This is a genomic window from Streptomyces sp. NPDC059866, from assembly GCF_042731325.1.
GTDB lineage: Bacteria > Actinomycetota > Actinomycetes > Streptomycetales > Streptomycetaceae > Streptomyces > Streptomyces flavusporus.
Window position 1 is genome coordinate 56,019 of sequence record NZ_JBHWJT010000005.1, and the last position, 227,415, is coordinate 283,433.

Below are 227,415 nucleotides of genomic sequence, written 5' to 3' on the forward strand. Positions count from 1 at the left end.
AAGCACGCCTTCGCCGCCGCGCAGGCCGCCGAGGAGGCCGTGGAGCAGGGGCAGGGGTGGCCGTATGTCGAGACCGTGCTGGCTCGGGTGGAGGAGCTGGACCGTAGGGGGGAACCCTTCCTGGTCGAGGTGGCCGGTGAACTCGGCCTGGACGCCGAGGAGTTCGACACCGCCCTCGTCGACGGCCGGCACATCCTGATCGTGGACGCGGACCAGGCCGAGGGCAAGGCGATCGGCGTGACCGGCACCCCGACGTATGTCATCGGAGGGGAGCGTCTCGACGGCGGCAAGAGCCAGGAGGGGTTGCGCGAGCGCATCGAGGAGATCGCGGACCGGCTGCTGGCCGAGCAGGGTTGAACCCGGAGCCGGGCTCAGAGCAGGTTCTTGTACAGGAAGTGCCTCACCGGCACGTAGCCCAGTGACGCGTAGAGCCGCTCGGCCGGAGTGTTGCCCGCGAAGACGTTGAGGCGCAGGACTTCCTTCCCGGCGTCCACCGCCTGCCTCTCGGCCAGCAGCATCAGTGAGCGGCCGTGACCCCGGCCCCGGAAGCGCTCGTCGGCCTCGACGTAGTAGACGTACGCCATGTCCTCGGTCAGCGCGAGCCACAGGGTGCCGACCCTGGTGCCCTCGTGCTCCAGGACACTGAGCAGCATGTTCTCGGTCGCGACGCCGTGCGGGAGCAGATCGGCGTGGTCCCGTTCCGCCTTGGTCCACGCCTCGTCCTCGGCCACCCCGCGGTCGATCCAGCTCTGCGCGTAGTGGGCCTTGTTGCAGGCGAGCCACGGCCCGTACTCCGCGGGCGTCATGGGCCTGCCCCGGCTGCCCGCGGGAAGTCCGGGCGCCATGGCGCCGAGGGCCTTCTCCATGCCGCGGTTGCGTTCGACGTAGCCGAGCGCTATGACGAACCGCAGCGTGGCGGCGTCGGCGGGCACCGTGATCTCGATCCGGCTGCAGCCCCAGCCGCGCGCCACCTCCTCGGCGGCCAGCGCGGCCACGGTGCCCCGGCCGCGTCTGCGGTCCGCCTCCTCGATGCGCAGGTCGCGGATCTGGGCGACCGCGGGCCCGAACAGGGCGTGTGTCGCGAGGTGTATCGCGCCGACGGGGCGGCCGTTCACGCACACGTGGTAGTGGCGCGACAGCGCCCCGTCGGCCGCGCGCTGGAGCGGCTCGATCGGCCGCAGGGTGGTGGTCATCAGGGGTGTTCTACCCGCCGCGGCGATCCGCGTCAGCCGAATTTCCGCGGCATCTGCCGTCAGGGATCGAGGTCGTCCCCGGAGCGCTCGTCGAAGATCCGCATGGCCTTGGCGGTCACCGGGCCCGGGGCGCTTGGCAGTTCCCGCTCGTCGACGCGATGGACGGCCTGGATGTCGCGCAGCGTGGAGGTCAGGAAGACCTCCTCCGCCCGCTCCAGGACGTCCAACGGGAGGTCCGTCTCCTTGGCGCCGGTCCACTCGACGGTCAACGCGCGCGTGATGCCGGCGAGGCAGCCGGAGGCGAGGGGCGGGGTGTGGATCTCGCCGTCGAGGACGACGAAGACGTTGGAGCCGGTGCCCTCGCAGAGCTGTCCGACCGTGTTGGCGAACAGCGCCTCCGACGCGCCCTGTTGGTGGGCGCGGGCCAGGGCGACGACGTTCTCGGCGTACGAGGTCGTCTTCAGGCCGGTGAGCACGCCGCGCTCGTTGCGGGTCCAGGGGACCGAGATCACGGCGGTGGAATCGGGGCGGCGCGGGGTCTCGCCGAGGGCGACGACCAGGGTCGGGCCGTGCTCGCCGCGGTCGGAGCCGAGCGGGCCGTGGCCGCCGGTGTACGTGATGCGCAGCCGGCCGAGCGGCATGGGGTTGGCCTCGAGGACGGCGGCGCAGCCGCGGCGGACCTCGTCGAGGTCCGGGTCGGGCAGGCCGAGGCCACGGGCCGAGCGGGTCAGCCGGTCGAGGTGCCGGGTGAGCGCGAACGGCCTGCCGTCCACCGCCTTCACGGTCTCGAAGATGCCGTCGCCCACGGTCAGCCCGTGGTCGAAGACGGAGACGCGGGCGGATTCGATGTCCTGCAGCCCGCCGTCGAGCCAAAGCTTCACTGGTCGCTTCCTCGCAAGTCGGTACCGGGGGCGTCGGACCGGCCGGGGATCCAGGGAGTGTCCCCCGCCCCGGCACAGCACGTCGTCAGTCCCTCTCCACTCACCTCGTACGCCCCCGACGCTACCGCGAGCAGCCTGGCCGCCTTCAGTTCGGTCTCCCGCCACTCCCCCTCGGGGTCCGACCCCCAGGTGATACCCGCGCCCGTGCCGAAACGCAGCACGCCCTCCGCCCGGTCGATCCAGAAAGTGCGGATGCCGACGGCCAGCTCGCCCACTCCCCGGTCGGCGTCCACCCAGCCGATGCCGCCGCAGTACGGCCCCCGGGGTGCCGTCTCCAGCGCGTCGATGATCCGCAGGGCGCTCGACTTGGGGGCACCGGTGACCGAGCCGGGCGGGAAGGCGGCGTCGAACAGTTCCGGCCAGCCCGCGTCGGCACGCAGCTCGCCGCGGACGGTGGAGACGAGGTGCACCAGTCCCGGGTGCTTCTCCACGGCGCACAGGTCGGGGACGGTCACGGTGCCGGTGGCGCAGACGCGCCCGATGTCGTTGCGGACCAGGTCCACGATCATCACGTTCTCGGCGTAGTCCTTCGCCAAGAGGTCCGCCTCGGTGCGCCCGGTGCCCTTGATCGGCCCGGACTCGACGGTGCGGCCGGCGCGGCGCAGGAAGAGCTCCGGGGACGCGGTGGCCGTCTCGACGCCGTGCTCCGGCAGCCGGATCGTTCCTGCGTACGGTGCCGGGTTGCCGCGGGCCAGCAGTGCGGTGAGGGCGTCCACGTCGGCGTCCGGTGCGACCGGCGCGGAGAGCACCCGGCAGAGGTTCGCCTGGTAGACCTCGCCGGCCGCGATGTGCTCACGGATGCGGCGCACGCCCGCCATGTACGCGGCACGGTCGAGTGACGACGTCCAGTCACCGACGCCCGGTCCTCGCCACCGCCCCGGCACCGGGGCGGGTACCGGCTCCTGTCGTACCTCCGCGAAACGCGCGCAGGTCAGACGGCCCTCGAAGTCCGCGACGACGGCCCAGAAACCGGCGGAGTCCAGGGCCGAGGGGTCGCTGGTGACATCGAGGAGGCCGGTGGCGACACGGTCGCCGAAGCGGGCGAGAGGAGGGAGGTCGAGCACGTTGCCGAGTCTATGGCGGGTGTCCCGCAGGTGGCCCGGGCGTGTCCTTCCCGGTGGTCCGACCGCGTCCGTGACCAGGTGCAGGGCAGCACGCTGCACAAACGCGTTTTTGTACTGGCCCCGGAATCCGCTAGAGTTCAACACGTCGCCGGGACGCGCAAGCCGACCGAAACGACAGGCGGACGTAGCTCAGTTGGTAGAGCGCAACCTTGCCAAGGTTGAGGTCGCGAGTTCGAGCCTCGTCGTCCGCTCGAAGGAAGTGGGGATCCTCCCGGTCCCCTACACTCCTGGTGGAGTGGCCGAGAGGCGAGGCAACGGCCTGCAAAGCCGTCTACACGGGTTCAAATCCCGTCTCCACCTCCAAGGACGATTAGCTCAGCGGGAGAGCGCTTCCCTGACACGGAAGAGGTCACTGGTTCAATCCCAGTATCGTCCACTGGTCCGCAAGGACCTCGATCCGCAAGGATCCCCGCGCGATTAGCTCAGCGGGAGAGCGCTTCCCTGACACGGAAGAGGTCACTGGTTCAATCCCAGTATCGCGCACGCAGTGCCCGTGATCGGCTCCGCGGAGTGACGTGGAGTGATCATGGTCCCGAGGACGATTAGCTCAGCGGGAGAGCGCTTCCCTGACACGGAAGAGGTCACTGGTTCAATCCCAGTATCGTCCACACGCCCCGGAACCCCCGGCCGTCTCGTACGGCCGGGGGTTCCGTCGTGAGCACGTAGTGCCGGGCTCAGCTGGAGAACAGCATGCGACCGAAGCTCTTGTGGCGGCGGCTGTCGTGGTGGCCCCCGTGGTGGCCGCCGTGCGGGGCACCCCAGGCGGGGGCGGGCGGGGCAGGGTAGGACTGCGCGGCGGGCGGGGGCGGCGGGCCCGGTTGGGACCACTGGGACTCGAGGCGGGTCAGGGCCTCCAGCTCGCCGTAGTCCAGGAAGATCCCGCGGCAGTTGGCGCACTGCTCTATCTGGACGCCGTTGCGGTTGTACGTGTGCATCGGCGCGTGGCACTTCGGACACTGCATGCTCGGCTCAACTCCTCGCCGTTCGGTCCTGCTTCGCGTATCGCCAGAACAGACTCTGTCCGGCTGCGGTCGGTTGCACCCTACTTCGCGACGTTCCGGGGCAAGTGGGCGGGGAGGGAAGCCATTCGGGCACAGGCGTCGACGAGGGACTGTTCCACCTCGTCCAAGGGGCGGTCCGCAGCGACGGCCTTGGCGATGGCGAGGGCGGCGGTCTGCACGGTGAGCGCGCGGGCGGGGACGTCCAGGGCGGGCCAGGGGTCGCCGGTCGTCGGGACGGCGGGGCCGTCGGCCGCACGGTAGGCGGTCAGGAAGCGGGTCCACTCGTCGGGCGTGAGCAGCCCGCAGGCGTACCAGGCGGCCGGGCGGGCCAGGTCCCAGGCCGCGGGGCCCACGCCGAGGTCGTCGATGTCGATCAGCAGCCAGGGCCCGGTGGGTACGGGGTGGCGGACGAGCTGGCCGAGGTGGAGGTCGCCGTGGCAGAGGGTGCTGCTGTCCGGCAGGGGGGCCTCGGCGCGGGCCCAGGCGGGGAGGGCTGCCCAGGCGCGCAGGACCAGGGGTGCCGCGGGGTGCGGGCGGCCGGCGGAGCGGAGACGGGCGATGGCGCGGGCCGCCTTGGCCGGGCCGCGCATGGGTGGGAGGGGTACGGGGGGTGGGGTGCGGTGGAGGCGGGCGAGGAGGGTGGCGGCGGCCTCCCAGGGAGCCTGGTCCGGGGCGTCGGGGTCGACGGGGGTGCCGTACGGCCAGAAGGTGACGAGGCGGCCGTGCAGGGTGACTGGCGTCGGGCTGAGCGGGGGCAGCAGGACGTCGGGGATGCGGGTCGCCGTGGTGAGGCGGGGGGTGAGTCCGACAGGGTCGGTGCCCGGGGCGTGGGCCTTGGCGACGGTGGCTGCGTGCCGGACGACTGTGGCGTCGGGGCGGTCGGCGAGGGTGACGGTGGCCCCGCAGGCGCAGGTGTCGGCGTGCGGGTGGGCTGCGTGTCTGGCCTTGGCGGTCAGCTCGGAGAGCAGCGGGGTTGTCACGGGTCTCCCTCGGGGTGGGGTGGTGCCAGCGAGGGTACGGCTCCCCCGGAGGGGGATCCCAGCGCCCACCCGTGCCGCCCAGGCAAAGCAATGCCGGCGCAGCTCCCCAGCTGCGCCGGCATTTTGCCGTCCGCCGCACCCCCGTCCCCACGGGGTTATGGGTGGATGTCCCCGCCCGGACCGCTCTTCCGGGCCTGGGGTCGCCGCTCAGCGCCCCAGCATCACGCCCACGGACGACGCCTGTGTGGCCACTGTCTCCCAGCCGTCGAAGACGACGAGGAGCAGGACCGCCAGGGGAAGGGCCATTGCCGTTGCCACCAGGGGGTGGCGGCGGCCCGTACGGCGGGGGCGGAACGCGGCGTACGCCTTGCGTCCCTGCGTGCGGATCGCCGTCCGCGGTGCCGTGAAGGCCATGGTCCCTCTCCTGACCGTTCTCAGTTGTCGTTGGCAGCGGCGGGTGTCTGACCTCGGGGGACGAGTGCTGCACCCGCCGCTTGACCTCAAATCTAGGGGCGCGGCGGGTGCGGGGCGTCATGCCCTCGTACCGATTGGCGGGCCTCCCGGAGGATGAGCGGTCACCCGGGGAGTACTCCCCTGGGTGGAGACGCGGTCCTACGTCTCCGGGTCTTCCCGGAGGGGGCGTCCGAAGTGTCCGGGCTTTTCCGAGCTGTCCTCACGCGGTACCGGCTGCTCGACCAGGGCCAGGACCCGGTTCGCCATGAAGCGGGCCGTACGGATCACAGACCCGTTTCGGGTGACTTCGCTCACTTCCACGACGCCTCGGCGTACTGCCGTCTCCACCCGGCGGCCCGCCCTGCTCGCCACCACCTCGTACGTACGTGTCGTGTCCCCGGCGTCCACGACTATCTCGACTCGGTCACCCTTCACGGGTCCAATCCCCCTTCCACGACGGGTGGTTGGATGCGGGAGGAGGACGAAGCCGCCCTGCCCGCACGCTCCTTGACCACCCCTCAAGTCTCCCACCCGGCACTGACAATCCGTCGGGCCGAGAGGGCGCGGCCTCTGCGCGCACACGGCCACGGAAACGTAAGCTGTGCCACGTCACACGGACCGGGCAGCGGGGATGAAAATGGCGATGATGCGCCTGAGGCGCGAGGACCCGCGCGTCGTCGGCTCGTTCAGGCTGCACAGACGGCTCGGCGCGGGCGGGATGGGCGTTGTCTACCTGGGCTCCGACAAGAAGGGGCAGCGGGTCGCACTGAAGGTGATCCGGCCGGACCTGGCGGAGGACCAGGAGTTCCGGTCACGGTTCGCGCGCGAGGTCTCCGCCGCCCGGCGGATCCGGGGCGGGTGCACGGCGCGGCTGGTGGCGGCGGATCTGGAGGCGGACCGGCCGTGGTTCGCCACGCAGTACGTACCGGGACCCTCCCTGCACGACAAGGTCGCCGACGAGGGGCCGCTGCGCGCGGCGGACGTCGCCGCGGTCGGGGCCGCTCTTTCGGAGGGGCTCGTCGCCGTGCACGAGGCCGGTGTGGTGCATCGCGATCTGAAGCCCTCCAACATCCTGCTCTCCCCCAAGGGCCCGCGGATCATCGACTTCGGTATCGCCTGGGCGACGGGGGCCTCCACGCTCACGCACGTCGGCACGGCCGTGGGCTCGCCCGGTTTCCTCGCCCCCGAGCAGGTCCGCGGCGCGGCGGTCACTCCGGCCACGGACGTGTTCTCGCTGGGCGCCACGCTCGCCTACGCGTCGACCGGCGACTCGCCCTTCGGGCACGGCAGTTCCGAGGTGATGCTGTACCGCGTGGTCCACGAGGAGGCCCAACTGCACGGCGTTCCCGACGCGCTGGCCCCGCTCGTACGGGCCTGTCTGGCGAAGGACCCCGAGGAGCGGCCCAGCACGCTCGAACTGTCGCTGCGGCTGAAGGAGATCGCGGCTCGTGAGGCGCAGGGCCTTCTGGACGGACGGCCGCCGGCGCCACGCTCCGGTGAGGCGGACCGGCCCACCGGCCGGCTTGCCGACACCTACCCCGACCGCCCGCTGCGCCGTCCGCCGGGGCAGGCGGGCGCGCCCGGGATTTCCACGACCCGGGGTCCGGGCGCGCCCCGGGGGTCGACGCCGGTGCGGGGCGGAGCTCCCGCGCGCGGCACGTCGCCGCGGCCCGGCAACGCGGCCTCGCGGGGCGGAGGTGCGCCGTCGGCACGGTCCGGGGCGGGGCCCACACCGACGTCGAGGAACACGCCCGCTTCCCGCAGTACGACCCGGTCCGGCGGCGGGAACCGGCCCGTGCCGCGCGGTACCGCAGGGCGTCCGGGGCCCCGGAACACCGGCGCCGGGCGGCGGCCGGCCAATCCGCGGCTGCTGCGTCAGCGGCTGTTCGTGTTCGTCGTGGTGACGCTACTCGTTGCGCTCGGCATCGGCGTGGTGCAGGGCTGCCAGGGGCCGGCCCGGGGACTCGGCGGCGAACGCGAGCGGCAGGAGCGCGTCCAGCCGGACCACCGGCCGCTGGAGGAGGACGCGTTGTTGTCCGAGCGGTTCGAGTCGACGATCGAGCAGTCCGCGCCCGAGTAGGGCCTGCGTCCGGGGGCGTCGGCCCGAGGAGGGCCTACTCCTGGGGGCGGCCGGTCGCCACCGCGTAGAAGGCGACCGCGGCCGCCGCGCCCACGTTGAGGGAGTCGACGCCGTGGGACATCGGAATGCGGACCCATTCGTCGGCGGCGACCAGGGCCTGGGTCGACAGGCCGTCGCCCTCGGCGCCGAGCATCAGTGCGACCCGGTCCATCCGGTGCGGGGCCGCCTCGTCGAGGCTTCTCGCCTTCTCGTCGGGGGTGAGGGCGAGGAGCGTGAAACCGGCCTCGCGGACCGACTCCAGGCCCTTGGGCCAGGTGTCCAGGCGGGCGTACGGCACGGAGAAGACCGCGCCCATCGAGACCTTGACGCTGCGACGGTAGAGGGGGTCCGCGCAGTCCGGGGAGAGCAGGACCGCGTCCATGCCGAGGGCGGCGGCCGAGCGGAAGATCGCGCCGATGTTGGTGTGGTCGTTGACCGACTCCATGATCACGACCCGGCGGGCGGTCTGGAGGAGTTCGGCGGCCGTGGGCAGCGGCTTGCGCTGCATGGAGGCGAGCGCGCCGCGGTGCACGTGGTAGCCGGTGACCTGTTCGGCGAGCTCCGGGCTGACCGCGTAGACGGGGGCGGGGAGCTCGTCGATGACGTCGCGCATGACGTCGACCCACTTGGCGGAGAGCAGCATCGAGCGCATCTCGTAGCCGGAGTCCTTCGCCCGGCGGATGACCTTCTCGCCCTCGGCGATGAACAGGCCCTCGGCGGGTTCGCGCTTGCGGCGCAGTTCCACGTCGGTCAGGCCTGTGTAGTCGTGCAGGCGCGGGTCGTCGGGGTCCTCGACGGTGATGAGATCGGCCACAGGGTGATACTGCCTTGTCCTGGGTGTGGTGCCAACGGCTCGGGACGAGTTGTGTTACCCGCGGTTACGCGGAGAGGTGCGGGCCTACGTTCACGACCGCGCCGACGACGATGACGGCCGGGGGCTTCACCTCCTGCGTACGCACCGCCTCGGCGACCGTCGCGAGGGTCGCGTCGACACGGCGCTGGGCGGCCGTCGTGCCCTCCTGGACGAGGGCGACCGGGGTGTCGGCCGGCTTGCCGTGCGCGACCAGGGTCTCGGCGATCTTCCCGATCTTGTCGACGCCCATGAGGATCACCAGCGTGCCGGTCAGTTTGGCGAGGGACGGCCAGTCGACGAGGGAGCGCTCGTCGTCGGGGGCCACATGGCCGCTGACCACGGTGAACTCATGGGCCACACCGCGGTGGGTGACCGGGATTCCGGCCGCGCCCGGGACCGAGATCGAGCTGGAGATGCCGGGGACGACCGTGCACGGGATGCCCGCCTCGGCCAGTGCCTGGGCCTCCTCCATGCCGCGACCGAAGACGAACGGGTCGCCGCCCTTGAGTCGTACGACCGACTTGCCCTGCTTGGCGTGCTCGATCAGCGCGTTGTTGATGGCCTCCTGGGCCATGAAACGGCCGTACGGGATCTTCGCCGCGTCGATCACCTCGACGTGCGGCGGGAGTTCGGCGAGCAGGTCGCGGGGGCCGAGGCGGTCGGCGATGACCACATCGGCCTCGGCGAGCAGACGCCGGCCGCGGACCGTGATCAGGTCCGGGTCGCCGGGGCCGCCGCCGACGAGGGCGACGCCCGGGGTGCGGGTGCGGTGGTGGGGGGCGACGAGGGTGCCGTCGCGCAGGCCCTCGACGACCGCGTCGCGGATGGCGGCGGTGTGGCGCGGGTCGCGGGACTTGGTGTCGGTGGTGAGGACCGCGATGGTGACGCCCTCGCTGTGGCCCGTCGCCGGGGTCCAGGCCGTGGCCGCGTCGGCGTCGTCGGAGCGGACGCACCAGACGCGGTGCCGTTCCGCTTCGGCGGAGGCCTGGGTGTTCGCCGTGTGGTCGCTGGTCGCGATGAGGGCGTACCAGGCGTCGGCGAGGTCGCCGTCCAGGTATCGGCGCTTCGCCCAGGTGATCTCGCCCGATTCCGCCATCGCTTCGACCGAGGGGGTCGCTTCCGGGGACACGAGGAGGATGTCCGCGCCTGCCGCGATGAGGGCCGGGAGGCGGCGCTGGGCGACCTGGCCGCCGCCGAGGACGACCACTTTGCGGCCGGTGAGGCGGAGGCCTACGGGGTAGGCGGGGTGTTCGGCCATGAGGGTGCGGCTCCTGGGGCGGGGCGATGCGGGGCGATGCCTCTGCGGCTGTGCAGTGGTCTTTGACGTGCGGATTTTACGGTGCGGGTGGTGTTGGCGGCACGGGTGTCCGGTGGTTGAGCGTCGTGGCCGGGTGCGGGTGCGCGGGTCCGTGCCCACCCGTTCCGCCCCGCGGAACGACTGCCCACGCCCCCCCGTACGAACCGGCGCTGCTCACGGGCCCCCGCACGAACCAGCGTCGTCCACGGCTCCGGTGCGAACCAGCGTCGTCCACGGGTCCGGTGCGAACCGGTGTTGCCCACGGCCGCCCGGGCCGGCGCGCGCCGCGCACGGACCCCGCACGAACCAGCGTCGCCCACCGATCCCCGCACGAATCCGGCGGCGCCCACCGCCCCCCGTACCGACCGGCGGCGCCCTCGTGCCGGATCAGTGGTCGTTACTTCTCGGTCACCCCGGCCGAATCGAACGTCGCCACCTCGTGCATTGCTCTCGCCGTGCTCTGGACCATCGGGAGGGCCAGTAGGGCGCCCGTGCCCTCGCCCAGGCGGAGGTCGAGGTCGACCAGGGGGCGCAGGCCGAGCTTGTTGAGGGCCGCCACGTGGCCGGGCTCGGCGCTGCGGTGGCCTGCGATGCAGGCGGCGAGGACCTCGGGAGCGATCGCGCGGGCGACCAGGGCCGCGGCGCCGGCGCTGACGCCGTCCAGGATCACCGGCGTACGAAGGGACGCTCCGCCGAGGAGGAGGCCGACCATGGCGGCGTGTTCGAGGCCGCCGATCGCGGCGAGGACGCCGATCGGGTCGGCCGGGTCGGGCTGGTGGAGCTCGATGGCGCGGCGCACGACCTCCGTCTTGCGCGCGAGGGTCTCGTCGTTGATGCCGGTGCCACGGCCGGTCACTTCCGCCGGGTCGGTGTCCGTGAACACCGAGATCAGGGCCGCCGAAGCCGTTGTGTTGGCGATACCCATCTCGCCGGTGAGCAGGGCCTTGTTGCCGGCCGACACCAGGTCGCGGGCGGTCTCGATACCCACCTCGATGGCCTGCCTGGCCTCCTCGCGGGTCATCGCCGGCCCGGTGGTCATGTCGGCCGTGCCCGGGCGGACCTTGCGGGGCAGCAGGCCCGGGGTGGCCGGAAGCTCCGCGGCGACGCCCACGTCGACGATGCAGACCTCTGCACCCACCTGGCCGGCGAAGGCGTTGCAGACCGCTCCCCCGCCGAGGAAGTTGGCCACCATCTGCGCGGTGACCTCCTGCGGCCAGGGGGTGACGCCCTGGGCGTGCACACCGTGGTCGCCGGCGAAGATCGCGACGGCCGCGGGCTCCGGGATCGGCGGCGGGCACTGGCGGGACAGCCCGGACAGCTGCGCGGAGATGATCTCCAGCATGCCGAGCGCACCGGCCGGCTTGGTCATCCGCTTCTGCCGCTCCCACGCCTCGCCGAGCGCCTTGGCGTCCAGCGGGCGGATCTGCGCGACGGTCTCGCCGAGCAGGTCGTGCGGTTCCTCGCCGGGCAGGGCGCGGCGGCCGTACGTCTCCTCGTGCACGACCCACGACAGCGGGCGGCGCTTGGACCAGCCCGCCTGCATCAGCTCCGGCTCGTCCGGGAACTCGTCGACGTACCCCACGCACAGGTAGGCGACGACCTCCAGGTGCTCGGGCAGACCGAGAGCGCGTACCATCTCGCGCTCGTCGAAGAAGCTGACCCAGCCGACGCCGAGGCCCTCGGCGCGGGCCGCGAGCCAGAGGTTCTCGACCGCGAGCGCGGAGGAGTACGGGGCCATCTGCGGCTGGGTGTGCCGGCCCAGGGTGTGGCGACCGCCGCGGGTGGGGTCCGCGGTGACGACGATGTTCACCGGGGTGTCGAGGATCGCTTCGATCTTCAGTTCCTTGAACTGCTTCGCCCGCCCCTTCGGCAGCGACTTGGCGTACGCGTCGCGCTGACGCATGGCCAGGTCGAGCATCGCGCGCCGGGTCTCGGCGGAGCGGATGACCACGAAGTCCCAGGGCTGCGAATGACCCACGGAGGGTGCGGTGTGGGCGGCCTCCAGGACGCGGAGGAGCACCTCGTGCGGGATGGGGTCGCTGCGGAAGCCGTTGCGGATGTCGCGGCGCTCGCGCATGACCTTCAGTACGGCCTCGCGCTCGGCGTCGTCGTAGGGGGGCGCGGCCGGGCCGGTGGACTGCCGCGCTTCTGCCACTTCGGCCGTGCCCTCTTCCTGGTCGGCGGCCCGGGTGTCCAGGTCCTCCGCGTGCTGTACGAGTTCCACGAGTTCGGGGGCCGGCTCCATGTCGGCCTCGCGGGGGGCCGGGACGGTGGCCACGGGTTCGGGACTCGCCGGGATCTCGGCCCCCTGCTCCTGCGTGGGGAGGACGACAGGGTGCGGCGGGGTGGGAGCCAGGTGCGGGGTGGTCGGCACCGAGCCCTCCACCGGGACGAACTGGCCCACGGGCTGGTCCGGCGGAGGCTCCGACGGGAGACCGGCCACGTCCTGCGGCTGCGCCTCCGCGGGCTGCTGGGCCGGGGCGGGGGTCGCCTCCGGGGCCGGCGTGGCTGCGGCCGCGTCCGCCGTGGGCTCGGGCTGCGGAACGGGGCGCTCCGCTGCAAGCTGGTCGGCGGTGTGGTCCGTGACGGGGGCGGAGGGGCTTGTGACGGCGGTACCGGTCACGTCGTGAGCCTCCCCGGCCGGGGCACCCGGCTGCGCGTCCTGCACGGGTGGCGTGGCCTCGGCCGTCTGCAGGGCCTGCTGCTGATCGGCGTCGGGGGGTTGGGGGGACGACGGTTCGGTGGAGGTGGCCGCAGCGGGAGCGTCCGTGGGCTGGGGCTGCGCGGCGTCCGTGACGGCGGGGGCGCCGGGGGCCGTGTCCGAGGGCTGCGCGGGCGCGGGGGCCTCGGGTGCGCTGTCGGCTACGGCGGAGGCGGGGGCCTGCGGCGCATCGGGGGCGGCCAGTTCGGGCTCGGCGGCCTGCGGCGCGGCCGATGCAGCCTGCTCGGGCCCGGAGACCTGCGGCACGTCGGACGCAGCCTGCTCGGGCTCGGCGGCCTGCGGCACGTCGGGGGCGGTGGTCGCAGGGGCCTGCGGCACGTCGGGGGCGGTGGTCGCAGGGGCCTGCGCCAAATCGGGGGCATCCGTGGCGGGAGCCTGCGCCAAATCAGGGGCAGCCGTCGCAGCAGCCTGCGCCGCTTCGGGCGTGCCGGTTTCCGGCGCGGACTCGGGCACCACGGTCTCCGGCATCTGCGCGACCTCGGATGCGGCCATCGCCTGCTCAGGAGTCCCGTCGGGTGCGGGGGCGGCTTCTGCGAGCTGGGGGGTTTCAAGGGCGCTGATTCCGGCATCCGGGAACTGTCCGGAGCCGGCGCCCGCCATCTCGGCAGCCGCGACGGCCTGTCCGGCATCCGGCGACTGCGCGGCCCCGGCACCATGTCCGGCACCCGTGGGTTGCCCATGTCCGGCACCCGTGGCCGGCAGGGAGCCGTCCCCGTGCCCAGCACCCGCGCTCTGCACAGAACCCTCCCCATGCCCAGCACCCGAGGCCCCCACGCCCCTCCGCACCTGGCCGGCGAGCCCGTCAGCCTGAGCCACGGCCGCCTGGTCGGAGCCCGCGGCAGACGCGGTCCCGGAAGGCTCTCCGCCCCCCGACTCCGACACGCCGCCCAGCGCCTCCCCCGCGCCCGCGGGCGACGTCCCCTCAGCCGCCGGCCACGTCTGCGCGGCGTACGCCTCGTTGTGGCCGAAGGCCCCCACGGCCTCCGTCGCGAGTCGGGTCACCGCGGCCTGTGCGGCGCCCACCGGCTCGGTCTGGTGATGTGTGGCGGGGACAACCGTTTCCGCAGGCGTCGCCTCCTCGCCGACCGGCGTCTGGGCATGGGCCTGGCCGCCCCACGGCACCGCGCCCTGCGGGGGCGTCTCGCGCACGCGAGGGACGTCGAGGTACTCGGGGCCGGAGGTCGGCGGGCTCGGCTGGCGCGCCGGCACACCCGCGGGGCCGCGGTCGGCGAGGGAGCGGACCGGGCTCGCGGAGGCGTCGGGGATCGGCGGGCCGAGGTGCAGCGGACGCCGGTGGGTCGACGGCGCGGCCGGTGTCGACGGCGGGGTCGGGTCGGGCAGCCGGACCCCGCCGAGGTCGACCGCACCGCTGTCGCGGCCGGACATCTCGTGCGCGTCGGGTTCGTGGACGGCCTCGACGACCGGCTCGGGCGGGGGCGGGGCCACTTCGTTGCCCCAGGCGCCCTGGGCGCCGGGGAGGAGCAGGTCTTCGTCTTCCGCGGGCGTCTCGGAGAGGTAGGTGTACGCGCTGGGCGCGGGGACGCCCGGCTGCTCCACCATGCCTGCGTTCTCCGGCAGCCCCTCGCCCGGGACCTGGCCGGTGTCAGTCATGCGTACCCCTCGCCCATCGGTTGATGCTCCTACGACCAGCTCACCCGGAACGGCGCACCGACCGCCCCGTAGTGAAGAACGAGCGTGCGTGCCCAGCGGCACGAACGACCCGCCGGAAAAGGCGACAAAGCCATTCAGTGGCATTGTCACGGTCGTCCCTCCGCCACGTCAGCCTGATCCGCGACGGCCCGCTGTGGACTGCGCCACGTTGCGCGTCCTCCGGTTCTGCCGTACCACACCCCACCCAAAACGGGTGTGTTTTCCGGACATTGACCGACGAAGCGTCGGGCGTCCGAGTGCGGTACAACGATCGGCCAGCCTACCGCGCGCGGTACGACAACCGGATCACGGGGACGGAACCGGAATCAGGACATGCGATCGGGCAGCACACCGCTGAGCAGGAACGCGACGCTCCGTTCCTTCTCCGTCCAGGCCCTGGTGTCGAGTTCGACGGACTGCAGGAGTGCGCACTCCACGTCGTAGCCGTGCTCGGTCAGATCGCGGCCGACGAGTTCGGCCTCGTCCCGGGTGGCGGCATGGCTGACGATGCGCTGCGGGCGGCGGTCGGCGACCGCGGAGACCACGGCCGCTCCCCCGCCGCCGACCCGGACGACGTCCGGTTCGGGCAGGTTCTCCAGGACGTGCGGGGCGGTGCCGTGGACGATCTGGAGCTGGACGCCGAAGCGGCGTGCGGCGGCCTCGGTGCGGGCGCAGGCGCCGGGGTCCCGGTCGACGGCGATGACGGCGGCGCCGGCCCGGGCGGCCTCGGTGGCGAAAGCGCCGCTGCCGCAGCCGATGTCCCAGACCAGGTCGCCGACGCGGGGTCCGAGGCGGGCGAGTTGGGCCGCGCGCAGCGTTTCGGTCTCGCCCTCGCCGAGCCGTCCCTCGTACGCCTCGGCGGGCAGGGTCCAGCCACGGGGGCCCGCGCCCGGGTCGCGGCCGGCGATCCAGCCGTCGCCCGCGCCGGCCGGGCCGGCCGGGCCGCCGATGACGATGACGACGTTGGGGTCGCGCCAGGTGTGGTCGGCGGCCTTGTCGGACGTGACGACGGTGACCTGCTCGCGCCCGGTACCGAGTTCCTCGCAGATGACGAAGGTGCGGTGGATTCCGTCCAGGAGCAGGCCGAGTTCGGCGGGGCCTGCGCCGGGTGAGGTGAGAACCGCGACCTTGGTGTGGGCCCGGCATACATTCACCGCACGTCGCAGGGTGCGGCGGTGTGCGACGACCACCTGCGCGTCGTCCCAGGGCATTCCGGCGCGGGCGAAAGCGGCGGCGACCGAGGAGACGGCGGGGACGACTTCGACCTCCAGGCCGAACTCTGGCGCCCTCAGGGTGCGTACGACACCGAAGAAGCCGGGGTCGCCGTCGGCGAGCACGACCGCGGTGCCGCGGTGTGCGGCGATACGGCGGGCGGCGAGGGCGACGCTGCCGAGGCGGATGCGCTCGGCGGTGCGGGGCACCTCGGTGAGCGCAAGGTGGTGGGCGGCACCGGCCACCAGGGTGGCGGCGCCCAGGGCGGCGCGTGCCGCGGCGGTCAGCGGAGAGCCGTCCCAGCCGATCACCGTGACCCGGTCGGCCATCGTCGTCAGTCTCCAGGGTGTTTGCGCAGGTCGTCGGGTGTGGCCCGCGGGCAGGCGGGCTCCGTGAGCGTACCTGGTGGTCGCGGGGCGCGCCGGGGCGCGGTCGCCCGTGGCATCAGTTCCAGTCCGAGTACGACGTGAAACCCCCGGTGTCGGCCAGTTGCTCGGCCGCGCCCTCCAGGTCCTCGGGCAGCAGGCTCCACACGATGTAGTCGGTGCGCACCTCGGTCCAGGTGTCGTCGGCGGTGCGGGTGCGCGCTATGCAGGCGCCGCGCAGGACGCCCTCGCTGATGCAGCCGATCTTCTGGGCCACCTGCTGCGAGGCGGTGTTGTCGGCGGCGGTGCGCAGTTCGATGCGTTCGAGCTTCTGGTCCCCGAGGAGCCATTGCGCGGTGGCGAGCGCGGCCTCGGAGGCGTAGCCCTCGCCGCGCGCCCAGGGGGCCACGATGTAGGACATCTCGGTGGAACGCACATGCCAGTCGGTGCGGGCGAGCTGGATGACGCCGACCAGGCGCTGGGTGAGGAACTCGGTGACGGCGAGGGCGAGGCCGCGGCCGGTGCTGCGCTCGGTGGGCGCGTACTCGGTGATCCAGGTGTGTGCGTCGTCCTCGGTGAAGGGCTGGCCCACGTCGGTCCAGGCGATGACCTGCTCGTCGTTCATCATCTCGGCCAGGGCGGGGACGTCGTCCTCGTCGAAGGGGCGCAGCACCAACCGCTCCGTGCTGATGGAGATGTTGGGGAAGGTGCTCGTCATGACGCCGCTCCGTAGCCTTCGAACCGTCAGGGCCTGCTGAACTGCCCAGCATGCAGCATGAAAGCACCGAACCGCACCACGGGGTCCCCTCCCGGTGAGGGAGGGGACCCCGTGCGGCGCGGGACCGTCAGAAGGAGGCGATCACGGAGCCGTCGTACTCGTTCTCGATGAACTTCTTGACCTCGGCGGAGGTGAGGAGTTCGGCGAGCTTCTTCACGCGCGGGTCGTCCTCGTCGCCCTCCTTGACGGCGAGGAAGTTGCCGTAGGGGTTGTCCTCGGCGGACTCCAGGACGAGGGCGTCGTCGGCGGGCTCGAGGTCGGCCTCGATGGCGTAGTTGCCGTTGACGACCGCGGCGTCCACGTCGTCGAGGGAGCGCGGGGTCTGGGCCGCCTCCAGCTCCTTGAACTCGAGGTTCTTCGGGTTCTTGGTGATGTCCGCGGGGGTCGCTTCGTTGCCCACGCCGTCCTTGAGGGTGATCAGGCCGTTGTCGGCGAGCAGCTTCAGCGCCCGCGCCTCGTTGACCGTGTCGTTCGGGACGGCGATGGTGGCACCGCTCTTCAGGTCGTCGGCGCTCTTGATCTTGTGGGAGTAGAGGCCGAGCGGCTCCAGGTGGACCGTGACGACGGGCACGATGTGGGTGCCGTTCTTCTTGTTGAAGTCGTCGAGGTACGGCTGGTTCTGGAAGTAGTTGGCGCCGACCGAGCCGTCCTCCGTCGCCGTGTTCGGCGTGACGTAGTCGGTGAACTCCTTGACCTCCAGGTCGAGGCCCGCGTCCTTCGCCAGGTTGTCCTTGACGAAGGTGAGGATCTCGGCGTGCGGGGTGGGGCTCGCGGCGACGATCAGGGGGCCGTCGGCGTCGGCGGAGCCGGAGCCGCTGTCGGAGGAGCCGCATGCGGTGAGCCCGAAGGTGAGGGCTCCGACGGCGAGGGCGGCGGCGGTGATCTTGGCGGTGTTACGCACGAAAAGTGCCTTTCCTTATGGGTGGAGCGACCCCGTCTTGGGTGTACGGGGGGGTTCTTGGGATGCTCAGGCGACCTTGCCGACGTCGGCTGCGGCCGGCTCCTTCGCCTTCAGCAGGCGGAGCTTGGGGCCGGGGCCGGAGCGGGCGCCGCGGCGGTGCAGGGAGCGGGCCGCATAGTCGCCGGCGAACTGGATGAACGCGATCACGACGGCGAGGAGCGCCACGGTGATCCACATCAGGCCGGTCTCGAAGCGCTGGTAGCCATAGCGGACGGCGAGGTCGCCGAGGCCGCCGCCACCGACGGTGCCGGCCATGGCCGAGTAGCCGATGAGGGCGATGACCGTGGTCGTCGTGCTGGCGATCAGCGAGGGCAGCGCCTCCGGGACCAGGACCTTGCGGACGATCGTCCAGGTGTTGCCGCCCATCGACTGGACGGCCTCGACGAGCCCGTGGTCCACCTCGCGGACGGCCGTCTCGACCAGGCGGGCGAAGAACGGGATGCCGCCGATGGCGAGCGGCACGATGGCGGCCTCGCTGCCGATGGTGGTGCCGGTGACCCAGCGGGTGAAGCTCATCAGCGCGACCATGAGGATGATGAACGGCAACGAGCGGCCGATGTTCACGATCTGCCCGATGACCTTGTTCGCCACGGTGTTCTGCAGCAGGCCGCCCTTGTCGGTGAGGACGAGCAGGACACCGATGGGCAGTCCGAGGACGACCGCGATCAGGGTGGACCAGCCGACCATGATCAGGGTCTCGGTACACGCCTGCTCCAGCAGGGGCTGCATCTCGGACCAGGTCACTTGGCACCTTCCTTCACCAGTACGGGCTCGTCGCCCAGGACGTCGATCTGCAGGCCCTGTTCGCGAAGGAAGCCGATCGGGACGACGTTGTCCTCGTAGCGGCCGGGCAGTTCGATGCGCATCCGGCCGACCTGGAGGCCGCCGACGGTGTCGATGGCGGCGCCGAGGATCGATATGTCGATGTTGTAGGTGCGCGACAGCTGGGAGATGACGGGCTGGGTGGCGGCCTCTCCGTGGAAGGTGACGTCGAGGACGGTGCGGTCGTCGGCGGAGGCCTCACCGCCCACCGGGAAGAGCGCGGAGGCCAGCTCCGAACCGGGGGTGGCGAGCAGCTCGCTGACGGTGCCGGACTCGACGATGCGGCCCTTGTCCATCAGGGCGGCCGAGTCGCAGATGCTCTTGACGACGTCCATCTCGTGCGTGATGAGCAGGACGGTCAGACCGAGCTGCTGGTTGAGGTCGCGCAGCAGCTTCAGGATCGAGCGGGTCGTCTCCGGGTCGAGGGCGCTGGTGGCCTCGTCGGACAGCAGCACCTTGGGGTCGCCGGCCAGGGCGCGGGCGATGCCGACCCGCTGCTTCTGGCCGCCGGAGAGCTGGGCCGGGTAGGCCTTGGCCTTGTCCGCCAGGCCCACCAGGTCGAGCAGCTCAAGTGCCTTGCGGGAGCGCTCCTTGCCCGAGGTGCCGAGGATTTCGAGCGGCAGCTCGACGTTGTCCTGCACGGTCCGGGTGGACAACAGGTTGAAGTGCTGGAAGACCATGCCGATCCGGCTGCGCGCCCGCCGGAGTTCCTTGCCGGCGCGGGGTCCGCGGCCGGCGAGCGCGGTGAGGTCCTGGCCCGCAACGGTGACCGTGCCGGAGGTGGGGCGCTCGAGGAGGTTGATGCAGCGGATGAGCGAGGACTTGCCGGCGCCGGACTGACCGATGACGCCGTACACCTCGCCTTCGCGGACGTGCAGGTCGACGCCGTCGAGGGCGGTGACCTCGCGGCCGCGTGAGCGGTAGACCTTGGTCAGGCCCGAGGTGGTGATCACGTGGTTTCCGTCACTGTCGAGTACGCGGGCGTGGGTGTGCCCTGGTACGGAGGTAAGAGGTGCGCGATGGGGGTGCCCCACGCCGTTCAGGCAGTGGAGGAGGCTGGGTCACGTACGGGCAGGGGCGTACGGACATGCCACGGCGGCTCGCTTCGGGGCGCGAGGCTCAGGGGGTGCAGGGGCCCTCTAGAAGGCGCACATTCGACACATACAGCGAGCACCGGGCGTCATGGTCGCCTCGGTCGCAGGGATGCGGCTGCTCGTCGTGGTCATGCGATCAGTAAAGCAGACGTATGAACGCATCCGAGAACCGCTGTCCGCATGCCGGACAGCGGTGGACAGTCGTCAGTCCCGGACGGAGATCTCCACGCCCTCGGCGGTGACCAGCGCGGACAGGGCCGAGAGGTCCTTCACCACCAGGTCGGCGGTCAGCTCATGGGCCTGGTGGGTTGTGGCCAAGGCCACGGTGGTCATCCCGGCGGCGCGGCCGGCCTGGAGTCCGGCGGGGGCGTCCTCGAAGACGACGCAGCGGGCCGGGTCGACGCCGAGTTCACGGGCGGCGAGCAGGTAGGGCTCGGGGTCGGGCTTGCCGCGGGTGACGTCGTCGGCGGCGATCAGGGTCTTGGGGAGGACGCCGACGGCGTCGAGACGGGCCTCGGCCAGCCGGCGGGTGGCGGAGGTGACGACGGCCCAGCGGTCGGCGGGGAGGGAGTCGAGGAAGGCCCTGGTACCCGGCAGCAGGCGCACGCCTCCGTTGGACACGTCCTCCACCTCCAGCTTCTCGATCCGCGCGACGGCCTCCGGCACGACATCGGCGGGCAGCAGGTCGGCGGCTATCTCGGCGGCGGTACGCCCGTGCAGTTCGATCTGCGCGAAGTGCTCGGCCGTGAGGCCGTACTCCCCGGCCCACCGGGTCCAGCAGCGGTTCACGGAGTCGAGGGAGGAGACGAGGGTGCCGTCGTTGTCGAACAGGAGTGCTTCAGCGCGGATCTTCATGGCCCCGACCCTACGGGGCACCGCGGGGGTGGCAGCATCAGGCCTTTTGGCCCGTAATAGGGTCGCTGCATGCTTGATGCCCTGACGCTGGCGACCGGTGTCGCCGCGCTACTGCTCGCCGCGTGGTGCGGTTGGGCCGCGTACCGTGATCAGCCGACGAAGGACTGGCACTTCATCGGGATGGCCGTGGTGTCGGTGCTGGCACTGGTCCAGCTGGTCGTCGGGGTCGTGCAGTTGGCACGGGGCGAGAAGCCGGAGCAGGGGACGACGATCTTCGTGGCGTACCTGCTGGGGGCGTTCGCGTGCATCCCGGCCGCAGGGTTCATGTCGCTGGCGGAGCGGACGCGGTGGGGGTCGGTGACGGTGGCCGCCGGCGGTGTGGTGCTGGCCGTCCTGGAGGTGCGGCTCTATGACATCTGGGGAGGCTGAGGTGGCCACGACGACCAGGACACGGCTGATCAGTGGGCCCGGCGTGCTGCTCGTGTGGTTGTACGGCGTGATGGTCGTGGGGGCGGTGTCGCGATCCGGGTACCAGATCGCGACCGAGTTCGACCGGGCGCCGCTCGCCTATTCGCTGTCGGCGGTTGCGGGAGTCGTGTACGGGTTCATCACGTACTCGCTGGTGCGGGGCGGGGAGACGGCCCGCAGGGCGGCGCTGGTGTGCTGCGCCGCCGAGCTGGTGGGTGTGCTCGTCGTCGGCACGTGGACGCTGGTGGAGCCGTCGGCCTTCCCCGATGCGACCGTGTGGTCCGACTTCGGCATGGGGTATCTGTTCATTCCGGTTCTGTTGCCGGTTTCCGCGCTGTACTGGTTGCGCAAGTCGCGGGCCGAGCAGCCGGGTTGAGTGCCGCCTGCGGGTGCGGGTTGTGTGCGGCTTGCCGCGCAGTTCCCCGCGCCCCTTTTCACCGGCGTTGCCCCTGACGCCCGTCAAGCAGTGGTCGCGTATTTTTCTGCGGGCTTTTCGAGGACGATCATCGGCACCCCGTCCGTGCCCTCCGACGTACCCACCGTCTCGTAGCCGACCCGGCGGTACAGGCGCAGGTTGCTCTCGCTGCGGTGGCCGGTGTGGAGGCGGAACTTCTTGGCGCCGCGTTCCTCCGCGAGTGCCGCCTCGGCCGCGCGCAGCAGCCTCGCGCCGATGCCGTGGCCCTGCATGCGGGGGTGGACGCACAGGCGGCTGATGGAGGCGGCGCCGTCCTCGGTCACCGCGCCGCGTACGGAGCCGATCACCTCGTCGCCGAGGCGGGCCACGAACACGCAGTCGGTGGCGACCTCCTGGCGGACGGAGTCGAGGGTCTGGACGAGCGGGTCGATGCGGTAGTTGCCGTACAGCGCGGCCTCGCTCTGGAAGCACAGGTACTGCAGCTTGAAGATCTGCTCGGCGTCCTGGTCGGTCGCCTCGGAGATGATCACGCTCATGCCCATGTGTGCACGCCTCCCGCTCACCTGTTGCCTGTCGTCCCCCACTCCTATCCCCGCACTTCACGAGCCGCAACCTCCGCTGCAAGCAATCGCCGTAGACATCCCAGACATCTGGAACGTTCCGGCCCCAGGCTGCCCTGTGAGATACCCAACTCCCCCGCGATTTCCCGGTATGTGAGGTCCTTCGGCGACAGAAGGGCTTCGAGGAGCGTGGGGCAGCGGCCCGGCAGCCGGCGCACCGCGTCGCGCAGGGCGCGGCGGCGGGCGGCGGCGAGGGCGAGCTGTTCGGGGCCGCGGTCGCCGTCCTCGGCGGGTTCGCTGTCGTACGGTCGCTCGAGTCTGATGGTACGGCGGGTGCGGCGGGCCTCCGAGCGGACGGCCCTGCGCAGCCAGCGCTCGGGGTCGTGGGGCGGACCGTCGGCGTCGAGGCGCTCCAGCAGGCGCAGCCAGACCGCCTGTTCCAGGTCGCCGGGTTCGGTGCCGGCGGCCGGCGCCTCGGCGGATGCTTCCGCGGCGAGCAGCGGGCGCAGTGTGGTGAGCAGGTCGTGCGTCATATGCGGCACGACGCGGCCGCCCGGCGGCGGGTTGCCCCGGGCGGCCGACTGTCGCTCCGAACGGTGAACGGGGACTCAGCCGTTGACGAAGTCCTCGCGGGCCAGCAGGCCGGTGTCGGGGTGGTCGGTGAAGATGCCGTCGATGCCGGTCGCGAAGTACGCCCGGTAGGCGCCGAAGACATCGCCGTAGGCGTCCGCGTCGGTGCCCTTGCGGAAGTCGGCCGGCAGGAAGGGGTTCTCGTTGCGCAGGGTCCAGGGGTGCAGGACCAGGCCGACCTTGTGCGCGTCGGTGACGAGGGCGGTCGGCTCGGTGAGCTTGCCGGCGGCGTCCTTCGGGATGACGAGGTCGAGGGTGGGGCCGATGCCCTGCGCGTAGGAGGCGATCTCCCTGAGGCCGGCCGGCTTGATCAGGTCGGCGACCGTGCGGGGGTCACCGGTCTCGACGAAGTCCCAGGGACGGGTGCTCGCGCCGGACAGCAGGACGACGAGCGGGTTGTCGACCAGCTTGTTGAGGCGCTGGATGCTGGTGGGCTCGAAGGACTGGAGGATGACCGGCGAGTTCCACTTGTTGCGCCCGTACTTGCGCAGCACCTTGGCGACCCGCTCCTCCAGGCCGAGGCCCAGCTTGCGGAAGTACGTGGGGTGCTTGAGCTCGGGGTAGATCCAGACCTGCCTGCCGCGCCGGCGGGTCTGCTCCTCCTGCCACTGGAGCACCTCCTCGAAGGTGGGGATCTCCCAGCGGCCGTTGTACAGGGTGTTGTGCGGCCGGTTGGCCGGGATGCGCTCGGTCGCACGCAGCGTCTTCAGCTCGGCGAGCGTGAAGTCCTCGGTGAACCAGCCGGTGGTGGAGACGCCGTCCAGCACCTTGGTGGTCTTTCGGTCGGCGAACTCGGGGTGGTCGGCGACGTCCGTGGTGCCGCCGATCTCCGGCTCGTGCCGGCAGACGAGATGACCGTCCTTGGTGGGCACCAGGTCGCCGGCCTCGACGATGTCGGCGCCCATGTCGAGGGCCAGCTGGTACGAGCCGAGGGTGTGCTCGGGGCGGTAGCCGCTGGCGCCGCGATGGGCGACGATCGTCGGCACGGGCAGGGACTTCATTCCGCGGCCTCCATGTCGCGCATCGGCTCTCGCCGTGCCGGACAGACCGAGGACGGCTCCGCTCGCGCCGAGCACGGCCGCGCCGAGGAGCGCCCGCCGTCCGGTGCCGGTGGCGTTCTCCTGCGCCTGCTCGTTCGACTCCTGCGGTCCCATCAGCGGCCTCCCTGCCGTCGACTCGTCGGTGCGCGCCGATCGTAGGGGGGTGGACGTGTCTGTCGGGAGGCCTCGGTTCGAACACGTGGATGACGCTGGATGTCGTATGGGGTACGTATTCCAGCCGCCTCATGACGGCCCGTCGGCATCGGCATCGGCCGCCGGGGTAGCCGGGCGTTAGGCCTCCCGCGCGATGTCCGTCACATCGTCGCGTACGGGTTACGCGCCGCCTCCGACGCGCCACCGCAGGTAAACGTACGTCAACAGTGCGTAAGGCCTCGGTGAACCCGATGTCCCCGATGTGCGCGACCCGTGCCGCCGCGAGTATCGTCCTCACCTGCACAGACATAGACCGAATCCCTTGACGTCCCAGACACCACCAGACACCCGTTGGCATCCCCTTGACACCGGAGGGTCCGTTGTCCCGCTTCGCGCTCATCAAGGCAGTGCTCGGTCCGATCATGCGCCTGATGTTCCGCCCCCGGGTGGAGGGTGTGGAGCACATCCCCGGCGACGGTCCGGTCATCCTGGCCGGCAACCACCTCACGTTCATCGACTCGATGATCCTGCCGCTGGTCTGCCACCGCCAGGTGTTCTTCATCGGCAAGGACGAGTACGTCACCGGCAAGGGCGTAAAGGGCCGGCTGATGGCGTGGTTCTTCACCGGCGTCGGCATGATCCCGGTCGACCGGGACGGCGGCAAGGGCGGTGTCGCGGCGCTGATGACCGGCCGCCGGGTGCTGGAGGAGGGCAAGGTCTTCGGCATCTACCCGGAGGGCACGAGGTCTCCCGACGGGCGGCTGTACCGAGGGCGCACCGGCATCGCGCGGCTCACCCTGATGACCGGGGCGCCGGTCGTCCCGTTCGCCATGATCGGCACCGACAAGATCCAGCCGGGTGGCGCGGGCATGCCCCGGCCGAGCCGGGTGACGGTGCGGTTCGGTGAGGCGATGGAGTTCTCGCGGTACGAGGGGATGGACCGGGACCGGTACGTCCTGCGGGCCGTCACCGACTCGGTGATGGCCGAGGTGATGCGGCTGTCCGGGCAGGAGTATGTGGACATGTACGCCACGAAGGCCAAGGAAGCGGCGTAGCTCCGCTGGTTCGCCGGGGGGGGTCGGGGGACTGCGGGTGGTTTCGTTGTCTGCGGGTTCGTTGTGGCTGGTCGCGCCCACGCGGCGGAGCCGCAAATTGAACACAGCCCCGCGCCCCTGGAACCTCGCAGTTCCCGCGCCCCTGAAACCTCGCGCCTTCCCCCGCCCCCTAGCCGCACTAGATCGGCGCGTGCTCCGGTGGGGCGCCGTTTGTGTGGGGCTCGTCTGATGCCGGGAACCACAGGACGAAGGTCGAGCCCTTGCCCACGCGGGAGAAGAGGCGTACCTGGCCGCCGTGGGACTCCACGATCTGTCGGACGATCGCCAGGCCGAGGCCCGCGTGGCGGTCGCGGCCGTTGCCGTTGCCTTTTGCGCGCCAGAAGCGGTCGAAGACGCGGGCCTGGTGGTCGTCGAGGATGCCGGGGCCCTGGTCCTGTACGGCCGTCCACCGCCAGCCCTCGGAGCTGCCGGCCGCGACCGTGATGCGGGTGCCGGGCGGGGCCAGGCGGACCGCGTTGGAGAGCAGGTTGCCGACGGCCCGGCGCAGGGCGTCGTGGTCGCCGATGACCGTGAGGCCGGGCGCCAGTCGGCGGTGCAGGACGAGTCCGCGTTCCGCGGCGAGCGGCGCGAACTCCTCGCAGGCCTCGCCCGCCGTGGCCGCCAGGTCGACGTCGGCGTCGGCGAGGGCGGGCGCGCTGCGGCGGGCGGTGGCGAGCAGGTCCTCGACGAGCCGGGTCATCCGGGTGGTTGCCCGGTCCACGCTGCGGGCGGCGGCACGCCGGTCCTCCTCGTCGGACTCCTCGGCCGTGAGGACGGCGTCCAGGTTGGCGCGGATGATGGCGAGCGGGCTGCGCAGCTCGTGCGAGGCGTCGTCGATGAGCTGGCGCTGGGCGCGGAAGGCCTCGTCGAGCCGGTCGAGCATGGAGTCGACGGTGTCGGCGAGTTCGCGCAGCTCGTCCTTCGGGCCGGTGAGGCGGATGCGCTGGGAGAGGTCGGTGGCCTGGATCTCGGCGGCGGTGCGGGAGATGGCGCGTACGGGGCGCAGGGCGCGGCCGGAGAGGATCCAGCCGATCACCGGGCTGGCGACGGCGAGGACGCCGAGCACGGCGAAGGAGAAGTTGCGCAGGTTGCCGAGGGTCTCGTAGTTGACGGCCGCCTCGACCTCCTGGAGCTTCACGACGTCGATCTCACCGATGTAGACGTCGTTCACGTACTTCTTCGCCGAGAACTGGTTGCTGACCGGGTGGGCCTCGCCGCTGCGTTCGACCGCGAGGTAGGTGGCGCCGAGGACGAGGGCGGTGAGGACGAAGAGGAGGCCGGAGTAGAGGACGGTGAGGCGGAAGCGGATGGTGTGGGTGAAGGCAGGCAGACGCGGACGGCGCGGGCGCTTCATGGCGTCTCCTTGAGGCGGTAGCCCTGCCGTATCACCGTCTCGATGAGCGGCTCGTCCTCGCCGGTGACCTTTCGGCGCAGGGAGCCGACCGTGACGCGGACGGTGTTGGTGAACGGGTCGGCGTGCTCGTCCCAGACGTGCTCCAGCAGTTCCTCCGCGGGCACGACCCGGCCGGGGCGGGTCATCAGATAGTGCAGGACGCCGAACTCCTTGGGGGTGAGCCGGAGCGGCCGGTCGCCGCGGAACGCCTCGAAGCGGGCGGTGTCCAGCCGTAGTTCGCCCACCTCGACGACCGCGGTGCCGCCGTCCTCGCGGCGCAGCAGGGCGCGTATGCGGGCGAGGAGTTCGGGCAGGGCGAAGGGTTTCACCAGGTAGTCGTCGGCACCCTCGTCGAGGCCGCGCACCCGGTCGGCGAGCCGGTCGCGGGCGGTCAGCATCAGGATGCGGGGCCCTCCGGGGGCGGCGCGGACGGCCCGGCAGACGGAGAACCCGTCGCCGTCGGGGAGGTTCAGATCCAGCAGGACCAGGTCGTAGTCGTTGACGGCGAGCTTCTCGGTGGCCGTGTCCACGTCCGGGGCGACGTCGACGGCATAGCCGGCCCGGACGAGCCCGACCTTGAGCGCAACGACCAGATCTTCCTCGTCCTCGACCACGAGCAGCCTCATCACAACCTCCTGACCTGCAACGCCCCCGCTCACCCGCCGTCGATGATCGTCCGCGCCGCATCCACCGCGTCACCCACGGGAATGGCGAACCCGATACCGATGGACCCGCCCCTCTCCTGGTCCAACGTCGCAATGGCCGTATTGATGCCGACGACCCGCCCGTCGTCGTCGACCAGCGGCCCACCGGAGTTGCCCGGATTGATCGACGCGTCGGTCTGCAGCGCCCGCCGCTGGCCTCTCTCACCGAGCCGGACCGGGCGGTCGAGGGCGCTGACGATGCCGGAGGTGACCGTGCCGCTCAGGCCCAGCGGCGAGCCGATCGCCAGAACGGTGTCACCCACGGCCGGACGGCCGCCCGTGGCCAGCTCGGCCGCATCCAGTCCACGCCCGGTCTCCGGTTCGAGGACGGCGACGTCGTGCGCGGGGTCGTCCCCGATCACCTCCGCCCGCAGCCGCCGCCCGTCCTGCAGCTCGACGGTCACCTCGGAACTCCCCTCCACCACATGGGCGTTGGTGAGGACCCGGCCGCGCTCGTCGAAGACGAACCCCGAGCCCTGGCCGCGCGCCGTCTCGACGGACACCACGCTGGGCAGGACGCGCGCGGCGACGCCTTCGAGGTCGCCCGCCTGCCGGGCCGCCGGTGCGGCCGGGTCGGTGTCGCCGAGAGCCCCGGCCGCGTAGCCGGCGACGCCGCCCGCGAGGACGGCGGCGAGGAGGGTGACGACGAGGGGGCGCGGGGTGCGTGCGGGGCGGGCGGGTGGGGGGTGCGGGGCGACGTACGGGGAGGTCGGCGGGTCGGGCCGAGGGACGGTCCGGCCGGGGAGAGAGGGCACCCTCCCGGACAGGAACGCCGGGCCTCGCGGGGCCCCCAGGCCGGGTTCCGTGCGGGACTGTTGCGTCGGCGTCAGCGTCGGCGTCCGCGGGCCGCTCGGGTCGTCTGTCACGGGCCTGTCTCCTTGTGATGTGGGCCGGTTCACGGGATCCGGGAGAACCACAGCAGTGACGTCGCGGCCGCGAGGAGCGCGGTGAGGAGACCGGCCGCCACGAACCACTGCCAGATCTCGCGTTCCTCGGTGCGGTGGCCGACGGAGCTGCCGATGTCCTCGTAGACCGCCTGGAGTTCCTCTCCGGTCGCCGCCTCGTGGAAGTCGCCGCCCGTCGTCGTGGCGAGTTCCGCCAGCGCCGGTCCGTCGACCGGGACGGGGACGCTGTCGCCGGACGGGAGGGTGATCGTGCCTTCCTGGGTGCCGTAGGCGATCGTCGACACCGGGATGCGGTCGGCGGCGGCCTCCCGGGCGGCCGACTCCATCGAGCGGCCCGTGGTGTTGGAGCCGTCGGAGAGGAGCACGATGTGGGCGGGCGGCGGTTCGGTCTCGGCCTGTTCGTCGAGCGCGCGGACCGCGTTGCGGGCGGCGACGACGGCGTCGCCGATCGCCGTGCCCTCGCCGGTGTTCAGGCGCTGGATGGCCGTGCGCAGCACCTCGCGGTCGGTGGTCGGCGGTACCGCGACCGTGGCGGAGCCGCTGAAGGGGACGAGCCCGGCGTTGAACCGCTCCGGCAGCCGGTCCACGAAGGCCAGCGCGGCGTCCCGGGCGGCGGCGAAGCGGGTCGGCTGCACGTCCGTGGCCTCCATGGAGGCGGAGACGTCGAAGGCGACCACGATGGTGGCCCGCTCCCTGGGCACCTGGACCTCGGTGGTCGGCCGGGCGAACCCCACGACGAGCAGCGCGAGCATGCCGCAGAAGGCCGCGGCCGGGACATGCCGCCGCCGGCCGGGTCGGCTCGGCGCGACCTTGTCGAGCAGGTCGAGGTTGGTGAAGCGGACGGCGTACCGGCCGCGTCGGCGCTGCATCACCAGGTAGGCGACGATCAGCGCGGCGAGCGGCACCAGAAGCAGCAGCCAGCCCGGGGACCGCAGACTCATGCCGCCCCGCCTCCCGCCCGCCGCCGCTGCGTCTCGACGTACCGGACGATGTCCCGCACCCAGTCCCGGTCCGTGCGCAGCCGCAGATGCGCGGCGCCGGCCCGGCGTATCGACTGTCTGATCAGCGCCCGCTGCTCCAGTGCGGCCGCCGCGTACCACTCCCTCAACCGCCGCGAGTAGGTGGGGACTTCGCGCCGCCGCCCGGTCTCCGGGTCCACCACCGTGAGCAGTCCGACGGCGGGCAGCTCCAGCTCCCGCGGGTCGACCGTCTCGACGGCGAGCACCTGGTGGCGGCGGGCCGCGGTGCGCAGCGGCTGTTCCCAGCCGGTCTCCAGGAAGTCGGAGACGACGGCGACCAGGCCCCGGGAGGGCAGTGCGCGCAGCGCGTGCAGGGCGTCGGCGAGGGTGTGCTGCGGGACGCCGGGGCCGACCCGCGGCCGGTCGAGGGCGGCGTGCAGGATCGTCAGCAGGTGGCGGCGGCCGGTGCGCGGCGGGATGCGGTGGATACCGGACGGGCCGGTGAGCTGTGCCCCGAGTCTGTTTCCGGCCCGCTCGGTGAGGAACGCGACGGCCGCCGCCGCGCCCACGGCGAGGTCCCGCTTCTCCATCCTCGCCGTGCCGAAGTCCATGCTGGCGGAGGCGTCGAGGACGATCCACGTGGTGAGTTCACGGTCGGCGAGGGTGCGGCGGACGTGCGGGACGGTGGTGCGGGCGGTGGCGTTCCAGTCCATGCGGCGGACGTCGTCGCCGATGACGTACGGACGGGTCTCCGACACCTCGCTGCCGGGACCGGGGACGAGGGAGGCGTGGTCGCCCTGGAGGAGTCCGTCGGGACGCCGGGTGAAGAGCAACTCCAGGTGTTTCAGGGCCTGTTCGGGGGTGAGTTCACGCAGGGTCGGGGTGCTCATGCGGCGGCCTCCTCGGCGGCCTGGCGGGGGCTGATCCGGGGCTGTTCCACCGCCGCGAGCACCTCGTCGACGATCTCGCCGGCGGTGATGCCGTCGGCGAGGGCGTCGAAGGACAGGACCAGGCGGTGCGCGATGACCTCGTGCGCCAGGTCTCGCATGTCGTCGGGCAGGACATGGCCGCGCCCGCGCAGCAGCGCCAGCGCCCGGGCGGCGGCGACCAGGCCGAGGGTGGCGCGCGGACCGGCGCCGTGCGCGACCCGGCTGCCGGGACCGGCGAGTTCGCGGGTGGCGACGACGAGCCGTACGGCGTACTCGGCGACCGCATGGTGCACGAACACCTCGTCGGCCGAGCGCTGGAGCGCGATCAGCCCCTCGGGCGTGAGGACGCGGCGCGGGCGGGGCGGGTCGACGCTCATCCGGTAGAGGATGGCGAGCTCCTCCGACTCGCTGGGAGCGGCGATCTCCACTTTGAGCAGGAAGCGGTCGCGCTGGGCCTCGGGGAGCTGGTAGACGCCCTCGGACTCGATGGGGTTCTGGGTGGCGAGGACGAGGAACGGCTCGGGGACGGACAGGGTGGTGCCGCCGATGGAGACCTGGTGCTCGCCCATGACCTCCAGGAGCGCGGACTGCACCTTGGCGGGGGCGCGGTTGATCTCGTCGGCGAGTACGACGTTGGCCATCACCGGGCCCGGCTCGATGTCGAAGGCCTCCTGGGAGGGGCGGTAGATACGGGTGCCGGTGATGTCGGAGGGGACGAGGTCGGGCGTGAACTGCAGACGGGCGAAGTGACCGCCCGCGACCTGCGCGAGGGTCTTCGCGGCGAGCGTCTTGGCGACGCCGGGGACGCCCTCCAGCAGGCAGTGGCCGCGGGCCAGGACCGCGGTGAACATGCGCTCCACCATGCGGTCCTGGCCGACGATCACCCGCTTGACCTCGAAGAGAGCCTCTTCGAGGAGCTTTCCCTCGGCGGGCAGGGCGGTCACAGCGCGGAGGCGGGGTCGTCCGCGCCGGTGCCCTTGTCCGGGCAGTCGTCGTGGTTCGTGGCGCCGGTGCCCTCCTCGACGACGAACCTGACCTGTTCGCGGGGCGGTTCACCGCCGTCGGCTGCGAGTGCGACGCCGCCTCCGGCGAGGCCCGCGGCGGCCAGGACGGAGGCGGTGACGATCAGATTGCGCGTACGACGTGTCATGGTCGGTGGCTCCTTCAGCCGTGGGATTACGACGTCGGGTACGGAACCAAGACCATCAGGTGGGGGCGAAAACGGGCTTAAAGCCGGTGGGGGCCGGATGGCGAGTGCGGGTTGTCCTACGGCTGGTCGCGCAGTTCTCCGCGTCCCTGACGTGCGCTGTCCAGCCGTTGGCCGCGTAGCAGGAACCACGCTGCCACCGCCGCCACGAGCAGCACCGCCGCGCCCACGCCCGCCGCCAGCGTGAGCCCGTCGACGAAGGACTGCCGGGCCGCGTCCAGCAGGGCCTCGGAGGTGTGCGCGGGCAGGCCCGCGGCGGCCTCGACGGCCCCGCCCAGCGACTCGTGCGCCCCGTCGGGGGTGCCCGCCGGAGCGGTGAAACCCCGGTAGACGCCGGTCACGATCGAGCCGAGCACCGCGATGCCGAGAGCCGCGCCCAGCTCGTACGCCGTCTCGGACACGGCGGACGCCGCGCCCGCCTGTTCCTTCGGCACGCCGGAGAGGATCACGTCGGCGGTCACGGTGAAGGAGAACCCGGCGCCGATGCCTACGACCAGCAGCGCGGCGCCGAGCAGTGGGTAGCCGGTGGAGCGGTCGATCACCGTCAGCGCCGCCAGGGCGAGGCCGACGGCCGCGAGTCCGCCGGAGACCACGGCCCGTACCGAGAAGCGCCGGGCCGCCCGTCCGGCGACCAGACCGGCCGCCACCGCGCCGATCGCGGCGGGCAGTTCGGCCAGGCCCGCCTCGAACGGCCGCCTGCCCTGCACGAGTTGCAGGTACTGGGAGAGGAAGAACACCAGGCCGGACATGCCGAGGACGGTCAGCAGATCGGCCAGCACCGCGCCGCTGAAGCCGCGGTTGCCGAACAGCCGCATGTCCAGCAGCGGCGTGGGCAGGGTCAGCTGGCGCCGGACAAACCCGTAGAGGGCAGCCGCACCCACGAGGCCCGCGGCGAGCGCCGCCCACCCGAAGCCGTGCGCGGCGGCCTCCTTGACGGCGTACACGATGCCGACCATGCCGAGCAGCGACAGCACGACGCTGTACAGGTCCCACGGGCCGGGGTCGGGATTGCGCGACTCCGGGAGCAGCTTGACACCCACCACGACCAGCACCGCCATCACGGGCAGGTTGATCAGGAAGACCGATCCCCACCAGAAGTGCTCCAGCAGGAAACCGCCGGCGACGGGGCCGACCGCCGTACCGGCGGAGGCGGTGGCGCCCCAGATGCCGATGGCGAGGCTGCGTTCGCGCGGGTCGTGGAAGAGGTTGCGGATCAGGGCGAGCGTGGACGGCATCAGGGTGGCACCGGCGACACCGAGCAGCGCCCGGGCCAGGATCATCATCTCCGGCGTCGTCGCATAGGCGTTGAGCACGGACACCGCGCCGAACGCCGTCGCGCCGACGAGCAGGATCCGCTTGCGGCCGATGCGGTCGCCGAGGCTGCCCATGGAGACGAGCAGACCGGCGATGACGAACGAGTAGACGTCGCCGATCCACAGCAGCTGGGTACCGGAGGGCCGCAGGTCCTCGCTGATGTACGGGGTCGCGAGGCCGAGGACGGTGGCGTCGACGGCCACCAGCAGCACGGCGAGCACGAGAACGGACAGCGCGAGCCAGCGGCCCGGGCGCTTCACCGCCTCGGTCGCGGTCGCCGGCTGCAGGGTGCTGGTCATGATTCCTCTCTCCGCAGTGCGCCGCCGAGCAGCAGCTCGACGATCATGGTCTGGAAGTCCTTGGCTGCGACCTTGCCGTCATGGACGGACCAGGCCCCGGCGGCGATCAGGCCGTAGAGGGCCTCGGTGAGCCAGGCGGGGGTCAGGTCGATACGGAACTCGCCGCTGTCCTGGCCACGCCGGAACAGGGCCGAGACCCGGGCGTCGAGCCGGGCCCAGCCCTCGTTCTGCTCCTCACCCTCGAACAGCTGGTTCTCGCTGTAGAGGAAGGAGAGGAGTCCGGCCGCGGGCTCGATCTCGCGCACCAGTCGCCGTACGACGTCGCTCGCGCTGCCCTCGTCCAGGCGGGCCGCGTCCAGCGCGGCCTCGCACTCCGCGAGGCAGAGCGACTCCAGCGCCCGGACCAGCGCGTCGCGCCCGGCGAAGTGGCGGTGCAGCGTGGCCCGGCTGATCCCGGCGGCCTTGGCGACCTCGTCCATGGTCGCGGTGGATTTGCGGGTCAGCAGGGCTGCGGCGCTGCGGAGTACGTGGTCTGGATCGACGGCCATGAGACAACCATAGCGCATGTGAGACATTAATGTCTCATGTTGGGCATGCGTGACTCAAAGCCCCCGGTAGGAAAACCCTCAGTGCCAGGGCAGCTGCCCGCGCCGCTCCCAGTACGTCTGCGGCTCCTCGACGAGCGCGGCAAGGCGGGTCAGCTGGTCGTCGTCCAGGTCGACGACGGCGGCGTGCAGATTGGAGGCGAGCTGGGTGACGGTCGCCGCGCCGGAGAGGACGACGCCGGCCCAGGGCCGGCGCAGGATCAGGGCGAGAGCGACGGCGTCGCAGCCGAGCGAGGTCTCTTCCGCTACGGCCTTCAGCGCGTCCGGCGCATACGGCTCAGCGAGCCGGCCGTTGGCCATGGCCTCCTTGACGATCACCGTGAGGCCGGCGTCGTGGGCCTCGGCGAGGGCGGAGGCGGCGGACGTCTCGAGGGCGTTGTACGTCGACTGCACGGTACGGAAGAGGGGTTCGCCGTCGACCGTCACTTCCAGCGCCGCCCTGATCGCGTCGGCCTGCGCGGGCCCGCTGGTGGAGAAGCCGATGGTGAGGCCCTCGGCGGCGGCCTCGGCCAGCCTGGCGTGCAGGTACTTGTCGGTGAGGGCCGGGCTGTCCGGGGTCACCGAGTGGATCTGGTAGAGGTCGAGGCGGTCGCCGAGCAGCGCGGCGCTCTCGGCGCGCTGCCGCTCGAAGGTGGCGACGCTGTGGTCCTTGACCTCGTGTTGTTCGGCGTCGGTGGTCCACTCGGCGGTGTAGGTGTAGCCCCACTTGCTGCCGACGACGATGTCGTCGATCTCGGGGTGGGCGTTCAGCCAGCCGGCGAGGAACTCCTCGGAGCGGCCGTAGGAGCGGGCGACGTCGAAGTAGCGGACGCCCTGGGCGTAGGCGGCGTCCAGGAGCTCGTGCGTCCGCTCGCGCAGGGCCTCGACACTGCGGTCGGCGGGGAGGTCCTGCTCGCGGCCGAGATTGATGTAACCGGGGCGGCCGACGGCGGCGAGGCCCAGGCCGATGTGGCAGGTGGGAGTCGTTGCCGAGGCCAGTCGGGCGAAGGGCATCGCGGGCTCCGTTCGGTCGCTCCATACGTCGCTCCATACGGCGTGCGACCAACGTAACCCGCGATGCTCCCGTGTCACTTACGGGCGTTCGCCCACGCGTGCTGCGCGGTCACGTCCGCCTTGACCTCGGCCAGCTGGACGGCGACGGCACTGGGCGCCGTACCGCCGCGGCCGCTGCGGGAGGCGAGGGCGCCCGGCACGTTGAGGACGGAACGGACCTCGGGGGTCAGGTGGGCGGAGATCTTCGCGAACTGTTCGTCGGTCAGCTCGTCCAGCTCCTTGCCCTCGGCCTCGGCGACCTTCACGCACTCGCCGGCCACCTCGTGCGCGACCCGGAAGGGCACGCCCTGCTTGACCAGCCACTCGGCGATGTCCGTGGCGAGCGAGAACCCGGCCGGGGCCAGCTCCTCCATCCGCTCGCGGTGGACGGTGAGGGTGGCCATCATCCCGGTGAAGGCGGGGAGCAGGACCTCCAGCTGGTCGATGGAGTCAAAGACCGGCTCCTTGTCCTCCTGGAGGTCGCGGTTGTACGCGAGCGGGAGCGCCTTCAGGGTCGCCATCAGGCCCGTCAGGTTGCCGATCAGACGGCCGGACTTGCCGCGCGCCAGCTCGGCGATGTCCGGGTTCTTCTTCTGCGGCATGATCGACGAGCCGGTGGAGAAGGCGTCGTGCAGGGTCACGAAGGAGAACTCCTTCGTGTTCCAGATGATGACCTCCTCGGCGATCCGGGAGAGGTTCACTCCGATCATCGCGGTGATGAAGGCGAACTCGGCGACGAAGTCACGGGAGGCCGTGCCGTCGATGGAGTTGCCGACGCTCCCGTGCTCGAAGCCGAGGTCGCGGGCGACCGCCTCGGGGTCGAGGCCGAGAGAGGAACCGGCCAGCGCGCCCGAGCCGTACGGGGAGACCGCCGTCCGTTCGTCCCACTGGCGCAGGCGTTCCGCGTCCCGGGACAGGGACTGCACATGCGCGAGGACGTGGTGGGCGAAGAGCACCGGCTGGGCGTGCTGGAGGTGCGTGCGGCCGGGCATCGCGACGTCGGGGTGCGCCTCGGCGAGGCCGGTCAGGGCGTCCTGGAGGTCGGCGATCAGCCCGCCGATCACGCGGGCGTGATCCCGCAGGTACATCCGGAAGAGGGTCGCCACCTGGTCGTTCCTCGACCGTCCCGCGCGCAGCTTGCCGCCCAGATCAGGGCCGAGGCGCTCCAGCAGGCCGCGCTCCAGAGCGGTGTGGACGTCCTCGTCGGCGATGGTGCCGGTGAACTCGCCGGACGCCACGTCCGCCTCGAGCCGGTCGAGCCCGGCGATCATCCGGGTCAGCTCGTCCTCGGTGAGCAGCCCCGCCTTGTGCAGCACGCGCGCGTGGGCACGCGAACCGGCGATGTCGTAGGGCGCGAGCCGCCAGTCGAAGTGGACGGACGCGGACAGCTTCGCCAGGGCCTCGGCGGGACCGTCGGCGAAACGCCCGCCCCAGAGCCGTACGTCACCGCTGTTGCTGCTCACTTGCTCTGCTCCTCGGAGAATCGTGAATGTGCGACCGCCTCCCCACCCTTGCAGGTGAGGAGGCGGCTGTCAGGCCAGTACGTACGAGTCTCACGCCAGGTCGCGCTTGGCCGCGATCTTCGACGACAGGCTGTAGATGTCGATGAAGCCCTTGGCCGCGGACTGGTCGAAGGTGTCGCCCGTGTCGTAGGTCGCGAGATTGAAGTCGTACAGCGACTCCTGCGAGCGCCGGCCGGTGACGACGGCGCGGCCTCCGTGCAGGGTCATCCGGACGTCGCCGGAGACGTGCTGGTTGGCCTCGTTGATGAAGCCGTCCAGGGCGCGCTTGAGCGGGGAGAACCACAGGCCGTCGTAGACCAGTTCGCCCCAGCGCTGCTCGACCTGCCGCTTGTAGCGGGCGAGTTCGCGCTCGACGGTGACGTTCTCCAGCTCCTGGTGGGCGGTGATCAGCGCGATCGCGCCCGGCGCCTCGTACACCTCGCGGGACTTGATGCCCACCAGCCGGTCCTCGACCATGTCGATCCGGCCGATGCCCTGGGCGCCGGCGCGCTCGTTGAGCTGCTGGATGGCCTGCAGGACGGTGACGGGCTTGCCGTCGACGGCGACCGGGACGCCCTCCTTGAAGGTGATGATCACCTCGTCCTCGTCGCGCGGCGTCGCCGGGTTCTGGGTGTACTCGTAGATGTCCTCGATCGGCGCGTTCCAGATGTCCTCGAGGAAGCCGGTCTCGACGGCGCGGCCGAAGACGTTCTGGTCGATGGAGTACGGGGACTTCTTGGTGGTCGCGATCGGGAGGTTCTTCTCCTCGCAGAAGGCGATTGCCTTGTCGCGGGTCATCGCGTAGTCGCGGACCGGGGCGATGCACTTCAGGTCGGGGGCGAGGGCGACGATGCCGGCCTCGAAGCGGACCTGGTCGTTGCCCTTGCCGGTGCAGCCGTGGGCGACCGTGGTGGCGCCGTGCTTCTTGGCGGCGGCGACGAGGTGCTTGACGATCGTCGGCCGGGAGAGGGCGGAGACCAGCGGGTAGCGGTCCATGTAGAGGGCGTTGGCCTTGATCGCCGGGAGGCAGTACTCCTCGGCGAACTCGTCCTTGGCGTCGGCGACCTCGGCCTCGACGGCGCCGCAGGCGAGCGCGCGCTTGCGGATGACGTCCAGGTCCTCGCCGCCCTGGCCGACGTCCACGGCAACGGCGATGACCTCGGCGCCCGTCTCCTCGGCGATCCAGCCGATGGCGACAGAGGTGTCCAGGCCGCCCGAGTAGGCGAGTACGACGCGCTCGGTCACGGGTTTCTCCTCACACTGCATTCGCTGACATGCATGAGTATGCAGGAGACTGCATGATTCGTCAATGCGATGCCTGCGGGACCGGAAATCTCGTCGGCGGCTGAACATCCGAAACCGCTTTCCCGTACTTCCCCCCGAACACCGGCGCCGGTTCTGTCACCACACCCCCGACCCAAGTGAGGCTTCCGCATGTCCAGGGCTCTTCCGAAGTACAACAAGCGCCGCGTCGCGATGATCGGCGGCGCGTCAGCGGTGGTGTTGTCCGGGGCGCTGATCGCCGGCTCCGCCCTGGCCGGGGAGACACCCGAGAACGGCGCGCAGGCGACGACGAAGGCGGCGGCCGGCACCATCAGCTGTCCCGAAGTGGCGTCCCAGTTGCCGGCGGTCCCGGCCTCCGCACAGGCCGAGGTCGACCGCAACCTGGCGCTGCTCACCACGCAGATCGACGAGGCCAACAAGCGCCTGACCGAAACCGTCGGGCAGGGCGGACCCAACTTCGTCCAGAACGCCATTCTCAGCCCGCTCGCCTCCAAGCGCACCGCCGCCATCGACCGCATCGCCATCTCCATCGGCCGCACCGCCGAAAAGCCCCAGGGCCTCGACGCCCTGGCCACCTGCACGCTCACCGAGTGACGTGACAGGTACTGTGGCCGCCCCGTTGGAGCGCCGGCCGGGGCGGCCACCGCAGGACTCGCCGACAACTCCTTAGGCAGGTGAACGATTTTGCGCAATAATCACCGGCCATGGGAAAGACATATGAGCGCATAGACGGCCGGCTCCGTACGTTCATCGAGGAGCAGCCCCTCTTCTTCACCGCGACCGCCCCGCTGTCCGGGGACGGCACGGTCAACCTCTCTCCCAAGGGCCTGAAGGGCTCCTTCGCGGTGCTGGACGAGCACACCGTGGCCTACCTCGACTTCGCCGGCTCCAACGCCGAGACCATCGCCCATCTGCGGGAGAACGGCCGGATCACCCTCATGTGGTGTGCCTTCCAGGGGCCGCCGAACATCGTCCGGGTGCACGGCCGCGGGGAGCCGGTGTTCCGCGACGACCCGCGCTTCGGGGAGCTGCTCGCTCGCTTTCCGGACGTCGACCCGAGCCCGCACGGGCTGCGGGCGATCGTCGTCGTGACGGCCGAACTCGTCCGGGACTCCTGCGGTTTCGCGGTGCCCCACATGTCGTACGACGGGGACCGCGACCTGCACGCTCAGCGCTTCGCGCGCGAGGACGACACCTCGCTCAGCGAGTACTTCGCCAAGAAGGACCACATCGCCAGGAGCCTGGACGGGCTGCCCGGCCTGCCGCTGCCCCTGCCGCCCGTCCGCCCGGCGTGATCACTTCGGACGTCCGCCCGCCCGAATGGCTCTTCCGAACTGCCGCTGCCCCTGCGGCCCGTTAGCTTCACAGGCATGCGCTCCGGTGTCACAGCCGTCCTGTCCGTCCTCACCTCCGCCGCCCTGCTCGCCGTCGCTCCGGCAGGAGCCGCCCCGCTGCCCGACCGGATGGCGGACACCGGCGGCGGCAGCCAGCTGATCACCGCCGTGGCCCCGCGGACCGGCTCGACGACGGGCACGCTCACCTGGTGGGACCGGAGGGACGGCCGCTGGGTGGAGGCCGGTTCCACACCGGCCCGCTTCGGGGCGAACGGGCTTGCCGAGGGCGCCTCGCGGAAGCAGGGCACGAACACGACGCCGACCGGGCTGTACGACCTGCCGTACGCCTTCGGCATCGAGGCGGCGCCGCGCGGGACGACGTACAAGTACCGTCCCGTACGGCAGAACTCCTGGTGGTGCCAGGACGTCCGGTCCCGGTCCTACAACCGGTGGACCGAGCCCCGCCCCGCCGACTGCCGGGCCGCCGAGGCCGAGCACCTGGTGTCGTACGGGAGCCGGTACGCGCATGCCCTCGTCATCGGGTTCAACTACCGCAAGCCGGTGCGCGGGCGCGGCGCCGGGATTTTCCTGCATGTCAACGGGCGTGGGCCGACGGCCGGTTGTGTGTCCGTGCCGGCGGACGCCATGCGGCGGATCCTCCAGTGGGCCGAGCCGGCGCAGCGGCCGCACATCGCCGTGGGGACGGTGAGCGGCGGCACGGCGATCACTCGGTATTGACCTGAACACACGGCCACCCCCGCACGTATCTCTGGGCCAAGGGACTACGACACACCCGTTGCCCCCGTCCCCGGAGGAACAGTGACCACCACGCTCGCAGGCGGCCGTGCCGCCCGGCGTCAGACGATGCGCCGTATCCGCCCGCGCCGCTCCCCCGCCGTCCCGCTGCTGCTCGCCCTGTGGGCGGGCGCGGCCGGGGTGCTGTGGCTGTGGTGGGACAACACTCCGTCCATCGCCGACCGGACCGGTCAGATCCTGGCCGCGGGCCGGATCACCGGTCTGCTCGCCGGATATCTCATGGCACTCGTGGTCCTGCAGATGGCCCGGGTGCCCGCCCTGGAACGGCGGGTGGGCTCCGACCGGGTCGCCCGCTGGCACGCGATGACCGGCCGCTACACCCTCTGCCTGGTCCTCGCCCATATCTTCCTGATCATGTGGGGCTACGCCCTGCAGGCCGGCAAGGGGCTCGGCGACATCGTCCAGCAGACGGTCGACTCCGTCACCCAGCTGCCGGACATGGGCAAGGCCGCCATCGGCACCGGACTGCTGCTGCTGATCGGCCTGGTCTCGATCGGCGGGATCCGCCGCAGGATGCCGTACGACACCTGGTACCACGTGCACCTGATGACGTACGCGGCGGTGTTCCTGACGTTCTGGCACCAGATCAGCACCGGCAACGAGTTCGCCGTCGAACCCCTCGCGAAGACCTTCTGGTACGGGCTCTACGGGTCGGTCACCGCGCTCGTGATCTGGTACCGGATCCTCACCCCGATCCGGCTCAACCTGAAGCACCGGATGCGGGTCGAGGCCGTGATCGAGGAGACGCCCGGGATCGTGTCGGTGCTGATCGGCGGGCGGAAGCTGCACCGGATGGGTGCGGAGGCCGGGCAGTTCTTCCGCTGGCGGTTCATGGCACCGGGCATGCGGTTCAGCTCCCACCCGTACTCGCTGTCGGCGGCGCCCCGCCCCGACATGCTGCGGATCACCGTGAAGGCGATCGGCGACCACAGCACCCGGCTGCGCGAGCTGCGGCCCGGCACCCGGGTGTGGGCCGAGGGACCGTACGGCGCGCTGACCGCGTCCCGGCGCAGCCGCGGCAAGGTGCTGCTGGTGGCCGGCGGTGTCGGCATCACCCCGATGCGGGCGCTGTTCGAGACGCTGCCCGGCGCGGCCGGCGACCTCACCCTGCTGTACCGGGCCAACAGCACCCAGGACCTGGCCCTGTGGAACGAGCTGGCCGCGATCGCCGACGAGCGGGGCGCCCGGCTGATGTACGCGGTCAACAGCCCGGACGGGGCACGCCCGGACATCTCCGCGGAGTCCCTGCAGCGGAAGATCCCGGACATCGACCGGCATGACGTTTTTCTGTGCGGGCCGCCCGGCTTCGCGCAGTCCGTGTACGAAGCACTGCGCGGCGCGGGGGTTCCCGCCCGCCGTATCCATCACGAGTCGTTCGAGATGTGAGCGACGGGTCATCAGGAGACCGGCAACCATGAAGAAGAGCCATCCCGTTCGGCGTGCCGTGCTCGCCACCGCCGCCACCGTGTCCGGCATCGTGTTGCTGTTGACGCTGAAGCCGGCGTCCGACCCCGGCTCCGCGTCCGCGGCGGGCGGTGCGGCACCGCCCGCGGCGGCGGGGCAGTCACCCCAGGGCGGCGCCCAGGCCGCCGGCAGCGGCACGGTCACCGGCGAGGTCGCCCAGACCCAGTACGGACCGGTGCAGGTACGGCTGACCGTGAGCAACGGGAAGATCACCCAGGCCGAGGCGGTGCAGGCACCCAGCGGCGGCCGCAGCACCCAGATCACCGCCGACGCCGTACCCCAGCTCAACCAGGCCACCGTCACCGCCGGCAGCGCCGAGATCGACGCGGTGTCCGGAGCCACCTACACCAGCACCGGCTACAAGCAGTCCCTCCAGTCCGCCCTGGACCAGATCCAGGCGGGAGGCGGCGGGGCCGCCGACCAGGGCTCGGGCAGCGCCCAGGCCCGTACGGTGACCGGCGAGGTCGCCCAGACCCAGTACGGGCCGGTCCAGGTCCGTATCACCGTCAGCGGCGGGAAGGTCACCCAGGCCGAGGCGGTGCAGGCACCCAGCGGCGGCCGCAGCAGCCAGATCACCGCCGACGCCGTGCCCCGGCTCAACCAGGCCACCGTCACCGCAGGCAGCGCCGACATCGACGCCGTGTCCGGAGCCACCTACACCAGCACCGGCTACCAGCAGTCCCTGCAGTCGGCCCTGGACCAGGCCGGTGGCTGAGCCGGTGACCGAACCCGCACAGGCTCCCGCCGCGGTACGCCGGGCGGAGGAGGCGATGGGGACCGTCTTCTCCTTCGACGTCCGCGGCGGGGATCCCGGCACGGTCCGGGCGGCCCTCGACGAGGCGATCGCCGGACTCCACCGGGTCGACGAGGTGTTCAGCACCTACCGCGAGGACAGTCAGGTCTCACGGCTGGCTCGCGGCGCGGTGACCGTCGAGGAGTGCGATCCCGACGTCGCCGAGGTGCTGGAGCTCGGCGCCGAGGCGGAGCGGATCAGCGAGGGCTGGTTCAGCATGTCGTACGAGGGACGGCTCGATCCGACCGGGATCGTCAAGGGCTGGGCCGTCGAGCGGGCGGCCCGGCGGCTGGCGGCGGCCGGGGTGAGCGGGGTGAGCGTCAACGGCGGCGGGGACGTCCAGCTGCTCGGCGCACCCGGCCCGCAGCGGCCCTGGCGGGTCGGCGTGTCGGACCCGCTGCGGCCGGGCGGGCTGGCGGCGGTGATCTCCGCCGCCGGACTGGACGAGCTCGCCGTGGCTACGTCCGGCACCGCCGAACGCGGCGCCCACATCGTCGACCCGCGGACGGGGAAGTCCGCGGTGACGGACCTCGTCGCCGTGACCGTGGTGGCGCCCCGGCTGACCTGGGCGGACTGCTGGGCCACGGCGGCCTTCGCGATGGGCTCGCGGGAGGGGCTGGCGTGGCTGGAGTCGCTGCCGGACGTGGAGGCGCTGCTGATCACGGCCGGGGATGAGGTGCGGTGCACGGGCGGGTTGGCGGCGCGGCTGGGTTGACCGGCGCTGTTGCTGGGCGGGGGGCAAGTGGTCCGACGTAAGGGGCGCAGGGAACTGCGCGACCAGCCCCCATTCACCCGCACCCGGCAACCCACCGCCTCCACGCAGCTCAGTGGCCGTTCTGAGCCAACCGCAGCAAGTGTTCCGCGAGCGCCTGCCCACCCGTCGGATTCCGGCTGATCAGCAGCAACGTGTCGTCACCGGCGATCGTGCCCAGGATGTCGTGCAGTTCGGCCTGGTCGATGGCCGAGGCCAGGAACTGCGCGGCGCCGGGCGGGGTGCGCAGGACCACGAGGTTGGCGGAGGCCTCCGCGGAGATCAGCAGCTCCTGCGACAGCCGCCGCATCCGCTCCTCCTTCGCCGACTCCCCCAGCGGCGCCCGCGGGGTGCGGAAACCGCCCTCGCTGGGCACCGCGTAGATGAGGTCGCCGTCGGTGTTGCGGATCTTCACCGCGTTCAGCTCGTCCAGATCCCGGGAGAGCGTCGCCTGCGTGACGGTCAGCCCGTCGTCGGCGAGAAGCTTCGCCAACTGGCTCTGGGAGCGCACCGGTTGCCGGTTGAGGATGTCCACGATCCGGCGGTGGCGTGCGGTGCGGGTCTGCGGCACGGCAGGCCCTGCGTGCCCGTGGTCCTGCGCGTGGCTCATCGTCGTCTCATTCTCCGGCTCGTCCGTCCCCGTGGCTTGCGTCGAGGACGCCGGGCAACGCCTGGAGAAGCGCCGCCACTTCGTCGTCGCCGAGGTTCAGCGGCGGCATGAGCCGTACGACATCGGGGGCGGGCGCGTTGACCAGGAATCCGGCGTCCTGAGCCGCCTGCTGCACCTGCGGTGCGAGCGGCTTGGTGAGCACCATACCCAGGAGCAGGCCCGCACCCCGGACATGGCCGACCAGCGGATGGCCCAGGGACTCGATTCCGTCCCGCAGTTTCTCGCTCTGCCGCTTGACGTTCTCCAGCAGGCCCTCGTTCGCGATGGCGTCGAGGACGGCGAGTCCGGCGGCGCAGGCGACCGGGTTGCCGCCGAAGGTCGTGCCGTGGTGACCGGGCTGCAGCAGCTCGGCGGCCCGGCCGAAGGCGACGGTGGCGCCGAGCGGCAGCCCGCCGCCGAGCCCCTTGGCGAGCGTGACGACATCGGGCAGGACGCCCTCGTGGGCCTGGTACTCGAACCAGTGGCCGGTGCGGCCGACGCCGGTCTGCACCTCGTCCAGGACCAGCAGCGATCCGGTGGCGGCCGTGATCGCGCGGGCCGCCTTCAGATAGCCGGCGGGCGGGACGACGACCCCGTTCTCGCCCTGGATCGGCTCGATGACGACCAGCGCCGTCTCCTCGGTGACCGCGGCGGCCAGCGCCTGCGCGTCGCCGTAGGGGACGTGGGTGACGTCACCGGGCAGCGGCAGGAACGGCTCCTGCTTGGCGGGCTGGCCGGTGAGCGCGAGGGCGCCCATGGTGCGGCCGTGGAAGCCGCCCTGGGTGGCGACCATGTGGGTACGCCCGGTCAGCCGGCCGATCTTGAAGGCGCCCTCGTTGGCCTCGGCCCCGGAGTTGCAGAAGTAGACCTTGCCGTCCCGGCCGAAGAGCTCCAGGAGCCGCTCGGCGAGCGCGACGGGCGGTTCGGCGACGAACAGGTTGGAGACATGGCCGAGCGAGGCGATCTGGCGGCTCACCGCCTCGACGACCCCGGGGTGGGCGTGGCCGAGGGCGTTGACCGCGATGCCGCCGACGTAGTCGACGTACTCCTTGCCGTCGGCGTCCCACAGCTTCGCGCCCTCGCCGCGGACGAGGGGCAGTCGCGGGGTGCCGTAGTTGTTCATGAGCGCGCCCTGCCAGCGCGCGGTCAGTTCCTGATTGGCGCTCATTCGGCATCCCCCTCTTGCTCGTCGGGCACGACCATCGTGCCGATGCCCTCGTCGGTGAAGATCTCCAGCAGGATCGAGTGCTGGACCCGGCCGTCGATGACGCGGGCGGTGTTCACGCCGCCCCGCACGGCGTGCAGACAGCCCTCCATCTTCGGCACCATGCCGGAGGACAACTCCGGCAGCAGCTTCTCCAGTTGGGAGGCGGTGAGGCGGCTGATCACCTCGTCGGAGTGGGGCCAGTCCTCGTAGAGGCCCTCGACGTCGGTGAGGACCATGAGGGTTTCGGCGCCCAGCGCAGCAGCGAGTGCCGCAGCCGCCGTATCAGCATTGACGTTGTAGACATGTCCGTCGTCCTGGGAGCGGGCGATCGAGGAGACGACCGGGATGCGGCCGTCGGCGAGCAGTGCCTCGATCGCGCCCGTGTCGATCTCGGTGATCTCGCCGACCCGCCCGATGTCGACCAACTCGCCGTCGATCTCGGGCTGGTGCTTGGTGGCGGTGATGGTGTGCGCGTCCTCGCCGGTGAGGCCGACGGCGAGCGGCCCGTGCTGGTTGAGCAGCCCGACCAGCTCCCGCTGCACCTGTCCGGCCAGCACCATGCGTACGACGTCCATGGCGTCCTCGGTGGTGACGCGCAGGCCCGCCTTGAACTCGCTGACGATGCCGTGCTTGTCGAGGGCGGCGCTGATCTGCGGGCCGCCGCCGTGCACGACGACCGGCTTGAGGCCGGCGTGGTGGAGGAACACCACGTCCTGCGCGAACGCGGCCTTCAGGTCCTCGTCGATCATGGCGTTGCCGCCGAACTTGATGACGACGATCTTGCCGTTGTGCCGGACCAGCCAGGGCAGCGCCTCGATGAGGATCTGGGCCTTGGGCAGTGCGGTGTGCTTACGCGTAGTGCTCATGACGAGTAGGCGCTGTTCTCGTGGACGTAGTCGGCGGTCAGGTCGTTGGTCCAGATGGTGGCGGTCTCGGCGCCCGCCGCGAGGTCGGCGACGATGTGCACCTCGCGGTAGCGCATGTCGACCTTCTCGCGGTCCTCGCCGACGCCACCGTTCTTGCAGACCCAGACGCCGTTGATGGCGACGTTGAGCCGGTCGGGCTCGAAGGCGGCCTTCGTCGTACCGATCGCGGACAGGACGCGGCCCCAGTTGGGGTCCTCTCCGTGGATCGCGCACTTGAGGAGGTTGTTGCGGGCGATGGAGCGGCCCACCTCGACGGCGTCGTCCTCGGTCGCGGCGTTGATCACCTCGACCCTGATGTCCTTGCTGGCGCCCTCGGCGTCGCGGATCAGCTGCTGGCCGAGGTCGTCGCAGACGGTCCGTACGGCCTCGGCGAACTCCTCGTACTGCGGGGTGATCCCGGAGGCGCCGGAGGCCATCAGCAGCACGGTGTCGTTGGTGGACATGCAGCCGTCGGAGTCGACCCGGTCGAAGGTCACCTTCGTGGCCGCGCGCAGCGCCCGGTCCAGTACGTCGTTGTCGAGGTCGGCGTCCGTGGTGAGGACGACCAGCATGGTGGCGAGGCCCGGGGCGAGCATGCCGGCGCCCTTGGCCATGCCGCCGACGGTCCAGCCGTCCTTCGTCACGACGGACGTCTTGTGGACGGTGTCGGTGGTCTTGATGGCGATGGCGGCCTTCTCACCGCCGTGCTCGGACAGCTGCGCGGCGGCCGTCTCGACGCCCGGGAGCAGCTTGTCCATGGGCAGGAGCACACCGATGAGGCCGGTGGAGCAGACGGCGACCTCGATGGCGCCCCGGCCGAGCACCTCGGCGGCCTTCTCGGCGGTGGCGTGGGTGTCCTGGAAGCCCTTGGGTCCCGTACAGGCGTTGGCGCCGCCGGAGTTGAGGACGACGGCGGAGACCTGGCCGCTCCCCAGGACCTGCTCGGACCACAGCACCGGCGCGGCCTTCACACGGTTGGAGGTGAAGACGCCCGCGGCGGCGCGACGGGGCCCGGTGTTGACCACGAGGGCCAGGTCCGGGTTGCCGTTCTCCTTGATCCCGGCGGCGACACCGGCCGCGGTGAATCCCTGTGCTGCCGTGACACTCACGGTGCGACTCCGATCGTGGAAAGGCCCAGCTCCTCGGGGAGCCCGAGGGCGAGGTTCATGCTCTGGACGGCACCGCCCGCGGTGCCCTTGGTCAGGTTGTCGATGGCACTGATCGCGATGATGCGGTGCGCGCCGGCGTCGAAGGCGACCTGCACCTGAACGGCGTTGGAACCGTGGACGGACGCGGTGGCGGGCCACTGACCCTCGGGCAGGAGGTGGACGAAGGGCTCGTCGGCGAAGGCCTTGTCGTAGGCGGCGCGGACGGACTCGCCGGTGACGCCCTCGCGCGCCTTGGCGCTGCATGTGGCGAGGATGCCGCGCGGCATCGGTGCGAGGGTCGGGGTGAAGGACACCGAGACCCGCTCACCGGCGGCGGCGCTGAGGTTCTGGATCATCTCGGGCGTGTGGCGGTGGACGCCGCCGACGCCGTACGGCGACATGGAGCCCATGACCTCGGAGCCCAGCAGATGCGGCTTGGGCGTCTTGCCCGCGCCGGAGGTACCGGACGCGGCGACGATCACGGCCTCGGTCTCGGCCAGCCCCGCGGCGTACGCCGGGAACAGCGCGAGGGAGACGGCCGTGGGGTAGCAACCGGGCACCGCGATGCGCTTGGACCCCTCCAGCGCGGCGCGGGCGCCCGGCAGTTCGGGGAGGCCGTAGGGCCAGGTCCCGGCGTGCGGGGAACCGTAGAACTGCTCCCAGTCGGCGGCGTCCCTCAGCCGGAAGTCGGCACCCATGTCGACGACGAGGACGTCCGGGCCGAGCTGCTCGGCGACGGCGGCGGACTGGCCGTGCGGGAGGGCGAGGAAGACGACGTCGTGCCCGGCGAGCACGTCGGCGGTGGTCTCCTGCAGCACACGGTCGGCCAGCGGCAGCAGGTGCGGCTGGAGCGCGCCGAGCCGCTGACCGGCGTTGGAGTTGCCGGTCAGGGCGCCGATCTCGACCTCGGGGTGCGTCAGGAGCAGACGCAGCAGCTCTCCGCCCGCGTATCCGCTCGCTCCGGCCACTGCGGCACGTACCGTCATGGGACCCTCCTCCTCGATGGCATGACTATACGTGTCGCTGCACGTTTATGCAATCATGCGCCGCGCCCGCTGGTGAGCACCTGTGGCGACGATCGACAGCCGGCCCTCCGGTCCCTCGTTGACCCCGCCCAGTCCGAGCCTGCCACTTCTCGATCAAGTAGCGAGAACCTTCCCCTTCACTCCTCCTCGACTGCCCTTCTGGAGACATGTACGCCAATGCCGGGGTAGTGGTGTTTTCGGAGCGGTGTGGGCCAGAGCAGTTGATCGCGACACACGCGATCGCCGAGCCCGTACGGTCCCGACTCTCACTGCGCGAGGGGTGGACACGTTCATGGACGACGGCTTGGTCCGTCGACGACGACGAGGTGATCTGGCCAGTACGGGATCTCGTGGCGGTACCCGTGTTCTCGCCCCGACCGGTACGCCGCTTCACCTGGCGGGCTCGTCAGCGGCACCGGCCAGGGTCGCCGTCGCCGGGGCCGCCACGGACGCGACCGCCGGTCCCGTGCTCGTGCCGGGCCTGCGTACGGCGGGATTCACCGCCGCCGGGCTCACCCTGCTGGGCGTGGCGATCGCGCTGACCCTGCGTCGGCCGGCAGCCGGGGCCGCTGCCGCCGCACTGGATGCCGTTCACGAGAACGCGCAGCCCATCCAGCGGACCTCGTCGCCCACCTCATAGGAGAGAATCGGCGTCGTCACGCCGTTGATCACCCTGGAGCCGTCAAGTGACCGTGGACCTGGCCGACTTCACCGAGCCCGACGCCGAACGCCCGCCCTCCCCCGTCCCCGTCGACTGGGCGGCCGTGGAGGCCTGGCTCGGGGTGCGGCTGCCGGACGACTACAAGCGGCTGGCCGACCGGTACGGCCCGCTGGACTTCGGCGAGTACCTGTGGGTCCACGTGCCGTGCGTGCAGGAGGGCCGGTTCGACTTTGGCGAGTGGCTGCGGGAGACGCAGCGCGAGGCGCGGATCGACGTCCGGAAGCTGCCGGAGGACGAGCGGCCCCGGCTGCACCCCGAGCCCGGCGGACTGCTCGCCTGGGGTGTCAGCCGGGGCGGCGACACCTTGTTCTGGGACACGTCGGTCTCCGACGACCCGGACGAGTGGACAGTGGTCGTCCAGCACCGCGGGGCCGTCCCCGGCAGCGGGCTGCGGCCCTGGCACTCGTACGACCTGACCCTCACCGGCTATCTCCGGCACACCGTCCGCGAAGGCTGGGAACTCCCCTCCCCGCCCGGTGCTTTGATGGGTCCGCTGCCCGGCAGCATGGCCCGCACCGCCTTCCTGGAGACGGCCGTGCCGTGGACACCGCCCGCGCCGGTCGCACCCCGGCTCACCGAGGAGGAGCGCCGGGTCGCCCTGCACACCGGCACAGGCCTGGACGCCCTGCGTCTGCTGGTGCCGCCGCCCGAGACGCCCTATCTCGGCGGCGGCACCTGGGACGATCTCTTCACCGAGCTGGGCACGCGGCTTCCCCGCGAGTACGTGACGCTGATGGACACGTACGGCGCCGGCATCTGGAGCGGCTGGCTGCGCTTCCACACACCGCTGCGGACCGGCGGACGACGGTTCATCACGCACGTCGAGGAGACCCTGGACGGCTACCGGAGTCTGCGGGAGGGCTACCCGGAATGGCAGCCGCTCGCCGCGTGGCCCGAGCCCGGCGGGCTCCTGCCGTTCGCCAACTCCATCGACGGCGACTACCTCGGCTGGCTCGTCGAGGGCGACGATCCCGACACCTGGCCGCTGATCGTCTGGCCCCGGCACGCCGACCAGGGGCCGCCGCTGCAGACCGGTCTGATCGACACGCTCCTCGCCTGGCGGCGCGGCCTCCTCCGGACGGAGGGGCTCCCCGGCCCGGACGAGGACGACGACCCCGTGGAGTTCGCGCGTTTCAGGGCGTGGGACGACCGCGCCTACTGGTGAGCCCGCCGGCCCGCCCGCGGCTACCGGGCCCCGGAGCCGGGCTTCGGCAGGTCGATGAAGTAGGGGTCGGCGTCGGCCGGGCCGCCCGGGGTGCCGGGCAGCACGCAGTAGCCGCGGATCCGGTTGTCGTCGATCCAGACGGGGAGGAGCTCCGCCCTGCCGTCGGCGTTGAGGTCCGCGAGCCGGACGTCCGAGGCGAAACGGAACAGGTCCGAACGCCGGGCAGGCAGATCGCAGGCGGCGCGGTCGACCGACTGGGCGCCCTTCCCGGTCAGCCGTCCGGACCCGTCACCCTTGAGCACCACCACGCGGCCCTGGATCTTCCGCTTGTCCACCTCGGCCCAGGGAGAGCCGATCGCCACGTCGATGTCACCGTCACCGTCGATGTCCCCCAGGGCCAGGGCCGAGCCGAAGTCCACGTCCGCGCCCCCGCTCGGTTCCGCCACGCCCGGCGTCGTGGGACGGACGACTGTCGCTCCGGCGCCGTCGGGGCCGGACGCGCTGCCGGGAACCACGCCCACGTGGCCGTCGTCCGAGTCGTAGACGTCCCCGAACAGGACGTCGTCGAATCCGTCCCCGTCCAGGTCTCCCGTCGCGAGTGCCTGGCCGGCCCGCAGGTCCTTGCCCTTGGAGTTCTCCACGGTCTTCGGCCGGGCAAGGCCGTCGGGCGTACCCAGGAGATACAGCAGGAAGGGTGTGCCCACCAGTTCGCCGTCGTAGTCCACCCAGGCCGTGGCCAGGAGATCGGTGATGCCGTCGCCGTTCACGTCACCGGCCTCGAGGTCGAACGTCTCCCACACCTCCAGTTCGTCCTCGTCCACAGGGTGCTCGCGGGACTTCAGGGTGATCTCGGCCGTACGCGCCGCCCCGCCCCGCCGGGTGATCGGCCCGTAGGCGAGCGTCCCCGAGGTTGCGACATCCAGGTGTCCGTCCCCGTCGAAGTCGCCTGTGACCGTGGGACCGTGGTGCCGCACCGCGATATCGGTACCGCCGGACAGACCTCGCGGTCCGCCCCACAGCACCGTCACCCAGGACGTGTCGTAGTCGTCGCCACGGACGTCGTGGAGCGTGCTCACGACGAGGTCCGTGTAGCCGTCGCCGTCGAGGTCGCCCGTGACCGGGTTCGCGCCGAAGCCGTCGTTCTTCTCCGCCCGGTCCGGCACACCGGGTGAGTTCTGTGTGATCACCTGGGTCCGCGGCTTCCGGGAAGTGGCCGAGCCATACACCACGCCGACGTATCCGGCGAACCGCTGGCCGTCCACGCTGCCGAACTGGTTGAAGATCGCGAAGTCCTCGTAGCCGTCCCCGTCGAAGTCCACCACGCCCTCCGAGGGCGCGGAGGACGAGCCCGCGGGTGCGGAGGGCCCCACCAGTGCCGCCGCGACCACCGTCACGGCACCCACCACCACTGCCCGCCGTACCCGCTTCACTCGCCCCCCGCTCACCACGTTCCGGACACGGCGGGCGCGATAGGAAACGCCCGCCGTCCCCGGTATGACCCACGGGTGAACCACGAGGTTGTACGTGAGTGAGGACTACCTCTGCCGGATCCTGAGGAACGTGACGGAGTTCTCCGGGAAGGTGTACGTGAACCTGTCCGCGACCCCCGAGAAGGTGGACGTGACCGGGGTGACGGGCGTGTCCGTCTCGGTGTTCACGTCCTCCGGCGCGGCGGCCAGCGTGGTCACCCGGGCCCGGGAGGCGACCTCGGCGCCGCCCAGGTCGATCGCCGTACGGGCGGCGGAGGACTGGGCGTTGACGACCTTGACGATCAGGTCGCCGGTGCGCTCGTCCTCGGTGACGACCTGACGGAACGGCTCGGCCGGCTTGTCGTCGGTGAAGCTGCCCCACTCCTGGCCGTCGAGGTAGAGGGTCACCTGGCGGCCCCGCACCTTGATGTCGATGTCGTAGGCGCGGCCCGTCTCGATCGACCCGGCCTTGGTGATCAGCGTCCCCTTGCCGCCGTCCGCGGCCTGCTCGACGGCGGACTGGGTGTTGTTCCAGCCGCCCAGGTTCCACCAGTAGTAGTTGCCGGTGTCCTTGACACCGAAGGCGACGAGGAAGCCCTCCTTGCCGGACTTCTTGGTGGCCTTCACATGCAGGTCGTAGTCGTGCCAGTTCGGGTCTCCGGCCTGGACCATGGTGTTCTCGGCGGCGGCGTCCGTCTGGACGTACTGCCCGTCCTGGATGCTCCAGCTGCCGCCGCCCGTGTGGGTCCACTTGGAGGCGTCACCGGAGAAGTCGTCGCTGAGCAGGGTCGCGCCGTCCGCGGCGGTGACCTTCACGTCGTCGTACGCCGCGCTGGTCGCCCAGGTCGACAGGCCGATGGCGCCGGTGATGGGGCCGCTGGTGTCCGGAGTGCCGGTCGCCGTCGACGGGACCACCCGGTCGCCGATGTTGTTCATGAACAGCTTCTGGACCTCGTAGTTGGCCGAGCCCCAGGACGCGCGGTTGTTGAACCAGATCATGTCCGGCCGCCACTGGACGTAGTCCTCGTTGGCGAGCAGCGGCGCGTAGGAGGCGAGTTTGACGACGTCCGCGTTGCGCTCCAGGCCGGTCATGTACGCCGCTTCGGCGAGACCGTTCTTCCAGGCATTGCCCTGGGAGGCGTACTCGCCGAGGAAGACCTTCGGGCCGTTCCTGTCGTACGAGTCGTAGCGCTCGTTGTTCTGCAGGAACCACTGCGGGTTGTTGTAGTAGTGCTCGTCGACCATGTCGACGTTGCCCTCGCGGTTGAGCTTCCATGCGGTGTCGAAGGTCGTGCCGGCGTCGTCCGGGCCAGAGTTGGAGATGACGGTGATGTCCGGGTACTTCGCCTCGATGGCAGCCCGGAACTTCTGGAAGCGGGCGAAGAACTCGTTCGGCAGGTTCTCCTCGTTGCCGACGCCGATGTGGGTCAGATGGAAGGGCTTGGGGTGGCCCATCTCGGCACGCACCTTGCCCCACTTGGAGGTCGCCGGGCCGCCTGCGAACTCGATGAGGTCGAGGGTGTCCTGGATGTGCCGCTGGAGCAGGGCCTCGTCGTCGGTGGCCTTGTTCTGACCGCAGCCGGTCACCAGGGCCGGGACGACGGGCAGCGGCATCGCGCCGATGTCCTCGGAGAAACGGAAGTACTCGTAGTAGCCGAGGCCGTAACTCTGGTTGTAGCCCCAGAAGTTGGCGTTGGTGGCGCGCTCCTCGACCGGACCGATGGTGTCCTTCCACTGGTAGCTGCGCTTGCGCTGCCAGCCGCTGGCCTCGCTGTAGTCCTCCATCGAGCCGGTGTTGACCAGGCAGCCACCAGGGAAACGCACGAAGCCCGGCTTCAGAGCGGCGATCTTCTCAGCGAGGTCCTTGCGCAGGCCGTTGGGCTGGTTCTTGTACGTCTCGCGCGGGAACAGCGACACCATGTCGAGGGCGGCGGCCTCGGTGGCGGCGACGGTGAGGCGGCCGCGGTTGCTGGTGCGGGTGGCGGTGAAAGTGGCCTTGTACTTGACCCAGCCGCCCTTGACGGCCACTTGGCGGGTGCTCGCCAGGGTGCCTGCGGCGTCCTTGAGGCTGACGGTGAGGGTGGTGCCGGCCTCGGCGCGGGCCCACACCGAGAAGTCGTACCGCTTGCCCTCCTCGACCCGGATCCCGGTGTTGTAGCCGACGTTCGTCACGGACGAACCGGCGGCCAGGGAGAGGTAGTTGCGGTTGCGCTCGTTGAGCCGGCCCGCGTCGTTCACGACCTGGGCCGTGCCGTCGACCGACCAGGAGGTCAGCGGCGTGTACGAGCCGTTGTCGGCGGTGGAGTACTCGAAGGACCGGTTCTGCACGAGTTCGGCGTACAGGCCGCCGTCCGCGGCCCGGTTGATGTCCTCGAAGAAGACGCCGTACATCGTGTCGTCGATCTCGGCGCCGGTCCCGGCCGGGTCGACGGTGATCTCGTAGTCGGTGACGGCCTCGGCGTGCGCGGGGGCGGGCACGAGGGCGACGGCCGTCAGGAGGGCGGTCGCGGTGAGACCGAGTCTCCAGCGGGTGCGGGTGGTGCGTGACATGGATACTCCGCGGCTCGACGATGGGAGCTGTTCGATATATCGGACATTGGTCAGCACTTCGAACGGCAAGATAGGGAGGGGGCGCAGTGGCGTCAATGGGTCGCGCAGCGACGGGCGGGACGGAGAGCGGGACGGGATGGGCGAGTTCTGGCCAGTACCGGATGTGCTGGCGTATCTGGCCGGGCACTGGCGGGTGGAGCGCTCGGTGCGGGATCTCGCGAGCGGTGAGCGGGGCGAGTTCACCGGGACGACCCTTTTCAGCCCGCTGGAGAGCGGCGGGCTGCTGCACGAGGAGTCCGGCACTTTCGTCTGGCAGGGAGTGGCCCGGCCCGCCGAGCGGACGCTGCGCTTCCTGCCCGGGAGTTCGCCCGGCACGGCGGACGTCCGCTTCGCCGACGGCCGGCCCTTCCACGACCTGGACCTGACCGCGGGCCGTCACCTCGCCGACCACCCGTGTGCGGCCGACCTGTACCGGGGCGAGTTCACCGTCCTCGACGAGGACCGCTGGCGGTCGGTGTGGCGGGTGCGCGGGCCCGCGAAGGACCTCGTGCTCACCACCGACTACGCGCGTGAACCCACTGCCAGTGCCCGCCTCTGAGGTGCTCGGCATGACCCGATGGACCCAGGACTCCTACGGCCACCACGAGGTGAACGTCGTCTTCGCACGGGGCACTTCACTCGACGCCCTCACCGGCGGCCTGCGCGAACTGGTGCGCGATCCCCTCGACCACGGTGAGGGGAACGGCTGGATATGGGCGGTGCACGACATGCTCAACGCGGACATCGAGGACTACGACCCCGTCGACTACCGACGCGTGTGCCCGGACGGCGCCGAGCTGGTCGTGACCGAGCCGTGCAGCCCCAAGGCTTCCCGCCCGACTTCGACCATTACCGCGACGGCCGGCTGATCCTCCACTTCAGCTTCGAGGAGCTGGGCCAGCGCGTGGGCGACGACCCGGACCTTCTCTCCCCCGAGCTCCTGGCCGCGAACCTCATCGGCCCCGACGCGCACTGCCCGCACGCGGACGACGACGACCACGCCTGCTGGGAGCACGCGAGCGAGGACCGGGAGCGGCTCATGAAGGTGATCGCCGACTTCTACGACCTGCCGTCGCCGCCGCCGGCCGCGGAGGTGACGGCGCGGTGACGTGGCTCGCCCCGGAAGGGACCTGCCCCCTGACCGGTGTCTTCGGCGAGGCCGGGCTGCCCGCCTCCGCCACCGGCGAGTCGTCGGGCTGGGCCTGGATGTCCCATGACGCCCTCGCCGTGCCGCACGGCGGGAGCGTCTGGAAGCCGGCGCGCGACATCACCGGCTTCCGCTACGAGGGCAGCGCGGAGACCGTGTTCCTGGCCTCTACGTCCGTGAGGGCTGGGTCGGCACCCCGTCGAACCGCAGGTTCCAGCGGCCCGCCCGGCCGGTGACGGTCGTGGTCGACAGCGGACGGACGTCGAGGTTCCAGTACGTCGCGGGCGGGGCCTTCAGGGCGTACACCAGAGCGGCGCGGATCACCGAGGGCTCGGCCACGGCGACGACCCGGCCGCCGTCCTCCACGGGCCGGGTGTCGAGCCAGCCGCCGACCCGGGTGATGAACGCCAGCAGCGACTCGCCGCCGTGCGGTGTGCCGCGCGGGTCCGCGAGCCAGGCGTCCACCGCCTCCGGCTCGCGGGCCATCGCCTCGCCGAGCGTCAGCCCGCGCCAGCGGCCCATGTCGCAGTCGCGCAGCGCGAGTTGCACCAGCGGCGCGTACCCGAGGGCGTCCCCGGTGGCGCGGCTGCGCGGGGTGGGCGAGCAGTAGCGCAGCTCGGCCGCCGACAGCGGCACCAGACCGTGGGCGACGCGCTGCACCTCGTCCCAGCCGGCCTGGTCCAGCGGACGGTCGTCCTCGAAGCGCTCCGCGAGCAGCGGGGAGCTGCGCGCCGCGGCGACGAACGTGACCCGAAGTGGCATGCCGCGATCGTGATTCGCGAATGTGCGCAGGTCAAGAGCTGTCACCTTCGAGTTACCCAGGGTATGCGAAACCTTACTTCCAGGTCAGGACCAGCCGGGCAACCCGCTACAAACAGAGCGCCATCCATTGATGCGGTCAGCCGGCTTCGGCGCAGGCCGCCCGCAGCCGCCGTACCCCTTCGGCGATCTCCCCCGTCCCGGCCACCGCCGCGAAGCTCAGGCGCAGGTGTGCGGCCGGGGGTTCGGCGCTGAAGTACGGGCGGCCGGGGGTGATCGCGACGCCCGCGCGGAGGGCGGCGGCGGTGAACGCCGACTCGTCGGTGCCCTCGGGCAGGCGGAGCCAGAGGTGGTAGCCGCCCGACGGGATGTGCGGCAGGGCGAGTTCGGGCAGGTGCAGCCGCAGCGCGGACGTCATCGCGTCGCGGCGGCCCTTCAGCTCCGTCGAGACCGTCCTCAGGTGGCGCGGCCAGGCGGGCGAGCCGACGAGTTCCAGCGCGGCCTCCTGCAGGGGCCGGGGCACGAAGAAGGTGTCGACGACCTGGATGGCACGCAGCCGCTCCAGCACCGGGCCGCGCGCCGCCAGGGCGCTCACCCGGAAGCTGGGTGAGGTCGCCTTGGTCAGCGAGCTGACGTGCACGACGACTCCGTCGGGATCGTCGGCGGCGAGCGGACGCGGCAGCGGCGGCGCGTCGGCGTGCACGAGCCGTCGTACGAAGTCGTCCTCGACGACGAAGGCCCCGGCCTCGCGGGCGATGCGCAGCACCTCGGCGCGGCGGTCGGGGGCGAGCACGGCGCCGGTCGGGTTCTGGAAGAGCGGCTGGCAGACGAACACCCGGGCGCCGGTGGCCCGGAACGCGTCGGCGAGGAGGGCGGGACGCACCCCGTCCGGGTCCACCGGGACCGGCACGGGACGCAGGCCCGCCGCCCGCGCGATGGCCAGCATGCCGGGGTAGGTGGGCGACTCCACGAGCACCGGCGCGCCGGGCGGCGCCAGTGCGCGCAGGGCGATGGTCAGCGCCGACTGTCCGCCGGAGGTGACCAGAACCTCGGCCGCCGTGACCGCGCCGCCGATGCTGCGCGCGAACCACTCGCGCAGCTCCGGCAGCCCCTCCATGGGCGGCCTGCCCCAGGCACCGGGCCGACGCCCGGCCCGGGACAGCGCCGCCGCCATCGCCCGCTCCGGCTGGAGGGAGGGATGCAGATAGCCGCCGTTGAACTCGATCACGCCGGGCGGTGGGGCGGCGAGTGAGACCAGGACGCCGGAGGCGTCCACCGAGCGCGGTACGAGCTCGGCGGCGCCGTCCGCGCTGAGGGAGACCTCCTGCCAGGAGGTGTCCCCGGCGGGCGCGGCCTCGGCGCGCGGCCGGGCGCGGAACGCTCCGGCGCCGGGCCGGGTCACGACCAGACCTTCGGCCGCCAGTTGCGCGAGGGCACGCGAGACGGTCACCGGGCTCACCCGGAACCGCTCGACCAGGGCCCGGCTGGACGGGAGCTTTCCACCGTACGAGTAGCGGTCGAGTTCCCGCCGCAGCTGATCCGCCAGTTCACCGACGCTGCTACGCTCTTGCATGAGAACACAGAGTAGCGCTACCGCCCCGACCAGGATAGCGGTCAGCGGCCCCACCAAGGCCTCCGCGGGCACCCTTCAGGCCGCCCTCGGCGTCATCGCCTTCTCGCTCACCTTCCCCGCCACCGCCTGGGGCCTGGAGGGCTTCGGGCCCTGGTCGCTGGTCGCCGTGCGCAGTGTGCTCGCAGCGCTCATCGCGGGCGGCTGTCTGCTCGCCCTGCGAGTGCCATTGCCCAGCCGGTCGCACTGGCCGGGTCTCGCGGTCGTCGCCGCCGGGGTCGTCGTCGGCTTCCCGCTGCTCACCACGCTCGCCCTGCAGACCTCGACCACCGCGCACGCCGCGGTCGTGGTCGGTCTGCTGCCGCTGACGACCGCGCTGCTGTCCGCCCTGCGCGTCGGCACCCGTCCCTCGCGCACCTTCTGGACGGCGGCGCTGGCCGGCGCGGCGGCGGTGGCCGCCTTCACCGTGCAGCAGAGCGGCGGCGCCCTCACCTCCGCCGACCTGTATCTGTTCGCGGCGCTGCTGGTGTGCGCGGCCGGTTACACCGAGGGCGGGCGGCTGGCCCGGGTCATGCCGGGCTGGCAGGTGATCGGCTGGGCGCTGGTGCTGTGCCTGCCGCTCACCGTGCCCGCCGCGGCGCTCGCCCTGGCCTACGAGCCCGTCCACCTCACCGCGCACAGCGTGACCGGGTTGCTCTGGGTCGCGGTCGGCTCGCAGTTCCTCGGCCTGGTCGTCTGGTACCGGGGCATGGCGGCCATCGGCATCCCCAAGGCCAGCCAGTTGCAGTTGGCCCAGCCCCTGCTCACACTGGTGTGGTCGGTGCTGCTGCTGGGCGAGCACCTGACCGTGGCCGCGCCACTGACGGCTGCGGCCGTGCTCGTCTGCATCGCCGTCACGCAACGGGCGCGAGGCTGAGCGGCGCGCACGCACCGGTACGGACCGGCGTCGCCCGCCCTAGACTCGAAAGTACGGACCGCTGCTCCGCACATGGTGAGGAGGCCCCAGATGCGCGCAAGCGTGGGCGACCAGCTTGTCCAGCACGGCAGGGTGGTCGGCCAACACGACAAGGTCGGCGAGATCGTCGAAGTGATGGGTCAGGAGGGCAACCCCCCGTACCGCGTCAAGTTCCAGGACGGGCACGAAGGCGTGTGCTCACCGGGCCCCGACACCGAGATCCGGCACAAGGAAACCACCGGGCAGTGATTCAGCGCGGGGAAATCGCCGGCTGCTGATAGTGGTCGGCGACCACCCGCGTCATCGCCCCGAGGGCGTCGGCCGCCGCATCACGGGCGGAGAAGAAGACATGCCCGCGCACCTCGGGGTGTTCGCGGGCGAAGGTCAGGTGCCGGGACAGCTCGGCCGGGTCCTGCCAGGCTTCGTGCTGCACCGGATCACCGGCCTTGTACAGCGCCTCCCCCACGTACAGCTGTGTGCCGGTACCCCGTGCCGTCTCCGCCCACCACGGCACGAGAGCGGCGTAGTCGGCGGCGGCGTTGCCGAGGTGCCAGTACAGCTGTGGGCAGATGTAGTCGATCCAGTTCTCACGCACCCACTTGCGGGTGTCCGCGTACAGGTCGTCGTACGTCTGCACGGCCCGGGTGTCCGAGCCGAGCGGGTCGGTGTCGGCGTTGCGCCACACTCCGAACGGGCTGATCCCGAACCGCGTGCCGGGGCGGACCTCCTTGATACCGGCCGCGGTGTCGCGCACCAGCCGGTCGATGTTGTCCCGCCTCCAGTCGGCCCGGTTCGTGAAGGCCGCGCCATGGGTGTCGTAGGCCTCGTCGTCGTCGAAGCTCTGGCCGGCGACCGGGTACGGGTAGAAGTAGTCGTCGAAGTGGACGGCGTCGACCGGGTATCTGGCCACGGCGTCGAGCATCGCCTCCTGCACGAAGGCGCGTACGTCGGGAATCCCGGGGTTGTAGTAGAGCCTGCCGCCGTAGGCCACCACCCAGTCCGGGTTCTTGCGGGCCGGGTGCGAGGCGACGAGCCTCGTCGGGTCGGTGTGGATCGCCACTCGCAGCGGGTTGAACCAGGCATGCAGCTCAAGGCCCCGGGCGTGCGCCTCGTCGACCGCCGTGCCGAGCGGATCCCACCCGGGGTGCTGCCCCTGGGTGCCGGTGAGGTACTCCGACCAGGGCTCGTACGGCGAGGGCCACAGCGCGTCGGCCGTCGGCCGCACCTGGAAGATCACCGTGTTCAGCCGGCACCGGACCGCCCGGTCCAGGTGGGCGGTCAACTCGGCGCGCTGCTCCTTCACGGTCAGGCCCATGGCGGAGGGCCAGTCACGGTTGTTCACGGTCGCCAGCCACATGCCGCGCATCTCGGTGGTGGTGCGCGGCCTGCGGGGGACCGCACCCGTGTCTCGTGCCATCACGAGGGTCGACAGTGCGGCCAGCGCAAACGCCCGACGAGACAGCTGCCCCACGACACGCACCCCACACACGCTGCGGATCCGCGCCGTCACGGATCGTCTCCGAAGCCCAAGGATGCCCCCACCCCGGCGATCGATCATCGATACTTACGGGTAACGTGCACGGATGGAGCAGGCACCGGAACCCGGCGACCTGCCTCGGACCGGATCAGCGAAGGGGACGATGTGACCGACATCGAGCGCGTCGGAGTGGTGGGCTGCGGCCAGATGGGGGCCGGCATCGCCGAGGTGTGCGCCCGCGCCGGCCTGGACGTGAAGGTCGCCGAGACCACCGGCGAGGCCCTGGAGATCGGCCGCACCCGGCTGTTCAACTCCCTGGCCAAGGCAGCCGAACGCGGCAAGATCACCGAGGAGGAGCGGGACGCCACGCAGGCACAGCTGAGCTTCACCACCGACCTCGGTGAATTCGCCGACCGGGATCTGGTCATCGAGGCCGTCGTCGAGAACGAGCAGGTCAAGACCGAGATCTTCCAGGTGCTCGACCAGGTCGTGACCCGCCCGGACGCGATCCTGGCCTCCAACACCTCCTCGATCCCGCTGGTGAGGCTGGCCGTCGCCACCTCGCGCCCCGACCAGGTCATCGGCATCCACTTCTTCAACCCGGCCCCGGTGCAGCAGCTCGTCGAGCTGATCCCCGCGCTGACCACCTCCGAGGGCACGCTCGGCCGGGCGCAGCTGTTCACCGAGAAGGTGCTCGGCAAGCACGCCATCCGCGCCCAGGACCGCTCCGGCTTCGTCGTCAACGCGTTGCTGATCCCCTACCTGCTCTCCGCGATCCGGATGTTCGAGTCCGGTATCGCCAGCCGCGAGGACATCGACAACGGCATGGAGATGGGCTGCGCCCATCCGATGGGCCCGCTGAAGCTGTCCGACCTGATCGGCCTGGACACGGTGGCGTCGGTGGCGCATTCGATGTACGAGGAGTACAAGGAGCCGCTCTACGCCGCTCCCCCGCTGCTGCAGCGCATGGTCGACGCGGGCCGGCTGGGCCGCAAGAGCGGCTCGGGCTTCTACACCTACGGCTGATTACCGAGCGCGACGCTCCGCTGGGCCCGGCACCTGAGGGGTGCCGGGCCCGCGTCATTCACACACCGTGTGCGCGTCGGGCCCGCATATGCCGCTCGCACACTCTCCCCAGGCGCCCACCAGGCGAGTTGACTCACCATGCGCATGCAAGGGACGTAAGACGACTACGGAAAGGAGCGGTTCGTGACCGCCGATCCCGAGCATTCCGTCGCCCAGGAGGAACTCGCAGAGTTACGTCGCCGTCTCGACGTGGCATACGCCCGCGTCGAGGGCGGGCTGGCGCTGCTCTCCCATCGCACCGAGGAAACCGCCAAGGAACTGGACGAGTTGAGCACACGGCTCATCACCCTGGAACACGCCCGATGGCCGCTGCCGTCGGTCACCGCTGTCACGGCCGTGGCCGCCCTCGTCGTGGCCGTCTGGCAGGTACTCGCACGCTAGTGCCGCGGCACTGGACGACGGCGTCCTGGCCGAGCCTGAGGTGGTGCAGTAAAAGCAGCGCGGCCGCCATGTTGGCGGCCGGGACCTCGCCGCGGGCGACCAGATCGGGGACGAGTTTGAGGGGAACCCATTCCCGTCGGTCCGACTCGAAGTCGTCCACCGGGTGCCCGATGTATTCGCCCTCGTCGGCCCAGTAGATGTGGTGCCGGGCGTCGGTGAGCCCGTTGGACGGCTCCACGCTCATCAGGTGGCGCAGGGGTCCCGGCCGCCAGCCCGTCTCCTCCTCGAGCTCCCGGGCCGCCGCGACCGCGATGTCCTCGCCGTCCTCGACCACGCCCGCCGCGAGTTCCCACCCCCAGCTGTCGGTGATGAAGCGGTGGCGCCACAGGAGGAGGACCTCGTTGGCCTCGTTCACCACCGTGGCCACGGCCACCGGCCGCAGCCGTATCAGGAAGTGGTCGAGGTGCCGGCCGTCCGGCAGCTCGACATCTGCGAGATTGACGCTGAACCAGCGGTTTTCATACACAGTTCGTTCGTTCTGTTTCGTCCACTGCACGGTTCTGCCACCTTCCGCCGAGTAAGTGGCAATATCGCAGCAGGAGCGTGCCCACAGCAGAGGGAAAGCGTGGCGTTGCCGTTCAGGCGGTGTCGCTACAGCGGTACGCGCAGTGCCCCGTCGATGAGTTCGGCGGCCTCGGCCGTGCCCGCGCCGCCGCTGCGCACCAGGTGCTCGCGCACCGCCCGGAGTCTGTCACGCAGCCGCTGGGACTCCATGCCGCGGGCCTGCTCGGCCATCTGTACCGCGGTCGCCACCGCCTTCTCGGCGTTGCCCTGGCGCAGTTCGATGGTGCTGAGCATGGCGAGCCGGTGCACCCGGCCCCGGTCGTGCGCGGGGTTGTCCACGGCGGCCGCGGCATGCTCACCGGCGGCGGCCAGTTCGCCCAGGCTGAGCAGTGCCTCCGCCACCTGGACGTTGACCAGGCCCGGCTGGACATAGCCGGTCTCGTCGGGTTCGTGTCCGCGCCGGATGCGTTCGGCGGCCTGCTCGGCCCGCCGTATGCAGGACAGGGCGCTCGTGCCGTCGCCGAGGTGGGCGTACGCCTTCGCCTGCATCGCGTACAGATCGGAGGCGAGGGCCGGGGTGATGTGCTTGCCTGCGGCCCGCAGCGCAGCCTCCGCGAAGGCAACGGCCTGACGGTACTCCCGCATGAACAGCGACTGGTTGACGAGCAACGCGATCACATACGCACCGAGTCCCCGGTCGCCGCTGGCCTTGGCGAGCCGCAGCGCCTGGTGGAAGTAGCGCTGGGCGAGGCCGTGTGCGTCGGAGTCGTAGGCGCAGATGCCGGCGATCGCGACCAACCCGCCGGTGGCACGGTGGAGTTGGCGGCCGGTGGCGTCGGTGTAGCTGCCGCGCAGCAGGGGCGCCGCCTCGGAGTTGAGGAACCCGACGATCCGGGTGCGGGTCGCGACACCGCCGGCCTTGCGGTACATCTGCTCGTAGTGGGTGCGGGCGGCGCGCAGCATCTCGATGTCGGCCGGGGTGACCCGGTGCCGGCCGCCGCGGGAGACGTCCACGTCCTCGGGCGGGTTCTCCCACTCCCACACGGGCATGACGGCCGGCGTGCCGGTGACGGCGGGGGCGCCGAGGACGTGCGGGCGCTGCTGTTCGTCGGAGCGCCACAGGGCGGTGGCGCGTTCGACGAAGCCGGACAGCGAGGTGCCGTGCGCGCCGGCCGGTTCCCCCGGTACGCCGAGTCCGATGTCGTCGAGTGTGACCGGCCGGTGCAGCCGGGCGGCGAGCACCTCGCAGATCAGGTCGGGCACCTGGCCACGCGGCCGCTGGCCCTTCAACCAGCGTGCCACGGCGGTGTGTTCGTAGCGGAGCGCGAGCCCGCGCGCCCGCCCGGCCTGGTTCACATGTGCCGCGAGACCGGCGTGCGAGATCCCCGCCTCGTCCAGGATCGCGTCGAGCAGAGTGTTGGGCTGCATCGGAAAGGCCCCCCAGATGGCTCGGTGTCGACAGCGTAGTGAATTCGCCTTCACACGGGGTGTGAACGGAGTGCGCGAATCCGGGCTGTGCGCGCACTGTTGCGGAGAGTTTCCGGCCGGTTGACTGGAATGCCTCGCAAGAGGCCGGCCGGGCCGTCGGCTCCCCCTCGTACAGCGGCGGCCCGGCCAGGACGCTGCGCCGGGGACCGTAGGGCTAACGGTGGGTTGTCGGCTGCGGGTGGGGGGTGGTCGCTCGCACAGTTCCCCGCGCCCCTGAGGGGCGTCTGTGGTGCCGTTCGTTGCGTAGTGCCAGGAGGGCTATGTCGTCGGTGGGGCTACCGCTGGTGTGGCGCAGCACGCGGGTGAAGACGGCAGCCAGCATGGACTGTGGGGTGTGCGCGCCTTCGCGCAGAGCCTCCGCGAGTACGTCCGGCAGCGGAAAGAACCGGCCATGCGCGTCTCGGGCGTCCTCGGCGCCGTCCGTGAAGAGGAACAGTGCCTCGCCGGGCCGGAGTTGGCCGAAGGGTGCGGCGGGCAGGTCGGGCGGTAGCGGGAACGAGCCCATGGGCGGGAGGGGATCGGCTCGGGCGAGTGGTTCGACGTGGGTGCCCAGGAGCCGGTACGGCCAGGGGTGGCCGCAGTTGAGGGCCTGCAGCTCGCCGTCCCGCCCGATCTCCAGCAGCAGGACGGTCACGAACTCCTCGGCCACGAGGCCGTCGGCCCGCCCCCTCAGGTACCGGGCCAGGGCGCGGTCCAGCCGGCGCAGAACACCGGCGAGTTCCGGCTCGTCGTGCACGGCCTCCCGGAAGCTGCCGAGGACGGCGGCGACGGTCCCTGTCGCGGCCGGCCCGTGCCCGCGTACGTCCCCCATCACGACGCGGACACCGTGGTCGGTGGCGACGACCTCGTACAGATCGCCGCCGACGGAGGAGCCGCGGTCGGCGGAGAGCTGGGCGGCGGCGACGTTCAGCCCGTCGATGCGCGGGGGCATGGGCCGCAGCAGCGCGTCCTGCGCGGCGGCCGCGACCTTGCGGGCCTGCCGCAACTCGCGCAACAGCGTGCGCCGGACATGGAGTACGAGCCCGGTGCCGACGGCGAAGAAGACGACCGCCAGCACGCCCCACACGGTGGGAAGCCCCAGCGCAACCACCCTGCCGGGCGCCCGTAGGTTACGGATCATACGGAGGCCCCCCATTGCAGGCCGTAACAGCGCAGACCGGCCTCGAAAGGCCGGTCCGATTCTGTCGCCGTGTGCCCCGCAAGAGCCAGATCACCCGAACTTGCCACCCAAAAGAGTGAGGTGACCGATGGGGAGGTGTGGGGGGCACGCCCCCCACAAGGGGCGCGGGGAACTGCGCGACCAGCCACAATCAACCCGCGGCCAAAAACCCGCAGTCCCCGGCACCCAGCGAAGCTAACTCCGCAGCACTGCCCCCGTACGCTCAGCGGCCAGCGCCACCGCCGCGTCCCGAGCCGCCGACGCCTCGTCGACGGTCAGCGTCCGGTCAGCCGCACGGAACCGCAGCGCGTACGCCAGCGACTTCCGCCCGTCGCCGAGCTGCTCCGCGTTCTCGTACACGTCGAACAGCCGGATGGACTCCAGCAGTTCACCGGCACCCTCGCGCAGCGCGGCCTCGACCTCGGCGTGTGGGACCGGCTGGTCGACGACGAGCGCGACGTCCTGCGTGGCGACCGGGAACGTGGAGATGCGCGGCGCCTGCGGGGTGCCGTCGCCCACCTGCTCCAGGGCGTCCAGGTCGAGCTCCGTCGCACAGGTGCGGGCGGGCAGGCCCAGCGCCTTCAGGACGCGCGGGTGCAGCTCACCGGCGTGCCCCACGACCCGCTCGGTGCCGTCGGCGACGACCACGAGCTCGGCGCAGCGACCCGGGTGCCACGGCCCGTACTGGCCCTTGCGCACGACGAGTTCGGCGCCCGCCTCACGGGCCACCGTGCGTGCCGCCTCGATCGCGTCGGCCCAGTCGGCCGGGCGGTCCTTGCCCCACCAGCCGGCCTGTTCACGCGCGCCCGCGAGGACGACGGCCACGTGCCGCGGCTGCTCGGGCAGCGCGGCGTTCAGCGTGGCGATCTCCTCGTCGGTGGGGCGACGGTCGACCGGCAGATGGGTGGCGACGCCCTGGCCCTCACGGGGGTGGAACACCAGCCCCGTCTCGAACAGCGCCAGGTCGTGCGAGCCTCGGCCGTCATTGCGCCGCAGGGCACCGAGCAGGCCCGGCAGCAGCGACGTACGGAGCACGGGCTCCTCGTCGTTGAGCGGGTTGGCCAGCCGGACGACGCGGCGGGCCGGGTCGTCGGCGTCGAGGCCGAGCTGGTCGAAGACCTGCTCGCTGACGAACGGGTAGTTCGGCGCCTCGACGTAGCCCGCACCGGCCAGGGCCCGGCCGACCCGGCGGTGCAGCCGCTGCCGGTGGGTCAGGCCGCGGCCCGACGGGGGCTTGGGCAGCGTGGAGGGCAGGTTCTCGTAGCCCTCGAGCCGGATGACCTCTTCGGCGAGGTCGTTCTGCTCGAGCAGGTCGGGCCGCCAGGACGGCACGGTGACGATCAGCTCGTCCTGCCCGTACACGTCGCAGCCGATCTGCTGGAGCCGGCGTACGACGGTCTCGCGGCCGTACTCGACGCCCGCGACCTTGTCCGGGTGGTCGGCCGGGACGGTGATGGTGTGCGGCGCGGACGGCGTGATGACCTCGGTGACACCGGCCTCGGCGGTGCCGCCCGCGAGCAGCACCAGCAGGTCCACCGTGCGCTGGGCGGCGGCGGACGCGGCCTCGGGGTCGACGCCCCGCTCGAAGCGCCGGGACGCCTCGGAGGACAGCTTGTGCCGTCGGGCCGTCCGCGCGATCGACACCGCGTCGAAGTGCGCGGCCTCGATCACGATGTCGGTCGTGGCGCCCTCGGTGTTCTCGTGGTCGGCGATCTCGGTGTTGGCGCCGCCCATGACGCCCGCGAGCCCGATGGGGCCGCGCTCGTCGGTGATCACCAGGTCCTCGGCGTGCAGCTTGCGCTCGACGCCGTCGAGGGTGACGATCTTCTCGCCCTCCTCGGCCCGGCGCACACCGATCGTGCCCCGGACCAGGGAGCGGTCGTAGGCGTGCAGCGGCTGGCCGAGCTCCATCATCACGTAGTTGGTGACGTCGACGGCGAGCGAGATCGGGCGCATGCCGACCTTCTGGAGCCGGCGCTGGAGCCAGATCGGGGAGCGGGCCTCGGGCCGCAGACCGCTGATCGTGCGGGCGGTGAAGCGGTCGCAGCCGAGCGGCTCGGAGACCTTCACCGGGTAGCCGTAGGCGTTCGGCGCCGGTACGTCGAGCAGGGCCGGGTCGCGCAGCGGCAGGCCGTAGGCGATGGCGGCCTCGCGGGCGACGCCGCGGATGGACAGACAGTCACCGCGGTTGGCGGTGACGGCGATGTCCAGCACCTCGTCGACCAGCTCGAGCAGCTCGACGGCGTCCTTGCCGACCTCGGTCTCGGGCGGCAGCACGATGATGCCGTGCGTGCCGTCGTCGCCCATGCCCAGCTCGCTGCTGGAGCAGATCATGCCGTGCGAGTTCCTGCCGTACGTCTTGCGCGCGGAGATCGCGAAGCCGCCGGGCAGCACGGCGCCCGGGAGGACCACGACGACCTTGTCGCCCTCGGCGAAGTTGCGGGCGCCGCAGACGATCTCCTGGGGCTCACCGGTGCCGTTGGCGGTGCCGACGTCGACGGTGCAGAAGCGGATCGGCTTCTTGAACTCCGTCAGCTCCTCGATGGTCAGCACCTGGCCGACGACCAGGGGGCCCTTGAGTCCGTCGCCGAGCTGCTCGACGGTCTCGACCTCCAGACCGGCCGAAATGAGCTTGGCCTGCACGTCACGACCCGTCTCCGTCTCCGGCAGGTCGACGTACTCCCGCAGCCAAGAAAGCGGGACCCGCATCAGATCTCCATCCCGAACGGCCGGGTGAACCGGACGTCACCCTCGACCATGTCTCGCATGTCCTCGACGTTGTGGCGGAACATCAGCATCCGCTCGATCCCGAACCCGAAGGCGAAGCCGCTGTACTTCTCCGGGTCGACGCCGCAGGCGGTGAGCACCCGCGGGTTGACCATGCCGCAGCCGCCGAGCTCGATCCAGCCCTCGCTGGAGCAGGTGCGGCAGGGCCGGTCGGGGTTGCCGACGGACTCGCCGCGGCAGACGTAGCACACCATGTCCATCTCGGCGGACGGCTCGGTGAACGGGAAGAAGTTCGGCCTGAGCCGGGTCTTCATGCCCTCACCGAACAGCGACTGGACCATGTGGTCCAGGGTGCCCTTGAGGTCCGCCATGGTCAGGCCCTCGTCGACGGCGAGCAGCTCGACCTGGTGGAAGACCGGGGTGTGCGTGGCGTCCAGCTCGTCGGTGCGGTACACGCGGCCGGGGCAGATCACGTAGACCGGCAGCTCGCGGTCGAGCAGGGAGCGGATCTGCACGGGCGAGGTGTGGGTGCGCAGTACAACGCCCGACTCGGAGCCGCCGTCCGGGCCCTGTACGAAGAACGTGTCCGCCTCACCGCGGGCCGGGTGGTCCGGGCCGATGTTCAGGGCGTCGAAGTTGAACCACTCGGCCTCGACCTGCGGCCCCTCGGCGACCTCGTAGCCCATGGCCACGAAGACGTCCTCGATGCGCTCCGAGAGCGTGGTCAGCGGATGGCGGGCGCCGGCCGGTACGCGGTCGTAGGGCAGCGTGACGTCCACGTCCTCCTCGACCAGCACGCGCGCGTCGCGCTCGGCCTCCAGCTCGGCCTGGCGGGCGGCGAGGGCCTTGTTCACGGCGCCGCGGGCCTGGCCGACGCGCTTGCCGGCGTCGGCCTTCGCGTGCGGGGGCAGGGCGCCGATCTCGCGGTTGGCGAGGGCCAGCGGGGAGGTGCCGCCGGTGTGGGCGACCTTGGCCTCCTGGAGCGCGTCGAGGGAGTCCGCGGCGGCAAAGGCGGCGAGCGCCTCGTCCCGCATGCGCTCGATCTCTTCCGGTTTCAACGCCTCGACCTCGACAGGGTCGTACGACTTATTCGGTGCCGACATCTCTTCCCGTGCTTCCGATTGGCTGGCTGAAGGTCCCCGTCACCGGCTCACAAGGCCGTCTCCGGGACACAAAGGTGCCAAAGGCCGAGTCTAACGGGGTTGAGGTGGGCGAATGCGCCCGTGGGCCGCTCAGGTCAGATAAGCCGGAGCGCTCACGGGCAACGTAAATCGAAACTCGGCGCCGCCACCGGGGGCGCGGCCGACCGTGATGATGCCGCCGTGAGCTTCGACGATGCCCTTGACGATGTACAGCCCGAGGCCCGTGCCGCCGCGCTTGCTGCCCCGCCAGAAGCGGGTGAAGACGCGGTTCATGGACTCCTCCGGAATGCCGGTGCCCTCGTCGCTCACGGTGACCGACGTGCCTACGTCCTCCCCTTCGCGGGGAGACGTGGCGGGCGTTACGTCGATCGTGACAGTTCCCTCGCCGTGGCGCACGGCATTTTCGATGAGATTGCTGAGCACCTGGTCGATCTTGTCGGGGTCGGCCCACAGGGCGGGCAGCGGCTGCTCGATGCGCAGCAGGAACCGGTCGGCGGGCAGTCCGGCCGCGACGTACGCCTGGATGTGCCGGCCGACGGCGGCACCGATGTCGACGGGCTGGCGGCGCACCTCCAGCCGACCGGAGTCGATCCGGGAGATGTCCAGCAGCTCCGCGATGAGCCGGGTGACGCGGTCGGCGTCGGCGTCGACCGTCTCGAGCATCAGCCGCTTCTGGTCGTCGGTGAACCTCTCCCACTTGGCGAGGAGGGTGGCGGTGAAGCCCTTGACGGAGGTGAGCGGCGAGCGCAGTTCGTGGGCGACGGTGGCGATCAGTTCGGCGTGGCTGCGCTCGGTGCGGCGGCGGGCCTCGGTGTCGCGCAGGGAGACGACGACGCGGCGGACGGGGCCGGTGGGTTCCGTACGGACGTACCGCACCGAGACGAGCACCTCCCGCCCACCCGGCAGCAGCAGGTTCCGCTCGGGCTGCCGGACCCGGATGGCGAGACCGCCGTAGGGATCGGTCAGCTGCCACCACCGCCTGCCCTCCAGGTCCTCCAAGGGCAGGGCCTTGTCGAGGCGCTGTCCGAGGACGTCCTGCGCGGCAACCGCGGTGATGCGTTCGGCGGCGGAGTTGAAGCAGATCACCCGCCCGTGCTCGTCCGCGACGACGAGCCCGTCGGGCAGTTCGTCGGGGTCGATGCCGAGCCCGGCAGGGTCGCCGTACCGGGGCTCGGGCGGACGTCGTACGTCCTGTCCCCCCGGTGCGCTGCTCGTGCCGACACTCATCCCCGTACCCCACCTCTCAGACGGCGCAGGTGGCCCCCGAACTGGTCACCCTACTAGCTCTCGGTGACGGAGCGGCAGCCTCCGGGAGCGCGCTGTGCACGGGCCGACGCGTAGAGACATACGGCCGCGGCGGTGGCGAGGTTCAGGCTCTCGGCCTTCCCGTGGATCGGGACGCGGACAACGGCGTCCGCGAGCGCGCGGGTCTCCTCCGGGAGTCCCCACGCCTCGTTGCCGAAGACCCATGCGGCCGGCCCGCCCATGGTGCCCTTGTCGAGCTCCTCGTCGAGGTCGTGCTCCCCGGCCCCGTCGGCGGCCAGGATCCGCACGCCGGCTTCCTTCAGCCCCGCCACGGCCCGCTCGACGGGCACACCCACGGCGACCGGCAGATGGAACAGCGAGCCCACGGAGGCGCGGACGGCCTTGGGGTTGTACAGGTCGACGGAGGCGTCGGTCAGCACGACGGCCTCGGCCCCGGCGGCGTCCGCGCACCGCAGCACGGTGCCGGCGTTGCCGGGGTCGCGTACATGCGCGAGCACGGCCACGAGCTTGGGCCGCGCACGGAGGATGTCCTCGAAGGGCGTGTCGAGGAACCGGCAGATCCCGACGAGCCCCTGCGGGGTCACGGTCGTGGAGATGTCCGCGACGACCTGCTCGGAGGCGAGGTGGACACGGGCGCCGGTGTCACGGGCCAGGCCGATGATGTCCGCGTACCGTTCGGCGGCCTCCACGGTGGCGAACAGCTCGACCAGGGTGTCCGGCTGCGCACCCGCCTCCCGCACGGCCTGCGGCCCCTCCGCCAGAAACAGCCGCTCCTTCCCCCGGAAGTTCCGCTTGGCCAGCCGCCGCGCGGCGGAGACGCGGGGAGAGCGGGGGGAGATCAGCTCGGGGGTGGCAGGCGCCATGCAATTCACCTTCATCAAGAAATGTCCGCCAAGAAATGTCCGCCGCAACGGCGATCAACCACGACGGCGGGGTCTGGGGGTCCCCCCACGCCCTTAAGGCAGTGGGGGAGGTGCCGAACCACCGGTACTCACAAAACAACGGACCCGCAGGCACACAGCCCACGGGTCCGCCCAGTCACGTCGGCGAAAAGCCAGCGCAGCGTCACGCAGCCTTCGGCGCGTTGACGTCGGCCGGCAGCGCCTTCTGCGCGACCTCGACGAGCGCGGCGAACGCGGTGGCGTCGTTCACGGCCAGCTCGGCCAGGATCTTGCGGTCGACCTCGACGTTCGCGGCCTTCAGACCCTGGATGAAGCGGTTGTACGTGATGCCGTTGGCGCGGGCAGCGGCGTTGATGCGCTGGATCCACAGCTGACGGAAGTCACCCTTGCGCTTCTTGCGGTCGTTGTAGTTGTAGACCAGCGAGTGGGTGACCTGCTCCTTGGCCTTGCGGTACAGGCGCGAACGCTGACCGCGGTAGCCGGAGGCCTGCTCGAGGATCGCCCGGCGCTTCTTGTGGGCGTTCACTGCCCGCTTGACGCGTGCCACTTTTTAACTCCTTGTAGCGGGGCCGCGGTTGGACTCACACGGCCCGGAAACGATTGGGTCCCGGTCCAGACGCAGGGCGCTCGGCGCGCCGCTGTGTCACTTGCCGAGAAGCTTCTTGATCTTCTTGGCGTCGCCCGGGGCCATCTCGGCGTTGCCGGTGAGGCGACGCGTCAGACGGGACGACTTGTGCTCGAGCAGGTGGCGCTTGCCGGCGCGCTCACGGAGCACCTTGCCGGAGCCGGTGACCTTGAAGCGCTTGCTGGCACCGCTGTGCGACTTGTTCTTCGGCATAGCGCCGTTCTCTCCTCGTCGGTGGCGCTCCGGTGCCCGGTCGCGAAACCGGGCACGGTGGAGCGTCGCTCTTGTATCGGTTGTGTCCTGGGACTGACGTCCCCGGGGTCACGCCTCGGCGGGCTCCTCGGTGGGGGCCTCGGCATCGGCGGGGTTCTGCGAGCGACCGGGGTTGGCCTTCGCGGACGCCTTGCGGGCCTCCTGCGCCTGGCGGGCCTCGGCCATCGCCTCGGTCTTCTTCTTGTGCGGACCGAGAACCATGATCATGTTGCGGCCGTCCTGCTTCGGGTTCGACTCGACGAACCCGAGGTCCTGGACGTCCTCCGCGAGACGCTGCAGCAGTCGGTAGCCCAGTTCGGGACGGGACTGCTCGCGACCACGGAACATGATCGTGATCTTGACCTTGTCGCCCTGCTTGAGGAACCGGACGACGTGACCCTTCTTGGTGTCATAGTCGTGCGGGTCGATCTTCGGCCGGAGCTTCATCTCCTTGATGACCGTGTGCGCCTGGTTCTTGCGCGCCTCACGGGCCTTCATGGCCGACTCGTACTTGAACTTCCCGTAGTCCATGAGCTTGCACACGGGCGGACGGGCGTTCGCCGCGACCTCGACCAGGTCCAGGTCGTACTCCTGCGCAAGCTCCAGTGCCTTGGCCAGCGGGACAATGCCCACCTGCTCGCCACTGGGACCGACAAGTCGCACCTCGGGAACGCGAATCCGGTCGTTGATGCGGGGCTCGGCGCTGATGGATCCTCCTCGGTAGCACCACGCGACGGTCTGGCGGACAGCCGCGTAACGTCTCTGTTCGTTAGACCTAACCGCGCCGAAGCACAAAAAATGCCCCGGACGATCACAGGCGGGGCTCCTCGAACTACCGGAGCGACCGCCGCGGTGACCGCGGGGCGCACTTTCGGGCGGTGGCCGCCACTGGGGACGGGACCGCCTGACCGGTGACCCGCCGCCCTGAGGGCGGCCAGGTGGGAGTTCGGAAGCCTCCACTTGTAGGTCGGTCACACTTGCACACATGCGTGTCCGACCGGTCGTTACACAAGGTTAGCAGCCTCGGCCGGAAAGGGCTAACCGAGGCCGACTGGGGCTGGTTGTCCCTCTGCCCCTATGGTGAACGGCATGAGTGAAGAGACGCCCGACTTCAACGCCATGACCCGCGACATCGCCGAGGTCCCCGCGGTCGAGGTGATCGTGACGGTCGCCGTCAACCTGATGAGCGCCGCCGCGGTGAAGCTCGGTCTGACCGAGGAGGGCGAGAAGCACAAGGACCTGGACGAGGCCCGCAAGCTGATCCACGCCCTGGCCGGTCTGCTGGACGGGAGCGCGACCGAGATCAGCTCGTTCCATGCGGCCCCGCTGCGCGACGGCCTGAAGTCGCTCCAGCTGGCGTTCCGCGAGGCGTCCCTGGTCCCGGACGAGCCGGGCCAGGGTCCGGGCGAGAAGTACACGGGCCCGGTCTACCGCTGACCTAATCCTTTACGTACAGGGGCTCGCCCGGTGGCGTCGTCCCGGCCGGCAGCAGTGCCAGGTCGAGGCCGCGCACCAGGCGGGCCCTCAGTGTTTCGTCGGCGGCCATGCGCCGGGCCACCGCGCGGGCGGCCTCGGCCGGGGCGGCGGCCGGATCGAGGACGAGGGCCAGGGTGCCGTCGGCCTGTCCCGGGCCGAGGTGGGCGCGCAGTACGGCCGGCTCGGCGGCGACCGCGGCCCGTACCGCCGCGACGACGGCGGGGTCGGCGAGCGGGTCGGTGGTCGTACGCCCCTCGGCCAGCGCCAGCAGTGCGGGACCGGTCAGCTCGAACGGCACCGGACCGGCCAGGTCCAGCACCACGGTGTCGGCCTTCTCGTGCGCGGCCGCCTGGAGGGCCTGGTGCAGGGGTACGGCCACCGGCCGGGCCTGCGGGTCCCAGCGGGCCAGCGAGTCGGTGGACGTGAAGGCGGGCAGGGCGGTGCGGTCGCCGGCCTTCAGGGTCGGTACGGCCATGTCGCTGGTCTTCTCGCGGCGCAGCCCGTTCTCGTCCTCCTCGACCTCGCCGAGCACGGCCACCACGGGGACGAGCAGCCGGGCGCCGCTGAGCGCCGCCAGCACCGGTCCCACGGCGGTACGGTCCTCGGCCCAGGCGGCGAGCGCCGTGCTCAGCCGGGGATCGGCCGAGCCGTCGTCGTCGGAGAAGCCGGGGTCGGGAATGTTCTTGTTCGCCACGGTCACCGACCCTATAGGGGGGCTGCTGCTGCGCTTGTGCGGGCCCGGTAACGCGGCCGTGACACCGCTCACGGGTTTCCCGGCATTTCTGACACACATCTAACGTGCGTCTAACGGCCCGCACAGCTGCCGCCGTCAGCATCGCGGCATGGAGTCCCGCAGAGCCCGCCGCACCCGTACCTTGATCTGCGCTGCCGCCGCCTCCGCTGTCGTGATGGGCGGTACGGCGTATGTGACGGCGCAGGCGCACTCCGGAGTGCCGGCCGTATCGTCGGCCGTGACGCCGTCGGCCTCGGCGTCGGACAACGGGGAGGCATCGGTGGAACCTGTGGCGCAGCCGGCGGTGGATCGTGACGCGCTGCTGGCCGAGGCCGTGCGGGGCCTGCCGGTCGAGGACGGCGCGGACGTGTCGGTGGCGGTGCTGGACGTGGACTCCGGGGAGGGTGCCTCGTACGGGGAAGGCACCTTCGACACCGCGAGCATCGTCAAGGTGGACATCCTGGCGACGCTGCTGTTGCAGGCGCAGGATGCGGGGCGGCAGCTGACGGCGGCGGAGCAGGCGTACGCCACGGCGATGATCGAGCACAGCGACAACGACTCCGCGTCGGCCCTGTGGCGGACGATCGGCGGGGCGCAGGGGCTGGACGCCGCGAACGAGCGGTTCGGGCTGACCGGCACCGAGGGCGGCGACGGCATGCTGTGGGGCCTGACCCAGACCACGGCCGTCGACCAACTCGCCCTGCTCCAGCAGGTGTTCGGGGAGGAATCAGAGCTGGACGCGGCCTCGCGGTCGTATCTCCAGGAGCTGATGGGGCAGATCGCCGCCGGTCAGCAGTGGGGGGTGTCGGCCGCCGGGGACGATGCGGCGTGGGCCCTGAAGAACGGCTGGCTGCCGCGGACCGCGACGGGCCTGTGGGACGTCAACAGCATCGGGCGGGTGACGGTCGGCGGCCGTGACTACCTGGTGGCGGTGCTGTCGGACGGCAACTCGACCAAGGGGAAGGGGATCGCACTGGTCGAGGCGGCAGCGCGAGCGGCGGTGTCGGTGTTCACCGGGGTTTCCCTGCCGACGTCGTCCGCTGCCGCCGCTGGTTAGCGCGTCAGGCCGTACCTGCGGCGGCCGCGCCACAGGACGACCGCCGTGATCAGCAGCACGCCGCCGGCGCCGCCGGCGAGCGGGGCGGCCCAGCCCGTGGCGTCGTCGTCGGAATCCGCCGTGTCCGGGCCGGAGCCGAAGTACTTGTCGCCGTACGCCGCGGACTGCAGTCCCTCCGGCTTCAGCCGGCCGGCCTCCTCGATGGCGGCGGCCGGGTCGACGAAGCCGAAGCCGCGGGAGTCGTCGCGGCCGTCGGCCGGGGCGTTGCGGGCCGTGTCCTGAAGGAGCCGCTTGATCTGGGCCGGGGCCAGGCCCGGGTGGGCCGACTTGACGAGGGCGACGGCGCCGGAGACGAAGGCGGCGGCCGCGCTGGTGCCCCAGCCCTCGTAGTACTTGCGGTCGGGGGCGGCGATGACGACGTCGACGCCGGGGGCGCTGACCGTGGCGTACCAGCGGCGGGTGGAGAAGGATGCGCGGGTGCCGAACTTGTCGACGGCGGTCGCGGCGATGACGCCCGGGTAGGCGGCCGGGTAGGAGATGTGGTCGCCCTTCTCGCCGCCGTTGCCGGCCGAGGCGACGACGACGGAGCCCTTCTTCAGGGCGTACTGGACGGCCTCGTCCTCGGCGGGTTCGGGGTGGGCGGAGGCGGAGTCGTCGCCGAGGGAGAGGTTGATGACGTCGGCGCCGTGGTCGGCGGCCCAGCGGATGCCGTCGGCGAGGGCGTTGCCGCGGGTCTTCCGGGCCTTGGCGCGGGAGGGGTCGTCGTCCTCGAGGATCACCCGGACCGGGAGGATCTTCGCCTCGGGTGCGATGCCCAGGACGCCGTCGGTGTTGCCGGTGCCGTGGCCGTGACCGGCGATGATCCCGGCCATCGCGGTGCCGTGCAGGGCCCAGGCCGGGTCACCCTGCGTCGCCCCGAAGCCGACCATGTCCTTGGCGGGCAGTACGTTGCCGGCCAGGTCGGGATGGTCGGCGTCGACGCCCGTGTCGAGGACGGCGACGGTGATGCCCTCGCCCTTGGTGGTCTGCCAGGCCTGAGCGGTGTGCATGGCGTCCAGCGCCCACTGCTCGGCGCGGATGCCGTCGGCGTGCGCGGCGGTGGGCGGGACGAGGGCGACCGAGGCGGCGACGAGGACGCTCACGAGGCCGGCCCTGCGGGCGGCTGCGACGGGCTTCATGAGGGCTGTTCCGTGGACGAGGTGACGGACTTGCGCAGGCTGCGCTCGACGCGGTCGGCGAGGCCCTTGGCCTCGTGGCCGAGGCCTGCCTGGGCGGGGGCGCTGGTGGCGCCGGAACGCATCGCCTCCGCGGCGGGCTGCGGTTCGTCGACCGTGCGGGCGTCGGCCCAGCCGGAGACGGCGTAGACGACGACGGGGGCGTCGGTGAGGACGGAGACGGTCCATGAGGCACGCTGCTCGGCGCCGAAGCCGGCAGCGGCCGTGCCCTTCGCGGCGTACGGGCGGGGCATCAGGTCGCTGCGGCGGTCCAGGCGCTCGTCCTCGAAGCGGGCGTCCAGGGAGCGCATGGCGGCGGCGTCGGCCTTGGCGAAGAGCAGGCCGACGGTGGTGACGTAGCTCTGGGTGGCGTCGGTGTAGGTGGCGCGCAGCAGGCGCTGACAGCCGACCGGGGCGAGCGCCCTGCGCAGCAGGGGGTCGAAGGCGTCCGCGCAGCCGCTGTCCGGGGCGACGGCGATACGGGTCCAGATGCGGTCGGCGCCACCGGGGCCGGCGCCGCGCCCCTGCACGGTGGGCGGGAACAGCTGATCCACCGGCACGCTGTGCCACAGGGGCCCGGCCGCCGCGAAGGCCCCGCGTTCCCCGGCCTCCCCCGAGTCCCCGATCAGCCATCTCCCCGTCACGGCGCCCCCGGTGAGCCCCAGTCCGAGCACGACACAGGCGGCGACCGCCACGGTACGTCCCCGTACCCGCACGCCGAACGACCGCGGCCGCGCCGACTCGTCGTACCCCTCGGGCTCCCCGAACGTGACGACCGGCTGCTGGGGCACCGACTGGGTACTCCAGGAGAACGCGGGGTTCGGGGAGACGGGGGTGGCGTTTTCCCGTACGGATGACGTGGGTGAACCCTGCCGCCGCTCGCGTGCCGGGACCGGGTCCGGGTCCGCCGGGATCGGGCGCAGACGCCTCGTCGTCTCCGAGGGCGCCTCGGCGGGCACACCGACCGGCCGCGGCGGCACGGGCCGACGGGTCGGCCGGGGCGGCACGCTGCTCGGGGCGGCCGGGTCGGGGGCGGCTTGGGGACGTGCGGGCACGGTGGGGCGGTTGCTCGGATCCGCCGGCCTCTCAGGACGCGCGGGCGCACCCGGCCGGCCACCTGGACGCGGCGGCACGGCTCCCCGCGTGGTCGTTCCGCCGCCCTCACCCCGGGCCGGCGGTGGTGCGTCCGGGAAGCGGGCGGATGCGGCAGGCGGGGGCGGAGTGAAGGGGCCGGCGTCTCCGGTCACCGTGGCCCGGCGTCCGCCGTCCCGGTCGCCGGCGTCCGTCCGGGACGGAGCGCGCAGGCTCGGGAAGGTGGTGCGGCCGGTGTCGCCGCCGTTGCGGGGTGACGGGGGGCCGCCGGCCGCTGTGGTGGGCGTCGGCGGCTCGGTGCCGCGTTCGGAAGGCGCCGTGGGGTCGGGCTCGTCCCCGGGGATCGGGGGGTGGGGCGGACGGGGAGGTGTGGCCGGGCGGGGAGGTATGGGCGCGTGCCGCGCTTCCGTGCTCATGCACCCCCCGTTTCCTCGTGCCCGGTCCCGTGCCCTCGTACGCGGGCCGCCGTCGTCAATTCGCACGCATACCCGCACCGGGGGACCGGCATCCGGCGCGAGTGGCGCGCAGTGTCGTTCCTCCGTGCGTGCGCGTCACTCTACGGGTTGCCCCCGGTCGAACGGGAACCAGTCCACGAGCCCGGGGGATCTGCCCGGAACATCCCCCTACCCTGCGGTAATCCTGTCTGGCAGGCTTCGTTCATGACTGCGCGCGCCGCCGACCGGGCCCGTTACGACCGGGCCACCGCCCATCTCGACGCCCCTCTCGCGATCGTGGACCTCGACGCCTTCGACGCCAACGCGGACGACTTGGTCCGCCGGGCGGGCGGGAAGCCGATCCGTGTCGCCAGCAAGTCCGTCCGCTGCCGTGCCCTGCTCGAACGCGTCCTCGCGAAGGACGGTTTCGCGGGCATCATGTCGTTCACCCTGGCCGAGTCCCTGTGGCTGGCGCGGTCGGGGTTCGACGACATCCTGCTCGCCTACCCGTCGGCCGACCGCGCCGGATTCGCCGAACTGGCCGCCGATCCCAAGCTGGCCGCCGCGGTCACGGTGATGATCGACGACCCCGCCCAGCTGACCCTGATCGACCGGGCGCGCGACGGCGGCCGTGAAGTGGTGCGCGTCTGCCTGGAGTTGGACACCTCGCTGAAGCTGCTCGGCGGGCGGGTGCGCGTCGGGGCCCGCCGCTCGCCGCTGCACTCCCCCGCCCAGGTCGCCGATCTGGCCCGGGCGGTGGCCCGGCGGCCGGGGTTCGAGGTCGTGGGGATCATGGCGTACGAGGGGCACATCGCCGGTGTCGGGGATGCGATCGCCGGACGGCCGCTGCGCTCGCGTGCCGTGCGGTTGATGCAGGCCACCGCCCGCCGGGAGCTTGCCGAACGGCGCGCCGCGGTGGTGCGCGCGGTGCGGGCCGTGGTGCCGGGGCTGGAGTTCGTCAACGGCGGCGGCACGGGCAGTGTGCAGCACACGGCGGCGGAGGACGCGGTCACCGAGATCGGGGCGGGGTCGGGGCTGTACGTACCGCGGCTGTTCGACAACTACACGTCCTTCACCGGGCGTCCGGCGGCGCTGTTCGCGCAGCCGGTGGTGCGCCGGCCCGGCGTGGGGGTCGTGACCGTGCTCGGCGGCGGCTATCCGGCCTCCGGTGCGGCCGGGGCGGACCGGCTGCCGGTGCCGTACCTGCCGGAAGGGCTGCGGTACGACCCCCAGGAGGGTGCCGGCGAGGTGCAGACCCCGCTGCTCGGTTCCCCCGCCGACGATCTGCTGATCGGCGACAAGGTGTGGTTCCGGCATGCCAAGGCCGGTGAGCTGTGCGAGCGGTTCGACGCGCTGCATCTGCTCGAGGGCGACCGGGTGACGGCGACGGTTCCGACGTACCGGGGTGAGGGCCGCACGTTCCTGTAGCGGGTCAGCTCGACGGGCCGACGCTGCTGCCCACGCCGCCGCCGGTCTCGTCCCCGATCGCCCGGATGCCCTTGGTGATCCGGTCCATGTCGGCCAGCGGCGGCCCGTCCTCGCCCGCGTCGAAGACGTAGCGCACGATGACCGGCGACTCGGTGCCGACACTGGACTGGAAGACGAGGGACTGGACGTAACCGCCAGGCCCCTCGGCCGTTGTGACGCGCCAGCGCACGAAGTACCCGGCGCGGCCCGCCACCGCGACCGGCCCCGACGCGACGAGTCGGTGGGACTCGATGCCGCCGTAGGGGCGGCGGCCGACGGCGTCGCGGTCGTAGGCCTCGTCGGCGGCGTCCGGGATGTCCGCCTTGGCCAGGGCCTCGGGGGACTTCTCGTCGTTCTCGGTCACCGTGCGCGAGATGACCAGTCCGTGCCGGCAGAAGCCGCCGTCGCCGGGGCAGTCGTAGGTGCCGTCCGTCGTCATCATGACGTTGTCGACGGTGACGTTCTCCGGCCGGACCCAGCCGTCGGGCAACGGCAGGGTGATGCCGTTGAGTTCGTCGACGACGACGGCCGGGCCGTCGGCGGACGGTTCGGAGGTGGAGACCGACGGTACAGGTGTCGCACTGGTCGTGGCTGTCGTGGGTGCCGCGGTGTTCGCCTCCGTGCCGCCCCCGTTGCCGTCGTCGCCGAGGACGACCGCCCCGGTGACGATCGCGGCGACCAGGACCACGCCGGCGGCGGTGAGAGCGACGGCCTTCGCGCGCGTGGACGTGCCGGCCGTCGGGGACGGCGGGCCGGGGACCTCCGGTGTGCGCCGGTGGTCCGTCCAGGCCGTGCCGTCCCACCAGCGTTCGACGTGCGGGGCCGACGGATCGCGGTACCAGCCGGGCGGGGGCGTCATGCTCATCCCGGCACTGTAGGACGACTCCTACAGCGGTGTGACGTACGCCCCCGAGATCCCGCCGTCCACCAGGAAGTCGGTGGCGTTGACGAAGGAGGAGTCGTCGCTGGCCAGGAAGGCGACCGCGGCGGCGATCTCCTCCGCTTCGGCGAACCGGCCGAGCGGGATGTGGACGAGACGGCGTGCGGCGCGCTCGGGGTCCTTGGCGAACAGCTCCTGCAGGAGCGGGGTGTTGACCGGGCCCGGGCAGAGCGCGTTCACGCGGATGCCCTCGCGGGCGAACTGCACGCCGAGTTCGCGGGACATGGCGAGCACGCCGCCCTTGGAGGCGGTGTACGAGATCTGCGAGGTCGCGGCACCCATCCGCGCCACGAACGACGCCGTGTTGATGATGGAGCCCTTGCCCTGACGCCGCATGTAGGGGATGGCCGCCTTGCAGCACAGGTACACGGAGGTGAGGTTGACCTCCTGCACGCGCTTCCAGGCCTCCAGGCCGGTCTCCAGGATGGAGTCGTCGTCGGGCGGGGAGATGCCGGCGTTGTTGAAGGCGATGTCGACGCTGCCGTAGGTGTCGTACGCCGCCTTGAACAGGGCCTCGACCTGCTCGGGGTCGGTGACGTCGACCTTCGCGAAGAGGCCGCCGACCTCCTCGGCGGCCGCTTTGCCGCGCTGCTCGTCGACGTCGCCGCAGACGACGTGCGCCCCCTCGGAGGCGAGCCGGCGGGCGGTGGCGAGGCCGATGCCGCTGCCGGCTCCGGTGACGACGGCGGTGCGGCCGACGAGCCGGCGGCAGATGATGTCTTCGCTCACTGTGCGGGGCCCTCCGTGCTGATGAAGACGTTCTTGGTTTCGGTGAAGGCGGCCAGGGCGTCCGGGCCGAGTTCCCGGCCGATGCCGGACTGCTTGAAGCCGCCGAACGGGGTCCAGTAGCGGACGCTGGAGTGGGAGTTGACGGACAGGTTGCCGGCCCGGACCGCCTGTGAGACGCGCAGGGCGCGGCCGATGTCGCGGGTCCAGATGGAGCCGGAAAGGCCGTAGTCGGTGGCGTTGGCCAGGCGGACGGCGTCGGCCTCGTCGTCGAAGGGCAGGACGACGGCGACGGGGCCGAAGACCTCCTCCACGGCCACGCGCGCGTGCGGGTCGACTCCGGTCAGCACGGTCGGCGGGAACCAGAAGCCGGGGCCTTCGGGGGCCTTGCCACGGATGCCGTCGGCCTCGGTCGGGACGTAGGAACGCACGCGCTCCAGCTGGGCCCTGGAGATGAGGGGGCCCATGTCGGTCTTCTCGTCGGCGGGGTCGCCGACGGTGACGGCCTCGATCGCGGGGGCGAGCAGTTCCAGGAACCGGTCGTGGGCGGAGCGCTGGACGAGGATGCGGGTGCGGGCGCAGCAGTCCTGGCCGGAGTTGTCGAGGAAGGACATGGGCGCGGCGGCCGCTGCGGCTTCGAGGTCGGCGTCGGCGAAGACGATGTTGGGGCTCTTGCCGCCGAGTTCGAGGGTGACGCGCTTGAGGAGGGCCGATCCCTTTGCCAGCACCTGTTTGCCCACGGCCGTCGACCCGGTGAAGACGATCTTCGCCACGCCCGGATGCTCGACGAGTGCGTTCCCCGTGACGGGTCCGTGTCCGGGCAGCACCTGGAACAGGCCCTCGGGCAGGCCCGCCTCCAGGGCGAGTTCGGCCAGGCGGAGTGCGGTGAGCGGGGTCGTCTCGGCGGGCTTGAGGACGACCGCGTTGCCTGCGGCGAGCGCCGGTGCCGTGCCCCAGGCCGCGATCGGCAGGGGGAAGTTCCAGGGCGCGATGACGCCGACCACGCCGAGCGGTTCGAGGATCGTGACGTCGAGGCCGCCCGGGACCGGAATCTGGCGTCCGGTCAGCCGCTCCACTCCCCCGGCCGCGTAGTCGAGCAGATCACGGACGTTGCCGGCCTCCCAGCGGGCGTTGCCGAGGGTGTGTCCGGCCTCGCGGACCTCCAACCGGGCCAGTTCTTCGAGGTGTTCGTCGACCGTGACGGCGAACCGGCGCAGCAGGCGCGCGCGGTCGCCGGGCGCGCGGCCCGCCCAGTCCGCCTGCGCCCGGGCGGCGCGCACGACGGCCGCGTCGACATCGGCCGCGGTGGCGCCGGGGACGGTGGCGACGACCTCCTCGGTCGCCGGGTTCAGCACCTGGAGTTCGTACGACAAGAGGGGCCTCACATGCGTTCGAAGGAGCGGCGCAGCTCCCAGTCGGTGACCGCGGCGTCGAAGGCCTCGAGCTCGACCCGGGCCATGTTGCGGTAGTGCGCGACGACCTCGTCGCCGAAGGCGGCCTTGGCGATCAGGCTGTTCTCCCAGAGCTCGGCGGCCTCGCGGAGCGTGCCGGGGACATGCGCGAAGTCGGCGGTGTAGGCGTTGCCGGGGCAGGGCTCGGGCAGCTGAAGCTTCTGCTCGATCCCGTACAGGCCCGCGGCCACCATGCCCGCCACCGCGAGGTGCGGGTTGACGTCCCCGCCGGGCAGCCGGTTCTCGAACCGCAGGGAGCGGCCGTGGCCGACGACGCGCAGCGCACAGGTGCGGTTGTCGTAGCCCCAGGCGACGGCGGTCGGGGCGAAGGAGCCGGGCTGGAAGCGTTTGTACGAGTTGATGTGGGGCGCGTAGAGCAGGGAGAAGTCCCGCAGCGCGGCGAGCTGCCCGGCGAGGAAGTGCCGCATGACGTCGGACATGCCGTCGGACGCGCTGCCCGGCATGACGTTCCTGCCGTGCTCGTCGGCCAACGACAGGTGGATGTGGCAGGAGTTGCCCTCACGCTCGTTGTACTTCGCCATGAAGGTGATCGACATGCCCTCCTGGGCGGCGATCTCCTTGCTGCCGGTCTTGTAGACGACGTGCTGGTCACAGGTGACCAGGGCCTCGGCGTAGCGGAACGCGATCTCGTGCTGACCGGGGTTGCACTCACCCTTGGCGGACTCGACGGTCATCCCGGCGCCGGCCATCTCGTTGCGGATCCGGCGCAGCAGGGGCTCGATGCGGCCGGTGCCGAGGACCGAGTAGTCGATGTTGTACTGGTTGGCCGGGGTGAGCCCGCGGTAGCCGGCGTCCCAGGCCTGCTCGTAGGTGTCCTTGAAGACGATGAACTCCAGCTCGGTGCCGACCTGGGCGGTGAGGCCGAGGCCGGCGAGGCGCTCCAGCTGGCGGCGCAGGATCTGCCGGGGCGCGGCCACGACCGGGGAGCCGTCGCTCCAGGCGAGGTCGGCGATCACCATGGCGGTGCCCTCGTTCCACGGCACCCGGCGCAGGGTGCTGAGGTCGGGGTGCATGGCGAAGTCGCCGTAGCCCCGGTCCCAGGAGGACATCTCGTAGCCGTCGACGGTGTTCATCTCGGTGTCGACGGCGAGGAGGTAGTTGCAGCCCTCGGTGCCGTGTTCGAGCACCTCGTCGAGGAAGAAACGCGCGGCGAACCGCTTGCCCTGCAGCCGTCCCTGCATGTCGGGGAAGGCCAGGACGACGGTGTCGATCTCGCCGCCCGCGACGAGGGCGTGCAGTTCCTCGACGCTGAGCGGGGGTGTGCGGTCTGCCACGGGAGGGCCTCCTTGGGGCATCTTCCGTCGTCTTTCCGGCTTCTGCGCGCTTCTTCGGATTTCCGGCTTCTGCGCGCTTCTTCGGACGGCGCCGAGAGCCATAAGGTATTGCTGAGAACCATTGCTTGGGAAGGGGGCACGACCATATGCCGGTGGATCCGGTCGGCGGCCCGGACGACCCGCTGACGCCGGTACTGCGGCCGGTGCGCGCCGGGAACGGCTTCGAGGAGGCGCTGGAGCAGATCCTCCAGGTCGTACGGCTCGGTCTGGTGCCCGGCGGGGAGCGGCTGCCCGCGGAGCGGGAGCTGGCGGAGCGGCTCGGGATCAGCCGGGTGACGCTGCGCGAGGTGCTGAAGGTGCTCCAGGACCAGGGGCTGGTCGAGTCGCGGCGCGGACGGTACGGCGGAACGTTCGTGCTGCCCCGCACGGACGCCGCCGGCGAGAGCGAGCTGCGGCGGCGGGTCGCCGCGGTCGACATCGAGGACGTGCTGCGGTTCCGGGAAGTGCTGGAGGTGGGCGCGGCGGGGCTGTGCGCGGCACACGGGCTCGACGACGAGCAGGCGGACCGGCTGCGGGACGCGCTCGCCCGCACGCACGACGCCCCGCTCGCCGACTACCGGCGCCTGGACACACTGCTCCACCTCACCCTCGCCGAGCTGTCCGGATCGCCGACGCTGACCGCGCAGTACGCGGCGGTACGGGCGACGGTGAACGACCTGCTCGACTGCATCCCGCTGCTGGTCCGCAACCTGGAGCACTCGCAGCGCCAGCACACCGCGCTGGTGGAGGCGGTGCTCGACGGCGACGCGGACGGGGCGCGGGAGATCATGCGGGAGCACTGTGCGGGGACCGCCGCACTGCTGCGGGGGTTCCTGACCTGAGGCCTTGCGCCGTACCGCCACTGACGACAAAGGTATGAGGGCGATCCATTGAGGGCAGCGGGAGGACGTATGACCGGCAGGCCGCTGATCGGCGTCAGTACGTATCTGGAGGCCGGGGCGCGCTGGGGCGTGTGGGAACTGGACGCGGCACTGCTGCCGGCCGGGTACCCGCGGCTGGTGCAGCGCGCGGGCGGGCTGGCCGCGATGCTGCCGCCGGACGCGGTGCAGCACGCGGTGGCGACGGTGGCCCGCCTCGACGCTCTGGTGATCGCGGGCGGCCCGGACGTCGAACCGGTCCGCTACGGCGCGTCCCCCGACCCCCGCACCGGGCCGCCCGCGCGGGAACGGGACGCCTGGGAACTGGCCCTGATCGAGGCGGCGTTGGCCGCGCACGTACCGCTGCTGGGGATCTGCCGGGGCATGCAGCTGCTGAACGTCGCCCTCGGCGGCACGCTCGTCCAGCACCTCGACGGGCACGCGGAGGTGGTGGGGGTCTTCGGCCACCATGCGGTCAAGCCGGTGCCGGGCACGCTGTACGCGGGTGTCGTACCGGAGGAGACGTCCGTACCGACGTACCACCACCAGTCCGTGGACCGGCTCGGCACCGGCCTCGTTCCCTCGGCGCACGCGGCGGACGGCACCGTGGAGGCGATCGAGCTGCCGTCCGCGGAGGGCTGGGTGCTGGGGGTGCAGTGGCATCCGGAGATGGGGGAGGATCTTCGGGTGATGCGGGCGCTGGTCGCTTCCGCGAGGGTTTGAACAGGGGGCGTTGCGGCGGGCGCCGGGGTCACGAAGCCCGCGTCAGCCCCAGCAGCTCCCGCGCCGGGCCCGTCGGCCGGTGGCCTGTGCGCCAGACCGCCCGCAGGTCGCGGCGGAGCCGTGCGCCGTCCACCGGGACGCTGACCAGGCGCCGGGTGGACAGTTCCTCCCCGACCGCCAGTTCGCTCAGCACCGCCGGTCCGGCGCCGCCGACGGCGGATGCCTTCACGGCCGTCGTGGAGGACAGCTCGATCAGCGGCCGGGCGAGGCCGCCCAGCGCGGCGTCCAGGACCTGGCGGGTGCCCGAGCCCTTCTCCCGGAGGACCAGCGGCGTCGCCGCCAGTTCCGCGGCCGGAAGGGGGCGGCGTCGGCGGGCCCAGGGGTGGCCGGGTGCTGTGACGACGATCAGGTGGTCGTGGGCGATGACGACCGAGTCCAGTCCGGTCGGCACCGTCAGTCCCTCCACGAAGCCCAGGTCGGCCTCGTCGGCCAGCAGCCGCTCCGTCACGGCCGCCGAGTTGCCCGCGAGCAGTGACACCGCCGTGTCCGGCCGCTGGGCGCGCAGCGCCAGCAGCCAGCCCGGCAGCAGGTACTCGGCGATCGTCATGCTGGCCGCGACCCGCAGCCGCGAGTCCCGCCGGTCCCGCAGCGCCTGTGCCCCCGCGTCGAAGGCCTCCGCCGCCTCGACGACCCGGCGCGCCCAGTCCGTCACCAGCGCACCGGCGTCCGTGAGCTGCGATCCGCGCGGGGACCGGTCCACCAGGGCCACGCCCAGCTGCCGCTCCATGGAGCGGATCCGGCTGCTGGCCGCCGGCTGGGTGATGCCGACCTCACGGGCCGCCGCGCCGAGGCTGCCCAGCCGGGCCACCGCCAGCAGCAGCTCCAGCGCGCCCAGATCGGGCACCCGGTGCGCCAGCGAGCCACCGCCCGTGGACGGCCGCCCGTTCTCCTGCTCCTCCGACCAGCTCATAACTCCACCTTATGCCTCGACGGAGACATACCCCCCGGGTGGCGGCCTGCTCAGCGGAGAGCCGCCCGCAGGGCCTCGCCCAGCACCCGTGGTGCCTCGACGAGCGACGGCCCGTACCACGTCAGGTGCCGGCCGCTGACGAGTGCGCACGGCAGCCCCGCGAAGGCTTCCGGTCCGTCGTCCGCGGTGAAGCGGTAGGGCTCGTCCGGCAGCACGACCACGTCCGGTGCCGCCGCGCGCAGATCCTCGAGGGGGATCCGTGGATAGCGGTCCGCGTGGCCCGCGTACAGGTGGTCGACGCCGAGCCGAGCCAGTACGTCGCCCGCGAAGGTGTCCCGGCCGAGCACCATCCACGGCCGCCGCCAGATCGGCACCACGGCGGTCGTACGAGGGTCCAGGACGGGTGGCCGCGACCAGGCCGCCTCGGCCTCGTCCAGCCACCGCGGCCGGGACCCGGCACCGCAGGCGTCCAGCACCCGGGCCAGCTCACGGAAGGCCTGCGGCACGTCCCGCACCTCGGTCACCAGGACCTCGACGCCGGCGGCGCGCAGGGCGTCGAGGTCGGGGGCGCGGTTCTCCTCCTCGTTGGCGATCACCAGGTCGGGGGCGAGGGCGAGGACACGCTCGGCCTTCGGGTTCTTGGTGCCGCCGACGCGGATGACGTCCAGATCCGCCGGACGGGTGCACCAGTCGGTGGCGCCGACCAGAGCGCCGGGCACGGACACCGCCACGGCCTCCGTCAGCGACGGCACCAGCGAGACGACCCGCACTACCGGGGCTTGTCGTGGACGGCCTCGATGTGCTCGGCCACGGCGACGACGAGGACCCGTGTGTCCGGCTCGGCGGCCCGCCAGCGGTGCCGGACGCCGCCCGTGAGGTACAGCGTGTCGCCGCGGCCCAGGCGATAGGCGCGGCCCTCCGCCTCGATCTCCACCGCGCCGTCCGCGACGTACATCAACTGGTCGTTGCGGTACTGGAATTCACGCCCGGCGTCATGGTCGCCGGTGAACTCCGAGGCATGCATCTGATGGTGACCGCGCACCAGGGAGCGCACCTGCGGTTCGGGCGCCGGCTCGGTGCTCTCGCAGCGCACCACGTCGACGCTGCACGCCGGGTCGGCGGCCGCGAGGAGTTCGACGGCGGTGGTGCGCAGGGCGTCGGCGACCTTCTCCAGGGAGCTGCGGCTGGGTCGCGCCCGGTCGTTCTCCACCTGGCTCAGGAAGGGGACCGACAGGCCGCTGCGCTCGGCCACGACGGCGAGGGTGAGCTCCAGGGCGCGGCGCCGCCGCCGTACGGCCGCGCCTACTCGAAGGGACTGCTCTTTGTGGTCGCCCATCGCTCCGGCTCCCTCCTTCGCTCGTCGCTCGCTCCTCATGCGCCGCTGTCCGGGCGCACTCCGTTCTGATGAGTTCTCTGCACCCTACGCATGTTCGGCAAACCGTTTCATGCGCCTGTCACATCGCCGTCACACCGGGTGCCTCCCGACCTCACAGTTCGCGCCAGCGGATCGGCCCTCACAGTGGTCTTACGCGGGCGTCCTTCTCACTGCAACGCGTGAGGCTCGCCAGGTGTTCTCACCACAGCCGCGGCGGCCACGCCGTCGAGCGGACGAGGCTCGGGCAGGGCGTGGCTCTTCGTGGTTGGCCGGATCCTTTTCGTCCCTTCCATTGTCCGGGTACGGGGCAATGCCACGAGGGGTGGGCTTCGCCGCACGCGTCGGTCGTGCGGTGAAGCCCACCCCTCGGGCAGGACGTGCCGGGCCGGTCAGGTCACCCGGGCACGCGTCGGGGGACGACGGTCACTGCGGTGTCATCCGGCTCACCATGTCGGGATGCTCCTCGAGCCAGGCGGCGACGGCCTCCTCCTCGTGGCCCTGGCCGCGGTCCTTGATCTCCGCCTCCAGGGTGCCCAGCTCGTCCTCGCTCATCCTGAAGTTCTTGATCCACTTCGTGAGCTGCGGGTACTGCTCCGGGAACTTCTCGCTGGAGATCGTGCGGATCGTGTTGCCCTCGCCGAAGTACTTCTCGGGGTCCTTCAGCTTGGTCAGCTCGTACTCGCTGTACGCCCAGTGGGGTGACCACAGCACGACGGCGATCGGCTCCTTCTTGGCGTACGCCCGCTTGAGCTCGGCCAGCATCGCCGGGGTGGAGCCGTCGACGACCTCGTACTCCTTGTCCAGGCCGTAGCCGGGCAGGACCTTGGTCTTCAGCAGGTTCATCTCACCGGTGCCCGGCTCGATGCCGACGATCCGGCCGTCGAACAGGTCGGCCTTGCCCTTGAGGTCCTCCAGGGAGTCGACGCCCTTCACGTAGGAGGGGACGGCGAGCTCCAGCGAGGTCGGCTCGTACCAGGTGCCGAGGTCGTTGAGTTCGTCCTTGTGTTTGTCCCAGTAGTTCTTCTGGGCGTACGGCAGCCAGGCGTCGAAGTTGAGGTCCAGGTCGCCGGAGGCCAGGCCGGTGTAGACCGGGCCGACGTCCATCTGCTTGAGGTTCAGCTGGTAGCCGCGCCGTTCCAGGACGTTCTTCCACAGGTAGGTGACGGCGATGTCCTCGTCCCAGGGGAACCAGGCCACGTCCACGGGGCGCTTGGTCTCGGCCGGGGCCGCGCCGGCCGCGTCCGGGACCGGGGCCAGCTTGTCGACGACACCCTGGTTGCCCTTGAGCCAGGCCCGCACGGCGTCCTGCTGCCTGCCCTTGCCGGCCTTGTTGATCTCCGACTCCAGGCTGGTGAGCTGTTCCTCGCTCAGCTTGAAGTTCTTCAGCCACTCGCCGACGACCGGGTTCTCCTGGGCGAAGCCCTTGCGCGCCAGGGTGTGCACACCGTCGCCCGAGCCCCAGGCGCCCTTCGGGTCCTTGAGCTTCTTCAGCTCGAAGTCGTTGTACGCCCAGTGCGGCGACCAGAGCGTGACGACGATCGGCTCCTGCTTGGCGTACGCGCGCTTGAGCTCGGCCAGCATCGCGGGCGTGGAGCTGTCGACGACCTTGTACTCCTTCTCGAGGCCGTACTCCTTGAGGACCTTGCTCTTGAGCAGGCTCATCATGCCGGCGCTGGACTCGATACCGGTGATCTTCCCGCCGAACTTCGACGCCTGTCCCTTGAGGTCCTCCAGGGAGTCGACGCCCTTCATGTAGGCGGGCACGCTCAGCTCCAGGGAGGTGGGGCCGTACCAGGAGCCCAGGTCCTCGAGCTGTGCGCCGTACTTCTTCCAGTACTGCTCGTGGGTGACCGGCAGCCAGGCGTCGGTCTGGAAGTCGATGTCGCCCTGGGAGAGCGAGGTGTAGAGCGGCCCGGCCTCGAACTGCTTGGTCTCCACCTCGTAGCCGCGCTGCTCCAGGATCTCCTTCCAGAGATAGGTGGAGGCGACGCCCTCGTCCCAGGGGATGTAGCCGATGCTGATCTTCTTGCCCTGGCCGACGTTGGTGTCGGCGGCGACCGGGGCGGTCTTGTCGCTGCTGCCGAACATGCCCATGCCGCCCGCGACGAGGGCGAGGACGACGACGCCGACGACGGCGACGGCCGGGCGGGGCCGGTACGACCAGATCTTCAGGCCCTGGGCGGCGCGCAGCCGGGCGGCGGCCCGCCGGCCGAGCGGCGAGACCTCGGTGCCCAGCGCGCTGGTCATACGGTCGAGGTAGATCGCGAGGATCACGATGGCGATGCCCGCCTCGGCGCCCAGGCCGACGTTGAGCTGGCCGATCGCCTCGTTCACGTCGCCGCCCAGGCCGTCGGCGCCGACCATGCCGGCGATCGCGGCCATCGACAGGCCGAGCATGATGACCTGGTTCACGCCGGCCATGACCGTGGGCAGCGCCAGCGGGAGCTGGACGCGCAGCAGGGTGTCGCGCGGGGTGGTGCCGAACGCCGCGGCCGCCTCGACCAGTTCCTTGTCGACCTGGCGGATGCCCAGCTCGGTCATGCGCACGCCCGGGGCGAGCGCGAAGATCAGGGTGGCGACGATGCCCGCGGCGGCGCCGCTGCCGAAGAACAGGATCGCCGGGATGAGGTAGACCATCGCCGGCAGCGTCTGCATCAGGTCCAGCGCGGGCCGTACGACCGAGCTGACGCGGTTCGAGCGCGCCGCCCAGATGCCCACCGGGACCGAGATGACGAGCGCGATGACGGTGGCGACGATGACGAGCGACAGCGTCATCATCGCGTTCTCCCACAGCTCCAGGGAGATGACGAAGGCGAATCCCACGAAGGTGAGGACGCCGGCGAGCGCGCCGCGCAGCCAGAAGGCGATCACGGCGAAGATGCCCGCGAGGAGCAGCGGTTCGGGCGCCTGAAGCACGGAGTCGACGCCCTCGTAGGCGCCGCGGAAGACCTGCTCGAAGAAGTCGAAGAGCCATCCCAGGTGGGTGGTGAGCCATTCGACCGTGTCATTGACCCAAGAGCCGAACTCGATCCTAGGCACCGGCGGTCACCTTCTCTCCGCCCTTGTCGCGCGGGGAGTCGCACGGTTCGGGTGCGCCCGCCTCTTCTCCGAGGAAGCCGACGAGCCGCTGCCGTGGGACGACCCCGACCAGTCCGCGCCGCTTGTCGAGCACCGCGACCGGGTGCGTGACCCGGGCGCTGATCGCGCACAGCTCACCGAACGGGGTGTCGGGCGTCGCGGTCTCGCAGCCGCAGTCGGCCTCGTCGCCGCGCACCTCGGTGTCCATGACGGCGCCCGCGGTCAGGACGCGGGAGCGGTCGACGTCCTGGGTGAAGGAGGCGACGTAGTCGTTCGCGGGGCGCAGCAGGATGTCCTCGGCGCTGCCGGTCTGCACGATCTGTCCGTCGCGCATGACGGCGATGCGGTCACCCAGACGCATGGCCTCGTTGAGGTCGTGGGTGATGAAGACGATCGTCTTCTTCAGACTCCGCTGGAGTTCGAGCAGCTGGTCCTGCATGTCGCGGCGGATCAGCGGGTCGAGGGCGCTGAAGGACTCGTCCATCAGCAGCAGGTCGGCGTCGGTGGCGAGGGCGCGGGCCAGGCCGACGCGCTGCTGCATGCCGCCGGACAGCTCGTCGGGCCAGGACTTCTCCCACCCGGCCAGACCGCACAGGGCGAGCGCCTCGCCGGCGCGCCGCTCGCGCTCGGCGCGGGGCACGCCCTGCACGGCGAGGCCGTAGGCGGCGTTGTCCAGGACGCTGCGGTGCGGGAAGAGCGCGAAGTGCTGGAAGACCATGCTGATCTTCTTCGCCCGGACCTCGCGCAGGTCGCGGTCGCTGGCCGCGGTGAGGTCCTGGCCGTCGAAACGGACCGAGCCGGCGGTCGGCTCCAGCAGCCCGTTGAGCATGCGCAGCAGCGTGGACTTGCCGGACCCGGACAGGCCCATGACGACGAAGATCTGGCCTGGTTCCACGGTGAAGGAGGCGTCGATCACGGCGGCGGTGGTGCCGTCGGCGCGCAGCTCCTCCCGGTCTGCCCCTTTGCGGAGCTTGTTGACTGCCTCATCCGGTCGTCTGCCGAACACCTTGTACAGATGCTCGGCCTCTAGCCTGGCTGACACGCGTACCTCTTGTCTCGACGGCAGGGGAAAGGGGCGATGACAGGACAAACTGTTTGAAAATGCAACCGACATCGCTCCGAGGCGGCGCCTGCCCCTGTTCCGCCTGCACAAACGCACTAGTGGTCCAGTTCACAGGGCGTTCGGCCGGTGGTTCACCCCCGGCCGTCTCCGGACGACTGTCGGAGCCGTACGGCATGATGCGAGGCGTGACCGGACGACTGATGCTCCTCGACACCGCCTCGCTCTACTTCCGCGCCTACTTCGGCGTCCCGGACTCGGTGAAAGCCCCGGACGGCACACCGGTGAACGCCGTGCGCGGACTGCTGGAGTTCATCGACCGCCTGGTCCGGGACCACCAGCCCGGCCATCTGGTCGCCTGCATGGACGCCGACTGGCGGCCGAAGTGGCGGGTCGACCTGATCCCGTCGTACAAGGCGCACCGCGTCGCCGAGGAGCACGAGGTGGGGCCCGACGAGGAGGAGGTGCCGGACACGCTGTCGCCGCAGGTGCCGGTCATCGAGGCCGTCCTCGACGCGCTCGGCATCGCGCGCGTGGGCGTCGAGGGGTACGAGGCGGACGACGTCATCGGCACGTTCACCGCACGGGCGGCCGGCCCGGTGGACATCGTCACCGGCGACCGGGACCTGTACCAGCTGGTGGACGACGCACGCGGGGTGCGGGTGCTGTACCCGCTGAAGGGCGTGGGCACGCTGCAGCTCACGGACGAGGGGTGGCTGCGCGAGAAGTACGGCGTCGACGGCCGGGGGTACGCGGATCTGGCGCTGCTGCGCGGCGACCCGAGCGACGGCCTGCCGGGCGTACCGGGCATCGGCGAGAAGACGGCCGCCAAGCTGCTGGCCGAGTTCGGCGATCTGGCGGGAATCCTGGCCGCCGTCGACGACCGCACGACCCGGCTCACGCCGACGCAGCGCACACGGCTGAGCGAGGCGCGGCCGTATCTGGCGGTGGCACCGACGGTGGTCCGGGTCGCGACGGACGTGCCGTTGCCGGACGTCGACACGACGCTGCCGCGCACCCCCCGCGACCCGGCGGCGCTGGACGGGCTGGCCGTGCGGTGGGGGCTCGGCGGGTCGCTGCAGCGGCTGCTGACGACCCTCGGATCGTGACCATTTCAGCAATCAAGACAATTCGGACTCATAAACTCGTCAGGAGAGAGGCGTTTACTGGGGGAAGATGGTAAGTTAGGCAAGCCTAAGTTCTTGGGGAACAGGGAGACCGTCATGGCAGAACGTCCGGCCCGGCAGCCGCGGAGGGCTCATTCCGCGCAGGTCGTCCGCACCGAACGGCTCACTCCGCACATGCAGCGCGTGGTCCTGGGCGGCCCGGGTCTCGCCGAGTTCTCGGCGGACCCGTGCACCGACCACTATGTGAAGCTCCTGTTCCCCGCCGACGGCGTCACCTACCCCGAGCCCTTCGACATGCAGCGGATCCGCGAGGAGTTCCCGCGCGAGCAGTGGCCGGTCACGCGGACGTACACCGTGCGCGCCTGGGACCCCCAACTGCGCGAGCTGACACTGGACTTCGTGCTCCACGGCGACGAGGGACTGGCCGGCCCCTGGGCCATGCGCGTCCAGCCCGGCGAGACCATCCACTTCATGGGCCCCGGCGGCGCCTACGCCCCCGACGCGAGCGCCGACTGGCATCTGCTCGCCGGTGACGAGAGCGCGCTGCCCGCGATCGCGGCCGCCCTGGAATCGCTCCCCGACGGTGCCGAGGTCCGGGCCTTCGTGGAGGTCTCCGGGCCCGAGGAGCAGCAGAAGTTCGACTCCGACGTGGAGGTCGTCTGGCTGCACCGCGGTGACCGTCCCGTCGGCGAGGCCCTGGTCGAGGCCGTACGGGCGCTGGAGTTCCCGGCGGGCCGGGTGCACGCTTTCGTGCACGGCGAGGCGAGCTGCGTGAAGGATCTGCGCCGACTGCTGCGGGTCGAGCTCCAGATCCCGCGCGAGGACCTGTCGATCTCCGGCTACTGGCGGCTCGGCCACAACGAGGACGGCTGGCAGGCCGCGAAGCGGGACTGGAACGCCCGCATCGAGGCGGAGCAGGAGAGCGGCGTGGCCGCCGCTTAGGCATACGTCGACTGAAGCGGCGGCACCGTACGAGGTGCCGCCGCTTCGCTGTCCGCGGCCGGGTCACACCGACCGTTGGTACGACCTGAACGTCCGGATCGACAGCCACACCGCCGCCACCGCGAGCGCGAGCAGTCCTCCGCCCCGGCTGAGCACGTCCCCCCAGTCAGGGTCGGCGGACAGTGCCGAACGGCCCGCCACCATCGCCCAGTCGAGCGGGTTGAAGTCGGCGACGTGCCGCATCCACCCCGGCATCTGGGCCGGTGCCATGAAGGCGCTGGACAGGAATGTCAGCGGCAGCAGCAGGAAGGTGTTGATCCCGATGAGCGACTCCCGCTCCCGCACCAGCATGCCGAGCGCGTTGGACAGCGCCCCGAAGACGGTGCCGAGCAACACCGAGGCGAGGACCAGGACGACGACCCCGACGAAACCGCCCGGATAGTCGGCGCCGCCGAGGAGCCCCAGCAGCACGATGACCACCGACTGCAGGGCGGTGACCAGGCCGTTGTACACGACGTTGCCGTTCATCAGCGCGGCCCGGCTGACCGGGGTGGTCAGGAAGCGGTTGAGGGTGCCGCGCTGGATCTCCTCCAACGTGCCCATGCCCGCCCACATGTTGGAGCTGAGCGCGCTCATCACCACCACGCCCGGTACGAGGTAGTCGAGATACGAGCCGGTGCCGAAGCCGCCCAGCTCGACGACCTTCTTGAAGAGGCTGCCGAACAGGAACAGCCACACCACCGGCTGGATGAGGGTGATGACCGCGTACGCGGGCTGCCGTGCGAACACCATGAGTTGACGTTGCGTCATGTACCAGGTCTGGGCGACCGCGGTGCTCATCGCGCACCTCCCGCCAGGACGAACTGATCGGCGGAGTCGGCCTCGGCATACCGGCGGCCGGCATAGCGGAGGTAGACGTCGTCGAGGGAGGGCCGGGCGACCGTCGCGGCGGCGACCCCGACTCCGGCGCGCTCCAGGGTGGCCAGCAGCGCAGGCACCACGGCGGCGCCCTCGTCGGCCCGGACGCTGATGCGCAGGCCGTCGATCAGCACCTCGTGCACGCCCGGCAGTCCGCCGAGGGTGCCGCCGAGCACCGTACGGCCGGCTTCACCGAGCGCCTCGCGCAGTTCCACATGGACGGCGTCACCGCGCAGTTCGCCCTTGAGGGAGTGGGGGCTGCCTTCGACGACGACGCGGCCTCGGTCGACGATGGCGATGCGTTCGGCGAGCCGGTCGGCCTCTTCGAGATAGTGCGTGGTCAGCAGGATGGTCAGGCCCTCCTCACCGGCCAGCCGCCCGATCTCGTCCCACATCGCGCTGCGGGCCTCCGGGTCGAGGCCGGTGGTGGGTTCGTCGAGGAAGAGCACCTGGGGCCGGTGTACCAGGCCGAGCGCCACGTCGAGCCGGCGGCGCATACCTCCGGAGTAGCCCTTCACCGGGCGCCGGGCGGCGTCGGAGAGCGTGAAACGCTCCAGCAGCTCCTCCACCCGCCGACCGAGTGCGGCGCCCTTCAAGCCGTAGAGCCTGCCCTGGAGTTGAAGGTTCTCACGGCCGGTGGCGACCGGGTCGGCGCCGGAGTTCTGGGCGACCACCCCGATCGCGCGGCGCACCCGGTCGGGGTGGCGCAGCACATCGTGGCCGGCGACGGTGGCCGCGCCCGAGTCGGGGCGGGCCAGGGTGGTGAGGATCTTGACGGTGGTGGACTTTCCGGCCCCGTTGGGGCCGAGGAGCCCGAAGACCGTGCCGGGCTCGACGGTGATGTCCAGGCCGCTCAGGGCCGTGATGTCACCGGGATAGGTCTTGACGAGTTGCCGCGCCTCGACGGCGGGCACACGGGAGTTCATGACGACAGCTCTCCTGGGTGAGCGCAGGGACAACTGATCCGCGTGAAGAGCGCCGGGCTATCCTGGGTGTGCCGCACCTCGATCGCCCGGTTCTGCCTCACGGCGGACTCGGTTCGGGGTTGGAGACCCTGGCGGGACTGCTGCAACAGTCCTGCCGGGGTCTGTTCATGCAGGGATCACGTGCCGAAGTGGCGCTGCTCCACCTCCTCCAGCTCCGGCGGCCACTCCCCCGTCTCGTGGAAGCGCCGCCATGCTTCGACGCCGGGCAGCGAGCCGTCGCGGATCTCTCCGACGAAGCTGCGGACCCACAGCGCCTGCGCCTCGACCATGTGGAGCTGGTACTCGACCTCGACGAGGAACAGCCGCGGCAGCGTCTCGTAGAGCTTCTCCAGCACCGCCCGCCCGCTGGTGACCTGAACCTCCAGGGATGTGAGGCGCTCCTGGAGGAGCCGCACCACGTCGTCGGGGGGCAGCGCCCCCAGCAGCGAGAGGGCGGTCTCGAAGATCGGGTACTCCTTCGCCGGGACGGCGATCAGGTCCGACAGCCACTCGGTCATCTCCTCACGCCCGGCCTCGGTGAGCCCGTAGACCGTGCGCTCGGGGCGGTTGCCCTGCCGCTCCACGTCGGTCACCTCGACGAAGCCGTGCTTCTGGAGGTTCTGCACGACCGTGTAGAGCGAGCCGTAGTTGATCTTCGTGCTGGCGTCCTTGCCCTGACGGCGCAGGGTCTGGGCGATCTCGTACGGATGCATCGGCTTCTGCCAGAGGGTCGTCATCACGGTCAGCGCGAGCGGGTTGCTCAGCTTGCGGCGCTTGCCCGGCACGGCGGCGACCCCCTCGTTTCCGAATATCCGCAAGCGAATATATCGCGAGTCACTTCGGAAGTCGAGAGGGTGCGACGAACACGATGTATCGCGATCGAACCCGGCCCCTCCGCCGTCCGCCCCGATCCACCGGCCCCCTGCTGGTGCAGCGCCTGCGCGGCCGTTTCACCTCCACCGGCACCGACGAGAGGGGCGCACCCCTGTTCTCCCTCGGTCGCTGGGGCGTCCCGGTCAACGCCCTCGCCCTGCTCTACGGCCTGTTCATGACGGTCAACCTGGCCTGGCTGCGCGCGGCAGGCGGACGGCGGTGCCGGAGACGGTGACGGTGACGGTCCAGGTCAGTCGCCCCGCACGCGCGCGTGCAGGTGCATGTCGTGCCAACCGTCGGTGTGGAGGCCGGCGCTGCGCTTGGTGCCCTCCAGGGCGAAGCCCGTCTTCGTGGCGACGCGGCAGGATGCCGTGTTGGCGACGGCGTGGGTGAGTTCGAGGCGGTGGAAGCCGGTCTCGTCGAGGGCCCAGCGGGCGAGGGCGGTGGTGGCGCGGGCGGCGACGCCCTGGCCGCGGGCCGCCGGCGCGGTCCAGTAGGCCACCTCGGTGACTCCGTCATCGAGCGCGATTCCGTTCAGCCCCACACGCCCCATCAGCCGGTCGGTGGCCGCGTCGGCGACAGCCCACTGGGCGGTCCGCTCCTCGGTCCAGGCCGCCACCCATTCGTCGATCCAGCCGCCGGCCTCCTCCTCCGAGTGGGCCGCGCGGGTGTGCCAACGGTGGATGAGCGGGTCTTGGAAGATCTCATGGAGGGCGGGCGCGTCCTCGGCCCTCCAGGGGCGCAGCAGGAGGCCGTCGCCGGTCGGGATCACGGGCTGCGGGACGCGGGCGAGCGTCCCGGGGGACAGGACGGGTTTGATGAGGAACGGCATGATCGCGAGCGTGTCAGGGCCGTACGGGCCCGGCCAGCGGTTTTCCGGTGGCGTGCGACGGCTCGTACCCTGGCACTCGATGAGACGCCGTACCCCGCCCCCGCCGTCCCCCCTCCCCCAGCGTCACGGGGTGGATCCCGTGCGGGTGCGACTGCCCGCCGAGGGGCCGTGGGCCACGGTGCGCGAGCATCTGGTGGCGCGGCTCACCGGCGCGGGCGCCGGGGTCGTCGACGGGATGTTCGACGCAGGGCTGGTCGTCGGGGCGGACGGACGGCCGGTGGCGTCGGACGCGCCGTACGTGCCAGGGATGTTCGTGTGGTTCCACCGGGACCTGACCGACGAGGTGCCGGTGCCCTTCCCGCTGCAGGTCGTGCACCGCGACGAGCACATCGTCGTCGTCGACAAGCCGCACTTCCTTGCCACGACCCCGCGCGGCAGCCATGTCGCCGAGACCGCGCTGGCCCGGCTGCGGCGGGAGCTGGGCATCCCGACGCTGGGCGCCGCGCACCGGCTGGACCGGCTCACCGCGGGGCTGGTGCTGTTCACGGTGCGCCCCGAGGAACGCGGTGCGTACCAGACGCTGTTCCGGGACCGGCTGGTGCGCAAGGAGTACGAGGCGGTCGCCCCGTACGATCCCGCGCTCGGCCTGCCCCGCACGGTGCGCAGCCGGATCGTGAAGGAGCGCGGCTCGCTGACCGCCCGCGAGGTCGAGGGCGAGCCGAACGCGGTGAGCCGCATCGAGCTGATCGAGCACCGTACGGACCTGGGCTGCTACCGGCTGGTGCCCGGCACCGGGCAGACCCATCAGCTGCGGGTGCACATGAACACGCTGGGGGTGCCGATCCTCGGCGATCCGCTCTATCCGGTGGTGACCGGCCCCGTGCCGGCCGGTGACTTCCGGCGCCCGCTGCAACTGCTGGCGCGGGAGCTGGAGTTCACCGACCCGGTCACGGGGGTGGCGCATCTGTTCCGCAGTGAGCGGACGCTGACGGCCTGGTCCTGTTTCCCGCAGTGGGCGGGTCAGTAGCCCCGCCACCAGTGCAGGAACCGCTGCCAGGCGCCCGGCCTGCGGGGGGCCGGCTCCGACGTCGGCGTCGGTGCGACGGGCTCGGCCGGCCGGGGTTCGGGGACGACGGCGGGTGCCGGCTCGGGCTCGATCGTGCCGACCTGCCAGCTGGCGCGCTGCTGTGGCACCGACCGGGGGCTCGGCGGTTCCATGACGTCCTGCGGCGGCTTCGGCACGAAGTGCACCGGGAGCTCCACCAGATGGCGTGAGGCGATCGACTCCCGCCACTCCAACTCGTCCTCGTCACATTCGAGTTCGACGTCCGGGAGTCGCATCAGCAGCGCGTCGACGCCGACGTCGGCGATGGCCCGGCCGATGTCCTGGCCGGGGCACTCGTGCGGGCCGCCGCCGAAGGCGAGGTGGGAGCGGTTGCCCTGCATGTTGGCGGCGAGGTCGGGCCGCACCTTGGGGTCGATGTTGCCCGGGGCCGGCGCGAAGAGCAGTCCGTCGCCCTTGCGGATGCGGTGACCGCCGAGCTCGGTCTCCTGCTTGGCGAAGTAGCCGAGGACGGTGCTGAACGGCGGCTCGTCCCACAGGGACTGCTCGACAGCCTCGGGCACCGTCATCTGGCCGCCGTTGAGCTGGGCGCGGAAACGCGGGTCGGTGAGCACCATGCGCAGCGCGTTGGACAGGAGGTTGACCGTGGCCTCGTAGGCGGCGAAGAGGACGAGCCGCAGGTGTTCCCTGACCTCGTCGTCGGTGAGCCGGGCCGGGTGGGTGATGAGGTGGCTGGTGAAGTCCTCCTCGGGGTGGGCGCGGCGGCGTGCGGTGAGCCGGCCGAGGGCGTCCATGACGTAGGCGTGGCTGGCGAGCGCGGTCTCGGTGCCCTTGAGCGCGTCGCGGGCGGACTGCACCAGCCGCTCGTTGTACTCCTCGGGCATGCCGAGGATCTCGCACATCACCGCCATCGGCAGATGCTCGGCGAACTGGCTGACGAGTTCGGCGTGGCCCTGCTCGCAGAACTCGTTGACGAGCCGCTGGGTGTAGCGGTTGATGTGCCGGCGGATGCTGCGGTGGTCGATGGTCGACATGGCGCCGGTGACGGCGCCGCGCAGCCGCAGATGCTCCTCGCCCTCGGCGTGGGAGCAGATGGGCTGCCAGGCGATGTGCGGCATGAGCGGATGGTCGGGCTTGACCATGCCCTCCTGGAGCGGGGTCCAGATGCGGCTGTCCCGGGTGAACAGCGAGGGTGTACGCACCATCTGCAGGTTCTCGGCGTGTCCGAGGACCACCCACACGGGGATGTCGTCGTGCAGCAGCACGGGCGCCACCTGGCCGTGCTCCTCGCGGAGTTGCTCGTAGAGGTCGCCCAGGTCCTCCGCCTGGTGCAGCCGGTGCAGTCCGCCGGGGCCGCGGCCGTGGGCGGGGCAGCCGGGCGGCGGGCCACCGAACGTGAGATCGTCGTCCGTACCGGTACGGGAAGGGATGTCAGGCGTCACAGCGGGTCGCTTTCGGGAACGGTGCTGGATCGGGGGGTCGATCGGGGATCAGGCGAGCTTGCCCATCAGGGCGAGGGAGTGCAGGAAGCGCATCAGGGTCATCAGAACGTCCCGGCTGGAGGCCCGGCGGCGTACGTCGCACTCGATGATGGGGATGGCCTCGGGCAGGTCGAGTGCGGTCCGCAGGTCCTCGAGGGGGTAACGGGGTGCGTCCGGGAAGGAGTTGACGGCCACCACGAACGGCACCCCGCGCTCCTCCAGCCGCCCCATGACGTCGAAGCTGACCTCCAGGCGCCGGGTGTCGACCAGGACGACGGCGCCGAGGGCGCCTTCGAACAGGCCGTTCCACAGGAACCAGAAGCGTTCCTGGCCGGGCGTGCCGAAGAGGTAGAGCACGAGCTGGTCCGTGATGCTGATGCGGCCGAAGTCCATCGCCACGGTGGTGGCGGTCTTGGACTCGGAGCCGTAGTTGTCGTCGACTCCGATGCCGGCCTGCGTCATGGTCTCCTCGGTGGTCAGCGGACGGATCTCGCTGACCGAGCCGACCATGGTCGTCTTGCCGACACCGAAGCCACCCACGATCACGATCTTCACCGCGGCCTGGGCCGTGTGCGGCAGATGATCCTCGGCGCGTGGGCCCGGGATGGTGTCAGAGCTTTTGAAGTCCATGCATCACCGCTTCGAGGATGGAACGGTCGGGGAGCGCCTGGCGGACGATCGGGGCGCGGGCCCGCACCAGTTCGGCCGTCAGCAGCTCGGTGAGCAGGACGGTCACCACGCTGAACGGCAGATTGAGGTAGGCCGACAGCTCGGCCACGGACAGGGGGGCCGAACAGAGCCGGAGCAGCGCCGCCTGCTCGGGCGTGGCGGAAGGCCGGGGATCGGCGTTCGCCACGATCAACGTGACCAGGTCGAGCGGCACCCGGGAGCCGTCCTCGCCGGTGATGGTGTACAGCCGCTCGGGGTTCTGGCCGTCACCCTGCTTGGCGGGCTGCGGCGCCGGATCCGGCAGGGGATGACGCCTCTGGCGTTGGGGAGGAGTCATACGGTGCGCCCGCTGCGTCGGGGCGGACTGGTCAGATGGGCGCCGATCCGCACGACGAGGTCGCGCATGTGCGCACTCATGTAGCCGGGTTCGCACCGCACGTCGGCGAGGACCGCGAGGTAGGCGTTGGCGCCGGCGGCCATCAGGTAGAAGTAGCCGCCGTCGATCTCGACGACGACCAGCTTCATCTCGCCCTCGCTGCCCGGGATCTCCTGGGCGACGGCGCTCGTCAGGCTCTGCAGCCCGGCGCAGGCCGCGGCGACCCGGTCGGCTGCGTCCGGGTCGCCGCCGTGCCGGGCGATGCGCAGACCGTCGGCGGAGAGCACCACGATCATCTCGATGCCCGGGACGCCGTCGTCCAGCTCCTTGAGCATCCAGTCGAAGTTCCCTCGCTGCTGGATCACTTGGGGTCCCCCTCGTCATCGGCCTCGGTACGGGCCGGGTCCTTGATCAGATGGGTGAATGCGGCAGGGTCACGGGTGAACGCGGTGGGGTGGACGCCCGGGGGCAGGTCCTTCTTCAGGCCCTCCCAGAAGGCCTCGAACGCCAGCCCGGGTTCGCGCTCCTTGTGCTTCTTCCGCTCCGGATCAGGCGCCGGTTCGGGCCGGGGCTGCATCCAGCGCAGGGCTTCCTCGTCGCCCTCGCGCGCGGCCTTCTCGAGGGCCGCCTGCTCGGCGAGCCGCTGGTCCAGCGGGATCTTCATCCGGCTGCGCCGCTGCGGCAGGCCCTGGGCGGTCCACTCGGTGACCTCGGGGACCTCGTCCTCCATGGAGACCGTGGCGGGGATGCGCGGGCTGGTGGGGCGGCGCTTCTTGGGCGTGCGCTTGGGGCCTTCCACCGTGCCGGGCGTGGTCTGGGGCAACGCGGTGGCGCCGATGCCGTGGGCGAGGCCGACGCCGGGCTCGTCGGTCATCATCTCGCTCGGCACGACGAGGATGGCGCGGACCCCGCCGTACGCGGAGGCGCGCAGGGAGACCTGCATGTTGTGCGCCGAGCAGAGCCGGCCGACGACGGCGAGGCCCAGCCGCGGGGCGTCGCTGTCGCCGAGCTCCTGCAGGTCGCCGCCGGCCTTGGCGCGCTCCAGCATGCCCTCGGCCCGCTTGCGGGCCTCCTCGCTGAGGCTGACGCCGGCGTCCTCGATCTCGATGCAGACACCGGTCTGCACCTCGGTGGCGGTGACGTGGACCTTGGTGTTGGGCGGCGAGTAGCGGGTGGCGTTGTCCAGGAGTTCGGCGGCGGCGTGGATGACCGGCTCGACGGCGATGCCCTTGATGTTGACCTTGGCGATCGAGGCCAGGTTGATCCGCCGGTACTCCAGGATCCGGGACATGGCGCCGCGCAGCACGCTGTAGAGGGCGACGGGCCGGGGCCACTGGCGTCCGGGGCGGCCGCCGCCGAGGACGGAGACGGAGTCGGCGAGGCGGCCGATCAGCGCGTTGCCGTGGTCGATGCGCAGCAGGTCGTCGAAGACCTCGGGGTTGCGGCCGTGGTCCTCCTCCATCTCCCTCAGTTCCTTGGCCTGCTGGTGGACGATGGCCTGGACGCGTCGGGCGACGCTGACGAAGGCGCGCTGGGAGGAGTCGCGCAGGGCTTCCTCGTGGTCCACGATCCGCAGGACCGTCGTGATCACCTGGATTTCGGCCTCGGAGAGGGCCCGGAAGTCGGGGTTCTCCTGGCCGAGCTGGCGCAGCACCTCGTGGGGCGAGTTGCCGCTGCGCAGCCGGCGCAGCGCGGCCGGCAGATGCTCGTCGGCGAGCCGGGCGATGTGCTCGTCGTGGGCGGCGATGCGCCGCTCCAGATACGCCGTGTGCCGGGCGTGTTCGGCACGCAGGTCCCGCAGCGCGCGGCTGCGGCGCACCGCCTCGGCCGCGGTCGCGATCACCAGGAGCGTGGCGATGCCGCCGCACCAGCCGACCGCGATCCGGGCGGACTGCGTCACCAGGGCGACGGACGCCCCGGTCGCCGCGGCCATCAGTATGGCCGGCAGCAACAGCACGCGCGCGTAGGGAAGTTCACGGCGTACGGGTGGGGATTGAACACTCACCATGTGGGCCCTCTGAAACGAATCGGCTGGGTGTGGGGCGAGCTTGCAGGGGGGTATGTCATGAGAGATGTCAGGATCATCAGGATGTTTGGGAACAAGCGCACGAATACACCGCAACTCGGTGCGCTGCGGGCGAGCTTAGTCCGACCGGATCATCGCCGTGTCATATTCAGCAAGCACCTGAAACGGGGCGTACGACAGGAGTACCCTCGGCCGTTTACACGCTCGGATTGCGTTCGCACACGCTGCGTGACGGCGTACAGGCATACGAAAACACCTCACCGTCACGGGTGAACCAGGGCCTGTGCCGGAAGTGGCGTCGTCCGCCCGGAGGACGGGCCCGAACACGAGGTCCGTCCGCAGCTCCAGCCCACCCTTGGCGAGCGCGGCGCCGGCATCGGTCGCGGCAAGCAACTGCCGGTAGGCGTCCCTGAGTTCGGCGCGCACGGCATGGAAGCCGGCGAACCGCTCGGTGCGTACCTCGGGCAGCAGGTAGCGCACCCCGAGGTTGTGCGGTCCGGCGCACAGCAGCTCGACGTCGGCGCGGCACAGCTCCCACAGCCGCCGCTCGGCGGCCACCGTGTCGTCCGCGAGCAGTTCCCGGGCCGTACCGGCTACTGGCAGGTCGGCGTCCCGCCGAGCGGCCCGATGGACGACCGCTAACCGGGCGCTGGGCAACCCGGAGGGCGCGGCCTCGAATGCCCCCCAGGGCCCGTCCCTGCGCTTCACGCATCCCACGACCGTCTGCGTCACCGGCGCCCCGCGCCGGTCACCGTCGACGGCACCCCGGTCCCGCGGTGGGAGCCGGTGACGGTGCCCGCCGGGGCCGTACTGGAGATCGGGGCACCGGTCGAGCACGGCCTGCGGACCTACGCCCTCGTCGCCGGCGGCCCGGACGTCCCGCCGTTCATGGACAGCGCCAGCACCTTCACCCCGTACCGCCACCCGACCGCCCGGCATTCGGTGCCGTCGAGGGCCCGCATGCCGCACCGGAGTTCTTCACCGAGGACGACATCCACGACTTCTACGCCGCCGACTGGAAGGTCCACTTCAACTCGGCCCGCACCGGTGTACGCCTCGTCGGCCCCAAACCGCGCTGATCGTGGACGGTGGCATCCTGGCCCGGGACGACCCGGCCACCCGCGAGGCGATCGCCCGCTACATGGCCGGCGTCCGCGACGACGCCCCCTGGTGCCCGTGGAACATCGAGTTCATCCGCCGCGTCAACGGCCTGGAGTCGGTGGCCGACGTGTACCGCACGGTGTTCGACGCGGAGTACCTGGTGCTGGGCCTCGGCGACGTGTACCCGGGCGCCTCCGTGGCGACGCCCCTGGACCCACGCCACCGCCTGGTGACGACGAAGTACAACCCGGCCCGCACCTGGACCGCCGAGAACCCGGGCGGCATCGGCGGCGCCTACCTCTGCGTCTACGGGCGCGGGGAACTGCGCGAACAACCACAGACAACCCGCACCCGCCGAACAACCATCACCCCACCGACGAGTAGGCCACGACCCCCCGCAGCAACCCGTCCACCGCCTTGCGCGCAGCCCCCCGCACCGAAGACCCCTCAGGTGCCGCCACCTGAATCTGCCCCAGCACATCGATCACCTGCTTGCACCACCGCACGAAGTCCCCCGCCGGCATCTCCGCCTCCCGCAGCACCTCGTCCAGGCTCTTCCCGGACGCCCACATGTACGCGGCCCAGGCGAACCCGAGGTCCGGCTCACGCTGCCCGACCCCCTCGGTCTGGTTGATGCGGAACTCCTCCTCGAGCGCATCCAGCCGCCCCCAGATCCGCACCATCTCCCCCAGCGCGGCCTTGGCCTTGCCCGACGGCAGCTTGGGTGCCATCGCGTCGTCACCGACCCGCGCCTCGTACACCAACGCCGATACGCAGGCGGCCAGTTCGGCGGGCGCGAGCCCCTCCCAGACGCCGGCCCGCAGGCACTCGCTGGCCAGCAGATCCAGCTCGCCGTAGAGCCGGGCCAGCCGCTTGCCATGCTCGGTCACCTCGTCGTGGCGCAGATAGTCCAGCTCGGTCAGCAGCGCCACGATCCGGTCGAAGGTCCGCGCGATCGTGTTCGTACGTCCCTCGATCCGCCGCTCCAGCTGCGAGGTGTCCCGCAGCAGCCGGTGGTACCGCTCGGCCCACCGCGCGTGGTCCTCGCGGTCGTTGCACCCATGGCAGGGGTGCGCCCGGATCGCCGTCCGCAGCCGGGCGATCTCCCGGTCGTCCGCGGCCTGGGACCGCTTCTTGCGGTGCCGCTCCGGCGGGATGTGCCCGGCCTTGGTGCGCAGCGCGGACGCGAGGTCCCGACGGGACTGCGGGGAACGCGGGTTGAACGACTTCGGGATCCTCATCCGCTCGAGTGCCTCCACCGGCACCGGGAAGTCGATCGACGCGAGCCGCTTGACCTGCCGCTCGGCGGTCAGCACGAGCGGGCGGGGCCCGTCGTGGTACTCGAGGCCGCGATGCCCGTTGGACCGCCCGGCCGACAGCCCCGGATCCAGTACCAGCGCCAGCCCCGCGTACTTGCCGGTCGGCACATGGATGACGTCACCGGGCTTCAGCTTCTCCAGGGCGACGGCGGCCTCGGCCCGTCGCTGCGCCGCGCCCTGCCGGGCCAACTCGGTCTCGCGGTCCTTCAGTTCCCGCCGCAGCCGCGCGTACTCCTCGAAGTCGCCGAGGTGGCAGGTCATGGACTGCTTGTAGCCTTCGAGCCCTTCCTCGTTGCGCTGCACCTGCCGCGAGATCCCGACGACCGACTTGTCGGCCTGGAACTGCGCGAAGGAGGTCTCCAGCAGCTCACGCGAGCGATGCCGCCCGAACTGCTCGACGAGGTTGACCGCCATGTTGTACGACGGCTTGAAGCTGGACCGCAGCGGATACGTACGCGTCCCGGCCAGTCCCGCCAGGTGTTCGGGGCTCATCCCGCGCTGCCACAGCACCACGGCATGGCCCTCGACGTCGATACCGCGCCGCCCCGCACGCCCCGTCAGCTGCGTGTACTCACCGGGGGTGATGTCGGCGTGCTGCTCGCCGTTCCACTTGACGAGCTTCTCCAACACCACCGAACGCGCGGGCATGTTGATGCCGAGCGCAAGGGTCTCGGTCGCGAAGACCGCCTTCACCAGGCCCCGTACGAACAGCTCCTCGACGACCTCCTTGAAGGTCGGCAGCATGCCCGCGTGGTGGGCGGCTATACCGCGCTCCAGGCCCTCGAGCCACTCGTAGTACCCGAGCACGTGCAGGTCCTCGGCCGGGATGGACGCCGTGCGCTCCTCCACCAGCGCCCGCACCCGTCCACGCGCCTCTTCGTCGTTCAGCCGCAGTCCCGCGTACAGGCACTGCTGGACGGCGGCCTCGCAGGCGGCCCGGCTGAAGATGAACGTGATCGCGGGCAGCAGCCCCTCGGCGTCCAGCCGCTCGATCACCTCGGGCCGGCTCGGTGTCCACACCCGCGACCGCTGCCGCCGCTCCCGCTCACGGTCGGCCTCGCGCATCGCGCGGCCCCGTCTGCGGTCCTGGTACGACGGCCGGCTCGCCTCCATGCGGGCCATCCGCGTCAGGTCGGGGTTGACGGCCTTCTTCTGGCCCTCGCCCTCCTCGAACAGGTCGTACATCCGCCGCCCGGCGAGCACATGCTGGAACAGCGGCACGGGACGGTGCTCGGCGACGATCACCTCGGTGTCGCCGCGGACGGTGTCGAGCCAGTCGCCGAACTCCTCGGCGTTCGACACGGTCGCGGACAGTGACACCAACGTCACCGACTCGGGAAGGTGAATGATCACTTCTTCCCATACGGCGCCCCGGAACCGGTCGGAGAGGTAGTGCACCTCGTCCATGACCACGTAGCCGAGGCCGAGGAGGGTCTGCGAGCCCGCGTACAGCATGTTCCGCAGCACCTCGGTGGTCATCACGACCACCGGGGCGTCGGGGTTGATGCTGTTGTCGCCGGTGAGGAGGCCGACCATGCCGTCCCCGTAGCGGCGGCACAGGTCGGAGTACTTCTGGTTCGACAGCGCCTTGATGGGTGTCGTGTAGAAGCACTTCCTGCCCTGCATCAGGGCGAGGTGGACGGCGAACTCGCCGACGATCGTCTTGCCCGAGCCGGTGGGCGCGGCCACCAGCACGCCCTTCCCCGCCTCGAGTGCCTGGCATGCCTCGATCTGGAAGGGGTCGAGGCCGAAGTCGTACATCTCGCGGAAGGACGCGAGCGCGGTGGCCTGCTCGGCGGCACGCTGACGCGCCGCCGCGTACCGCTCGGCCGGTGAGAGGTCCTCTGTCATCGTGCTTTCGAGCGTACCGGGCGCCACTGACAACGGGACGATCATTATCCGGATCCGGTCCTGTGACTCCGGCGATACCCGCAGCTCAGGGGCCCACGACCCGGACGGCCCCGGGTTTGCACTCCACGGTCAGCGGCAACGGTCCGAGCGGCTCGCCGTCCGCGTACCCCGTGATCCCCTCGGCGGCGAGCTCGACCCGCGCCGCCCGGTGCACGGTGACCTTGGGGTGGCCGACGTGCCCGCCCCGGTACACCGACGGGAACACCCGCAGCAGAGTCGTACGGCTGCAGTCCCCGACCACCGTGACGTCGAACAGCCCGTCGGTGACGTCGGCGCCGGGACAGATCCGCAGGCCGCCGCCGTACGACGATCCGTTCCCGACGGCCACGAGGGTCGCCTCGATCTCGCGGACCGCTCCGTCGTCGAGGGTGATCCGGTACGGCAACGGCCGGAAGGCGGCCAGTTCGGCGAGGATCGCGAGGTCGTACTTGAAACGGCCGACGGGCCACCGCATCCGGTTGCCGCGGTCGTTGACGCGGGAGTCGAAACCGGAGGCGAGGACGGTGCCGAACCAGTGGTCGCCGGCCCGGCCGAGGTCGATGTCCCGCACGCGGGCGCCCTTGAGTCCCTCGGCGATCACCCGGGCCGCGGCGGCCGGGTCGCGCACGGGCAGGCCGAGGGTGCGGGCGAAGTCGTTGCCGGTGCCGACGGCGACCAGGCCGAGCGGAGTGCGGGTGCCGGCGACGGCCTGCAGGGCGAGGTTCGCCATGCCGTCGCCGCCGACGGCGACGAGGGCGCCGGTGCCGTCCGCGACGGCGGCATGCGCGCGGGCGAGGGCGTCGGCGGTGTTCTGCCCGATGACCGTACGCACCGAGAAGCCGGCCGCCCGGAAAGCGGAAGCGGCCGGCTGCGCCGCACGGGCGCCCCGGCCGCGGCCCGCGGTGGGGTTGACGAAGAGGGTGATCTCGCTGGTCACGCCAGTGACCCTACGAGGTGCTCGCCGATCTTCAGGTCACGTCGTCATAACCGTTGCTTCAGGTGACGTCGTCGTATCCGTTGACCCGGTCCTTGCTCGTCTGCTCGGGCAGGGCGCGGCTCGCGCTGACGGTCTCGACCTCGCCGATGTCCTCGGGCGTGAGGTCCAGGTCGGACGCCTCGTCGTCGGCGGGGCCCATGGCCTCACGGCGGCGCCTGCGCCGGTCGTTGACGAGAGAGACGAACACGGCGCCGAAGTACAGGATCCAGATGGGTCCGGCGAGCGCCAGCATGGTCAGCGGGTCGGTGCTGGGCGTGGCGATCGCCGCGAACACCGTGATGCCCATGATCATCGCGCGCCACCAGCCGAGCATGCGCTTGCCGGTGATCGCGCCGGTGAAGTTGAGCATGACCAGCAGCAGCGGCAGCTCGAAGGAGAGACCGAAGACGACGACCATGCGCGTGACGAGGTCGAGCAGGTCGTCGAGCGGCAGCAGGTTGTCGACGCCGAACGGGGTGAACTCGATCAGTACGTTCGCGGTGGTGGGCAGCACCTTGTACGCGAAGAAGGCGCCGCCGAGGAAGAGCGGGAAGCCGGTGCCGACGAACGCGTAGGCGTACTTCTTCTCGTGCTTGTGCAGACCGGGTGCGACGAAGGCCCACAGCTGGTACAGCCAGACCGGCGAGGCGAACACGACGCCGGCCATCAGGGACACCTTCAGCGCCAGCGTGAACGGAGCGAGCAGACCGTTGATCGTGATCTGCGCGCACGGATCCTGGTTCTCGGCGTTCTCGGCGGACGCCCGCGCCAGTTCCTCGAACGACTGGGAGCAACCGACCGAGTCGAGGATCGGCTCGGTGAAGAAGTTGATGATGTCGTTGTAGAAGAAGGCAGCGACGACCGTGACGAGGACGATCGCCAGCAAGGCCTTCGAGAGCCGGTTGCGGAGCTCACGAAGGTGCTCCGCGAGGGGCATCCGCCCCTCGGGATCCTTCTCCTGCTTGCGGGCAGACTTCAGCAACCCACGTTCCCATCTCGTGCGGCGGGCCGGAGGTCACCGGCCCTGCGTCAGCGCTTGGTCGTGTCCGTCGGTTCGTTGACCGGGCGGGAGCTGGACACGTCACCAGGTGCGGCCTGGATGATGCGCTGCGCCGGGGGCTGCTGCTCGTCGGTGCGGGGCGGGTCGGCCGGGGCGGAGGACTTGCTGTCGTCCTTCATCGCCTTGGCCTCGCTCTTCAGGATGCGCGCGGACTTGCCGAGCGAGCGGGCCATGTCCGGAAGCTTCTTCGCGCCGAACAGCAGGATGATGACGACGAGGATGAGAATGATCTCGGGGGCTCCGAGCCTTCCGAACATAAGTCTTTACCTTCTCACCGAGGCGGATGGGTGGGGAGCTGTCCGACCGGTCGGACAGATGTCCGAACGATCGTGCCGACAGCGATCGTAACGCTCAGGGGTGAACGCGAGGCAATCCCTGTGCGTACTCCCGGTCCACGGCCCGGGCCTCGTTTTCCGAACCGTGACCAGCAGGGTACCTGCCAGGTGGGGGGAGTTGACAGGGCGAAGCCGCTCAAAGCGCATCAGACACAGGACCCGCAGGGCCGCACAGCCCGCCTCACAGCGCGTCCACCGACCGGGCCGTGCTGACGGCGGCGTGCTCCAGGGCCTCCGCGGCTCGGTTGATGCGCCGCGCGGAGTCCGACACCTGTCTGCCGAGGCGTTCCGCCTCCACGAACACCCGGACAGCGAGCACGCCGAGAACGGCAACACCCAGGAAACCCACACCCACCGCGAACATCGGCCAGAACATGCCCCGAGCCTAGACCGTGCGCCGGCCGGGAGCGCAGCCGACGTTCGACCTAGAGCGTGGAGTGCAGCCGCAGGGTGCTGACGCCGCCTCCGGTGAGCAGTTCGATGATGCGCTCGCCGGCCGGCTTGCGTACGGACGCGCCGCACTCGGGGCAGGTGAAGGAGTAGAAGGTGGTGCGGCTCGTGGCACCGATGACCAGGCGCAGGGCGCTCGCGGTGAGCTCGAAGCGGCCCCGGCAGTCCGGGCAGCCGGCTCTGAACACCACGGGAGTCACACTTCTCATCCCCCCGAACGCGGACGCCACCGACATACTCCGCACCCCAGACGCCGCCGACTCGCTCAAAGTCCCTGCTCCTGCCCGTCGTGTGCCCGTTGTACTGCCTGCCCCGGATCCGCGGCCCGCGCCTCGAGCCCGTCGTACGCCGCCAGGGCCTCGCGGGCCGCCTGCCGGGCGCTGTCGGCCAGCTCCCGCGGGGCGACGATCCGCCCGTCGCGCCCGAGGCGCAGCGCGAGGCGGCGCAGCGACGCCGGGTCGGGGGTGCGCAGAGTGATACGCAGCCCGCCGTCCGCAAGCTCATCCGCACTGTCGTGGGGGTAGTACTCGGCGACCCAGCGGCCGCCCGGGCCGACCTCGACCACGACCTCCGGGTCCTCAGCCGCGGGCTGTACCAGCCCCTCGGACAGGTCCCGCAGCTCGATCTCGGGGGGCGCGGACGGCTCGTCGAGGACCCTGATCTCGGCGACGCGGTCGAGCCGGAAGGTGCGGCGCGCCTCGGACCGGTAGCACCAGCCCTCCACATAGGTGTGGCCGACGCTGACCAGTCGGATCGGGTCGACCTCGCGCTCGGTGACCTCGTCGCGGGCCGGCGAGTAGTAGCGGATCCACAGCCGGCGGCGCTCCGAGATCGCCCGGTCGACGTCCGCGAACACCCCGCCCTCCGACTCGAAGGTCACCGACAGCCGGGAGCTGGCACCGGCCGCCTCCCCGGCCGCCGCCTCCACCTTGGCGGTCGCGCGCAGCAGCGCCTGCCGGTCGCTCTCGCGCAGGCCGGGCAGGGTGGCGACGGCACGGGCGGCCACCAGCAGCGCCGTCGCCTCGTCGGCCGCCAGCCGCAGCGGCTCGGCCGCCTCCGCCCCGAGGGCGGCGGGGTTGTGCCACCAGATCCGCTCGCCGTCGGTGTCGATGTCGAGCAGGTCACCGCCGCGGAAGCTGGTGCCGCACATGGGCAGTACGTCAAGGTCGGAGACCAGCTCCTCCTCGGTGATGCCGAAGGCGCGGGCGACGTCCTCGACCCGGGCGCCGGGGCGCTCCTTCAGATACGTCACCAGGGAGAGCATCCGCCGGGTCTGGTCGATGGCGTTCGCGGGCCTGACCGGTTTGCCAGCCACTGTCTTCTTCCGCTTCCCCTCAGCCCTTGGCCACGGCACGCAGCCGGTCCACGACATCGGCCCGCAGCTCGGCGGGCTCCACGACCACCACGTCCGGCCCGAACTCCACCAGCCAGGCGTCCAGCCCGTGCCCGTACGGAATTTCCAACTCGTCCCAGCCGTCGCCGAGTTCCCGCACGGAGGCGGCCTTCGCCCGCAGCGGGTACCCCGCACCCGAGCGCAGCCGGATCAGCGCGCTGCGGTCGGCGGTCTCCCCCGCCCAACTCGCGACGGTCTCCCGGACGGTGACGACATCGGGCACCTCGGCGGTGAACCGGCCACTGCGGGTGCGCACCTTGCCGGTGATCCGGGACAGCCGGAACACCCGCTCCGCACCGCGATCCCGGTCCCAGCCCGCCAGGTACCAGTGCCCGCGCCAGCACTCCAGCGCCCACGGTTCGACATGCCGGGCCTCGGGGCGGGCGGCGGTGGCCTTGCGGTACTCGAAGGCGACCGGGCGGCGGTCGCGGCAGGCCAGCATCAGCGGCTCGAACGCCGCCTCGTGCACGGGGATACGCGGCTCCAGCGCGCCATGGGCCTCGTACGGGTCGACGTCCTCGGGAAGCCCGGCGGCACGCAGCTTCTGCAGTGCGCCGCTCGCCGCCCCCGCGAGCCTGGCCTGCTGCCAGACCTTGGCGGCGAGCCCGAGGGCCGCGGCCTCCTCGGCGTCGAGGGTGATGGGCGGCAGCCGGTTGCTGTCCCGACGGGCCAGGTAGCCGACCTCGCCGTCGAGGTTCTCCACCGTCTCGATGACCAGCCCGAGCTCGCGCAGATCGTCCTTGTCCCGCTCGAACATCCGGTTGAAGGAGTCGTCGCTGCCCGCTTCGAGATAGGCCTCGATGGACTCCCGAAGCTCGCGCTTGCTGAGCGGCCGCCGCGTCCCGAGCAGACACAACGCCAGGTTCATCAGCCGCTCGGCCTTGGCAATGGCCATCGACACCCTTCCCTATGGTGCTTCTGCCGGATGACCGTACCGCTCCGGAGTGTCACGGCAAAAGCCGAGGGCCCATGCCCGAACAGGCATGGGCCCCAGCTGATCACGTCCGATCAGACGGCGACCAGGTCGCAGACGAAGATCAGGGTCTCACCGGGGGCGATACGGCCGCCACCGGCACCGCGGTCACCGTACGCGAGGTGCGCCGGGATGGTCAGCTGCCGACGGCCGCCGACCTTCATGCCCTGCACGCCCTGGTCCCAGCCGGCGATGACCTGGCCGACGCCGAGCTGGAACTGCAGCGGCGTGCCACGGTTCCAGGACGCGTCGAACTCCTCGCCGGTGGAGAAGGCCACGCCCACGTAGTGGACGGAGACGGTGTCGCCCGCCTTGGCCTGAGGCCCGTCGCCCTCCCAGATGTCCTTGATCTCGAGGTCCGCCGGGGGCTCGCCGCCCGGGAAGTCGATCTCGGGCTTCTCGATGCTCACGTCTCTAGCTCCTGCTGGTGTACGACAAGGCAACTCCGACAGTCTTGCATCCCACCGGCGAACACGCCTCGTCGGCCGCCGGTCGAGACCGGTCACGGCGGCCGGCCCGTCTCACATCTTGGCCAGGATGTCCACCGAGAAGACCAGCGTGGAGTCCTTCTTGATGCCGCTGCCGCTCGGCGGGTTGTCCCCGTACCCCAGATCCGGCGGGATGACGATGAGGACGCGGCTGCCGACCTTCTTGCCGGTCAGGCCCTGCGCCCAGCCCTTGACGACCTGCTGGAGCGAGAACGAGGTCAGCGCCTTCCGGCCGTACGTCGAGTCGAACTCCTTGCCACCGTCCCAGAACACACCCCGGTACTGCACGAGCACACTGTCCTCGGCGCCGACCTCCGCACCGTCGCCCTCGAGGATGTAGTTCGCCACGAGCTTCGTCGGCGGGTCGGCCTTGGGGATCTCGATGGAGGGCGCCTTGCCGTCCGTGTTCGTACCGACCTTCGGCACATCCACGTTGTCCTGCGCGACCTGGGCGCCCTTGGCGGAGCTCTTCGCGTTGAACGTGGCCTGGATGTCGACGACGAAGACCAGCGTGTCGGTGCCCTTGATGCCCGCCTGCGAGTTGCCCTGCTCGCCGTAGCCCCAGGTGGGCGGCACGGACATCTGGACCCGGCTGCCGGCCTTCTTGCCGGTCAGCCCATAGCGCCAGCCGTCGATGATGCCGCCCGGCGCGAGCTGGATGACCAGCGGCGTCTTACGGTCGTAGGAGTTGTCGAACACCTTTGCGGTGTCCCAGATCTGGCCGAGGTAGTTGGCCTGGATGTAGTCGTTCTCCGCGACGGTCTGACCGCCGCCCGCGATGACCGTCTTCACCGCAAGGTTCTTGGACGGCTCACCACTGCCCTTGGCCACCGTCGGCTTCTCGTCGAACTTCGTCCCCGCGGTGATGGCCGGCAACGGACCGTCCACGATCTTCGGCGGCGGCGCAGCGGACGTCGCCGGGGCCGACGGCGACGCGGTGTCGGTGGCCTCGGCCGAGTCGGCCCCGCCGTCGTCGTCGCCGCATCCGGCGAGCGTGACCAGTCCAGCGGGGACCGCGATGAGAAGTGAGCGTCGGCGCACGGTGGGGGCCTCGTAATCGGTCGATCTTGTTGATGGCGTGCGCGCAACTCTACGGCGTGAGAAGGGCGCCGTACGGAAAACGTACGGCGCCCGTGTTGCGTTCCGGCGATCAGGCCGAAACCCAATGGCTCACATACCGGCGATGAGCTTCTCCACCCGGTCGTCCACCGATCGGAACGGATCCTTGCACAACACCGTGCGCTGAGCCTGGTCGTTGAGCTTGAGATGGACCCAGTCGACGGTGAAGTCCCGGCGCTGCTCCTGCGCCCGCCGGATGAAGTCGCCGCGCAGCCGGGCCCGAGTGGTCTGCGGCGGAACCGACTTACCCTCGAAGATCTTCAAATCGTTGCAGATCCGAGCCGCTTGACCCTTCTTCTCCAGCAGGTAGTACAGACCACGACGCCGGTGGATGTCGTGGTAGGCGAGGTCTATCTGCGCGACCCGCGGGTGCGACATGGTCATGTTGTGCTTGGCCCGGTACCGCTCCAGAAGCTTGTACTTCATGACCCAGTCGATCTCGGTGTCGATCCGGTCCAGATCCTCGGCCTCGATCGCGTCCAGCGTGCGGCCCCACAGCTCCAGCACCTGCTCCACGGTGCCGGTACGGATGCCACGCCGCTCGCAGAAGTCCACGGCCTTCTCGTAGTACTCGCGCTGCACCTCCAGCGCCGAGGCCTCCCGACCGCTGGCCAGACGCACCTTGCGCCGGCCGGTGATGTCATGGCTGACCTCGCGGATCGCCCGGATCGGGTTCTCCAGCGTCAGGTCCCGCATCACCGTGCCCGCCTCGATCATGCGCAGCACCAGGTCGGTGGCGCCGACCTTGAGCAACATGGTCGTCTCGGACATGTTCGAGTCACCGACGATGACATGCAGCCGCCGGTAGCGCTCCGCGTCCGCGTGCGGCTCGTCACGCGTGTTGATGATCGGCCGGGAACGGGTCGTCGCCGACGAGACGCCCTCCCAGATGTGCTCGGCACGCTGACTGACGCAGTACACCGCACCCCGCGGAGTCTGCAGCACCTTGCCCGCACCGCACAGCAACTGCCTCGTGACCAGGAACGGAATCAGGATGTCCGCGAGCCGGGAGAACTCCCCGTGCCGGGCCACCAGATAGTTCTCATGGCATCCGTAGGAGTTGCCGGCCGAGTCCGTGTTGTTCTTGAAGAGGTAGACGTCGCCCGCGATTCCCTCCTCGTGCAGGCGTCGTTCGGCGTCCACCAGGAGTCCTTCGAGAATGCGCTCGCCGGCCTTGTCGTGGGTGACCAGTTCGATCACGTTGTCACATTCGGGTGTCGCGTATTCCGGATGCGAGCCCACGTCGAGATAGAGGCGGGCACCGTTCCGCAGAAAGACATTGCTGCTGCGGCCCCATGACACGACACGGCGGAAGAGGTACCGCGCCACCTCGTCAGGAGACAGACGGCGCTGTCCCCTGAACGTGCACGTGACGCCGTACTCGTTCTCCAGCCCGAAAATGCGGCGGTCCATGACTGAACATTACGCCCGATCCCCTGAACTGAAACGGGGTTCGGCAGCACGATTTGGATCATTTTCCGACGCGGCCGCAACGACCGCCGCCCTGGCGGGAACTGCGAGTACCCGCCCCGCGGCCAGCAGAACCAGCAGAGACACGGCCCCGGCGGCACCCGGCACGGCAAAGCCCCACAGCGTCCCGCCCCACTCGACCACCGGCCCCGCCAGCCCGGTTCCGACCGACGCACCCACCGTGAACGTCGTCACAAGCCAGGAAAACGCCTCCGTCACGGTGCCGCTCGGCGCATGCCGGTCGACGATGACGAACGAGCAGGCGATGGCAGGCGCCAGAAACACACCGGCGAGCGCCGTCAGCGCCGTCATGGCGACCGGACCCGGCATCAGCATCAGCGGCAGATAACACACCGCCAGAAGGCCGACCAGCAGCCTCAGTCGCCGCTCCGGCGCACCCGCCCACCGGCGCGCCCCGTACACGGCACCACCGACCAGCGCACCGAGCCCCAGGCCCGCCATCAGCCAGCCGTACACCGCATCGCCACCATGGTCGTCCGCATACGACACGGCGGCAACCGTGATGGAACCGAGCGCCACACCGACAAAAAGGAACGCAGCCAGCAGCACCAACAGCCCCGGTGAACGCAGCGCACCGAGCCAGTGCGCCTCACGCGGCGCCGAGCGCCACGCGCGCGAGGGCGGCGACACCACCACGGAGAACGCACCGAGCACCCCGACGACGTTGAGCACAAGCAGCGCGGCCTGCGCCGACCACAGCGCTGTGCACAGAGTCACCAGCAGCGGGCCCACCGTGAACATCACTTCCTGCGCCACCGCATCCATGGCGTACGCAGTGTGCACCTGATCCTCCCTGCGCAGCACAGAGGCCCACAGCGCGCGCAGACCGCCCTCCAGGGGCGGGGTGAACAGCCCGGCACCCGCAACGGCGACGTAGGAGAGCGGCAGCACCTCGGTACCGCTGAAGGCGAACACGGCCATCGCGAGGGCGGACGCGAGCGCCGCGGGCAGCTGGACACGCGGCTGCCCGTACAGGTCCACCAGCCGGCCGAGCAGAGGCTGGCCCACCGCGTTGGCGACGCCGTAGACCGCCGCCAGCGCCCCGGCAAGGCTGTACGAGCCGCCCTCGGCACGGACGAACAGCACGATCGCGATCGCGGCGGTGGCGTTGGGCAGCCGCCCCACCAGCGTGCCGACCAGCAGCCGGGCGGCGTGCCTCGCCCTGAGGATCTCCAGGTATCCCGCGGCCATGTCCCCGCCCTTCCCGCCCAGGTTTTACGTATAACGTCGTCCCTCATACGTACCATGAGCGCTGTCCACACGTCCAGGCCGAGCCCGGACCAAGCCCCGACCGAGGAGCAGGCACAGGTGGCACCAGCCGGCACCCGCCCCACCAGCCGGGACGTCGCCCAGGCCGCCGGCGTCTCCCAGGCCGCCGTCTCCCTGGTCCTGGGCGACAAATGGCGCGGCCGCGTCTCCGAAACAACCGCACAGCGCGTACGCGAAGCCGCCCGCGAACTCGGCTACCGGCCCAACCTCGCCGCCCGCAACCTACGCCTCGGCCACACCCGCACCGTCCTGCTCGTCGTCCCCGCCCTCACCACCGAGTTCTTCGCCGGCGTCTACACCGGCGCCGCCCGCATCGCCGCCCAACACGGCTTCGGCGTCGTCCTCTACCCCTCCCCCGAAGGCATCGGCCCCGCCAGAAACCCCTTCGCATCCGCACAGGCCGCCCTCGACGGCGTCATCGCCTCCTCCATGGCCGCCGACGCCCTCACCGCCATCCGCGGCGACCAGCTCCCCCTCGTCATGCTCGACAGCGACCCCCAAGGCAGCCTCGGCGCGGCAACCGTCAACCTCGACATCACCGACGGCGTACGCCAGGTCGCCGAGCACCTGCTCGGCCTCGGCCACCGCACCTTCCTCCACCTGGCCGCCGACGTTCCCTCCTGGACCTTCGAGGTACGCGCCCGGGAACTGGCCGCCCGCCTCGCCGCCGTTCCGGGCACGACCGTGCACACGGCCCGCGCTCCCATCTCCATCCAGGGCGCCCTGACCGCCGCCGAGACCGCCCTCAGACGCCACCCCGCCACCGCGGTCGTCTGCGACGACGACAAACTGGCCGCCGGCGCCTACAAAGCGATCCGACGCCTCGGCCTGCGCATCCCCGACGACATCTCCGTCACCGGCCTCGACGACCTCGCCCTGGCCACCGCCATCGACCCGGAACTCACGACCGTCCGCCTGGACGCCGAACTGTTCGGCGAGCGCGGCATGCAGGCCCTGCTGGCGGTCCTGGAGGGCCGCGAGCCCACCGAGGGAGACATTCCCGTCCAACTGGTCGTACGGGCCTCCACGGCGCCACCACCGGCCGCCTGACACGCGTGTGGGCCCCGGCCGACAACGGCCGGGGCCCACACGAAGCCGGGTGCGGCGTTACTCGTCCTCGGACTCCTCGGCATCCGCCGCCGACGCCGCGCCGTCCGCCTCCAGCAACCGGGCGAGCTGCCGACCGGTGATCCGCCGGAACTTCCGCTTCTGCGGACGCGTACGGTCCAACACCGCCACCTCCAGCCGCTCGGCCGGAATCTCCCGCTGAGTGCCGTTCGTGTCACGGGACAGAGCCTGCACGGCCAGCTTGAGCGCCTCCGCCAGCGTCATGCCGTCCTGATGGCGCTGATCCAGATAGCTGCTGATCTGCTCGGCATTGCCGCCCACCGCGACCGAGCCGTGCTCGTCCACGATCGAGCCGTCGTGCGGCAGCCGGTAGATCTGATCACCCTCGGGCGTCTCACCGACCTCCGCGACAACCAGCTCCACCTCATACGGCTTCTCGGCCGCACTCGAGAAGATCGTGCCCAACGTCTGCGCATACACGTTGGCCAGACCCCGGGCCGTCACATCGTCACGGTCATAGGTGTAACCCCGCAGGTCGGCGTAGCGCACACCGCCGATCCGCAGATTCTCGTACTCGTTGTACTTGCCGGCCGCGGCAAAGCCGATCCGGTCATAGATCTCGCTGAACTTGTGCAACGCACGGGACGGATTCTCACCGACGAACACAATGCCGTCGGAGTACTGCAGCACGACCAGGCTGCGGCCCCGGGCGATGCCCTTACGGGCGTACTCCGCCCGGTCGGCCATGGCCTGCTGAGGTGACACATAGAACGGCGTCGACACCGGTTATCCGTCCCTTTCTGTGGAAGTCACTCGATCACCCTGAACAAGATCGGCCGACGACTACAGCAGCGCGGCCCGCGGACCATCGGGCTGCTCCAGCCGCCGCTCCAGCACCGAACGGGCGATCTGCGAGGCCTCGTCCTCGGTGAGCCGGCGGAAACCGTCCTCAGTGATCACGGTGACAATCGGGTAGATCCGGCGGGCGACATCGGGACCACCGGTCGCCGAGTCGTCGTCTGCCGCGTCGTACAGGGCCTGCACCACGAGCGTCGTGGCCTGGTCCTCGGTGAGGTCCTCACGGAAGAGCTTCTTCATGGCACCACGCGCGAAGATCGAACCGGAGCCGGTGGCCGCGAAGCCCTGCTCCTCGGAACGACCACCCGTCACGTCATAGGAGAAGATCCGCCCCTTCTCCCGATCAAGGTCATAACCAGCGAAGAGCGGCACCACGGCCAGCCCCTGCATCGCCATACCCAGGTTGGACCGAATCATCGTCGACAGCCGGTTCGCCTTGCCCTCCAGCGACAGCTGGGCGCCCTCGACCTTCTCGAAGTGCTCCAGCTCCAGCTGGAACAGCTTCACCATCTCCACGGCCAGACCGGCGGTGCCGGCAATACCGACGGCCGAGTACTCGTCCGCCGGGAAGACCTTCTCGATGTCCCGCTGCGCGATCACGTTGCCCATCGTGGCCCGACGGTCACCGGCGAGGACCACGCCACCGGGGAACGCCACGGCCACGATCGTGGTGCCGTGCGGCGCCTCGAGCACACCCTTGGTGGGCGGCAGTTGCCGGTTGCCGGGCAGCAGCTCCGGCTGGTGCTCCGACAGGAAGTCCATGAACGAGGAGGACCCAGGCGTCAGGAAGGCAGCTGGTAGACGCCCGGTGCTACGAGTGTTGGCTTCCACGCGATTCCTTCCACGTATGCGGCAGCCCGCCTTATGGCGTCGGGCCGATCCTTGAACTGCCCCAGTGCAGCGTTGCAGCTGAAGCACAGTACGCCACGGACCCTACCCGTCTCGTGGCAGTGATCCACATGCTCGGGTACGGCCGCCAAACATATGCAGCAGATGCCCCCTTGGGAGGCGACCAACTCGTCGCGCTCGGCCTCAGTGATTCCGTACTGCCGCTTCAGATGGTCCTGCCGCCCCCGGATGGCCCGGCACGCTTTGCACCGTGTCGACAGACCATCGGATGCGGTGGCGTTGCGATGCCACTCGCTGTGCGGCTTGACCTCACCGCACGTCCGGCAGAGCTTGTGCCCGGCCGGAACGTCCACCTTCACCCATACCGGCTTACCCATGGCTTCCCGGCGGCGCCGGTAGCGCGCGGCGCTGTACTCCGCCACACACTCCCGGCACCGCACCTGAAGGCCATCGCGCCGGTTCTTGTCCCGTGCGAATGCCTCAGGAGGCAAGTCCCGCTTGCAGCCCGTGCATTGCTTCGCGTTCGGATCCCCAGCCACCCTCATCCCCCGCAACCTTCGATTCGAAGGCAAAAGCGGCCCGAATCTCTTTACTGACCACCTTTTTGCACGAAGGACCTCACGAAATCCTCGGCATTCTCTTCGAGCACATCATCGATTTCGTCGAGGACAGAGTCCACGTCATCGCTCAGCTTCTCCTGCCGCTCCTTGAGATCCTCCGCAGCCTGCGCCTCCGCAGCCTGCTCCTCGACCTCCTCGGTAGAGCGCGTGGCCTTCTGCTGTCCGCCGCCGGTGTCCTTGGTTGCCATATCCCTCACCCCGCTCGGTTCGCCCGACATGGTCGACAGGTCGGCTTTCCTGCCGATCGGTCATGATCAGACCCTACAAGCCGGGTCTGACAATGTCCCCGCAGTTCCTACAACGTACGGGGACCACCTCGATGATTCCCTGGGGCCGGGATTTCCACCCTGTGTGCCCGGCCCCGTCCGAGAATCTGCTCACCCGCCGGACAGGACCCTGACCAGGTCTTCCGCGGTGCGGCAGCGGTCCAGGAGCTCCTTGACGTGATTACGCGTTCCGCGAAGCGGTTCCAGGGTTGGGACGCGCTGGAGCGAGTCCCGTCCCGGGAGGTCGAAGATCACCGAGTCCCAGGAGGCCGCGGCGACGTCGTCGGCGTACTGCTCCAGGCAGCGGCCGCGGAAGTATGCGCGGGTGTCCTCCGGGGGCTTGACCATGGCCCGCTCGACGCCCGTGTCGTCCAGGAGGCGCTTCATGCGGCCGCGGGCGACGAGGCGGTTGTAGAGGCCCTTCTCGGGGCGTACGTCGGCGTACTGGAGGTCGACGAGGTGCAGCCGGGCGGCGTCCCAGTCGAGGTCGTCGCGGCGTCGGTAGCCCTCCATGAGTTCCCGTTTGGCGACCCAGTCGAGTTCGCCGGCGAGGCTCATGGGGTCGCGTTCCAGGCGGTTGAGGGTGTCTTCCCAGCGGGTGAGGATGTCCTTGGTCTGGTCGTCGGCGTCGGCTCCGAAGCGCTCTTCCACGTACTTGCGGGACAGCTCGTAGTACTCCATCTGCAGTTGGACCGCGGTGAGTGTGCGGCCGCTGCGGAGGGTGATCAGGCGCTGGAGTGTCGGGTCGTGGGAGACCTGGTGGAGGGTGCGGACCGGCTGGTCCACCGCCAGGTCCACGGCGATGAAGCCGTCTTCGATCATGGACAGGACCAGCGACGTCGTGCCCAGTTTCAGGTAGGTCGAGATCTCGGAGAGGTTCGCGTCGCCGATGATCACGTGGAGGCGGCGGTATTTCTCCGCGTCGGCGTGTGGCTCGTCGCGTGTGTTGATGATGGGGCGTTTGAGGGTGGTTTCCAGGCCTACCTCGACTTCGAAGTAGTCGGCGCGCTGGCTGAGCTGGAAGCCGTGTTCGTGGCCGTCCTGGCCGATGCCGACGCGGCCTGCTCCGGCGAAGACCTGGCGGGAGACGAAGAAGGGCGTGAGGTGGCGCACGATGTCGGAGAAGGGGGTTTCCCGCTTCATCAGGTAGTTCTCGTGTGTGCCGTAGGAGGCGCCCTTGTTGTCGGTGTTGTTCTTGTAGAGGTGGATGGGCTGGGCGCCGGGCAGCTGTGCTGCGCGTTCGGCGGCTTCGGCCATGATTCGTTCGCCGGCTTTGTCCCAGAGGACGGCGTCGCGGGGGTTGGTGACCTCGGGGGCGCTGTATTCGGGGTGGGCGTGGTCGACGTAGAGCCGGGCGCCGTTGGTGAGGATGACGTTGGCCAGGCCGATGTCTTCGTCGGTGAGCTGGCTGGCGTCGGCGGCCTCGCGGGCGAGGTCGAAGCCTCGGGCGTCCCGCAGGGGGTTCTCCTCCTCGAAGTCCCAGCGGGCCCGGCGGGCCCGGTGCATCGCCGCCGCGTAGGCGTTGACGATCTGGGATGAGGTGAGCATGGCATTGGCGTTGGGGTGGCCGGGGACGGAGATCCCGTACTCCGTCTCGATGCCCATTACTCGCCGTACGGTCATGCGGCCCTCCTTGCCCGGCGGCTCCCTCGGTCGTGGGCGCCGTTCAGATACCGCTGGCGCTGGGTTGCGTGTGCGGTGCCCGTCCCCGCACTGCGCGACTCGGCGGTACCGACGAGCCTAGAACGCCTCCGCGCTGGTGGGGAGATCATTTGCGTCATTAGCCTTGCTCCAGCCGTGGCCCGGAAAGCAGTCGGCTGCGGGTACCCGGAGAGGGCACCCGCAGCCGCCCTGTCTTTTACAGGTACTGTCCGGTGTTGGCCACCGTGTCGATGGAGCGTCCGGTGTCTGCGCCCTGCTTTCCGGTGATGAGGGTACGGATGTAGACGATCCGTTCGCCCTTCTTTCCGGAGATGCGGGCCCAGTCGTCCGGGTTGGTGGTGTTGGGCAGGTCCTCGTTCTCCTTGAACTCGTCCACGCAGGCCTGGAGGAGGTGGGAGACGCGGAGGCCCTTCTGGTTGTGTTCGAGGAAGTCCTTGATCGCCATTTTCTTGGCGCGGCCCACGATGTTTTCGATCATGGCGCCGGAGTTGAAGTCCTTGAAGTAGAGGACTTCCTTGTCGCCGTTGGCGTAGGTGACTTCCAGGAAGCGGTTTTCCTCGGTTTCGGCGTACATGTGTTCCACGGCCGTCTGGATCATGGCCTGGACGCATGCGTCCTTGTCGCCACCGTGTTCCCCGAGATCCTCGGAGTGAAGCGGGAGGCGTTCGGTGAGGTACTTGCCGAAGATGTCCTTGGCCGCTTCGGCGTCCGGGCGCTCGATCTTGATCTTCACGTCGAGTCGGCCGGGGCGCAGGATGGCCGGGTCGATCATGTCCTCGCGGTTGGAGGCGCCGATCACGACCACGTTCTGCAGGCCTTCGACGCCGTCGATCTCGGCGAGCAGCTGCGGGACGATGGTGTTCTCCACGTCGGAGCTGACGCCGGAGCCGCGGGTGCGGAAGAGTGATTCCATCTCGTCGAAGAAGACGATCACGGGGGTGCCTTCGCTGGCCTTTTCACGGGCGCGCTGGAAGACGAGGCGGATCTGCCGTTCGGTCTCTCCGACGTACTTGTTCAGGAGCTCGGGGCCCTTGATGTTGAGGAAGAAGCTCTTGCCGGCGGCCTGGCCGGTGACTTCGGCGACCTTTTTGGCCAGCGAGTTGGCGACGGCCTTGGCGATGAGTGTCTTGCCGCATCCGGGGGGTCCGTAGAGCAGGACGCCCTTGGGTGGGCGCAGTTCGTGCTCCTTGAACAGGTCGGGGTAGAGGTACGGGAGCTCGACCGCGTCGCGGATGGCTTCGATCTGGTTGCCGAGGCCGCCGATCTGGTCGTAGCCGATGTCGGGGACTTCTTCGAGGACGAGTTCTTCGACCTCGCTCTTGGGGACGACCTCGTAGACGTAGCCGGAGCGGGGTTCGAGCAGCAGGGCGTCGCCGGCGCGGATGGTGACGTCCAGCAGTGGCTCGGCGAGCCGTACCACCCGTTCCTCGTCGGTGTGCCCGAGCACCAGGGCGCGTTCGCCGTCCTCGAGGATCTCCTTGAGGGTGACGATGTCCCCGACGCGCTCGAACTCCATGGCGTCGACCACGTTGAGCGCTTCGTTGAGCATTACTTCCTGGCCGCGCCGCAGGTCGTCGAGTTCGACGCTGGGGCTGACGTTCACGCGGAGTTTGCGGCCGCCGGTGAAGATGTCGGCGGTGCCGTCCTCGTTCGCCTGCAGGAAGACTCCGAAGCCGGCCGGTGGCTGTGCGAGCCGGTCGACTTCTTCCTTGAGGGCCACGATCTGGTCGCGGGCCTCACGGAGCGTGTTGGCGAGTCGCTCGTTCTGTGCGGACACGCCGGCCAGGTTGGTCTGCAGCTCGACGATCCGCTCTTCGAGAATTCTCGTGTGTCGCGGAGAGTCGGCGAGCTTACGTCGCAGGACGGCGATCTCCTGCTCAAGGTAGGCAATCTGCCCGGCCGGGTCGTCGGACCCGCGTCCTGGGCGGATGCCGCGGTTCATGTCGTCGTCGTGGGCTGCCACGGTCCTCACCTCCTCCAAGGGGAGCTGGACGCTTCCAGACCCTACCTGGGTGGGTGTCGATTGAAACCCCTAGATCACAAAGACGGTCGGGGTGTGTCCGATCTTCACCCTTGCGCTCTCCCTCACGCCAGGGGAATACCCAGGGAACGCGAGGAGAAAGCGGGCGCAGGTAGTGTCGAACCGTTCAACACCCGTCAGAGCTGGCCGGATTCCCGTACGGCTCGACGCAGAAACGGCAGGAGAGGTGACCGTGCAGCAGGAGGCCGGAGTCGACGGCGAGGCGCTGGAGGTCTGGATCGACCAGGATCTGTGCACCGGTGACGGCATCTGTGCCCAGTACGCGCCCGAGGTGTTCGAGCTGGACATCGACGGTCTGGCCTATGTGAAGGGCGCGGATGACCAGTTGTTGCAGGCGGAGGGGGCTACAACGCCCGTGCCGCTGCCGCTTCTCACGGATGTGATCGACTCGGTGAAGGAGTGTCCGGGTGAGTGCATCCATGTACGTCGAGTTTCGGACAGCGTGGAGGTGTACGGCCCGGACGCAGAGTGACCAAATCCGTACGGTGGGTTACGACTGTAGGATTTCTCACATGCGTCGGTTGCGGGTGTCAGACGCTTCGGGCGTCTGCGGGTGACGAGCGGACGAACGCACCGTTCTTCCACTGCCACTTAGCGTTCTCCTTCGTGTCCGGACAGCATGTCGGTACGTCGGAGGAGGAGTAGCCGAGCAGGGTCGCCAGCACTGCTCCGTCGCGAACGGCGAAGTCACTGACGGTGAACCGGTCCTTGGGGTCGACGAGGGTCGCCACGATGCGGGGCTGTGACGCATCCTCGCCCTGGGTGAGCACGTACACGCCGTCGGGTGGCGTGCTGATGCCCGCGTCGCAGTGCACCACGGCGACCGTCTCGGGCCGGCCGTCGCCGTCGAGGTCGCCGGAGGCCTTCTGTTCCACCACGGCCTGTACCGGGCCGCATTCGAGGGGGAAGTCGACACCCTCGGGGGCGGGCGGTGCGGCGACGGGTGCGGACCGGGTTTCCTGGGGCGGCGTCTGGGCGGCGGTCGCGGAGTCCGGCTGCAGGAGCGAGGAGAGGGCCATGACACCGGCGACAGCGGTGGCGGTGGCAAGCCAGTGGATCGGGCGGGTGTGGGTGTGTGCCAGTTCCGGGACGGCGGATTGCTGCACTAGGAGTGTCTCCCGTGAGGGCTGTGCCGGTGGGGGTGGCCAGCATGGTGCCACACGTCACAGTGCGGGGGAACGGCGGGGGGCGGCCCTTGTGCCGGTGGTGTCTTGGCGAGGCAGCCCTTTGGTGCGGCGTCAACGGGAAAGCGCCGCGGCCGAGTTCCCGGCGGGTTGCGGGAACTCGGCTACGGCGCGGTGACGTTGTGTGCGGCAGGAGGCCGCCTCAGCGGCCGATGCCTCCGTCGGCGTTGGGGCCGGAGTAGTCCTCGCCGTAGGCGCCCTTGGCGGGCCGGCGGCGACGCATGGGCGGTTCGACGCCGTCGGCGAGGCGGCGGGCGGTGAGCAGGAAGCCGGTGTGGCCGATCATCCGGTGGTCGGGGCGGACGGCCAGGCCCTCGATGTGCCAGTTGCGGATCATCGTCTCCCAGGAGGTCGGCTCGTTGAAGCAGCCGATTTCGCGGATGGACTCGACGGTCCGGGCGAGCTGGGTGGTGGTGGCGACGTAGCAGCACAGGATGCCGCCGGGGACGAGCGCCTTGGAGACGGCTTCGAGGCACTCCCAGGGGGCGAGCATGTCGAGGATGACGCGGTCGACGTCAGTGTCGCTGAGGTTGTCCTGGAGGTCGCCGACGGTGAGCTGCCAGGCGGGGTGCGGGCCGCCGAAGTAGCGTTCCACGTTCGCCTGCGCGATCTCGGCGAAGTCGGCGCGGCGCTCGTAGCTGTGCAGCATGCCCTGGTCGCCGATGGCGCGCAGCAGGAAGCTGCTGAGCGAGCCGGAGCCGACGCCGGCCTCGACGACGCGTGCGCCGGGGAAGATGTCGGCGAAGGCGAGGATCTGACCTGCGTCCTTGGGGTAGACGACGGCTGCCCCGCGGGGCATGGACAGGACGTAGTCGGGGAGCAGGGGGCGCAGCGCGAGGTAGGCGACGTTCCCGGTGGTGCGGACAACGCTGCCCTCGGGGGCGCCGATCAGTTCGTCGTGCGGGAAGGAACCCTTGTGGGTGTGGAAGTTCTTCCCGGCCTCGAGCGTGAACGTATAGTGGCGGCCCTTGGGGTCGGTCAGCTGTACCTGGTCCCCGACCTTGAAGGGCCCGCGCCTGCGGGCGGCACCGGTCGGTTCGGACATGTGACCAGCCTACCGGCGTTTCTGGTGGGCGCCGACCACGGGCCGCGGGGTGCTACGAGGGCCTGGCCATGGCCTTGACGAAGGCGCGCTCGACGTCGGCGGCGGACAGGACGCCGTAGATTTCGCCGGTCTCCTCGACGACCAGGTACTCGGTGGCGGGGGTGGCGCGCAGTACCTCCAGGAGGTCTTCGCCGGCCAACTCGGCGGAGACGCGCATGCCGTCGGTGAGCTCCTGGGCGAGGCCGCTGACGGCGACCCAGGGGCGGCGGTGTTCGGGGACGCCGACGATGGCGGCTTCGCGGACGAGTGAGGTGGGGTTGCCGTCGGCGTCGACGACGACGAGGGCGCGGGCGCCGGCGGCGTTGGCGCGGCGCAGGGCCTCCGAGAGGGGTGTCTCGGATTCGACGGGCACGGCGCGGCGGGTGAGGGTGCGGGCGCGCAGTTCCGGGAGGTGTTCGCGCAGGCGGGCGACGCGCAGGCTGTTGCCGGCGCCGGTCCAGATGATGGCGGCGAGGATCGCGGCGAGCAGGGCGTCCATGACGGTGTCCATGCCGACGTTGTCGACCGCTTCGGTGCCGAGGGCGCCGGACTGGGTGAGCAGCGGGAGGCCGATCAGGACGGCGACGGCGAGGGCGCGGCCGACCCAGGCGGCGGCGATGGTGCCGCTCATCGGCTTGCCGGTGATCTTCCAGACGACGGCGCGGAGCATGCGGCCGCCGTCGAGGGGCAGGCCGGGCAGGAGGTTGAAGGCGGCGACGATCAGGTTGGAGATCATCAGGCCGGCCAGCAGGACGCCGGGGACCGTGCCGGGTTCGACGGGCTGCAGGGCGAGGTAGAAGAGGCCGGCGAGGACGAGGGAGAGCAGGGGGCCGACGAAGGCGAGCACGAATTCCCGGCCGGGGGTCTCGGCTTCCTTCTCGATCTCGGAGACGCCGCCGAAGAACTGGAGCTGGATGCGGCGGACCGGGAGCTTGAAGCGGAGGGCGGCGACGGTGTGGGCGAGTTCGTGTACGAGCACGGAGGCGTAGAAGGCGACCGCGAAGAAGAGGGAGACCAGATAGCGGGCCGCGCCGAGCTCGGGCAGTACACGCTCCAGTTGTCCGCCGAACACCCAGGTGATCAGGGCGGCGACCAGGAACCAGCTCGGGGCGACGTACACGGGCACACCGAACGGCCGCCCCATCAGCAGGCCGCCTCTGGGCTCCGGACGCTGCGGGGCGGGGCCCTTGTCGGGGCCGGTGCCGGTGTGGGCGAGGTGGCGGTGGGCGGGGGCGGGGTGAGGGGTGGGTGCCGGGTGGTCGTCGGCGGGGGGCGCCGGGTCGGGTTCGGCGTCGGCCGGGTCGGTTTCCGCGCGCTCCGCCGGGGGCGTCCGGGCCTCGGGCGGTTCGGTGGGCGCGTCGGGGCGTGTGGGGTCGGTGGTCGGGGCCGTACGGTCCGCTTGCTGTTCGGCCGTTTCGTCGGTGCCCGACCGCGGCTGCCCGCTCCCGCCGCTCTCGTCCACGGTGTCCCCTCGTTTTGAAGCGTCTCCCGCGCCTGCCGGGCGGAAGGGTCTCGGGTCGATGGTATGCGGCCGTCGGGATGCGTTCCGCCCCGGCACCCCCTCTGTTTCCCTTGCCGTGGCAGGGGTTGCGGCCGCGGGGTGCGTCACTGTCAGTGGTGGGCCGTATGGTCTGTGGGTATGGACACCAGCACCGAGGGCGCGGCGCAGGCCCCCAGCGGCGGCACGGCCGGGGCCCGGACGGATCCGTCGGTCATGGCCGAGCCTACGACGGCGACGGCAGTGACGGCAGCGACGGCCACGGCTGTCGCCACCGAGCCCGTCGTCATACCGCCGACCTCGCTCTCGCCCTCGCGTGCCGGCGACTTCATGCAGTGTCCCCTGCTGTACCGGTTCCGGGTGATCGACCGGCTGCCGGAGAAGCCCAGCGAGGCGGCGACCAGAGGCACCTTGGTGCATGCGGTCCTGGAGCGGCTCTTCGACGCCCCGGCGCAGGAGCGCACCGCGCCCCGGGCCAAGTCGCTGATCTCCGGCCAGTGGCAGCGGTTGCGCCGGACCAGGCCGGAGGTCGAGGAGCTGTTCGCCGACGACCCGGACGGGGAGCGGCTGGCGCGCTGGCTGGGTGAGGCGGAGCAGCTGGTGGAGCGCTGGTTCACGCTGGAGGATCCGAGCAGGCTGGAGCCGGCCGAGCGTGAGCTGTTCGTGGAGGCGGAGCTGGAGTCGGGGCTGCGGCTGCGCGGGATCATCGACCGGGTGGATGTGGCGCCGACCGGTGAGGTGCGGATCGTCGACTACAAGACGGGCAAGGCGCCCCGGCCCGAGTACGCCGAGGGTGCGCTGTTCCAGATGAAGTTCTACGCCCTGGTGGTCTGGCGGCTGAAGAAGGTTGTCCCGCGGCGGCTGCAGCTCGTCTATCTCGGCAGTGGTGACGTTCTGACGTACGATCCGGTCCTCGCCGATCTGGAGCGGGTGGAGCGCAAGCTGCTGGCGCTGTGGGAGGCGATCCGGCGGGCCACCGAGACGGGCGACTGGCGGCCGCGGCCGACGAAGCTGTGCGGCTGGTGCGATCACCAGGCGGTGTGCCCGGAGTTCGGCGGCACTCCCCCGCCGTATCCGCTGCCCGTGAGGGGGGTCGGGTCGGAGGATTCGGAGCAGGGCAGAATGGGGCCGGACTAGCGAAGGAGACTTACGTGGCCATCCGTGTCCTACTGGTCGACGACCAGCCGCTGCTGCGTACGGGCTTCCGGATGATCCTGGAGGCCGAGCAGGACATCGCGGTCGTCGGCGAGGCCGGAGACGGCCTCCAGGCACTCGACCAGGTGCGGGCTCTGCAGCCCGATGTGGTGCTGATGGACATCCGCATGCCGCGGATGGACGGCGTGGAGGCGACCCGGCAGATCACCGGCCCGGGGCGGGACGGCCCGGCGAAGGTGCTGGTGCTGACCACGTTCGACCTCGACGAGTATGTGGTGGAGGCTCTCAAGGCGGGCGCCAGCGGTTTCCTCCTGAAGGACGCCCCCGCAGGCGAACTGGTGCAGGCGATCCGGGTCGTGGCGGCCGGCGAGGCGATGCTCGCGCCGAGCGTCACACGGCGGCTCCTCGACAAGTACGCCACGCATCTGCCGTCCGGCGACGAACCCGTCCCCGACACGCTGAACACCCTCACCGAGCGCGAGGTGGAGGTTCTGAAGCTGGTGGCGCGTGGACTGTCGAACGCGGAGATCGCCGCCGACCTGTTCGTCAGCGAGACCACGGTCAAGACGCATGTGGGCCATGTGCTGACCAAGCTGGGCCTGCGGGACCGGGTGCAGGCCGCGGTGTACGCCTACGAGAGCGGTCTGGTGCGCCCCGGCGCGCAGTGACCCCGTCTGCGGCCGTACGACGCCGAGGGCGCCCCCTTCCGAGGAAGCGGGCGCCCTGTCGTGTGTCGGCTGCTCAGCCCTTGCTGATCTCCCAGAACCGGAACACGGTCGAGGCGTCGAGGCAGTACTCCAGGCCGTAGACGGTCTCGCTGACCACCGCGTACTGCTTGGCCTGCCAGACCGGCAGGACGGGGAGTTCCTCGGCGACGATGTTCTGCAGCTCCCCGAACGCCTCGTCGGTTCCCGCGCGGTCGCTCTCGGCGGCGGTGCTGGGGATGAGGGTGCCGGTGATCTCGCTGTTGGTGTAGTTGTTGCCCAGGACGTTGCCCTCGCCGAAGAACGGGGCGGTGAAGTTGTCGGCGTCCGGGTAGTCGGGCACCCAGCCCTTGACGTACACGCCGTACTTGCCGTCGGCGATGTCCTTCTCGTACTGGTCGAAGGCGACGGACTGCACGTCGGCGGTGAACAGGCCGCTGGCGTTGAGCTGCTGTGCGATCGCCGCCAACTCCTGGTCGGTGGCGGGGCCGTAGCGGGAGGGGGTCGACCAGAGGGTGAGCTTGACCTTGCCGGTGATGCCTTCGGCGCGCAGCGCGGCCGCGGCCTTCGCCTTGGAGGGGCGGGCGCCGTAGGTGTCGAAGAAGGCCGTGTTGTGGCCTGCGATACCGGCCGGGATGATCGAGTACAGCGGGGTCGCGGTGCCCTGGTAGACGTCCGCGATGAGGGCCTCGCGGTCGATCAGGTGGGCGATGGCCTTGCGGACGCCGGGCTGTCCGGCTACGGGGTCGTCCATGTTGAAGACCAGGTGCTGGACCTCGGCGCTGCTGCCCTCGACGACCTTGACCCCGGCGTCGTCGTCGGCGTTCTCGATGTCGGCGATGTCGCCGGCGCTCAGGCCTCGGTAGGCGATGTCGATCTTGTTGTCGAGGAGCGCCTCCTTCAGGGCGCTCTGGTCGCCGTGGAAGAACTTCAGGGTGACGCCGCTGTTCTGGACCTCGGCGGTGCCCTTGTAGTTCTCGTTGACCGAGAACACGGCCTCGTCGTCGCTGAACGAGTCGAGCTTGTACGGGCCGGAGCCGACCGCCTCGCCGTCCTTGCGCAGCCCGTTCGCGTCGTACTCCCGGTGGTTGACGATGGAGCCGGCACCGGAGGCGATCTTGCTGGGGAAGGTGGCGTCGGCGACCTTCAGGATGAACACGACGGTCTTCTCGTCCGGCGTCCGGACCGAGTCGAGCATGGGGAACATGACGGCCGGACCGGCCTCGTCGTTGATCTTCAGCAGGCGGTCGAAGGAGAACTTGACGTCCTTCGAGGTGAGCGGGTCACCGTTGCTGAACTTCAGACCGTCCTTCAGCGTGCACTTGTAGACCTTGGTCGAGGTGTCCGTGAAGGTGCACCCCCGGGCCGCCTCCGGCTGCGGTTCGGTGCCGCCCTTGGGGAAGCTCAGCAGGGACTGGAAGACGTTGTTGAACAACAGCCACGAGCCGGGGTCGTAGCCGGACGCGGGGTCCGTGGAAAGGATGTCGTCGGACATTCCCATGACCACGTTGGAGCCGTTCTCCCCGGAGTCGCCGGTCTCGGATCCGCATCCGGTCAGCAGACCGGAGGCCAGCCCGGCCACGATCGGCAGAACCGGCCACTGGTTGCGCATGTTCACTGCGTGTGCCTTACGTCGTTCTCGAAGGTCCCGGGCCGCCGTCCAGGACCCGGGCGCGGAAAGGGGGTGGGTCAGCCGCTCACACCGCGGCCGAGCTCCCACAGCTGGAGGGTCGAGGAGGAGTTGAGAGCGTACGCGACGCCCGTGACGTCGTCGCGCGCGGCCACGTACTGCTTGCCCTGCCACAGCGGCAGCATGGGTACGTCCTCGGCCACGATGTCCTGGATCCGGTTGAGGCTGTCGGCGGCACCCAGCCGGTCGGCCGCACGTCGGGACTCCGGGATCAGGGAGTTGCGGATCTCGCTGTTGGCGTACGGCGACTTGAGGAAGTTGTCCTTGTCGAGGAACGGGGCGACGAAGCTGTCGGCGTCGGGGAAGTCGGGGAACCAGCCCATGCCGAACACGTCGTACTCGCCGTTGCGTTCGGCGGGTACGAAGGTGTCCCAGGGCGTGCCCTCGATGCTGACGTCGAACAGGCCGCTGTCGTTGAGCTGCTGCTGCAGCTGTTCGAACTCCTTCTTCGTGGCGGCGCCGTAGTGGTCGGTCGTGTAGTGCAGCGTCAGCTTGACCGGGGTGGTGATGTCGGCGGCGGTCAGCAGGGCCTTGGCCTTGGTGACGCTCGGGTCGCCGTACTTGTTGAAGAACGCGTTGGAATGGCCGGTGATCGAGGCCGGGACCAGTGAGTACAGCGGTTCGGCCTGGGAGCCGTAGACCTTGGAGATCAGTTCGCTGCGGTTCACGATCTGAGCCATGGCCTGCCGTACGGCCTTGTCCTTCACCGTCGGGGCGTCGGTGTTGAAGGCCAGGTAGCGGATCTCCAGGCCAGGCATCTCCACGAGGTCGACGTCGCCGTCGGAGGCGGCGGAGAGCTTGTCGATCTGCTCGGGCGTCATGGAGCGCGTCATCATGTCGATGTCGCCCTTGTCGAGGGCGTCGCCCATGGCCTCGGCGTCCTTGTAGGAGACCATGTCGACCTCCTCGTTGTTCACCGTCAACGCCCCCTTGTAGTGGGGGTTCTTGGTGAACACGGCCCGGACGAGTTCGTCGTTCTTCTCCTCGGCCTCAAGGGTGTACGGGCCGGAGCCGTCGATCTGGAAGCCCTCGCGCAGCTTGTTCTTCTCGTAGTTGTCGGGGTTGACGATGCCCGCGACCGGGGTCGACAGCTTGTACGGGAAGGTGGCGTCCGCGGTCTTGAGGTGGAAGATGACTTCGTTGTCGCCCTGCGTCTCGACGGTGTCGACGGTGGACAGCAGCGCGAAGACGCCACTGTCCGCCTTGATGGCGCGGGCCCGGTCGATGGAGAACTTCACGTCGGCCGCGGTGATGGGGTCGCCGTTGGAGAACTTCAGGTCCGCGCGCAGCTTGCAGGCGTAGCGCTCGTTGCCGGTGTCGGTGAAGCCGCAGCTCTGGGCGGCCTCGGGGACGGGTTCGCCGTCGCCGCGCGGCTGGACCATCAGCGTCTGCACGGTCTGCCGCAGCACGTTCCAGGTGCCGACGTCGTAGGCGTACGCCGGATCGAGGGGCGCGGGGGCGTCCTTGGTGGCGATGAACCGGTCCGTGGTGCCGACGCCAATCGCATCGCCGTCGCTCCCGCTGTCCGACCCGCCGCAGGCGGCGAGCGCGGGCGCAAGCAGGCCGACCACAGCCGGCAGCACCAAAGTCTTGCGGTTCATGCTCGAGTTTCTCCAGAGCTGTCAAGTCCGTGTATCCGGCATGCAGGGGTGGCGCAGCGGATCACGGGAGCGGGGGCGAGGTTCTCGCGACGAGATTAATGCGCACCCGCTCCGGGGTTCGCAGCGACGGGAGTTGAGCGCCCATCACGCTGCGAAACCGGGCGCGGACACACTGAAAACCCGACAGTGGAAGGATTAGTGCAGCGTTCCATGAATCGGGACACAAGGGCGGGGTGACCGCCCTGTATTGGGGCCGTAAGACACACGGGCAAGCCCCTGTCGACCCCTCAAGAAGTGACGAACATCACACTTTCGCACAGGGTTCAACAGGACCGGAATTCAGCCATCCGGAGCTCGAATTCTTTCGCAAGTGCACCCGGTGAATTACTGTTCCGCCGAAGCGGTACGGTGGGTGAACGCCTAGCGCATTTCCGTCATCAGGCCGCGCAGAAATGCCAGGTCCACCTGTTCGAGAGAGTCCACCACGGTACGCCGGGCAGCCGGGGCGATCGGGGCCACCGACGGTACGGCCACCACCTGACAGCCCGCGGCCTCGGCGGCCGCCACACCGGTCGCGGTGTCCTCGACGACCGCGCATCTGGCCGGTTCCGCACCGAGTCCCGCGGCGGCGAGCAGATACGGGTCGGGGTGCGGCTTGGTGCGCGCCACCTCGTCCCCGGCCACGGTCAGGGCGAAGTACTGGGGGCCGATCAAGCCCAGCACCCGGTCGATGATGCGCCGGTGCGAGGCCGAGACCAGCGCCGTCGGGATCTCGTGCGCGGCCAGTTCGGCCAGCAGCCGGGCGGCGCCCGGCATCAGCGGCAGGGCACGGTCGATACGGTCCTCGAACCCCTGGTTGAGCAGGACGGTGAGCTCGGCGAGGGTGATGTCGGCGCCGGTGGCCTCGATCAGGAACCCCGCGCTGCGGGTCATGGGACCGCCGACCACGACATGGCGCCAGGAATCGTCGAGGGTGTGACCGAGGCCTGCGAAGACCTCGACCTCGACGTCCCACCAGAAGCCCTCGGTGTCCACCAGAGTGCCGTCCATGTCGAGGAGCACGGCCTGCAGGGCGGAGCCCTCCGCCGTACGGGTGCCGAGTGCGGGGACCGTCGTCGTCATCCGGTGGTACCTCCTGAGGGACTAGCAGGCCGGTTCCCTGACGGGAACCGGCCTGCTGTGGACCGACCAGTGTACGACGTATCCGATCAGCGTGCGTTGAAGTACTTCGCCTCGGGGTGGTGGATCACGATGGCGTCCGTGGACTGCTCGGGGTGCAGCTGGAACTCCTCGGACAGCCGGACCCCGATCCGCTCCGGCTCGAGCAGGTCGGCGATCTTCGCCCGGTCCTCCAGGTCCGGGCAGGCGCCGTAGCCGAGGGAGAAACGCGCTCCCCGGTACTTCAGCGCGAACATGTCCTCCATGTCTGCCGGGTCCTCCCCGGCGAAGCCCAGCTCGGCCCGCACGCGCGCGTGCCAGTACTCGGCGAGGGCCTCGGCCAACTGCACGGACAGACCGTGGAGTTCGAGGTAGTCGCGGTAGGAGTCGGACTCGAACAGCCGGGCCGTCTCCTCCCCGATCCGCGAGCCCACCGTGACGACCTGGAGCCCGACCACATCCGTCTCGCCGGCCTCTTCCGGGCGGAAGAAGTCGGCCAGGCACAGCCGGCGGCCGCGGCGCTGACGCGGGAAGGTGAACCGGGTGCGCTCGTTGCCCGCGTCGTCCAGGAGGATCAGGTCGTCGTCCTTGGACACGCACGGGAAGTAGCCGTACACCACGGCCGCCTCGAGCAGGTTCTCGGTCTGGAGGCGGTCCAGCAGGCCGCGCAGCCGGGGCCGGCCCTCGCTCTCGACGAGTTCCTCGTAGGAGGGGCCCTCGCCGGTGCGGGCCTGCTTCAGTCCCCACTGGCCCTTGAACAGGGCGCCCTCGTCCAGCCAGGACGCGTACTCCTTGAGCTGGATGCCCTTGACGACGCGGGTGCCCCAGAACGGCGGCGTCGGGACGGGGTTGTCGGTGGCGACGTCGGAGCGGACGTGCCCCTCCTCCGGACGCTCCTCGACGACAGCGGTGGCGGTGGGCCGCACCCGGCGCTGCCTGAGCTCCGGCAGCTTCGCGCCGGGCACGCCCCGCTTGACGCCGATCAGGGCGTCCATCAGGCGCAGGCCCTCGAAGGCGTCCCGGGCGTAGCGGACCTCGCCCTCGTAGATCTCGTGCAGGTCCTGCTCGACGTAGGCGCGGGTGAGGGCGGCGCCGCCGAGGATGACCGGGTAGTCGGCGGCCAGGCCCCGGGCGTTGAGCTCCTCCAGGTTCTCCTTCATGATCACCGTGGACTTCACCAGCAGCCCGGACATGCCGATGACATCGGCCCGGTGCTCCTGGGCGGCGTCCAGGATCGCCGAGACCGGCTGTTTGATGCCCAGGTTGACCACGTTGTAGCCGTTGTTGGACAGGATGATGTCGACCAGGTTCTTGCCGATGTCGTGCACGTCGCCGCGCACGGTGGCCAGCACGATGGTGCCCTTGCCGTCCGCGTCGGTCTTCTCCATGTGCGGCTCGAGATGGGCGACGGCGGCCTTCATCACCTCGGCGGACTGCAGCACGAACGGCAACTGCATCTGCCCGGACCCGAACAGCTCCCCGACCACCTTCATGCCGTCCAGCAGGGTGTCGTTGACGATGTCCAGGGCGGGCCGGTCCTGCAGGGCCTCGGTGAGGTCGGCCTCCAGGCCGTTGCGCTCGCCGTCGATGATGCGCCGCTTCAGGCGCTCCTCCAGCGGCAGCGCGGCCAGTTCCTCCGCCTTGCCCGCCTTCAGCGACTTGGCAGTGGCGCCCTCGAACAGTGCCATCAGCTTCTGCAGCGGGTCGTAGCCGTCACGGCGGCGGTCGTAGATCAGGTCGAGGGCGGTGGTGACCTGCTCGTCGTCGAAGCGGGCGATCGGCAGGATCTTCGACGCGTGCACGATCGCCGAGTCCAGGCCCGCCTTGACGCACTCGTCGAGGAAGACGGAGTTGAGCAGGATCCGGGCGGCCGGGTTCAGGCCGAAGGAGATGTTCGACAGGCCGAGGGTGGTCTGCACATCGGGGTGACGGCGCTTCAGCTCGCGGATCGCCTCGATGGTGGCGATGCCGTCGCCCCGGGACTCCTCCTGCCCGGTGCAGATCGTGAAGGTCAGACAGTCGATGAGGATGTCCGACTCGTGGATGCCCCAGTTGCCGGTCAGATCGGCGATCAGACGCTCGGCGATCTCGACCTTCTTCTCAGCCGTACGGGCCTGGCCCTCCTCGTCGATGGTCAGGGCGATCAGCGCGGCGCCGTGCTCCCGGGCCAGCTCCGTGACCTTCGCGAACCGCGACTCGGGCCCGTCACCGTCCTCGTAGTTGACCGAGTTGATGACCGCCCGGCCACCCAGCTTCTCCAGGCCCGCCCGGATCACGTCGACCTCGGTGGAGTCCAGCACGATCGGCAGCGTCGAGGCGGTCGCGAACCGGCCGGCCAGTTCCTCCATGTCGGCGACGCCGTCCCGGCCGACGTAGTCCACGCACAGGTCGAGCATGTGCGCGCCCTCACGGATCTGCTCCCGGGCCATCTCCACACAGTCGTCCCAGCGGCCCTCCAGCATCGCCTCACGGAACTTCTTGGACCCGTTGGCGTTCGTCCGCTCACCGATCGCCAGATACGAGGTGTCCTGACGGAACGGCACCGACTGGTACAGGGACGCGGCGCCCGGCTCCGGACGCGGACTGCGCTCGCTCGGCGTGGTCTCCCGGACCCGCTCCACGACCTGCCGCAGATGCTCCGGTGTCGTACCGCAGCAGCCGCCCACCAACGACAGCCCGTAGTCCCGGACGAAGTTCTCCTGCGCATCGGCAAGTTCCGGCGCGGTGAGCGGGTAGTGGGCGCCCTCGGCCGTCAGCACGGGCAGGCCGGCGTTCGGCATGCAGGACAGCGGGATGCGGGAGTGGCGGGCCAGGAAGCGCAGGTGCTCGCTCATCTCGGCCGGGCCGGTCGCGCAGTTCAGGCCGATCATGTCGATGCCGAGCGGCTCCAGGGCGGTGAGCGCCGCGCCGATCTCGGAGCCGAGCAGCATGGTGCCGGTGGTCTCGACGGTGACCGAGACGATCAGCGGTACGTCGTAGCCGGCCGTCCGCATCGCCCGGCGGGCGGCGACGACCGAGGCCTTGGTCTGGAGCAGGTCCTGCGTGGTCTCCACGAGCAGCGCGTCCGCACCGCCCGCGAGGAGGCCCTCGGCGTTCTGCTGGTAGGCGTCGCGGATCGCGGCGAAGGTGGTGTGGCCGAGGGTGGGCAGCTTGGTGCCGGGGCCCATCGAGCCGAGCACCCAGCGCTGCTGCCCGGTGCGCTGCGCGAACTCGTCGGCGGTCTCACGGGCGATCCGGGCACCTGCCTCGGACAGCTCGTGGATGCGGTCGGCGATGTCGTACTCGCCGAGAGCGCTGAGGTTCGCGCCGAAGGTGTTGGTCTCCACACAGTCCACGCCGGCGGCGAAGTACTCGGCATGCACCGAGCGCACGATGTCCGGGCGGGTGACGTTCAGGACCTCGTTGCAGCCCTCGAGGTGCTGGAAGTCCTCGAGGGTGGGTTCCTGGGCCTGGAGCATGGTGCCCATCGCCCCGTCGGCCACCACCACTCGGGTGGCGAGCGCCTCGCGCAGGGCGGACACGCGGGTCCGGCTGTCGGTGGAACTGTCGGTGGAAGGGGTCTGCGGCAACGAGGCCATGTATGGGCTCCCTGGAGTGCGACGGCTGTCGGCTTTGCGCTTGCTGTCCAGAGCCCGGGCGGGCTTCCGGACGAGGGCGCACGCCGCCAGGGTAGCCGGGACCCGGGGCCTATGGTCAGGGGCGTCCACGAGACGGACCACGATGGCGGCCGGGTCACCGCCGGTGAACGTGTGACGCAACAACTGCCGACCGACCATTGGCGGCAGATCGGCATCGACAGGTAGTGTTCGGCATTGCCGAACAGTGGACATAGTCGAACATCGGCGAACAGCGAGGCGGACGTCGGAGCTCGACGGTCGCACAGGGGACGGAGGCAGAACGGCGATGGCACGGAACATCCAGTCGCTCGAACGGGCGGCCGCGATGCTGCGCCTGCTCGCGGGCGGCGAGCGGCGGCTGGGTCTGTCCGACATCGCCTCGGCCCTCGGTCTCGCCAAGGGCACGGCCCACGGCATCCTGCGCACCCTCCAGCAGGAGGGCTTCGTCGAGCAGGACGACGCCTCCGGGCGCTACCAGCTGGGCGCCGAGCTGCTGCGTCTGGGCACCACGTACCTGGACGTGCACGAGCTGCGCGCGCGGGCCCTGGTGTGGACGGACGACCTGGCCCGCTCCAGCGGAGAGAGCGTCTACCTGGGAGTGCTGCACCAGCAGGGCGTACTGATCGTGCATCACGTCTTCCGGCCCGACGACAGCCGGCAGGTGCTGGAGATCGGGGCCATGCAGCCGCTGCACTCCACTGCCCTGGGCAAGGTCCTGTCGGCGTACGACCCGGTCGCGCACAGCGAGGCACTGGAGAGCGACCGCAAGGCGTTCACCGACCGCACCGTGTGCGAACTGGACGACTTCGAGCACATTCTCGACATCACGCGCGCGCGTGGCTACGCGGCGGACGTCGAGGAGACCTGGGAGGGCGTCGCCTCCGTCGCCGCGCCCATCCACGACCGGCGGCGCATGCCGGTCGGCGCGGTCGGCATCACGGGTGCCGTGGAGCGGCTGCGCCCGGACGGCGAGCTGCGCCCCGAGCTGATCGCGGCGGTACGGGACTGTGCCCGCGCGGTGTCGCGGGACCTGGGCGCCGGGCGGTTCTGACACACATCCGAGCAAACCGGGGCGTCAGTACGGCGTTCCGGCTTTCGGCCTACCCTAAAAACGGACACATAGGGCAGATTTCAACACATCCGCCCCAGAGGTCGACAGCTCACAGCGATCAATAACGATCGCGTTTTCGACAACAGAACTCTTGACGTGCGCGTAACGCCGAAGCAAGACTCCCGTCCATCGGTCGGCATTGTCGAACACCTAACGGCAATACGCGCTAGAGTGTGACAACGCCAAGGGCTGGTATCGCCCTCATTGCGAGGGCTCGCGGACCCCGGAAGGGACTCGGGGTTCGGCTTCCCCTGGACGAAGGACAAAGGAGTCGCGGGTGTCCAGCTCCGACATCTTCATCGGCGAGACCATCGGTACCGCCATACTCATCCTGCTCGGCGGTGGCGTCGTTGCCGCCGTCGTTCTCAAGGCCTCCAAGGCCCGCAACGCCGGCTGGCTCGCGATCACCTTCGGGTGGGGTTTCGCCGTGCTGACGGCCGTCTACATCTCGGCGCCGCTGTCCGGCGCCCACCTCAACCCGGCGGTCACACTCGGTATCGCGATCAAGGACAGCGACTGGAGCAACCTCCCGGTCTACTGGGGCGGACAGCTGCTCGGCGCCATGATCGGCGCGACGCTGGTCTGGCTCGCCTACTACGGCCAGTTCCACGCGCACCTCACCGACAAGGAGATCGTCGGCAGTCCGGACGCGGAGACCACGCAGGCCAAGGCCGTCGAGGCGCGGGAGAAGGGCGCAGGACCGGTCCTGGGCGTCTTCTCCACCGGCCCCGAGATCCGGAACGCGGTGATGAACCTCACGACGGAGATCATCGGCACGTTCGTGCTGGTCCTCGCCGTCCTCACGCAAGGTCTCAACGACAACGGCAAGGGCCTCGGCGCCGTCGGCGGTCTGATGGTCGCCCTCGTCGTGGTCGGCATCGGCCTCTCCCTCGGCGGCCCGACCGGCTACGCCATCAACCCGGCCCGCGACCTCGGTCCGCGTATCGTGCACGCCCTTCTGCCCCTGCCCAACAAGGGCGGTTCCGACTGGTCCTACGCATGGGTCCCGGTGGTCGGTCCGCTGATCGGTGCCGCCATCGCGGCAGGCATCTACAACGTCGCCTTTGCTTAGAACCGGGTCCGTCCGCTCTCGCAGCCGCAAGCATGACGCCGTAACCCGAGCCCCAGCCCCAAGGACTTCCAGGAGCACACAGTGACCGACGCACACACCGCCGGCCCGTTCATCGCCGCCATCGACCAGGGGACCACCTCGTCCCGCTGCATCGTCTTCGACCGCGACGGCCGGATCGTCTCCGTCGACCAGAAGGAGCACGAGCAGATCTTCCCGAAGCCGGGCTGGGTCGAGCACAACGCAACCGAGATCTGGACCAACGTCCAGGAGGTCGTCGCCGGCGCCGTCGAGAAGGCCGGCATCACCCGCGACGACATCAAGGCCATCGGCATCACCAACCAGCGCGAGACCACCGTGCTGTGGGACAAGAACACCGGTGAGCCCGTCCACAACGCCATCGTCTGGCAGGACACCCGCACCGACGCCCTGTGCCGGGAACTCGGCCGCAACGTCGGCCAGGACCGCTTCCGCCGGGAGACCGGCCTTCCCCTCGCGTCCTACTTCGCCGGCCCCAAGGCCCGCTGGCTGCTCGACAACGTCGAGGGCCTGCGTGAGCGTGCCGAAGCCGGTGACATCCTCTTCGGCACCATGGACACCTGGGTCATCTGGAACCTGACCGGCGGTGTCAACGGCGGCCACCACGTCACCGACGTCACCAACGCCTCCCGCACCCTTCTCATGAACCTGCACACCATGCAGTGGGACGAGAAGATCTGCGAGTCGATCGGCGTACCGCTGCAGATCCTCCCCGAGATCCGCTCCTCCGCCGAGGTCTACGGCGAGATCACCGGCGGCAAGCTGGGCGACCTGCTCGGCGGCATCCCGGTCGCCTCCGCGCTCGGCGACCAGCAGGCGGCCCTGTTCGGCCAGACCTGCTTCTCCGAGGGCGAGACCAAGTCGACGTACGGCACCGGCACCTTCATGGTGATGAACACCGGCGACAAGATCATCAACTCCTACAGCGGGCTGCTGACCACCGTCGGCTACCAGATCGGCGGCGAGCAGCCGGTCTACGCCCTGGAGGGCTCGATCGCCGTCACCGGTGCGCTGGTGCAGTGGATGCGCGACCAGATGGGCCTGATCTCCACCGCCGCCGAGATCGAGACGCTCGCGCTGTCGGTCGAGGACAACGGCGGCGCCTACTTCGTGCCGGCCTTCTCCGGTCTGTTCGCCCCGTACTGGCGCTCCGACGCCCGCGGTGTGATCGCCGGCCTGACCCGGTACGTCACCAAGGCGCACCTCGCGCGCGCCGTCCTGGAGGCCACCGCCTGGCAGACGCGGGAGATCGCCGACGCCATGACCAAGGACTCCGGCGTCGAGCTGACGGCCCTCAAGGTCGACGGCGGCATGACCTCCAACAACCTGCTGATGCAGACGCTCGCCGACTTCGTGGACGCCCCCGTGGTGCGCCCGATGGTCGCCGAGACCACCTGCCTCGGCGCCGCCTATGCCGCCGGTCTCGCCGTCGGCTTCTGGAACAGCACCGACGACCTGCGTGCCAACTGGCGCCGGGCCGCCGAGTGGACCCCCCGCATGGACGCGGAGATCCGCGACCGTGAGTACAAGAGCTGGCTCAAGGCCGTCGAACGGACCATGGGCTGGCTCGACGAGGACGAGAGCTGACGAGAGCTCGGAAGAGCTCCACCTAGCTGACGAGGAGCAACAACCCACCATGACCAGCCAGTCCACCCTGCAGTCCGTGCCTGCCCTGGGGACACGTCCGGCCTCCGGCTCCAACCCGAGCCGCGCCGAGACCCGGGAGCAGCTCTCCAAGGCGTCGTACGACCTTCTCGTGATCGGCGGCGGCATCCTGGGCATCTCCACCGCCTGGCATGCCGCGCAGTCCGGGCTCAGGGTGGCCCTGGTCGACGCCGGCGACTTCGCCGGTGCCACCTCCTCCGCCTCCTCCAAGCTGCTCCACGGCGGTCTGCGCTACCTGCAGACCGGCGCGGTGAAGCTGGTGGCGGAGAACCACTTCGAGCGCCGTGCGGTCTCCCGCCAGGTGGCCCCCCACCTGGCGAACCCGCTCACCTTCTACCTCCCCGTGTACAAGGGCGGCCCGCACGGCGCCGCGAAGCTGGGGGCCGGTGTCTTCGCCTACTCGATGCTGTCGGCCTTCGGCGACGGCGTCGGGCACCTGCTCTCCCCCGCCAAGGCCCAGGCGGACGTGCCCGAGCTGCGCACCGAGAACCTCAAGGCCGTGGCCGTGTACGGCGACGACCAGATGAACGACGCGCGGATGGCCCTGATGACGGTCCGCGCGGCCGTCGAGTCGGGCGCGGTCGTCCTCAACCACGCCGAGGTGACCGGACTGCGCTTCACCAACGGCCGGGTGACCGGCGCCGAGCTCAAGGACCGCCTGTCCGGTGACGAGTTCGGGGTGAGCGCCCGCCTTGTACTGAACGCGACCGGCCCGTGGGTCGACCACCTGCGCCGTATGGAGGACCCGAATGCCGCCCCGTCGATCCGCCTGTCGAAGGGCGCGCATCTGGTCCTGAAGCGCACCTCCCCCTGGAAGGCCGCGCTCGCCACCCCGATCGACAAGTACCGCATCACCTTCGCCCTCCCCTGGGAGGACATGCTGCTGCTCGGCACGACCGACGAGGTGTACGAGGGCGACCCGGCCGATGTCTCGGTCAACGACAAGGACATAGCCCAGATCCTGGACGAGGCCGCGTTCTCCATCCGCGACCAGCAACTCGACCGTGACCTGATCACCTACGCCTTCGCGGGGCTGCGGGTGCTGCCGGGCGGCCCCGGCGACACCGCGAAGGCCAAGCGCGAGACGGTGGTCACCGAGGGCCGCGGCGGGATGCTGTCCGTGGCGGGCGGCAAGTGGACGACCTTCCGCCACATCGGTCGGACGATCATGAAGAAGCTGGAGACGCTGCCGGGCCGCCCGCTGGGCGAGGACTTCGAGCCGATCTCCACGCTGCCGAAGAAACTGCCGCTGCCGGGTGTCGCCAACCCCCGCGCGGTCGCTCACCGGCTGCTGGTCGACCGTCCGGCGCCCGGCCCGCGCATGGCGGCCGACACCGCCAGGCACCTGGCCACGCACTACGGTTCGCTGGCCTTCGACATCGCCCGGCTCGCCAACGAGAACCCGGAGCTGGCCGAGCGGGTCCACCCCGACGCCCCGGAGATCTGGGCGCAGGTCGTCTGGGCCCGCGACCACGAGTGGGCCGAGACGCAGGACGACGTGCTGCGCCGCCGTACGACACTGACGATCCGCGGCCTGGCCACGGACGAAGTCCGTACGAAGGTCCAGGACCTGCTCGACAAGAAGTAACGCCCGCACGGCGAAGGGGGCGGCTCCACGCCGACGGAGCCGCCCCTTTCCCCGTCGGTCGGCGGGCGGCACCCCCCATAATGTGCTGAGACATCGGAGGTCTGAGCTACAGGGAGGCCGGTCATGGCAGTGACTGACGAGGCGATCGAGAAGATCAAGGACATGATCGTCTCCGGTGCGCTGCGTCCCGGTGACCGGCTGCCCAAGGAGAGCGAACTCGCCGCCGGCCTGGGGCTGTCCCGCAACTCCCTGCGCGAGGCGGTACGCGCGCTGTCGCTGATCCGGATCCTGGACGTGCGGCAGGGCGACGGGACGTATGTGACGAGCCTGGATCCGCAACTGCTCCTGGAAGCCATGAGCTTCGTCGTCGACTTCCACCGCGACGACACCGTGCTGGAGTTCCTGGCCGTGCGCCGCATCCTGGAGCCGGCCGCCACGGCGATGGCGGCCGGCCGCATCGGCGAGCAGGAAGTCGACGCCCTGGCGGCCCAGTTGGACGCCCTGGGCGACGATCCCTCGGTGGAGAAGCTCGTCGCCTGCGACCTGGAGTTCCACCGGAGCATCGTGCAGGCCTCCGGCAACTCGGTGCTGTGTTCCCTGCTCGAGGGCCTGTCCGGGCCGACCACCCGGGCCCGGATCTGGCGCGGCCTGACCCAGCAGGACGCGGTCAGCCGCACCCTGCACGAGCACCGTGCCATCCTCGCCGCCCTGCGCGACGGCGACGCGGAGGCGGCCCGCTCCTGGGCCACGGTGCATATCGCGAGCGTGGAGCAGTGGCTGCGCAGCACCCTGTGAGCCAGGCCCGTGGGCCGGCGACAGCTCGGATGAATCGTGGGGTGTTCCGGGGTGGCGAACGGGGCAGTGATCCGTTCACTCCCCCGTGCAAGGGGGCTGCGGGCGCCCCTGCCGCACGCCGTAAGGTTGGGTCGTTAGGCGAGGGCACGTCGGAAGGAGGCACTGGGTGATCGAGCTCGAGGGGGTTCCCGAGCTGATCGACCCGGTCATGGTGGCCGCGTTCGAGGGCTGGAACGATGCCGGCGACGCCGCCTCCACCGCGGTCGCGCATCTCGAGAGGGAGTGGAAGGGCGAGGTCTTCGCGGCGCTGGACGCGGAGGACTACTACGACTTCCAGGTGAACCGGCCCACGGTGTGGATGGACGCCGGCGTCCGCAAGATCACCTGGCCGACGACCAGGTTGTCGGTGGTCCGGGTCGGCGGTGACAAGCCGCGTGACCTGGTGCTGGTGCGCGGTATCGAACCGTCCATGCGCTGGCGCTCGTTCTGCAACGAGCTGCTCGGCTTCGCGCACGAGCTGGGCGTGGAGCTGGTGGTGATCCTGGGCGCCCTGCTCGGCGACACCCCGCACACCCGTCCGGTCCCGATCAGCGGGACCACGTCCGACGCGGACCTGGCCCGCCGGATGGACCTGGAGGAGACCAAGTACGAGGGCCCCACGGGCATCGTCGGCGTCCTCCAGGAGGCCTGCACGCATGCGGGTGTACCGGCGGTGTCGCTGTGGGCGGCGGTGCCGCACTACGTGTCGCAGCCGCCCAACCCGAAGGCGACGCTGGCCCTCCTCAACCGCCTGGAGGACCTGATCGGCGTGCACATCCCGCTGGGCGAGCTGCCCGAGGACGCGCGCGCCTGGCAGGTGGGGGTGGACCAGCTGGCCGCCGAGGACAGCGAGGTCGCGGAGTACGTCCAGACGCTGGAGGAGGCGCGGGACACCGCCGAGCTGCCGGAGGCGTCGGGCGAGGCGATCGCCCGCGAGTTCGAGCGGTACCTGCGGCGCCGGGACGGCGGCACCCCGCCCGGCGGACACGCCACGGCGGACGGCGGGGACAGCCCGCCGTATCTGCGGGACAACCCGGGCGGCCGGACCCGGCCGCCGAAGCCGGGCAACGACGACGAGGATTCGCCCGAGGAGTGAGGACGCAGCGCGAATGGGCCGCTTCCCCCGTGAGGAGGAAGCGGCCCATTGCGTCGACCGATGGCGCCGACCGGCGCCTTACAGGGCCACGCCCAGCAACGCATCCACCGCACGCGTCACCACACCGGGGGCGCCGGTGTCCGTGCCGCCCTGCTCGTGCTGCGCGGCGGCCCAGCGGTCGACCGCGGCGAGCGCGGACGGCGCGTCCAGGTCGTGGGCGAGGGCCTCGCGGATCTCCTCGACCAGCGCGTCGGCGCTCGGCCCGTCGGGGCGGGAGACAGCCGAACGCCAGTGGTCGAGCCGCGCCTGGGCATCCCGCAGCACCTGGTCGGTCCACTCCCAGTCGGCCCGGTAGTGGTGAGCGAGCAGCGCGAGCCGGATGGCGGCCGGGTCGACGCCGTCCCGGCGCAGCCGGGAGACGAAGACGAGGTTGCCCTTGGACTTGGACATCTTCTCGCCGTCGAGGGCGACCATGCCGGCGTGCACGTACGCCTTGGCCATGGGGAACTCGCCGGTCAGCACCTGGGCGTGCGAGGCGCCCATCTCGTGGTGCGGGAAGGCGAGATCGGAGCCGCCGCCCTGCACGTCGAAGCCCATCCCGAGGTGGTCGAGGGCGATCGCGACGCACTCGATGTGCCACCCGGGCCGGCCGCGGCCGAGCGAGCCGCCGTCCCAGCTGGGCTCGCCCTCACGGGCCGCCATCCACAGCATCGGGTCGACAGGGTTCTTCTTGCCCGGACGGTCCGGGTCGCCGCCCCGCTCGGCGGAGAGCAGCCGCATGGCGGCGGCGTCCAGGTTCGAGACGTTGCCGAAGTCGGGGTCGGACTCGACGGAGAAGTAGGTGTCCCCCTCGAGTTCGTAGGCGGCGCCCATGTCCCGCAGTCGCTCCACCAGCGGCACGATGCCGGATATCGCCTCGACCGCGCCTATGTAGTGCTGCGGCGGCAGCATCCGCAGGGCGGTCATGTCCTCGCGGAACAGCGCGGTCTCCCGTTCGGCGAGGGCGACCCAGTCGATACCGTCGCGATCCGCCCGCTGCAGGAGCGGATCGTCGACGTCGGTGACGTTCTGGACGTAGTGCACCTGCCGCTTGGTGTCGAGCCACACGCGTTGCACGAGGTCGAACGCGTTGTAGGTCGCCGCGTGACCCATGTGGGTCGCGTCGTACGGCGTGATGCCGCAGACGTAGATACGGGCGACGGGACCGGGGGCGAGGGTGACGAGGCCACCGGTCGCTGTGTCGTGGATCCGGAGGTCGCGGCCCTTGCCGGGCAGGGCGGGGACCTCAGAAGCGGGCCAGGCATGCATGTCTTGAGCCTAACCGGACTGGAGTTCCGTATACGAACCGGACCAGGCCGGATGGCCGGGAAGGCACTCTTGCGCGGTCCCGGCCCCGTGTGCAGACAGGCTCTACACGGGCGGCCACGGGATGGCCGGCCACTCCCCGTTCGGCTCGGGGTGCACTCCCGAAGCGAGGAGTACGTCCACCCGCGCGCGTGTGGCGTCGATTTCGGGGCCGGTGATCAGCGCGGCCAGCCGCTCGGCGAGCGCCCCGCCCGCCTTCAGCTCCTTGCGGAGCCGCTGGAGCACCTCGACGGCCTCCGCGGTGAGCGGCTCCCCCGCCCACCCCCACAGCAGCGTGCGCAGCTTGTTCTCGGCGTTGAAGGTGACCCCGTGGTCGATGCCGTACAGCCGCCCGTCGCCGGACGGCAGCAGGTGCCCGCCCTTGCGGTCCGCGTTGTTGATCACGGCGTCGAGCACGGCGAGCCGCCGCAGCCGCTCGTCGTCCGCGTGCACCAGCAGCGCGGTCTTCCCGTCCCCGACCTCGGCGAAGCCGATCGCCTTCCAGCCGGGCCCGGGCTCCTCGGCGTCGATGAGCGCGAGCAGCTCGCCGTCCGGCTGCGCCTCGATCCACAACTGGCACATGCCCTCGCCGTACGGCCCGTCGCGCAGCACGGTGGGCGGTACGAGCCCCCACCCGGTCGCCTCGGAGACCTCGTACGCGGCCACCTCGCGCTGGGCGAGGGTGCCGTCGGGGAAGTCCCACAGGGGCCGCTCTCCGGCGACGGGCTTGTAGACGCAGGCCGCCTCCCGCCCGTCGTGGGTCACCGTGCAGTACAGCGCCGCGTTGGAGGCGTCCCGGATACGTCCGCGCACGGTGAGCTCGCCGGCTGCGAGCAGCGCGGCGTCCGCTGCGCTGCTCGCAGTGGCTGCCGTCATGCTCCGCGGCGGTATCCGTTCTGGCGCGGACATACGTGTCCTTCCGGGTCGAGCGGCAGGCTGCACAGGGGGCACGGCGGCCGGCCGGCGTTGACGACGTCGAGGGCGCGCTTGGCGAAGGCGCGGGCCTGCGCGCCGGTGAGCCGGACCCGCAGCATCGGGGGACCGTTCTCCTCGTCCTGGAGCAGCCTTTCCTCCGCCTCGGCGAGGTCCTCCTCGGAGTCGGCGTCGAGCTCCACGAGGGCCTGCGCCTCGACGATCATGCGCTGCTCCTCGCCGTCCCAGGCGAGGGCCATGGTGCCGACCCGGAACTCCTCCTCGATGGGGGTGTCCAGGGGGCCGGTGTCGGTGATCTCGGTGGGCGCCACGGCCGGCACCGCCGCGCTGCCGCCGCTGCGGCGCACCACCTCGTCCAGCAGTTCGTCCATGCGCTCGGCGAGCGCGGCGACCTGGGTCTTCTCCAGGGCCACGCTGGTCACCCGGGATCCGGCCGTGGCCTGGAGGAAGAACGTACGGCGCCCGGGCAGTCCGACCGTACCGGCCACGAAGCGGTCCGGGGGGTCGTAGAGGAACACCTGACGGGACACGTCCTGTCTCCATTGATTCGTGGGTCGACATCGACATCGGGACCGACCGGCCGCCGTGCGGACGCTCGGCTGCGAACAAGTACGGCGCTACTGCGACCGCTTCACCCTACTGCGGCGGACGATCACGGTGCGCCCGCACCGCCCCCGACCGGTGCGTCCCCGCCCGGAGGTTCCTCGTGCGGCACCAGGGACGCGAAGTCACCCGTGTCCCCGAGGCGCACGAGAAACGGCCTGAGACGGGTGTAGCGGATCGCGGTGACGGAGCACGGTTCCACGGCAATCCGCTGGAACAGGTCGAGATGAAGTCCCAGTGCGTCCGCGACGAGGGACTTGATGATGTCGCCGTGCGAGCACATCAGGTACACGGCGTCGGGGCCGTGATCACGCTCCACGCGCGCGTTCCACTCGCGTACCGCCTCGGCGGCCCGGGTCGCCATCGACCGCATCGACTCGCCTGCGGGGAACGCGGCCGCCGACGGATGCGCCTGCACGACCTCCATCAGCGGCTCGTCCTTGAGCTCGGCGAGCTTGCGTCCGGACCAGTCGCCGTAGTGGCACTCCCCGATCCGCTCGTCGGTGTGGACGGGCAGCCCCGGGCGGGCGTCGAGCAGCGGCCGGATCGTCTCCTGGCAGCGTTGCAGCGGGCTGGTGACCACCTCGGCGATCGGCAGCTCGACGAGCCGTCCGGGCAGTGCGGCGGCCTGCGCGGCCCCGCGCTCGTCGAGAGCGACACCGGGCGTCCAGCCGGCGAGCACTCCCTCGGTGTTGGCGGTGGAACGTCCGTGCCGGACCAGGATCAACGTGGGCATGCGGCCCAGGGTAGGCGCACGCCGCCCGCCGCAGGGGCCCGGAGTCCCCGCGGGGGCGGCCAGGGCCGAGATCCCCACGGTGATCGTGGGGATCTACGGCAGCGTATCGGCGGTCGTCGGACTCATGGCCGCCCTGGAGGTGAGGCCCGGCCTGCTCCGGCGTCAGGCGAATTCGGGTGCCGCGGCCGCGGGGCCGCCGAGGGCGTTGCGGCGCTCCGGCATCTTCAGGGACACCATGCGCCGCCAGCCGCCGAGCCGCTCGTACCAGTACACGGCGTGGATGCCGAACGCGAGCACCGCAGCCTTCGGCTTCGACCAGCCGAGGATGCGGCCCATGTGGGCCATGACCGCGAGACTGACGTCGCGGTAGATCCGGATCTCCGCGAGCGCGCACTCACGCAGGGTCCGCTGGATGGCCCGGCCGTGCCCGGCGTACGCGAAGCGCAGCAGTTCCTCGTGGCAGTAGGCGAGGTGGTTGTCCTCGTCGTTGGAGATCATCCTGACCGCGCGGCCGAGGTCGGGGTGGTCGCCGAAGTACTTGCGCAGCATCTCCATCTCCTCGGAGGCGCGCTGTTCGGTGACCCGGCTGTGCGAGAGGTACATGACGATGTCCTGGACGGTGAGCGGCTCGTCGCGCTTGAGCTTGTCGTGGGCGAGGCCGATGCCGTTCTGCTCCAGAAGCATGGTGTAGTCGGTCTCGGACGGTACGGGGACGGGTTCGAGACCGCGCTTCTTCATCAGGGCGTTGAAGATCCGCCCGTGCTTGTCCTCGTCCGCACCGTGGCGGGTGATCTTGGGGGCGAGTTCGCGCTCACCGGCGGGGACGAGCGCGGCGATGCGGGCGTTCTCCCAGCCGCCCTGTGCCTCACCGCTGGCCGCGATGGAGCAGAACAGCCGGAAGGACTCGTCGTTGTCGAGGATCTCCTGGAACAGACTCTTGGCCGAAAGCATCTGTGGGCACCTCTCTGCAGGATTCCGCAAAGAACGAGTCAAAGGGGCGCGCCAGGGTGGTGCAACAGTTCTGTCGGACAACTCAGCCAAAAGAAGGACCGACGGGGTCGCGTCGGGTGCGTAACCGCGTGCGTGCCGGCGCGTTGTTCCCGCTGACGGCCGTGGCGGGGAAGACCCCCGAGCCCCCACCACGGCCGCTGAGCCTTATCCACGTGAGACTTGTCCACGCCTGCGACGAGGTGCGGTTACGCGAGCCCGGCCCGCTCCAGGGCCTTGGAACCGGCCCGCAGTGAGGCGAGCCGCTCGTCCAGGGTGAAGCCCGCGGGGGCCAGGCTGAGCGTGGTGACTCCCGCCTCGGCGTAGGCCTTCATCCGGTCGGCGATCCGGTCCACGGAGCCGAGCAGCGTGGTCTGGTCGATCAGCTCGTGCGGTACGGCGGCCGCGGCGCCCTGCTTGTCGCCGGACAGGTACTTCTCCTGGATCTCGGCGGCCTCCTTCTCGTAGCCCATGCGCTGGGCGAGCTGGTTGTAGAAGTTCTGCTTGGGGCTGCCCATGCCGCCGACGTACAGCGCGGTGTACGGGCGGAAGGTGTCGGCGAGGGCCGTCACGTCCTTGTCGTCGCCGACGGCGAGGGGCAGGGTGGGGCAGACGTCGAAGCCGTCCATGGTCTTGCCGGCCTTCTCGCGGCCCGCCCGCAGGTGCTTGATCGCGGTGTCCTCGAGGTGGGCCGCGGAGGGGAAGATCAGGAGGGCGCCGTCGGCGATCTCGCCGGTCTGTTCGAGGTTCTTGGGGCCGATCGCGGCGATGTAGAGCGGGATGTGCTCACGCTGCGGGTGGACCGTGAGCTTGATCGGTTTGCCGGGGCCGCCGGGGAGGGGAAGGGTCCAGTGCGTGCCCTCGTAGGTGAGGCGTTCGCGGGTCATGGCCTTGCGGACGATCTCGACGTACTCGCGGGTGCGGGCGAGGGGCTTGTCGAACTTGACGCCGTACCAGCCCTCGGAGACCTGCGGGCCGGAGACGCCCAGGCCGAGGCGGAAACGGCCGCCGGACAGGGAGTCGAGGGTGGCGGCGGTCATGGCGGTCATCGCGGGCTGGCGGGCCGGGATCTGGAAGATGGCCGAGCCGACGTCGATGCGCTCCGTCTGGGCGGCGACCCAGGTGAGCACGGTGGCGGCGTCGGAGCCGTAGGCCTCGGCGGCCCAGCAGACGGCGTAGCCGAGGCGGTCGGCCTCCTGGGCGACGGCGAGATTGTCCGCGTCCATTCCGGCGCCCCAGTAGCCGAGGTTGATCCCGAGCTGCATGGCCTTCCCCTTACTGATCAGTAACGTCCCTTGTGGCGTCGACATTAGCGTGCGGGTGGTGGATCGCCCAGATCGATGGGGGGTGCGGGCGTGCGGGGCCGGGAAATCGGTTGTCCACAGGCCCCCACGGCACCAGTTCTGGCCAGTAATCTCGGCGCTCATGGAGCAGAGGCATCTCGGCCGTACCGGCCTGCGTGTGTCCCGTATCGGACTCGGCACCCTGACCTGGGGGCGGGACACCGATGAGCATGATGCCGCGGACCTGTTGAAGACGTTCTGGGAAGCCGGCGGGACACTCGTGGACACCGCGGACGTCTACGGGGACGGGGAGGCCGAGTATCTGCTCGGGCGTCTCATGGAGGGGCTGGTGCCGCGGCGGGACCTGGTCATCTCGACCAAGGCCGGGAGCGTACCGGATCCGGACCGGCGGTTCGACGGGTCGCGTGGGCATCTGCTGGCCGCGCTGGACGCCTCGCTCGCGCGACTCGGTACCGACCATGTCGATCTGTGGCACGTCCACGCCTTCGACCCGGACACGCCCCTGGAGGAGACGCTCCAGGCGCTGGACATCGCGGTGAGCAGCGGCCGGGCGCGGTATGCGGGCGTGTCCAACTTCTGCGGCTGGCAACTGGCGAAGGCCGCGACCTGGCAGCTCGCAGCACCCGGTCTGCGGACCCGGCTGGCGAGTACGCAGATGGAGTACTCGCTGCTGCAGCGCGGCGTCGAGCGGGAGGTGCTGCCGGCCGCGGTGGATCTGGGCATCGGGCTGTTGCCGTCGTCGCCGTTGGGGCGTGGTGTGCTGACGGGCAAGTACCGCGGCGACGCCATGCCGCCGGACTCACGGGGCGCCTCGGAGCACCTGGCACCCTTCGTCGAGCCGTACCTCGACGACACGGCCGGCCGCATCGTGGACGCCGTGGCGACCGCGGCGGACGGGCTGGCCGTCACCCCGCTCCAGGTGGCCCTGGCCTGGGTCCGGGACCGGCCCGGCGTGGTCGCCCCGATCGTCGGCGCGCGCAACGCGCAGCAGCTCACGGGGGCATTGTCAGTGGAGGCGCTTAGTCTTCCTGACGAGATCTGCCGGGCGCTCGACGATGTGTCGGTGCCCGTGCACCGCTATCCCGATCACGACTGGAGCACGCTGTGAGCACGGAGCCGGAGACCACCGAGGACGCCGCGCCGGAGACCCCGGCCGCACCGGCGGAGGGCGGCGCCCCGGAGACCGAGGCCGCACAGGACGCCCCGGACGCTCAGGACGCCGAGGGCACGAGCGCCACTGCCGGTGAGTTGTCGGAGGCGGAGGCCGAGCTGGCTGCCCAGCGGGTCGAGCGGGAGCGGATCGAGCGGCGCAAGGCGGAGAAGAAGGCGCCCATCGAGGCCGGGACCAAGCTCAGCGGGACCGCCGCCGATCTGCTGGCGGCCGTCCGCGCCGTGGAGAGCGGCGAGAAGCCCCCCGCCGCCGTCTTCGAGGAGCCCCCGCCCCGGCGGCCGGCTCCGGAGCCGGTGCGGCAGCCGCAGCCGGTGGCCCCCACCGCCGCCCCGGCCCCCGCGGCGGAGCTCGTGGAGTCCGTACGGCGGGTGCTGAGCGGCGGTGGCGCTCCCGAGGCGCTGGCGCCGCAGGTCGCCGCGGTGCTGGGCGAGGGTGCGGACGATCTGCTGCGCGCCGATCCGTGGCAGTTGCTGCAGGTCGGCGGGGTGCGCCCCGAGCAGGCCGACGGGTTCGCGCGGGCCCTGCTGGGCGCTCAGTGCGGGCCCGACGACGAGCGGCGGGGCCGGGCCGTCACCGTCTGGCTGCTGGAACAGGCGGCGCTCGCCGGGCACACCGCCCTGGAGATGCCGGCGCTCGTCGCCGCCCTGGCCCAGCGGAGCGTGCCCGACCCGGACGCGGCCGTGCAGAGCGCCCTGGCGGAGGGCGAGGCCCTGGCGTTCCAGGACGGCCTGGAGGAGTCGGGCGAGGACGAGGAGGCGGGCGAGGAACGCCCCGTGCGGGTGCTCGTCGGGCTGGAGCGGTACGCGCTCGCGGAGGAGAGCCTCGCCGACGGTCTGGCCCGGCTGATCAACTCGGTGCCCAAGGAGGACGGTTCGGCCGAGGAGTGGGAGCGGGCCGCGTCGGCCGCCGAGGGGTCGGCCGCCGAGCTGATCCGCGCGGTCGCCCGGCACGGGCTGGTGCTGCACACGGGTGGTGAGGCGTCCCGGGCCGAGGCCGCGGCGCTGGTGGATGCGGCGCGTGGTGTGGGCCTGCGTGTCTGGGCCGCCGCCCACAGTCCCGTCGGCCGGGGGCGGTTCGCGGAGCTGGTGCGGGAGGAGTCCGGGGTCGCCACCGTCGCCGGGCTGCTGTCCGGTGCCGAGGGGCCGGGGCGGGACCCGGACGGTGCGCTGGACCTCGACCTTCTTGTCGTCCTCGACGCGCCCCAGCTCGATGTGGAGGCCGCGGCCCTGCTCACCGAGTCGCTGCCGGACGGTGCCCGGCTGGTGCTGTCCGGGGATCCGGCGGTGCTGTGGTCCGTGGGGCCCGGGCGGGTGTTCGCGGATCTGCTGGCGGTGCGCAGGTGCCCCCAGGTCGCCTCGCGGCGGCCGGACCCCGGTCCGCTGGGCGAGTTGGTCTCCGGCATCGGCGTGGGCGAGCTGCTCCAGGTCGACGCGCCGGGCAAGGAGGTCGTGATCGTGCCGGTGCGGGACGCGGGTGAGGCCGTGCACCGGACCGTGCAGCTCGTTGCGGACTCGGTGCCGCGGGCGATCGGCGTGCCCACCGAGCAGACGGTGGTCATCACGCCGGGGCATGGCGGCGCTGCCGGGACGCGTGCGCTGAACGCCGCGCTGAAGGAACGGCTCAATCCCGGTCCCGGCCGGTTCGGCGGCTTCGACGCCGGGGACCGGATCGCCTACTCCCCCGCGCCGGGACGTACGGTGCCGGGCCAGGTGGTCGGGGCCGACGCCGCGGGACTTCATCTGTCGTGCTCCGGCGAGAGCGTCGTCGTACCGAAGGAGCGGGTGGAGCAGTCCGTCCGGCACGGGTGGGCGCTGACGGCGCACCAGGCGGTGGGCGGCCGGTGGCCCGCCGTGGTGGTGGTGCTGCCCGGGGATGCCGCGCAGGCCCTCAGCCGCCCGTGGGTGTACACGGCGTTCGGGCGGGCCCAGCGCCATCTGTCGGTGGTGCACGGTGTGGAGCAGGCCCTGCCGCGCGCCGTCGCGGAAACCCCGGCAAAGCCCCGCACAACCCGCCTGCCCCTGCTCCTGACCGCACAGGTGCCGACGGCCGGTTGAGCGGCCGCAGGTGCGGCTTCAGGGGCCCGCCCACCGGCGTTGTGGCTGGGCAGGGCCGGGTCGCGCGGCCCGGCGCTGACGGGGGCCTCCCCCAGAGGGGGAGGCCCAGGCCCTTAAGGCACTCGGGGAGGCACGACGGCCCGCGGCTCCACCGGGGGACGAGCTCAGCGGTCCGCGTCCAGAGGTTCCAGGTCCTCGTCCCCGTCCAGCTCCGGTTCGTCCTCGAGATCGTCGTCGGTCTCTTCCTCGTCCTCGAGGTCCTCGAGGTCCTCGATGTCGTCGAGGTCGTCGAGGTCGTCGATCTCGTCGTCGAAGACCGCGCTGACGTCGAAGCGGCAGACCACGTGCTGCGGGTCGATGCTCTCGAAGGGTGCCTCCAGCCACTCGCCGGGGCCGGCCGGTTCCTCCGCGGCCGTGACCCACAGCGTGGAGTCGCCTTCCTCCAGCCCGAACTCCTTGTGGCGGGAGGCGATCTCGTCCGGTTCGAACTCCCCGAAGAGGATGCCCAACGCCCCGTGGACCGTGCCGGCGGCCTCCTCGCCCGTACCCTCGTCGTCCGCCGCCTCGATCCGCTGGGCCTGTGCCAGCAGTCGCTGTGGTTCCGCCACCGCGTAGTCGCGGCGGATCAGCACACTGAGAGCGTTCGGTTCCTCGGGGCCCGTGTACGGCGGCAGCGTTTCCTCCGCACCGGGGATCTCGAAGGGTGTGACCTCGTCGTAGCGGTCGTAGAGCAGCTCGTCGTACGCCTCTGCGGCCGCGGCCAGCTGGTTGAACGCCTCGTAGACGGCCGGGTCGTCCTCGCCCGACCTGCGTTCGACCGCGGCCAGATGGCGGTCGAGCGCGGTCTTGATCGCCTCGGCGGCGGCGCGTACCTCAGCAGCGGTGGGCTGCGCAGCATCAGACATAGTGCAGACGCTATCCGTACCCGGCCTGTGCCCGCACAATAGATTCGATGCCGGAATACGAATTTGTCGACGTGTACGTGCCGCGCGGGGTCTCCCGCAAGGACACCACACGCTTGCTGACGGACCATGCCGAGTACGGACACTGGGAGTTGCATCGCCTGAGCCTGCTGCGCGACGGCAGTCGCAGGGTGCGGTTGCGGCGGCGGATCATCCGCCAGGTGCGCGCCACCTGGTGAGCTGAGGCGCCGAAGTGGAGCGGACCCCCGTGGCGGGGCCCGATCCACTTCGGGTTGCGCCCTTATGCCGACGCCCGCGCCCGGCGGTACAGGACCGCCCCGCCCAGCAGCGCGCCCGCGCCCAGTGAGACGGCGGCGCCGATCGGCAGCTCGCTGCCCGTTTCGGCGAGCGCACCGGTGCCGCGAGGCTGCGCGACGGACTGGCCGCCGGGCCGGTTGACGTCGGTGGAGCCGTCGTCACCCGGGGTCTCGCCGCCCGGGGTGGGCGGGGTACTCGGGGTGCCGGGCCCCTCCGGATCACCGGGGTTGCCCGGGTTGCCCGGGTTTTCCGGCGTCCCGGGCGGCGTCGTACCGTCGCCGCCTCCCGGCGGGGTGGTGTGACCGTCGCCGGAGCCGTCGTTCGCGCAGTCGTTGCCCACGGCGGTGTTGCCGACACCGATGACGTCGACGCTGTTGCCGCAGACGTTGACCGGCACGTGGACCGGCGCCTCGACGTGGTTGCCCGAACCGACGCCCGGAGAGCCGTCGGCGTGCCCGTCGGCCTGCGCACCGGAGCCGTCCGTGTCGCCGTGGCCGCCGCCGTGGTTGGCGCAGGAGTTGCCGGCCGACGGGTTGAGCACCCCGACGACGTCGACGGTGTTGCCGCAGACGTTGACCGGTACGTGCACCGGCACCTGCACGGTGTTGCCGGAGAGCACTCCGGGCGAGTTCGCACCGGAGCCGCTCGCACTCGAGTCGGCGTGGGCGTGGCCACCAACGGCGGCGAACACGCCGGTCGCGGCCGCCACGGTCATCAGGCCCTTGCGGGTAATCTGTCGCATTGCTGAATCTCTGCCTTCCCCCTCATGACCAACGTGAAAAAGACCGGTCGGTCCCGGAGCGCATTGGGCGCGTTCCGGGACCGACGGCATGGACGAACCTCAGAAAGGCAGCGTCACTTGTTGATGCAGGTGTTGCCGAAGGCGGGGTTCAGCAGACCGATCACGGAGACCGTGTTGCCGCAGACGTTCACGGGAATGTGCACGGGAGCCTGAACAACGTTGCCGGACGCGATGCCCGGAGAGTGCACGGCGGCACCCTGAGCACCGGAGTCGGCGACGGCCATGCCCGCGCCCGCGAGAACCAGCCCACCGGTGGCAGCCGCAGCAGCGACGACCTTCTTGATCATTATTCCTCCTTGTTGGCAAAGCGATCGCAAGCAGCTGATCGCATCACCTGTAACGAGGAGGGACTAATAGGGCTACGAGCTGATGAGCGCATTCACTCCTGCCGGTCAGGACCTGTACACGCGGGCGATTTTGGAAGTGTCGTTTCAGCGGGCCATTTCAGGACGCATCGATGAACCGGTCGAGCACCCGCACGCCGAACTGCAGCCCTTCGACCGGCACTCGCTCGTCGACCCCGTGGAACATGCCGGCGAAGTCCAGCTCCGGCGGCAGCCTGAGGGGCGCGAAGCCGAAGCAGCGGATGCCGAGGTCGTCGAAGGACTTGGCGTCGGTGCCGCCGGAGAGCATGTACGGCACGGCCCGCGCGATGGGGTCCTCGGCGCCGAGCGCGCTCTGCATGGCGTCGACGAGCTTGCCGTCGAAGTCGGTCTCCAGGGCCTTGTCGGCGTGCACGTCCTCCCGCTTCACGCGCGGGCCGAGCAGCCGGTCGAGGTCGGCGAGGAACTCCTCCTCGTAGCCGGGCAGGAACCGTCCGTCGACGTGGGCGGTGGCCTGGCCGGGGATGACGTTGACCTTGTAGCCGGCGCCGAGCATGGTGGGCGCGGCCGAGTTGCGCAGGGTGGCGCCGATCATCTTGGCGATGCCGCCGAGCTTGGCGAGGGTCTCGTCCATGTTCTCCGGGTCGAGCTCGGTGCCGAGCGCGTCGGAGAGTTCGTCGAGGAAGGACCGCACGGTCTTGGTGACCCGCACCGGCCACTTGTGCCGGCCGAGCCGTCCGACGGCCTCGCACAGTTCGGTGATCGCGTTGTCGTTGTTCGTCATCGAGCCGTGGCCCGCGGTGCCGTCCACGGTGAGCCGCATCCAGTGCATGCCCTTCTGGGCGGTCTCGACGAGGTAGAGCCGCAGTTTCTCGTTGACGGTGAAGGAGAATCCGCCGACCTCGCCGATGGCCTCGGTCACGCCCTCGAACAGGTCGGGGTGCTTGTCGACGAGGTGGCGTGCGCCCCAGGTCCCGCCGGCCTCCTCGTCGGCCAGGAACGCCAGCACGATGTCCCGCGGGGGCCTGCGGCCGGTGCGCAGCCGGTCGCGGACGACCGCGAGGGTCATCGCGTCCATGTCCTTCATGTCGACGGCCCCTCGGCCCCACACGCATCCGTCGGCGATCTCGCCGGAGAACGGGTGGTGGGTCCAGTCGGCCGCGTTGGCCGGGACGACATCGAGGTGCCCGTGGATGAGCAGCGCGGGCCGGGACGGGTCCTCGCCCTCGATGCGGGCCACGGTGGAGGCGCGGCCCGGGTGGGATTCCAGGATCCGCGGTTCGAGGCCCACCTCGGCGAGCTTCTCGGCGACGTACTCGGCCGCCTTGCGCTCACCCGGACCCGAGTGGTCGCCGTAGTTGCTGGTGTCGATCCGGATCAGCTCGCGGCAGAGGTCGACGACCTCGTCCTGGCCGGTGACGCCTTCGGTCGTGCCCGTCTGGCTCACGCTGTTTCCTCCCGCAGTCGCCGCTGGTGGTCCCCCTCATCCTCCCCCCGAGGCGGGTCGCGCCCCAAGACCGGTCCCGGCCCGTCACACGGAGTTCACGACGGCCCGGGGACGCTCGGGGGGTGATCGGCCACCCTCGAAAGCCTGGTAATGTTTACGTCGTCGCCGCGGGGGAAACCCAGCGCGACAGACACCTTGTCCGGGTGGCGGAATGGCAGACGCGCTAGCTTGAGGTGCTAGTGCCCTTTATCGGGCGTGGGGGTTCAAGTCCCCCCTCGGACACCAACGAGACCCCTGTTCACCAGGGGTCTTTTGCTTTCCCGGTGCACCCGTCGACTGTGTGGGCCATCTCTCCCCCGGCGCGAAGATCCCGAGGTCACGCGCTACGCCCGGCTGCCCGCGCACGCCCCGAACGGCGCCCCCAAGTGGCCGCCGGGCAACGGCAAACCTAACGTCGTACTAAAATTTCCGGCTTGTTACGGAGCTGGAGCCGGACAACCCCAGGCAGACCTGCGGGCCCGCCAGCGCCCCGGAGGCTTCCGGGATCGAGACGCGAGGACCCGATGGCAGCCATACACGAGAGCAGTGCTCTCGGCCTGCTCGACGAAGAGATCCGCGAGCGGTTCGGTGACACGGCACGTTTCTCCGGAGGGCCGGCGGCCTCCCCGCGCACCCTCGTCGACATCTTCGACGCGTCCGTACGGGCCCACCCGGACGAACTCGCCCTGGACGACGGCACCACGCGTCTCACCTACCGTGCGCTGGCCGTGCAGGTGGAGCGGCTGCGGGCCCGGCTCGCGACGGCCGGGGTGGGGCTCGGGGACCGGGTGGGGGTGCGGGTTCCGTCCGGCACGAACGATCTCTACGTGGCGATCCTCGCCGTGCTCGCGGCCGGTGCCGCCTACGTCCCGGTGGACGCCGAGGATCCGGACGAGCGGGCCGAGTTGGTGTTCGGGGAGGCGGACGTACGAGCCGTCGTCGGGGCGGGGCACGAGGTGACCGTGGGCGGGCGGTCCGAGGCGCCCGCGGCCCGGCCCGGGGTCGAGCACGACGCGTGGATCATCTTCACCTCCGGGTCGACCGGGAAGCCCAAGGGCGTCGCCGTGAGCCACCGCAGTGCCGCCGCGTTCGTGGACGCCGAGGCCGCGCTGTTCCTCACGGAGGATCCGATCGGGCCCGGGGACCGGGTCATGGCAGGGCTGTCCGTGGCGTTCGACGCGTCCTGCGAGGAGATGTGGCTGGCGTGGCGGTACGGGGCCTGTCTGGTGCCCGTGCCCCGGTCGCAGGTGCGCAGTGGTGCCGATCTCGGGCCGTGGCTGGTCGAGCAGGAGGTCACCGTGGTGTCGACCGTGCCCACGCTGGCCGCGTTGTGGGAGCCGGAGGCCCTGGGCGACGTACGGCTGCTGATCTTCGGCGGTGAGGCCTGTCCGCCCGAGCTGGTGCAGCGGCTGGTGACGGAGGGGCGCGAGGTCTGGAACACGTACGGGCCGACCGAGGCGACCGTCGTGGCCTGTGCGTCGCTGCTGGGCGACGAGGAGCCGGTGCGGATCGGGCTGCCGCTCAGGGGGTGGGAGCTGGCCGTCGTCGACGAGGCCGGGGAGCCCGTACCGATGGGTGGCAGTGGGCAGTTGGTGATCGGCGGGGTCGGGCTCGCCCGGTATCTCGACGCCGAGAAGGACGCGGAGAAGTACGCGCCGCTTCGGTCGCTGGGGTGGGAACGGGCGTACCGGAGCGGCGATCTGGTGCGGGCCGAGCCCGAGGGGCTGGTCTTCCTCGGGCGGGCCGACGAGCAGATCAAGCTCGGCGGGCGGCGCATCGAGCTCGGTGAGGTGGACGCCGCGCTGCAGGCGCTGCCCGGGGTCGCGGGTGCCGCGGCCGCCGTGCGGAGCGCGCGGAGCGGGAACCAGCTCCTCGTCGGCTATGTCGTCACCCAGGACGGATGGGACGCGGGGGCGGCGGTGGAGCGGCTGCGGGCCGAGCTGCCCGCGGCGCTGGTGCCGCTGCTCGCGCCGGTCGACGACCTGCCGACCCGCACGTCCGGCAAGGTCGACCGGAACGCGCTGCCGTGGCCCCTGGAGGGGCTTCAGACGGGTGGCAAGGCCGAGCAGTTGTACGGCACCGAGGCCTGGCTGGCCGAGCAGTGGACCGAGGTCCTCGGCATACCGGTCACCGCGGCCACCGACGACTTCTTCGCGATCGGCGGCAGCAGTCTGGCCGCCGCTCAGCTCACGACGCGGCTGCGCACCCGCTATCCGAGCGCCGCCGTCCTCGACATCTATCAGCAGCCCACGCTGCGCAAACTGGCCCGCCGGCTCGAGGAGTCCGCGCAGGACGACGGCGCCGCCCGGGTCGTGGCGCCGGTGCCGCGGCGGGCGCAGACAGTCCAGCTGCTGCTGCTCGTACCGCTGTTCACGCTGCTCGGGCTGCGCTGGACCGTCGTACTCGCCGCGCTCGGGAACGTCCTGACCGCCTGCTCCTGGCTGCCGACCGCCCCTTGGTGGCTCATCGGGGCCGGTGCCGTGCTGTTCTTCAGTCCGCCGGGGCGGCTCGGGATCGCCGCGGGCGGGGCGCGGCTGCTGCTGCGGGGTGTGCAGCCGGGGCGGTATCGGCGCGGTGGGAGCGTTCATCTGCGGCTGTGGGCCGCGGAGCGGCTGGCGGAGGTCAGTGGGGCGACCTCACTGACCGGGTCGTGGCTGGAGCGGTACGCGCGGGCGCTGGGCGCCAAGGTCGGACCGGACGTGGACCTGCACTCGCTGCCGCCGGTCACCGGCATGCTCAAGCTGGGCCGTGGCGCGGCCGTGGAGTCCGAGGTCGATCTGTCCGGGTACTGGCTGGACGGCGACCGGCTGGAGATCGGGCCGGTCAAGGTCGGTGCGCATGCCGTCGTCGGCACGCGCAGCATGCTCTTTCCGGGCGCCCGCGTGGGCAAGCGGGCCGAGGTGGCGCCCGGTTCGGCCGTCGCCGGGCAGGTTCCGACCGGGCAGCGGTGGGCGGGTGCGCCGGCCGTGAAGCTGGGGAAGGCCAAGCGGAACTGGCCGAAGGAGCGGCCGCAGCGGGGTGCCTGGTGGCGGGCGATGTACGGGGTGACGGGCTTCGCGCTGAGCGCCCTCCCCGTTGTCGCCGCCGCTGTCGCGCTGCTGGTCGTGGGCCTGTTCGTCGGCCCGGACGCCGGGCTCGCGGAGGCCCTGCGCGGGGCCGCGCTCGCGCTGGTGCCGGCGACGCTCGCCTTCGGGCTGGCGTACGCGCTGCTGATCCTGGTCGCCGTACGGCTGCTGAGCCTGGGGCTGCGCGAGGGGACGTATCCCACGCACAGCCGGACCGGCTGGCAGGCGTGGACCGTCACTCAGCTGATGGACCGCTCCCGGGACACGCTGTTCCCGCTGTACGCCGGGCTGGTCACGCCGGTGTGGCTGCGGCTGCTCGGGATGCGGATCGGGCGCGGTGCGGAGGTGTCGACGGTGCTCGCGCTGCCCAGCCTGACCACGGTGGGTGAGGGCGCGTTCCTCGCCGACGACACGCTGACCGCGCCGTACGAGCTCGGCGGTGGCTGGATGCGGATCGGGCGCGCTCAGATCGGGCGGCGGGCGTTCCTCGGCAACTCGGGGATGACCGCGCCGGGGCGCAGTGTGCCGGACGGCGGGCTGGTGGGTGTGCTGTCCGCGACGCCGAAGAAGGCCAAGAAGGGCAGCTCGTATCTCGGGCTGCCGCCGGTCAAGCTGCCGCGCAGTGCGGCCGACGGGGACCGGAGCCGGACGTACGACCCGCCGGCGCGGCTGCTGTGGGCGCGTGGGCTGGTGGAGCTGTGCCGGATCGTGCCGGTGTTCTGCTCGGCGGGGCTGGCCGTGCTGACGGTGGCGGCGCTGTGTGCGCTGGGCGGCTGGGCGTGGCTGCTGGGCGGGCTGGTGCTGCTCGCGGCGGGCGTCGTGGCGGTTGTGGTCTCCGTGGTGGCGAAGTGGGTGCTCGTGGGGCGGCACCGCAGCGGGGAGCATCCGCTGTGGAGCGGGTTCGTGTGGCGCAACGAGCTGGCGGACACGTTCGTGGAGGTGCTGGCCGTGCCGTGGCTGGCGGGGTCGGTGCCGGGTACGCCGGTGATGACGGCCTGGCTGCGCGGGCTCGGGGCGCGGATCGGCAGGGGTGCCTGGGTGGAGAGCTACTGGCTGCCCGAGGCGGATCTGGTGACGCTGGAGGACGCGGTCACCGTGAACCGGGGCTGTGTGCTGCAGACGCACCTCTTCCACGACCGGATCTTGCGGACGGATACTGTGGTTCTCCGTGAGGGCGCGACGCTGGGTCCTGGCGGAATCGTCCTGCCCGGCAGCACGGTCGGGGCCCGTACGACACTGGGTCCCGCGTCGTTGGTGATGGCTGCGGAGTCCGTTCCCGACGACACCCGCTGGCTGGGCAACCCGATCGAGGCATGGCGCCGCTGAGTGCTCTTACGGCGACGGGGGGCGAGGGACGTCGTACGAGCACAGCGCAGGGAGCAGACGCAGCAGTGGCAGTTCAGCAGTCCGTGGGAGCGGACCCGTACTTCCCCGACAACGGTGATCCCCGTTACCGGGTGCACCGCTATGAACTCGCGCTGGACTACCGCCCGGGACCCAACCGGCTGGCCGGCACGGCCCGGATCAACGCGATAGCGGGGCGGGCGGCGCTCGCCGAGTTCCAGCTCAACCTGGCCGGCTTCAGGATCGGCCGGGTTCGGGTGGACGGGCGGCAGGCGCACTACACCCACCGGGGCGGCCGGCTGCGGATCCGGCCCGCCAAGCCGCTGCGGGCCGGGGCCGCGTTCACCGTGGAGGTGCACTGGTCGGGCAACCCCAAGCCGGTGAACAGCCCCTGGGGCGGGCTCGGCTGGGAGGAACTGGCGGACGGGGCGCTGGTGGCGAGCCAGCCGGTCGGGGCGCCGTCCTGGTACCCGTGCAACGACCGGCCGGCCGACAAGGCGTCGTACCAGATCTCGGTCACCACACCGTCCGCGTACGCGGTGGTGGCGGGCGGGCGGCTGCTGACCCGGACGACGAAGGCCTCGACGACCACCTGGGTGTACGAGCAGTCGGCGCCGACGTCCAGCTATCTGGTGGGGCTGTCCATCGGGAAGTACCAGACGGTGCTGCTGGGCGATCCGGGGCCGGGCGGTGTGCCGCAGCACGGGCACATTCCGGCGCATCTGCTGCCGGAGTTCTCGCGGGACTTCGCGCGCCAGCCGGCGATGATGGAGCTGTTCCAGGAGCTGTTCGGGCCGTACCCGTTCGAGGAGTACGCGGTCGTTGTGACCGAGGAGGAGCTCGATGTCCCCGTCGAGGCACAGGGGTTGTCGCTGTTCGGCGCCAACCATGTGGACGGGGCGCGGGGTTGGGAGCGGCTGGTGGCGCACGAGCTGGCGCATCAGTGGTTCGGGAACAGTGTGTCCATCGCCGACTGGCGGCACATCTGGCTGAACGAGGGGTTCGCGAAGTACGCCGAGTGGTTGTGGTCGGAGCGGTCGGGCGGGCGGACGGCGCAGCAGCACGCCGCGGCCGCGCACCGGTTGCTCGCCGGGAAGGCGCAGGATCTGAAGCTGGCCGATCCGGGGCGCAAGCTGATGTTCGACGACCGGCTGTATCAGCGGGGCGGGCTCGTCGTGCATGCGGTGCGGTGTGCGCTGGGTGACGAGGTCTTCTTCCGGATGCTGCGCGGATGGGCGGGCCTGCACCGGGGTGGTGCCGTGACGACGGCGACCTTCACCGCCCATGTGGCCCGCTTCGCGTCCGAGCCGCTGGACGAGCTGTTCAGGGCGTGGCTGGAGGAGCCGGCGCTGCCGCCCCTGCCGGAACAGGAGCTGCAGATTCCGGTACGGCCGGCTCATCCACCGAGCGCTTCCTAGGAGTTCGGCACCTTCAGCTTGTCCCAGCTGAACTTGCCCGGGATGCCGTCCGCGTCCTTGCCCTTGAAGCCGAGTTTCTGTTGCCAGGCCTGGTAGGAGCGGCGGTCGGCCTCCGTCCACTCGGGGCCCGGGCCCTCCTCGTAGCGGCTGCAGCCCTCGGCGACGAGGCGGCGGCCCATGGCGGTGATGACCGGGGAGTTCTGGCCGACGTGGAAGAAGCCGCTGCCGGGGAAGGGCTCGTACGTCGGCCTGGGCTGCGGTTGCGGTTTCGGGTCGGGCGCCTGGGGCTTGCCGCCGAGCCGCTGGGCGATGCGCCTGCGCATGCTGTCCATCGTGAAGCCGCGCGGGTCCACCTTGCCCGGCTGCCACTCCTTGTGGCCGATGACGGAACGTTCGGACCAGCCGTGGTGGCGGCAGATCGCGGCGGCCACCTTCTCGATGGCCTCCTTCTGCGCCTCGGGCCAGGGGTCCTTGCCGTTGCCGAGGTTGATGCACTCGAAGCCGTAGAAGTGCCGGTTGCCGTCGGTGTCGGCCTCGTTGTCGGGCGGCAGTTTCGTCTCGTTGATCACCGCGCGCAGGACGTCGCTGTCGCCGAGCCCGGCGTGGTTGGCGCGGCCGTTGCCGACGAGGTGGATGTGGCCCTTCTTGTCGATGACGCCGTGGCAGAGGGGGCCGGGGAGGCTGGAGTAGCCGTCGTAGCAGATGTCGACGGACGCGGCGGTGCCGGAGGTGACGGTGTGGTGGATCATCACACCGTTGACCGGGCCCCAGGGGCCCTTGCTGTTGCGGTTGTGGTGGCGCCAGTTGCGGACCTCGTGGACCGTCAGGCCCTCCGCGCGCAGGATCTCCACCATCTTGGACGCGCTCAGTGGCTTGGCCATCACTCGTCTCCTTCCACGGCGGCCTCCGCCTGTGCTGTGGTCTGCGACCGTCCGCCGGAGGGGTCGGACTCGGCCGCCAGTTCCTCGCGGCGGGCCTGGTCCTCGGCCGCGAGCGTCGCCTCGTCGGCGGCGGGCATGCTGCCGGCCAGCGGGCCGAAGGCGAGGCGCAGATCGACCGCGCTGCCCTCGCCCTTGATCAGAGCCAGCGGGGCGTGGTGGCGGGCGATGCCGGCCGGGGCCTGGAGCAGGGGGCGGCGGGCCGGGTCGGCGGGCCACTCGACGCTGCCGGTGGCGGTGCGGGCGGGGATGATCCAGTGGTCGCCGGTGCGGTAGCTGCCGCCCTTGGCGAAGTAGACCTCGACGCCGTCCTCCAGGGGCAGCCACTCCCCCTCGGCGACCGGGACGGCCCCGCCGCGCAGGGCGGTCGTACGGCCCTTGCGCCTGGGGCCCTCGTGGTGGTCCCAGCGGCGCAGGAAGGGGTGGAGGTGGGGCAGGCGGCCGACGCCCGGCGCGGGTTCGGCGGAGAGGCGGACGCGGCGGCCGGGGAGGTCGAGTTCCTCGACGCGGAGCAGAGGCAGGGGTTCGAGGCGGGAGGCATGGGCCGTGTCGGTGAACTCGACGTGGTCGCCGACGTCGAGGTCCAGTTTCCCGTCGTGGCCGAGGGTCGCCAACTGCACCCAGGTGCCGTCGAGTCCGTCGACCGGGAAGACCACGGAGCCGTTCTCCCGGGACCACTTGAAGGTGGCGTCCTTCGCCTCGCCGCCGGCGTGCACCTCGACGCGGTACAGCTGGTTCTCGGGGCCGCGGTAGCGGGCGTCGGGCTTGACCAGGCAGGGGTCCTCGTCGGCGTGGTCGGGGCGTTCGCTGCGGGCGGCCAGCCGGGCCGAGGGGGCGGACCGGCGCTGCGCCCAGCGGGCGAAGGCGGCGCGGACGACCTCCTTCGACGGGTCGGGCTCCTCGATCTCGAGGGCGGCCAGGGACAGCGGCAGGACCTGCCAGACGACCTTGACGCGGGCGGCGGTGTCGGGCATCGCCGCGCCGAGCGCGACCTCGCGCAGCGCCGGGTCCTCGGCCGCGGTCACCGAGCGCTCCCAGACGTGCAGGTAGACCACGAACGGCGACTGCGCGGGCGAGGGCAGCCGGTCGCCCGGCTTCTCCGGGTCCCGGAAGCCGTCGGGCTGGTCCCAGTACGTCCAGTGCCCAAGGGGTTCCGGGGTCTCCTGATCGTCCTCGTCCAGGACGGGAACGCCGGGCGCCGGGCGGCTCGCGTCGCACAGGATGCCGTCGACGTAGTAGCGGCCGCCGTGGATGTGCAGGGTGTCCAGGTCGTGCTTGCCGCCCACGTACTCGATACGGAATCCGGCGGCGTCGCGCGGCCCGCCGTGCGGTCCGATCAGGTCGGCGGCGAGAGTGCGGGCCTGGTGGAGCTGGATCGCGGTCTGCTCGTTGGTGTCGGCGTCGAGCTGGACGCGGCCCTGCTGGGCGACGACCGCGGAGTAGTGCCGTTCCGGGCGGAACGTGAAGCGGGAGAGGTCAGCGTGCATGAAGGGGGTCCCCCTGGTTCAGGAAGGTGCGTCTCAAGTCGGTGGCGGTGCGGCTCACGTCACGAAGAAGATCCCGGCATCCGTGCCGGCGGGCGTGTACTCCGCGAGGCGGGCGCGCAGGCCGTCCTCGCGCTGCGACCGGTACAGGTCGTGGAAGGCGCCCATCTCTGCGCCGTCGTCGGCGCCGCGCCGGATCTCCTCGGCGCAGCAATCGGCCAACTGCCCGTACCAGGGCGTCCCGTAGCGCTGGGAGACGAACAACGGCCGTACCTGACCGGCCGGTTCCGGCCGGCAGCGGTACCTGCGCGGCGTACGCGACCCGCTGGGGACGTACGAGAATCGCAGGCAGCCGATTCCGCGGCGGGCCACGTGCAGGCGCCCGGTGAAGAGCGAGTTCTCGGCGATACGGACGGCGTGCGTGTGGATCTCGCCGATGACGGTCGTGCGGTGCAGATGGAGCACCGCGTGGGCGTGCCGGCAGTCCGGGGCGGACAGGGCCTCGCGGTCGTCGGCGGTGGCGTCGAGGATGCTGTCGCGCAGATGGATGTCGAGGGGCTCCTCGGTGACCTCGTCGCCGAGGACCTCGATGGTGCCGAGGATGCTGTGCTCGACCTGGAGGCAGGCGGTGGTGCGCTCCAGGACGATGCTGGGCTCCTCGGGCGAGTGCGGGTCGCACTCGGGTTCCAGGGACCAGCCCGGGACCAGGGTGCTGTGCCGGACCACGACGGCGCCCATCGGGCCGGTGACGTTGATGCCGCGGCCGGCGACCAGGAGTCCGTCGAGGGTGAGGCGGGGGCGTTCGTGCGGGGCGCAGTCGTCGGACACCGCGCGGATGTTGAGGGCGTCGGGGCGGTTGCTGTACCAGTCGAGCAGGCGGATGACCGGGCGGGTGCCCTCGGCGGCGCGCAGCTCAAGCCGGTCGCCGGGGTCGAGGTCGAAGTCCAGCTGTTCCTGGTAGGCGCCGCTGTGGGTGATCTCGATGATGCCCTCGGGGCCGGTGCGGTCCGCCCGGCGGTCGTGCTGCCAGGCCCGGTAGGCGTCCATGATCTGCCGGTACGGCTGCCCGGGCCCGACCCGGTAGAAGGTCGCGTCGGGGCGGGGCACGCGGTCGTCCCGGGTGTACTCGCCGCCGCCCAGGTCGGCGCCGGACGCGTAGTGATAGTCCACCCAGACGCCCTGGCGGGGCGCGGAACGGGAGCCGAAGGCGATACGGCCCAGCTCGGGGTCGACGGCGACCTGGCCGCGCCTCGGCCGGTAGCGCCAGTCGGACAGGTCGGCGACGACGATGTCCGAGGGCGGCACCGGTGTGTCCTCGCCGTCGCGCCGGATGACGAAGCTCTTGCCGGGGCCGTAGTGGTCCAGCAGCCGGTCGTGGAGCTGTCGGCGGCGGATGAACGCCGGGACGTTGTCGATCGTGGCGATGTGCGTGGGTGACGGCTCCGGGAAGGGCTTGGTGACCAGCGGGGTGTCGTTGCCGAGGATCGAGAAGGTGTAGAGGTTGCGGGCGCGGTCGATGCAGTAGGCCGGGGCGGACGTGAGCGAGCAGGCCTTGAGGCGCCAGACGAAGAGGGTGACTCCCGCCGGGGTCCAGCCACCCTGTCGGTGAACGGAGTTCGCCCTTCGTACGTCTGCCGTACGGGCCGTCGGGGAGAACGGTGCCGGAAGGTCGAGCGCGGCGCCGTCGCGGAGGTCGGCGAGACGGCCGCGCTCGATGCGGTGACCCGCGCCGAGCTTCACGGGCTGGTGGTGGGCCACGAGCCGGGACAGCTCCACTGCCCGCGCGGGCCAGCCGGCGACCTGCTCGGACAGCTCCTCCAGCAGGTGCAGCGTGCCCTTGCGGCGGCGGCTCGCGACGGTCGCCGCCACGTCGCGGCGCGGGGCGACGGCCTCGGCGAGCGCGGGGCGGCCCCCGTCGTGCAGGCCGGTGGTGAGGACGCGTTCGTAACCGGGCAGGGTGCGGTAGCCGACGAGGTCGCCCAGGTACGGCAGCACCCAGGGCGCCGCCGTCTCCACGAACAGGTCCTCGTAGCCCTGCTCCACGCCGTCGCGGACGCGGTCCAGCTGCTCGGCCATGACGGCGAGCAGGGCGCGCAGGGGTCCGCCCTCCTCGGCGTCGCGCAGCAGATGCCAGCGGGGCAGCAGCGCGGCGAGCGCGTCGGGATCCCTGGATGCCGCCGCTGCCGTGCTCTCGAACTCGACGTCCGGGGACATCACTTGACCTCCGTCAGGATCAGGGCGTCCGCGGCGCGCGGCGACAGCAGGGCGAGCTGGGCCGGACGGATGCCGCGGAAGACGTACACCGACCGGCCCCTGGGCAGGCGCCGGGTGTCGGTGATGTCGGGGTTGAGGCGCAGGAGTTCGGCGAGCGGGATGCCGTGCCGGGCGCAGACCGCGGAGAGGGTCTCGCCGTCGGCGGCGCTCACGGTGTGGGTCCGCTCGTCGTAGGTCGCCGGGTGGGCCGGCACATGGGGTTCGGGTGTGCCGGGGTGGGCGAGCAGCTCGGTGAGCTGTTCGGGGGTGGCGGACGCGGGGACGCCGGTGAAGACGTCGACGTCCACGTAGTCGACCCCGGGCACGGAGTGCGCGGCGGCGAGGACCTCCGACAGCCGGGCCGGCTGTCCCAGTTCCCGCCCCTCGAAGCCGAGCCGGCGCAGCAGGGCCTGGCGCAGGCGCGGTGCGACGGTCTGCCAGGTGTGGTCGGGGGCGACCTTGACCCGGGCGGCGATGAGCAGCAGCACCAGTTCACGGACGTCCACGCGGACGGGGAGGTTCGGGTCGCCGTACTCGGTGAGGGCGGCGCGCAGAGCGCGGAGCGTGTCCCCCTCGCCGGTGGAGTCGGCGATCGGCACGTCGTCCGTGCCGGCGACCGTGACGTGCAGGACGCGCCGCCGGCCGTCGAAGAGTTCGCGTGCGGCGGCCCGGCCGATGCCGGCGCGGGAGCGGGCGAAGTCCTCGTAGTCGCCGGCCGAGACGAGCCGGTCCAGGGCGGAGACCGCAAGGGGGATGGTACGGCGGGTCAGGCCCGGTCCGTCCCCGTCCGAACCGCCGGTCGCCGGGCGCGGGTTGGTGACCGCGGTGACGCCCAGCGGTCGGGTGAGGGGCTGGGTGATGCGGTCGGCGGCGACGTTGGCCGCGCGGCCGGTGCCGAAGCGGTAGCGGGCGCGGACGTTCTCGTGACCGGTGGGCAGCCGGGCGCCGTTGATGCCGTCGCCGAAGGTCACCGTCGTACGGCCGTCGGCGGTGCTGCCGGTGATGTAGACCCGCTCGCGCGGGCCGCGTCCGGCGAGGCTGTCGACCTCGTGCCAGAGCACGCCGTCGATGCGGATCTCCAGGACCGGTGTGGCGCCGAGAGGGTTGTCGTCGGCGAGCCAGGTGAGCGGGGTCTGCCAGAGCGCGAAGGTCTGGTTGACGCGGTCGGAGTCGCCGCTGCCGATGGCCTCCTCGCGGCTCTCGCCGTGGGTGGCCTCGACGACGTTGCCGAGGATCCGGACGGTGTCGCGGCGGTAGCGGTGGGCGAGGTCGGCGGTCAGGGTCAGCCGGGTGTGGACGTGGTCGCCGGGCAGTTGCGGGTCGACGGCCGGGTCGGCGGCGGCGACGGTCACGACCTCGGTGGCGGTGACGCCGGCCACCCCGGGGATGTCGCTGCGCTCGCCGGTGACGACGAGGGTGCGGCCGGGGTGCAGTCCGTCGTACAGCTCGGCGAGTTCGATCTCGTTGCCGTGCACGTCCTCGCCGAGCGGTTCGTCGGCCAGGCGCAGCGGTTCGCCCGCCGCGTGCACGGTGGTGTCGCGGATGTGCGAGAGGAGGACGTCGAACTCGTCCAGCCAGGGGTCGGCGAGGATGAGTTCGGTGCCGCGGCCGGTGATGCCGTAGTTGGTGTACGCGGCGGTGCGGGCCGCGACGACCTGGGTGGTGACGAAGGCGAGCTTCGCGTCGCCGGGTATGCCGCCCTGGGCTCCCTTGGCGGGGCGCCGGATCGCCACCCAGCTGCCGACGGTGATGCCGTGGTGGACGGTGTCGAGCTGGAGCACACGGCGGTCGACGGGCTGCGGTTTGCTTGCGATGACCACCTCGACGTTGGGCTCGGCACTGCCCACCGTGTACCGGATGCTCAGCTCGTACTCGCCGTGTGTGAACTGCTCGGCGCTGCCCGGTCGCAGGGCGATCTGCTCGGAGGTGCCGTTGTGCACGCCGACGTGGACCAGGCCGTCCGCGTCGGGCCGGGACACGAACAGGGTGCGCTCGGGCAGACCGGAGTGCAGACGGGCGGTGACGCCGGGGTCCTGGGAGTCGGTGGGGCGCCGGTTCAGCCAGCTCAGGTCGCGGTCCTGGCCGGAGCGCACGGACAGGTCGACCTGGCCGGTGCCCAGCGGGAAGGTGATGAACTGCGGGACGGGCAGGTTCTCGGCCCGCTGGTCGGAGCTGCTGCCCTCGACGTACTGGAACTCCGCCCGGACCGGGACCTTGCCGCCGGTGTCGTACACGACGCGCAGGGTGACCAGCGCCGCGCCGGTGAGCGGCCAGTCCGCGGTGCGGATGACCCGGCCGCGGTTGTCCTGCACCGGCTTGAGCGGGGCGGTGGCGCCGAAGGGGGCGGCGGTGACGCGCATCGCCAGCAGCTCGCGCAGGAGCTGCGGGGTGCCGGGGGCGGCGGCTGTGCGCCAGGCCGGGTAGAGGGTGCCGAGGTTCGGGTCGAGGGCGGTGAGGAGGCGGGCGGTGTCGGTGCCGGGATGGTGGGGGCGGGCGCGGGTGGCCGCCCCGGGGGTGGGGGTGGAGGTGCGCAGGGCGGGGAGGACGGCGGACAGGGCCCGGAGGGCGGCTTCCTGAGGGCCGGGGGTGGACGGCGCCTCGGTCACGGAGGGCTCGTCGGGTCGGGACGGCGCCAGCTCCCGTGCTCGTTCGGCAAGTTCCGCGAGCACCGCCTCCAACTGCTCGAACCACGCCGTCACGTCGTCGTACGGCTCGGCCAGCACCTGCGCCTCGCCGAGTCGCGCGACGGGCTCCGCGAGGCGGGCCGCGAGCCGCTCCGGGGTCCTGAGGGCGTCCAGGTCGGCTCGCAGCGGGGCGAGTACCTGGTCCTCGAAGTCCTCGATCAGGCGGCTGACCGGTCGCGGGTTGGGCACTTCGGGGGTGGGCGGCTCGTCGCCGGGCTCGCCCGGGGTGGCGGGCTCCGCGGTCCAGCGGCGTACCTCGTCGAGGAGCTCCTTCAGCGTCGGCGGGGCCGACCTGGGCAGGGAGACCGCCGTGATGCCGTCCTCCCGGTCGACGCGGGCCGCGGCGACGGGCAGCAACGTCCGCTCGCCGCCCGCCTGTTCACCGAAGACGAAGAGGAGCTGGTCCCCGGTCTGCAGGGAGTTGGCGGTGCCCTCGACGAACAGCTCCGAGCGGCGCTGAAGGTCCTCGGGGGTGACCAGGGAGGGGCGCCGGCGCCGTACCTTCAGCTCGTTGAAGTCCCAGCGGGCCGTCAGGTCGTGGCTGGTCTCGAAGGTCAGGGACTCCTCGTCGGCGGAGGCGGGCACGCTGTGGCTGCGCGCCCCGCGCGGGATCAGCACCGGCAGGGTCTCGGCGCGCGGGTCGCGTTCGAGGGTGTACGCGAGATGGGTGGCGGCGGCCACCCCGGGGCGGGGCCGGTGGCCGACGAGCCGGCCGAGCAGCACCAGGGAGCGGTGTTCGTCGGCGGTGCGGAGGTAGGCCTCGTCGGCGATGCGCTCGGAGTGGAAGGTGAGCAGGTCGCCGAGGACGGCGGTGGCGTCGAGCAGGCCGATCGCCGGGTCGTCCGGGGTGCGGACGGTGAGGCCCGCGAGCGCCGGGTACGCGGGCGAGGCGAGCCGGTCGAGCAGGGCGGTGAGGAAGGAGCCGTACGCGCCGACGCGGTAGTCGAGGGCGGTGCGGCCGGGCGGGTTGTGCAGGGGGGCGGGTGCCAGACGTTCGTCATGGCCCCCACACGCCCCACCGCAGGTGCAGTGCTCGCTCATCGGGCACCTCCCAGGGAAATCGCCAGCCGGCCGTTCTCCGGCCGGTCGGGGTCGTTGTCGCAGGTGGCGATCTCCAGCGGGCCGAGCCGCAGCACGCCGTCCTCCCTCTCTCCTCGGTCCTGCTCGAACAGCCGGCGCAGCCGGGTGACGTGCACGCTCTCGACGCCCGGGACGGCCGCGGCGACGGCGACCAGCCGGCTCAGCCGGACCGGTTCGCCGAAGGTCAGCGCGTCCGGGTGGAAGAAGCCGCGAGGGCCGGCGCCGAGCACCCGGTACAGCTCGGCCAGGATCTGCCCGTGCTGGTGGCCGGGCGCGGCGCACACGGTGAGCGCGATGTCGAGCGGCACCAGCCGGGCGGGGCCGACGACGAGGTCGTGGCCGATGCGCCGGTATGTCTCCAGGGACTGGGCCACGGCAGCGAGCAGCTCGTCCGACGGGGTGCCGTCGCCGCAGGCGTCGACGGCGATGTGCGCCTCCTGGACGCTGCCGGTCCAGCGCAGCTCGGCGGCCGCGCGCTGCACTCCGGGCAGGGCGGAGGCGAGGGCCGCGTAGTCCTCGGCGGTCACCGCGCGCAGGCGGGTGCGGCGCAGGTCGAGCGGGGCCAGCTGGCGTACCTGTTCGACGGGTTCGGGTTCGGTGCCGCCGGTGGCGGGCAGCGGGTTGCGGACCACGGCGGCGGGTGGTGCCGCGCAGTCGTCCGCGACGACGAGGTGGTTGATGGCCTCCGCGCCGACGTTGCCCGCGCTGCCGCCGCCGAGGCGGTAGTGGATCCGCAGGCGGGCGCCCGGGGTGGGGCGGGCGCCGTGCCGGCCGTCGCCGAACCGGAGGGCCAGCCGGCCGTCGTCCTCGAGTTCGCCGACGAAGTGACGGTCACGGGGGGCGCTGTCGAGCAGGTCGCGGCGGGGCTCCCAGACGTCGTCCCCGTCCTGGAGGCGTACGGCGGGCAGGGCCCGGCGCGGGTCCTGGGTGAGGGCGCCGGTCGCGGAGCCCCGCAGCACCGGCTCCTCGGGGTGCAGTCCGGCCGCGTACGCCGGTCCCCAGCTGTGCGCGATCTCCCACGCGATGTGCCCGTCGAGGACCGTGCCCGCGCGGGCACGTGCGGCGAGGACCTCGGTGCGGCGGAGCTTGGCGTCGAGCAACTGGTCGCTGCGGTGCAGGAGTTCGCGCAGCGCACGGACGGGGTGGAGGCGCAGTTCGAGGCGCTCCAGGATCTTCAGGCCGTAGATGACGGCGAGTTCGGAGATCTCCTCGTCGCCGAGCCCGTCGCGGTCGCGGGCGCTGCGCCACAGCTCGACGAGCCGCTGTCGGACCCGCCCCGGGATGGCGGCGATCCGCTCGGCCTGGCCCGCCGCCACGGTCCGGGAGTCGGGGAACGGCACGGCCTGGGCGACCGGGGCGCGGCCGAGGACCGGGCGGAAGCGGGGCCGGACACCGGGGTAGACGGACTGTGCGAGCAGCGTCCGCAGGGCGGCGGCCTGGGCGTAGGCCGTGCCCGGCACGACGCGCTCGTGGCGCTGTCCGGCGCGTTCCAGGCCGAGCCCGGCGCGGGTGGTGGCGGCCAGGCCGACGACGTCGAAGAGTTCGCGCACGTCGTCGGGGGTGAGGGCGTCACCCGACTCCGCCCGGTCCGTGAGGAAGTTGATGAGCCGCGCGGGCGCGTTGCCCTCCGTCCGGTCGGCGCAGCCGAAGACGGGAGGGTCGCAGGGGGCGACGACGGCGGGCTCGGGCGGCACAGTGACCGTCTCCGCGGCGGACAGGGAACGGCCGTGGTCGACGAGGACGACGTTGCTGCGGGCCAGGGTCACGTCGCCGGCCGGGAGGCAGTTACGGCCGCCGCGGGTGCTGAGGCAGAACGGGAAGCGCAGGGCGTCCTGAGCCGCCCAGGTGACCTCCAGGACGGGCTGGTCCTCGATGCGGTCGACGGCCGGGAGCACTGAGGTCAGACGGACGGCCTGCCGGTGGCTCGGGTCCGCGTCGCCGGGGGTGCCGGTGCGCGGGCCCTTCACCTCCTCCAGGACGAGCAGATCGCCGGGCTTCAGGTCGAGTCGGCGTTCGCGGCAGGTCTCCGGGTCCACCCACTCGTCGCGCAGGGTGGCCGAGGTGGCGCCCATCGGCAGGGCGCACACCTCGCCGCCCCACGTCCACAGCCGGATCGCGTTGTGCGCGACGCGCAGCTCCAACGGGTCGGCGGCGACGACCGGTTCGAAGACCTCCACCGAACCGCGCTCGTCGAGGTCGGCCAGGTCGCCGTCCCCGATGACCGTGCCGGGTTCGGGGCGGTCGTGCGGGTCGAGGGCGCGGACGTCGACGGAGGCGAAACGGTAGGTGCCGGGAGCCAGCGTGTGGTCACCGGCGGTTTCGACGGTGACGTACGCCCGAGCGGTGCAGCCGTCGTGCATCGCGTAGTCGATGAGCCGCACATGACGGCGTACGGAGACCCGGCGGCGCGCGGTGTCGAGGTAGGCCTCGGTGGCCACCGCGTCCTGCTGGTAGCTGATCTGGTCGCCGGTGTACGCCAGCAGCTCGACCAGGGTCGTGCCGAGGTCGGCGGGGTTGCGTTCGGCCCAGTCGGGGGTGGTGAGCGCGAGGCGGTCGAGGAGCAGCTTGCGGATGGTGTCGTAGTCGCGCGCCGTGTAGTCGATGACGGGCGCGGCCGGGAAGGCCGGCTCCTCGGAGTGCTCGTCCTTGCAGTCGAAGGGAGTCGGGCAGTCGGGCCGGAAGGAGAAGGACGCGCTGTGGTAGCGCTGGTCGAAGCCGCGGAAGGGCTCGGTGCCGGGACGGCCGTACGGGTCGGTCTCCACCAGGGAGAGGCGGTAGCGGGAGGTGTCGCCGGCCCGGTCGAGGGTGACGTAGAGCCGGTCGTCGAGCTCGGGGTCGTCCTCGCGTTCGATGCTGACGTCGGTCGCGGTGATGCCGGTGATGCGGCGGCCGCCGTCGATACGGACGTTCTCCGGGGCGAGGCCGTGCGGGGCCTTGCCGAGGAAGGTGACCGTCAGGAGCAGTCCGTCGTCGCTGACCTCGACGGCGTCGACTCCGTTGAGCTGGGCCGCTCTCACCTTGTTCCGGCGGGATGCGGTGGTGCCGGTGGTCATGCGGCCCTCCCTGCGAAGACGTCGTCGCGGCGGGTGCCGGTGGCGCGGACGACGTACGACAGATACACCCGGACGACGGTGTCCTCACCGACCACGTCGAGGGCCTCCACCTCGATGAGGTCGCCGAGCCAGCGCTGCAGGGCGGCCTGGACGGACAGCTCGAGGGTGTTGATCAGCTCGGGGCTGTTCGGGGCGAAGACCAGGTCGAGGAGCCCGCAGCCGAAGTCGGGGCGCATGACGCGCTCGCCGGGGCTGGTGAACAGGAGTTGCTCGATCAGGTCGTGGACGTGGTCGCCGTGCCGGGCGTGGGCGGTGCGGCCGCGGCGGTCGGCGCGGAAGGGGAAGGCGATGTCGGTGGTTTTCGTGGCGCTCATCGGACGGTGACCTTTCGCTGCGCGGCCTGGACGACGGGCGGTCCCTGCGGCACCAGGGCCGCGGTGAAGCACTGGGCCGCGGAGGTGTCGAGCAGCACGGGCGCGCCGTCGACCGTGACGCCGGTGCTGTCGGCGGTCCAGCGGACCGAGACGCAGGGCATGGGCACACCGTCGACGGTGTGCGGGCAGCCGGTGACCACATAGCTGTGGGCGGCCGTGGCGACGGGGACACCGTCGCTGAGCACGGCCCCGGTCGGTGTGGTGGCGGCGGTGACGCGGCCGCCGTGCGGGCAGCCGATCACGGCACCGGCGTCGAGCAGACTCGCGGACAACGTGTTTCTCCCCCGTCTTCTATCGCTTCGAGAGCACGGTCAACTGGCCCTCGTTGATGGTCACTTCACGGCCGCGCAGCACGATCTCGGCGCCCGCGCCGGTCGCGATGACCACGGCTTCCTCGGTGATACGGATGTAGGCGCCGCCCTTGGCCCGGAGCAGGATCCCCTCGTCGGTGCCGGGCGTGTCGCTCATGACGAGCTTGTGCGCCAGGGGCGTCTGGACGACGACCGGCTTGTTCGCCGCGTTCGCCCGGAGCTCGCGGCGCGCGTCGGGCGGCAGTTCCTCGGCGGCACCCCACCAGCACCCGGTCCACACCGGGAAACTCGGGTCGCCCTGTTCGAACTCCACCCACACACCGGTGCCGGGCGGCGGTACGACGAACTGTCCCGACTCGGGTCCGGTGAACGGCAGGCAGGGCAGCGCCCACGTCGACGGCTCGCCGCCGAGGACGTCCGGGACCTCGACGGTGATCCGGCCGATGCGCAGCGGGTCGTCGTTGTCGACGACCCGGCCACGGTACTTGCCGAGGTAGCGATTGCTGGGTGCCGCCATGGGGGACTGCTCCTGCTGGTCTCTTGGGTGGTTACGGCCGGACGTGGGTGCTGCGGGCTTCCAGGCCCTCGCGGGAGAGGGTGAAGTTCTGCTGGAACGAGCCCGGGCGCAGGTTGTGCGTCACGGACTTGACGTAGTAGTCGCCGTCGTACGCCCGTCCCGCGCCGCGTACGCCGACGAGCCGGCGCGGCTGGAGGAGGTAGCCGTGCCGGTTGACGTCGAGGGAGCCGGAACCGGAGACGACGTCGGCGGAGGTCGCGGCGCGGGCGAGCAGCTCGGCCTCGGCCTGCCCGCGTTGCTGCTTGGCGGTGCCGGAGAGGGTGCGGCGCTTGAGGGCCGGGGTGGGCCGCTTGCCGAGAGGCGGGCGCAGCGGGCTGATCGGCGGCTGCGGGAGGAGGGTGGACAGCCGGGTGTCCGGGTCCTGCCAGCGGGCCTGCGGCTCCTCGCGGGCGGTGCCGTCGTAGGCGAAGGTCAGCTGGTCGACGGTGGAGTTGGCGTCCATGTTGACGTTGAGGGCGTGCTGGCGGATGCCGAGGCGGACCTCCGGACCCCAACGGGCGGAGGACTGACCGGGGTGGGGCCCCGGCTCCAGGTAGAAGGTGTAGCCGTTGGCGCGGGCGAGCTCGGTGACGTACTGGAGGTCGGTGCCGGTCTGGTAGTGCACGCGGAGGTCCTGGTGCGGGGGCTGGGCCACCTTCTCCGTGTAGACGTCGGGGCGGATGCCGTAGTCGGAGTAGCGGCGCAGGATGGCCAGCACCCGCTCGGAGGGCCGCAGGTTGGGGTAGCGGGCGGTCCGCTCCTCCAGGTCCATCAGGAGGGTGAGGTCCTCGCCGGTGACGGTGAGGGTCGAGTGGCCGGGCTGGTTGCTGGCGCCGACCTCGTGCCGTACGACCAGGCCGTCGAAGAGCACGTCGGAGGTGCCCCTGACGGTGACGGTGACGATGAGGCGGGTCTTCGGGTCGAAGAAGCCCTCGGGCAGCAGCCGACGGCTGATGAGGCCGTTCTTGGTGAGGTCGAAGGCCAGCTGGAAGCCGCTGCGCTCACCGGCGGTGGCGGTGATCTGGGCGGACAGCAGGGCCTCGGTGACCTCGGTGGGGACGGGCCGGGCGAGCTTGGGCCCCATGAGGAGCGTGATGTGCACGGGGCCCTGCCCCACGGGCAGATCAAACACGCCGGTCCCCCCGGGGGAAGCCGCCCGCGAGCGGCACGTCGATGGTCCGGCCCGCCTCGTCGGTCAACTCGCGTGGATCCAGTACCGGGTTGGCGTCGGCGATCTGCCACCACTGGGCGGGGTCTCCGTAGTACCGCTGCCCGAGCAGATCGGGGCGGTCGCCGGCGGCGACGGTGTGCTCCTGGGTGTCGCCGCCGTCCAGTGGTGGCAGCAACCGCCGCTTGGTGTACCGGACTTCGGTCCCGTCGGGCCCGCGGTGGATTCCGATCTCGGCATCGTGGTAGCGGCTGGTGCGCGGGTACGGGTGGGCGCCCGGTATCGCGTCCAGTGCGCTCTCGTACGGCTCGATGTCGGCCATGGTGTGCTGCTCAGCCCCTTCCGGTCACAGCGTTGGTTCCGGTGAGTCCGAGCGAGCCCGCACTGCCGCCGCGCGCCGCTGCAGCGAGGCGCTCCTTCTGCGCGAGGTGCGCCATGTACAGGTCGGCGCCGCGGTGGCCGGCGGGCAGGTCGCTGACGGTGAGGATCTTCATGCCGATGCTCAGTGAGGCGCGGATCGGATTGAGGTTCACGTCGAAGGCGGACTCGTTGACGGAGAGCTCGGTGAGCCGCACGGGCATGACCCGTTTGCTTCCCCAGGTGAACAGCGTCAGCGGCATCTCGATCGGGCTGATCTCGATGGTGCCCTTCTGCGACAGCCTGCTCGCGGCGCGGAGTTGGGCGACGGTCGGCTGCACCAGCATTTCGAGGGTCGCGAGCTGCGGGTGGATGCCGTCGGGCGCGGCGATCTCGAACTGGTCGGTGGCGTCGATTTCTGCCGTGAACTTCCAGGTCTCCTGGGCGGGGCCTTTGAGCCGGAGGGCCTCGTTGCGGTCCCCACTCCCGGTCCCGCCGCCTCCGGCGTCGCCGCTGTCGCCGGCGGACTGGGGGGCGACGCTGCGCTCCAGGGTGTCCGGGTTGAACTGCAGCACGATGATCCGCTGGGGAGTGCCGGTGTCGGGGTTGACCACGACTATTCCGGAGCGGATGGGTTTGGGGATGTCGGCGTAGCGGGTCAATGGACCTCACCTCTCGGAAACAGGACGATCATGGTGGCGCCGGCTATCCGAGCCGTGCGGCCAGACGACGCCGGAGTGGCTGGTAGTCGTAGCCGGGAAACAGGTCGGGAAACACCGTCAGCATGTCGCTGAGCCGCCTGCCGGTCTCCTCGAAGTCATCACCCCGCAACGACACGTCCGTGAAGAGGTACTGCCAACCGAAGGTGCCTTTCGTCACACGCAGCGTTTCCATGTAGCCGCGGTAATCCAGGTCCAGCTTCCAGGCCCCGCGCCGGCCGTGATCGAACCAGATCTCGGGGTTTGTCACGCCGGGTGGTACGCGTACGGCGGCCAGCGTTCCCACACCGCTGTCCGGTGTGCCGTCGATGGTCCGGAGCTGGTACATGAGGTGCGGGTCGTCGATCGGTGACTCCCTCCAGCCCAGTTCCGGCGGCGCCTGCTCGATCTCCAGCTGGACACTCGCGATGTGGAACTCGCCCGAAATGAAGGGGTACTCCTCCGTGGTCCGCCAGGAACTGCCTATTCCACCGAACCGTGTGTACGTCTCACGGAAGGACGCGTCGAGGTGGATGTCGTAGTCCTCGGCGATCTCGCTCATGGCCGCCGACGCATCGCCCAGAGTGTCGTCGATCGGGTCGTTGTACTCGTTGTACACATGGATCGCCGGAGAGTTCCTCAACTCTGCGAGGACGCCCAGCCACAGGTTTTCCTGGGGAGTGAGAGAAGTCATTCCTGGTTCCGTTCCGTAGGTGCGCGTTGCTCAGTTTCCGAAGGTGAGCTTGCCACCAGCCTTCCTGATCAGCGCGACCACCTTTTGCCGCTCCTGGTGGTTCCTGCCGCTCTGCGCACCGTCGGTTCCGAGGTCCTCCCCGGCTTCCAGCGCGTCCGCCAGTTCCGTCGCGTTGTTGAACTTCCGTCCGTTCGCCTTCCGTGTCCTGGCCAGCGTCACGATGACCTGGGCGAAGTAGTCCGAGATTTCGGGCAGCACCTCTTGCAGCTGACCTTGGGTGGTCTTGTTCACATTCACCTTGCGGCGCCTGGCCGAAGTGCCCAGATCAACCGACTCGGGCTTGTCGAAGGATCCGGGCCAGTTGTCGATCTCGTCGTCCCGCTTCCAGTGCCCTCCCTCGACCTTGTAGCTGCCCCAGTGCACACGGACGGACTTCGGGAAGCCGGGATGACCAGCGTGGTACTCGATCTTCCTGACGTCGTACCAGACCATCTTCTGCAAATTGTCCGGCCGTTTGTGATTGCCCAGAGACTTCCCGTCGTCTCCTGTCTTTCCGACGGCCAGTGCCGCAGGGTGCTCGACCTTTTCCACGTCCTTGTTCTCTGATTTCCTGGCGGGCACCAGATTCGAGGTGGTGGCGTGGCCGCCGAGCCGCGCGGGCAGCATGTGCATACGGACCCAGTTGGACTTCCGGGCGCCGACGGTCAGTTTGTCCCAGCCCAGGGGCGAGACTTTCTGCCGCTCGCCCATGTCGGTCCCCTTCGGCGTGTCCTGCTGGATGTAGTGAGCTCTGAACTCGGCTGCCAGCGGACCGTCCGCGAAGGGCGGAAGGATCGTCGGCGGCAAGGGGGGTACGTCCGCGACCGACCCCCTGGCCTCGAGAAGTTCGGCCAGGTCTTCCATGTGCTGCTTGAGCCTGTTCAGCTCCCGTTCGAAGGCCGCGTCACCTGCCCTTCCGACGAACACCGGGGTGCCGTACTCAGGCAGTTTGCTGGACCGGTCCTCACGCACGGAGTTCGGGAGGCCGTCCTGCGCGCTCTCCACCACGTCGTACTGGGCCCTGGCCGCTTTGAGCGCCCGCTCCTGTTCGGCGAAGCGATCGGGGTCGGACTCCCTGAGCAGGTCGTTCTCCTTGGCCCAGCCGCCGAAGAATTTGCTCATGGCCTGTGGAGTGCTCCGGACGGTCAGATCGGCCCTCCGGCCCTTGCCGTTGAACAGCAGGGTGTGCAGCTCTCCGTCGTCCGTGCGGAAACGCACCGTGGGAAGGTCGTAGTCCTTCCTGCCCTCCGGCTCCGGCTGCCGGCCCCGGTCCCGCGTCCTGTCCCGGTCCCTGTCCCGGTCCCGTGTCCGGTCCCTCTCCTGCCGGCGCCGCCACTGGTCGCGCAGTCGCCGCAGCCGGTCGTTCAGCCTGTCGCCGACCTTGCGCCGGGCCTTGCCGAAGAGCTTGCCGACGGCGCGGCGGGCCCTGGTGACGGCCGACTTGACGGTCTGGCGGGCGCGCCGGACGCGGTTGCCGGGGCGGCGGTCCTTGTCACGGTCCCGGTCGGTGTCCCGGCGGCGGTCGTCGGTGCGCTTGCCGTCGGGGCGACGGTCGTCCGTACGGCGCCTGTCGTCCTGGCGGCGGGAGTCGTCCGTACGCCTGTCGCCGGGGCGACCCCGCCCAGGGCCACGACTGTCCGTACGCCCTGTGGAGGGGCGGCGGCGTGACGGGGCGTCGGGGCCGTCGTCCTTGTCGGTGCGTGTGCGCCGCTCCGCGTCCCGTATCCGCTTGCGGGCCGCGTTCACATCGCGGCCCTCCTCGCGGCGCCGCTCGTCGTCGCGGCGCTTCTTCGGGCGGGTGGTGTGCGAGGGGCGCTTCTTCTTCTCCGGGGCGGAGCGCTTGCCGGGGCGTGGCCTCGCCGGTGGGCGGGACTTGTCGTCCGTGGAGGGCTTGCGCGGCGTCGGACGGTCGTCGTCGCGGTCGGCCGGGCGGGCCGGGTCCGGTGACCGGTCGTCGGCCGTGGGTGCGGGGTCCTGGTCCTTGGGCTTGCCCGGAGCGTTCGGCTGTGCGGGCGGTGCGTCGGAGCCGTCCGGCTTGTCCTTCTTCTTGCGGAGGTTCTTCAGCATGTCGCCGAGCTTGTCGGCCACCTTGCCCATGAACCTGCCGACGCCCTCGATCAGGAACTCGTAGATCAGCTCGAGCAGGGCGACGACACCGGCCGCCACCGCCTTCGCGAAGGGCAGGGCGCCGTTGCCGCTCTTGACCGACTTCAGGAAGTCCATGAACAGGCCGAAGGCGGCGAGGATCTCGCTCAGCGCGCCCCATGCCGTCTTCAGGGCGTCGATGACCGCCATGACCCAGCCGGCCCCGGGGATCAGCTTCGCGACGACCTTCTCCACGACCAGCACTCCGATGATGACCGGGAGTTGGGGCAGCGCCTCGTCCCACGCCATCTGAGCCATCTGCTCGACGGTCACTCCGCCGGAGACCAGCTCCTGGAAGTCCTCCATCGGGATGCCGATGATCTCCTGGACCTTCTGGTGGAACCAGGCCTTCACCGCGCTGGTGACCTCGTTGAAGAGGTGCTCCCTGGCACCGGTGTCCGCGGCGGCCCCCGCCTTGCTGATCCAGTCGCCGGGGTCGGAGACGATGTCGTTGAAGATGGCGGCCCATTCACCGAGGCCCTCCACCACGGCGGCGCCGAACTCCAGCGCACCGACGGTGGCGGTCTCGGCGACCTCGACAGCCGCCAGCATCCCGGTCTCCAGGACGTCGAGCCCCGCGAGCAGCGCCCCGCACAGGCCGTCGAGCAGCTTCCCCGCGATCTCCTTGAGCCCGTCCGCGATCTGGTTGACCTTGTCCACGGCCCAGTCGCGCGCACCGTCGATGGTGTTGCGCCACTTGTCGCGCATCGCCGGGTAGTCGGCGAGGAGTTCGTCACCGAGGGCGATCAGCGCGTCCGCGAACTTGTTGATCTTGTCGATCACCCAGTTGCGGGCGTCGTCGATGAGCTTGAAGACCTGCTGCTTGAACTTGTCGATGAGGTCGGTGACGATCTGCCGCGCCTTCTCGAAGACGCTCTTGATGGCGTTCTTGAGCTCCTCGAAGAACTGCTTCAGCTTCTCGATGGCTTCTTCGAGCCAGTTGTCGGCGTCGTCCTTGCCTTCCTCCTGCTTCTTCTCGGCCTCCTTCTCGGCGTTGGTCTGCTCGTCGGTGATCTTCTTGTTGTCGTCCTGGGTCCGCTTGTCGACGTCCTTGTCGGTCTGCTCTTCCTTCTCCTTGACGTCCTTGCGGACCTCGTCGTACTTCCTGCCCTTCTTGCCGTCGATCTCCGCGGTCTTGTCGTCCTGCTCCTTGCGCCACTTGTCGCGGGAGTCGGCGATGTCGGAGCGGCCCTTGTCCCGGGCGTCGGCCTGCTGCCTGCTGCTTGTGTCGACCTCGCGCTTGAGGTCCTGATCGTGCTTCTGCCGGTCCGCCTGGGCCTTGTCGTCCTTGGCCCTGCGCTCCTGCGTCATCTTCTGGCGGCCCTCGGTGAAGCCGGCCTGGATCTGCAGACCACGGTCGTGCTCGGCCACGGCGGACGCGGACTCGATCGGCACCCCGCCGCCGGACATCGTGCGCCCGGCGCCCTTGGCGTTCCTGCCGTTGCCGCCGGGCACCTTGCCGGTCAGGGTCTCCTTGGGCACGTCCGGGTAGATCTGGTCCTCGCCCATCGGACGGGCCGCGTCCTCCCGGCCGGAGCGGTGCAGCTCCGCCTTCCGCTCGTCGAGCTTCTGGCCCTGTTCGTCGGTGCGCCGGGGGTCCGAGTCGTTCTCCAGCGGCAGCCGCGGTGCGTCGCCCACCTTGGCGTTCTGCAGGCCCTCGTCCTTCGTCGGGAGCCCGAGGATCGAGTCGATCAGGTCGTCGAGGGGCAGGATCTCCTTCAGGAGCTTGCCGAAGAGCTGGGCGCCGATGGTGACGGCGATGTCCCACCAGCTCGGCTCGGGCACGTTCGCGCCCGGTACCTCACCTTCCGGTTTCTGCTCGCCGGTGATCTCGGGCGTTTTGCCCGGTGCGGCCTCGGTACGGGCCACCTTGGCGTTGGTGTACGTGCCCGGGGCCGCCGGCGTCGGACCGCCCGGCACCGTCCGCGGGGAGCCGGACGGGCGCTGCTCCTTCGGCGGCGCTTTGCGCAGCGCCGTACGTTCCTTGTCGACCGAACGGCCGACCGCGCCGTTCACGCCCTTGAGCGTGTCCAGCATCTGATGCGGTTTCAGGCCTGCGGCCGTCGCGAGTCCCGCCTCGGGCGTGGCGTTCGAGACGTCCGGTGCGGCGGCTTCCTTCTTGGGCTTCGCCGGGGCGGATGCGCCTGCGCGTCCGCCGCCGGCCCGCGTCGGCGCGGGAGCCGAGGACGCGCGACCACCGCCGCCCCCGCCGCGGCGGGCGTTGCGGGCGGCCTGCCGTGCGGTCTGCCGTTTGCTGCCCGCCGGCTTGGACCGGGCGGCGGATCCACCGCCGCCGGAACCCGAAGTGCCGGACGTCTTGGGGGTGTTGGTCTTCGCCTCCGAGGCGGACAGGGGTGAGGGGCCGTTGCCCGGCGCCAGTTGCGGAGCGGAGCCGGGCCCCGGTGTGGAGACCTTGTCCGGGCCGGTTTCCGGTCCGGGGGAGGTGGCGTGGCCGTTGCCCTCGGTGACGCCCTGGTCGTCGGGGGTGGGGGTCGGCTTGGTGCCGGGAGTACTGCCGGTGCCGGTGCCGACGCTGCTGCCGGTGCCGCCCGCCGTGTCCTCGCTCTTGTCTGCCGGCTTCGCGGACCCCTTGTCCGCTCCGGCGCTCGGCTCCGTCTCGCTCTTCGCCGGGGCGCCCGCCGCCTGCGATCCCTGCTTCGCGGTGCCTTCGGCCTGGCCGCCGCCGTCCGCCGGCCTGCCGGACGCCCGGGACGAACCGGCGTCCTGGGTACGGGCGTCCTCGTCCGCCTTGGCGAGCCGCTCGGGCCCGGCCGGCTCACCGGGCGGCGGGGTCGCGCCGGCTCCCGCACCATCGGCGGTGCGGGCCTCCTCGTCCCGTCGGCGGGCCTCGGCGTCCTCCGCACGCTGCTCCGCCTGCACCTTGTCGCCGATGCCTCCGGCGGAGTCCGCCGAGGCCGTCGGGGTGAGCCCGGACGCATCGTTCCCGGTGCCGGTCGCCCCGCCGGCTCCGTCCGGCCCGAGGTCCTGCTCTGCGGACGCGCCGGTGAACAGGTCCTGGTCGGCGAGCCCCTGGGGCTCGTCGTCCACCCCAGAACGTGCGGGAGCGTCCTGCGGTGCGTCCGCCACCTCTTCCGGTGCCGGTCCGGCATCCGTGGACGGAAGGGAAGGCCGGGAGGCGTTGCCCTTCTTCCGCTCCTCGACGATGCCCGGGTTCTTCGCCGCCTCCGTGTAGCCGACGAGGTCGATGTCGGGGACGGGCTCGTTGCCGCGGGCCGCGGGCGTGTCCTCGTCGGCGACCGGCTCCTGCTCCGCGGGCTCCGAGTCCAGCCCCAACGGCTCGTCGTCGGCGTCCTGTTCGTTCTCCGGGTCGCCCGCCGAGCGGACCGGGCCGGTGTCGCCGCCGGTCCGGGGCTTCTCGCCGGGCTCGGCACCGCTCCGGTCGACGGGCGACGGGGCGGCCGCGGTGTCCGCGGCGACCGCCGGGCCCTCGTCCTGGCGCGTCTGCTGCTCGCCCGCCTGCCGCTCCGGCTCCGGCGGGGCCTCCTCCTGCCGTCCGGCCTCTTCCCGCTCCTCCTCGGCGGCGGCGTCGTCCTTCTTCGCCTCGTCCTGCTGCGCGCCGTCGTCCTCGGCCTTGCGCTGCTCGTCCTGCGCGGAAGCGTTCTGGTCCTCGCGGGCAGCGGTGTCCCTGTCCTCCTGCCCGGACTCCGACCGGTCCTGCTCCCGTGCCCCGGCCTCCTCCTGGTCCTGCGCAGCGGCCTCTTCGGAGGACGTACTCCCCTTCTCGCCGCCGACCGCTCCCCCACCGGGCTCACCGGGCTCACCGGGCTCACCGGGCTCACCGGGCTTCTCCTGCTCGCCCTCCCCGCCGGCTTCCGGCCGCTCGCGCGCGTCCGGGCGTTCCCCGGCGGTCTCGTCGCGCCGGCGCTCCTCGGCGACCTCGTCCGCCGCCCCGGGCACGGCCGAGGGCGCCGCCGCCGCGTCCAGCGGCAGCGGCCCCGTCTGTTCCGCCTCCTCGACGAGGTCCAGCACCCGGTCGAGTACGGGCGCGGGCAGCCGTATCTCCAGCCGGTCGAGGACGAGGTCCTGCACCTGCGGTGCCAGCCGTGCCAGCTGGAGCCGGACCCGGCCCGACCGGTCCTCCGGGTCCCCGCGCAGGGAGCGCAGGACTCCGTTCGCGACGCGGTCGACCAGGGTCGCCGGGTCCAGCTCCTCCATGCGGCGCCGATCGGCGTTCACGGTCGCGTACCGCAGCCATCCCGGCGTGGCCTGCCCCGGCTCGATCTGCGGAGCGGACTCCTCGTCCCGTACGAGGTCCTGGGCCGCCCCCTCCGCCTCCCGCTCGATCGGCTGGTGCGGCAGGCTCACCGCGCCGAGGTCACGGCCGACGCGCAAGGTGCCCAGGCCGTGCGGGTTCTGGACGGTGTGCAGGAGCTCGTGGGCGAGCAGGCGTCGGCCGTCCGCCGTGCCGGGGCGGAAGGTGCCCTCGCGGAAGAAGATGTCCTGGCCGACCGCGACGGCGTCCGCGCCGAGCAGTTCCGTCAGCTGTCCGGCGTCGCGGCCGGTGTGCAGCCGTACGCGTCCGAGGTCGTGGCCGAGCCGCTCCTCCAGCTCCCGCCGGACGCCGGGGTCGAGGGGCTGTCCTGCGCCGCTGACGATGTCCTTCGGTTCCGGTGTACGGGACTTGGCGGCACGCTCCCTGCGCTTGCGGCGGCGCTGTTCGGCCGCCTGCTCGGAACGGGCGTCCTGGCTCTGCGTGTTGCTCACCGGGTCACCTCCCCATGGCCGCTGAGCCCTTCGTGCACGGCGCGCGCCAGCTCCTGCCCGAGCCGCCGTGCGGACAGACCGGCGGGCAGGGGCGGCAGTGCGGACAGGGCGTCCACGGTCAGCGGCCCGTCCGTCGCCAGCGGTACGCCGTGGGTGCGGATCAGGCGGGTGAGCTCACGCTCGAACGCGGCCGAGACCCGCTCCGGGTCCACCCGGAAGCCGCTGAGGGCCAGTTCGCCCACGTCCACCCGGATCTCACGCGGGGTCACACCCATCCGCGCACCTCCGTCGGCGTCAGGGACCGCTCGAGCTTCAGGTACTCGGTGCGGGCCGCCGCGAGCATGTGCCGCATCTGCAGCCGGTCGCCCTCCTCGGCGGCGAGGAACGCGCCGGACAGGGCGATGTTGCGGATCGAGCCGCCCGCGACGGTGAGCTGGGCGAGCAGATCGCAGTCGATGTCCTTGACCGGGGCCTGCGGCGGCAGGACGCGGCGCCAGATCTCGGCTCGTTCGTGTTCGGCCGGGAAGGGGAAGTCGACGACGAAGCGGATGCGGCGCAGGAAGGCGGTGTCGAGGGCCTTCTTCATGTTGGTGGTGAGGACGGCGAGGCCGCGGTAGGCCTCCATCCGCATGAGCAGATAGCTGACCTCGAGGTTGGCGTACCGGTCGTGGCTGTCCTTGACCTCGCTGCGCTTGCCGAACAGCGCGTCGGCCTCGTCGAAGAGAAGCAGCGCGCCACCGCGCTCGGCGGCGTCGAAGACCCGGCGGAGGTTCTTCTCGGTCTCGCCGATGTACTTGCTGACCACCTGGGAGAGGTCCACGACGAAGAGGTCGAGGCCGAGTTCCTTCGCCATGACCTCGGCGGCCAGCGTCTTGCCGGTGCCGGAGCCGCCCGCGAACAGCGCGGTCACGCCGAGTCCGCGGCGCAGCGTGCCGGCGAAGCCCCACTCCTGGTGGACGGTCGGCCGCTGCCGTACATGGGCGACGATCTCGCGGAGCACGCCGACCTGCCGCTCGTGCAGCACCAGGTCGCCCCAGCCGGCCTGCGGTGCGATCCGCCGGCCCAGCTCGTCCATGCCGATCCGGGCCTCGGCCAGCCCGGCCCGCCAGGCGAGGCGGGCCGCGTCCGGCTCGTCCTCGACGGGCAGGTCACGGCGTACGGTGGCGGCCGCGGACCGTACGACATGCGGCGGCAGCTGGAACTGGGCCACGAGCGACCGGAGTTCGAGGTCGTCCAGGTCGATGCCCGCGAACGCGTCGGTCCACAGGGCGAGTTGTTCGTCGTCGTCGAGCCGGGGCACGCTCACGCGGACGCCGTGCGGCCGGTCGGAACGCAGCGGGTCCTCGCTCGACACCACCATGGGTACGGCGGCCTGGGCCAGGAACGCCTCGGTCGCCGCCCGCTGGTCGCGGTCGAGTTCGCCCACCTCGACGAGCAGCGCGGCGGGCAGCAGGATCGCCTCGCGCTGCCAGAGCCGGGCGAGTTGGTCCCGTTCGGCGGGGTCGGTGGGCAGGTCCTCGGCGCTGACCGCGTAGAGGCCGAGCCCGGAGCGGGCGGCCGCGGCGGCGGCGATGTCGGCCCGGCTGCGCAGGTCCCCGCCGGTCAGCTCGACCAGCAGGGGCGCATCAGGACTCGCTCCCGCCGTCCAGCCCGCGGCGACCCGGTTCGCGGCCAGGTCGTACGAGGGTGGCAGCCGGTCCGGCACCGGGGTGCGCCGCAGCCGGCCGTGCAGCCGGGCGTCCAGGTAGGGCGAGCCCAGCAGGAAGTGCAGGATGCGTTCGTCGAGCCGCAGCCGGGAGGTGGTCAGCCGGGACTCGTCGTCGAGCTCGACGATCCGCCAGCGCCGCAGCGGGGCGACGGGGGTGAGCGCGCTCCAGTGCGGCTCGGCGAGGGCGGCCAGGGCGAGCGAGAAGGTGGGGTACCCCCGCTCCGGGTCACCGCTCGCGGCGGCGCACCGGGCGGCCGTCGTGGGGTCCAGGTCCTGGGCGGCGGTGAGCAGGACGAGGTCGCGTTCGAACGGGGTGAGTCCGAAGCAGGCGACGAGGGCGTCGAGGGGGGCGGCGGGCTGTCGTACGGGAGCGGAGGCGGCGCCGGGCTCGGATTCCGTCCGCTGTGCGCCCGGCTCGGCGGCGCGTGCCGCGTGGGCGTCGACGCGGGCCAGGACGCGCCCGATCTCCGCGATCAGCGTCGTGCCGCCGTCCCGCTCGCCGGCCGCGTCCGGCGCGTGTCCACCCATGTCCTCACCTGCCCCCGTCGCGCTCATCCCGTGTCACTTCTCCGTGTTCTCGCCCGGGCCGTCCGAGTTCCGTGGGCCCGGACGTGCCGACCGAGGGCTCGTCTTACGGGTGCGCGCCGGCGTCTTGGCGACGGCCTTCGCGGCCTTCTTGGCGACAGGCTTCTCGGCCGCCTTCTTGGCGACGGCCGGTGCTTCGCTCTTCCCATCCTCCGTTGCGGGAACCGGGCCTGACGGTGCGTCATTGCTCCGCTCCACCCCGGGAGGGGCCGGCGCGCCCGGCGCCCCGAACGGCAGCACCCGCACATCCGTCCGTTCGACCGGCTTCCGCGGCACCGGCGTCTCACGCCCGTCGATGAAGACCAGCGCCGCCTGATAGACGACCGACAGTGCGTACGGCGTCTGGTGGAGCATCCCCCACAGCTTCGACGTCTCGTCGACGTCCATCGCCGTCGGTGTGAACCGCACTCGCTGCGCCGCCTCGACGAGGTCGCTGCCCGCCAGGTACGGCTTCTCACCGGCGAGTTCGATGACGTCCTTCGGCAGGACCGGTGTCTCGTGCAGGGTGCGCACCACGGAGCCGATCAGGCGCTGCCCGACGAGTTCCGTCTCGTCGCCGTAGGCGCTGATCAGGTAGTGCAGGTCGAGTGCGGCGGCGGGCCGTTTGACCAGCGTGCCGTCGGCGGCGCGGGTGGGCAGGTCGTTGTTGCGCTGTGAGGTGTCGGGCGTGACCTGGTAGAGGAAGACCGAGATGGTGGGCTGCTCGACGGACGGGTCGGCCGGTGGCTTGCGCGGTTCGACCTTCACCGCCATGTCGGTCTCGGGTCCGATGCGGGACTCGATGAGCAGGGCGAGGGCCTGGGTCACATGGGCGATGGCAAGTGCGTTGCTCATGGCGTGAGTTCCTCGGTCCCTGTCGTCCTGATGCTTCCTGTGCGGCTCATTCACGCCCCCGGGCCAGGTACTCCGCGAGGCTCACCGTCGCGCCCGGCCGCTCGGTCCCGGGCGTCCGCTGCCGGGCGCCGCCGGACGGCGACGGTGCCGCGGTCACCTCGAGCCGCCCGATCTGCACCTGCACCACCTGTTCGGGCGCCCGCGCCGACCGGCGGGCCGCGGCCTGCCGTACGGCCTCGCGGGCCGCCACCGTGTCCGCCGCCCTGGGCCGTGGGGCGGCCGGCGCGGCGGGGGAAGCGGCGTCCGTACCCGGGGGGATGGGTACGGACGCCGCGGTCGGGGCGGCGCGCTCCGGGCGGCCCGGCGTCCGCCGCCCGGCATCCGGGACCGGCCGGGGGCCCGGCAGCACCGGCGCCACCGGGCGCAGCAGCGGCGCCTCGGTCACGGCCGGCGGCGCGGGGGGCTGCGCCGGGTCGGCGGGCGGTCGTTCGGTGCGTACGACGGTCCGCTCGCGTTCCGTGTGCAGCCGTGCCGCGCGGGCCGCCGGAGCCGCACGCGGGGTGTCCGGGCGCGGTGCGGCGGAGAGCGTCGAAGAGGGCCACACCGGCTCGGCGTCCTCGCCCGCGTTCCGCGCCCGTACCGCCTCGATCCGTTCGAACGGGCCGGGCAGCCGAGGCCGGACCCGCACCACGTCCGGGCGCGGGCCGGTGGCGGCCGGCGCGTGCCGGGCGATCAGCCGGTCGAGGAAGTCGGGCACCTCGGAGCCGGGCGTGGACTCAGACATCGGCGCACATCTCCAGGTAGTAGCGGCGCCGCAGCGGGCTGAGCGCCAGGATCTCCGGCTCGCTCCAGCCGTACGCGGTGGCGAGCAGGTGGACGTCCAGGAGCAGGTCCCTCGCCCAGGAGTCGAGTTCGGTCCACAGGTACGAGGCGATGTCCAGCTCGGCCCGGGTGGCCCGCCCGCACTCGGGGCAGGCCACGGCGAGGGTCACGTCGGCCCCCGGGTCGGCGGCCTCCACCGCCTCGGTGATCCGGCGCTGCACGGGTGCGGGCAGGGCGTCGGCGGTGACCGCCGCCCCGTCGTGCACCGCCGAGACGAGGCAGCGCGCGAGCAGCGCTCCGCGCGGATCCACGTCCCGCGCCGCCGCGGTCAGGTCGCCGGCGCCGGGCAGCCGGAACTCGACCTCCCAGCCGTCGTGCGCGACCCGTACGACCGTGTCACCGCGGACTCCGGCCGAGCGGGCGAACTCCCCGGCGTCCAGGTCGAACTCCATGTCCGCCCCGCACTGCGCGCAGTCGAGCCGCACCTGCATGCGCTCGCCGAACAGGGCCCGGCGCAGTGCGAACAGGTCCGCCTCGCGCTCACCCACCGGAAGGGCGGGCAGTGCCCGGGTGTCGAGGTCCGGGCGCGCGGTGCGGTGCAGCAGCAGCGCGCGCCCGGCGGACGCCTCGGCGAGTCCCGCCTCCCAGGTGGCCAGCAGATCGGCCGCCCCAGCCATCAGCTCCCCCAACCTTCTTCAGCTCAGGCCGGGTTCAGGAACGAGGGCTCCTCCGGCTCGGGCACCTCGTAGTCCCGCTCCCAGCCCTCGCACTCGAGCTTCAGCGACTGTATGGCCACCGCGTTGGCGTTGGCGTCCAGCTCGCCCAGGACCTGGTACTCGCTGGGCCAGGTCCGGTACAGCTTGTGCGAGACGGCGACCTGGCCCGCCTCGTTGAGGACCTGGATGACGATGTCCTTGCGGAAGTCGGCGAGGGACACCTCGGAGCCGAGACCGGCCCCGACCTGCCAGACCTTGTTGGCCCAGCGGTCGAACTCGGGGTCGTGGGTGACCCCGCGCTCCAGGGTGATGCCCTCGAACTCCGAGCGGCCCGGCGACTTGCGCGGCGAGGAGGGGTCACCGCCGTGCCGGTGCTTGACGACCTCGGTGGTCCGCTTCAGGGGACTGATCTTGCTGATGCCCGCGACCGTACGACCGTCCCACAGGACCAGGAACTTGAAGTTCTTGTACGGGTCGAAACGATGGGCGTTGACCGTGAACTCAGCCATCGCAATTCCTCGGCATTCCTCGGTTTTCCATGAGCGCGATCAGAGCGCGAACTGCCCGGACGTCTGCTGGATCCTGACGATCACGAACTCGGCCGGCCGCACGGGCGCGATGCCCACCAGCACGTTCACGACGCCGTTTGCCACGTCCTCGTCCGTCGTCGTCTCGTGGTCGCACTTGACGAAGTAGGCCTCGCGCGGCGTGCTGCCCTTGAACGCGCCCTGACGGAAGAGCGTGTGCAGATACGAGGAGGCGCTCAGCCGGATCTGCTGCCACAGCGACTCGTCATTGGGCTCGAACACGACCCACTGCAGGCCGCGTTGCAGACTCTCCTCCACATGCAGCGCGAGCCGGCGCACCGGCACGTACTTCCACTCGCTGTCGAGCGCGTCGGAGCCGGCGAGGGTGCGCGCGCCCCACACCAGGGGGCCGGTCAGCGGGAAGGTGCGCAGGCAGTTGACGCCGAGCGGGTTGAGCAGCCCCGTCTCCCGGTCGGTCAGCTCGACGGTGAGCGAGTGCACGCCCGCGAGCCGCGCCTCGGTGCCCGCCGGCGCCTTCCACACACCGCGCTCGGAGTCGGTACGGGCGAAGACCGCGGCGACCGCGCCGGACGGCGGGAAGGAGCGCAACCGCCCGGTGAGCGGGTCGGTGAGCTGCAGGTGCGGGAAGTACAGGCCGGCGTGGTCGCCGCGCACGGCGTCGAAGGCGGCGAGCCCCGCGCGGGCCGTGTCCACACTGACCCAGGTGCTCGGGGCATCGACGAGCAGGAAGATCCGCCGCTCCTGGCACAGCCGCTGGGCCGCCGAGACGACGGTGAGCATGTTCTCGGTCTTCTCGTACGAGGCCAGCTCGGGCAGCGCCAGCAGGTTGACGTCGGCGACGCCGCGCAGGGCCTGGATGCCGGTCTTGTCGGCCTCGGAGCCGATGAGGTCGCGCGGTCCGGGCGCCTCGCCGTCCTCGCCGCCGTCCAGCGGGAACACCGGCGGGTTGACGGAGGCCTCCAGGCCCAGGTCGTTGGCGCACTCGCCGAGGAAGCGGACGACGTCCTCGGGGTCGGTGGAACCGGCGACGACCTGGATACGCCGGCCGAAGGCGGTCACCTCGGCGCCGGCGAAGGCGTGCTTGCCCGGCGCGTCGGGCAGGGCGCGCAGCTTGCGCTCCAGCAACAGCGCCAACTCGGCGACACCGGACGGGGCTTCGCCGTCGCAGTCGGGGTCGTGGAGCCGGAACTCGCGCTCCACGTCGCCGATCTTGACGGTGAGGTCGACCTCCAGGTTCGGCAGCTCGTCCCCGAACGGCTTGGAGACGGTGCCGGACGGGTCGGGGCGGCCCTCGCCGACGGCGTCGACGCGGATGAGGCGCGAGCCCGCGTTGATCACCGTGGGCGCGTAGCGGCCGTGCCCGGTGTCCATGGACAGGCCGGTGAAGCTCTCGCGGGTGTCGCCCTTGGCGTCGTACACCCGCAGGTTGAAGGTCTCGTCGGGGTGGGGCGTGTCGTAGTCGACGGCGACGCGCAGGCCGTTGCCCCAGACTCCGGGCTCCTTGGCGTGGACCTCGAGAACGCGGCTCTCGCTGTGGCCCTCGGTGGACTCCAGGACGACGCAGGCAGCCTTTCCGCTGCCGGCCTTGGCGACCCGGACGATCACGGCGACGCTGCCGCCGCCCGCGAAGAACTGGTGCACCGCGTAGGCGACGGCGCTCTGCGAGCCGAGCCCTCCGAAGCGGCGCTCGAACTCGGTGAAGCCGGTGACGCGCACCGGTTCGTTGAGCGGACCACGCCGGGTGTGACCGACGAACGCGGTCACCGACGTGGTCACGGCGGAGATGGTGCGGCTGCTGCTGGGAAGCTCTTCGACGTAGACGCCTGGATACGTCGGCCGGGCGGCGCTCACTGCATTCGTCGGCATTCCCCCTCCAATCCCTGTCTCGGGCACCGGACGAAGGCACCAAGAGATGACAGAGGAAGACTTTCCGGACCGGTGCGCCAGAACGCCACCCACACGGGCGACAGTGATCACGCGTACCGCATCAGTTCCCCCGTCAGCACCCCGGGCGGTCGGTCGCCCGGCCCAAGCGCACGCTTGTGACTCCTGATGCTCGAGTGCTCAACCCACCTTGGAGAGTGAGGAGTTGCTCCAGCAAGACGTGTTCACGCCAGCCCTGGGGGAGGTTCGATGAAGGGCGGCGAACATGACTCGCACACGATGTGCGCGTGTCGGGGCGGATGATCCACCACTTCTGCACAGCCGGTGTTGCAGCAGAATGGAGCGCATGTCCCGACGCCCCGCCCGGCCCCGCCGGCCACACCCCTCCACCCCTTCGCACAACCCTTCGTGCCCTTGCGGTCTTGCGGAGACATACGAGATGTGCTGTGGCCGATTTCATCGGGGTGCGGCCTCGGCACCGACCGCCGAGGCGCTCATGCGGTCGCGCTACAGCGCTTTCGTGAAGCGGGACGAGGCGTATCTGCTGCGGACCTGGCACCCGCGGACGCGCCCACCGCGGGTCGAGTTCGATCCCGGTATGCGGTGGACCGGCCTGGAGATCCTCGACACCGGCGACGGGACCGCGTTCCACACGACCGGGACCGTGACCTTCCGGGCGTCGTTCAAGGGCGGGGCGCTGCACGAGCGAAGCCGGTTCGAGCGGGTCGACGGGGCGTGGGTGTACGTCGACGGGGAGTTCCTCGACTGAGGAGCGGCCGACCGCAGCGCGGCCGTCAGGGCGCCAGGATGTCCAGCTCCTGAAGCGCGCCCACCGCGATCTCCCGGGTCAGCTCCTCCGCGCGGGCGGCGTCGCGCTCCCGGACCGCCTCCGCGAGCTTGACGTGCAGGGTGACGGCGGCCGGGTCGGGATCCTCGAACATCACGTCGTGCTGGGTACGACCGGTCAGCACCTCGGCGACGACATCGCCCAGGCGGGCGAACATCTCGTTGCCGGAGGCGTTGAGGATCACCCGGTGGAAGGCGATGTCGTGGAAGAGGTAGCCCTCCAGCTGGTGACCGCGTGAGTGCGCGACCATGCCCAGGGCGCACTCGGTGAGCTCCTTGCACTGCTCGGCGGTGGCGTTCCTGGCGGCGAGCCCCGCGGCGACCGGTTCGACCGCCGAGCGCAGCACCGTGAGCGAGCGCAGCTGGTGGGGCCGGTCGGCGCCGGCCAGTCGCCAGCGGATGACCTGCGGGTCGTAGACGTTCCACTCCGACCTGGGGCGGACCGTCACGCCCACCCGGCGGCGGGACTCGACCAGGTGCATGGACTCGAGCACGCGGACCGCCTCGCGCATCACGGAGCGCGACACATCGAAACGCTGGGCCAGCTCGTCGGTGCGCAGAACGCTGCCCGGGGGGTACTCACCCGCGGTGATCTCGGGGCCGAGGGTGTCCAGTACTTGGCCGTGCAGCCCCCGGCCCGGTGTGCTCATGCACTCAGCGTACGTGCCGGGTCACGGGAACAAAAAGTCAGACTTATTTGTCACAGGCTCTTGAATTCGTCGTACCTAAAAGGTTTCATTTGGCCGACGTCGGAAGCGGCGTCGTATGTCGAGGAAGACAGCGAGGCAGACATGCGTACCCCCCACGTCGTCGTGGTGATGGGCGTCGCCGGAACGGGCAAGACCACGATCGGTCCGCTGCTCGCCGCCCGGCTCGGCGTTCCCTATGCCGAGGGCGACGACTTCCACCCCGAGGCCAACATCGCCAAGATGTCGGCCGGTACCCCGCTCGACGACGACGACAGGTGGCCCTGGCTGGACGCCATCGGCGCCTGGGCGCACGGGCGGGCCGGGCTGGGCGGGGTGGTCAGCAGTTCGGCGCTGAAGCGGTCGTACCGCGACCGGCTCAGGGCCGCGGCCCCCGACATCGTGTTCGTGCACCTCACCGGCGACCGGGCCCTCATCGAGGACCGGATGGCGCACCGGCAGGGTCACTTCATGCCGACGGCCCTGCTGGACTCGCAGTTCGCCACGCTTCAGCCGCTCCAGCCGGACGAGACCGGAGTCGCCGTCGACGTCTCCGGCACGCCCGAGGAGATCACCGAGCGCGCCCTGGCCGCGCTGGACGGGCTGGAGCAGACGGCCCCGCAGACCTCGTAGAACCCCCGCATCACCCCCTCCCCTCCCCATCCCCTCCACTGACAAGGGAACCCCCGTGACCAGACTCAGCGTCGAGATGCTGGCAGCGGACACCGTCGAGCCGATCACCTCGGCCGGCCACGCCCAGCTGGGCATCGCCGTGCTGGCGGGTATCGCGCTCATCGTCCTGCTGATCACCAAGTTCAAGCTTCACGCCTTCCTGGCGCTGACCATCGGGTCGCTGGCGCTCGGCGCCTTCGCCGGGGCACCGCTCGACAAGGCCATCACCAGCTTCACCACCGGCCTCGGCTCCACGGTCGCCGGCGTGGGTGTGCTGATCGCCCTCGGTGCGATCCTCGGCAAGATGCTCGCCGACTCCGGCGGCGCCGACCAGATCGTCGACACGATCCTCGCCAAGGCGAACGGCCGTTCGATGCCATGGGCGATGGTCCTCATCGCCTCCGTGATCGGTCTGCCGCTGTTCTTCGAGGTCGGCGTCGTACTGCTGATCCCGGTCGTACTGATGGTCGCCAAGCGCGGCAACTACTCCCTGATGCGCATCGGCATCCCGGCGCTCGCGGGCCTGTCGGTCATGCACGGCCTGGTCCCGCCGCACCCCGGTCCGCTGGTCGCGATCGACGCGGTGGGCGCCAACCTCGGTGTGACCCTGGCGCTCGGCGTGCTCGTCGCGATCCCGACGGTGATCATCGCCGGTCCGGTGTTCTCGAAGTACGCCGCCCGCTGGGTGGACGTCCCGGCCCCCGACCGGATGATCCCGCAGCGGGCGTCCGAGGAGCTGGAAAAGCGGCCCAGCTTCGGCGCCACGCTGGCGACCATCCTGCTGCCGGTCGTGCTGATGCTCTCCAAGGCCCTCGTCGACATCATCATCGACGACCCCGAGAACACCGTGCAGCGTGTCTTCGACGTGGCCGGCTCCCCGCTGATCGCCCTGCTCGCCGCCGTGCTCGTCGGCATCTTCACGCTGGGCCGCCCTGCCGGGTTCTCCAAGGGGCGGATCTCGTCGATCGTCGAGAAGGGCCTCGCGCCCATCGCGGGCATCCTGCTGATCGTCGGCGCAGGCGGCGGCTTCAAGCAGACGCTGATCGACTCCGGCGTGGGCCAGATGGTCCTGGACATCTCCGAGGACTGGTCGATCCCGGCCCTGCTGCTGGCCTGGCTGATCGCGGTGGCGATCCGGCTGGCGACCGGTTCGGCAACCGTCGCGACCATCTCGGCGGCCGGACTGGTCGCCCCGCTCGCGGCCGACATGTCCACCACGCACGCCGCCCTGCTGGTCCTGGCCATCGGCGCCGGTTCGCTCTTCTTCAGCCATGTCAACGACGCCGGCTTCTGGCTGGTGAAGGAGTACTTCGGGCTGAACGTCGGCCAGACGATCAAGACCTGGTCGATCATGGAGACGATCATCTCGGTCGTCGCGGGTGCGCTGGTGCTGCTGTTGTCCCTGGTCATATAGCGGCTGTCCGCGGGACAGTCGCCAAGCAGCCGCACACCGTCCGGCCACCGGCCGGACCCGGGCCCGGGGCAACCGCCCCGGGCCCGGGTGTTTTCCTGCGGTACACCGGAGCTCAGCGTCGCCAGAGCGGATGCTCCCGCTCCGCCCACTCCCCGCTCACCGACCCCGTCCGCATCCCCCGCCGGGCCTCCGGATCCGCCAGCGCCATGCCGATGTGCCCGGCGAGGACGATGCCGATGGTGAGGGCCAGCCAGTCGTGGACGAAGGTCGCGCTGGTGCGCCACACCAGCGGGGTGAGGTGGGTGAACCACATGATCAGTCCGGTGCCGAGCATCACCAGCGTCGCCCCGGCGATCCAGGCCGCGTAGATCTTCTGCCCGGCGTTGAACTTCCCCGCCGGACGTGCGGCGGACCGCCGGTCCCGGCGCAGGGCGGCGCGCAGCCAGACCCGGTCGTGCGGGCCGAAGCGGTTCAGCAGCCGCAGGTCACCGCGGAAGGCCCGGGAGGCGAGGCCGGCAAGCACGGGCACGGGCAGGGCGACTCCCGCCCACTCGTGGACGGTGACGACGAGGGCACGGCGGCCGACCAGCTCCGCGAGCTCGGGGATGTACAGACAGGCCGCGGTCAGCACGCACACGCCCATCAGCGCGGCCGTCGTCCGGTGCACCCACCGCTCGGCCCTGCTGAACCGGCGGACCGTCGTAGCGGCTACGGGGGCGTCAGCTCGTAGGCTCATCGTCCCGCCCGTTCGAACGGCCCACCCAGGCGTCGATGTCGTAGCCCCGTTCTTCCCAGTAGCCCGGCCGCACGTCTTCGGTGACGGTGATGCCGGAGAGCCACTTCGCGGACTTGTAGAAGTACATGGGGGCCACATAGAGGCGTACGGGTCCGCCGTGGGCGTGACCGAGATCCTCGTCCTGCATGCGCAGGGCCACCAGGACGTCGGCGCGACGGGCCTGGTCGAGGGTGAGGCTCTCGGAGTAGGTGCCGTCGAAGCAGGTGAAGCGCACCGCCCCGGCCGACGGGCGCACTCTCGCGGCGTCCAGGAGCCGGGACAGGCGCACCCCCTCGAACGGTGTGTCCGGGACCCGCCACCCGGTGACGCACTGCACGTCGCGCACCATCCGGGTCTGCGGCAGGGCGCGCAGGCCGGCCAGCGTGTAGGTGCGCGGTCGGTCCACCAGTCCGTCGACGGTGAGGCGGTAGGTCGTGGCGTTCTTGTGCGGTACGGAGGAGGCGACCGAGTAGTAGCGGAAGCCGCCGCCGTTGGGCAGCAGGCCGGTCAGGCCGGTGGGGTCCTTGTCCGCGGCGCTGCCGAGGAAGGACTCCAGTCCGCGCTGCAGGGTGGGCGCGGCGACCACGCCGAGGGCACCCAGGCCGAGGGTGCCGAGCAGGACGCGACGGCCGATCGGCCGGCCCTCCTGCTCGGGCTGTCCGGTATTCACCCAGCCATTCGAGCACCCGGGACCCCGGCGCCGCCAGGGAGCGCGGACGCCCGTCAGAATTCCGTAACCCCCGCTCGGCCACCGCTGCCGAAACCACCGCTCCCGCCCTGCTTGGATGGCCCCATGAGCGCTGCTGACGAGATCCTCGACATCGTCGACGAACACGACCGCGTCGTCGGGCAGGCCCCGCGCGGGGAGGTGTACGCGCAGGGTCTGCGTCACCGGTGCGTGTTCATCCAGGCCCGGGACGCGGCGGGCCGGATCTTCGTCCACCGCCGCACCCCGGCCAAGCTCGTCTTCCCCTCCTTGTACGACATGTTCGTCGGCGGCGTCGTCGGCGCGGGCGAGGCCTACGACGATGCGGCGTTGCGCGAGGCCGAGGAGGAACTCGGCGTCACCGGGCTACCGCGTCCCGCGTACCTGTTCAAGTTCCTGTACGACCACGGGGCCGGCCACAGCTGGTGGTCCGCCGTCTACGAGGTGCGCTGCGACCTGCCGGTCCAGCCGCAGGCCGAGGAGGTCGCCTGGCACGACTTCCTGCCCGAGCAGGAGATCGAGCGGCGTCTCGCGGAATGGCAGTGGGTTCCGGACGGCCTGGCGGCCTACGCGCGCCTGAGCGCCTACCGGTCGGCGGGCTGATCCGACCGCGCACCCCGATAGGGTCGTGCACGTGATCGAACTCGTACGGAACGTCCGGCTGTGGTTCGCACCCCAGCGGATCCGGGCGGAGGGCGTCACGCCCGACTACCGGTTCTCGCTGGCGAACGAGCGCACCTTCCTGGCCTGGCTGCGCACCGCGCTCGCGCTGATCGGCGGCGGTTTCGCGGTGGACCAGTTCCTGCCGGACCTGAGCCGGGGCTGGCGGGTCGGGCTTGCGCTCGCGCTGCTCGCGGCGGGCGTGCTGTGCTCCCTGCGGGCGGTCAACCACTGGATGCGCTGCGAGCGCGCCATGCGCCGGGGCGAGGACCTGCCGGTGTCACGGTTCCCGGCGCTGCTGAGCCTGGTCGTCGCGGTGGTGGCCGTCGCGATGGTCGTCGTCGTGCTGGTCGGGTGGGAGGGATGAGCGCCGTCGCCGCCCCGGAGCGGGATCCGGGACTGCAGCCGGAGCGGACCCGGCTCGCCTGGCGGCGCACCACGCTGTCGGGCACCGTCGCCGCCGTACTCGCCGTGCGGACCGCACTGCACGGCGGGGTGTCGGCCCCCCGGCTCGTCGTCGGTGCCCTGTGCTGTGCCCTCTGGCTGGGCTTCCTGCTGGTCGCCCATCGCCGGATCCACACGCTCGCGGCGACCGACCGCCCCACGGCCCTCACACCCCGGTACGCCGCGGCCGCGGCCCTGTGCACGGTCGCCCTGGCCGCCTGCGCCTCGGCGCTGGTCCTCTAGGGACTGACCGCCGCACGGGCACCGGTCAGCCGCGGGTGGGGTACTCGGGCGCCACGCATGCCGGATGCCCGGATATGTTCTGGTCGCGTGGCAGCCTGTCCGTCGTCATCACCCGCACCCGAAGGTGAGCGCCATGACCACCCTGCACCAGGAACACACCTCCCACACGCACACCCACGGCCCCGCCTGCGGGCACGCCGAGGTGCCGCACGGCGACCACATCGACTACGCGCACGACGGCCATCTGCACCGCGCCCACGACGGCCACTGGGACGAGTGCGAGCCCGCCGCGCACACCGCCCACGAGGGGCACGACCACCGGCACGGCGAGGACTGCGGCCACATGCGGGTCCAGCACGGCGACCACGTCGACTACCTCCACGACGGCCACCGGCACGCCGCGCACGGCGACCACTGGGACGACCACTGAGGTCCTGACACCCCGGCACTGGCCGACAATCACCCCTCGACAGCTCCCCGCCGACCCACGCGGGGAGCTGTCGGCCTATCGTGGCTCCGATCACGTTCGGGCGACGCTCTGGACTACATACCGACCGGTCGGCATCATAAGTCGGGTCCTGTTCACACGTCCGTAGGAGCGACGATGGTTGCCGACCACCCGCCAGGCCTCGATCCCGACCGGCTGCGCGGCCTGCTCGACCGTGAGCGGCCCGGCCTGGTGCACGGCCCGCTGACCGGCCGGCTGATCGAGGGCGGACGGTCGAACCTCACGTACATCGTCTCCGACGGCGTGTCGCAGTGGGTCGTACGACGGCCGCCGCTCGGTCATGTCCTGGCCACCGCGCACGACATGAAGCGCGAACACCGGGTGATCAGCGCCCTGCACCAAACGAAGGTGCCGGTGCCGCGTCCGGTGCTGCTGTGCGAGGACGAGGAGGTGCTCGGAGCGCCGTTCTACGTCATGGAGTTCGTGCCCGGCACCCCGTACCGCACCGCCGAGCAGCTCGCCCCGCTCGGCCCGGAGCGCACCCGGGGCGCGGTGCTGTCGCTGGTGGACACGCTCGTCGACCTGCACGCGGTCGATCCCGACGAGGTCGGGCTCGCCGACTTCGGCCGGCCCGAGGGCTTCCTGGACCGGCAGCTGCGCCGCTGGGGCAAGCAGCTGGACGCCTCCCGCAACCGTGACCTGGCCGGCATCGACGAACTGCACGCCGCCCTCGGCCGGGAGCTGCCCCACTCCCCCGCGCCGGCCGTCGTGCACGGCGACTACCGGCTGGACAACGTCCTGATCGGCGAGAACGACCGGATCACGGCGGTGCTGGACTGGGAGATGTCCACGCTCGGGGATCCGCTGACCGACCTGGGCCTGCTCGTGATGTACAGCATGCCGCTGGGCATGTCCGACTCGCCCGTCTCCACCACCGCCGAGGCCCCCGGGCACCCGGACCCGGCCGAGATCGTCGAGCGGTACGCCGCCCGCTCCGGACGCGATGTCTCGGCGATCTCCTGGTACACGGCGTTCGCCTGGTTCAAGCTCGCCGTGATCCTGGAGGGCATCCACTACCGCTACACCCTCGGCCAGACCGTCGGGCGCGGCTTCGACCGCATCGGCGACCTGGTTCCCGTCTTCATCGAGCACGGCCTGACCACCCTTCAGGAAGGCTGATCCGCCATGGACTTCGCGTTCGACGCGCGCACCGAGGAGCTGCGCGCCAAGCTGCTCGCCTTCATGGACGAGTACGTGTATCCGGCCGAGCAGGTCGCCCACGAGCAGCGCGAGCGGCTCGCCTCGCCGTGGGACACCCCGCCGATCGTCGAGGAGCTGAAGACCGAGGCGCGCCGCCAGGGCCTGTGGAACCTCTTCCTGCCCGACGCCGAGCACGGCGCCGGGCTGACCAACCTCCAGTACGCCCCGCTCGCCGAGATCACCGGCCGCTCCCCGCAGCTCGCGCCGACCGCGACGAACTGCGCCGCGCCGGACACCGGGAACATGGAGGTGCTCGCGCAGTTCGGTGACGAGCAGCAGAAGAAGCAGTGGCTCCAGCCGCTGCTCGCCGGTGAGATCCGGTCGGCGTTCGCGATGACCGAGCCGGAGGTGGCCTCCTCCGACGCCACCAACATCACCACGCACATCGAGCGGGACGGCGACGAGTACGTCATCACCGGCCGCAAGTGGTACATCTCCGGGGCGATGAACCCGGACTGCCGGATCTTCATCGTCATGGGCAAGACCGACCCGGACGGGGCGGACATCCGCCGTCAGCAGTCCATGGTCCTGGTCCCCCGCGACACGCCCGGCGTGACCGTCGAACGCGCCATGCAGGTCTTCGGCTACGAGGACCACTACCACGGCGGCCACGCCGAGGTGATCTTCGACCACGCGCGCGTGCCGGTGTCGAACCTGATCGGCGAGGAGGGCGGCGGCTTCGCCATCGCCCAGGCCCGGCTGGGACCCGGCCGGATCCACCACTGCATGCGGCTGATCGGCATGGCCGAGCGGGCGATCGAGCTGATGTGCCGACGGGCCGTCTCCCGCACCGCCTTCGGCAAGCCGCTGGCCCAGCAGGGTGTGGTCCACAACTGGATCGCGGACGCACGGGTCGCCGTGGAGCAGCTGCGTCTGCTGGTACTGAAGACGGCCTGGATGATGGACACGGTCGGCAACCGGGGCGCCCACACGGAGATCCAGGCCATCAAGATCGCCACGCCCCGCACGGTCGTCGGCATCCTCGACAAGGCGATCCAGCTGCACGGTGCGGGCGGTGTGAGCCAGGACTTCCCGCTGGCCGAGCTGTACGCCGGTGCACGGACGCTGATGATCGCCGACGGCCCCGACGAGGTGCACCAGCGGTCGCTGGCGCGGCGGGAGCTGAAGAAATACCTGTGAGCGCACGGGTAAGGGGCGCCCTCCAAGGGAGGGCGCCCCTTACTTCCGCGTTCAGGGTCGCAGCGCACGCAGCAGCAGATCCGCCAGCTGGTCGGCGACCTCCTGCGGGCTGAGCGGACCGTCGGGCCGGTACCAGGTCGACAAGTGGTGCACGGACCCGAAGTGGTAGTCCACCACCAGGTCCGCCGGGGTCTCCTTGGAGAAGACGCCCGCCTCCTGGCCCTCCTCGATCAGTGCACGGAAGCGTTCGTGGTAACGCCGACGCTCCGCGCGCACCTGCTTGTTCTTCTCCGGGCTCAGGTGGTGCATGGAGCGGAAGAAGATCATGGCGTCGTCGAGGTTCTCGATCGTCGTGACCACGACGTCGGCCGCCGCGGCCCGCAGCCGCTGCTCGACCGGCTCGTCGGCGTCCGCGAAGGCGTCGAGACGCTCCTGCTGGACGCGCAGCACGCGCGCGTACACCTCGTGCAGAAGGTCGTCCTTGGAGCCGAAGTAGTGGTACAGCGCCCCCTTGGTGACACCGGCCGCCTCGACGATCTCCTGCACCGAGGTGCGGTCGTAACCCCGCTCCGCGAAGAGCCGGGTGGCGGCGGCCAGCAGCCGCTGCGGCACAGGAGCCCCGTCCCCGTCCGTCGTCCTGGGCACTGCCGCCACCTGCCTTCCGTGATGTCCTACTGACTTTCGTGTGATCGGGAACGCAATTCCCGACGGAGGATCTTCCCACTCGCCGTCTTCGGCAAGTCGGGCAGGATCTCCACCTGCCGCGGGTACTTGTAAGCGGCCAGTCTCTCCTTGCAGTACGCGGCGAGCGCATCCGGGTCCGGATCGGCCCCCGGACGGAGGCTGATGTAGGCCTTGACGGTCTCGCCGCGGTACCCGTCGGGGACGCCGACGACGGCCGCCTCGCGTACCGCCGGGTGGGTGTAGAGCACGTCCTCGACCTCGCGCGGCCACACCTTGAAGCCGGACGCGTTGATCATGTCCTTCTTGCGGTCGACGACATACAGCCAGCCCTCGGCGTCCATGAACCCGATGTCCCCGGTGCGCAGCTCGCCGTCGGGGAAGGTCTCGGCGGTGGCGTCGGGGCGCCGCCAGTAGCCGGGCACGACCTGGGGCCCACGGACGACGATCTCACCCTGCTCCCCGAACGGCATCTCCGCCCCCTGCTCGTCGACGATGCGTACGACGGTGTCCGGCCCCGGCACGCCCACGGCCAGCGTCCCCGACGCCGGGTCGACGGGCGCCTCCCGGCCGGGCGGGACGGAGGCACAGGGGGCGGTGCACTCGGTGAGCCCGTAGCCGTTGCGGATGTACGGACCGAAGCCGGCGCGGAACTTCTCCACCAGGGCGGGCGGCAGCGGGGCGCCGCCGGAGGAGATGATCCGGAAGGAGGAGAAGTGGTCCGGGGTGACGGACGGGTGGGCGGCCAGCGCCATGAAGGCGGTGGACGGGCCGACCGTGTAGTGCGGCCGGTGCGCGGCGAACGCGTCGAGCACGACGCCCGCCTCGAACCGGTACGCCAGCACCAGCGTGCCCGCGCTGTTGAGGCAGGCGCCGAACTGGCACACCATGCCGGTGATGTGGAACAGCGGCGCCATCGCGAAGTAGACCGGCGTCTCGGGCAGCCCGAGGCCGGTCCGCTGCCGCTCGGCGTTGTACATGATGTTGCCGTGGGTGTTGGTGGCGCCCTTGGGGGTGCCGCTGGTGCCCGAGGTGTAGCTGATCAGCGCGATGTCGGCCGGGCCCGGATCGCGGCCCTCCGGCGCCTTGTGCCCCTGCCGGGCGACGGCCGTGAGGTCGTCGGCGTCCGGGGCCTGCGGCAGCCGCTCGAAGCCCAGCACGCGCGCGTCGTGCCGGGTTTGGAAGTCCAACTCACAGGCGGTGAGCACGATCCGCACCGGCGAGTCCGCCGCCGTGTCGCGCAGATACGACTCCCAGGCCCGGTCGGAGCAGATCAGCGCGGCCACCTCGCCGTCCCGCAGGACATGGCCGACCTCCCCCGCCTTGTACATGGGGTTGACCGGCACGACGACCGCGCCCGCCTTCCAGGCGCCGAGCACGGCAAGCACGAAGTGCGGCGAGTTCTGCAACAGGACGGCGACCCGGTCGCCGCGCTCCAGACCGCGCGCGGCGAGGTGCCCGGCGACGGAATCGGTGAGCTCGTCGACGTCGCGGTACGTCAGGCGCCCGTCGAAGTAGGCGAGGAACGTACGGTCCGGCGCTTCGCCCATGACCCTGCGCAGGGCGTGCACCAGGGAGCCTGCGGGGTCGATCGGGGCGCGCTGGGCGTCGTCGAGCAGGTCCAGCCAGGGCTTGGCCTCGTACCTGGAGCCGGTCACCGGGCGGCCTCCCACTTCTGCTGGATGTGGTTCATGCTGGTCAGCCAGCGGTCCGGCTCGGTGGCCCGGGCCTGGTAGTACCCGGCGACCTCGGGGTGCGGCAGGATCAGGAAGCGGTCCTCCTCGATGCCCTTGAAGAGGGCGTCCGCCACGTCCTCGGGCTCGATCGCGGTCGGCACCAGAACCAGGTCGCCCGCGCTGCCGGTACCGGCCAGCATGTCGGTGCGCACGCCCTGCGGGCAGATCGCGTGGACCTTCAGGCCCCGGTGGCGGTAGGTCAGGGACAGCCACTCGGCGAAGGCGTAGGCGCCGTGCTTGGTGACGGCGTAGGGCGCGGCGCCGATCATGGTGAGCAGCCCGGCGGCGGAGACGGTGGACACGAAACGCCCGCTGCCGCGCTCCAGCCAGTCCGGCAGCAGCGCCTGCGCTGCACGGACGTGAGCCATCACGTTGACGTCCCAGGCGAGCGCCCAGACGTCCTCGCCGGCCGCCGCGGAACCGCCGGAGGCGACGCCTGCGTTGGCGCAGTAGACGTCGACGGTGCCACCGAGAGCGTCCCGCGCGGCGCCGACGATCGCGGAGGCGTCGCCGGGGACGGCGATGCCGCCGATCTCCTCGGCCACCGCCTCGGCCTTGCCGGCATCCAGGTCGTTGACGACGACACGCGCCCCTTCGGCGGCGAACCGACGGGCCAGGGCGGCCCCGATCCCGCCCCCTGCTCCGGTGACGACGACTCCGGCACCCTGCACGGCTTCCACCATCGGTCTCCTTCGACACGACACGGCTCTGCGGAACGCCAGACTAACCGGTCGGTATGTAGTAAAGGAAGGGCACCGGCAACGCATCAGGGGCGCGGGGCTATATCGATATGCGGCTCCTCCCCCACCGCGGGCGCGACCAGCCACGAACCGCCGGTACCTTCCCCACAACCTGCGACAGCAATACCGTGCCCCCCATGCGCCTATCCAGACGAGCTCTACTCGCAGCGACAACGGCAGCAACCGCCCTCACCGCCACATCCCCCGCCCACCCGGCCGAGCGCCGCAGGCAACTCCGTACCGGATTCGAGAACCTTGCCGCAAGCTCCTATGCGCAGCTCAGCGGCCAGCGCACCGGCATCGTCACCAACCCCACCGGCATCACCCGCGACGTACGCCACATCGTCGACGTCATGCATGCCGACGACCGGGTGAACCTGACCGCCGTCTTCGGCCCGGAGCACGGTTTCCGCGGCACCGCCCAGGCCGGCGGCTCCGAGGGCCGCTACGACGACCCGGCGACCGGGCTGCCGGTGTACGACACGTACCTGAAGAGCGGTCAGCCCCTCGCCGACATCTTCACGGCGTCGAACGTGGACACCGTCGTCTTCGACATCCAGGACGTCGGCGCACGCTTCTACACGTACATCTGGACCCTCTACGACTGCATGGAGGCGGCCAGGCTCGCGGGCAAGCGGTTCGTCGTGCTGGACCGCCCGAACCCGGTGACCGGGCGGTCGGCCGAAGGGCCGGTGCTGCACAAGGAGTTCGCGACGTTCGTCGGCCGGCAGCCGATCTCCCAGGCGCACGGGATGACGGTCGCGGAACTGGCGCGGCTGTTCAACGAGGAGTTCCTGACCGCGCCGGTGGAACTGGGCACCGTACGGATGACCGGCTGGAAGCGGTCGGAGTTCTACGACGCCGGCGGGCTGCCATGGGTGCCGCCGAGCCCCAACATGCCGACGCCCGACACCGCCCTCGTGTACGCGGGAACGTGTCTCTTCGAGGGCACCAACCTCTCCGAGGGGCGCGGCACCACCCGCCCGTTCGAACTGCTCGGAGCGGAGGGCATCGACGGGCGCTGGGCCGCCGCCGCGAACGAACTGGCCCTGCCGGGTGTGCACTTCAGGGAGGCGTACTTCGCGCCCACCTTCTCCAAGTTCCAGGGGAAGACCGTCGGAGGCGTGCAGCTCCACGTGCACGACCGGAACGCCTTCGACCCGGTGCGCACCGGAGTCGCCCTCCTCGTGACGGCCAGGAAGGTCTGGAGCGGATTCACCTGGCGCTCCGACAACTGGATCGACAAGCTGACCGGCTCCACCCTCGTGCGCACGATGATCGACGCCGGTGCGGGCGCCGACGAGGTGGTGGCGAGCTGGCAGGAGGAGCTGGCGGCGTTCCGGCGGGTACGCAGGGAGTACCTGCTCTATCGCTGAGCGGCGCCGGTCCGGCGCGGCGGGCCGTGTCGGACCACCGCCGCGCCGGACGAGGGTCACCGGTGTGAGGTGAACTCCACGACCTGCTGGTACGTCGGCCGGTTCTGCCAGCTGATTCCGCGGTGGCCGATGCCGCCGAGCGGGCGGTGGACGACCGAGTCGGCACACCACTGGTCGCCCGCCGAGCAGGCGTCGTCACCGGGGTAGACCTGGGCGGCGGTCCTGCCGGCCGCCTCCTTCAAGGTGCTGATCAGGGTGTCCCGGCAGGCGCTGAGGCTGCCGTCGCCGCAGTACGTCCTGGCCAGCGGTCCCTGCACCTGTTCGCCGAGCACCGACCGGATGTCCTTGTCGACATAGCTCCACCACCCGTACTGGTAGGCGCTTCCGGCGTGTGCGCCGGTCGGGCCGTGGGCGGCCGACGGGGACTCGTCGACCGGGAGGTTGGCGGTGAAGGCGCTGTACAGGTCGCTGCCGAGGCCGGGTTCGAACTCGGCCTTCACCAGCAGCGGCCACCAGGCGTCCAGGATGCGGATCGCGTCGGCGTGGGCGTAGGTGTGCGAACCGGCCGAGGTCTCCGTACGCCGTGACCCGGCCGACACCCACGCGGACAGCTTGCTCACCGCCGCCGCGGCCGCCGGGTCCGTCACCGGCGAGCTGTTGATCACCTTCAGCAGCTTCGGCAGCACGTCCTCCGCGCGCAGGTCCGCGAGCCCCGCCTCGGCCATCGCCTTCACCAACGAGGCGCGCGTCACGCCACCTGTGTCCACCAGCTTCTTCACCCGGCCGTCCAGCAGATTGCCGCGGTGCACCGACCCGTTGCCCCAGGGCGCGGCGGCGTAGTCCTCGGCCTGCTTGTTGTTCCAGGAGATGTAGTAGTCCTGGTCGATCGAGTTCGGGTGCTGGGAAGGCGGTGTGTAGGAGGCGGTGTTGGTGTCCGGGTTCCAGTTCCGCCATTCGTACGCCGGCTGCGCCCAGGCCGGAAACTCGGCGTCGACGCCGTTCGCGCGTACCGGGTTGTCGCCGCTGTTGTAGTACGCGGTGTGCTCGGAGTCGGCGTAGAACCAGTTGAAGGTGTAGTTGATGTGCTGCACCGCGCTCTGGAAGCTCTCCGGGCCCTTGACGTGGTCCGGGTCGTTCAGCATCTGGAAACCGATGATGGAGTCGGCCTCGTGCAGGAAGGAGGAGCGCAGGGTGGTGTAGGCGACCTTCTTGCCGTCGACGGTCGCGCGATGGGTGACCGGCCCGTACTTCGTGCGCCAGACGCGCATCGTGTACGAACCGGCGGCGGTGCCGTCGGCCACGGTCGGCTTCCAGGCGTTCTTCTGTTCCACCTTCTGCATCGGCGTGCAGGTGCCGCGGTACAGGTAGTGGTGGTCGTCCTGGCACAGCTCGACGGCGTACGTGTCGATGATGTCCTGGCCGGACGTGGTCGCGCTCCAGGCGTAGTCCTGGCCGCGGCCGAGTTCGACGTAGAAGCTCAGGCCCGCGAAGGAGGCGCCGCGGGCGCTGATGCCCGGGCCCTGGATCTCCTGGAGCATCAGCAGCTGCGGGGCGAAGTAGCCGGTCTGCGGGCCGAAGACGGCGACCGGGTGACCGCTCGCGGTGTGCTCGCCGCTCACCACGAGGGCGTTGGACATACCGCGCTTGGCGGAGGTGACGGCGTTCGCGGCGGCGTCGGCCGAGGCGCCGGTGGCACCCCGGGAAGCCGCGCTGCCCGTACGGTCGAAGACCAGTTCCTCGCGGGTCACCGAACCGGCGTCGGGCAGGGCCTCGCCCTGTGGGTCGGCGGGCTTCCGGCCGTACGGGAAGCTGCCGTCGTGAACGGTGAGGACGGCCTCGGGGTCGTTGCGCTCCCGGAAGGACTCCCACACCTTGGTGCCCTCGGTGACTCCGTACTTGGACTGGGCGGCGAGCAGCGAGAGCGCGTTGCCCACCTCACCGCCGCCGCCGGAGCCGAACAGCGCGCCGATGACGGAGGCCAGCGCGACCAGGTCGGTGGGCTTGAAGTGCGCGATCGTGCCGGCGTTGGTGACGGAGTCCTTGTGGCCGGTCAGGACGTACTCGCCGGGAAAGTAGCGGCCTCTGTCGGAGGCGTCGATGTAGGCGTTGATGCCGTCGACGTAGGCGTTGACGTCGGCGAGGGCCTGCCGGCCGCGCTCGCCGTTCGAGGCGGCGGCGTTGTCTATCTGCGCCTGCAGATCGGCCTCGGTGTAGGGCGCGTTGCGCCAGAACTCCTGCTCAAGGCCCTGGTTGGAGGCGGCGCCGCCGGCGAAGGAGGTGAGCTGTCCGCGCCCGACATGGCGGAAGACGTCCATCAGCCACAGCCGGTCCTCGGCCGCCGCATAGCCGGCGCCGAACTCCGTGCCGTACCGAGTGGTACCGGTGATGTGCGGTACGCCCGTCCTCTTGTCGCGGACGATCGTCACGTCGCTGCGGCCGGCGGGCTTGACGGTGGAGGCGACCTGATCGGCGGGGACCCCGAACGACGCGTCGTTGAAGAAGGTGTTGATCGTGGCGTCGGTGAGCGTGGAGTAGCCGGTGGCCAGGGAGGCGTACGGGCCGAGTTGGTCGTCGGCGTGGGCGGGCTGGGTGCCGAAGGCCTGGTGGAGAAGGATCTGTGCGAGGGTGGCGTTGCCGTTCTGGCCGGGCGGCAGGATGTCCGAACACCGGTTGCCGCAGTGGTCGGTGACGGCCGCGGCATCAGCGGCAGGTGCCTCGGGGGCAGCGGCCGCCTGGGACAGCGGGGACAAAAGGCCGGCAATCAGGACGCATACGGATGCGGTCTTCAGGAACCCGAGGGATCTGCGGGGAGTTCTCAGTCTGTCGAGCGCGTTGCGTGGGGTGCGCCGTGGCATGGCAGCTCCTCCCGACGGGGGTGGGCGGGATGTTACCGCCGGTTATCCCCGAGTTTGAAGATGAACATGCGTCACTTTTGGGAGTCGAAAGGACGGCTGAGAGCGGCAGTTGGAGACGGAGGACATCGGATGGAGCCGATTCGCTTGTCGATACGTCTATTCGGAGACGTCCGTACGACGACGCCGAAGTGACCGAAGTACAGGTGCAGGTGTGACGGAGGTGCAGGGCGATGGCCGGTTTCCGGAGTCTGGCGAGACAGGTACGCGACCCTCGGTGCGATCTGGCGCTACGGCGCTATTCGCTGCGCAAGTGCCTTGAACGGTTCGCCCCCTACGGGCACAGGGCGACCTGGGACCACTTGTGCTCCCGGGCCGGATTCGGCCCGGAGGACCGGTCTCCCGAACCGGCGCGGCTCGTGGCCGCGTTGGAGGAGCTGGAGGAGGCGCGGGCGGTGTGGCTGGCCTACGAGGTCGAGTTCGCCGAGCGCCGCAAGAAGGAGAAGCACGACGGGCTGCGCAGGCCGGGCACGGTGGACGACTGGCACCGGCTGACCTGGGGCGGTTTCGGCGTCGCCTGGTGCGACGACCCGCGGCTCCATCCGGTCGAGCCGCTGGCGGAGGTACTGCGCCGGCTGATCGCCGCGCTGGAGCGCGAGCCCGGATCGGCGTGCCCGGTGTGCGGCGGGGAACGCCTCGTCTGGAAGTACGACCTGGACCACGAACCGTCGTCGGGTCCGGTCTGCACGGACTGCGGGATCCTGGTGCCGCGCCCCGTGCTCACGCCCGAGGCCCTGGCGTACGCCAGGCGCGAACGACTGCTGATGTCCGCCTGAGGATACGGGTGCCCAACGGGGGACAACGGGGGCAAAGAGGGGCAGAGAGGGGGCAGTTGGAGGCGGTGAGACGCACCCGGACCACCTCCCGTCGGCAGCCCCTCAGCCGCGGCCCCCGGACTCCCGCTGCCGCGGCCTGCCTTCCCCTCGCTCCACCATCAGGCGGGAGCCCGACCGGCGTTCACCGAAGACGTCGTCGGGGTTGGACAGGATGCAGGTGTCCAGGGAGAGGCAGCCGCAGCCGATGCAGTCGGTGAGGTGGTCGCGGAGACGGTTGAGCTGCTTGATGCGCTCGTCCAGTTCGGAGCGCCAGGCCTCGGAGAGGCGGGCCCAGTCCTCCCGGGTGGGCGTGCGTTCCTCGGGGAGCTCGGCGAGGGCCTCGCGGATCGTGGCGAGCGGGATGCCGACGCGTTGCGCGGCACGGACGAAGGCGACACGGCGCAGCGTGTCACGGGTGTAGCGGCGCTGGTTGCCGGCAGTGCGACGGCTGCTGATCAGGCCCTTGGACTCATAGAAGTGCAGGGCGGAGACGGCGGCGCCGCTGCGCGCGGAGAGCTGGCCGACCGTGAGCTCGTGGATCTTCTCGGGAATCTTGGGCACTCCTCCGACCCTACCGACCCGCCATGACCGACCGTCCGTTGACATGGGCTCCCGATCGCACCATACTAAGCAGTCGCTTAGACAAGCTACGCGAGAGGCCGGGACATGGCAGAGCCGAGGATCTTCACGTCCGTCGATGAGCTGAAGGCGGCGGTGGGCGAACAGCTGGGACACACGGACTGGCTGGAGGTCGACCAGAAGCGGATCGATCTGTTCGCCGACGCGACCGGTGATCACCAGTGGATCCATGTCGATCCGGAGAAGGCCGCCGCAGGTCCGTTCGGTACGACCATCGCGCACGGTTATCTGACCCTGTCGCTGCTGCCGCTGTTCGGCCCGCAGCTGATCGCCGTCGAGGGCGTGAAGATGGGTGTCAACTACGGCACCAACAAGGTCCGTTTCCCCTCCCCCGTCCCGGTCGGCTCCCGGCTGCGCGCCACCGCGCGGATCACCGGCGTCGAGGACGTGCCGGGCGGGGTACAGGTGACGGTCGCCTTCACCGTGGAGCGCGAGGGCGGGGACAAGCCGGCGTGCGTCGCCGAGTCGGTGTCGCGGTACTACGTCTGAGGTCTACTTCTCGGCGTCCGGCGCCCGCTGCGCCCCCACCATCCGCAGCACGAGGTCGGCGTACATCGCGCCGACCTCGTCGGGTGTCCAGGGGCCCTGGACATTGAACCAGCGGGCCACGTCGATGCAGAGCGAGAGCACGGCGAGGGTCGTGCCCCGCACGTCGAGCACGTCGAACTCGCCCGCCGCGAGGCCGTCCTCGATGATGCCGCGCACCTCGGCGTTGCACTGTCGCCGCAGTGCGACGATCTCGGCGCGGGCCTCGGGTCCGAGGGAGTCCAGTTCGTACTGGACCACGCGCGCTGTCGTGCGGCCCCCGGCGTGCCAGCGGACGAAGGAACTCACCGCGTCGGCGAGCCGCTCGGTCGCGCTGCCCTCACGCCGGGCCGCCGTGCGCAGGATGTCGAGGGCCCTTTCGTGGCCGATCCTGCTGATGCGGTGCAGCAGCTCTTCCTTGGTCTTGTAGTGGATGTAGAGCGCGGCCGGGCTCATGCCGGCGCGGCCCGCGATGTCACGGGTCGTCGTGGCGTGATAGCCGCGCTCGGCGAAGGCCTCCACGGCGGCGATCAGCAGTCGCCGGGCCGCGTCAGGGGTGACCTCGGCCCACGGCTGCATCTCGCCGCCGGCCGTCTCCTCCGCCGTACTCATCGCCTGTCCGCCCCTCTCGCTGCCAGAAGCACCACCATACCGCCGAAGCTGAGCGAGCGCTTAGGGCTCCCGCTCAGAGCTTCTCGAAGGGGTCGTGCTCGGCGAGCAGCTTCTCCAGCCGTGCCTGGTCGACCCGGCTGACGATCTGCCCGGCCTCCTGCCGGTCGCGGATGACCTTGGCGAGCGTGAAGGCGGACGTGACGAGGTAGAGGACGGCGATGCCGAGGAAGCCGCGCACCCATGGATCGGCCTCGAGCTGGAAGATGCCGACGGCCGTGGCGGCCAGGGCGACGGCGAACGACGCGACGGCCTGACCGTAGAAGGCGGCCGTGCTCTGCTGTTTGACCGGTGTGTCACTCATGGGGACAAGCGTCCGCAGATGTGGCGCGGCCCACATCCGCTCAGGTACTCAGAAGGTACTCAGAACGCCGAAGCCCCGGTCAGCGCCCTGCCGATGAGCAGCTTCTGGATCTGGCTGGTGCCCTCGTAAAGAGTCATGACGCGGGCGTCACGCAGCAGCTTGCCCACCGGGTACTCGTCGATGTAGCCGTAACCGCCGAAGACCTGGAGGGCGTTGTTGGCGGCGCGGACGGCCGCCTCCGAGGCGAAGAGCTTGGCCTTGGACGCCTCGGTGGCGAAGGGCAGGCCGCGGTCGATCAGATCGGCCACCCGCCAGGTCAGCAGCCGGGCGGCGTCGGCGTCCACGGCGATGTCGCTGAGGAGCTCCTGGACGAGCTGGTGATGGGCGATGCTCCGGCCGAACTGCTCGCGCTCGCCGGCGTACCGCACCGCCGCGTCCAGCGCGGCCTGCGCTATGCCGACACAGCCCGCCGCGACCGACATCCGCCCCTTGGCGAGCGCGGACATGGCGACGGAGAACCCCTTGCCCTCCGCTCCGAGCATCGCGGAGGCGGGGACGCGGACGTCCTGGAGGACCAGCTCGGCGGTGGCCTGGCCGCGCAGGCCGAGCTTGCCGTGGAGGGTGCGGCGGGTCAGGCCGGGAGCGGAGGCCGGCACGAGGAAGGCGGAGACGCCCTTGTGGCCGGGGGCGTCCGTGGAGCGGGCGAACAGTAGGACGACATCCGCCCAAGTCCCGTTCGTGATGAACATCTTGGTGCCGTTGATCACGTAGTCGTCGCCGTCGCGGACCGCGCGGGTGGTGAGGTTCCCGGCGTCGGATCCGGTGCCCGGCTCGGTGAGGCCGAAGCAGCCGACGTACTCCCCGGAGGTGAGCCCCGGCAGCCACCGCCGCTTCTGCTCCCCGCTCCCCCAGGCGGCGATCGTCTTGGCGACCAGGCCCAGCGAGACGGACACGATCCCGCGCACCGATGAGTCCCCGCGGCCGAGTTCCTCCGTCACCAGGCAGTACGCGAGATGGTCGCCGCCCGAGCCGCCGTACTCCTCGTCGACGGTCAGCCCGAGGAACCCGACCTCACCGAGCTTCTTGACGATGCCGCGGTCCACCTCCTCGGCGCGGTCCCAGGTGACGACGTTCGGGGCGATCTCACGGTCCACGAAGTCCCGGGCGAGCTGCCGTACGGCGGTCTGCTCCTCGCTGAGCTCGAGGTTCATGACGGGTCACCCCACACATCGAAAGTCGCACGGTCGCCATTTAAATTAGCACTGCTAGTTTCCAGTCGCAGCCCTACTATGTGCGCCATGGCCCGACCGCGCAAGCCCCTGCTCAGCACCGAACGGATCGTCGAGACGGCCCGCGCGCTGGTGGACACGGAGGGCCTGACGGCCGTCTCCACCCGCCGGCTCGCCGCGGAGCTCGGGGTGAGCGGGCCCTCGCTCTACAACCACTTCCGCACCAAGGACGAGATCCTGGAGGCGGTCGCGGACTCGGTGAGCGCCCAGGTCGATCTGTCGATGTTCGAGGACGGCCGGGACTGGCGGACCGCGCTGCACGACTGGGCCGTCTCCTACCGGGCCGCGCTGCGCGACCACCCGAACATCGTCCCGGTCCTCGCCCGCGGCCCCGGCCGCCGTCCGGCCGCGCTGCGGCTGGCGGACGCGGTCTACGGCGCGATGGTCGAGGCCGGCTGGCCACCTGCGCAGGCCACCTCCATCGGCGCGCTGATGCGGTACTTCATCATGGGCTCCGCGCTGGGCTCGTTCGCCGGGGGTTTCGTGGACGACGTGAGCGCCTACGACCCCGCCGACTACCCGCACCTCGGGCAGGCCCATCTGCTGGCCGAGCGGCAGGAGAAGATCGACGAGCGTGCCTTCGAGACCGGGCTCGCGGCCCTGCTGGACGGGTTGGCGCAGCAGTACGAGCAGGTCGCACGGCCTGCGTAGAGACGGTTCGGTGGGCACCGAAAGGTGAGTGCCCCATGCTGGGCGCATGACTTCCAGGGATCCCCGGGCGCCGGAGCTTGCGCGGCTCGCCGGACTGATCGCCGACGAGACGCGCGCCGCGTGTCTGCTGGCGCTGCTCGACGGGCGGGCGTGGACCGCCGGCGAGCTGGCGCGGCATGCGGGGGTGGCCGCGTCGACGGCGAGCGAGCATCTGCACCGGCTGGTCGCGGGCGGGGTGCTGGCCGAGGAGCGGCAGGGGCGGCACCGGTATGTGCGGCTGGCCGATGCGCGGGTCGCGCAGTTGGTGGAGGATCTGGCCGCGCAGGTCGCGCCCGGTGCCGTGGTCCGACGGCCGCGTGGGCTGCGCGAGACGAGTTCCGGGTCTGCCATGGCCCGCGGCCGTACCTGCTACGACCATTTCGCCGGGCGGCTCGGCATCGCGGTCACCGATGCGTTGACCGCGCGCGGACTGCTGCTGCCGAGCGAAGAGAGGGCCACCGGGTTCGCGCTCACGGACGCGGGACTGCGGTGGTTCGACTCCGCGGGCATCGCCCTCGACCGCACGAGCCGCCGCCCGCTGGCCCGCGCATGCCTGGACTGGACCGAACGCCGCCCACACCTCGCCGGTGCCGCGGGCGCGGCCCTGTGCCGGCACGCCCTCGACGCCGGCTGGTGTGTGCGCATCGGCTCGGCGCGGGCGGTGAAGGTGACACCGGAAGGTGAGCGCGCCCTGTCCGAACTGCTCGGCATCGAGGCGGGAGCGCTGCACTGAGCGCCGACGCCCCGTCCGAAATCCGCGAGCTTGCGTCCCCTTCCCCGCCTAGGGCCTGTCCGGCGGATCAGGTCGGAGGAAAACGGCGGCACCTCGTCAGCGCAGGTGAGCGGGGGCTGGGGCGTCCAGCTGCAAGGCGGAGGAGGGAGTCGACGCGATGGGGGTCCCCCCCGCGCGAGCGAAGCCGAGCGTGGGGGAGTCGGCGACCGACGACAACGCCGCAGATGGGCGTGCCAGCCCCCGCGTCTCCGGCATGATCCGCCGGACAGGCCCTAGCCTCTGGAGCATGATGAACGCCTCCCGTCGGACACCGGCCCGCCGTACGCAGTTGTTGGCGGCCGGCGCCGCGACCGTCACCGTCGTGCTGTGGGCCTCCGCCTTCGTCTCGATCCGCAGCGCGGGTGCCGCGTACTCGCCGGGCGCGCTGGCGCTCGGGCGGCTGCTCGCCGGAGCCCTGGTGCTGGGGGCGTTCTGTCTTGTACGGCGGGAAGGGTGGCCACCGCGGTCGGCCTGGCGCGGGATCGCGATATCGGGCGTGCTGTGGTTCGGCTTCTACATGGTCGCTCTCAACTGGGGCGAACAGCAGGTCGACGCCGGTACGGCGGCCCTGGTCGTGAACGTCGGCCCGATCCTCATCGCCCTGCTCGGCGCGCGGCTGCTCGGCGACCGGATGCCGCCACGGCTGCTGGCAGGGATGGCGGTGTCGTTCGCGGGTGCGGTGACGGTGGGGTTGTCGATGTCGGGCGGGGGCGGCTCGTCGGTGCTCGGGGTGGTGCTGTGTCTGCTGGCCGCGGTCGCGTACGCCGGCGGGGTCGTGGCGCAGAAGCCGGCCCTGGGCCGGGCGAGCGCGTTGCAGGTGACGACGTTCGGGTGTCTGGTCGGGGCGGTGTGCTGCCTGCCGTTCTCCTGGCAGCTGGTGACGGAAGCCGCCGAGGCGCCCCTGTCGGCCACACTCAACATGGTGTACCTGGGCGTGTTCCCGACCGCGCTCGCCTTCACGACCTGGGCGTACGCCCTGGCCCGTACGACCGCCAGCCGCATGGGCGCGACGACGTACGCGGTCCCCGCGCTGGTCGTGCTGATGTCGTGGCTGGCGCTGGGCGAGGTGCCGGGGCTGCTCACGCTGGCGGGCGGACTGCTGTGCCTGGCCGGCGTGGCGGTGTCGCGGTCCCGGCCGCGGGCCGCGGCGCCGGTTTCCCGTACGGCGCCGCAGCCCGAGGGCGTATCGGAATCAGCGTGAACGTGCCCTGTCCGCAAGGACCTTGATGGACAGCAGCGCGATCACGGCGAGGCCGATGATGTAGGCGGACACCGCCATCGACGTGCCCGTCGCCTCCAGGAGCAGCACCATCACGAAGGGGGCGAGGCCGCCGCCGAACACGGCCGCGATCTGGTAGCCGAGGGAGGCACCGGTGTAGCGCATCTCGGGCGTGAACAGCTCGGCGAACAGGGCGGCCTGGGGACCGTACATGATGCTGAGGAAGCAGCTGGCGACGAACGTGCCGACCGCGAGCCACAGCAGCGATCCGGTGTCGATCAGCAGGAACAGCGGCACGGCCCACAGCGCGATGCCGGCCGCGCCGAGCGCGTAGATCCGGATGCGGCCGATCTTGTCGGAGAGCGCTGCGGCGGCCGGGATCAGCACCAGCTGGGTCAGGCTGATGCAGAGCGAGACGGTGAGGACGGCGCTCTTCTTCATGCCGAGTTCGCGGGTCGTGTAGTCGAGCACGCCGGTGATGATGATGTAGAAGGTCGCGGTGTTCACGGCGAAGGAGCCGCCGGCGAGGAGCACGGTACCCAGGTGACCGCGCAGGATCGTGCGCAGCGGGGAGGGCTGCTCGGCCTTCTCCTTCTCGGCCAGCTTCTTCTCCGCCTCCCGGAACTCGGGGGTCTCCTCGACTCGCGTGTGGATGTACCAGGCGAGGACGAGGACGAACAGGCCGACGAGGAACGGCACGCGCCAGCCCCAGGCCGCGAACGCGGAGTCGGTGGTGAAGGCTCCGGCCAGCAGGAACACCGTGTTGGCGGTCACCACGCCGATGGGGACGCCGAGCTGGACGAAGCTGCCGTAGATGCCGCGCTTGCCCTCGGGGGCGTACTCGGTGGCCATCAGCATCGCGCCGCCCCACTGGGCTCCGACGGCGATGCCCTGCATCACGCGGAAGGTGACCAGCAGGATCGGGGCGGCGACGCCGATCGTCTCGTACGTCGGGAGCAGGCCGATGCCGGTGGTGGCGATGCCCATGAGCGTGAGCGCGAGGACCAGCATCGGCTTGCGGCCGCGCTTGTCGCCGAGATGTCCGGCGACGATGCCGCCGAGGGGGCGGGCGAGGAAGCCGACGGCGAAGGTGGCGAAGGCGGCGAGTACTCCGGCTGTGGGGCTGCCGGCCGGGAAGTACAGGTCACCGAGGACGAGGGCGGCGGCGATGCCGAAGACGAAGTAGTCGTACCACTCGACGGCCGAGGCGAGGGCGGCTGCGGTGGCGACCCGGCGGCGGTTCGGGGTGGCCGGGGTGGTGGTGAGCGGCTGGGCGGAAGGTGCCGTGTCCATGCGTGCACACTCCGGTGGGTGCGGGGACGGAACAGGGGGTGGCTCGGGTTCCGGGAACGTACTGACCGGACGGTATGGACGTCAACGGGTCGTGCAGCAGGAGTTTTGCCTGTACACGGCACTGAGAACGAGGTGCGGGCATGCCGAAGCCCCGGCCCGCCCGCGGGGCCGGGGAACGCGGGGCGGCCGGGCTAGAAGACCACCAGGGCCCGGCCGCCCTTCCCCGCCGACATGTTCTCGAAGGCCGCCGGAATGCCGTCCAGGGCGATGTGTTCGGTGACCAGCGCTGTCAGGTCGAGGCGGCCGGAGCGGACGTGGTCGGCGAGGACGGGGAGGTCGCGCTCGGGGTCGGAGTTGCCGTAGACGCAGCCGGAGAGGGTGCGGCCCCAGTGGAAGATCTCCAGGGCGTTGAAGGTGACCTGCTGGTCCTTGCCGCCGATGCCCACCACCGTCGTACGGCCGCCGCGGCGGGTCGACTCCCACGCCGCGCGGATGGTGACCGCGCGGCCCACGCACTCGACGGCGACGTCGACGCCCTGCTTGGCGGTGCGGGCGCGGATGTCGCGGGGGGTGGTGTCGGAGGCGAGGACATAGTCCGTGGCGCCTGCTGCGCGGGCCAGTTCCTCCTTCTGCGGGGAGACGTCCACCGCGATGATCCGGGACGCGCCCGCGATCCGGGCCGACTGGAGGGCGGCCAGGCCGACGCCGCCCACCCCGAACACGGCGACCGTCTCGCCGGGCTGGACCCGCGCCGAGTGGTGCACGGCGCCGTAGCCGGTGAGCACCGCGCAGCCGAGGAGGGCCGCGTCGGTGAGCGGGACGCCGGGCGGGGCGGGCAGGGCGCAGGCTGCGGAGACCACCGTCTCCTCCGCGAACGCGGCCACGTTCAGCCCGGGGTACAGCTCCGCGCCGTCGCGGGAGCGGTGGGCGTGGACGTCGGCCGCTCCGTTCAGGGCGTTGGCGCACAGCCAGACCTCGCCGAGCGTGCAGGCCGGGCAGGTACCGCAGGACGGGGCCCAGTTGAGGACCACGCCGTCACCGGGGGCGAGGTGCGTCACCCCGTCGCCGACCGCGACGACCGTGCCGGCGCCCTCGTGGCCGAGGACGGCGGGGACCGGTACCCGCAGGGTGCCGTTGGACAGGGAGAGGTCGGAGTGGCAGACACCGGCGGCGGCGAGGCGGACCCGGACCTGGCCGGGGCCGGGATCGGGCAGGTCGATCCCGGTGATCTCCAGCGGGGAGCCGATGGCGGGCAGTACGGCGGCACGGACGGTCATGTCGGACAACTCCGTCAGAACTGGAGGGACTTGGTCTGGAGGTACTCGGCGAGGCCGTGCACGCCCAGCTCCCGGCCCACGCCCGACTGCTTGTACCCGCCGAAGGGCGCGAGCGGGTTGAAACGGCCGCCGTTGATGTCGACCTGGCCGGTCTCCATCCGGCGCGCGAAGGCGACCGCCTCCGCCTCGTCGCCGGCCCAGACGGCGCCGGCGAGCCCGTACACCGTGCCGTTCGCGATACGCAGGGCGTCCTCCTCGTCCTCGTAGCGGAGGATCGACAGGACCGGGCCGAAGATCTCCTCCTGCGCGACGGTCATCTCGGGGGTGACGTCGGCGAAGACGGTCGGGCTGATGAAGTAGCCGCGCTCACGCGGGGGTTCGACGCCGCCCGCGACCAGGCGGGCGCCCTCGGCCAGGCCCTTCTCGATGTAGCCGCGCACCCGGTCCCGCTGCCTGGCGTTCACGACGGGGCCGATGCGGTCGCCGTACTTCGCGGCTGCCGCGGCGGCGAGCTCGACGGCCGCGTCGTACTGCGCGGTGTGGACGAGCATGCGGGTCCATGCGCTGCACGTCTGGCCGGAGTTGGACATCACGTTGGCGACGCCGACGTTGACCGCCCGGGCCAGGTCGGCGCTCGGCAGGATGACGTTGGCGGACTTGCCGCCCAGTTCGAGAGCGACCTTCTTCACGGCGGCACCGGCCGTGGCCGCGATCCGGCTGCCGACGGCCGTGGAGCCGGTGAAGGACACCAGGTCGACGTCCGGGTGCCCGGCGAGGGCCTGCCCGGCCACCGGGCCGAGGCCCGTGACGAGGTTGAGGACTCCGGCCGGGACGCCCGCCTCGTGCACCGCCTCCGCGAAGGCCTGCGCGGTGAGCGGGGTGTCCTCGGCGGGCTTCAGTACGACGGTGCAGCCCGCGGCGAGGGCCGGCGCCACCTTGGCCACGATCTGGTGCAGGGGGTAGTTCCAGGGCGTGATCGCGCCGACCACGCCGATCGGCTCGTGGTAGACGGTCGAGTTGCCGGCCTTCTCCTCGAAGGCGTACGTCGCCGCCAGCTCGGCGTACGAGCCCGCGACCGCGATCGGCGTACCCATGTGCACCGCCTGCGAGAACGCCAGTGGCGAGCCCAGCTCCGCGGTGATCGTCCCGGCGATCTCGTCCTTGCGTGCCACCAGGACGTCCCGCAGGGCGGCCAGTCGCGCGGCCCGCTCGGCCGGCGGCGTGGCGGCCCAGGCCGGGAGCGCGGCACGGGCCGCCCGGACCGCGTGGTCCACGTCCTCGGCGTTGCCCGCGGGAACCTGCCCGATGACCTGCTCGTCGACCGGGTTCACGACGTCGATCGTGTCCCGGCCCTCGGCGGGGCACCAGACACCGTCGATGTACAGGGCCTGCTGCGCCTTCATGATCTGTCTGCCTCCCGAGCCTGTGCGTCGTCCGGCGCCCAAACTAGCGGTGTTAGTTTTCCGGCGCCAGGGGTGCCCCTGAAGCCTCCGGCACCAGAGGTACCCAGCGCGTGGCGTCAGGCGTCGCTCTTGCGCTGCGCCGTCGGGTGGGGCGACGGACGTCTGCCGGCCGAGGCGGTGTCCTCCTCGGCCGGCCTGGCCGGGGAGCGCAACGCCACGCCCGCCGACAGCAGCAACAGCCCGCCGAGCATCACGAACGGCGCGGCCACGCCCGCGATCCCGGCGATCAGGCCGGCCGTGGCGGGGGCGGCGACCTGGCCCAGGCGGTTGCCGGTCAGACGCAGGGCGAGGGCCGTGGAGCGGGCGCCCTCGGGGGCCGCCTGGACGACCGTCGTCATGGACAGCGGCTGGCCGACGCCCAGGCAGAAGCCGAGGGCGGCGAGGATCAGGGCCAGCGCCCACACCGGCACCGGCAGGGCGATGCCCGCGCACAGCAGGGCCGCCAGCAGGCAGGTCACGGTGAGCAGCAGGGTGCGGCCGACCAGCCGCAGCAGGGGCGTGAGAACCAGCCGGCAGGCGATGGTGGCCGCCGCGCGCAGACTGAGCAGCAGGCCGATCACGGACGGTGCGATGCCCCGTTCTTCGCCGACCACGGGCAGGTAGGCCGTGAGGACGTCGGTCGCGGACAGCACCGAGAGGCTGATCAGGATGCCCGCGGGCACGCCCCGCGCGCGCAGGATGCGGTGGACGGGGACGCGGTCTCCCTGTCCGGTACGGGACGTGGGCGTCGTACGACGATCCTCTATGCGCCACAGCGACGTGAACGCCACCGCGGCACCCGCACCCGCGACGAGCAGGGCGAGCGCACTGGTGCCCGCCATGTCGTGGCCGCCGATCAGCGCCCCGGCCGCGATCGGGCCGACCAGCTGGCCGAGCGAGGCGCCGATGGTGAAGTGGCCGAAGTTGCGGTCCTGTTCGTGCGGGGCGGACTGGCGGGCGACCAGGGACTGGGCGCCGATCACGAAGCTGAGGTGCCCGAGGCCCATGACACCGCTCCAGATCGCCATCGCCCAGAGGGAGTCGACGAGGCCGCTGAGCGCGCAGCCGCCGGATATCAGGACGACACCGGCGGGCAGCAGGGGCGCACAGCGGCCGTGGTCGGTACGGCGGCCCAGGGGGACGGCGGCGAACAGGGGGAGCAGGGCGTAGACACCGGCGATCACACCGACCGCCCGCTCGTCGGCGCCCAGCGCGAGGGCCCGGTAGGAGACCGCCGGCCGGGCCATCGACACCGCCCCCTGCGCGAAGCTGAAGGCGATGACGAGACGGAGCAGCCAGCCGCGGTTCCTGCCGGGCCTCACGATGAGCGAACCTCCACCGGTCAACGGGTCAGATGATCCCGAACAGGATGCCTGCCCCGAGGATCACGAGGCATGTGAGGACGGCCCACTTCACCACGAACCGCGTGTGATCGCCGAATTCGACCTTCGCCATGCCGACCAGCACGTACACGGCAGGGACGAGCGGGCTGGACATGTGCAGCGGCTGGCCGACGAGCGAGGCGCGGGCCATCTCCAGCGGCGAGACACCGTGCGCGGCGCCGGCCTCGGCGAGGACCGGGAGGACGCCGAAGTAGAAGCCGTCGTTCGACATGAAGTAGGTGAGCGGCAGGCTCAGGATGCCGGTGACGAGGGCCATGTGCGGGCCCATGCCCTCGGGGATGACGTCGACCATCCACTTGGCCATGCTGTCCACCATGCCGGTGCCCTGGAGCACGCCGGTGAACACGGCGGCGGCGAAGACCATGCCGGAGACGTTGAGGACGTTGTCGGCGTGGGCGGCGAGCCGGGCCTTCTGGTCGGGCAGGTGCGGGAAGTTGACGGTGAGCGCGAGGGCGGCACCGAGCAGGAACAGCACCGGGATCGGCAGCAGCTCCATGATCATGGCGGTGAGCAGGCCGACCGTGAGCAGCGCGTTGAACCAGTACAGCTTGGGGCGCAGGGTGGGCCGGTCGGGGTCGAGGCCCTGGAAGTCGTCGTCCTCGGGAGCGTCAGTGCCGGTGCCGGAGCCGGAACCGCCGGTGCTCGCGACGCCCTTGCCGGAGCCGGAGCCGGAGCCGCTCGCGACCAGGACCGTCTCCTTCTCGCTCTCCTCCACCAGCACCTCGTCCAGCGTCAGCACGCCGAGCCGCTTGCGCTCGCGCAGACCGAGGACGTACGAGAGGACGATCACGAAGAGCAGACCGACGGCCAGGGCCGGGATCATCGGCACGAAGATGTCGCTGGCGTCCAGCTTCAGGGCGGTGGCGGCGCGCGCGGTCGGGCCGCCCCACGGCAGGGTGTTCATCACGCCGTTGGCCATCGCCGCGACACCGGTCAGGATGACCAGGCTCATCTTCAGGCGCTTGTACAGCGGGTACAGGGCCGAGACCGTGATCATGAAGGTGGTCGAGCCGTCGCCGTCCAGCGACACGATCGCGGCGAGCAGGGCCGTACCGACGACGATCCGCATCGGGTCGGCCTTGCAGAACTTGAGGATCCCCCGGACGATCGGGTCGAAGAGCCCGACGTCGATCATCACACCGAAGTAGACGATCGCGAACATGAGCATCGCCGCGGTGGGAGCGAGGCTGGAGACGCCGTCGATGACGTAGTCGCCGAGCTGCGCGCCCTTGCCGACGAAGACACAGAACAGTGCGGGTATGAGCACGAGCGCCGCTATGGGCGACATCTTCTTCATCATGATCAGGACCAGGAAGGTCGCGATCATGGTGAAGCCGAGGATGGTCAGCATGAGTGGATACCTAACGTTCGCCCTTGAACTTCCACCTGGGCCGGCGGTGCGACGACGTTAGGTCCCCTCGAGCAGCGTTAACAAGACGTTGACGTGCGAGCAATAAGCGCAAAACTGCTGGTCACAGCTTTGCTCAGGTCAGCGGGGTGAGCTTTTCGGTCACGGCGGAGACTTCCACGGGCACTCCGTTGAGGACCGCATTGCCCGACAGCGGGTCGAGCAGGCTGCCGTCGAGGAGCTGGTTGACGTTGACGCCGGGGTCGGTGGCGGCATGGGTGAGGCGGGTGCCGGGGCGGTCGTGGCCCCAGCCGTGCGGCAGGCTGACCACGCCCCTGCGCACACCGTCGGTGATCTCCGCGGGTGCGGTCACCTCTCCCCCGGCGCCCTTCACGCGCACAGGTGCCCCGTCGCGCACACCGAGGCGTTCGGCGTCCTCCGGGTGGATGTGCAGGGTGCAGCGGTTGGTGCCGCCGGTGAGGGCGGGCACGTTGTGCATCCAGCTGTTGTTGGACCGCAGATGGCGGCGGCCGACGAGGACGAGCCCCTCGGGTCGTTCCCGCAGGGCCTCGCGGAGCCGGGGCAGGTCGTCGGCGATGGGCTGCGGGAGCAGTTCGACCTTCCCGCTGACCGTCTTCAGCGGCTGCGGAAGCCGGGGCCGCAGCGGGCCGAGGTCGATGCCGTGCGGGTGGGCGAGCAGTTTCTCCAGGGTCAGGCCGTCCGGTCGTACGCCGAAGCCGTCGCCGTAGGGGCCGAGGCGCAGCATCATGTCGAGCCGGCGTTCGGGGCCGTTCGCACCGGTGAGCTGTGCGGCGAGTTCCTTGGGGTCGCGCCCGTGCACCGGCGAGCGGGGGTCCCCGACCGCCTTGCCGAGGGTCTGGTCGATGACCATCGCGTCCACGGCCGCCGGGTCGGCGCCGTGCATGCCCGTGGCGGCCAGGACCAGACGGGCGAGGATCTCGGTCTCGGCCGTCCTGCCGGGCTCCAGGGGCACGGCGGGGCGGGTGTAGCGGACCTGGTTGCGGATGGCGAGGGTGTTGAAGGCGAAGTCGTGGTGGGCGCTCTGCGCGGGCGGGGGCGGCGGCAGCACGACATGGGCGTGCCGGGAGGTCTCGTTGAGGTAGGGGTCGACGCTGACCATGAAGTCGAGCGAGTCGAGGGCCTTGTCGAGGCGGTCGCCGTCGGGCGCGGAGAGCACGGGGTTGGCGGCCACGGCGATCAGTGCCCGGACGGGCTCGCCCTCCTCGGTGGCGGTGTCGATCTCCTCGGCGAGCGCGGACAGCGGCAGCTCGCCCTTGGCCTCGGGGTGGCGGCTCACCCGGGAGTGCCAGCGGCCGAGCGCGAACCCGCGGCCGGGTCCTGCGGGCCGGGGCGTCCGGTCGGTGGCGGCCTGCGGGAACAGGGCGCCACCCGGCCGGTCCAGGTTGCCGGTGAGGATGTTGAGGACGTCGACGAGCCAGCTGGCGAGCGTGCCGTGCGGGACGGTGCAGCTGCCGATGCGGCCGTAGACGGCGGCAGTGGGGGCGGCGGCAAGCTCGCGGGCGAGGGTGCGGATCGTGCCGGCCTCGACATCGCAGGCCGCCGCGACGGCTTCGGGACTGAAGTCCCGTACGGCGTCCTGGAGTTCGGGCAGGCCCTGGACGTGCGGCGCGAGGTCACCGAGGTCGACCAGGTCCTCCGCGAAGAGGACGTACGCCATCGCCGCGAGGAGCAGGGCGTCGGTGCCGGGGCGGACGGCGATGTGCCGGTCGGCGAGTTTGGCGGTGCGGGTGCGGCGCGGATCGATCACGGTGAGGGTGCCGCCGCGCGCCTTGAGGGCCTTGAGCCGGCCGGGGAAGTCGGGGGCGGTGCACAGACTTCCGTTGGATTCCAGCGGGTTGGCGCCGATGAGCAGCAGGTGGTCGGTGTGGTCCAGGTCGGGCACGGGGATGGCGTTGGCGTCGCCGTAGAGCAGCCCGCTGGAGACGTGCTTGGGCATCTGGTCGACCGTGGACGCGGTGAACAGGCTGCGGGTGCCGAGCCCCGCGATCAGGAGCGGCGGGTACAGCGCGCCGGCCATGGTGTGCACGTTGGGGTTGCCGAGGACGACGCCGACGGCGTTCGGCCCGTATCGCTCGACGACCGGCCGGATCCCGGCGGCCACGGCGTCGAACGCCTCCTCCCAGGTGGCCTCGCACAGCTCCCCGTCCCTGCGCACGAGCGGGGTGCGCAGCCGGTCGGGGTCGCCGTCGACGGCCCCGAAGGAGGCGCCCTTGGGGCAGATGAAGCCCTGGCTGAACACGTCGTCGCGGTCACCACGGGCGCCGGTGACGCGGGTTCCCTCGAGGGTGAGCGTCAGCCCACAGGTGGCCTCGCACAGGGGGCAGATACGCAGGGCGGTGCGGGACACGGGTCCTCCCGGAGGGCTGGCGGCAGCGGTGACGCACGGACTGCGCCGAGCATACCGACCGGTATGCACGGAGGGGAGGCCTCACGCAGACGGGGTCCGGAAATCGTCGGCTCTCAGTCCAGTACGCGCGCCAGATACCCCCGCAGCATCTCCCGCATCTCCCCGATGATCTTCTCGTCCCCTTCCGGGTCCACCCGGAACGCCAGATGCACCAGGGTGTCCGCGGTCTCCACCGCGACCAGGAAGGAGCGGCGCAGTTCCTCGTCGGGGGTGCGGTCGAGGTGGCCGGAGAGCAGGTCGGTGAGACGGTCGGCGACACGATGGTTGGGCTCGCCGTGGCGGACCCCGACCGGGATCTGGTTGCCGAAGTCGACCAGGGAGAAGCCGGGTGCGGTGCGCTTCATGGCGAGGTACTCGTCGAGCACGGCGTCCAGGGCGGTCCGCCAGTCGCCCCGTTCGGCGTCCTTCAGCCGCTCGGTGACGTGCTCGGCGTAGCGTTCCAGGTTGCGCTGCGCGAGCGCGTCGGCCATCTGGCGCTTGTTGCCGAAGAAGCGGTAGACCGAGCCGATGGGGACACCGGCGCGCTGGGCGACCGCGCGGGTGCTCAGGTCGTCGTAGCCGACCTCGTCGAGGAGCTCGGCGCAGGCGTCGAGGATCCGGGTCAGCCGTTCGGCGCTGCGCCGCTGTACGGGCGCACGACGGAGCGTTGTCGCATGGGGCACGGGCTTCATGATGCCCGGCCGGCGTGATCCGGTGAACCGGCGGGTCCCTCGGCCGTGGGCGCCGGCTCGGTTCCCGAGGCGGTGATGTCGGCCGTGCACTCGACGGGTTCGCCGTCGACCGCCCAGACGGTGCCGTCGTCGGCGTACAGCCGCGCGGTGACCTGGTGGGTGCCGCGCGGGACGAGACCGGCGGCCAGACGGTACTCGGGCGTGCGCAGTCGGGTTACCGGGCGGCCGTCCAGGAAGAGGCGGGCGAACCCCTGGCCGGGCACCGCCTTCGGCCGTGTACCGGCCGACGAGAAGCGGAAGTCACGGGCGGTCAGCCGTACGTCCCAGCCGCCACCGGAGGCGTCGGGCTGGACCTCGATGTCGACCTCGGGGGCGCGCTCCTCGTCCACCTCCCGGTAGGGCTGCCCCTCGTCGTCGGTGTCCTCGAGGAGTCTGCCCACCGGCGACGGCGACTCCCCGTTCTTCTGTCCTCCCGCAGCGCTGGTGCCACAGCCCACGGATCCGGTCAGCAGCAGGACACAGACCGCGAGCGCGGCGGGAGTTCGGCGCGTCCACGACATGAAACGGGAGACTAGAACACCGGTCCGACACCCCGAATCCCCCTGGAGTCTGGTTCTCGTCGTCCTCCGGGTCGTCCGTGGAGAGGAGGTCGTACGGACCTCTTGCGCACCCCGAGCCGCATTCCTATGGTGAACCATAGGAATCACGTGCAAGGGAGCACCGATCATGAGCGGGGACGCGCGGAAGACCGCCGAAGGGCTGGCCCACCTCCACGGGTTCGGCAACGAGCACAGCTCCGAGGCCGTCCCGGGCGCACTGCCCGAGGGCCGCAACTCACCACAGCGCGCCCCCCTGGGCCTCTACGCGGAGCAACTCAGCGGGACGGCCTTCACGGAACCGCGGGCGCACAACCGCCGCTCCTGGCTCTACCGGATCCGCCCGTCGGCCGCACACCCGGCCTTCACCCGCACCGACAACGGCACACTGCGCACGGCACCCTTCACCGAGACCGTGCCCGACCCGAACCGGCTGCGCTGGAACCCCCTGCCGGAGCCGGCGCCCGGCACGGACTTCCTGGCCGGCCTGTGGACCCTGGGCGGCAACGGCGACGCGACCCAGCGCGCCGGCATGGCCGTGCACCTGTACCACGCCGACGCCGACATGGACCGCGTGTTCAGCGACGCGGACGGCGAGCTGCTGATCGTCCCGGAGCGCGGCGGGCTGCTGTTGCGCACCGAGTTCGGGCTGCTGGCGGCGGAACCGGGACATGTGGCGCTGATCCCGCGCGGGGTGCGCTTCCGTGTGGAGCTCCTCG

205 protein-coding genes, 6 tRNA genes and 5 pseudogenes (2 of these 216 running past the window's edge) are annotated in these 227,415 nt (G+C 71.2%); 69 read left to right on the top strand and 147 right to left on the bottom strand.

Annotated features, from left to right (window positions below; genetic code table 11):
* On the top strand, positions 1–357 hold the 3' portion of the coding sequence (locus tag ACFV7R_RS08780) for a DsbA family protein (protein WP_385261518.1). 162 nt of this gene lie to the left of the window's left edge; only the last 357 of its 519 coding nucleotides appear in the window; the start codon falls outside the window, past its left edge; the stop codon is at positions 355–357.
* A gap of 14 nt (positions 358–371) precedes the next feature.
* On the opposite strand, the gene ACFV7R_RS08785 is transcribed toward ACFV7R_RS08780, so the two are convergent.
* From ACFV7R_RS08785 to ACFV7R_RS08795, 3 genes are read right to left on the bottom strand one after another with little or no spacing between them, the layout of a single operon-like run.
* On the bottom strand, positions 372–1,193 hold the full coding sequence (locus ACFV7R_RS08785) for a GNAT family N-acetyltransferase (RefSeq protein WP_385261521.1): 822 nt from the start codon (positions 1,191–1,193) through the stop codon (positions 372–374).
* A 59-nt stretch (positions 1,194–1,252) separates the two neighbouring features.
* Positions 1,253–2,074 carry an aminotransferase class IV gene (locus tag ACFV7R_RS08790; protein WP_385261524.1) on the bottom strand — a complete coding sequence of 274 codons (822 nt, stop codon included), beginning with the start codon at positions 2,072–2,074 and terminating at the stop codon, positions 1,253–1,255.
* The gene (locus ACFV7R_RS08795) at positions 2,071–3,198 is read right to left on the bottom strand and encodes a chorismate-binding protein (RefSeq protein WP_385261526.1); all 1,128 of its coding nucleotides are present in this window, start codon (positions 3,196–3,198) and stop codon (positions 2,071–2,073) included. Before ACFV7R_RS08795 ends, ACFV7R_RS08790 begins: the two co-directional genes overlap by 4 nt.
* 178 nt (positions 3,199–3,376) lie before the next feature.
* Here ACFV7R_RS08795 and ACFV7R_RS08800 point away from each other — a divergent pair.
* The 5 genes from ACFV7R_RS08800 (at position 3,377) to ACFV7R_RS08820 (ending at position 3,866) form a co-directional block, all read left to right on the top strand.
* Positions 3,377–3,449 (top strand) — tRNA-Gly (locus ACFV7R_RS08800).
* Between the two features lie 38 nt (positions 3,450–3,487).
* Positions 3,488–3,561 (top strand) — tRNA-Cys (locus tag ACFV7R_RS08805).
* Position 3,562: 1 nt separating this feature from the next.
* Positions 3,563–3,634 (top strand) — tRNA-Val (locus ACFV7R_RS08810).
* A gap of 35 nt (positions 3,635–3,669) precedes the next feature.
* A tRNA-Val gene (locus ACFV7R_RS08815) sits at positions 3,670–3,741 on the top strand.
* Between the two features lie 53 nt (positions 3,742–3,794).
* Positions 3,795–3,866, top strand: a tRNA-Val gene (locus ACFV7R_RS08820).
* Between the two features lie 66 nt (positions 3,867–3,932).
* Here the strand turns inward: ACFV7R_RS08820 and ACFV7R_RS08825 are convergent.
* The 4 genes from ACFV7R_RS08825 to ACFV7R_RS08840 form a co-directional block, all read right to left on the bottom strand.
* The gene (locus ACFV7R_RS08825) at positions 3,933–4,220 is read right to left on the bottom strand and encodes a zf-TFIIB domain-containing protein (RefSeq protein WP_385261528.1); all 288 of its coding nucleotides are present in this window, start codon (positions 4,218–4,220) and stop codon (positions 3,933–3,935) included.
* An 80-nt stretch (positions 4,221–4,300) separates the two neighbouring features.
* Positions 4,301–5,239, bottom strand: coding sequence for an aminoglycoside phosphotransferase family protein (locus ACFV7R_RS08830; RefSeq protein WP_385261530.1), 939 nt, complete (start codon positions 5,237–5,239; stop codon positions 4,301–4,303).
* Positions 5,240–5,446: 207 nt separating this feature from the next.
* On the bottom strand, positions 5,447–5,653 hold the full coding sequence (locus ACFV7R_RS08835) for a hypothetical protein (RefSeq protein WP_129796873.1): 207 nt from the start codon (positions 5,651–5,653) through the stop codon (positions 5,447–5,449).
* Between the two features lie 198 nt (positions 5,654–5,851).
* A complete protein-coding gene (locus ACFV7R_RS08840) occupies positions 5,852–6,127 on the bottom strand; it encodes a hypothetical protein (RefSeq protein WP_385261533.1) in 276 nt (91 codons plus the stop codon).
* Positions 6,128–6,323: 196 nt separating this feature from the next.
* On the opposite strand from ACFV7R_RS08840, the gene ACFV7R_RS08845 reads away from it, so the two are divergent.
* Positions 6,324–7,772, top strand: coding sequence for a protein kinase (locus ACFV7R_RS08845; RefSeq protein WP_385261536.1), 1,449 nt, complete (start codon positions 6,324–6,326; stop codon positions 7,770–7,772).
* A 34-nt stretch (positions 7,773–7,806) separates the two neighbouring features.
* Here ACFV7R_RS08845 and ACFV7R_RS08850 read toward each other — a convergent pair whose 3' ends face one another.
* The 9 genes from ACFV7R_RS08850 to ACFV7R_RS08890 all read right to left on the bottom strand — a co-directional run bounded on the left by ACFV7R_RS08850 (position 7,807) and on the right by ACFV7R_RS08890 (position 20,420).
* The gene (locus ACFV7R_RS08850; RefSeq protein ID WP_129796876.1) at positions 7,807–8,625 is read right to left on the bottom strand and encodes an RNA methyltransferase; all 819 of its coding nucleotides are present in this window, start codon (positions 8,623–8,625) and stop codon (positions 7,807–7,809) included.
* Positions 8,626–8,689: 64 nt separating this feature from the next.
* Positions 8,690–9,922 carry a uroporphyrinogen-III C-methyltransferase gene (cobA, locus tag ACFV7R_RS08855; protein ID WP_385261539.1) on the bottom strand — a complete coding sequence of 411 codons (1,233 nt, stop codon included), beginning with the start codon at positions 9,920–9,922 and terminating at the stop codon, positions 8,690–8,692.
* A 436-nt stretch (positions 9,923–10,358) separates the two neighbouring features.
* Positions 10,359–14,294, bottom strand: a complete 3,936-nt coding sequence (gene cobT, locus ACFV7R_RS08860; RefSeq protein ID WP_385261542.1) for a nicotinate-nucleotide--dimethylbenzimidazole phosphoribosyltransferase — start codon at positions 14,292–14,294, stop codon at positions 10,359–10,361.
* A gap of 365 nt (positions 14,295–14,659) precedes the next feature.
* Positions 14,660–15,874, bottom strand: a complete 1,215-nt coding sequence (gene cbiE, locus ACFV7R_RS08865) for a precorrin-6y C5,15-methyltransferase (decarboxylating) subunit CbiE (protein ID WP_385261544.1) — start codon at positions 15,872–15,874, stop codon at positions 14,660–14,662.
* Between the two features lie 115 nt (positions 15,875–15,989).
* The gene (locus ACFV7R_RS08870; RefSeq protein WP_385261547.1) at positions 15,990–16,628 is read right to left on the bottom strand and encodes a GNAT family N-acetyltransferase; all 639 of its coding nucleotides are present in this window, start codon (positions 16,626–16,628) and stop codon (positions 15,990–15,992) included.
* Between the two features lie 127 nt (positions 16,629–16,755).
* Positions 16,756–17,589: a MetQ/NlpA family ABC transporter substrate-binding protein gene (locus ACFV7R_RS08875; protein ID WP_385261549.1), complete on the bottom strand. Its 834-nt coding sequence runs from the start codon at positions 17,587–17,589 to the stop codon at positions 16,756–16,758.
* Between the two features lie 66 nt (positions 17,590–17,655).
* Entirely contained in the window at positions 17,656–18,393 is a 738-nt protein-coding gene (locus ACFV7R_RS08880) for a methionine ABC transporter permease (protein ID WP_385261552.1), read from the bottom strand.
* The gene (locus tag ACFV7R_RS08885) at positions 18,390–19,424 is read right to left on the bottom strand and encodes a methionine ABC transporter ATP-binding protein (protein WP_385261555.1); all 1,035 of its coding nucleotides are present in this window, start codon (positions 19,422–19,424) and stop codon (positions 18,390–18,392) included. The genes ACFV7R_RS08880 and ACFV7R_RS08885 overlap by 4 nt, the downstream gene beginning before the upstream one ends.
* A gap of 345 nt (positions 19,425–19,769) precedes the next feature.
* Positions 19,770–20,420, bottom strand: a complete 651-nt coding sequence (locus ACFV7R_RS08890; RefSeq protein ID WP_385261558.1) for an HAD family hydrolase — start codon at positions 20,418–20,420, stop codon at positions 19,770–19,772.
* A gap of 69 nt (positions 20,421–20,489) precedes the next feature.
* Between ACFV7R_RS08890 and ACFV7R_RS08895 the strand changes: the two genes are divergently transcribed.
* Both ACFV7R_RS08895 and ACFV7R_RS08900 read left to right on the top strand, forming a co-directional pair.
* Positions 20,490–20,849: a hypothetical protein gene (locus ACFV7R_RS08895; RefSeq protein WP_129796883.1), complete on the top strand. Its 360-nt coding sequence runs from the start codon at positions 20,490–20,492 to the stop codon at positions 20,847–20,849.
* A complete protein-coding gene (locus ACFV7R_RS08900; protein WP_385261561.1) occupies positions 20,830–21,264 on the top strand; it encodes a hypothetical protein in 435 nt (144 codons plus the stop codon). The genes ACFV7R_RS08895 and ACFV7R_RS08900 overlap by 20 nt, the downstream gene beginning before the upstream one ends.
* 83 nt (positions 21,265–21,347) lie before the next feature.
* On the opposite strand, the gene ACFV7R_RS08905 is transcribed toward ACFV7R_RS08900, so the two are convergent.
* The 3 genes from ACFV7R_RS08905 to ACFV7R_RS08915 form a co-directional block, all read right to left on the bottom strand.
* Positions 21,348–21,845, bottom strand: a complete 498-nt coding sequence (locus ACFV7R_RS08905; protein WP_385261563.1) for a GNAT family N-acetyltransferase — start codon at positions 21,843–21,845, stop codon at positions 21,348–21,350.
* 44 nt (positions 21,846–21,889) lie between these two features.
* A complete protein-coding gene (locus tag ACFV7R_RS08910) occupies positions 21,890–22,396 on the bottom strand; it encodes an RNA polymerase sigma factor (RefSeq protein ID WP_385261566.1) in 507 nt (168 codons plus the stop codon).
* A gap of 75 nt (positions 22,397–22,471) precedes the next feature.
* Entirely contained in the window at positions 22,472–23,647 is a 1,176-nt protein-coding gene (locus ACFV7R_RS08915; protein WP_385261569.1) for a glycerophosphodiester phosphodiesterase, read from the bottom strand.
* A 419-nt stretch (positions 23,648–24,066) separates the two neighbouring features.
* Between ACFV7R_RS08915 and ACFV7R_RS08920 the strand changes: the two genes are divergently transcribed.
* A complete protein-coding gene (locus ACFV7R_RS08920; protein WP_385261571.1) occupies positions 24,067–24,741 on the top strand; it encodes a lysophospholipid acyltransferase family protein in 675 nt (224 codons plus the stop codon).
* 178 nt (positions 24,742–24,919) lie between these two features.
* Here the strand turns inward: ACFV7R_RS08920 and ACFV7R_RS08925 are convergent, their stop codons facing one another.
* The 12 genes from ACFV7R_RS08925 to ACFV7R_RS08980 all read right to left on the bottom strand — a co-directional run bounded on the left by ACFV7R_RS08925 (position 24,920) and on the right by ACFV7R_RS08980 (position 36,874).
* Complete coding sequence (locus tag ACFV7R_RS08925; protein WP_385261574.1) at positions 24,920–26,134, bottom strand: sensor histidine kinase; 1,215 nt, start codon at positions 26,132–26,134, stop codon at positions 24,920–24,922.
* Positions 26,131–26,799, bottom strand: a complete 669-nt coding sequence (locus ACFV7R_RS08930; protein ID WP_385261577.1) for a response regulator transcription factor — start codon at positions 26,797–26,799, stop codon at positions 26,131–26,133. The genes ACFV7R_RS08925 and ACFV7R_RS08930 overlap by 4 nt, the downstream gene beginning before the upstream one ends.
* Positions 26,800–26,828: 29 nt before the next feature.
* Positions 26,829–27,743, bottom strand: coding sequence for a S1C family serine protease (locus ACFV7R_RS08935; protein WP_385261578.1), 915 nt, complete (start codon positions 27,741–27,743; stop codon positions 26,829–26,831).
* Positions 27,744–27,772: 29 nt separating this feature from the next.
* Positions 27,773–28,723 carry a VWA domain-containing protein gene (locus ACFV7R_RS08940; protein WP_385261580.1) on the bottom strand — a complete coding sequence of 317 codons (951 nt, stop codon included), beginning with the start codon at positions 28,721–28,723 and terminating at the stop codon, positions 27,773–27,775.
* A complete protein-coding gene (locus ACFV7R_RS08945) occupies positions 28,720–29,631 on the bottom strand; it encodes a DUF58 domain-containing protein (RefSeq protein WP_385261583.1) in 912 nt (303 codons plus the stop codon). The genes ACFV7R_RS08940 and ACFV7R_RS08945 overlap by 4 nt, the downstream gene beginning before the upstream one ends.
* Positions 29,628–30,614, bottom strand: a complete 987-nt coding sequence (locus tag ACFV7R_RS08950; RefSeq protein ID WP_385261585.1) for an AAA family ATPase — start codon at positions 30,612–30,614, stop codon at positions 29,628–29,630. Before ACFV7R_RS08950 ends, ACFV7R_RS08945 begins: the two co-directional genes overlap by 4 nt.
* A complete protein-coding gene (locus ACFV7R_RS08955) occupies positions 30,611–30,820 on the bottom strand; it encodes a hypothetical protein (protein WP_385261587.1) in 210 nt (69 codons plus the stop codon). The genes ACFV7R_RS08950 and ACFV7R_RS08955 overlap by 4 nt, the downstream gene beginning before the upstream one ends.
* Before the next feature lie 116 nt (positions 30,821–30,936).
* Positions 30,937–32,490: an MFS transporter gene (locus ACFV7R_RS08960; RefSeq protein ID WP_385261589.1), complete on the bottom strand. Its 1,554-nt coding sequence runs from the start codon at positions 32,488–32,490 to the stop codon at positions 30,937–30,939.
* Positions 32,487–33,038 (bottom strand): TetR/AcrR family transcriptional regulator, encoded by a 552-nt coding sequence (locus ACFV7R_RS08965; RefSeq protein ID WP_385261591.1) that lies wholly within the window; start codon positions 33,036–33,038, stop codon positions 32,487–32,489. The genes ACFV7R_RS08960 and ACFV7R_RS08965 overlap by 4 nt, the downstream gene beginning before the upstream one ends.
* Positions 33,039–33,116: 78 nt before the next feature.
* A complete protein-coding gene (locus ACFV7R_RS08970; protein ID WP_385261594.1) occupies positions 33,117–34,088 on the bottom strand; it encodes an aldo/keto reductase in 972 nt (323 codons plus the stop codon).
* A gap of 74 nt (positions 34,089–34,162) precedes the next feature.
* The gene (gene argH, locus ACFV7R_RS08975; protein WP_385261595.1) at positions 34,163–35,590 is read right to left on the bottom strand and encodes an argininosuccinate lyase; all 1,428 of its coding nucleotides are present in this window, start codon (positions 35,588–35,590) and stop codon (positions 34,163–34,165) included.
* 90 nt (positions 35,591–35,680) lie between these two features.
* Entirely contained in the window at positions 35,681–36,874 is a 1,194-nt protein-coding gene (locus tag ACFV7R_RS08980) for an argininosuccinate synthase (RefSeq protein WP_385261597.1), read from the bottom strand.
* A gap of 189 nt (positions 36,875–37,063) precedes the next feature.
* On the opposite strand from ACFV7R_RS08980, the pseudogene ACFV7R_RS08985 reads away from it, so the two are divergent.
* The 6 genes and pseudogenes from ACFV7R_RS08985 to ACFV7R_RS09010 form a co-directional block, all read left to right on the top strand.
* Positions 37,064–37,498 (top strand): annotated as a pseudogene (locus ACFV7R_RS08985) (hypothetical protein); the annotation flags it as partial.
* Between the two features lie 119 nt (positions 37,499–37,617).
* Entirely contained in the window at positions 37,618–38,208 is a 591-nt protein-coding gene (locus ACFV7R_RS08990) for a pyridoxamine 5'-phosphate oxidase family protein (protein WP_385261599.1), read from the top strand.
* A 75-nt stretch (positions 38,209–38,283) separates the two neighbouring features.
* On the top strand, positions 38,284–38,985 hold the full coding sequence (locus ACFV7R_RS08995) for a L,D-transpeptidase (RefSeq protein ID WP_385261602.1): 702 nt from the start codon (positions 38,284–38,286) through the stop codon (positions 38,983–38,985).
* A gap of 81 nt (positions 38,986–39,066) precedes the next feature.
* Positions 39,067–40,449, top strand: a complete 1,383-nt coding sequence (locus ACFV7R_RS09000; RefSeq protein WP_165396156.1) for a ferric reductase-like transmembrane domain-containing protein — start codon at positions 39,067–39,069, stop codon at positions 40,447–40,449.
* 28 nt (positions 40,450–40,477) lie between these two features.
* On the top strand, positions 40,478–41,242 hold the full coding sequence (locus ACFV7R_RS09005) for an FMN-binding protein (RefSeq protein ID WP_385261604.1): 765 nt from the start codon (positions 40,478–40,480) through the stop codon (positions 41,240–41,242).
* Positions 41,235–42,035: an FAD:protein FMN transferase gene (locus tag ACFV7R_RS09010; RefSeq protein ID WP_385261607.1), complete on the top strand. Its 801-nt coding sequence runs from the start codon at positions 41,235–41,237 to the stop codon at positions 42,033–42,035. Before ACFV7R_RS09005 ends, ACFV7R_RS09010 begins: the two co-directional genes overlap by 8 nt.
* A 109-nt stretch (positions 42,036–42,144) precedes the next feature.
* Here the strand turns inward: ACFV7R_RS09010 and ACFV7R_RS09015 are convergent, their stop codons facing one another.
* Genes ACFV7R_RS09015 through argC form a run of 5 tightly spaced genes read right to left on the bottom strand, consistent with a single transcriptional unit; the run spans position 42,145 to position 46,966 of the window.
* On the bottom strand, positions 42,145–42,681 hold the full coding sequence (locus tag ACFV7R_RS09015; protein ID WP_385261609.1) for an arginine repressor: 537 nt from the start codon (positions 42,679–42,681) through the stop codon (positions 42,145–42,147).
* Positions 42,682–42,688: 7 nt separating this feature from the next.
* Complete coding sequence (locus tag ACFV7R_RS09020) at positions 42,689–43,888, bottom strand: acetylornithine transaminase (RefSeq protein WP_385261612.1); 1,200 nt, start codon at positions 43,886–43,888, stop codon at positions 42,689–42,691.
* Positions 43,885–44,793: an acetylglutamate kinase gene (gene argB, locus ACFV7R_RS09025; RefSeq protein WP_385261616.1), complete on the bottom strand. Its 909-nt coding sequence runs from the start codon at positions 44,791–44,793 to the stop codon at positions 43,885–43,887. Before argB ends, ACFV7R_RS09020 begins: the two co-directional genes overlap by 4 nt.
* Positions 44,790–45,941, bottom strand: a complete 1,152-nt coding sequence (gene argJ, locus ACFV7R_RS09030; RefSeq protein WP_385261619.1) for a bifunctional glutamate N-acetyltransferase/amino-acid acetyltransferase ArgJ — start codon at positions 45,939–45,941, stop codon at positions 44,790–44,792. Before argJ ends, argB begins: the two co-directional genes overlap by 4 nt.
* Positions 45,938–46,966: an N-acetyl-gamma-glutamyl-phosphate reductase gene (gene argC / locus ACFV7R_RS09035; protein ID WP_385261622.1), complete on the bottom strand. Its 1,029-nt coding sequence runs from the start codon at positions 46,964–46,966 to the stop codon at positions 45,938–45,940. Before argC ends, argJ begins: the two co-directional genes overlap by 4 nt.
* Before the next feature lie 331 nt (positions 46,967–47,297).
* On the opposite strand from argC, the gene ACFV7R_RS09040 reads away from it, so the two are divergent.
* Together ACFV7R_RS09040 and ACFV7R_RS09045 are read left to right on the top strand one after the other, a co-directional pair.
* The gene (locus ACFV7R_RS09040; RefSeq protein ID WP_385261625.1) at positions 47,298–47,645 is read left to right on the top strand and encodes a hypothetical protein; all 348 of its coding nucleotides are present in this window, start codon (positions 47,298–47,300) and stop codon (positions 47,643–47,645) included.
* Positions 47,646–47,691: 46 nt separating this feature from the next.
* Positions 47,692–48,891, top strand: coding sequence for an SMI1/KNR4 family protein (locus ACFV7R_RS09045; protein WP_385261627.1), 1,200 nt, complete (start codon positions 47,692–47,694; stop codon positions 48,889–48,891).
* 20 nt (positions 48,892–48,911) lie between these two features.
* Here the strand turns inward: ACFV7R_RS09045 and ACFV7R_RS09050 are convergent, their stop codons facing one another.
* Both ACFV7R_RS09050 and ACFV7R_RS09055 read right to left on the bottom strand, forming a co-directional pair.
* Positions 48,912–50,285, bottom strand: a complete 1,374-nt coding sequence (locus ACFV7R_RS09050; RefSeq protein ID WP_385261630.1) for an FG-GAP repeat domain-containing protein — start codon at positions 50,283–50,285, stop codon at positions 48,912–48,914.
* A 141-nt stretch (positions 50,286–50,426) separates the two neighbouring features.
* On the bottom strand, positions 50,427–52,910 hold the full coding sequence (locus tag ACFV7R_RS09055) for an alpha-L-arabinofuranosidase C-terminal domain-containing protein (protein ID WP_385261632.1): 2,484 nt from the start codon (positions 52,908–52,910) through the stop codon (positions 50,427–50,429).
* Positions 52,911–53,046: 136 nt separating this feature from the next.
* Between ACFV7R_RS09055 and ACFV7R_RS09060 the strand changes: the two genes are divergently transcribed.
* Genes ACFV7R_RS09060 through ACFV7R_RS09075 form a run of 4 tightly spaced genes read left to right on the top strand, consistent with a single transcriptional unit; the run spans position 53,047 to position 54,332 of the window.
* Positions 53,047–53,508 (top strand): DUF6314 family protein, encoded by a 462-nt coding sequence (locus ACFV7R_RS09060; RefSeq protein WP_385261635.1) that lies wholly within the window; start codon positions 53,047–53,049, stop codon positions 53,506–53,508.
* A 10-nt stretch (positions 53,509–53,518) separates the two neighbouring features.
* A complete protein-coding gene (locus tag ACFV7R_RS09065; RefSeq protein WP_385261638.1) occupies positions 53,519–53,818 on the top strand; it encodes a hypothetical protein in 300 nt (99 codons plus the stop codon).
* Between the two features lie 35 nt (positions 53,819–53,853).
* Positions 53,854–54,057 (top strand): hypothetical protein, encoded by a 204-nt coding sequence (locus tag ACFV7R_RS09070; protein WP_385261641.1) that lies wholly within the window; start codon positions 53,854–53,856, stop codon positions 54,055–54,057.
* Positions 54,054–54,332: a hypothetical protein gene (locus tag ACFV7R_RS09075; RefSeq protein WP_385261644.1), complete on the top strand. Its 279-nt coding sequence runs from the start codon at positions 54,054–54,056 to the stop codon at positions 54,330–54,332. Before ACFV7R_RS09070 ends, ACFV7R_RS09075 begins: the two co-directional genes overlap by 4 nt.
* Here ACFV7R_RS09075 and ACFV7R_RS09080 read toward each other — a convergent pair.
* Positions 54,265–54,858 carry a histidine phosphatase family protein gene (locus ACFV7R_RS09080; protein ID WP_129796909.1) on the bottom strand — a complete coding sequence of 198 codons (594 nt, stop codon included), beginning with the start codon at positions 54,856–54,858 and terminating at the stop codon, positions 54,265–54,267. The genes ACFV7R_RS09075 and ACFV7R_RS09080 overlap by 68 nt on opposite strands.
* A 136-nt stretch (positions 54,859–54,994) precedes the next feature.
* The gene (locus ACFV7R_RS09085; protein ID WP_385261647.1) at positions 54,995–56,428 is read right to left on the bottom strand and encodes a PLP-dependent aminotransferase family protein; all 1,434 of its coding nucleotides are present in this window, start codon (positions 56,426–56,428) and stop codon (positions 54,995–54,997) included.
* On the opposite strand from ACFV7R_RS09085, the gene ACFV7R_RS09090 reads away from it, so the two are divergent.
* Complete coding sequence (locus ACFV7R_RS09090; RefSeq protein ID WP_385261649.1) at positions 56,427–57,341, top strand: DMT family transporter; 915 nt, start codon at positions 56,427–56,429, stop codon at positions 57,339–57,341. The two genes, ACFV7R_RS09085 and ACFV7R_RS09090, sit on opposite strands and share 2 nt — an antisense overlap.
* A gap of 90 nt (positions 57,342–57,431) precedes the next feature.
* The gene (locus ACFV7R_RS09095) at positions 57,432–57,629 is read left to right on the top strand and encodes a DUF1918 domain-containing protein (protein WP_129796912.1); all 198 of its coding nucleotides are present in this window, start codon (positions 57,432–57,434) and stop codon (positions 57,627–57,629) included.
* Position 57,630: 1 nt separating this feature from the next.
* On the opposite strand, the gene ACFV7R_RS09100 is transcribed toward ACFV7R_RS09095, so the two are convergent.
* Positions 57,631–58,797: a glycoside hydrolase family 10 protein gene (locus ACFV7R_RS09100; RefSeq protein WP_385261652.1), complete on the bottom strand. Its 1,167-nt coding sequence runs from the start codon at positions 58,795–58,797 to the stop codon at positions 57,631–57,633.
* 225 nt (positions 58,798–59,022) lie between these two features.
* Between ACFV7R_RS09100 and ACFV7R_RS09105 the strand changes: the two genes are divergently transcribed.
* Positions 59,023–59,883 carry a 3-hydroxybutyryl-CoA dehydrogenase gene (locus ACFV7R_RS09105; RefSeq protein ID WP_165396177.1) on the top strand — a complete coding sequence of 287 codons (861 nt, stop codon included), beginning with the start codon at positions 59,023–59,025 and terminating at the stop codon, positions 59,881–59,883.
* A gap of 183 nt (positions 59,884–60,066) precedes the next feature.
* On the top strand, positions 60,067–60,324 hold the full coding sequence (locus ACFV7R_RS09110) for a hypothetical protein (RefSeq protein WP_129796915.1): 258 nt from the start codon (positions 60,067–60,069) through the stop codon (positions 60,322–60,324).
* Between the two features lie 19 nt (positions 60,325–60,343).
* Here the strand turns inward: ACFV7R_RS09110 and ACFV7R_RS09115 are convergent.
* From ACFV7R_RS09115 to infC, 10 genes and pseudogenes are all read right to left on the bottom strand, one after another.
* Positions 60,344–60,880, bottom strand: a pseudogene (locus tag ACFV7R_RS09115) (NUDIX hydrolase); the annotation flags it as partial.
* 95 nt (positions 60,881–60,975) lie between these two features.
* On the bottom strand, positions 60,976–62,316 hold the full coding sequence (locus ACFV7R_RS09120) for a transcriptional regulator (protein ID WP_129796917.1): 1,341 nt from the start codon (positions 62,314–62,316) through the stop codon (positions 60,976–60,978).
* 214 nt (positions 62,317–62,530) lie between these two features.
* On the bottom strand, positions 62,531–63,496 hold the full coding sequence (locus ACFV7R_RS09125; RefSeq protein ID WP_385261655.1) for a PP2C family protein-serine/threonine phosphatase: 966 nt from the start codon (positions 63,494–63,496) through the stop codon (positions 62,531–62,533).
* A gap of 234 nt (positions 63,497–63,730) precedes the next feature.
* Entirely contained in the window at positions 63,731–66,244 is a 2,514-nt protein-coding gene (gene pheT, locus ACFV7R_RS09130; RefSeq protein WP_385261658.1) for a phenylalanine--tRNA ligase subunit beta, read from the bottom strand.
* The gene (pheS, locus tag ACFV7R_RS09135; RefSeq protein WP_385261661.1) at positions 66,244–67,365 is read right to left on the bottom strand and encodes a phenylalanine--tRNA ligase subunit alpha; all 1,122 of its coding nucleotides are present in this window, start codon (positions 67,363–67,365) and stop codon (positions 66,244–66,246) included. Before pheS ends, pheT begins: the two co-directional genes overlap by 1 nt.
* Positions 67,366–67,494: 129 nt before the next feature.
* Positions 67,495–68,631: an ATP-binding protein gene (locus ACFV7R_RS09140; RefSeq protein ID WP_385261662.1), complete on the bottom strand. Its 1,137-nt coding sequence runs from the start codon at positions 68,629–68,631 to the stop codon at positions 67,495–67,497.
* 53 nt (positions 68,632–68,684) lie between these two features.
* Positions 68,685–69,533 (bottom strand): TrmH family RNA methyltransferase, encoded by an 849-nt coding sequence (locus ACFV7R_RS09145; RefSeq protein WP_385261665.1) that lies wholly within the window; start codon positions 69,531–69,533, stop codon positions 68,685–68,687.
* A gap of 202 nt (positions 69,534–69,735) precedes the next feature.
* A complete protein-coding gene (gene rplT / locus ACFV7R_RS09150) occupies positions 69,736–70,119 on the bottom strand; it encodes a 50S ribosomal protein L20 (RefSeq protein ID WP_004933571.1) in 384 nt (127 codons plus the stop codon).
* 96 nt (positions 70,120–70,215) lie between these two features.
* A complete protein-coding gene (gene rpmI, locus ACFV7R_RS09155) occupies positions 70,216–70,410 on the bottom strand; it encodes a 50S ribosomal protein L35 (protein WP_007829094.1) in 195 nt (64 codons plus the stop codon).
* A gap of 108 nt (positions 70,411–70,518) precedes the next feature.
* Positions 70,519–71,157, bottom strand: a complete 639-nt coding sequence (gene infC / locus ACFV7R_RS09160; protein WP_385262136.1) for a translation initiation factor IF-3 — start codon at positions 71,155–71,157, stop codon at positions 70,519–70,521.
* Positions 71,158–71,538: 381 nt separating this feature from the next.
* Here infC and ACFV7R_RS09165 point away from each other — a divergent pair, with 381 nt between their 5' ends.
* Positions 71,539–71,886, top strand: a complete 348-nt coding sequence (locus ACFV7R_RS09165; protein ID WP_224738340.1) for a DUF1844 domain-containing protein — start codon at positions 71,539–71,541, stop codon at positions 71,884–71,886.
* A gap of 1 nt (position 71,887) precedes the next feature.
* On the opposite strand, the gene ACFV7R_RS09170 is transcribed toward ACFV7R_RS09165, so the two are convergent.
* Complete coding sequence (locus ACFV7R_RS09170) at positions 71,888–72,619, bottom strand: SseB family protein (protein ID WP_385261667.1); 732 nt, start codon at positions 72,617–72,619, stop codon at positions 71,888–71,890.
* Positions 72,620–72,767: 148 nt separating this feature from the next.
* Between ACFV7R_RS09170 and ACFV7R_RS09175 the strand changes: the two genes are divergently transcribed.
* Positions 72,768–73,715, top strand: coding sequence for a serine hydrolase (locus ACFV7R_RS09175; RefSeq protein ID WP_385261670.1), 948 nt, complete (start codon positions 72,768–72,770; stop codon positions 73,713–73,715).
* On the opposite strand, the gene mycP is transcribed toward ACFV7R_RS09175, so the two are convergent.
* Both mycP and ACFV7R_RS09185 read right to left on the bottom strand, forming a co-directional pair.
* Complete coding sequence (gene mycP, locus ACFV7R_RS09180) at positions 73,712–74,893, bottom strand: type VII secretion-associated serine protease mycosin (protein WP_385261671.1); 1,182 nt, start codon at positions 74,891–74,893, stop codon at positions 73,712–73,714. The genes ACFV7R_RS09175 and mycP overlap by 4 nt on opposite strands.
* On the bottom strand, positions 74,890–75,984 hold the full coding sequence (locus ACFV7R_RS09185; protein WP_385261674.1) for a hypothetical protein: 1,095 nt from the start codon (positions 75,982–75,984) through the stop codon (positions 74,890–74,892). Before ACFV7R_RS09185 ends, mycP begins: the two co-directional genes overlap by 4 nt.
* Before the next feature lie 696 nt (positions 75,985–76,680).
* Between ACFV7R_RS09185 and ACFV7R_RS09190 the strand changes: the two genes are divergently transcribed.
* Positions 76,681–77,883: an amino acid deaminase/aldolase gene (locus ACFV7R_RS09190; protein WP_385261677.1), complete on the top strand. Its 1,203-nt coding sequence runs from the start codon at positions 76,681–76,683 to the stop codon at positions 77,881–77,883.
* A 4-nt stretch (positions 77,884–77,887) separates the two neighbouring features.
* Here ACFV7R_RS09190 and ACFV7R_RS09195 read toward each other — a convergent pair whose 3' ends face one another.
* The 4 genes from ACFV7R_RS09195 to ACFV7R_RS09210 are packed head-to-tail and all read right to left on the bottom strand — an operon-like array spanning position 77,888 to position 82,334.
* Positions 77,888–78,781, bottom strand: coding sequence for a DUF2510 domain-containing protein (locus ACFV7R_RS09195; RefSeq protein WP_385262138.1), 894 nt, complete (start codon positions 78,779–78,781; stop codon positions 77,888–77,890).
* Between the two features lie 27 nt (positions 78,782–78,808).
* Positions 78,809–79,591: a 3-oxoacyl-ACP reductase gene (locus ACFV7R_RS09200; protein WP_385261679.1), complete on the bottom strand. Its 783-nt coding sequence runs from the start codon at positions 79,589–79,591 to the stop codon at positions 78,809–78,811.
* A complete protein-coding gene (locus ACFV7R_RS09205; RefSeq protein WP_385261680.1) occupies positions 79,588–80,961 on the bottom strand; it encodes an aldehyde dehydrogenase family protein in 1,374 nt (457 codons plus the stop codon). Before ACFV7R_RS09205 ends, ACFV7R_RS09200 begins: the two co-directional genes overlap by 4 nt.
* Positions 80,962–80,969: 8 nt before the next feature.
* Positions 80,970–82,334 carry a glutamine synthetase family protein gene (locus ACFV7R_RS09210; RefSeq protein WP_385261683.1) on the bottom strand — a complete coding sequence of 455 codons (1,365 nt, stop codon included), beginning with the start codon at positions 82,332–82,334 and terminating at the stop codon, positions 80,970–80,972.
* Between the two features lie 146 nt (positions 82,335–82,480).
* Here ACFV7R_RS09210 and ACFV7R_RS09215 point away from each other — a divergent pair, with 146 nt between their 5' ends.
* Positions 82,481–83,215, top strand: coding sequence for a FadR/GntR family transcriptional regulator (locus ACFV7R_RS09215; protein WP_385261685.1), 735 nt, complete (start codon positions 82,481–82,483; stop codon positions 83,213–83,215).
* A 69-nt stretch (positions 83,216–83,284) separates the two neighbouring features.
* Positions 83,285–83,974, top strand: coding sequence for a gamma-glutamyl-gamma-aminobutyrate hydrolase family protein (locus tag ACFV7R_RS09220; protein ID WP_385261688.1), 690 nt, complete (start codon positions 83,285–83,287; stop codon positions 83,972–83,974).
* A 28-nt stretch (positions 83,975–84,002) separates the two neighbouring features.
* Here ACFV7R_RS09220 and ACFV7R_RS09225 read toward each other — a convergent pair whose 3' ends face one another.
* The 5 genes from ACFV7R_RS09225 to ACFV7R_RS09245 form a co-directional block, all read right to left on the bottom strand.
* A complete protein-coding gene (locus tag ACFV7R_RS09225) occupies positions 84,003–84,944 on the bottom strand; it encodes a LysR family transcriptional regulator (RefSeq protein WP_129796935.1) in 942 nt (313 codons plus the stop codon).
* A gap of 50 nt (positions 84,945–84,994) precedes the next feature.
* A complete protein-coding gene (locus ACFV7R_RS09230; protein ID WP_385261690.1) occupies positions 84,995–85,714 on the bottom strand; it encodes a helical backbone metal receptor in 720 nt (239 codons plus the stop codon).
* Positions 85,714–86,280, bottom strand: coding sequence for a helix-turn-helix domain-containing protein (locus ACFV7R_RS09235; protein ID WP_385261692.1), 567 nt, complete (start codon positions 86,278–86,280; stop codon positions 85,714–85,716). Before ACFV7R_RS09235 ends, ACFV7R_RS09230 begins: the two co-directional genes overlap by 1 nt.
* A 462-nt stretch (positions 86,281–86,742) precedes the next feature.
* Complete coding sequence (locus ACFV7R_RS09240; protein WP_385261694.1) at positions 86,743–89,358, bottom strand: ABC transporter permease/substrate binding protein; 2,616 nt, start codon at positions 89,356–89,358, stop codon at positions 86,743–86,745.
* Positions 89,351–90,439 carry a glycine betaine/L-proline ABC transporter ATP-binding protein gene (locus tag ACFV7R_RS09245; protein WP_385261697.1) on the bottom strand — a complete coding sequence of 363 codons (1,089 nt, stop codon included), beginning with the start codon at positions 90,437–90,439 and terminating at the stop codon, positions 89,351–89,353. Before ACFV7R_RS09245 ends, ACFV7R_RS09240 begins: the two co-directional genes overlap by 8 nt.
* Positions 90,440–90,636: 197 nt before the next feature.
* Here ACFV7R_RS09245 and ACFV7R_RS09250 point away from each other — a divergent pair, with 197 nt between their 5' ends.
* Together ACFV7R_RS09250 and ACFV7R_RS09255 are read left to right on the top strand one after the other, a co-directional pair.
* The gene (locus tag ACFV7R_RS09250) at positions 90,637–91,566 is read left to right on the top strand and encodes a 5'-3' exonuclease H3TH domain-containing protein (protein ID WP_385262140.1); all 930 of its coding nucleotides are present in this window, start codon (positions 90,637–90,639) and stop codon (positions 91,564–91,566) included.
* A gap of 114 nt (positions 91,567–91,680) precedes the next feature.
* Complete coding sequence (locus ACFV7R_RS09255) at positions 91,681–92,526, top strand: siderophore-interacting protein (RefSeq protein WP_385261699.1); 846 nt, start codon at positions 91,681–91,683, stop codon at positions 92,524–92,526.
* 63 nt (positions 92,527–92,589) lie between these two features.
* Here the strand turns inward: ACFV7R_RS09255 and ACFV7R_RS09260 are convergent, their stop codons facing one another.
* From ACFV7R_RS09260 to ACFV7R_RS09270, 3 genes are all read right to left on the bottom strand, one after another.
* Entirely contained in the window at positions 92,590–93,366 is a 777-nt protein-coding gene (locus tag ACFV7R_RS09260) for an ABC transporter permease (RefSeq protein WP_385261701.1), read from the bottom strand.
* Positions 93,363–94,370 (bottom strand): ATP-binding cassette domain-containing protein, encoded by a 1,008-nt coding sequence (locus tag ACFV7R_RS09265; RefSeq protein WP_385261703.1) that lies wholly within the window; start codon positions 94,368–94,370, stop codon positions 93,363–93,365. Before ACFV7R_RS09265 ends, ACFV7R_RS09260 begins: the two co-directional genes overlap by 4 nt.
* Positions 94,371–94,546: 176 nt before the next feature.
* Positions 94,547–95,146 (bottom strand): PadR family transcriptional regulator, encoded by a 600-nt coding sequence (locus ACFV7R_RS09270; protein WP_385262143.1) that lies wholly within the window; start codon positions 95,144–95,146, stop codon positions 94,547–94,549.
* A 176-nt stretch (positions 95,147–95,322) separates the two neighbouring features.
* On the opposite strand from ACFV7R_RS09270, the pseudogene ACFV7R_RS09275 reads away from it, so the two are divergent.
* A pseudogene (locus ACFV7R_RS09275) lies at positions 95,323–95,487 on the top strand (amino acid permease); the annotation flags it as partial.
* Between the two features lie 45 nt (positions 95,488–95,532).
* Here the strand turns inward: ACFV7R_RS09275 and ACFV7R_RS09280 are convergent.
* The gene (locus tag ACFV7R_RS09280; RefSeq protein ID WP_385261706.1) at positions 95,533–96,114 is read right to left on the bottom strand and encodes a GNAT family N-acetyltransferase; all 582 of its coding nucleotides are present in this window, start codon (positions 96,112–96,114) and stop codon (positions 95,533–95,535) included.
* Between the two features lie 79 nt (positions 96,115–96,193).
* On the opposite strand from ACFV7R_RS09280, the gene ACFV7R_RS09285 reads away from it, so the two are divergent.
* Positions 96,194–97,141 carry an RluA family pseudouridine synthase gene (locus tag ACFV7R_RS09285; protein ID WP_385261709.1) on the top strand — a complete coding sequence of 316 codons (948 nt, stop codon included), beginning with the start codon at positions 96,194–96,196 and terminating at the stop codon, positions 97,139–97,141.
* On the opposite strand, the gene ACFV7R_RS09290 is transcribed toward ACFV7R_RS09285, so the two are convergent.
* The 6 genes from ACFV7R_RS09290 to ACFV7R_RS09315 all read right to left on the bottom strand — a co-directional run bounded on the left by ACFV7R_RS09290 (position 97,135) and on the right by ACFV7R_RS09315 (position 102,566).
* Positions 97,135–98,619 (bottom strand): cytochrome P450, encoded by a 1,485-nt coding sequence (locus ACFV7R_RS09290; protein ID WP_385261711.1) that lies wholly within the window; start codon positions 98,617–98,619, stop codon positions 97,135–97,137. The genes ACFV7R_RS09285 and ACFV7R_RS09290 overlap by 7 nt on opposite strands.
* A gap of 48 nt (positions 98,620–98,667) precedes the next feature.
* Positions 98,668–99,288, bottom strand: coding sequence for an ATP/GTP-binding protein (locus ACFV7R_RS09295; RefSeq protein ID WP_129796946.1), 621 nt, complete (start codon positions 99,286–99,288; stop codon positions 98,668–98,670).
* Positions 99,269–99,664, bottom strand: a complete 396-nt coding sequence (locus ACFV7R_RS09300) for a DUF742 domain-containing protein (protein WP_129796947.1) — start codon at positions 99,662–99,664, stop codon at positions 99,269–99,271. Before ACFV7R_RS09300 ends, ACFV7R_RS09295 begins: the two co-directional genes overlap by 20 nt.
* Positions 99,661–100,068 (bottom strand): roadblock/LC7 domain-containing protein, encoded by a 408-nt coding sequence (locus ACFV7R_RS09305; RefSeq protein ID WP_129796948.1) that lies wholly within the window; start codon positions 100,066–100,068, stop codon positions 99,661–99,663. Before ACFV7R_RS09305 ends, ACFV7R_RS09300 begins: the two co-directional genes overlap by 4 nt.
* The gene (locus ACFV7R_RS09310; RefSeq protein WP_385261712.1) at positions 100,065–101,711 is read right to left on the bottom strand and encodes a sensor histidine kinase; all 1,647 of its coding nucleotides are present in this window, start codon (positions 101,709–101,711) and stop codon (positions 100,065–100,067) included. Before ACFV7R_RS09310 ends, ACFV7R_RS09305 begins: the two co-directional genes overlap by 4 nt.
* 135 nt (positions 101,712–101,846) lie before the next feature.
* Positions 101,847–102,566, bottom strand: a complete 720-nt coding sequence (locus ACFV7R_RS09315) for a hypothetical protein (protein WP_385261714.1) — start codon at positions 102,564–102,566, stop codon at positions 101,847–101,849.
* On the opposite strand from ACFV7R_RS09315, the pseudogene ACFV7R_RS09320 reads away from it, so the two are divergent.
* Both ACFV7R_RS09320 and ACFV7R_RS09325 read left to right on the top strand, forming a co-directional pair.
* A pseudogene (locus ACFV7R_RS09320) lies at positions 102,522–102,808 on the top strand (hypothetical protein). The gene ACFV7R_RS09315 and the pseudogene ACFV7R_RS09320 overlap by 45 nt on opposite strands.
* A gap of 62 nt (positions 102,809–102,870) precedes the next feature.
* A pseudogene (locus ACFV7R_RS09325) lies at positions 102,871–103,083 on the top strand (carboxyltransferase domain-containing protein); the annotation flags it as partial.
* 112 nt (positions 103,084–103,195) lie between these two features.
* Here ACFV7R_RS09325 and ACFV7R_RS09330 read toward each other — a convergent pair.
* The 12 genes from ACFV7R_RS09330 to ACFV7R_RS09385 form a co-directional block, all read right to left on the bottom strand.
* Positions 103,196–106,045: a DEAD/DEAH box helicase gene (locus ACFV7R_RS09330; RefSeq protein ID WP_385261716.1), complete on the bottom strand. Its 2,850-nt coding sequence runs from the start codon at positions 106,043–106,045 to the stop codon at positions 103,196–103,198.
* A 40-nt stretch (positions 106,046–106,085) separates the two neighbouring features.
* Positions 106,086–106,976, bottom strand: coding sequence for a diacylglycerol kinase (locus ACFV7R_RS09335; RefSeq protein ID WP_385261719.1), 891 nt, complete (start codon positions 106,974–106,976; stop codon positions 106,086–106,088).
* A 58-nt stretch (positions 106,977–107,034) separates the two neighbouring features.
* The gene (tatC, locus tag ACFV7R_RS09340; protein ID WP_385261720.1) at positions 107,035–107,997 is read right to left on the bottom strand and encodes a twin-arginine translocase subunit TatC; all 963 of its coding nucleotides are present in this window, start codon (positions 107,995–107,997) and stop codon (positions 107,035–107,037) included.
* Between the two features lie 47 nt (positions 107,998–108,044).
* Positions 108,045–108,332 (bottom strand): Sec-independent protein translocase subunit TatA, encoded by a 288-nt coding sequence (tatA, locus tag ACFV7R_RS09345; protein ID WP_129796953.1) that lies wholly within the window; start codon positions 108,330–108,332, stop codon positions 108,045–108,047.
* A 259-nt stretch (positions 108,333–108,591) separates the two neighbouring features.
* Positions 108,592–108,786 carry a hypothetical protein gene (locus tag ACFV7R_RS09350; protein WP_385261721.1) on the bottom strand — a complete coding sequence of 65 codons (195 nt, stop codon included), beginning with the start codon at positions 108,784–108,786 and terminating at the stop codon, positions 108,592–108,594.
* A gap of 49 nt (positions 108,787–108,835) precedes the next feature.
* The gene (locus ACFV7R_RS09355) at positions 108,836–109,129 is read right to left on the bottom strand and encodes a hypothetical protein (RefSeq protein ID WP_385261723.1); all 294 of its coding nucleotides are present in this window, start codon (positions 109,127–109,129) and stop codon (positions 108,836–108,838) included.
* Positions 109,126–110,175, bottom strand: coding sequence for a helix-turn-helix transcriptional regulator (locus ACFV7R_RS09360; protein WP_385261726.1), 1,050 nt, complete (start codon positions 110,173–110,175; stop codon positions 109,126–109,128). Before ACFV7R_RS09360 ends, ACFV7R_RS09355 begins: the two co-directional genes overlap by 4 nt.
* A gap of 19 nt (positions 110,176–110,194) precedes the next feature.
* Positions 110,195–111,148: a YafY family protein gene (locus ACFV7R_RS09365; RefSeq protein ID WP_129796957.1), complete on the bottom strand. Its 954-nt coding sequence runs from the start codon at positions 111,146–111,148 to the stop codon at positions 110,195–110,197.
* A 113-nt stretch (positions 111,149–111,261) separates the two neighbouring features.
* Positions 111,262–111,636: an FKBP-type peptidyl-prolyl cis-trans isomerase gene (locus ACFV7R_RS09370; RefSeq protein WP_129796958.1), complete on the bottom strand. Its 375-nt coding sequence runs from the start codon at positions 111,634–111,636 to the stop codon at positions 111,262–111,264.
* A gap of 111 nt (positions 111,637–111,747) precedes the next feature.
* Positions 111,748–112,755, bottom strand: coding sequence for an FKBP-type peptidyl-prolyl cis-trans isomerase (locus ACFV7R_RS09375; protein WP_385261730.1), 1,008 nt, complete (start codon positions 112,753–112,755; stop codon positions 111,748–111,750).
* Positions 112,756–112,884: 129 nt separating this feature from the next.
* Positions 112,885–114,246 (bottom strand): Pup--protein ligase, encoded by a 1,362-nt coding sequence (gene pafA, locus ACFV7R_RS09380; RefSeq protein WP_129796960.1) that lies wholly within the window; start codon positions 114,244–114,246, stop codon positions 112,885–112,887.
* 9 nt (positions 114,247–114,255) lie between these two features.
* A complete protein-coding gene (locus ACFV7R_RS09385) occupies positions 114,256–115,515 on the bottom strand; it encodes an MFS transporter (RefSeq protein ID WP_385261733.1) in 1,260 nt (419 codons plus the stop codon).
* A gap of 117 nt (positions 115,516–115,632) precedes the next feature.
* Between ACFV7R_RS09385 and ACFV7R_RS09390 the strand changes: the two genes are divergently transcribed.
* Positions 115,633–116,643, top strand: a complete 1,011-nt coding sequence (locus tag ACFV7R_RS09390) for a LacI family DNA-binding transcriptional regulator (protein WP_385262146.1) — start codon at positions 115,633–115,635, stop codon at positions 116,641–116,643.
* Between the two features lie 57 nt (positions 116,644–116,700).
* On the opposite strand, the gene prcA is transcribed toward ACFV7R_RS09390, so the two are convergent.
* From prcA to arc, 6 genes are all read right to left on the bottom strand, one after another.
* Positions 116,701–117,444 (bottom strand): proteasome subunit alpha, encoded by a 744-nt coding sequence (gene prcA, locus ACFV7R_RS09395; RefSeq protein WP_129796963.1) that lies wholly within the window; start codon positions 117,442–117,444, stop codon positions 116,701–116,703.
* 60 nt (positions 117,445–117,504) lie between these two features.
* On the bottom strand, positions 117,505–118,350 hold the full coding sequence (gene prcB, locus ACFV7R_RS09400) for a proteasome subunit beta (protein ID WP_385261736.1): 846 nt from the start codon (positions 118,348–118,350) through the stop codon (positions 117,505–117,507).
* The gene (locus ACFV7R_RS09405; protein ID WP_385261738.1) at positions 118,302–118,913 is read right to left on the bottom strand and encodes an endonuclease VII domain-containing protein; all 612 of its coding nucleotides are present in this window, start codon (positions 118,911–118,913) and stop codon (positions 118,302–118,304) included. Before ACFV7R_RS09405 ends, prcB begins: the two co-directional genes overlap by 49 nt.
* A gap of 44 nt (positions 118,914–118,957) precedes the next feature.
* The gene (locus ACFV7R_RS09410; RefSeq protein ID WP_385261741.1) at positions 118,958–119,176 is read right to left on the bottom strand and encodes a ubiquitin-like protein Pup; all 219 of its coding nucleotides are present in this window, start codon (positions 119,174–119,176) and stop codon (positions 118,958–118,960) included.
* Positions 119,177–119,365: 189 nt separating this feature from the next.
* A complete protein-coding gene (gene dop / locus ACFV7R_RS09415; RefSeq protein ID WP_385261743.1) occupies positions 119,366–120,877 on the bottom strand; it encodes a depupylase/deamidase Dop in 1,512 nt (503 codons plus the stop codon).
* A gap of 235 nt (positions 120,878–121,112) precedes the next feature.
* Positions 121,113–122,879, bottom strand: coding sequence for a proteasome ATPase (arc, locus tag ACFV7R_RS09420; protein ID WP_129796967.1), 1,767 nt, complete (start codon positions 122,877–122,879; stop codon positions 121,113–121,115).
* 244 nt (positions 122,880–123,123) lie between these two features.
* On the opposite strand from arc, the gene ACFV7R_RS09425 reads away from it, so the two are divergent.
* Entirely contained in the window at positions 123,124–123,429 is a 306-nt protein-coding gene (locus ACFV7R_RS09425) for a ferredoxin (protein WP_129796969.1), read from the top strand.
* Positions 123,430–123,487: 58 nt separating this feature from the next.
* On the opposite strand, the gene ACFV7R_RS09430 is transcribed toward ACFV7R_RS09425, so the two are convergent.
* The 3 genes from ACFV7R_RS09430 to ACFV7R_RS09440 all read right to left on the bottom strand — a co-directional run bounded on the left by ACFV7R_RS09430 (position 123,488) and on the right by ACFV7R_RS09440 (position 126,687).
* Entirely contained in the window at positions 123,488–124,063 is a 576-nt protein-coding gene (locus tag ACFV7R_RS09430) for a hypothetical protein (RefSeq protein WP_385261747.1), read from the bottom strand.
* A gap of 220 nt (positions 124,064–124,283) precedes the next feature.
* Entirely contained in the window at positions 124,284–125,186 is a 903-nt protein-coding gene (locus ACFV7R_RS09435) for a tRNA (adenine-N1)-methyltransferase (protein WP_129796971.1), read from the bottom strand.
* Positions 125,187–125,238: 52 nt separating this feature from the next.
* Entirely contained in the window at positions 125,239–126,687 is a 1,449-nt protein-coding gene (locus ACFV7R_RS09440; protein ID WP_385261750.1) for a site-2 protease family protein, read from the bottom strand.
* A 177-nt stretch (positions 126,688–126,864) separates the two neighbouring features.
* Here ACFV7R_RS09440 and ACFV7R_RS09445 point away from each other — a divergent pair, with 177 nt between their 5' ends.
* Together ACFV7R_RS09445 and ACFV7R_RS09450 are read left to right on the top strand one after the other, a co-directional pair.
* Complete coding sequence (locus ACFV7R_RS09445) at positions 126,865–127,860, top strand: RecB family exonuclease (RefSeq protein ID WP_385261752.1); 996 nt, start codon at positions 126,865–126,867, stop codon at positions 127,858–127,860.
* 14 nt (positions 127,861–127,874) lie between these two features.
* Positions 127,875–128,546 carry a response regulator gene (locus tag ACFV7R_RS09450; protein WP_385261754.1) on the top strand — a complete coding sequence of 224 codons (672 nt, stop codon included), beginning with the start codon at positions 127,875–127,877 and terminating at the stop codon, positions 128,544–128,546.
* A gap of 73 nt (positions 128,547–128,619) precedes the next feature.
* Here the strand turns inward: ACFV7R_RS09450 and ACFV7R_RS09455 are convergent, their stop codons facing one another.
* From ACFV7R_RS09455 to metH, 4 genes are all read right to left on the bottom strand, one after another.
* Positions 128,620–130,200 carry an ABC transporter substrate-binding protein gene (locus ACFV7R_RS09455; RefSeq protein ID WP_385261757.1) on the bottom strand — a complete coding sequence of 527 codons (1,581 nt, stop codon included), beginning with the start codon at positions 130,198–130,200 and terminating at the stop codon, positions 128,620–128,622.
* Positions 130,201–130,271: 71 nt separating this feature from the next.
* The gene (locus ACFV7R_RS09460; protein ID WP_385261759.1) at positions 130,272–131,873 is read right to left on the bottom strand and encodes an ABC transporter substrate-binding protein; all 1,602 of its coding nucleotides are present in this window, start codon (positions 131,871–131,873) and stop codon (positions 130,272–130,274) included.
* A 420-nt stretch (positions 131,874–132,293) separates the two neighbouring features.
* On the bottom strand, positions 132,294–132,995 hold the full coding sequence (locus ACFV7R_RS09465; RefSeq protein WP_385261761.1) for an HAD family hydrolase: 702 nt from the start codon (positions 132,993–132,995) through the stop codon (positions 132,294–132,296).
* A gap of 86 nt (positions 132,996–133,081) precedes the next feature.
* Complete coding sequence (gene metH / locus ACFV7R_RS09470; RefSeq protein WP_385261764.1) at positions 133,082–136,609, bottom strand: methionine synthase; 3,528 nt, start codon at positions 136,607–136,609, stop codon at positions 133,082–133,084.
* A 325-nt stretch (positions 136,610–136,934) separates the two neighbouring features.
* On the opposite strand from metH, the gene ACFV7R_RS09475 reads away from it, so the two are divergent.
* From ACFV7R_RS09475 to ACFV7R_RS09500, 6 genes are all read left to right on the top strand, one after another.
* Positions 136,935–137,699 carry an IclR family transcriptional regulator gene (locus ACFV7R_RS09475; RefSeq protein WP_385261767.1) on the top strand — a complete coding sequence of 255 codons (765 nt, stop codon included), beginning with the start codon at positions 136,935–136,937 and terminating at the stop codon, positions 137,697–137,699.
* Positions 137,700–138,036: 337 nt separating this feature from the next.
* Entirely contained in the window at positions 138,037–138,831 is a 795-nt protein-coding gene (locus ACFV7R_RS09480; RefSeq protein ID WP_385261770.1) for an MIP/aquaporin family protein, read from the top strand.
* A gap of 81 nt (positions 138,832–138,912) precedes the next feature.
* Complete coding sequence (gene glpK / locus ACFV7R_RS09485; protein ID WP_385261773.1) at positions 138,913–140,454, top strand: glycerol kinase GlpK; 1,542 nt, start codon at positions 138,913–138,915, stop codon at positions 140,452–140,454.
* A gap of 49 nt (positions 140,455–140,503) precedes the next feature.
* Positions 140,504–142,120 (top strand): FAD-dependent oxidoreductase, encoded by a 1,617-nt coding sequence (locus ACFV7R_RS09490; protein WP_385261776.1) that lies wholly within the window; start codon positions 140,504–140,506, stop codon positions 142,118–142,120.
* Positions 142,121–142,243: 123 nt separating this feature from the next.
* Positions 142,244–142,915 (top strand): FadR/GntR family transcriptional regulator, encoded by a 672-nt coding sequence (locus tag ACFV7R_RS09495; RefSeq protein WP_385261778.1) that lies wholly within the window; start codon positions 142,244–142,246, stop codon positions 142,913–142,915.
* Positions 142,916–143,081: 166 nt separating this feature from the next.
* Complete coding sequence (locus ACFV7R_RS09500; RefSeq protein ID WP_224734419.1) at positions 143,082–144,050, top strand: PAC2 family protein; 969 nt, start codon at positions 143,082–143,084, stop codon at positions 144,048–144,050.
* 78 nt (positions 144,051–144,128) lie between these two features.
* Here ACFV7R_RS09500 and mshC read toward each other — a convergent pair whose 3' ends face one another.
* From mshC to ACFV7R_RS09530, 6 genes are all read right to left on the bottom strand, one after another.
* A complete protein-coding gene (gene mshC / locus ACFV7R_RS09505; RefSeq protein ID WP_385261780.1) occupies positions 144,129–145,358 on the bottom strand; it encodes a cysteine--1-D-myo-inosityl 2-amino-2-deoxy-alpha-D-glucopyranoside ligase in 1,230 nt (409 codons plus the stop codon).
* Between the two features lie 102 nt (positions 145,359–145,460).
* On the bottom strand, positions 145,461–146,303 hold the full coding sequence (locus ACFV7R_RS09510) for an SCO1664 family protein (protein ID WP_385261783.1): 843 nt from the start codon (positions 146,301–146,303) through the stop codon (positions 145,461–145,463).
* Complete coding sequence (locus tag ACFV7R_RS09515) at positions 146,267–146,857, bottom strand: DUF3090 domain-containing protein (protein ID WP_224734422.1); 591 nt, start codon at positions 146,855–146,857, stop codon at positions 146,267–146,269. Before ACFV7R_RS09515 ends, ACFV7R_RS09510 begins: the two co-directional genes overlap by 37 nt.
* A gap of 122 nt (positions 146,858–146,979) precedes the next feature.
* Positions 146,980–147,666, bottom strand: coding sequence for a histidine phosphatase family protein (locus ACFV7R_RS09520; RefSeq protein ID WP_385261785.1), 687 nt, complete (start codon positions 147,664–147,666; stop codon positions 146,980–146,982).
* Positions 147,667–147,828: 162 nt separating this feature from the next.
* A complete protein-coding gene (locus tag ACFV7R_RS09525) occupies positions 147,829–148,617 on the bottom strand; it encodes a ferritin-like domain-containing protein (RefSeq protein WP_385261787.1) in 789 nt (262 codons plus the stop codon).
* Between the two features lie 245 nt (positions 148,618–148,862).
* Positions 148,863–149,918, bottom strand: coding sequence for an LLM class F420-dependent oxidoreductase (locus ACFV7R_RS09530; protein ID WP_385261788.1), 1,056 nt, complete (start codon positions 149,916–149,918; stop codon positions 148,863–148,865).
* Between the two features lie 160 nt (positions 149,919–150,078).
* Here ACFV7R_RS09530 and ACFV7R_RS09535 point away from each other — a divergent pair, with 160 nt between their 5' ends.
* Positions 150,079–151,065, top strand: coding sequence for an aldo/keto reductase (locus ACFV7R_RS09535; protein ID WP_385261789.1), 987 nt, complete (start codon positions 150,079–150,081; stop codon positions 151,063–151,065).
* Positions 151,062–153,182, top strand: coding sequence for a helix-hairpin-helix domain-containing protein (locus ACFV7R_RS09540; protein WP_385261791.1), 2,121 nt, complete (start codon positions 151,062–151,064; stop codon positions 153,180–153,182). Before ACFV7R_RS09535 ends, ACFV7R_RS09540 begins: the two co-directional genes overlap by 4 nt.
* Before the next feature lie 164 nt (positions 153,183–153,346).
* Here ACFV7R_RS09540 and ACFV7R_RS09545 read toward each other — a convergent pair whose 3' ends face one another.
* Entirely contained in the window at positions 153,347–154,087 is a 741-nt protein-coding gene (locus tag ACFV7R_RS09545) for a hypothetical protein (protein ID WP_385261793.1), read from the bottom strand.
* Between the two features lie 47 nt (positions 154,088–154,134).
* Here ACFV7R_RS09545 and ACFV7R_RS09550 point away from each other — a divergent pair, with 47 nt between their 5' ends.
* A complete protein-coding gene (locus ACFV7R_RS09550; RefSeq protein ID WP_129796993.1) occupies positions 154,135–154,323 on the top strand; it encodes a DUF5703 family protein in 189 nt (62 codons plus the stop codon).
* Positions 154,324–154,385: 62 nt separating this feature from the next.
* Here ACFV7R_RS09550 and ACFV7R_RS09555 read toward each other — a convergent pair whose 3' ends face one another.
* From ACFV7R_RS09555 to ACFV7R_RS09565, 3 genes are all read right to left on the bottom strand, one after another.
* Positions 154,386–155,144 carry a chaplin gene (locus ACFV7R_RS09555; RefSeq protein WP_385261796.1) on the bottom strand — a complete coding sequence of 253 codons (759 nt, stop codon included), beginning with the start codon at positions 155,142–155,144 and terminating at the stop codon, positions 154,386–154,388.
* 113 nt (positions 155,145–155,257) lie between these two features.
* Complete coding sequence (gene chpH / locus ACFV7R_RS09560) at positions 155,258–155,491, bottom strand: chaplin ChpH (protein WP_129796995.1); 234 nt, start codon at positions 155,489–155,491, stop codon at positions 155,258–155,260.
* A 157-nt stretch (positions 155,492–155,648) separates the two neighbouring features.
* Positions 155,649–156,974 (bottom strand): M20/M25/M40 family metallo-hydrolase, encoded by a 1,326-nt coding sequence (locus tag ACFV7R_RS09565; protein ID WP_385261797.1) that lies wholly within the window; start codon positions 156,972–156,974, stop codon positions 155,649–155,651.
* A 197-nt stretch (positions 156,975–157,171) separates the two neighbouring features.
* Between ACFV7R_RS09565 and ACFV7R_RS09570 the strand changes: the two genes are divergently transcribed.
* From ACFV7R_RS09570 to ACFV7R_RS09580, 3 genes are all read left to right on the top strand, one after another.
* Positions 157,172–157,259 (top strand) — tRNA-Leu (locus ACFV7R_RS09570).
* 278 nt (positions 157,260–157,537) lie between these two features.
* A complete protein-coding gene (locus ACFV7R_RS09575; RefSeq protein WP_385261800.1) occupies positions 157,538–161,404 on the top strand; it encodes a Pls/PosA family non-ribosomal peptide synthetase in 3,867 nt (1,288 codons plus the stop codon).
* 65 nt (positions 161,405–161,469) lie between these two features.
* On the top strand, positions 161,470–162,840 hold the full coding sequence (locus ACFV7R_RS09580; protein ID WP_385261802.1) for a M1 family metallopeptidase: 1,371 nt from the start codon (positions 161,470–161,472) through the stop codon (positions 162,838–162,840).
* On the opposite strand, the gene ACFV7R_RS09585 is transcribed toward ACFV7R_RS09580, so the two are convergent.
* The 20 genes from ACFV7R_RS09585 to ACFV7R_RS09680 are packed head-to-tail and all read right to left on the bottom strand — an operon-like array spanning position 162,837 to position 192,538.
* Positions 162,837–163,721 (bottom strand): peptidoglycan-binding protein, encoded by an 885-nt coding sequence (locus tag ACFV7R_RS09585; protein WP_385261804.1) that lies wholly within the window; start codon positions 163,719–163,721, stop codon positions 162,837–162,839. The genes ACFV7R_RS09580 and ACFV7R_RS09585 overlap by 4 nt on opposite strands.
* On the bottom strand, positions 163,721–165,265 hold the full coding sequence (locus tag ACFV7R_RS09590; RefSeq protein WP_385261805.1) for a DUF6519 domain-containing protein: 1,545 nt from the start codon (positions 165,263–165,265) through the stop codon (positions 163,721–163,723). The genes ACFV7R_RS09585 and ACFV7R_RS09590 overlap by 1 nt, the downstream gene beginning before the upstream one ends.
* A gap of 54 nt (positions 165,266–165,319) precedes the next feature.
* Positions 165,320–167,476: a hypothetical protein gene (locus tag ACFV7R_RS09595; RefSeq protein ID WP_385261807.1), complete on the bottom strand. Its 2,157-nt coding sequence runs from the start codon at positions 167,474–167,476 to the stop codon at positions 165,320–165,322.
* On the bottom strand, positions 167,476–171,240 hold the full coding sequence (locus tag ACFV7R_RS09600; RefSeq protein ID WP_385261809.1) for a putative baseplate assembly protein: 3,765 nt from the start codon (positions 171,238–171,240) through the stop codon (positions 167,476–167,478). The genes ACFV7R_RS09595 and ACFV7R_RS09600 overlap by 1 nt, the downstream gene beginning before the upstream one ends.
* Positions 171,237–174,332: a putative baseplate assembly protein gene (locus ACFV7R_RS09605; protein ID WP_385261810.1), complete on the bottom strand. Its 3,096-nt coding sequence runs from the start codon at positions 174,330–174,332 to the stop codon at positions 171,237–171,239. The genes ACFV7R_RS09600 and ACFV7R_RS09605 overlap by 4 nt, the downstream gene beginning before the upstream one ends.
* On the bottom strand, positions 174,329–174,706 hold the full coding sequence (locus ACFV7R_RS09610) for a GPW/gp25 family protein (protein WP_385261813.1): 378 nt from the start codon (positions 174,704–174,706) through the stop codon (positions 174,329–174,331). Before ACFV7R_RS09610 ends, ACFV7R_RS09605 begins: the two co-directional genes overlap by 4 nt.
* Positions 174,703–175,038, bottom strand: coding sequence for a hypothetical protein (locus ACFV7R_RS09615; protein ID WP_385261814.1), 336 nt, complete (start codon positions 175,036–175,038; stop codon positions 174,703–174,705). Before ACFV7R_RS09615 ends, ACFV7R_RS09610 begins: the two co-directional genes overlap by 4 nt.
* Before the next feature lie 19 nt (positions 175,039–175,057).
* Positions 175,058–175,594 (bottom strand): phage baseplate assembly protein V, encoded by a 537-nt coding sequence (locus ACFV7R_RS09620; protein ID WP_129797003.1) that lies wholly within the window; start codon positions 175,592–175,594, stop codon positions 175,058–175,060.
* Positions 175,595–175,625: 31 nt separating this feature from the next.
* Entirely contained in the window at positions 175,626–176,765 is a 1,140-nt protein-coding gene (locus ACFV7R_RS09625; protein ID WP_385261817.1) for a hypothetical protein, read from the bottom strand.
* On the bottom strand, positions 176,758–177,123 hold the full coding sequence (locus tag ACFV7R_RS09630) for a hypothetical protein (RefSeq protein WP_224738833.1): 366 nt from the start codon (positions 177,121–177,123) through the stop codon (positions 176,758–176,760). Before ACFV7R_RS09630 ends, ACFV7R_RS09625 begins: the two co-directional genes overlap by 8 nt.
* A gap of 10 nt (positions 177,124–177,133) precedes the next feature.
* Positions 177,134–177,820 (bottom strand): hypothetical protein, encoded by a 687-nt coding sequence (locus tag ACFV7R_RS09635; protein ID WP_385261818.1) that lies wholly within the window; start codon positions 177,818–177,820, stop codon positions 177,134–177,136.
* Between the two features lie 43 nt (positions 177,821–177,863).
* Positions 177,864–178,550 (bottom strand): hypothetical protein, encoded by a 687-nt coding sequence (locus ACFV7R_RS09640; RefSeq protein ID WP_385261821.1) that lies wholly within the window; start codon positions 178,548–178,550, stop codon positions 177,864–177,866.
* A 30-nt stretch (positions 178,551–178,580) separates the two neighbouring features.
* Entirely contained in the window at positions 178,581–185,459 is a 6,879-nt protein-coding gene (locus tag ACFV7R_RS09645) for a DUF4157 domain-containing protein (RefSeq protein WP_385261824.1), read from the bottom strand.
* Positions 185,456–185,734, bottom strand: a complete 279-nt coding sequence (locus ACFV7R_RS09650) for a hypothetical protein (protein WP_385261826.1) — start codon at positions 185,732–185,734, stop codon at positions 185,456–185,458. Before ACFV7R_RS09650 ends, ACFV7R_RS09645 begins: the two co-directional genes overlap by 4 nt.
* The gene (locus tag ACFV7R_RS09655; RefSeq protein WP_385261827.1) at positions 185,725–187,695 is read right to left on the bottom strand and encodes an ATP-binding protein; all 1,971 of its coding nucleotides are present in this window, start codon (positions 187,693–187,695) and stop codon (positions 185,725–185,727) included. The genes ACFV7R_RS09650 and ACFV7R_RS09655 overlap by 10 nt, the downstream gene beginning before the upstream one ends.
* Before the next feature lie 33 nt (positions 187,696–187,728).
* Positions 187,729–188,586 carry a DUF4255 domain-containing protein gene (locus ACFV7R_RS09660; protein ID WP_385261830.1) on the bottom strand — a complete coding sequence of 286 codons (858 nt, stop codon included), beginning with the start codon at positions 188,584–188,586 and terminating at the stop codon, positions 187,729–187,731.
* A 46-nt stretch (positions 188,587–188,632) separates the two neighbouring features.
* A complete protein-coding gene (locus ACFV7R_RS09665; RefSeq protein ID WP_385261832.1) occupies positions 188,633–189,370 on the bottom strand; it encodes a hypothetical protein in 738 nt (245 codons plus the stop codon).
* On the bottom strand, positions 189,363–190,085 hold the full coding sequence (locus ACFV7R_RS09670; RefSeq protein WP_385261834.1) for a hypothetical protein: 723 nt from the start codon (positions 190,083–190,085) through the stop codon (positions 189,363–189,365). Before ACFV7R_RS09670 ends, ACFV7R_RS09665 begins: the two co-directional genes overlap by 8 nt.
* Before the next feature lie 23 nt (positions 190,086–190,108).
* Positions 190,109–190,633, bottom strand: coding sequence for a phage tail protein (locus ACFV7R_RS09675; RefSeq protein ID WP_004003113.1), 525 nt, complete (start codon positions 190,631–190,633; stop codon positions 190,109–190,111).
* A gap of 39 nt (positions 190,634–190,672) precedes the next feature.
* Positions 190,673–192,538, bottom strand: coding sequence for a phage tail sheath C-terminal domain-containing protein (locus tag ACFV7R_RS09680; RefSeq protein WP_385261837.1), 1,866 nt, complete (start codon positions 192,536–192,538; stop codon positions 190,673–190,675).
* 364 nt (positions 192,539–192,902) lie between these two features.
* Between ACFV7R_RS09680 and ACFV7R_RS09685 the strand changes: the two genes are divergently transcribed.
* Positions 192,903–193,325, top strand: a complete 423-nt coding sequence (locus tag ACFV7R_RS09685; protein ID WP_385261838.1) for a YchJ family protein — start codon at positions 192,903–192,905, stop codon at positions 193,323–193,325.
* A 25-nt stretch (positions 193,326–193,350) separates the two neighbouring features.
* Here ACFV7R_RS09685 and ACFV7R_RS09690 read toward each other — a convergent pair whose 3' ends face one another.
* Complete coding sequence (locus ACFV7R_RS09690; RefSeq protein WP_129797015.1) at positions 193,351–194,052, bottom strand: FadR/GntR family transcriptional regulator; 702 nt, start codon at positions 194,050–194,052, stop codon at positions 193,351–193,353.
* A gap of 141 nt (positions 194,053–194,193) precedes the next feature.
* Here ACFV7R_RS09690 and ACFV7R_RS09695 point away from each other — a divergent pair, with 141 nt between their 5' ends.
* Positions 194,194–194,721 carry a gluconokinase gene (locus ACFV7R_RS09695; RefSeq protein WP_385261841.1) on the top strand — a complete coding sequence of 176 codons (528 nt, stop codon included), beginning with the start codon at positions 194,194–194,196 and terminating at the stop codon, positions 194,719–194,721.
* A gap of 55 nt (positions 194,722–194,776) precedes the next feature.
* Complete coding sequence (locus tag ACFV7R_RS09700; RefSeq protein WP_385261844.1) at positions 194,777–196,174, top strand: gluconate:H+ symporter; 1,398 nt, start codon at positions 194,777–194,779, stop codon at positions 196,172–196,174.
* A gap of 112 nt (positions 196,175–196,286) precedes the next feature.
* On the opposite strand, the gene ACFV7R_RS09705 is transcribed toward ACFV7R_RS09700, so the two are convergent.
* A complete protein-coding gene (locus tag ACFV7R_RS09705) occupies positions 196,287–196,910 on the bottom strand; it encodes a cytochrome b/b6 domain-containing protein (RefSeq protein ID WP_385261846.1) in 624 nt (207 codons plus the stop codon).
* Positions 196,894–197,619 carry a molybdopterin-dependent oxidoreductase gene (locus ACFV7R_RS09710; RefSeq protein ID WP_385261848.1) on the bottom strand — a complete coding sequence of 242 codons (726 nt, stop codon included), beginning with the start codon at positions 197,617–197,619 and terminating at the stop codon, positions 196,894–196,896. The genes ACFV7R_RS09705 and ACFV7R_RS09710 overlap by 17 nt, the downstream gene beginning before the upstream one ends.
* A gap of 123 nt (positions 197,620–197,742) precedes the next feature.
* Here ACFV7R_RS09710 and ACFV7R_RS09715 point away from each other — a divergent pair, with 123 nt between their 5' ends.
* From ACFV7R_RS09715 to ACFV7R_RS09740, 6 genes are all read left to right on the top strand, one after another.
* Positions 197,743–198,258, top strand: coding sequence for an NUDIX hydrolase (locus tag ACFV7R_RS09715; protein ID WP_385261850.1), 516 nt, complete (start codon positions 197,743–197,745; stop codon positions 198,256–198,258).
* A 31-nt stretch (positions 198,259–198,289) separates the two neighbouring features.
* Positions 198,290–198,682 (top strand): YidH family protein, encoded by a 393-nt coding sequence (locus tag ACFV7R_RS09720; RefSeq protein WP_129797021.1) that lies wholly within the window; start codon positions 198,290–198,292, stop codon positions 198,680–198,682.
* Entirely contained in the window at positions 198,679–199,002 is a 324-nt protein-coding gene (locus ACFV7R_RS09725; protein WP_385261853.1) for a DUF202 domain-containing protein, read from the top strand. Before ACFV7R_RS09720 ends, ACFV7R_RS09725 begins: the two co-directional genes overlap by 4 nt.
* 133 nt (positions 199,003–199,135) lie before the next feature.
* The gene (locus ACFV7R_RS09730) at positions 199,136–199,432 is read left to right on the top strand and encodes a hypothetical protein (protein ID WP_129797023.1); all 297 of its coding nucleotides are present in this window, start codon (positions 199,136–199,138) and stop codon (positions 199,430–199,432) included.
* Between the two features lie 174 nt (positions 199,433–199,606).
* Positions 199,607–200,629: a phosphotransferase family protein gene (locus ACFV7R_RS09735; protein ID WP_385261854.1), complete on the top strand. Its 1,023-nt coding sequence runs from the start codon at positions 199,607–199,609 to the stop codon at positions 200,627–200,629.
* Between the two features lie 6 nt (positions 200,630–200,635).
* A complete protein-coding gene (locus ACFV7R_RS09740; RefSeq protein ID WP_385261855.1) occupies positions 200,636–201,850 on the top strand; it encodes an acyl-CoA dehydrogenase in 1,215 nt (404 codons plus the stop codon).
* A gap of 51 nt (positions 201,851–201,901) precedes the next feature.
* Here the strand turns inward: ACFV7R_RS09740 and ACFV7R_RS09745 are convergent, their stop codons facing one another.
* From ACFV7R_RS09745 to ACFV7R_RS09755, 3 genes are read right to left on the bottom strand one after another with little or no spacing between them, the layout of a single operon-like run.
* Positions 201,902–202,495 carry a TetR/AcrR family transcriptional regulator gene (locus ACFV7R_RS09745; RefSeq protein ID WP_129797026.1) on the bottom strand — a complete coding sequence of 198 codons (594 nt, stop codon included), beginning with the start codon at positions 202,493–202,495 and terminating at the stop codon, positions 201,902–201,904.
* Between the two features lie 26 nt (positions 202,496–202,521).
* On the bottom strand, positions 202,522–204,189 hold the full coding sequence (locus tag ACFV7R_RS09750) for a class I adenylate-forming enzyme family protein (protein ID WP_385261858.1): 1,668 nt from the start codon (positions 204,187–204,189) through the stop codon (positions 202,522–202,524).
* A complete protein-coding gene (locus ACFV7R_RS09755; RefSeq protein WP_385261859.1) occupies positions 204,186–204,950 on the bottom strand; it encodes an SDR family oxidoreductase in 765 nt (254 codons plus the stop codon). The genes ACFV7R_RS09750 and ACFV7R_RS09755 overlap by 4 nt, the downstream gene beginning before the upstream one ends.
* A 194-nt stretch (positions 204,951–205,144) precedes the next feature.
* On the opposite strand from ACFV7R_RS09755, the gene ACFV7R_RS09760 reads away from it, so the two are divergent.
* On the top strand, positions 205,145–206,383 hold the full coding sequence (locus ACFV7R_RS09760; RefSeq protein ID WP_385261861.1) for an exo-beta-N-acetylmuramidase NamZ domain-containing protein: 1,239 nt from the start codon (positions 205,145–205,147) through the stop codon (positions 206,381–206,383).
* Between the two features lie 56 nt (positions 206,384–206,439).
* Here ACFV7R_RS09760 and ACFV7R_RS09765 read toward each other — a convergent pair whose 3' ends face one another.
* Entirely contained in the window at positions 206,440–209,238 is a 2,799-nt protein-coding gene (locus ACFV7R_RS09765) for a penicillin acylase family protein (RefSeq protein ID WP_385261863.1), read from the bottom strand.
* A 230-nt stretch (positions 209,239–209,468) separates the two neighbouring features.
* On the opposite strand from ACFV7R_RS09765, the gene ACFV7R_RS09770 reads away from it, so the two are divergent.
* Entirely contained in the window at positions 209,469–210,071 is a 603-nt protein-coding gene (locus ACFV7R_RS09770) for a hypothetical protein (protein WP_385261865.1), read from the top strand.
* A 102-nt stretch (positions 210,072–210,173) separates the two neighbouring features.
* On the opposite strand, the gene soxR is transcribed toward ACFV7R_RS09770, so the two are convergent.
* A complete protein-coding gene (gene soxR, locus ACFV7R_RS09775; RefSeq protein WP_385261867.1) occupies positions 210,174–210,671 on the bottom strand; it encodes a redox-sensitive transcriptional activator SoxR in 498 nt (165 codons plus the stop codon).
* Positions 210,672–210,776: 105 nt separating this feature from the next.
* Here soxR and ACFV7R_RS09780 point away from each other — a divergent pair, with 105 nt between their 5' ends.
* A complete protein-coding gene (locus tag ACFV7R_RS09780; protein ID WP_129797033.1) occupies positions 210,777–211,238 on the top strand; it encodes a MaoC family dehydratase in 462 nt (153 codons plus the stop codon).
* Between the two features lie 3 nt (positions 211,239–211,241).
* Here the strand turns inward: ACFV7R_RS09780 and ACFV7R_RS09785 are convergent, their stop codons facing one another.
* The 3 genes from ACFV7R_RS09785 to ACFV7R_RS09795 form a co-directional block, all read right to left on the bottom strand.
* Positions 211,242–211,886, bottom strand: coding sequence for a TetR/AcrR family transcriptional regulator (locus ACFV7R_RS09785; protein ID WP_385261871.1), 645 nt, complete (start codon positions 211,884–211,886; stop codon positions 211,242–211,244).
* 73 nt (positions 211,887–211,959) lie between these two features.
* Entirely contained in the window at positions 211,960–212,247 is a 288-nt protein-coding gene (locus ACFV7R_RS09790; protein WP_129797035.1) for a YiaA/YiaB family inner membrane protein, read from the bottom strand.
* Between the two features lie 59 nt (positions 212,248–212,306).
* Positions 212,307–213,458 (bottom strand): acyl-CoA dehydrogenase family protein, encoded by a 1,152-nt coding sequence (locus ACFV7R_RS09795; protein WP_385261874.1) that lies wholly within the window; start codon positions 213,456–213,458, stop codon positions 212,307–212,309.
* Positions 213,459–213,545: 87 nt separating this feature from the next.
* On the opposite strand from ACFV7R_RS09795, the gene ACFV7R_RS09800 reads away from it, so the two are divergent.
* The 3 genes from ACFV7R_RS09800 to ACFV7R_RS09810 all read left to right on the top strand — a co-directional run bounded on the left by ACFV7R_RS09800 (position 213,546) and on the right by ACFV7R_RS09810 (position 216,199).
* Positions 213,546–214,187, top strand: a complete 642-nt coding sequence (locus tag ACFV7R_RS09800) for a TetR/AcrR family transcriptional regulator (protein ID WP_385261877.1) — start codon at positions 213,546–213,548, stop codon at positions 214,185–214,187.
* 46 nt (positions 214,188–214,233) lie between these two features.
* Positions 214,234–214,959: an ArsR/SmtB family transcription factor gene (locus ACFV7R_RS09805; RefSeq protein WP_385261878.1), complete on the top strand. Its 726-nt coding sequence runs from the start codon at positions 214,234–214,236 to the stop codon at positions 214,957–214,959.
* 286 nt (positions 214,960–215,245) lie between these two features.
* Positions 215,246–216,199 (top strand): DMT family transporter, encoded by a 954-nt coding sequence (locus tag ACFV7R_RS09810; protein WP_385261880.1) that lies wholly within the window; start codon positions 215,246–215,248, stop codon positions 216,197–216,199.
* Here ACFV7R_RS09810 and ACFV7R_RS09815 read toward each other — a convergent pair.
* The 8 genes from ACFV7R_RS09815 to ACFV7R_RS09850 form a co-directional block, all read right to left on the bottom strand.
* Complete coding sequence (locus tag ACFV7R_RS09815) at positions 216,191–217,510, bottom strand: MFS transporter (protein WP_385261883.1); 1,320 nt, start codon at positions 217,508–217,510, stop codon at positions 216,191–216,193. The genes ACFV7R_RS09810 and ACFV7R_RS09815 overlap by 9 nt on opposite strands.
* 191 nt (positions 217,511–217,701) lie before the next feature.
* Entirely contained in the window at positions 217,702–218,787 is a 1,086-nt protein-coding gene (locus ACFV7R_RS09820; RefSeq protein WP_385261886.1) for a Zn-dependent alcohol dehydrogenase, read from the bottom strand.
* A 14-nt stretch (positions 218,788–218,801) separates the two neighbouring features.
* Entirely contained in the window at positions 218,802–220,190 is a 1,389-nt protein-coding gene (locus ACFV7R_RS09825) for an aldehyde dehydrogenase family protein (RefSeq protein WP_385261889.1), read from the bottom strand.
* A gap of 116 nt (positions 220,191–220,306) precedes the next feature.
* Positions 220,307–221,551, bottom strand: a complete 1,245-nt coding sequence (locus ACFV7R_RS09830) for an MFS transporter (protein ID WP_385261892.1) — start codon at positions 221,549–221,551, stop codon at positions 220,307–220,309.
* Between the two features lie 28 nt (positions 221,552–221,579).
* Complete coding sequence (locus ACFV7R_RS09835; protein WP_385261893.1) at positions 221,580–222,983, bottom strand: CitMHS family transporter; 1,404 nt, start codon at positions 222,981–222,983, stop codon at positions 221,580–221,582.
* Between the two features lie 133 nt (positions 222,984–223,116).
* A complete protein-coding gene (locus tag ACFV7R_RS09840; RefSeq protein WP_385261895.1) occupies positions 223,117–225,369 on the bottom strand; it encodes a molybdopterin oxidoreductase family protein in 2,253 nt (750 codons plus the stop codon).
* Between the two features lie 113 nt (positions 225,370–225,482).
* Complete coding sequence (locus ACFV7R_RS09845; RefSeq protein WP_385261896.1) at positions 225,483–226,100, bottom strand: TetR family transcriptional regulator; 618 nt, start codon at positions 226,098–226,100, stop codon at positions 225,483–225,485.
* Positions 226,097–226,660, bottom strand: a complete 564-nt coding sequence (locus ACFV7R_RS09850; protein WP_385261898.1) for a hypothetical protein — start codon at positions 226,658–226,660, stop codon at positions 226,097–226,099. Before ACFV7R_RS09850 ends, ACFV7R_RS09845 begins: the two co-directional genes overlap by 4 nt.
* Before the next feature lie 166 nt (positions 226,661–226,826).
* On the opposite strand from ACFV7R_RS09850, the gene hmgA reads away from it, so the two are divergent.
* A protein-coding gene (gene hmgA / locus ACFV7R_RS09855) for a homogentisate 1,2-dioxygenase (RefSeq protein ID WP_385261901.1) crosses the window boundary here: on the top strand, positions 226,827–227,415 show its beginning. 752 nt of this gene lie beyond the right edge of the window; the window shows 589 of its 1,341 coding nt (coding positions 1–589); it begins with the start codon at positions 226,827–226,829; its stop codon lies off the right edge, out of view.

Coding starts and splice junctions, on each gene's coding strand:
- ACFV7R_RS09600 (WP_385261809.1), bottom strand. CDS start 171,240: ATGAGCGAGCACTGCACCTGCGGTGGGGCGTGTGGGGGCCATGACGAA.
- ACFV7R_RS09175 (WP_385261670.1), top strand. CDS start 72,768: ATGGAGTCCCGCAGAGCCCGCCGCACCCGTACCTTGATCTGCGCTGCC.
- ACFV7R_RS08990 (WP_385261599.1), top strand. CDS start 37,618: ATGGGAAAGACATATGAGCGCATAGACGGCCGGCTCCGTACGTTCATC.
- ACFV7R_RS09835 (WP_385261893.1), bottom strand. CDS start 222,983: ATGCTGACCATCCTCGGCTTCACCATGATCGCGACCTTCCTGGTCCTG.
- ACFV7R_RS08845 (WP_385261536.1), top strand. CDS start 6,324: ATGAAAATGGCGATGATGCGCCTGAGGCGCGAGGACCCGCGCGTCGTC.
- mshC (WP_385261780.1), bottom strand. CDS start 145,358: ATGCATGCCTGGCCCGCTTCTGAGGTCCCCGCCCTGCCCGGCAAGGGC.
- ACFV7R_RS09590 (WP_385261805.1), bottom strand. CDS start 165,265: ATGCACGCTGACCTCTCCCGCTTCACGTTCCGCCCGGAACGGCACTAC.
- ACFV7R_RS09640 (WP_385261821.1), bottom strand. CDS start 178,550: ATGACTTCTCTCACTCCCCAGGAAAACCTGTGGCTGGGCGTCCTCGCA.
- ACFV7R_RS09250 (WP_385262140.1), top strand. CDS start 90,637: ATGCGAGGCGTGACCGGACGACTGATGCTCCTCGACACCGCCTCGCTC.
- ACFV7R_RS09765 (WP_385261863.1), bottom strand. CDS start 209,238: ATGCCACGGCGCACCCCACGCAACGCGCTCGACAGACTGAGAACTCCC.
- ACFV7R_RS09550 (WP_129796993.1), top strand. CDS start 154,135: ATGCCGGAATACGAATTTGTCGACGTGTACGTGCCGCGCGGGGTCTCC.
- ACFV7R_RS09475 (WP_385261767.1), top strand. CDS start 136,935: ATGGCACGGAACATCCAGTCGCTCGAACGGGCGGCCGCGATGCTGCGC.
- ACFV7R_RS09685 (WP_385261838.1), top strand. CDS start 192,903: ATGTCCCGACGCCCCGCCCGGCCCCGCCGGCCACACCCCTCCACCCCT.
- ACFV7R_RS09020 (WP_385261612.1), bottom strand. CDS start 43,888: ATGAGCGCCAATCAGGAACTGACCGCGCGCTGGCAGGGCGCGCTCATG.
- ACFV7R_RS09610 (WP_385261813.1), bottom strand. CDS start 174,706: ATGAGCGCCACGAAAACCACCGACATCGCCTTCCCCTTCCGCGCCGAC.
- ACFV7R_RS09740 (WP_385261855.1), top strand. CDS start 200,636: ATGGACTTCGCGTTCGACGCGCGCACCGAGGAGCTGCGCGCCAAGCTG.
- ACFV7R_RS09690 (WP_129797015.1), bottom strand. CDS start 194,052: ATGAGCACACCGGGCCGGGGGCTGCACGGCCAAGTACTGGACACCCTC.
- pheT (WP_385261658.1), bottom strand. CDS start 66,244: ATGCGGGTCCCGCTTTCTTGGCTGCGGGAGTACGTCGACCTGCCGGAG.
- ACFV7R_RS08900 (WP_385261561.1), top strand. CDS start 20,830: ATGACATCTGGGGAGGCTGAGGTGGCCACGACGACCAGGACACGGCTG.
- ACFV7R_RS09055 (WP_385261632.1), bottom strand. CDS start 52,910: ATGTCACGCACCACCCGCACCCGCTGGAGACTCGGTCTCACCGCGACC.
- dop (WP_385261743.1), bottom strand. CDS start 120,877: ATGACCGTACGGCGAGTAATGGGCATCGAGACGGAGTACGGGATCTCC.
- ACFV7R_RS09410 (WP_385261741.1), bottom strand. CDS start 119,176: ATGGCAACCAAGGACACCGGCGGCGGACAGCAGAAGGCCACGCGCTCT.
- ACFV7R_RS09735 (WP_385261854.1), top strand. CDS start 199,607: ATGGTTGCCGACCACCCGCCAGGCCTCGATCCCGACCGGCTGCGCGGC.
- ACFV7R_RS08970 (WP_385261594.1), bottom strand. CDS start 34,088: ATGCCCTTCGCCCGACTGGCCTCGGCAACGACTCCCACCTGCCACATC.
- ACFV7R_RS08965 (WP_385261591.1), bottom strand. CDS start 33,038: ATGGCCGTCGATCCAGACCACGTACTCCGCAGCGCCGCAGCCCTGCTG.
- ACFV7R_RS09780 (WP_129797033.1), top strand. CDS start 210,777: ATGGCAGAGCCGAGGATCTTCACGTCCGTCGATGAGCTGAAGGCGGCG.
- ACFV7R_RS09060 (WP_385261635.1), top strand. CDS start 53,047: ATGGGCGAGTTCTGGCCAGTACCGGATGTGCTGGCGTATCTGGCCGGG.
- ACFV7R_RS09770 (WP_385261865.1), top strand. CDS start 209,469: ATGGCCGGTTTCCGGAGTCTGGCGAGACAGGTACGCGACCCTCGGTGC.
- ACFV7R_RS09005 (WP_385261604.1), top strand. CDS start 40,478: ATGAAGAAGAGCCATCCCGTTCGGCGTGCCGTGCTCGCCACCGCCGCC.
- ACFV7R_RS09285 (WP_385261709.1), top strand. CDS start 96,194: ATGAGACGCCGTACCCCGCCCCCGCCGTCCCCCCTCCCCCAGCGTCAC.
- ACFV7R_RS09670 (WP_385261834.1), bottom strand. CDS start 190,085: ATGGCTGGGGCGGCCGATCTGCTGGCCACCTGGGAGGCGGGACTCGCC.
- argC (WP_385261622.1), bottom strand. CDS start 46,966: ATGACGGTACGTGCCGCAGTGGCCGGAGCGAGCGGATACGCGGGCGGA.
- ACFV7R_RS09145 (WP_385261665.1), bottom strand. CDS start 69,533: ATGGCGCCTGCCACCCCCGAGCTGATCTCCCCCCGCTCTCCCCGCGTC.
- ACFV7R_RS09445 (WP_385261752.1), top strand. CDS start 126,865: ATGGACACCAGCACCGAGGGCGCGGCGCAGGCCCCCAGCGGCGGCACG.
- ACFV7R_RS09125 (WP_385261655.1), bottom strand. CDS start 63,496: ATGATCCGTAACCTACGGGCGCCCGGCAGGGTGGTTGCGCTGGGGCTT.
- ACFV7R_RS09280 (WP_385261706.1), bottom strand. CDS start 96,114: ATGCCGTTCCTCATCAAACCCGTCCTGTCCCCCGGGACGCTCGCCCGC.
- ACFV7R_RS09825 (WP_385261889.1), bottom strand. CDS start 220,190: ATGAAGGCGCAGCAGGCCCTGTACATCGACGGTGTCTGGTGCCCCGCC.
- ACFV7R_RS09675 (WP_004003113.1), bottom strand. CDS start 190,633: ATGGCTGAGTTCACGGTCAACGCCCATCGTTTCGACCCGTACAAGAAC.
- ACFV7R_RS09465 (WP_385261761.1), bottom strand. CDS start 132,995: ATGACGACGACGGTCCCCGCACTCGGCACCCGTACGGCGGAGGGCTCC.
- tatA (WP_129796953.1), bottom strand. CDS start 108,332: ATGTTCGGAAGGCTCGGAGCCCCCGAGATCATTCTCATCCTCGTCGTC.
- mycP (WP_385261671.1), bottom strand. CDS start 74,893: ATGAAGCCCGTCGCAGCCGCCCGCAGGGCCGGCCTCGTGAGCGTCCTC.
- cbiE (WP_385261544.1), bottom strand. CDS start 15,874: ATGGCCGACCGGGTCACGGTGATCGGCTGGGACGGCTCTCCGCTGACC.
- ACFV7R_RS09605 (WP_385261810.1), bottom strand. CDS start 174,332: ATGACCACCGGCACCACCGCATCCCGCCGGAACAAGGTGAGAGCGGCC.
- ACFV7R_RS09435 (WP_129796971.1), bottom strand. CDS start 125,186: ATGTCCGAACCGACCGGTGCCGCCCGCAGGCGCGGGCCCTTCAAGGTC.
- ACFV7R_RS09295 (WP_129796946.1), bottom strand. CDS start 99,288: ATGGACTTCAAAAGCTCTGACACCATCCCGGGCCCACGCGCCGAGGAT.
- ACFV7R_RS08945 (WP_385261583.1), bottom strand. CDS start 29,631: ATGAGCACCCCGACCCTGCGTGAACTCACCCCCGAACAGGCCCTGAAA.
- ACFV7R_RS09520 (WP_385261785.1), bottom strand. CDS start 147,666: ATGCCCACGTTGATCCTGGTCCGGCACGGACGTTCCACCGCCAACACC.
- ACFV7R_RS08905 (WP_385261563.1), bottom strand. CDS start 21,845: ATGGGCATGAGCGTGATCATCTCCGAGGCGACCGACCAGGACGCCGAG.
- ACFV7R_RS08870 (WP_385261547.1), bottom strand. CDS start 16,628: ATGACGAGCACCTTCCCCAACATCTCCATCAGCACGGAGCGGTTGGTG.
- ACFV7R_RS08940 (WP_385261580.1), bottom strand. CDS start 28,723: ATGAGTCTGCGGTCCCCGGGCTGGCTGCTGCTTCTGGTGCCGCTCGCC.
- ACFV7R_RS09165 (WP_224738340.1), top strand. CDS start 71,539: ATGAGTGAAGAGACGCCCGACTTCAACGCCATGACCCGCGACATCGCC.
- cobT (WP_385261542.1), bottom strand. CDS start 14,294: ATGACTGACACCGGCCAGGTCCCGGGCGAGGGGCTGCCGGAGAACGCA.
- ACFV7R_RS09850 (WP_385261898.1), bottom strand. CDS start 226,660: ATGTCGTGGACGCGCCGAACTCCCGCCGCGCTCGCGGTCTGTGTCCTG.
- ACFV7R_RS08930 (WP_385261577.1), bottom strand. CDS start 26,799: ATGAGGCTGCTCGTGGTCGAGGACGAGGAAGATCTGGTCGTTGCGCTC.
- ACFV7R_RS09655 (WP_385261827.1), bottom strand. CDS start 187,695: ATGGGTGGACACGCGCCGGACGCGGCCGGCGAGCGGGACGGCGGCACG.
- ACFV7R_RS09810 (WP_385261880.1), top strand. CDS start 215,246: ATGATGAACGCCTCCCGTCGGACACCGGCCCGCCGTACGCAGTTGTTG.
- ACFV7R_RS09815 (WP_385261883.1), bottom strand. CDS start 217,510: ATGGACACGGCACCTTCCGCCCAGCCGCTCACCACCACCCCGGCCACC.
- ACFV7R_RS09270 (WP_385262143.1), bottom strand. CDS start 95,146: ATGACGACCCTCTGGCAGAAGCCGATGCATCCGTACGAGATCGCCCAG.
- ACFV7R_RS09575 (WP_385261800.1), top strand. CDS start 157,538: ATGGCAGCCATACACGAGAGCAGTGCTCTCGGCCTGCTCGACGAAGAG.
- ACFV7R_RS09310 (WP_385261712.1), bottom strand. CDS start 101,711: ATGGTGAGTGTTCAATCCCCACCCGTACGCCGTGAACTTCCCTACGCG.
- ACFV7R_RS09090 (WP_385261649.1), top strand. CDS start 56,427: ATGAGAACACAGAGTAGCGCTACCGCCCCGACCAGGATAGCGGTCAGC.
- ACFV7R_RS08915 (WP_385261569.1), bottom strand. CDS start 23,647: ATGGGACCGCAGGAGTCGAACGAGCAGGCGCAGGAGAACGCCACCGGC.
- ACFV7R_RS09085 (WP_385261647.1), bottom strand. CDS start 56,428: ATGCAAGAGCGTAGCAGCGTCGGTGAACTGGCGGATCAGCTGCGGCGG.
- ACFV7R_RS09845 (WP_385261896.1), bottom strand. CDS start 226,100: ATGAAGCCCGTGCCCCATGCGACAACGCTCCGTCGTGCGCCCGTACAG.
- ACFV7R_RS09715 (WP_385261850.1), top strand. CDS start 197,743: ATGAGCGCTGCTGACGAGATCCTCGACATCGTCGACGAACACGACCGC.
- pheS (WP_385261661.1), bottom strand. CDS start 67,365: ATGTCGGCACCGAATAAGTCGTACGACCCTGTCGAGGTCGAGGCGTTG.
- ACFV7R_RS08890 (WP_385261558.1), bottom strand. CDS start 20,420: ATGAAGATCCGCGCTGAAGCACTCCTGTTCGACAACGACGGCACCCTC.
- ACFV7R_RS09530 (WP_385261788.1), bottom strand. CDS start 149,918: ATGCAGCTCGGGATCAACCTCGGCTACTGGGGCGCCGGAATGGACGCG.
- ACFV7R_RS09220 (WP_385261688.1), top strand. CDS start 83,285: ATGACCGGCAGGCCGCTGATCGGCGTCAGTACGTATCTGGAGGCCGGG.
- ACFV7R_RS09695 (WP_385261841.1), top strand. CDS start 194,194: ATGCGTACCCCCCACGTCGTCGTGGTGATGGGCGTCGCCGGAACGGGC.
- ACFV7R_RS09730 (WP_129797023.1), top strand. CDS start 199,136: ATGACCACCCTGCACCAGGAACACACCTCCCACACGCACACCCACGGC.
- ACFV7R_RS09650 (WP_385261826.1), bottom strand. CDS start 185,734: ATGGGTGTGACCCCGCGTGAGATCCGGGTGGACGTGGGCGAACTGGCC.
- ACFV7R_RS09535 (WP_385261789.1), top strand. CDS start 150,079: ATGGAGCAGAGGCATCTCGGCCGTACCGGCCTGCGTGTGTCCCGTATC.
- ACFV7R_RS09525 (WP_385261787.1), bottom strand. CDS start 148,617: ATGCTTTCGGCCAAGAGTCTGTTCCAGGAGATCCTCGACAACGACGAG.
- ACFV7R_RS09190 (WP_385261677.1), top strand. CDS start 76,681: ATGACTGCGCGCGCCGCCGACCGGGCCCGTTACGACCGGGCCACCGCC.
- ACFV7R_RS09300 (WP_129796947.1), bottom strand. CDS start 99,664: ATGACTCCTCCCCAACGCCAGAGGCGTCATCCCCTGCCGGATCCGGCG.
- ACFV7R_RS09225 (WP_129796935.1), bottom strand. CDS start 84,944: ATGAGCTGGTCGGAGGAGCAGGAGAACGGGCGGCCGTCCACGGGCGGT.
- ACFV7R_RS09235 (WP_385261692.1), bottom strand. CDS start 86,280: ATGGGCGACCACAAAGAGCAGTCCCTTCGAGTAGGCGCGGCCGTACGG.
- ACFV7R_RS08895 (WP_129796883.1), top strand. CDS start 20,490: ATGCTTGATGCCCTGACGCTGGCGACCGGTGTCGCCGCGCTACTGCTC.
- rpmI (WP_007829094.1), bottom strand. CDS start 70,410: ATGCCGAAGAACAAGTCGCACAGCGGTGCCAGCAAGCGCTTCAAGGTC.
- ACFV7R_RS09620 (WP_129797003.1), bottom strand. CDS start 175,594: ATGGCGGCACCCAGCAATCGCTACCTCGGCAAGTACCGTGGCCGGGTC.
- ACFV7R_RS08995 (WP_385261602.1), top strand. CDS start 38,284: ATGCGCTCCGGTGTCACAGCCGTCCTGTCCGTCCTCACCTCCGCCGCC.
- ACFV7R_RS09795 (WP_385261874.1), bottom strand. CDS start 213,458: ATGAACCTCGAGCTCAGCGAGGAGCAGACCGCCGTACGGCAGCTCGCC.
- ACFV7R_RS09100 (WP_385261652.1), bottom strand. CDS start 58,797: ATGGCACGAGACACGGGTGCGGTCCCCCGCAGGCCGCGCACCACCACC.
- ACFV7R_RS09330 (WP_385261716.1), bottom strand. CDS start 106,045: ATGATCGTCCCGTTGTCAGTGGCGCCCGGTACGCTCGAAAGCACGATG.
- ACFV7R_RS08925 (WP_385261574.1), bottom strand. CDS start 26,134: ATGAAGCGCCCGCGCCGTCCGCGTCTGCCTGCCTTCACCCACACCATC.
- argB (WP_385261616.1), bottom strand. CDS start 44,793: ATGAGCACTACGCGTAAGCACACCGCACTGCCCAAGGCCCAGATCCTC.
- ACFV7R_RS09555 (WP_385261796.1), bottom strand. CDS start 155,144: ATGCGACAGATTACCCGCAAGGGCCTGATGACCGTGGCGGCCGCGACC.
- pafA (WP_129796960.1), bottom strand. CDS start 114,246: ATGGACCGCCGCATTTTCGGGCTGGAGAACGAGTACGGCGTCACGTGC.
- metH (WP_385261764.1), bottom strand. CDS start 136,609: ATGGCCTCGTTGCCGCAGACCCCTTCCACCGACAGTTCCACCGACAGC.
- ACFV7R_RS09080 (WP_129796909.1), bottom strand. CDS start 54,858: ATGCCACTTCGGGTCACGTTCGTCGCCGCGGCGCGCAGCTCCCCGCTG.
- ACFV7R_RS09760 (WP_385261861.1), top strand. CDS start 205,145: ATGCGCCTATCCAGACGAGCTCTACTCGCAGCGACAACGGCAGCAACC.
- ACFV7R_RS09630 (WP_224738833.1), bottom strand. CDS start 177,123: ATGGCCGACATCGAGCCGTACGAGAGCGCACTGGACGCGATACCGGGC.
- ACFV7R_RS09490 (WP_385261776.1), top strand. CDS start 140,504: ATGACCAGCCAGTCCACCCTGCAGTCCGTGCCTGCCCTGGGGACACGT.
- ACFV7R_RS08785 (WP_385261521.1), bottom strand. CDS start 1,193: ATGACCACCACCCTGCGGCCGATCGAGCCGCTCCAGCGCGCGGCCGAC.
- ACFV7R_RS09665 (WP_385261832.1), bottom strand. CDS start 189,370: ATGTCTGAGTCCACGCCCGGCTCCGAGGTGCCCGACTTCCTCGACCGG.
- ACFV7R_RS09805 (WP_385261878.1), top strand. CDS start 214,234: ATGACTTCCAGGGATCCCCGGGCGCCGGAGCTTGCGCGGCTCGCCGGA.
- ACFV7R_RS09255 (WP_385261699.1), top strand. CDS start 91,681: ATGGCAGAACGTCCGGCCCGGCAGCCGCGGAGGGCTCATTCCGCGCAG.
- ACFV7R_RS08825 (WP_385261528.1), bottom strand. CDS start 4,220: ATGCAGTGTCCGAAGTGCCACGCGCCGATGCACACGTACAACCGCAAC.
- ACFV7R_RS09015 (WP_385261609.1), bottom strand. CDS start 42,681: ATGAGCCACGCGCAGGACCACGGGCACGCAGGGCCTGCCGTGCCGCAG.
- ACFV7R_RS09140 (WP_385261662.1), bottom strand. CDS start 68,631: ATGAGTGTCGGCACGAGCAGCGCACCGGGGGGACAGGACGTACGACGT.
- ACFV7R_RS08960 (WP_385261589.1), bottom strand. CDS start 32,490: ATGACCAGCACCCTGCAGCCGGCGACCGCGACCGAGGCGGTGAAGCGC.
- ACFV7R_RS08910 (WP_385261566.1), bottom strand. CDS start 22,396: ATGACGCACGACCTGCTCACCACACTGCGCCCGCTGCTCGCCGCGGAA.
- ACFV7R_RS09495 (WP_385261778.1), top strand. CDS start 142,244: ATGGCAGTGACTGACGAGGCGATCGAGAAGATCAAGGACATGATCGTC.
- ACFV7R_RS09545 (WP_385261793.1), bottom strand. CDS start 154,087: ATGTCTGATGCTGCGCAGCCCACCGCTGCTGAGGTACGCGCCGCCGCC.
- ACFV7R_RS09680 (WP_385261837.1), bottom strand. CDS start 192,538: ATGCCGACGAATGCAGTGAGCGCCGCCCGGCCGACGTATCCAGGCGTC.
- ACFV7R_RS09595 (WP_385261807.1), bottom strand. CDS start 167,476: ATGTCCCCGGACGTCGAGTTCGAGAGCACGGCAGCGGCGGCATCCAGG.
- ACFV7R_RS09460 (WP_385261759.1), bottom strand. CDS start 131,873: ATGAACCGCAAGACTTTGGTGCTGCCGGCTGTGGTCGGCCTGCTTGCG.
- ACFV7R_RS08835 (WP_129796873.1), bottom strand. CDS start 5,653: ATGGCCTTCACGGCACCGCGGACGGCGATCCGCACGCAGGGACGCAAG.
- ACFV7R_RS09350 (WP_385261721.1), bottom strand. CDS start 108,786: ATGTTCTGGCCGATGTTCGCGGTGGGTGTGGGTTTCCTGGGTGTTGCC.
- ACFV7R_RS09265 (WP_385261703.1), bottom strand. CDS start 94,370: ATGAACTCCCGTGTGCCCGCCGTCGAGGCGCGGCAACTCGTCAAGACC.
- ACFV7R_RS09365 (WP_129796957.1), bottom strand. CDS start 111,148: ATGGCCATTGCCAAGGCCGAGCGGCTGATGAACCTGGCGTTGTGTCTG.
- ACFV7R_RS09510 (WP_385261783.1), bottom strand. CDS start 146,303: ATGTCCGCGCCAGAACGGATACCGCCGCGGAGCATGACGGCAGCCACT.
- ACFV7R_RS09705 (WP_385261846.1), bottom strand. CDS start 196,910: ATGAGCCTACGAGCTGACGCCCCCGTAGCCGCTACGACGGTCCGCCGG.
- ACFV7R_RS09215 (WP_385261685.1), top strand. CDS start 82,481: ATGCCGGTGGATCCGGTCGGCGGCCCGGACGACCCGCTGACGCCGGTA.
- ACFV7R_RS09120 (WP_129796917.1), bottom strand. CDS start 62,316: ATGCAGCCCAACACTCTGCTCGACGCGATCCTGGACGAGGCGGGGATC.
- ACFV7R_RS09195 (WP_385262138.1), bottom strand. CDS start 78,781: ATGACGCCCCCGCCCGGCTGGTACCGCGATCCGTCGGCCCCGCACGTC.
- ACFV7R_RS09785 (WP_385261871.1), bottom strand. CDS start 211,886: ATGAGTACGGCGGAGGAGACGGCCGGCGGCGAGATGCAGCCGTGGGCC.
- ACFV7R_RS09725 (WP_385261853.1), top strand. CDS start 198,679: ATGAGCGCCGTCGCCGCCCCGGAGCGGGATCCGGGACTGCAGCCGGAG.
- ACFV7R_RS09095 (WP_129796912.1), top strand. CDS start 57,432: ATGCGCGCAAGCGTGGGCGACCAGCTTGTCCAGCACGGCAGGGTGGTC.
- ACFV7R_RS09660 (WP_385261830.1), bottom strand. CDS start 188,586: ATGAGCAACGCACTTGCCATCGCCCATGTGACCCAGGCCCTCGCCCTG.
- ACFV7R_RS09260 (WP_385261701.1), bottom strand. CDS start 93,366: ATGAGCACCGCGGTCGCCCAGACCTGGTACATGACGCAACGTCAACTC.
- ACFV7R_RS09405 (WP_385261738.1), bottom strand. CDS start 118,913: ATGAGGGTGGCTGGGGATCCGAACGCGAAGCAATGCACGGGCTGCAAG.
- ACFV7R_RS09755 (WP_385261859.1), bottom strand. CDS start 204,950: ATGGTGGAAGCCGTGCAGGGTGCCGGAGTCGTCGTCACCGGAGCAGGG.
- ACFV7R_RS08955 (WP_385261587.1), bottom strand. CDS start 30,820: ATGACACGTCGTACGCGCAATCTGATCGTCACCGCCTCCGTCCTGGCC.
- ACFV7R_RS09790 (WP_129797035.1), bottom strand. CDS start 212,247: ATGAGTGACACACCGGTCAAACAGCAGAGCACGGCCGCCTTCTACGGT.
- ACFV7R_RS09800 (WP_385261877.1), top strand. CDS start 213,546: ATGGCCCGACCGCGCAAGCCCCTGCTCAGCACCGAACGGATCGTCGAG.
- cobA (WP_385261539.1), bottom strand. CDS start 9,922: ATGGCCGAACACCCCGCCTACCCCGTAGGCCTCCGCCTCACCGGCCGC.
- ACFV7R_RS09040 (WP_385261625.1), top strand. CDS start 47,298: ATGGACGACGGCTTGGTCCGTCGACGACGACGAGGTGATCTGGCCAGT.
- ACFV7R_RS09585 (WP_385261804.1), bottom strand. CDS start 163,721: ATGGCCAAGCCACTGAGCGCGTCCAAGATGGTGGAGATCCTGCGCGCG.
- ACFV7R_RS09065 (WP_385261638.1), top strand. CDS start 53,519: ATGACCCGATGGACCCAGGACTCCTACGGCCACCACGAGGTGAACGTC.
- ACFV7R_RS09820 (WP_385261886.1), bottom strand. CDS start 218,787: ATGACCGTCCGTGCCGCCGTACTGCCCGCCATCGGCTCCCCGCTGGAG.
- ACFV7R_RS09385 (WP_385261733.1), bottom strand. CDS start 115,515: ATGGCCGCGGGATACCTGGAGATCCTCAGGGCGAGGCACGCCGCCCGG.
- chpH (WP_129796995.1), bottom strand. CDS start 155,491: ATGATCAAGAAGGTCGTCGCTGCTGCGGCTGCCACCGGTGGGCTGGTT.